This is a genomic window from Crossiella cryophila (assembly GCF_014204915.1).
GTDB classification, from domain to species: domain Bacteria; phylum Actinomycetota; class Actinomycetes; order Mycobacteriales; family Pseudonocardiaceae; genus Crossiella; species Crossiella cryophila.
The window spans coordinates 4,268,874-4,495,904 of sequence record NZ_JACHMH010000001.1 but is presented as its reverse complement, the minus strand read 5'-3'; the positions used below and the strand labels follow the sequence as shown (position 1 = coordinate 4,495,904).

General features: G+C 70.9%; 219 protein-coding genes (2 of these 219 running past the window's edge). 100 read left to right on the top strand and 119 right to left on the bottom strand.

The features are described from left to right. The 6 genes from HNR67_RS20155 to HNR67_RS20130 form a co-directional block, all read right to left on the bottom strand. Positions 1–408, bottom strand: partial view of a DUF4255 domain-containing protein gene (locus HNR67_RS20155; RefSeq protein ID WP_185003790.1) — the start only. It extends 816 nt beyond the left edge of the window; only the first 408 of its 1,224 coding nucleotides appear in the window; the start codon lies at positions 406–408; the stop codon falls past the left edge of the window. Between the two features lie 2 nt (positions 409–410). Then, complete coding sequence (locus HNR67_RS20150; protein ID WP_221489984.1) at positions 411–611, bottom strand: hypothetical protein; 201 nt, start codon at positions 609–611, stop codon at positions 411–413. 644 nt (positions 612–1,255) lie between these two features. Then, positions 1,256–1,960, bottom strand: a complete 705-nt coding sequence (locus HNR67_RS20145; RefSeq protein ID WP_185003788.1) for a T4 family baseplate hub assembly chaperone — start codon at positions 1,958–1,960, stop codon at positions 1,256–1,258. Between the two features lie 4 nt (positions 1,961–1,964). Then, positions 1,965–2,498: a phage tail protein gene (locus HNR67_RS20140; protein ID WP_185003787.1), complete on the bottom strand. Its 534-nt coding sequence runs from the start codon at positions 2,496–2,498 to the stop codon at positions 1,965–1,967. A 14-nt stretch (positions 2,499–2,512) separates the two neighbouring features. Next, entirely contained in the window at positions 2,513–4,126 is a 1,614-nt protein-coding gene (locus HNR67_RS20135) for a phage tail sheath C-terminal domain-containing protein (RefSeq protein ID WP_185003786.1), read from the bottom strand. Between the two features lie 4 nt (positions 4,127–4,130). After that, entirely contained in the window at positions 4,131–4,973 is an 843-nt protein-coding gene (locus HNR67_RS20130) for a peptidoglycan recognition protein family protein (RefSeq protein ID WP_185003785.1), read from the bottom strand. Between the two features lie 223 nt (positions 4,974–5,196). On the opposite strand from HNR67_RS20130, the gene HNR67_RS45735 reads away from it, so the two are divergent. Beyond that, positions 5,197–5,877 (top strand): maleylpyruvate isomerase N-terminal domain-containing protein, encoded by a 681-nt coding sequence (locus HNR67_RS45735; RefSeq protein WP_185003784.1) that lies wholly within the window; start codon positions 5,197–5,199, stop codon positions 5,875–5,877. A gap of 80 nt (positions 5,878–5,957) precedes the next feature. Beyond that, positions 5,958–6,446, top strand: a complete 489-nt coding sequence (locus HNR67_RS20120) for a GNAT family N-acetyltransferase (RefSeq protein ID WP_185003783.1) — start codon at positions 5,958–5,960, stop codon at positions 6,444–6,446. On the opposite strand, the gene HNR67_RS20115 is transcribed toward HNR67_RS20120, so the two are convergent. Beyond that, positions 6,431–6,991, bottom strand: coding sequence for a dihydrofolate reductase family protein (locus HNR67_RS20115; RefSeq protein ID WP_185003782.1), 561 nt, complete (start codon positions 6,989–6,991; stop codon positions 6,431–6,433). The genes HNR67_RS20120 and HNR67_RS20115 overlap by 16 nt on opposite strands. After that, a complete protein-coding gene (locus HNR67_RS20110) occupies positions 6,988–8,415 on the bottom strand; it encodes an amino acid permease (protein WP_221490907.1) in 1,428 nt (475 codons plus the stop codon). The genes HNR67_RS20115 and HNR67_RS20110 overlap by 4 nt, the downstream gene beginning before the upstream one ends. Positions 8,416–8,642: 227 nt before the next feature. Between HNR67_RS20110 and HNR67_RS20105 the strand changes: the two genes are divergently transcribed. After that, entirely contained in the window at positions 8,643–8,846 is a 204-nt protein-coding gene (locus HNR67_RS20105; protein WP_185003781.1) for a cold-shock protein, read from the top strand. Positions 8,847–9,043: 197 nt separating this feature from the next. On the opposite strand, the gene HNR67_RS20100 is transcribed toward HNR67_RS20105, so the two are convergent. Then, a complete protein-coding gene (locus HNR67_RS20100) occupies positions 9,044–9,298 on the bottom strand; it encodes a hypothetical protein (protein ID WP_185003780.1) in 255 nt (84 codons plus the stop codon). A 63-nt stretch (positions 9,299–9,361) separates the two neighbouring features. Then, positions 9,362–10,336, bottom strand: coding sequence for an ornithine cyclodeaminase family protein (locus HNR67_RS20095; protein WP_185003779.1), 975 nt, complete (start codon positions 10,334–10,336; stop codon positions 9,362–9,364). A gap of 152 nt (positions 10,337–10,488) precedes the next feature. Here HNR67_RS20095 and HNR67_RS20090 point away from each other — a divergent pair, with 152 nt between their 5' ends. Genes HNR67_RS20090 through arsC form a run of 4 tightly spaced genes read left to right on the top strand, consistent with a single transcriptional unit; the run spans position 10,489 to position 14,734 of the window. Next, complete coding sequence (locus HNR67_RS20090) at positions 10,489–12,066, top strand: aldehyde dehydrogenase family protein (protein ID WP_312987669.1); 1,578 nt, start codon at positions 10,489–10,491, stop codon at positions 12,064–12,066. Further along, a complete protein-coding gene (locus tag HNR67_RS20085; RefSeq protein WP_312987667.1) occupies positions 12,063–13,223 on the top strand; it encodes an NAD(P)/FAD-dependent oxidoreductase in 1,161 nt (386 codons plus the stop codon). The genes HNR67_RS20090 and HNR67_RS20085 overlap by 4 nt, the downstream gene beginning before the upstream one ends. 12 nt (positions 13,224–13,235) lie before the next feature. After that, positions 13,236–14,390 (top strand): Glu/Leu/Phe/Val family dehydrogenase, encoded by a 1,155-nt coding sequence (locus tag HNR67_RS20080; protein ID WP_312987666.1) that lies wholly within the window; start codon positions 13,236–13,238, stop codon positions 14,388–14,390. Between the two features lie 5 nt (positions 14,391–14,395). Then, complete coding sequence (arsC, locus tag HNR67_RS20075) at positions 14,396–14,734, top strand: arsenate reductase (glutaredoxin) (protein WP_246492557.1); 339 nt, start codon at positions 14,396–14,398, stop codon at positions 14,732–14,734. Between the two features lie 211 nt (positions 14,735–14,945). On the opposite strand, the gene HNR67_RS20070 is transcribed toward arsC, so the two are convergent. Continuing rightward, positions 14,946–15,263, bottom strand: a complete 318-nt coding sequence (locus HNR67_RS20070) for an ArsR/SmtB family transcription factor (RefSeq protein WP_185003777.1) — start codon at positions 15,261–15,263, stop codon at positions 14,946–14,948. Continuing rightward, positions 15,260–15,694 (bottom strand): SRPBCC family protein, encoded by a 435-nt coding sequence (locus tag HNR67_RS20065; RefSeq protein WP_185003776.1) that lies wholly within the window; start codon positions 15,692–15,694, stop codon positions 15,260–15,262. Before HNR67_RS20065 ends, HNR67_RS20070 begins: the two co-directional genes overlap by 4 nt. Positions 15,695–15,814: 120 nt before the next feature. Between HNR67_RS20065 and HNR67_RS20060 the strand changes: the two genes are divergently transcribed. Then, positions 15,815–16,726, top strand: coding sequence for a LysR family transcriptional regulator (locus HNR67_RS20060; RefSeq protein ID WP_185003775.1), 912 nt, complete (start codon positions 15,815–15,817; stop codon positions 16,724–16,726). A gap of 58 nt (positions 16,727–16,784) precedes the next feature. After that, positions 16,785–17,285, top strand: coding sequence for a peptidylprolyl isomerase (locus HNR67_RS20055; protein ID WP_185003774.1), 501 nt, complete (start codon positions 16,785–16,787; stop codon positions 17,283–17,285). A 53-nt stretch (positions 17,286–17,338) separates the two neighbouring features. Here the strand turns inward: HNR67_RS20055 and HNR67_RS20050 are convergent, their stop codons facing one another. Beyond that, the gene (locus tag HNR67_RS20050) at positions 17,339–18,295 is read right to left on the bottom strand and encodes an SDR family NAD(P)-dependent oxidoreductase (protein ID WP_185003773.1); all 957 of its coding nucleotides are present in this window, start codon (positions 18,293–18,295) and stop codon (positions 17,339–17,341) included. Positions 18,296–18,450: 155 nt separating this feature from the next. Here HNR67_RS20050 and HNR67_RS20045 point away from each other — a divergent pair, with 155 nt between their 5' ends. The 3 genes from HNR67_RS20045 (at position 18,451) to HNR67_RS44575 (ending at position 23,988) form a co-directional block, all read left to right on the top strand. Beyond that, positions 18,451–20,235, top strand: a complete 1,785-nt coding sequence (locus HNR67_RS20045; RefSeq protein WP_185003772.1) for a glycoside hydrolase family 2 protein — start codon at positions 18,451–18,453, stop codon at positions 20,233–20,235. A 94-nt stretch (positions 20,236–20,329) separates the two neighbouring features. After that, positions 20,330–21,514, top strand: coding sequence for an acyl-CoA dehydrogenase family protein (locus tag HNR67_RS20040; RefSeq protein WP_221489982.1), 1,185 nt, complete (start codon positions 20,330–20,332; stop codon positions 21,512–21,514). Further along, the gene (locus HNR67_RS44575) at positions 21,511–23,988 is read left to right on the top strand and encodes a thiamine pyrophosphate-dependent enzyme (protein ID WP_246492556.1); all 2,478 of its coding nucleotides are present in this window, start codon (positions 21,511–21,513) and stop codon (positions 23,986–23,988) included. Before HNR67_RS20040 ends, HNR67_RS44575 begins: the two co-directional genes overlap by 4 nt. An 834-nt stretch (positions 23,989–24,822) precedes the next feature. On the opposite strand, the gene HNR67_RS20025 is transcribed toward HNR67_RS44575, so the two are convergent. After that, the gene (locus tag HNR67_RS20025; RefSeq protein ID WP_185003771.1) at positions 24,823–25,302 is read right to left on the bottom strand and encodes a winged helix-turn-helix transcriptional regulator; all 480 of its coding nucleotides are present in this window, start codon (positions 25,300–25,302) and stop codon (positions 24,823–24,825) included. Between the two features lie 48 nt (positions 25,303–25,350). Between HNR67_RS20025 and HNR67_RS20020 the strand changes: the two genes are divergently transcribed. Then, on the top strand, positions 25,351–26,223 hold the full coding sequence (locus HNR67_RS20020; RefSeq protein ID WP_185003770.1) for a ketopantoate reductase family protein: 873 nt from the start codon (positions 25,351–25,353) through the stop codon (positions 26,221–26,223). On the opposite strand, the gene HNR67_RS20015 is transcribed toward HNR67_RS20020, so the two are convergent. Then, positions 26,220–27,023, bottom strand: coding sequence for an SAM-dependent methyltransferase (locus tag HNR67_RS20015; protein ID WP_312987659.1), 804 nt, complete (start codon positions 27,021–27,023; stop codon positions 26,220–26,222). The genes HNR67_RS20020 and HNR67_RS20015 overlap by 4 nt on opposite strands. Before the next feature lie 74 nt (positions 27,024–27,097). Between HNR67_RS20015 and HNR67_RS20010 the strand changes: the two genes are divergently transcribed. Together HNR67_RS20010 and HNR67_RS20005 are read left to right on the top strand one after the other, a co-directional pair. Continuing rightward, positions 27,098–28,189, top strand: a complete 1,092-nt coding sequence (locus HNR67_RS20010) for a serine hydrolase domain-containing protein (RefSeq protein ID WP_185003769.1) — start codon at positions 27,098–27,100, stop codon at positions 28,187–28,189. 13 nt (positions 28,190–28,202) lie between these two features. Further along, positions 28,203–28,793: a mycothiol-dependent nitroreductase Rv2466c family protein gene (locus HNR67_RS20005; protein ID WP_312987657.1), complete on the top strand. Its 591-nt coding sequence runs from the start codon at positions 28,203–28,205 to the stop codon at positions 28,791–28,793. Positions 28,794–28,799: 6 nt separating this feature from the next. Here HNR67_RS20005 and HNR67_RS20000 read toward each other — a convergent pair whose 3' ends face one another. From HNR67_RS20000 to HNR67_RS19980, 5 genes are all read right to left on the bottom strand, one after another. Next, the gene (locus HNR67_RS20000) at positions 28,800–29,468 is read right to left on the bottom strand and encodes a response regulator transcription factor (RefSeq protein WP_312987655.1); all 669 of its coding nucleotides are present in this window, start codon (positions 29,466–29,468) and stop codon (positions 28,800–28,802) included. After that, complete coding sequence (locus tag HNR67_RS19995) at positions 29,465–31,036, bottom strand: sensor histidine kinase (RefSeq protein WP_185003768.1); 1,572 nt, start codon at positions 31,034–31,036, stop codon at positions 29,465–29,467. Before HNR67_RS19995 ends, HNR67_RS20000 begins: the two co-directional genes overlap by 4 nt. Before the next feature lie 102 nt (positions 31,037–31,138). Then, on the bottom strand, positions 31,139–32,497 hold the full coding sequence (locus tag HNR67_RS19990) for a carboxyl transferase domain-containing protein (RefSeq protein ID WP_185003767.1): 1,359 nt from the start codon (positions 32,495–32,497) through the stop codon (positions 31,139–31,141). Continuing rightward, positions 32,490–33,941, bottom strand: a complete 1,452-nt coding sequence (locus HNR67_RS19985; RefSeq protein ID WP_185003766.1) for an acyl-CoA synthetase — start codon at positions 33,939–33,941, stop codon at positions 32,490–32,492. Before HNR67_RS19985 ends, HNR67_RS19990 begins: the two co-directional genes overlap by 8 nt. Positions 33,942–33,963: 22 nt before the next feature. After that, complete coding sequence (locus tag HNR67_RS19980; RefSeq protein ID WP_185003765.1) at positions 33,964–35,208, bottom strand: SLC13 family permease; 1,245 nt, start codon at positions 35,206–35,208, stop codon at positions 33,964–33,966. 104 nt (positions 35,209–35,312) lie between these two features. Here HNR67_RS19980 and HNR67_RS19975 point away from each other — a divergent pair, with 104 nt between their 5' ends. The 3 genes from HNR67_RS19975 to HNR67_RS19965 all read left to right on the top strand — a co-directional run bounded on the left by HNR67_RS19975 (position 35,313) and on the right by HNR67_RS19965 (position 37,327). Beyond that, complete coding sequence (locus tag HNR67_RS19975; protein ID WP_185003764.1) at positions 35,313–36,020, top strand: FadR/GntR family transcriptional regulator; 708 nt, start codon at positions 35,313–35,315, stop codon at positions 36,018–36,020. 1 nt (position 36,021) lies between these two features. Next, positions 36,022–36,321, top strand: coding sequence for an ArsR/SmtB family transcription factor (locus HNR67_RS19970; protein WP_185003763.1), 300 nt, complete (start codon positions 36,022–36,024; stop codon positions 36,319–36,321). A 130-nt stretch (positions 36,322–36,451) separates the two neighbouring features. Further along, positions 36,452–37,327: a TIGR03620 family F420-dependent LLM class oxidoreductase gene (locus HNR67_RS19965; protein ID WP_185010876.1), complete on the top strand. Its 876-nt coding sequence runs from the start codon at positions 36,452–36,454 to the stop codon at positions 37,325–37,327. On the opposite strand, the gene HNR67_RS19960 is transcribed toward HNR67_RS19965, so the two are convergent. Further along, positions 37,309–37,686 carry a DUF4406 domain-containing protein gene (locus tag HNR67_RS19960; RefSeq protein WP_185003762.1) on the bottom strand — a complete coding sequence of 126 codons (378 nt, stop codon included), beginning with the start codon at positions 37,684–37,686 and terminating at the stop codon, positions 37,309–37,311. The two genes, HNR67_RS19965 and HNR67_RS19960, sit on opposite strands and share 19 nt — an antisense overlap. A gap of 49 nt (positions 37,687–37,735) precedes the next feature. Between HNR67_RS19960 and HNR67_RS19955 the strand changes: the two genes are divergently transcribed. Further along, complete coding sequence (locus HNR67_RS19955; protein WP_185003761.1) at positions 37,736–38,494, top strand: DeoR/GlpR family DNA-binding transcription regulator; 759 nt, start codon at positions 37,736–37,738, stop codon at positions 38,492–38,494. A gap of 161 nt (positions 38,495–38,655) precedes the next feature. Here the strand turns inward: HNR67_RS19955 and HNR67_RS19950 are convergent, their stop codons facing one another. Together HNR67_RS19950 and HNR67_RS19945 are read right to left on the bottom strand one after the other, a co-directional pair. Beyond that, the gene (locus HNR67_RS19950) at positions 38,656–39,531 is read right to left on the bottom strand and encodes an alpha/beta fold hydrolase (protein ID WP_185003760.1); all 876 of its coding nucleotides are present in this window, start codon (positions 39,529–39,531) and stop codon (positions 38,656–38,658) included. Positions 39,532–39,618: 87 nt separating this feature from the next. Further along, on the bottom strand, positions 39,619–41,205 hold the full coding sequence (locus tag HNR67_RS19945; protein ID WP_185003759.1) for a flavin-containing monooxygenase: 1,587 nt from the start codon (positions 41,203–41,205) through the stop codon (positions 39,619–39,621). Positions 41,206–41,327: 122 nt separating this feature from the next. Between HNR67_RS19945 and HNR67_RS19940 the strand changes: the two genes are divergently transcribed. The 3 genes from HNR67_RS19940 (at position 41,328) to HNR67_RS19930 (ending at position 46,827) form a co-directional block, all read left to right on the top strand. Further along, positions 41,328–42,023 carry a response regulator transcription factor gene (locus tag HNR67_RS19940; RefSeq protein ID WP_185003758.1) on the top strand — a complete coding sequence of 232 codons (696 nt, stop codon included), beginning with the start codon at positions 41,328–41,330 and terminating at the stop codon, positions 42,021–42,023. Then, the gene (locus tag HNR67_RS19935; protein ID WP_185003757.1) at positions 42,013–43,770 is read left to right on the top strand and encodes a sensor histidine kinase; all 1,758 of its coding nucleotides are present in this window, start codon (positions 42,013–42,015) and stop codon (positions 43,768–43,770) included. Before HNR67_RS19940 ends, HNR67_RS19935 begins: the two co-directional genes overlap by 11 nt. Positions 43,771–43,899: 129 nt before the next feature. After that, entirely contained in the window at positions 43,900–46,827 is a 2,928-nt protein-coding gene (locus HNR67_RS19930; RefSeq protein WP_185003756.1) for an ATP-binding protein, read from the top strand. 143 nt (positions 46,828–46,970) lie between these two features. On the opposite strand, the gene HNR67_RS19925 is transcribed toward HNR67_RS19930, so the two are convergent. Together HNR67_RS19925 and HNR67_RS19920 are read right to left on the bottom strand one after the other, a co-directional pair. Continuing rightward, positions 46,971–48,482, bottom strand: a complete 1,512-nt coding sequence (locus HNR67_RS19925) for a proprotein convertase P-domain-containing protein (protein WP_185003755.1) — start codon at positions 48,480–48,482, stop codon at positions 46,971–46,973. Positions 48,483–48,487: 5 nt separating this feature from the next. Next, on the bottom strand, positions 48,488–50,401 hold the full coding sequence (locus HNR67_RS19920; protein ID WP_185003754.1) for a S8 family serine peptidase: 1,914 nt from the start codon (positions 50,399–50,401) through the stop codon (positions 48,488–48,490). Between the two features lie 177 nt (positions 50,402–50,578). On the opposite strand from HNR67_RS19920, the gene HNR67_RS19915 reads away from it, so the two are divergent. Continuing rightward, positions 50,579–51,592, top strand: a complete 1,014-nt coding sequence (locus tag HNR67_RS19915; protein ID WP_185003753.1) for a Gfo/Idh/MocA family protein — start codon at positions 50,579–50,581, stop codon at positions 51,590–51,592. Positions 51,593–51,598: 6 nt separating this feature from the next. Here the strand turns inward: HNR67_RS19915 and HNR67_RS19910 are convergent, their stop codons facing one another. Further along, complete coding sequence (locus HNR67_RS19910) at positions 51,599–52,261, bottom strand: anti-sigma factor family protein (RefSeq protein WP_185003752.1); 663 nt, start codon at positions 52,259–52,261, stop codon at positions 51,599–51,601. After that, the gene (locus HNR67_RS19905; RefSeq protein WP_185003751.1) at positions 52,258–52,842 is read right to left on the bottom strand and encodes a sigma-70 family RNA polymerase sigma factor; all 585 of its coding nucleotides are present in this window, start codon (positions 52,840–52,842) and stop codon (positions 52,258–52,260) included. The genes HNR67_RS19910 and HNR67_RS19905 overlap by 4 nt, the downstream gene beginning before the upstream one ends. Positions 52,843–53,031: 189 nt before the next feature. On the opposite strand from HNR67_RS19905, the gene HNR67_RS19900 reads away from it, so the two are divergent. Then, on the top strand, positions 53,032–54,102 hold the full coding sequence (locus HNR67_RS19900) for a GDSL-type esterase/lipase family protein (protein ID WP_185003750.1): 1,071 nt from the start codon (positions 53,032–53,034) through the stop codon (positions 54,100–54,102). A gap of 4 nt (positions 54,103–54,106) precedes the next feature. Here HNR67_RS19900 and HNR67_RS19895 read toward each other — a convergent pair whose 3' ends face one another. Together HNR67_RS19895 and HNR67_RS19890 are read right to left on the bottom strand one after the other, a co-directional pair. Then, positions 54,107–54,769, bottom strand: coding sequence for a hypothetical protein (locus HNR67_RS19895; RefSeq protein WP_185003749.1), 663 nt, complete (start codon positions 54,767–54,769; stop codon positions 54,107–54,109). A 10-nt stretch (positions 54,770–54,779) separates the two neighbouring features. Then, positions 54,780–56,027, bottom strand: coding sequence for a multidrug effflux MFS transporter (locus tag HNR67_RS19890; RefSeq protein ID WP_312987647.1), 1,248 nt, complete (start codon positions 56,025–56,027; stop codon positions 54,780–54,782). Positions 56,028–56,083: 56 nt separating this feature from the next. Here HNR67_RS19890 and HNR67_RS19885 point away from each other — a divergent pair, with 56 nt between their 5' ends. The 4 genes from HNR67_RS19885 (at position 56,084) to HNR67_RS19870 (ending at position 58,467) form a co-directional block, all read left to right on the top strand. Beyond that, positions 56,084–56,572 (top strand): MarR family winged helix-turn-helix transcriptional regulator, encoded by a 489-nt coding sequence (locus tag HNR67_RS19885; RefSeq protein WP_185003747.1) that lies wholly within the window; start codon positions 56,084–56,086, stop codon positions 56,570–56,572. 130 nt (positions 56,573–56,702) lie between these two features. Next, entirely contained in the window at positions 56,703–57,650 is a 948-nt protein-coding gene (locus tag HNR67_RS19880; protein ID WP_185003746.1) for a LysR family transcriptional regulator, read from the top strand. An 88-nt stretch (positions 57,651–57,738) separates the two neighbouring features. Further along, positions 57,739–57,969, top strand: coding sequence for a hypothetical protein (locus tag HNR67_RS19875; RefSeq protein ID WP_185003745.1), 231 nt, complete (start codon positions 57,739–57,741; stop codon positions 57,967–57,969). 45 nt (positions 57,970–58,014) lie between these two features. Continuing rightward, on the top strand, positions 58,015–58,467 hold the full coding sequence (locus tag HNR67_RS19870) for a flavodoxin family protein (RefSeq protein ID WP_185003744.1): 453 nt from the start codon (positions 58,015–58,017) through the stop codon (positions 58,465–58,467). Here HNR67_RS19870 and HNR67_RS19865 read toward each other — a convergent pair. Next, positions 58,464–59,432 carry a GlxA family transcriptional regulator gene (locus HNR67_RS19865; protein ID WP_407645138.1) on the bottom strand — a complete coding sequence of 323 codons (969 nt, stop codon included), beginning with the start codon at positions 59,430–59,432 and terminating at the stop codon, positions 58,464–58,466. The two genes, HNR67_RS19870 and HNR67_RS19865, sit on opposite strands and share 4 nt — an antisense overlap. Positions 59,433–59,539: 107 nt before the next feature. Between HNR67_RS19865 and HNR67_RS19860 the strand changes: the two genes are divergently transcribed. Together HNR67_RS19860 and HNR67_RS19855 are read left to right on the top strand one after the other, a co-directional pair. Continuing rightward, complete coding sequence (locus HNR67_RS19860; protein WP_312987644.1) at positions 59,540–60,178, top strand: HD domain-containing protein; 639 nt, start codon at positions 59,540–59,542, stop codon at positions 60,176–60,178. A gap of 136 nt (positions 60,179–60,314) precedes the next feature. Continuing rightward, complete coding sequence (locus tag HNR67_RS19855) at positions 60,315–61,406, top strand: winged helix DNA-binding domain-containing protein (protein ID WP_185003741.1); 1,092 nt, start codon at positions 60,315–60,317, stop codon at positions 61,404–61,406. On the opposite strand, the gene menC is transcribed toward HNR67_RS19855, so the two are convergent. The 7 genes from menC to HNR67_RS19820 all read right to left on the bottom strand — a co-directional run bounded on the left by menC (position 61,403) and on the right by HNR67_RS19820 (position 70,636). Further along, complete coding sequence (gene menC, locus HNR67_RS19850) at positions 61,403–62,512, bottom strand: o-succinylbenzoate synthase (protein WP_185003740.1); 1,110 nt, start codon at positions 62,510–62,512, stop codon at positions 61,403–61,405. The genes HNR67_RS19855 and menC overlap by 4 nt on opposite strands. Beyond that, positions 62,509–63,360, bottom strand: coding sequence for a GNAT family N-acetyltransferase (locus tag HNR67_RS19845; RefSeq protein WP_221489978.1), 852 nt, complete (start codon positions 63,358–63,360; stop codon positions 62,509–62,511). The genes menC and HNR67_RS19845 overlap by 4 nt, the downstream gene beginning before the upstream one ends. Continuing rightward, the gene (locus HNR67_RS19840) at positions 63,357–64,445 is read right to left on the bottom strand and encodes a M20 family metallopeptidase (protein WP_185010872.1); all 1,089 of its coding nucleotides are present in this window, start codon (positions 64,443–64,445) and stop codon (positions 63,357–63,359) included. The genes HNR67_RS19845 and HNR67_RS19840 overlap by 4 nt, the downstream gene beginning before the upstream one ends. Before the next feature lie 134 nt (positions 64,446–64,579). Next, a complete protein-coding gene (locus HNR67_RS19835; RefSeq protein ID WP_185003739.1) occupies positions 64,580–65,944 on the bottom strand; it encodes a serine hydrolase domain-containing protein in 1,365 nt (454 codons plus the stop codon). A 951-nt stretch (positions 65,945–66,895) separates the two neighbouring features. Then, positions 66,896–68,476 carry a PucR family transcriptional regulator gene (locus HNR67_RS19830; RefSeq protein WP_185003738.1) on the bottom strand — a complete coding sequence of 527 codons (1,581 nt, stop codon included), beginning with the start codon at positions 68,474–68,476 and terminating at the stop codon, positions 66,896–66,898. A gap of 14 nt (positions 68,477–68,490) precedes the next feature. Further along, complete coding sequence (locus HNR67_RS19825) at positions 68,491–69,093, bottom strand: class I SAM-dependent methyltransferase (protein WP_185003737.1); 603 nt, start codon at positions 69,091–69,093, stop codon at positions 68,491–68,493. 10 nt (positions 69,094–69,103) lie between these two features. Beyond that, positions 69,104–70,636, bottom strand: a complete 1,533-nt coding sequence (locus HNR67_RS19820) for an MFS transporter (RefSeq protein ID WP_185003736.1) — start codon at positions 70,634–70,636, stop codon at positions 69,104–69,106. 492 nt (positions 70,637–71,128) lie between these two features. Between HNR67_RS19820 and HNR67_RS19815 the strand changes: the two genes are divergently transcribed. The 4 genes from HNR67_RS19815 to HNR67_RS19800 all read left to right on the top strand — a co-directional run bounded on the left by HNR67_RS19815 (position 71,129) and on the right by HNR67_RS19800 (position 74,082). Beyond that, entirely contained in the window at positions 71,129–71,986 is an 858-nt protein-coding gene (locus HNR67_RS19815) for a S1 family peptidase (RefSeq protein ID WP_185003735.1), read from the top strand. Next, positions 71,983–72,846: a S1 family peptidase gene (locus tag HNR67_RS19810; protein WP_185003734.1), complete on the top strand. Its 864-nt coding sequence runs from the start codon at positions 71,983–71,985 to the stop codon at positions 72,844–72,846. Before HNR67_RS19815 ends, HNR67_RS19810 begins: the two co-directional genes overlap by 4 nt. Positions 72,847–72,940: 94 nt before the next feature. Continuing rightward, positions 72,941–73,483: a hypothetical protein gene (locus tag HNR67_RS19805; protein ID WP_185003733.1), complete on the top strand. Its 543-nt coding sequence runs from the start codon at positions 72,941–72,943 to the stop codon at positions 73,481–73,483. Beyond that, positions 73,480–74,082 carry a DUF3558 domain-containing protein gene (locus HNR67_RS19800; protein WP_185003732.1) on the top strand — a complete coding sequence of 201 codons (603 nt, stop codon included), beginning with the start codon at positions 73,480–73,482 and terminating at the stop codon, positions 74,080–74,082. The genes HNR67_RS19805 and HNR67_RS19800 overlap by 4 nt, the downstream gene beginning before the upstream one ends. Positions 74,083–74,127: 45 nt before the next feature. Here the strand turns inward: HNR67_RS19800 and HNR67_RS19795 are convergent, their stop codons facing one another. From HNR67_RS19795 to HNR67_RS19785, 3 genes are all read right to left on the bottom strand, one after another. Beyond that, on the bottom strand, positions 74,128–75,009 hold the full coding sequence (locus tag HNR67_RS19795) for a spermidine synthase (RefSeq protein ID WP_246492555.1): 882 nt from the start codon (positions 75,007–75,009) through the stop codon (positions 74,128–74,130). Beyond that, on the bottom strand, positions 75,006–75,413 hold the full coding sequence (gene speD / locus HNR67_RS19790) for an adenosylmethionine decarboxylase (RefSeq protein ID WP_185003731.1): 408 nt from the start codon (positions 75,411–75,413) through the stop codon (positions 75,006–75,008). The genes HNR67_RS19795 and speD overlap by 4 nt, the downstream gene beginning before the upstream one ends. A 102-nt stretch (positions 75,414–75,515) precedes the next feature. Further along, positions 75,516–76,589, bottom strand: a complete 1,074-nt coding sequence (locus HNR67_RS19785) for a type III PLP-dependent enzyme (protein WP_407645137.1) — start codon at positions 76,587–76,589, stop codon at positions 75,516–75,518. 569 nt (positions 76,590–77,158) lie between these two features. Between HNR67_RS19785 and HNR67_RS19780 the strand changes: the two genes are divergently transcribed. After that, the gene (locus HNR67_RS19780) at positions 77,159–78,160 is read left to right on the top strand and encodes an ArsR/SmtB family transcription factor (RefSeq protein ID WP_185003729.1); all 1,002 of its coding nucleotides are present in this window, start codon (positions 77,159–77,161) and stop codon (positions 78,158–78,160) included. Positions 78,161–78,173: 13 nt separating this feature from the next. Here HNR67_RS19780 and HNR67_RS19775 read toward each other — a convergent pair whose 3' ends face one another. Both HNR67_RS19775 and HNR67_RS19770 read right to left on the bottom strand, forming a co-directional pair. Beyond that, complete coding sequence (locus tag HNR67_RS19775) at positions 78,174–79,028, bottom strand: serine hydrolase (protein WP_185003728.1); 855 nt, start codon at positions 79,026–79,028, stop codon at positions 78,174–78,176. Then, entirely contained in the window at positions 79,025–79,981 is a 957-nt protein-coding gene (locus HNR67_RS19770; RefSeq protein ID WP_185003727.1) for a LysR substrate-binding domain-containing protein, read from the bottom strand. Before HNR67_RS19770 ends, HNR67_RS19775 begins: the two co-directional genes overlap by 4 nt. Before the next feature lie 116 nt (positions 79,982–80,097). Between HNR67_RS19770 and HNR67_RS19765 the strand changes: the two genes are divergently transcribed. Continuing rightward, the gene (locus HNR67_RS19765; protein ID WP_185003726.1) at positions 80,098–81,099 is read left to right on the top strand and encodes an MBL fold metallo-hydrolase; all 1,002 of its coding nucleotides are present in this window, start codon (positions 80,098–80,100) and stop codon (positions 81,097–81,099) included. Here HNR67_RS19765 and HNR67_RS19760 read toward each other — a convergent pair. Genes HNR67_RS19760 through HNR67_RS19750 form a run of 3 tightly spaced genes read right to left on the bottom strand, consistent with a single transcriptional unit; the run spans position 81,089 to position 82,721 of the window. Next, positions 81,089–81,817 carry a DNA alkylation repair protein gene (locus HNR67_RS19760; protein ID WP_185003725.1) on the bottom strand — a complete coding sequence of 243 codons (729 nt, stop codon included), beginning with the start codon at positions 81,815–81,817 and terminating at the stop codon, positions 81,089–81,091. The two genes, HNR67_RS19765 and HNR67_RS19760, sit on opposite strands and share 11 nt — an antisense overlap. Continuing rightward, positions 81,817–82,236 (bottom strand): VOC family protein, encoded by a 420-nt coding sequence (locus HNR67_RS19755; RefSeq protein WP_185003724.1) that lies wholly within the window; start codon positions 82,234–82,236, stop codon positions 81,817–81,819. Before HNR67_RS19755 ends, HNR67_RS19760 begins: the two co-directional genes overlap by 1 nt. Then, a complete protein-coding gene (locus HNR67_RS19750) occupies positions 82,233–82,721 on the bottom strand; it encodes a DoxX family protein (protein WP_221489976.1) in 489 nt (162 codons plus the stop codon). Before HNR67_RS19750 ends, HNR67_RS19755 begins: the two co-directional genes overlap by 4 nt. Positions 82,722–82,816: 95 nt before the next feature. Between HNR67_RS19750 and HNR67_RS19745 the strand changes: the two genes are divergently transcribed. Further along, on the top strand, positions 82,817–83,380 hold the full coding sequence (locus HNR67_RS19745; RefSeq protein WP_185003723.1) for a TetR/AcrR family transcriptional regulator: 564 nt from the start codon (positions 82,817–82,819) through the stop codon (positions 83,378–83,380). Here HNR67_RS19745 and HNR67_RS19740 read toward each other — a convergent pair. Further along, entirely contained in the window at positions 83,377–85,116 is a 1,740-nt protein-coding gene (locus HNR67_RS19740; RefSeq protein ID WP_185003722.1) for a lipoxygenase family protein, read from the bottom strand. The genes HNR67_RS19745 and HNR67_RS19740 overlap by 4 nt on opposite strands. Positions 85,117–85,198: 82 nt before the next feature. Next, positions 85,199–86,131, bottom strand: coding sequence for a trypsin-like serine protease (locus HNR67_RS19735; RefSeq protein ID WP_185003721.1), 933 nt, complete (start codon positions 86,129–86,131; stop codon positions 85,199–85,201). 116 nt (positions 86,132–86,247) lie between these two features. Here HNR67_RS19735 and HNR67_RS19730 point away from each other — a divergent pair, with 116 nt between their 5' ends. Further along, entirely contained in the window at positions 86,248–87,246 is a 999-nt protein-coding gene (locus HNR67_RS19730) for a LysR family transcriptional regulator (protein WP_185003720.1), read from the top strand. Here the strand turns inward: HNR67_RS19730 and HNR67_RS19725 are convergent. Both HNR67_RS19725 and HNR67_RS19720 read right to left on the bottom strand, forming a co-directional pair. After that, positions 87,243–87,977 carry a DUF4429 domain-containing protein gene (locus HNR67_RS19725; protein WP_185003719.1) on the bottom strand — a complete coding sequence of 245 codons (735 nt, stop codon included), beginning with the start codon at positions 87,975–87,977 and terminating at the stop codon, positions 87,243–87,245. The genes HNR67_RS19730 and HNR67_RS19725 overlap by 4 nt on opposite strands. A gap of 52 nt (positions 87,978–88,029) precedes the next feature. Beyond that, on the bottom strand, positions 88,030–88,575 hold the full coding sequence (locus tag HNR67_RS19720) for an EF-hand domain-containing protein (RefSeq protein ID WP_246493342.1): 546 nt from the start codon (positions 88,573–88,575) through the stop codon (positions 88,030–88,032). 65 nt (positions 88,576–88,640) lie between these two features. Here HNR67_RS19720 and HNR67_RS19715 point away from each other — a divergent pair, with 65 nt between their 5' ends. Continuing rightward, a complete protein-coding gene (locus tag HNR67_RS19715; RefSeq protein ID WP_185003717.1) occupies positions 88,641–89,039 on the top strand; it encodes an NUDIX hydrolase in 399 nt (132 codons plus the stop codon). Between the two features lie 6 nt (positions 89,040–89,045). Here HNR67_RS19715 and coaD read toward each other — a convergent pair whose 3' ends face one another. The 4 genes from coaD to HNR67_RS19695 all read right to left on the bottom strand — a co-directional run bounded on the left by coaD (position 89,046) and on the right by HNR67_RS19695 (position 93,234). Next, positions 89,046–89,456, bottom strand: a complete 411-nt coding sequence (coaD, locus tag HNR67_RS19710) for a pantetheine-phosphate adenylyltransferase (RefSeq protein WP_185003716.1) — start codon at positions 89,454–89,456, stop codon at positions 89,046–89,048. Between the two features lie 34 nt (positions 89,457–89,490). Beyond that, the gene (locus HNR67_RS19705) at positions 89,491–92,436 is read right to left on the bottom strand and encodes a helix-turn-helix transcriptional regulator (protein ID WP_312987636.1); all 2,946 of its coding nucleotides are present in this window, start codon (positions 92,434–92,436) and stop codon (positions 89,491–89,493) included. Between the two features lie 50 nt (positions 92,437–92,486). Further along, complete coding sequence (locus HNR67_RS19700; protein WP_185003715.1) at positions 92,487–92,684, bottom strand: hypothetical protein; 198 nt, start codon at positions 92,682–92,684, stop codon at positions 92,487–92,489. Positions 92,685–92,853: 169 nt separating this feature from the next. Beyond that, positions 92,854–93,234: a nuclear transport factor 2 family protein gene (locus HNR67_RS19695; protein WP_185003714.1), complete on the bottom strand. Its 381-nt coding sequence runs from the start codon at positions 93,232–93,234 to the stop codon at positions 92,854–92,856. A gap of 119 nt (positions 93,235–93,353) precedes the next feature. Between HNR67_RS19695 and HNR67_RS19690 the strand changes: the two genes are divergently transcribed. Then, a complete protein-coding gene (locus tag HNR67_RS19690) occupies positions 93,354–93,806 on the top strand; it encodes a winged helix-turn-helix transcriptional regulator (RefSeq protein WP_312989618.1) in 453 nt (150 codons plus the stop codon). A 10-nt stretch (positions 93,807–93,816) separates the two neighbouring features. On the opposite strand, the gene gcl is transcribed toward HNR67_RS19690, so the two are convergent. The 5 genes from gcl to sucC are packed head-to-tail and all read right to left on the bottom strand — an operon-like array spanning position 93,817 to position 99,357. Next, on the bottom strand, positions 93,817–95,514 hold the full coding sequence (gene gcl / locus HNR67_RS19685) for a glyoxylate carboligase (protein WP_407645181.1): 1,698 nt from the start codon (positions 95,512–95,514) through the stop codon (positions 93,817–93,819). 14 nt (positions 95,515–95,528) lie between these two features. Further along, positions 95,529–96,419, bottom strand: a complete 891-nt coding sequence (locus tag HNR67_RS19680; RefSeq protein ID WP_185003711.1) for a 2-hydroxy-3-oxopropionate reductase — start codon at positions 96,417–96,419, stop codon at positions 95,529–95,531. Next, entirely contained in the window at positions 96,416–97,264 is an 849-nt protein-coding gene (locus tag HNR67_RS19675) for a hydroxypyruvate isomerase family protein (protein WP_185003710.1), read from the bottom strand. The genes HNR67_RS19680 and HNR67_RS19675 overlap by 4 nt, the downstream gene beginning before the upstream one ends. Positions 97,265–97,286: 22 nt before the next feature. Then, positions 97,287–98,180, bottom strand: coding sequence for a succinate--CoA ligase subunit alpha (gene sucD / locus HNR67_RS19670; protein ID WP_185003709.1), 894 nt, complete (start codon positions 98,178–98,180; stop codon positions 97,287–97,289). A gap of 4 nt (positions 98,181–98,184) precedes the next feature. Next, positions 98,185–99,357, bottom strand: coding sequence for an ADP-forming succinate--CoA ligase subunit beta (sucC, locus tag HNR67_RS19665; protein WP_185003708.1), 1,173 nt, complete (start codon positions 99,355–99,357; stop codon positions 98,185–98,187). 120 nt (positions 99,358–99,477) lie between these two features. Here sucC and HNR67_RS19660 point away from each other — a divergent pair, with 120 nt between their 5' ends. The 3 genes from HNR67_RS19660 to HNR67_RS19650 all read left to right on the top strand — a co-directional run bounded on the left by HNR67_RS19660 (position 99,478) and on the right by HNR67_RS19650 (position 102,116). Further along, positions 99,478–100,821, top strand: a complete 1,344-nt coding sequence (locus tag HNR67_RS19660) for an MFS transporter (protein WP_185003707.1) — start codon at positions 99,478–99,480, stop codon at positions 100,819–100,821. Positions 100,822–101,062: 241 nt separating this feature from the next. Then, positions 101,063–101,818: a GntR family transcriptional regulator gene (locus HNR67_RS19655; protein ID WP_246492553.1), complete on the top strand. Its 756-nt coding sequence runs from the start codon at positions 101,063–101,065 to the stop codon at positions 101,816–101,818. Between the two features lie 100 nt (positions 101,819–101,918). Continuing rightward, positions 101,919–102,116 (top strand): hypothetical protein, encoded by a 198-nt coding sequence (locus HNR67_RS19650; protein ID WP_185003705.1) that lies wholly within the window; start codon positions 101,919–101,921, stop codon positions 102,114–102,116. A gap of 75 nt (positions 102,117–102,191) precedes the next feature. On the opposite strand, the gene HNR67_RS19645 is transcribed toward HNR67_RS19650, so the two are convergent. The 7 genes from HNR67_RS19645 to HNR67_RS19615 all read right to left on the bottom strand — a co-directional run bounded on the left by HNR67_RS19645 (position 102,192) and on the right by HNR67_RS19615 (position 112,471). Next, positions 102,192–103,226, bottom strand: coding sequence for a TerC family protein (locus HNR67_RS19645; protein ID WP_185003704.1), 1,035 nt, complete (start codon positions 103,224–103,226; stop codon positions 102,192–102,194). After that, positions 103,226–103,780, bottom strand: a complete 555-nt coding sequence (locus HNR67_RS19640; protein WP_185003703.1) for a hypothetical protein — start codon at positions 103,778–103,780, stop codon at positions 103,226–103,228. The genes HNR67_RS19645 and HNR67_RS19640 overlap by 1 nt, the downstream gene beginning before the upstream one ends. Before the next feature lie 5 nt (positions 103,781–103,785). Beyond that, positions 103,786–105,303 carry an Nramp family divalent metal transporter gene (locus HNR67_RS19635; protein WP_185003702.1) on the bottom strand — a complete coding sequence of 506 codons (1,518 nt, stop codon included), beginning with the start codon at positions 105,301–105,303 and terminating at the stop codon, positions 103,786–103,788. A gap of 115 nt (positions 105,304–105,418) precedes the next feature. After that, positions 105,419–107,557 (bottom strand): acetate--CoA ligase family protein, encoded by a 2,139-nt coding sequence (locus HNR67_RS19630; RefSeq protein ID WP_185003701.1) that lies wholly within the window; start codon positions 107,555–107,557, stop codon positions 105,419–105,421. 3 nt (positions 107,558–107,560) lie between these two features. Next, on the bottom strand, positions 107,561–108,790 hold the full coding sequence (gene frc, locus HNR67_RS19625; RefSeq protein ID WP_185003700.1) for a formyl-CoA transferase: 1,230 nt from the start codon (positions 108,788–108,790) through the stop codon (positions 107,561–107,563). Positions 108,791–108,811: 21 nt separating this feature from the next. After that, positions 108,812–110,539 (bottom strand): thiamine pyrophosphate-binding protein, encoded by a 1,728-nt coding sequence (locus tag HNR67_RS19620; protein ID WP_185003699.1) that lies wholly within the window; start codon positions 110,537–110,539, stop codon positions 108,812–108,814. A gap of 219 nt (positions 110,540–110,758) precedes the next feature. After that, on the bottom strand, positions 110,759–112,471 hold the full coding sequence (locus HNR67_RS19615; protein WP_185003698.1) for a selenocysteine-specific translation elongation factor: 1,713 nt from the start codon (positions 112,469–112,471) through the stop codon (positions 110,759–110,761). Positions 112,472–112,574: 103 nt separating this feature from the next. Between HNR67_RS19615 and HNR67_RS19610 the strand changes: the two genes are divergently transcribed. Together HNR67_RS19610 and HNR67_RS19605 are read left to right on the top strand one after the other, a co-directional pair. Continuing rightward, complete coding sequence (locus HNR67_RS19610; protein ID WP_221489973.1) at positions 112,575–113,606, top strand: 2-dehydropantoate 2-reductase; 1,032 nt, start codon at positions 112,575–112,577, stop codon at positions 113,604–113,606. Positions 113,607–113,662: 56 nt separating this feature from the next. Continuing rightward, entirely contained in the window at positions 113,663–115,108 is a 1,446-nt protein-coding gene (locus tag HNR67_RS19605) for an NAD(P)H-dependent oxidoreductase subunit E (protein ID WP_185003696.1), read from the top strand. A gap of 9 nt (positions 115,109–115,117) precedes the next feature. On the opposite strand, the gene moaA is transcribed toward HNR67_RS19605, so the two are convergent. Beyond that, positions 115,118–116,116, bottom strand: coding sequence for a GTP 3',8-cyclase MoaA (moaA, locus tag HNR67_RS19600; RefSeq protein WP_246492551.1), 999 nt, complete (start codon positions 116,114–116,116; stop codon positions 115,118–115,120). A gap of 29 nt (positions 116,117–116,145) precedes the next feature. Further along, complete coding sequence (gene arfB, locus HNR67_RS19595; protein ID WP_185003695.1) at positions 116,146–116,571, bottom strand: alternative ribosome rescue aminoacyl-tRNA hydrolase ArfB; 426 nt, start codon at positions 116,569–116,571, stop codon at positions 116,146–116,148. Positions 116,572–117,436: 865 nt separating this feature from the next. On the opposite strand from arfB, the gene HNR67_RS19590 reads away from it, so the two are divergent. Then, a complete protein-coding gene (locus HNR67_RS19590) occupies positions 117,437–119,218 on the top strand; it encodes a discoidin domain-containing protein (protein WP_185003694.1) in 1,782 nt (593 codons plus the stop codon). A gap of 110 nt (positions 119,219–119,328) precedes the next feature. Then, positions 119,329–119,706 carry a hypothetical protein gene (locus tag HNR67_RS19585; protein WP_185003693.1) on the top strand — a complete coding sequence of 126 codons (378 nt, stop codon included), beginning with the start codon at positions 119,329–119,331 and terminating at the stop codon, positions 119,704–119,706. Here HNR67_RS19585 and HNR67_RS19580 read toward each other — a convergent pair. Continuing rightward, complete coding sequence (locus HNR67_RS19580; protein WP_312987630.1) at positions 119,687–121,000, bottom strand: cytochrome P450; 1,314 nt, start codon at positions 120,998–121,000, stop codon at positions 119,687–119,689. The two genes, HNR67_RS19585 and HNR67_RS19580, sit on opposite strands and share 20 nt — an antisense overlap. Positions 121,001–121,047: 47 nt before the next feature. Here HNR67_RS19580 and HNR67_RS19575 point away from each other — a divergent pair, with 47 nt between their 5' ends. Together HNR67_RS19575 and HNR67_RS19570 are read left to right on the top strand one after the other, a co-directional pair. Further along, entirely contained in the window at positions 121,048–121,812 is a 765-nt protein-coding gene (locus HNR67_RS19575) for an alpha/beta fold hydrolase (protein ID WP_185003692.1), read from the top strand. 53 nt (positions 121,813–121,865) lie between these two features. Next, positions 121,866–122,261 carry a VOC family protein gene (locus HNR67_RS19570; RefSeq protein WP_185003691.1) on the top strand — a complete coding sequence of 132 codons (396 nt, stop codon included), beginning with the start codon at positions 121,866–121,868 and terminating at the stop codon, positions 122,259–122,261. Here HNR67_RS19570 and HNR67_RS19565 read toward each other — a convergent pair. From HNR67_RS19565 to HNR67_RS19545, 5 genes are all read right to left on the bottom strand, one after another. Further along, positions 122,258–124,201, bottom strand: coding sequence for a DUF5107 domain-containing protein (locus HNR67_RS19565; RefSeq protein WP_185003690.1), 1,944 nt, complete (start codon positions 124,199–124,201; stop codon positions 122,258–122,260). The two genes, HNR67_RS19570 and HNR67_RS19565, sit on opposite strands and share 4 nt — an antisense overlap. Then, positions 124,198–125,073, bottom strand: coding sequence for a carbohydrate ABC transporter permease (locus HNR67_RS19560; protein WP_221489972.1), 876 nt, complete (start codon positions 125,071–125,073; stop codon positions 124,198–124,200). Before HNR67_RS19560 ends, HNR67_RS19565 begins: the two co-directional genes overlap by 4 nt. Positions 125,074–125,089: 16 nt before the next feature. Beyond that, positions 125,090–126,049, bottom strand: coding sequence for a carbohydrate ABC transporter permease (locus HNR67_RS19555; RefSeq protein ID WP_185003689.1), 960 nt, complete (start codon positions 126,047–126,049; stop codon positions 125,090–125,092). Further along, positions 126,049–127,344, bottom strand: coding sequence for an ABC transporter substrate-binding protein (locus tag HNR67_RS19550; protein WP_185003688.1), 1,296 nt, complete (start codon positions 127,342–127,344; stop codon positions 126,049–126,051). The genes HNR67_RS19555 and HNR67_RS19550 overlap by 1 nt, the downstream gene beginning before the upstream one ends. A gap of 139 nt (positions 127,345–127,483) precedes the next feature. After that, the gene (locus HNR67_RS19545) at positions 127,484–128,269 is read right to left on the bottom strand and encodes a DeoR/GlpR family DNA-binding transcription regulator (RefSeq protein WP_185003687.1); all 786 of its coding nucleotides are present in this window, start codon (positions 128,267–128,269) and stop codon (positions 127,484–127,486) included. A 149-nt stretch (positions 128,270–128,418) separates the two neighbouring features. Between HNR67_RS19545 and HNR67_RS19540 the strand changes: the two genes are divergently transcribed. From HNR67_RS19540 to HNR67_RS19530, 3 genes are read left to right on the top strand one after another with little or no spacing between them, the layout of a single operon-like run. Beyond that, positions 128,419–129,306: an SIS domain-containing protein gene (locus tag HNR67_RS19540; protein ID WP_185003686.1), complete on the top strand. Its 888-nt coding sequence runs from the start codon at positions 128,419–128,421 to the stop codon at positions 129,304–129,306. A gap of 16 nt (positions 129,307–129,322) precedes the next feature. Continuing rightward, complete coding sequence (locus HNR67_RS19535; protein WP_185003685.1) at positions 129,323–130,162, top strand: class II fructose-bisphosphate aldolase; 840 nt, start codon at positions 129,323–129,325, stop codon at positions 130,160–130,162. Next, a complete protein-coding gene (locus tag HNR67_RS19530) occupies positions 130,159–131,064 on the top strand; it encodes a 1-phosphofructokinase family hexose kinase (RefSeq protein ID WP_185003684.1) in 906 nt (301 codons plus the stop codon). Before HNR67_RS19535 ends, HNR67_RS19530 begins: the two co-directional genes overlap by 4 nt. Here HNR67_RS19530 and HNR67_RS19525 read toward each other — a convergent pair. Next, complete coding sequence (locus HNR67_RS19525) at positions 131,061–132,350, bottom strand: hypothetical protein (protein ID WP_185003683.1); 1,290 nt, start codon at positions 132,348–132,350, stop codon at positions 131,061–131,063. The two genes, HNR67_RS19530 and HNR67_RS19525, sit on opposite strands and share 4 nt — an antisense overlap. A gap of 234 nt (positions 132,351–132,584) precedes the next feature. Here HNR67_RS19525 and HNR67_RS19520 point away from each other — a divergent pair, with 234 nt between their 5' ends. Further along, a complete protein-coding gene (locus HNR67_RS19520) occupies positions 132,585–133,991 on the top strand; it encodes a Gfo/Idh/MocA family protein (RefSeq protein WP_185003682.1) in 1,407 nt (468 codons plus the stop codon). A gap of 93 nt (positions 133,992–134,084) precedes the next feature. Continuing rightward, entirely contained in the window at positions 134,085–135,089 is a 1,005-nt protein-coding gene (locus tag HNR67_RS19515; RefSeq protein ID WP_312987626.1) for a LacI family DNA-binding transcriptional regulator, read from the top strand. 52 nt (positions 135,090–135,141) lie between these two features. Here the strand turns inward: HNR67_RS19515 and HNR67_RS19510 are convergent, their stop codons facing one another. The 3 genes from HNR67_RS19510 to HNR67_RS19500 form a co-directional block, all read right to left on the bottom strand. After that, the gene (locus tag HNR67_RS19510; RefSeq protein ID WP_185003681.1) at positions 135,142–139,011 is read right to left on the bottom strand and encodes a hypothetical protein; all 3,870 of its coding nucleotides are present in this window, start codon (positions 139,009–139,011) and stop codon (positions 135,142–135,144) included. Positions 139,012–139,162: 151 nt separating this feature from the next. Continuing rightward, complete coding sequence (locus HNR67_RS19505) at positions 139,163–143,107, bottom strand: sialidase family protein (protein WP_185003680.1); 3,945 nt, start codon at positions 143,105–143,107, stop codon at positions 139,163–139,165. Between the two features lie 104 nt (positions 143,108–143,211). Then, entirely contained in the window at positions 143,212–143,379 is a 168-nt protein-coding gene (locus tag HNR67_RS19500; protein ID WP_185003679.1) for a hypothetical protein, read from the bottom strand. A 225-nt stretch (positions 143,380–143,604) separates the two neighbouring features. On the opposite strand from HNR67_RS19500, the gene HNR67_RS46280 reads away from it, so the two are divergent. The 10 genes from HNR67_RS46280 (at position 143,605) to HNR67_RS19450 (ending at position 153,900) form a co-directional block, all read left to right on the top strand. Beyond that, positions 143,605–145,680: a GAF domain-containing sensor histidine kinase gene (locus tag HNR67_RS46280; protein WP_185003678.1), complete on the top strand. Its 2,076-nt coding sequence runs from the start codon at positions 143,605–143,607 to the stop codon at positions 145,678–145,680. Further along, positions 145,673–146,341, top strand: coding sequence for a response regulator (locus tag HNR67_RS19490; protein ID WP_185003677.1), 669 nt, complete (start codon positions 145,673–145,675; stop codon positions 146,339–146,341). Before HNR67_RS46280 ends, HNR67_RS19490 begins: the two co-directional genes overlap by 8 nt. 86 nt (positions 146,342–146,427) lie before the next feature. Continuing rightward, on the top strand, positions 146,428–147,147 hold the full coding sequence (locus tag HNR67_RS19485) for an ATP-binding cassette domain-containing protein (protein ID WP_185003676.1): 720 nt from the start codon (positions 146,428–146,430) through the stop codon (positions 147,145–147,147). After that, the gene (locus HNR67_RS19480; protein ID WP_185003675.1) at positions 147,144–147,881 is read left to right on the top strand and encodes an ABC-2 transporter permease; all 738 of its coding nucleotides are present in this window, start codon (positions 147,144–147,146) and stop codon (positions 147,879–147,881) included. The genes HNR67_RS19485 and HNR67_RS19480 overlap by 4 nt, the downstream gene beginning before the upstream one ends. A gap of 14 nt (positions 147,882–147,895) precedes the next feature. Further along, positions 147,896–148,981, top strand: coding sequence for a sensor histidine kinase (locus tag HNR67_RS19475; RefSeq protein WP_185003674.1), 1,086 nt, complete (start codon positions 147,896–147,898; stop codon positions 148,979–148,981). After that, positions 148,981–149,664 (top strand): response regulator, encoded by a 684-nt coding sequence (locus HNR67_RS19470; RefSeq protein WP_221489970.1) that lies wholly within the window; start codon positions 148,981–148,983, stop codon positions 149,662–149,664. The genes HNR67_RS19475 and HNR67_RS19470 overlap by 1 nt, the downstream gene beginning before the upstream one ends. A 38-nt stretch (positions 149,665–149,702) precedes the next feature. Then, positions 149,703–150,617, top strand: coding sequence for a ribonuclease Z (locus tag HNR67_RS19465; protein WP_185003673.1), 915 nt, complete (start codon positions 149,703–149,705; stop codon positions 150,615–150,617). A gap of 14 nt (positions 150,618–150,631) precedes the next feature. Then, positions 150,632–151,801 carry a lycopene cyclase family protein gene (locus HNR67_RS19460; RefSeq protein WP_221489969.1) on the top strand — a complete coding sequence of 390 codons (1,170 nt, stop codon included), beginning with the start codon at positions 150,632–150,634 and terminating at the stop codon, positions 151,799–151,801. A gap of 97 nt (positions 151,802–151,898) precedes the next feature. Next, positions 151,899–153,605, top strand: a complete 1,707-nt coding sequence (locus tag HNR67_RS19455; RefSeq protein WP_185003672.1) for a GGDEF domain-containing protein — start codon at positions 151,899–151,901, stop codon at positions 153,603–153,605. A 148-nt stretch (positions 153,606–153,753) separates the two neighbouring features. After that, positions 153,754–153,900: a hypothetical protein gene (locus HNR67_RS19450; protein WP_185003671.1), complete on the top strand. Its 147-nt coding sequence runs from the start codon at positions 153,754–153,756 to the stop codon at positions 153,898–153,900. Between the two features lie 22 nt (positions 153,901–153,922). Here the strand turns inward: HNR67_RS19450 and HNR67_RS19445 are convergent, their stop codons facing one another. Next, a complete protein-coding gene (locus HNR67_RS19445) occupies positions 153,923–154,540 on the bottom strand; it encodes an N-acetyltransferase (RefSeq protein WP_312987623.1) in 618 nt (205 codons plus the stop codon). A 5-nt stretch (positions 154,541–154,545) separates the two neighbouring features. Next, complete coding sequence (locus tag HNR67_RS19440) at positions 154,546–155,409, bottom strand: PhzF family phenazine biosynthesis protein (RefSeq protein ID WP_185003670.1); 864 nt, start codon at positions 155,407–155,409, stop codon at positions 154,546–154,548. A gap of 83 nt (positions 155,410–155,492) precedes the next feature. Between HNR67_RS19440 and HNR67_RS19435 the strand changes: the two genes are divergently transcribed. The 5 genes from HNR67_RS19435 (at position 155,493) to HNR67_RS19415 (ending at position 159,469) form a co-directional block, all read left to right on the top strand. Then, positions 155,493–156,386 (top strand): LysR family transcriptional regulator, encoded by an 894-nt coding sequence (locus tag HNR67_RS19435; protein WP_185003669.1) that lies wholly within the window; start codon positions 155,493–155,495, stop codon positions 156,384–156,386. A 9-nt stretch (positions 156,387–156,395) separates the two neighbouring features. Continuing rightward, positions 156,396–157,139, top strand: coding sequence for a glycerophosphodiester phosphodiesterase family protein (locus HNR67_RS19430; protein ID WP_185003668.1), 744 nt, complete (start codon positions 156,396–156,398; stop codon positions 157,137–157,139). 16 nt (positions 157,140–157,155) lie between these two features. Further along, the gene (locus HNR67_RS19425; protein WP_185003667.1) at positions 157,156–157,680 is read left to right on the top strand and encodes a DUF4231 domain-containing protein; all 525 of its coding nucleotides are present in this window, start codon (positions 157,156–157,158) and stop codon (positions 157,678–157,680) included. Positions 157,681–157,766: 86 nt separating this feature from the next. After that, positions 157,767–158,387 carry a hypothetical protein gene (locus HNR67_RS19420; RefSeq protein WP_185003666.1) on the top strand — a complete coding sequence of 207 codons (621 nt, stop codon included), beginning with the start codon at positions 157,767–157,769 and terminating at the stop codon, positions 158,385–158,387. After that, the gene (locus HNR67_RS19415; RefSeq protein WP_185003665.1) at positions 158,375–159,469 is read left to right on the top strand and encodes a hypothetical protein; all 1,095 of its coding nucleotides are present in this window, start codon (positions 158,375–158,377) and stop codon (positions 159,467–159,469) included. The genes HNR67_RS19420 and HNR67_RS19415 overlap by 13 nt, the downstream gene beginning before the upstream one ends. 67 nt (positions 159,470–159,536) lie before the next feature. Here the strand turns inward: HNR67_RS19415 and HNR67_RS19410 are convergent, their stop codons facing one another. Then, the gene (locus tag HNR67_RS19410; RefSeq protein ID WP_185003664.1) at positions 159,537–160,400 is read right to left on the bottom strand and encodes a glycoside hydrolase family 16 protein; all 864 of its coding nucleotides are present in this window, start codon (positions 160,398–160,400) and stop codon (positions 159,537–159,539) included. Between the two features lie 161 nt (positions 160,401–160,561). Between HNR67_RS19410 and HNR67_RS19405 the strand changes: the two genes are divergently transcribed. Together HNR67_RS19405 and HNR67_RS19400 are read left to right on the top strand one after the other, a co-directional pair. Beyond that, positions 160,562–161,125, top strand: a complete 564-nt coding sequence (locus tag HNR67_RS19405) for a hypothetical protein (RefSeq protein WP_221489968.1) — start codon at positions 160,562–160,564, stop codon at positions 161,123–161,125. Continuing rightward, positions 161,126–161,350 (top strand): hypothetical protein, encoded by a 225-nt coding sequence (locus HNR67_RS19400; RefSeq protein ID WP_185003663.1) that lies wholly within the window; start codon positions 161,126–161,128, stop codon positions 161,348–161,350. A gap of 12 nt (positions 161,351–161,362) precedes the next feature. Here the strand turns inward: HNR67_RS19400 and HNR67_RS19395 are convergent, their stop codons facing one another. The 4 genes from HNR67_RS19395 to HNR67_RS19380 all read right to left on the bottom strand — a co-directional run bounded on the left by HNR67_RS19395 (position 161,363) and on the right by HNR67_RS19380 (position 164,607). Further along, positions 161,363–162,385, bottom strand: coding sequence for an AraC family transcriptional regulator (locus HNR67_RS19395; RefSeq protein WP_185003662.1), 1,023 nt, complete (start codon positions 162,383–162,385; stop codon positions 161,363–161,365). A gap of 164 nt (positions 162,386–162,549) precedes the next feature. Continuing rightward, entirely contained in the window at positions 162,550–163,452 is a 903-nt protein-coding gene (locus HNR67_RS19390; protein ID WP_312987619.1) for an alpha/beta fold hydrolase, read from the bottom strand. An 83-nt stretch (positions 163,453–163,535) separates the two neighbouring features. After that, entirely contained in the window at positions 163,536–164,114 is a 579-nt protein-coding gene (locus HNR67_RS19385) for a TetR/AcrR family transcriptional regulator (RefSeq protein ID WP_185003660.1), read from the bottom strand. A 46-nt stretch (positions 164,115–164,160) separates the two neighbouring features. After that, positions 164,161–164,607 carry a nitroreductase family deazaflavin-dependent oxidoreductase gene (locus HNR67_RS19380; protein WP_185010851.1) on the bottom strand — a complete coding sequence of 149 codons (447 nt, stop codon included), beginning with the start codon at positions 164,605–164,607 and terminating at the stop codon, positions 164,161–164,163. A 181-nt stretch (positions 164,608–164,788) separates the two neighbouring features. On the opposite strand from HNR67_RS19380, the gene HNR67_RS19375 reads away from it, so the two are divergent. Continuing rightward, complete coding sequence (locus HNR67_RS19375) at positions 164,789–165,310, top strand: hypothetical protein (RefSeq protein ID WP_185003659.1); 522 nt, start codon at positions 164,789–164,791, stop codon at positions 165,308–165,310. Between the two features lie 30 nt (positions 165,311–165,340). Here the strand turns inward: HNR67_RS19375 and HNR67_RS46685 are convergent, their stop codons facing one another. Further along, a complete protein-coding gene (locus HNR67_RS46685; RefSeq protein ID WP_185003658.1) occupies positions 165,341–165,853 on the bottom strand; it encodes a DUF4232 domain-containing protein in 513 nt (170 codons plus the stop codon). A 69-nt stretch (positions 165,854–165,922) separates the two neighbouring features. Here HNR67_RS46685 and HNR67_RS19365 point away from each other — a divergent pair, with 69 nt between their 5' ends. Continuing rightward, positions 165,923–166,645, top strand: coding sequence for a hypothetical protein (locus tag HNR67_RS19365; RefSeq protein ID WP_185003657.1), 723 nt, complete (start codon positions 165,923–165,925; stop codon positions 166,643–166,645). Positions 166,646–167,377: 732 nt separating this feature from the next. Here the strand turns inward: HNR67_RS19365 and HNR67_RS19360 are convergent. From HNR67_RS19360 to HNR67_RS19350, 3 genes are all read right to left on the bottom strand, one after another. Then, complete coding sequence (locus tag HNR67_RS19360; protein ID WP_185003656.1) at positions 167,378–167,554, bottom strand: hypothetical protein; 177 nt, start codon at positions 167,552–167,554, stop codon at positions 167,378–167,380. A gap of 191 nt (positions 167,555–167,745) precedes the next feature. After that, positions 167,746–168,852: a calcium:proton antiporter gene (locus HNR67_RS19355; RefSeq protein ID WP_312987616.1), complete on the bottom strand. Its 1,107-nt coding sequence runs from the start codon at positions 168,850–168,852 to the stop codon at positions 167,746–167,748. A gap of 55 nt (positions 168,853–168,907) precedes the next feature. Further along, positions 168,908–170,227 carry an aminotransferase-like domain-containing protein gene (locus HNR67_RS19350; protein WP_185003655.1) on the bottom strand — a complete coding sequence of 440 codons (1,320 nt, stop codon included), beginning with the start codon at positions 170,225–170,227 and terminating at the stop codon, positions 168,908–168,910. A gap of 85 nt (positions 170,228–170,312) precedes the next feature. Between HNR67_RS19350 and HNR67_RS19345 the strand changes: the two genes are divergently transcribed. Next, positions 170,313–171,110, top strand: a complete 798-nt coding sequence (locus HNR67_RS19345; RefSeq protein WP_185003654.1) for an alpha/beta fold hydrolase — start codon at positions 170,313–170,315, stop codon at positions 171,108–171,110. A gap of 49 nt (positions 171,111–171,159) precedes the next feature. Continuing rightward, positions 171,160–171,681 carry an EF-hand domain-containing protein gene (locus HNR67_RS19340; RefSeq protein WP_185003653.1) on the top strand — a complete coding sequence of 174 codons (522 nt, stop codon included), beginning with the start codon at positions 171,160–171,162 and terminating at the stop codon, positions 171,679–171,681. Here the strand turns inward: HNR67_RS19340 and HNR67_RS19335 are convergent. The 9 genes from HNR67_RS19335 to HNR67_RS19295 form a co-directional block, all read right to left on the bottom strand. Then, positions 171,678–172,808: an exo-alpha-sialidase gene (locus HNR67_RS19335; RefSeq protein WP_185003652.1), complete on the bottom strand. Its 1,131-nt coding sequence runs from the start codon at positions 172,806–172,808 to the stop codon at positions 171,678–171,680. The genes HNR67_RS19340 and HNR67_RS19335 overlap by 4 nt on opposite strands. A gap of 102 nt (positions 172,809–172,910) precedes the next feature. Beyond that, entirely contained in the window at positions 172,911–173,303 is a 393-nt protein-coding gene (locus tag HNR67_RS19330) for a metal-sulfur cluster assembly factor (RefSeq protein ID WP_185003651.1), read from the bottom strand. After that, positions 173,300–173,764 (bottom strand): Fe-S cluster assembly sulfur transfer protein SufU, encoded by a 465-nt coding sequence (gene sufU, locus HNR67_RS19325; protein ID WP_185003650.1) that lies wholly within the window; start codon positions 173,762–173,764, stop codon positions 173,300–173,302. The genes HNR67_RS19330 and sufU overlap by 4 nt, the downstream gene beginning before the upstream one ends. Beyond that, positions 173,764–175,041 carry a cysteine desulfurase gene (locus HNR67_RS19320; RefSeq protein ID WP_185003649.1) on the bottom strand — a complete coding sequence of 426 codons (1,278 nt, stop codon included), beginning with the start codon at positions 175,039–175,041 and terminating at the stop codon, positions 173,764–173,766. The genes sufU and HNR67_RS19320 overlap by 1 nt, the downstream gene beginning before the upstream one ends. Positions 175,042–175,125: 84 nt before the next feature. After that, complete coding sequence (gene sufC, locus HNR67_RS19315; RefSeq protein ID WP_185003648.1) at positions 175,126–175,896, bottom strand: Fe-S cluster assembly ATPase SufC; 771 nt, start codon at positions 175,894–175,896, stop codon at positions 175,126–175,128. 28 nt (positions 175,897–175,924) lie between these two features. Beyond that, positions 175,925–176,251, bottom strand: a complete 327-nt coding sequence (locus HNR67_RS19310) for a Rieske (2Fe-2S) protein (RefSeq protein ID WP_185003647.1) — start codon at positions 176,249–176,251, stop codon at positions 175,925–175,927. Next, a complete protein-coding gene (gene sufD, locus HNR67_RS19305; RefSeq protein ID WP_185003646.1) occupies positions 176,248–177,423 on the bottom strand; it encodes a Fe-S cluster assembly protein SufD in 1,176 nt (391 codons plus the stop codon). The genes HNR67_RS19310 and sufD overlap by 4 nt, the downstream gene beginning before the upstream one ends. Further along, entirely contained in the window at positions 177,423–178,868 is a 1,446-nt protein-coding gene (gene sufB, locus HNR67_RS19300) for a Fe-S cluster assembly protein SufB (RefSeq protein ID WP_185003645.1), read from the bottom strand. Before sufB ends, sufD begins: the two co-directional genes overlap by 1 nt. Beyond that, on the bottom strand, positions 178,865–179,668 hold the full coding sequence (locus HNR67_RS19295; protein WP_407645136.1) for a helix-turn-helix transcriptional regulator: 804 nt from the start codon (positions 179,666–179,668) through the stop codon (positions 178,865–178,867). Before HNR67_RS19295 ends, sufB begins: the two co-directional genes overlap by 4 nt. 138 nt (positions 179,669–179,806) lie before the next feature. On the opposite strand from HNR67_RS19295, the gene mptB reads away from it, so the two are divergent. The 3 genes from mptB to HNR67_RS19280 are packed head-to-tail and all read left to right on the top strand — an operon-like array spanning position 179,807 to position 183,115. Continuing rightward, positions 179,807–181,348, top strand: a complete 1,542-nt coding sequence (gene mptB / locus HNR67_RS19290; protein WP_185003644.1) for a polyprenol phosphomannose-dependent alpha 1,6 mannosyltransferase MptB — start codon at positions 179,807–179,809, stop codon at positions 181,346–181,348. Positions 181,349–181,394: 46 nt separating this feature from the next. After that, complete coding sequence (locus tag HNR67_RS19285) at positions 181,395–182,333, top strand: ABC transporter ATP-binding protein (protein ID WP_185003643.1); 939 nt, start codon at positions 181,395–181,397, stop codon at positions 182,331–182,333. Further along, entirely contained in the window at positions 182,330–183,115 is a 786-nt protein-coding gene (locus tag HNR67_RS19280) for an ABC transporter permease (RefSeq protein WP_185003642.1), read from the top strand. Before HNR67_RS19285 ends, HNR67_RS19280 begins: the two co-directional genes overlap by 4 nt. Before the next feature lie 159 nt (positions 183,116–183,274). Here the strand turns inward: HNR67_RS19280 and HNR67_RS19275 are convergent, their stop codons facing one another. Next, the gene (locus HNR67_RS19275) at positions 183,275–183,730 is read right to left on the bottom strand and encodes a nuclear transport factor 2 family protein (RefSeq protein WP_185003641.1); all 456 of its coding nucleotides are present in this window, start codon (positions 183,728–183,730) and stop codon (positions 183,275–183,277) included. A gap of 32 nt (positions 183,731–183,762) precedes the next feature. Between HNR67_RS19275 and HNR67_RS19270 the strand changes: the two genes are divergently transcribed. After that, a complete protein-coding gene (locus HNR67_RS19270) occupies positions 183,763–184,392 on the top strand; it encodes a CGNR zinc finger domain-containing protein (RefSeq protein ID WP_281403241.1) in 630 nt (209 codons plus the stop codon). 15 nt (positions 184,393–184,407) lie between these two features. On the opposite strand, the gene HNR67_RS19265 is transcribed toward HNR67_RS19270, so the two are convergent. Beyond that, a complete protein-coding gene (locus tag HNR67_RS19265; RefSeq protein WP_185003639.1) occupies positions 184,408–185,946 on the bottom strand; it encodes an FAD-dependent monooxygenase in 1,539 nt (512 codons plus the stop codon). 62 nt (positions 185,947–186,008) lie between these two features. Here HNR67_RS19265 and HNR67_RS19260 point away from each other — a divergent pair, with 62 nt between their 5' ends. Next, positions 186,009–186,680: a TetR/AcrR family transcriptional regulator C-terminal domain-containing protein gene (locus tag HNR67_RS19260; RefSeq protein ID WP_185003638.1), complete on the top strand. Its 672-nt coding sequence runs from the start codon at positions 186,009–186,011 to the stop codon at positions 186,678–186,680. A gap of 602 nt (positions 186,681–187,282) precedes the next feature. Here the strand turns inward: HNR67_RS19260 and HNR67_RS19255 are convergent. Beyond that, a complete protein-coding gene (locus tag HNR67_RS19255) occupies positions 187,283–187,789 on the bottom strand; it encodes a class I SAM-dependent methyltransferase (protein WP_312987607.1) in 507 nt (168 codons plus the stop codon). A 124-nt stretch (positions 187,790–187,913) separates the two neighbouring features. Between HNR67_RS19255 and HNR67_RS19250 the strand changes: the two genes are divergently transcribed. Then, complete coding sequence (locus HNR67_RS19250) at positions 187,914–188,714, top strand: AraC family transcriptional regulator (RefSeq protein WP_185003636.1); 801 nt, start codon at positions 187,914–187,916, stop codon at positions 188,712–188,714. Here HNR67_RS19250 and HNR67_RS19245 read toward each other — a convergent pair. Both HNR67_RS19245 and HNR67_RS19240 read right to left on the bottom strand, forming a co-directional pair. Further along, complete coding sequence (locus tag HNR67_RS19245) at positions 188,704–189,762, bottom strand: SDR family oxidoreductase (RefSeq protein ID WP_185003635.1); 1,059 nt, start codon at positions 189,760–189,762, stop codon at positions 188,704–188,706. The two genes, HNR67_RS19250 and HNR67_RS19245, sit on opposite strands and share 11 nt — an antisense overlap. 68 nt (positions 189,763–189,830) lie before the next feature. Beyond that, positions 189,831–190,403 (bottom strand): TetR/AcrR family transcriptional regulator, encoded by a 573-nt coding sequence (locus tag HNR67_RS19240; RefSeq protein WP_185003634.1) that lies wholly within the window; start codon positions 190,401–190,403, stop codon positions 189,831–189,833. A 93-nt stretch (positions 190,404–190,496) separates the two neighbouring features. Between HNR67_RS19240 and HNR67_RS19235 the strand changes: the two genes are divergently transcribed. The 3 genes from HNR67_RS19235 to HNR67_RS19225 all read left to right on the top strand — a co-directional run bounded on the left by HNR67_RS19235 (position 190,497) and on the right by HNR67_RS19225 (position 193,271). Beyond that, a complete protein-coding gene (locus HNR67_RS19235; RefSeq protein ID WP_185003633.1) occupies positions 190,497–191,303 on the top strand; it encodes an SDR family NAD(P)-dependent oxidoreductase in 807 nt (268 codons plus the stop codon). A 539-nt stretch (positions 191,304–191,842) separates the two neighbouring features. Further along, complete coding sequence (locus HNR67_RS19230) at positions 191,843–192,205, top strand: hypothetical protein (RefSeq protein ID WP_185003632.1); 363 nt, start codon at positions 191,843–191,845, stop codon at positions 192,203–192,205. Between the two features lie 73 nt (positions 192,206–192,278). Then, entirely contained in the window at positions 192,279–193,271 is a 993-nt protein-coding gene (locus tag HNR67_RS19225; RefSeq protein WP_312987603.1) for a COX15/CtaA family protein, read from the top strand. Here HNR67_RS19225 and HNR67_RS19220 read toward each other — a convergent pair. Further along, positions 193,205–193,600, bottom strand: coding sequence for a MarR family transcriptional regulator (locus HNR67_RS19220; protein WP_246492550.1), 396 nt, complete (start codon positions 193,598–193,600; stop codon positions 193,205–193,207). The two genes, HNR67_RS19225 and HNR67_RS19220, sit on opposite strands and share 67 nt — an antisense overlap. Before the next feature lie 1,345 nt (positions 193,601–194,945). Next, positions 194,946–195,239 (bottom strand): hypothetical protein, encoded by a 294-nt coding sequence (locus tag HNR67_RS19215; protein WP_246492549.1) that lies wholly within the window; start codon positions 195,237–195,239, stop codon positions 194,946–194,948. Positions 195,240–195,349: 110 nt separating this feature from the next. Between HNR67_RS19215 and HNR67_RS19210 the strand changes: the two genes are divergently transcribed. The 3 genes from HNR67_RS19210 (at position 195,350) to HNR67_RS19200 (ending at position 198,685) form a co-directional block, all read left to right on the top strand. Beyond that, entirely contained in the window at positions 195,350–196,318 is a 969-nt protein-coding gene (locus HNR67_RS19210; RefSeq protein ID WP_185003629.1) for a quinone oxidoreductase family protein, read from the top strand. A gap of 147 nt (positions 196,319–196,465) precedes the next feature. Further along, a complete protein-coding gene (locus HNR67_RS45725; RefSeq protein ID WP_185003628.1) occupies positions 196,466–197,101 on the top strand; it encodes a TetR/AcrR family transcriptional regulator in 636 nt (211 codons plus the stop codon). A 39-nt stretch (positions 197,102–197,140) separates the two neighbouring features. Next, positions 197,141–198,685, top strand: coding sequence for an MDR family MFS transporter (locus HNR67_RS19200; RefSeq protein ID WP_185003627.1), 1,545 nt, complete (start codon positions 197,141–197,143; stop codon positions 198,683–198,685). A 62-nt stretch (positions 198,686–198,747) separates the two neighbouring features. On the opposite strand, the gene opcA is transcribed toward HNR67_RS19200, so the two are convergent. The 5 genes from opcA to tkt are packed head-to-tail and all read right to left on the bottom strand — an operon-like array spanning position 198,748 to position 206,231. Further along, positions 198,748–199,899 carry a glucose-6-phosphate dehydrogenase assembly protein OpcA gene (gene opcA / locus HNR67_RS19195; RefSeq protein ID WP_185003626.1) on the bottom strand — a complete coding sequence of 384 codons (1,152 nt, stop codon included), beginning with the start codon at positions 199,897–199,899 and terminating at the stop codon, positions 198,748–198,750. Then, positions 199,896–201,425 (bottom strand): glucose-6-phosphate dehydrogenase, encoded by a 1,530-nt coding sequence (gene zwf, locus HNR67_RS19190; RefSeq protein ID WP_185003625.1) that lies wholly within the window; start codon positions 201,423–201,425, stop codon positions 199,896–199,898. The genes opcA and zwf overlap by 4 nt, the downstream gene beginning before the upstream one ends. After that, positions 201,422–203,038, bottom strand: coding sequence for a glucose-6-phosphate isomerase (locus HNR67_RS19185; RefSeq protein WP_185003624.1), 1,617 nt, complete (start codon positions 203,036–203,038; stop codon positions 201,422–201,424). Before HNR67_RS19185 ends, zwf begins: the two co-directional genes overlap by 4 nt. Before the next feature lie 8 nt (positions 203,039–203,046). Next, positions 203,047–204,162 (bottom strand): transaldolase, encoded by a 1,116-nt coding sequence (tal, locus tag HNR67_RS19180; RefSeq protein ID WP_185003623.1) that lies wholly within the window; start codon positions 204,160–204,162, stop codon positions 203,047–203,049. Then, on the bottom strand, positions 204,159–206,231 hold the full coding sequence (tkt, locus tag HNR67_RS19175; protein WP_221489966.1) for a transketolase: 2,073 nt from the start codon (positions 206,229–206,231) through the stop codon (positions 204,159–204,161). The genes tal and tkt overlap by 4 nt, the downstream gene beginning before the upstream one ends. 342 nt (positions 206,232–206,573) lie before the next feature. Here tkt and HNR67_RS19170 point away from each other — a divergent pair, with 342 nt between their 5' ends. Then, positions 206,574–207,509: a heme o synthase gene (locus HNR67_RS19170; RefSeq protein ID WP_185003621.1), complete on the top strand. Its 936-nt coding sequence runs from the start codon at positions 206,574–206,576 to the stop codon at positions 207,507–207,509. 20 nt (positions 207,510–207,529) lie between these two features. Here the strand turns inward: HNR67_RS19170 and HNR67_RS19165 are convergent, their stop codons facing one another. After that, a complete protein-coding gene (locus HNR67_RS19165) occupies positions 207,530–208,510 on the bottom strand; it encodes an acyl-CoA dehydrogenase family protein (RefSeq protein ID WP_185003620.1) in 981 nt (326 codons plus the stop codon). Positions 208,511–208,651: 141 nt separating this feature from the next. Between HNR67_RS19165 and HNR67_RS19160 the strand changes: the two genes are divergently transcribed. The 7 genes from HNR67_RS19160 to HNR67_RS46275 all read left to right on the top strand — a co-directional run bounded on the left by HNR67_RS19160 (position 208,652) and on the right by HNR67_RS46275 (position 216,726). Next, positions 208,652–210,607: an elongation factor G gene (locus tag HNR67_RS19160; protein WP_221489965.1), complete on the top strand. Its 1,956-nt coding sequence runs from the start codon at positions 208,652–208,654 to the stop codon at positions 210,605–210,607. 238 nt (positions 210,608–210,845) lie between these two features. Next, positions 210,846–212,300, top strand: a complete 1,455-nt coding sequence (locus tag HNR67_RS19155; protein WP_185003619.1) for a M1 family metallopeptidase — start codon at positions 210,846–210,848, stop codon at positions 212,298–212,300. Positions 212,301–212,423: 123 nt separating this feature from the next. After that, positions 212,424–212,972, top strand: a complete 549-nt coding sequence (locus HNR67_RS19150; RefSeq protein ID WP_185003618.1) for an EF-hand domain-containing protein — start codon at positions 212,424–212,426, stop codon at positions 212,970–212,972. 135 nt (positions 212,973–213,107) lie between these two features. Next, entirely contained in the window at positions 213,108–215,111 is a 2,004-nt protein-coding gene (locus HNR67_RS19145; RefSeq protein WP_185003617.1) for a M6 family metalloprotease domain-containing protein, read from the top strand. Next, positions 215,093–215,515: a hypothetical protein gene (locus tag HNR67_RS19140; RefSeq protein ID WP_185003616.1), complete on the top strand. Its 423-nt coding sequence runs from the start codon at positions 215,093–215,095 to the stop codon at positions 215,513–215,515. The genes HNR67_RS19145 and HNR67_RS19140 overlap by 19 nt, the downstream gene beginning before the upstream one ends. Continuing rightward, the gene (locus HNR67_RS44550; RefSeq protein ID WP_185003615.1) at positions 215,512–216,060 is read left to right on the top strand and encodes a TlpA family protein disulfide reductase; all 549 of its coding nucleotides are present in this window, start codon (positions 215,512–215,514) and stop codon (positions 216,058–216,060) included. The genes HNR67_RS19140 and HNR67_RS44550 overlap by 4 nt, the downstream gene beginning before the upstream one ends. Before the next feature lie 42 nt (positions 216,061–216,102). Then, positions 216,103–216,726, top strand: coding sequence for an FKBP-type peptidyl-prolyl cis-trans isomerase (locus tag HNR67_RS46275; RefSeq protein ID WP_185003614.1), 624 nt, complete (start codon positions 216,103–216,105; stop codon positions 216,724–216,726). A gap of 11 nt (positions 216,727–216,737) precedes the next feature. On the opposite strand, the gene HNR67_RS19125 is transcribed toward HNR67_RS46275, so the two are convergent. Further along, on the bottom strand, positions 216,738–217,808 hold the full coding sequence (locus HNR67_RS19125) for an isoaspartyl peptidase/L-asparaginase family protein (RefSeq protein WP_185003613.1): 1,071 nt from the start codon (positions 217,806–217,808) through the stop codon (positions 216,738–216,740). Positions 217,809–217,894: 86 nt separating this feature from the next. On the opposite strand from HNR67_RS19125, the gene pgl reads away from it, so the two are divergent. Then, positions 217,895–218,668, top strand: coding sequence for a 6-phosphogluconolactonase (gene pgl, locus HNR67_RS19120; RefSeq protein WP_185003612.1), 774 nt, complete (start codon positions 217,895–217,897; stop codon positions 218,666–218,668). A 33-nt stretch (positions 218,669–218,701) separates the two neighbouring features. Here the strand turns inward: pgl and HNR67_RS19115 are convergent, their stop codons facing one another. Further along, positions 218,702–219,172, bottom strand: a complete 471-nt coding sequence (locus tag HNR67_RS19115; protein WP_185003611.1) for a DUF5994 family protein — start codon at positions 219,170–219,172, stop codon at positions 218,702–218,704. 153 nt (positions 219,173–219,325) lie between these two features. On the opposite strand from HNR67_RS19115, the gene HNR67_RS19110 reads away from it, so the two are divergent. Both HNR67_RS19110 and HNR67_RS19105 read left to right on the top strand, forming a co-directional pair. Continuing rightward, positions 219,326–219,862, top strand: coding sequence for a hypothetical protein (locus HNR67_RS19110; RefSeq protein WP_185003610.1), 537 nt, complete (start codon positions 219,326–219,328; stop codon positions 219,860–219,862). 77 nt (positions 219,863–219,939) lie between these two features. Further along, on the top strand, positions 219,940–220,695 hold the full coding sequence (locus HNR67_RS19105) for a hypothetical protein (RefSeq protein WP_185003609.1): 756 nt from the start codon (positions 219,940–219,942) through the stop codon (positions 220,693–220,695). 52 nt (positions 220,696–220,747) lie between these two features. Here HNR67_RS19105 and HNR67_RS19100 read toward each other — a convergent pair whose 3' ends face one another. From HNR67_RS19100 to HNR67_RS19090, 3 genes are read right to left on the bottom strand one after another with little or no spacing between them, the layout of a single operon-like run. After that, positions 220,748–221,806: a WXG100 family type VII secretion target gene (locus HNR67_RS19100; protein ID WP_185003608.1), complete on the bottom strand. Its 1,059-nt coding sequence runs from the start codon at positions 221,804–221,806 to the stop codon at positions 220,748–220,750. A gap of 8 nt (positions 221,807–221,814) precedes the next feature. Beyond that, positions 221,815–222,123, bottom strand: a complete 309-nt coding sequence (locus tag HNR67_RS19095) for a type VII secretion target (protein ID WP_185003607.1) — start codon at positions 222,121–222,123, stop codon at positions 221,815–221,817. Positions 222,124–222,168: 45 nt separating this feature from the next. Then, entirely contained in the window at positions 222,169–222,615 is a 447-nt protein-coding gene (locus HNR67_RS19090; protein ID WP_185003606.1) for a YbaB/EbfC family nucleoid-associated protein, read from the bottom strand. Between the two features lie 529 nt (positions 222,616–223,144). Between HNR67_RS19090 and HNR67_RS44540 the strand changes: the two genes are divergently transcribed. Continuing rightward, complete coding sequence (locus HNR67_RS44540; protein ID WP_185003605.1) at positions 223,145–224,530, top strand: sensor histidine kinase; 1,386 nt, start codon at positions 223,145–223,147, stop codon at positions 224,528–224,530. Positions 224,531–224,614: 84 nt separating this feature from the next. After that, positions 224,615–225,499, top strand: coding sequence for an alpha/beta fold hydrolase (locus tag HNR67_RS19080; RefSeq protein WP_185003604.1), 885 nt, complete (start codon positions 224,615–224,617; stop codon positions 225,497–225,499). Here HNR67_RS19080 and cutA read toward each other — a convergent pair. From cutA to tpiA, 4 genes are all read right to left on the bottom strand, one after another. After that, positions 225,466–225,780, bottom strand: coding sequence for a divalent-cation tolerance protein CutA (cutA, locus tag HNR67_RS19075; protein WP_185003603.1), 315 nt, complete (start codon positions 225,778–225,780; stop codon positions 225,466–225,468). The genes HNR67_RS19080 and cutA overlap by 34 nt on opposite strands. Before the next feature lie 167 nt (positions 225,781–225,947). Continuing rightward, positions 225,948–226,292, bottom strand: a complete 345-nt coding sequence (locus HNR67_RS19070; protein WP_185003602.1) for an RNA polymerase-binding protein RbpA — start codon at positions 226,290–226,292, stop codon at positions 225,948–225,950. 120 nt (positions 226,293–226,412) lie between these two features. Further along, entirely contained in the window at positions 226,413–226,661 is a 249-nt protein-coding gene (gene secG / locus HNR67_RS19065; RefSeq protein WP_185003601.1) for a preprotein translocase subunit SecG, read from the bottom strand. 123 nt (positions 226,662–226,784) lie between these two features. Then, positions 226,785–227,031, bottom strand: partial view of a triose-phosphate isomerase gene (tpiA, locus tag HNR67_RS19060; RefSeq protein WP_185003600.1) — the 3' end only. It continues 539 nt past the right edge of the window; the window shows 247 of its 786 coding nt (coding positions 540–786); the start codon falls outside the window, past its right edge; it ends in the stop codon at positions 226,785–226,787.

The window sequence follows — 227,031 nt, the reverse complement described above, 5'->3', positions numbered from 1 at the left end:
GACCTCCTCGGCCACCCTGGCGTAGGGGGCCTTGCGGTTCAGCTCCGCGCCGCTGAGCACGGGGTGGTCGTGCAGGGCACGCAACGCCCCGCCGAGCACCCGGTGCGCGACGATCTCGTCCCCGTCCCGGACCACCGGCGTGACCAGGTAGCGCAGCACCAATGGCAGCGGCGGGAACCCGGCCTCACCGCGCCGGGTGGCGTTGGCGGGGAACGGGTCGTTGCGCCAGGCACTGTCCACAGTGGTCTGGTAGAGGAACAGGTTGAGCTGCACCTCGTGCCCGGTGTCGCCGGCCTTGTCCGGCGGCATGGTGGTGGCCCGCACCCCGTCGTACACCCGGTCCACCCCGGACTGGAGGATGCCCTTGAGGATCTGGGTGACCGCCTCGATCACTCTGGCGTTGCTCATGGTCAGCCTCCCTTCCGGGTACGCAGGTAGTCGTCGAGTTCCAGGACGTCGCGGCGGGAACCGTTGGTGCGTGGTGGTTTCGCCGGTTCTGGTTGCTGGGCGCGGATCTCGATCCGGCCGATGGAGATGTGCACGGTGGGACGGCGGGGCTGCCGCACCGGCGGTCCGGTGGTGACGCCGGAGTAAACCGGGCCAGGGGGCACGGGCTGAGCGGCGGCCGGAGCCGCGGGAAGCCGCTCCGCCCTGGCGCCAAAGGGAATCCCGGAGTGGGCCGGAGCGACGGCACCGCCAGGAATGCCTGGCCGGGCGGCGGATCGCCCCTGGACACCGTCGACGGTCGAACTCCCGGGCACCGCCACCGGTTCAGGCGAACCGGGCCGGCCGGGATCGCCCGTCGCGCCGGAGTGCCCCGGCACCGCGGGATGTCCCGGCACCACCGAGGTTCCCGGTGCCGCGAAAGGCCCTGGCACCGCTGGGATTCCCGGTGCCGCCGGATGTCCTGGCACCGCCGGATATCCCGGAGCCGCGGCCTGCCCCGGTCGCACCGGATCCGGCCTGGGTTGGATGCCCGGCGCCGCCGGTGGACGCGACGGCGCCGGGTCAACCGGATGGTCCGGCTCCCGCTGGACGGCCGGACCACCCGGAGCACTGTGCTGGTGGCGGGCGGGCGCGACAGACCCCGGGTGCTCGGCCGGTTGACCCGGCGCCCGCCCGCCATCGGTCCGGGCCAGGCCCGGCCGTTCTTGTGGTTCGTGCCGCAGTGCCACCGGTGTCTCGAACACCGACGGCAGCAGCGGCCGCACCGTCAGGCTGTCCCCGTTGACCAGCCTGCTCACCAAGTCCCCGTTCACCACGCCCCCGCCTCCAGGTAGAACCGCCTGCGTGCCGGGCTCACCGACAGCACCTCGGCCTCGGTCCAGCCGTAGGCCGAGGCCAGGGCGTGGATGTCGAAGAGCAACCGGTGCGCGCAAGCCTCGATCTCGGCCCACAGGTAGCCGCCGACGTCGAAGGGCGCCAGCCAGGCGTGCCCGCACCCGGAGCAGTCCAGCGCCAGGGAGATGTCGGCCTGCGGGTCGACCTCGGGCAGGGCGACCGCGATCGCCTCCAGCACCGAATCCGCCAGCGCCGCAACGGGAATCTCCGTCGCGTCACGCCGGGCCGCGATCACCGTGCGCCGCAGCAACGCCAGCCGGGCGTCACCGGTCTCCGCCGACACCGCGAGCAGGTCCGCGCACCGCAACGGGCGGAACTCCACCGCCACCCCGTCCGCGAGCAGCGTGGCCGACTCCCGCGGTGGCTCCTCGGTGCGCAACTCGGTCACGTCCACGGTCAGCGCCAGCTGCTCCCCGCAGTCCGGGCAGGCCACCTGGCACGGCAGCGCACCACCGAAACCCTTCTCGTGCAAGGACAACAGCAGTCCCTCGCGCTGGCCAACGGTCAGCTCGTCCGGCCGCTCCGCGCCACCGGCGACGGCCAGCGCGAGCGAACGGCGCACGGGTGGCTGGCCGAGCCCCGCCTCCCACAGCGAGAGCACCTCGGCCTCGGTGAGCACCGGCTCAGCCCGTCGGGTCGTCGAAGCTGTTGTCCGCCGGCACGACCACCGAATCGTCGCGCACCCAGCCCTCGTGCTCCAGCTTGATCGACTGGATCAGCACCGCGTTCGCGTTACCGTCCAGATCGGACAGTGGCTTGTACTCCGAGACCCACGCCTTGTGCAGTTCGTAGGAGAGCACCTTGCGGCCGCCGTCGTCGAAGACGTCGATCAGCAGGTCCCGGCGGAAGTCCTTCAGCGAGGTCTCCACCCCGCCCGCGGCGTTGCGGAAGCTCCAGACCTTGTTGGCCCACTTCTCGAACTCCGGATCGAGGGTCACCCCGCGTTCCAGGGTGATGGCCTCGTAGTCGGTGCGGCCGGGCAGTTTGTAGCTCAGCGACGGGTCGCCGCCGGAGCGGTGCTTGACCACCTCGGTGGTCCGGGTGAAGCCGGTGACCTTGGAGATCCCGGCGATGTAGTCGCCGTCGCCGAACTTCACCCGGAACCGGAAGTTCTTGTACGGGTCGACCCGCGTGGTCTTGGGGTTCGCCTGTGGCATGGCCGTGTTCCTTCCTACACCTGGACCTGGCCGGCGAGCTGCTGAATGTTGATCAGCACGAACTCGGCCGGTTTGAGCGGGGCGAACCCGACGAGGATGTTGAGGATCCCGCGGTCGATGTCGTTCTGCGGGTTGTTCTCCCGGTCGCACTTGACCAGGTACGCCTGCTGCGGCGTCTGGCCCTGGAACGCGCCCTGGCGGAACAGGGTGTTCATGAACGCGCCCACGTTGAGCCGCACCGAGGACCACAGCGGCTCGTCGTTGGGTTCGAAGACCACCCACTGGGTGCCGCGGAACAGGCTCTCCTCCAGGAACAGCGCGAGCCGCCGCACCGGCAGGTACTTCCACTGGTCGGCCAGCCGGTCCGCGCCGGCCAGGGTGCGCGCGCCCCAGACCACGTTGCCGGTCACCGGGAACTGGCGCAGGCAGTTGAGCCCCAACGGGTTCAGCCTGCCGTGCTCGGTGTCGGTGAGGTTCGCGGTCAGCTCCTGCACGCCGTTGAGGCTGGCCTCGGTGCCCGCCGGGGCCTTCCAGACGCCGCGCTGGGCGTCGGTGCGGGCCCAGATCCCGGCGACCACGCCACCGGGCGGGAACTCGCGCACCCCGCCCTCCTCGGCCGGGTCGGCCAGGTTGACCCAGGGGAAGTAGGCGGCCACGTTCTTGCGCAGGTCCCTGGCGATGCCGAACGGGTCGCCGCCGTTGGGCGGCGGCGGGTGGGCCGCGTCGACCGCCCTGCTCGCCGTGTTGACCTCCTTGCCGGTCTCCACGATGAACATGGCCCTGCGCTTCTGGCAGTACCCGGCGGCCGCGGGGTAGACCGCGGCGGGCAGGCCGCTCAGTTCGGTGATGCCGGGCAGGTAGAGCATGTTGAAGATGTCGGCGCGGTCCAGCGCCCATAGCCCGGTCTTGGTGTCCTCGTCCCCGGTGTAGCTGGCCGCGGCGAGCGCGCCGCCCGGTTGTCCTCCGCCGAGCGGGGTCGAGTACACCGGCGGCGGGGTGTCGTCCTCCGGCTTGGCCGGTGGGGGCGCCGGAGGCGGGTCGGCAAGCGGGTCGACGCCCGCGGGCGGGTCGGGGTGCTCCAGGGGCCGGACAGTGGGTCCCTCGGTGCCCGTGGGCAGCTGCACCAGCGCCGAGGTCCGCAGCACCTTGTGCAGGGCCCGCGGATCGGCCGCGTTGATCGAGACGTTGAGGTAGCGCTCCTCGGCCCCGGTGTCGTTGTCCCGGACGGTGAGGTTGTAGAGGTTGGCCGCGCCGGTGGCGGTGTCGTGGTCGACCCGGAAACGGATCCGGTCGCCCCAGGTGCCCGCGCCCGCGGCGGTGAGCGTCAGGCTGCTGAAGGTGGCAGTGGACCTGGCCGCGCCCGAACCGACCAGCCGGACGATCTCCGCCTCGCTGCCGCCGTTGAGGTAGAACTGGTAGACCGCGTGGCTCAGCGGGGAGCTGGCGTGCAGGCCGCCGAAGGTGCTGGTGTAGTCGGCGAAGCTGGTGATGTGCACCGGCACGTTGTCCGGGCCGCGCAGCGCGGCGCCGACGAAGGCCGCGACCGAGGTCGACACGCCGGTGATGGTGCGGACCGCGCTCGGCAGCTCGTTGATGTAGACGCCAGGGTAGGTCGGCTGGACCGGCATCACGTCACCCCTGGTCCTGGCCAAGGGCCTGGCGGGCCCCGGCCTCGGCCGCGCCGGTGATCGCGGCCAGGTCCACCTGACGCCCCTGGGCGAGCTGGCCGACCGCCTCGGTCAGGCCAGCGATGCGGCCGGAGAGCTGGCTGATGGTGTAGTCGGTGCGCCAGTCGCTGTGCGAGATCTGGGCGCGGAGATTGGTTTTCCTGCCGGTGTTGTTCGGGTTGTCGAACTCCTCGTTGAGGATGTCGCGCATTGCCCGATAGGCGTCGTCGTAGCTCACATCGTCTCCTTGGTTGTTCAGCCAGCGAGCCACACTCGCCCTGAATCCCGAAATGTCACCTGGCCAGCCGGCCGGATCGATCTTCTTGTTCGTCTTCCGATTCCGGGCCCATTCCTTGTGCGCGATGGCCCATTCCGAACCACGTCCGATATGCCGCAGCAACGCGGCCACGCCACGCGGGTAGGACTCGATCTGGGCCGGGGTCCAGTCATACGGCGGCAGACCGGCCGACTCCGCTTCCACCCCGATCAGATGCGGGTTCGCGTTGTTGAGCGGCAGCCCCGGCCAGTCGCCGTCACCCGCGTGATTGGCCAGGCCGGAGGCGATGACGAGCCAGCTCCCGTCCCGGGCGAGGCCCAGCTGCGCCAATGGTCCCGGGATACCGGGCCTGCCGTTCTGCACGACCGGCAGCGACGGATAGTTCCCGGTGCGCCGTCCGACGGTGTGGTGCAGCAGGACACCGCGCAGGTCGCGCATTCCGTCCGCGCCCCTGGTGCGCCAGCCGTTGACCTCGGAAACACGCAGTCCCGCGCCGCGAAGCACATCGGGCAGCCAAAGCAGTCTTGCCATGTCCCAACCCCCATCCCCTCGCGCACCGGACGTTATGCGTCCAATTCACTCCTGGTGCGGCTTGACACCGAGGGTCGGGGAGAAAACCGGACCCGACAAGGAATTGTTGGATCGGCTGCCCCATCGGGAAGTCGGCCGAGCCTGAAAAGGCGTGCGGGCAGGAATTCCGCTAGGGGTTGTACGTAAATGTACGTATCGATCCCCACCCGATAGAGTGATCCGCATGCGCGTCGATCACCACGACGGCCAGACGGCCTTCCTCGAAGCGCTTTCCGCGCTGCTGGCGGTCTGCGACACCCTGGACGACACGAAAATGCTGGCGGCCAGCCGCTGTCACGGCTGGACGGTCGGCGACGTGATCGCGCACGTGCACCTCGGCCTGCAGGAGATGCTGCTGGGCCTGGTCTCCCCCACCGACGCCGAGCCGGACACCGACGCGGCAGGCTACTGGCAGGGCCGCCTGCCCGGCACCGGCAACGAGGCGGAGCGGATCGGCCAGATCCAGTACGTCCGCAGGCTCACCTCGGCCTACCGCCGCCCCACCGGCCTGCTCGGCCACCTGCGCCCGACCGCGGACGCGGTGTCCAGGATGGTCAGCGCGCTGCCGCCGACCACCGTCCGCTTCCAGGGCAAGATCCTGGCCTCCGGGGACTTCCTGGCCACCTGGGCGGTCGAGGTGGCCGTGCACCACCTGGACCTCAAGCACGAGCTGACCCTGCCGCCACCGGCGCCCACCGCGCTGAAACTGGCCCGCACCACGGTGGAATCCCTGGCGGGCGCGCCGATCCTGCCCGCGCTGGACGACGAGGTGGTGGTGCTCGCGGGCACCGGGCGGGTGCCGCTGACCGACTTCCAGCGCCGCACCGCCGGCCGTTTCGCCGCCCGGCTGCCGGTGTTCGGGTAGTTCGCCGCGCCCGCACCCCGGCCTGGGCGGCCGCGAAATCTCGTTGCGTGCCCACCCCGGGCCCATCGACACTCCCGGCCATGGACACCAGAGCGGGCGGGCCGCGACCGGACCTGGCCACCGGCTGGGCGCTGCGTGCCGCCGGACCCGCCGACGTCGAGGCCATCGCGGAGCTGCGGGCGAGGGTGCTGCGCCCGGATCTGGAACGGCTGGGCCGCTTCGACGAGCACCGGGTCCGGCAGCGGCTGCGGGACTCCTTCTCCGCGCGGCACACCTCGATCATCGAGGTCGGCGGCGCCTTCGCGGGCAGCGTCACGGTGCGCCCGGACGGGGAAACGCGGTGGCTGGAGCACTTCTACCTCGCGCCCGATCTGCAGGGCGGCGGGATCGGCTCGGCCGTCCTGCGCACCCTGCTGGCACGGGCCGATGCCGAGGGCTGGCCAGTCCGGCTGAACGTCCTGCGCGGCAGTGCCGCCCAGCGGTTGTACGAACGCCACGGCTTCACCGTCGAAGCGCAGGACCCGATCGACGTGTTCCTGGTGCGCCGCCCGGCTTACCCGCGTTCGTAGCGCAGCAGCACCACCCCGTTGCCGAAGCTCCGGCTCTCGGCCAGCCGCAGGTCCGCGCTCAGGTCCAGCTCCGGGAACAGCGGGCGGCCCCGGCCCAGCAGCACCGGGTGCACGTAGACCCGGTACTCGTCGATCAGGTCGTGCTGCCGGAACGCGCGGGCCAGGGTGGGGCCGCCGACGCAGATGTCGCCGCCGGGCTGGGCTTTGAGCGCGCGGATCTCGGCCGGGTCGACCTCGCTCTTGGCCGTGGTGTTCCACTCTGTGCTGACCGGGGTGCTGGTGTAGACCCATTTCGGCATGTCCCGCCAGATCCCGGCGAACTCGGTCTCCGCCGGGCCCGCCTCCGGGTTGGCGTCGGCGGTGGGCCAGTAGGCGGCCATCAGCTCGTGGGTGACCCGGCCGTTCAGGAACATGCCCCACGGCCGGATCTGCTCGTTCATGTGCTGGTGCAGTTCCTCGTCGACCCGGTGCCAGTCGATCTCCCGGTCCGGGCCCTCGTAGAAGCCGTCCACGGACATGCCCATCGAGAAGAGGAGTTTTCTCATCGCCCCAGTATGCCGAGATCGACCGACCCGCCGGGGACGACCTTCCGCGTGGCGCGGTAGCTGTAGGCGATGTAGACGACAAGGCCGATCAGCAGCCACAGTCCGAACCGCCACCAGGTCTCGGCCTTGAGGAAGGTCATCAGCCACACCGAGAAACCCACGCCCAGCAACGGGATCACCGGCATGCCGGGGCAGCGGAACCCGCGCGGCAGGTCCGGGCGGCGGTAGCGCATGACCACCACGGCCACGCACACCAGCACGAAGGCGAACAGCACGCCGATGTTGGTCAGCTCGGCCGCCTCGCGCACCGGCAGCAGCCCGGCGAGCACCGCGGCCACCCCGCCGATGATCCAGGTCGCCCGGTGCGGCACCTGGCGGCGCGGGTGCAGCGCGCCGAACCAGCGCGGCATCAGGCCGTCCCGGCTCATCGCGTACCAGAGCCGGGAGGCGCCCATCATGAAGGAGAAGCTCACCGTGACGATGCCCAGCACCGCGCCGATCGCGATCACCGTGCCGACCCCGCCGAGTCCGACCGACTCGAACGCCGCGGAGAATCCGCGCGCCGGGTCGACCTGGGTGTAGTGCACCATCCCGGTCAGCACGATGCAGGCCAGCGCGTAGAGCACCATGCAGATGCCCAGTGACAGCAGCATGGCCTTGGGCAGATGCCGTTGCGCCTGCTTGGATTCCTCCGCCGCGGTGCTCAGCGCGTCGTAGCCGAACACGGCGAAGAACACCGTGGCCGCACCCGCCACCGCACCGCCGAAACCGAAGGGCGCGAACGGTTCCAGGTTCGCACTGTCCACCTGGGTCAGTCCCACCACGATCACCAGCAGCACCACCGCGATCTTGACCACGGTGAGCACCACGTCCACCCGCGCCGAGGTCCTGGTGCCCCGGTTCAGCAACCAGGCCACACCAAGGCAGATCAGCATCGCGACCAGGTCCACCCGGTGTCCCTCGCCGGTGCCCGGCGCGCCCATCATCCACACCGGCAGGTCGATCCCCATGCGCTCCACCAGGAATCCGACGTAGCCGGACATGCCGATGGAGACCGCGGCCACGATCGCGGTGTACTCCAGCAACAGGTCCCAGCCGATGATCCAGCCCACCACCTCGCCCAGCACCGCCGAGGCGTAGGTGTAGGAGGACCCGGCGCGCGGCACCATCCCGGCGAACTCGGCGTAGGCGAAGGCCGCGCACACCGAGGCCGCGCCCGCGATCAGGAACGAGATCAGCACCGCGGGCCCGGCCACATCGCGGGCCACCGCGCCGGCCAGGCTGAAGATCCCGGCCCCGATGATCGCGCCGACCCCGATCAGGGTGAGCTGCCCCAGCCCGAGCACCTTGGCCATCCGCGGCTGCCCGGTCTCCTCCAGCGGTGGCAGTGTGCGCCGGAAGACCCCACGCGGCCCCGTGCCCAGCAATCCGTCGCCCACGTGATCACTCACCCTTCGTGTGCCAGGTCACACCGGTGCCCCGGAGCTTGGCCGCAGAGCAGGCGTGCAGGGAAGGCGACTGAGCGCGACGAACCCTCACGCTCAGGCACAGCAGCGCTCGCGCAAGCACACAATCCGGTGGTGGAATATCCGAAATCGTCTCGGCGGGGTATGGTTCCTTCGTTAGCTTGATTTTTAGCGTCGGAGGATTTGTGGCAACGGGCAGTGTGAAGTGGTTTAACGGCGAAAAGGGTTTCGGTTTCATCGCTCAGGACGAGGGCGGCCCTGACGTCTTTGTGCACTTCTCGGCGATCAACGGGACCGGGTTCAAGGAGCTTCAGGAGGGCCAGAAGGTCACGTTCGACGTGACCCAGGGCCCCAAGGGCCCGCAGGCTGAGAACGTCACCGGACACTGATTTCGGTGGCCTGACGCGAGTCAGGCAAGCCGGGCTGCCAAAGTTTTTGGCAGCCCGGCTTTTTCGTCCCGACTAACCGGGGTGCCCCTCCGCATCGCCTCAACTGAACCGGTGGGACACCCCAGTTAGAGGAGTGTGCATGGGCATCGGCACGCGGGTCGACGACGTGCGCGGCCAGCCGACCGCTCCCGGGCCGCTCAGCCGGGCGCGCGCACGTCCGCCGCGACCGGCCTCCGCGCCGCCCCGGTGAGCCGGGCCCTGGACCGGGACACCCCGGTCGCGCCCACCACCGCGGGCCTGGACACCAGGGTCGCGGCTGGGATGCCGGTGTGTGTGACCAAGGACTCGGCGGGGTGCCCGGCCGGGCCACCGGGCGGTTCGGGCCGGGTGAGCGGTCCGGCAGTCCGGGCGATCCGGCCACCCCGATCAAAGATGAGTGATCGATCAATCATGCTTTCGGCCTCGAGCTGACCCCACCAAGGCCCCAGCGCCCGGCCACAGCCCCCAACCCGCCCCTACCGCTTGGCCGCGTGATGCCGCGCCAGCACCAGCGCCGCGGCCGCCGCGTCCTGCACCCCCAGCCCCACACTGTTGTAGACCACCACATCACTGGGCCGCCGCCGCCCAGGCCGGAGCCCGCACAGCACCTCCCCCAGCGAGGTCAGGTCCCCCTCCCGCAACACCCCGTCCGCCACCGCCCGCATGATCGGCCCCGCGTGCCCGGTCGCCGTCCGCACGTGGTCCACCACCACGTTGTCCGCCCGATCCAGCAACGCCTGATCCAGCTCATGCCGATCCGGCGCGAACGACCCCACGCTCACCACCGTCGCCCCCCGCGCAACCTCCGAGGTCGGCACCACCGGCGTGTGGCTGAGCGTCCCGGCGATCACCAGGTCCGCGTCGCCCACCGCGGCCGCCGCGTCCCGTACCGGGATGACCTCGATGTCCAGCTCCGCCGACAGCTCCTCGGCCGTGGTCTCGCAGCGTCCCTGGTTCGGGCTCCACATCCGGATCCGGCGCAGCTTCCGCACCCGGGCCAGGGCGCGGACGTGCCAGCGGCCCTGTACCCCGGAGCCCAGGATGGCCAGGTCGCCCGCGGTGGGTTGGGTGAGGGCGTCTATCGCCACCGCGGAGGCGGCGGCGGTGCGGACGGCGGTCAGGCCGCCGCCGGCCAGCACGGCGAGGACCTCGCCGGTGAGGGGGTGCAGGACGACCAGGGTCGCGGTGATGGCTGGGAGGCCTCTGGCGGGGTTGTCGGGTTGGACGCTGACGACCTTGTTGACCACGCCGTGGGCGGTGGAGACGCGGCCGAGGTAGCTGAGCACGGTGGAGCCGTCGGGGCTGTCCAGCACCGCCTTCTCCGCGACCAGGCCGCTGCCGTCGCCCAGGGCGGTGAACGCCTGGCGCTGGCTGTCGATCACCCCGTCGAGGTCGAGCAGGGCCGACACCTCGGCCTCGTTCAGCACCACGGGTCCCGCGCTCAGGGTCATGTCCTCCAGTCTGGCCACAAGCCGCGTTGCTCGGCCACGTGGTTACTACCTGTGTCCAGGGTCCCCGAGGCCAACTCTCCGTGACGCTGAGGACGAGCAAGAGTGCGCGTTGGGTGGCTTGCCCGCCCCGGCCCGGCCCCTACGGTGATCTGGTGGACACGACGACGTTGGCCTCGGTGGCATCGGTGATCGACGGCAAGACCCCGACGAGCGGAACCGAATACCTCTCCCGCAACCCCGCCGACCTGGCCGACGTGGTCGCCGCGGTCCGGCTCGGCCCGGCCGAGGACCTGGTGGAGGCGGCCAGGGTGGCCCGGGTCGCGCAGGCCGAGTGGGCTCAGGTGCCCGCGCCGGTGCGCGGCCGGGTGATCGCCAACCTGGGCCGGCTGGTCGAGGCGAACCAGGAGACCCTGGCCCGGCTGGTCACCAGGGAGATCGGCAAGCCCTACGCCGAAGCGCTCGGCGAGGTGCAGGAGATCGTGGACACCTGCGACTTCTTCCTCGGCGAGGGCAGGCGCCTGTACGGGCAGACCGTGCCCAGCGAGATGCCGGACAAGCAGCTGTTCACCTTCCGGGTGCCGGTCGGCGTGGCCGCGATCATCACCGCCGGCAACTTCCCGGTCGCGGTGCCCTCCTGGTACCTGGTGCCCGCGCTGCTGTGCGGCAACGCGGTGGTGTGGAAGCCCGCCGAGTACGCCGCGGCCAGCGCCGCCGCCTTCGCCGAACTCGCCTGGCGCGCCGGGGTTCCGGCCGGGGTGCTCGGCCTGGTGATCACCGACGGACCGTCCACTTTCGACGGTCTCAAGCTGGCACTGGAGCAGCGGCTGGTGGACAAGGTCGGCTTCACCGGGTCCAGCGCGGTCGGGGAGCAGATCGGCGAGCTGTGCGGCCGCCACCTGCAGTCCCCCTGCCTGGAACTGGGCGGCAAGAACCCGATGGTGATCACCGAGGACGCCGACCTCGACCTGGCCGTGGAGGGCGCGTTGTTCTCCGGCTTCGGTTCGGCCGGACAGCGCTGCACCTCGCTGGGCACGGTGATCGTGCACGAGGACGTGCGCGCGGAGTTCACCCGCCGCTTCGACGCGGCCGTGCGCGCCGCGACGGTCGGCGAACCGCACGGCCCGATCCTCTACGGGCCGTTGCTGGACCAGAAGTTCGCCGACTCCTACGAGTCCACATTGGACTGGATCCAGCCGCACCACACCGTGCTCGGCTCCACCGCCACCGGCCGGATCACCGCCGAGAACCCGCGTGCCGGCTTCCACGGCGAGGCCGGGACCGGGCTGTACTACCACCCGGTGATCGTGGACGGGGTGCGCCCGGACGACCGGATCTTCCTGGAGGAGACCTTCGGGCCCATCGTCGGCATCATCGGCTACCGCGACTTCGAGCAGGCCGTCGAACTGGCCAACAAGCCCGGCTACGGCCTGTCCTCCGCCATCTACACCACCGATCCGACCAAGGCGTTCCGGTTCCGGCAGCTGATCGGCGCCGGCATGGTCAGCGTCAACAACTCCACCTCCGGCGCCGAGGCGCATCTGCCGTTCGGCGGCAATGGCAGCTCCGGCAACGGATCCCGGCAGTCCGGCATCTGGGTGCTCGACCAGTTCACCCGCTGGCAGTCGATGAACTGGGACTTCTCCGGCAAGCTGCAGAAGGCGCAGATGGACGTGGCGACGGTGGAGCCGGAGCTGGGCTACCGGCTGCCCGAGCACTGGGCCGGGCGGTGACCGGCCGCGCCCCGCTGCCGGCGGCCGCCGACGTGGTGGTCGTCGGCGGCGGGGTGATGGGGGTCAGCGCGGCCTTCCACCTGGCCGAGGCCGGGGCCCAAGTCCTGCTGCTGGAACGGGACGAGCTGGGTTCGGGCAGCACCTGCCGGGCCGCGGGCGGGGTGCGCGCGCAGTTCTCCGACCCGGTCAACATCGCCCTGGGCCTGCGCAGCCTGGCCGCGTTCGAGAACTTCGCCACCCGGCCGGGCGGGGAGATCGACCTGGCCCAGCACGGCTACCTGTTCCTGCTCGACGATCCGGCCGACGTGGCCGCGTTCGAGGCCAGTGTGACCCTCCAAAATGGACTCGGCGTGCCCAGCCGGATGCTCGATGTGGCCGAGGCGAAACGACTCTCGCCGCTGATCGACACCGAGGGTCTGCTGGCCGCCGCCTACTCCCCCACCGACGGCCACTGCACCCCGGAGGCCGTGGTGCAGGGCTACGCGCGGGCCGCCCGCGGGCTCGGCGCGACCATCCGGCGGCAGTGCGCGGTCACCGGGATCGACACCGTGGACGGAGCGATCCGCGCGGTGCGCACGGACGAGGGGGCCGTGCGCACCACGACGGTGATCTGCGTTGCCGGGGCCTGGTCGGCCGCGGTCGGCGCGATGGCCGGGGTGGACCTGCCGGTGCGGCCGTTACGCAGGCAGATCCTGGTCACCGAGGCGATCCCGGACCTGCCGCCGGAGCTGCCGATGACCATCGACTTCGGCAGCAGCTTCTACTTCCACGGCGAGGGCGCCGGACTGCTGATGGGCATGTCCGATCCGGACGAGCAGTTCGGATTCCACCTCTCCCGCACCGATTCCTGGCTGCCACGACTGGGCGCGGCGGTGTCCCGGCGGGCGCCCGCGCTGACCGAGGTGGGCATCGCGCACGGCTGGGCCGGGCTCTACGAGATCACCCCGGACCACAACGCGGTGGTCGGCGAGGCGGAGGGGGTGAGCCGGTTCCTCTACGCCACCGGCTTCTCCGGCCACGGCTTCCTGCAGGGCCCCGCGATCGGCGAGGTGCTGCGCGACCTTGTGCTGCACCGGGATCCGGTGGTGGATGTGTCCGCTTTGGACGTTCGCCGGTTCGCCGAGGCCGCGGTCCGGCCCGAACACAACTGCGTCTGAGAGGAACCCTGGGTGGACCTGCACGAGTTCGACGAGTGGGGCCCGGAGAAGATCGTCAGCGTCTCCGACTCGCGCACCGGGATGCGTGGCGTGCTGGTCATCGACAACACCGCCCGCGGCTCCGGCAAGGGCGGCACCCGGATGGCGCCTGGCGTCACCGTCGCCGAGATCGCCCGGCTGGCGCGGGTGATGACCTGGAAGTGGGCCGCGGTCGACCTGTTCCACGGCGGCGCGAAGGCCGGGATCCGCTGGGATCCCAGCAGCCCGGACAAGGAAACGGTGCTGCGCGCCTTCGTCCGGCGGCTGGCCGACCAGATCCCGTCCAGCTACGTGGCCGGGCTGGACATGGGCATGACCGAGGCGGACGCGGCGATCATCCAGGACGAACTGGGCGACCGCGGCGCGGCGGTCGGCGTGCCGGAGGAACTCGGCGGCGTGGCCTACGACAAGATCGGCGTCACCGGGCACGGCGTGGCCGAATCGGTGGACGCGGCCCTGCACCTCCTCGAGCGCCCCACCGCGGGCAGCCGGATCTCGGTGCAGGGCTTCGGCGCGGTCGGCCTGGCCGCCGCCCGCCGCCTGCACGAACTCGGCGCGGTCGTGGTCGCCCTGTCCACCACCGAGGGCGCCGTGCACGACCCGAACGGCCTGGACGTGCCGCACTGGCTGGCATTGCGGGCCGAACACGGCGACGCCTGCGTGAAACTCGCCCCGGCCGCCCAGCGGATCGCCGCGGGCGCGGAACTCCTGGTCGACTGCGAGGTGCTGATCCCGGCCGCCATCCAGGACGTGATCGACGAGCACCTGGCCGGGCGGATCAAGGCGAACCTGGTGGTGGAGGGCGCGAACCTGCCCACCAGTCCGGCCGCCGAGGCCCTGCTGGCCGAACGCGGGGTCGCGGTGGTCCCGGACTTCATCGCCAACGCCGGCGGCGTGGTCGCGGCCGCCTTCGCCATGGACGCCCGCTACTCCCCGTTCCGCCCCGACCCGGCCGCGATCATGGCCACGGTGGCGGCCAAGATGCGCGCCAACACCGAACTGGTGCTCACCGAGTCCCGCCGCACCGGCGACCTGCCGAGGACCGCGGCGATGCGGCTGGCCCAGGACCGGGTGCGCACCGCCATGGCGTTGCGCGGCCGCCTGCCCCGGGTCCGCTCGGCAGAATGACCGGCATGGCGACGATCTACCACAACCCCCGCTGCAGCACCTCCCGCAACACCCTCGCGCTGCTCCGCGAGTCCGGCGCCGAACCGACCGTGATCGAGTACCTCAAGACCCCGCCGAGCCGAGCGGAACTGGCCAAGCTCATCGCGGACGCCGGCCTCACCCCCGCTCAGGCAGTGCGGCGCAAGGAAAAGCTGTTCACCGAACTGGCCCTGGCCCAAGCCGACGACGAGGCACTGCTGGACGCGATGACCGAACACCCAATCCTGATCGAGCGCCCCTTCGTCGTCACCGCCAAGGGCACCCGCCTAGCCCGCCCCATCCAACAAATCGAGCAGATCCTCTAACCCTGCCCCCGTGTTGGCCGTTCTCGTACGGTGTGTTGGCCGAACTGGACGGTGTGTTGGCCGTTATGGGCGGTGTCTTGGCCGTTATGGGCGGTGTCTTGGCCGTTCTCGTACGGTGTCTTGGCCGAGTGGGCGTACAAGTTCGGCCAACACCGTGTACGACAACGGCCAACACGCCGGCGAGCCACGGGCTGGGCCGCTGGCCGCGGGCCTAGCCGCCTTCGGCCAGGCGTTTGATCGCGGACAACCGGCTGTCCCAGTCCGCGGCCACCCGGCGCATCCACTCCGCGGTGGCCAGCAACGCCTCCGGGCGCACCGCGTAGCGCACCTCGCGGCCCTGCCGTCCCCCGGACACCAGTCCGGCGCGGTCCAGGACCACCAGGTGTTTCACCACCGCCTGCCTGGTCACCGGCAGGTGCTCGGCCAGGGTCGTCGCGCTCGCCGAGCCCAGGCGGGACAGCCTCTCCAGCAACTGTCTGCGCAACGGGTCGGCCAGCGCGACGATGACCTCGTCGACCTGGTCGGTCATGCCGCGCGCTGGACGTACTCGATCAGCTCGTCCAGCTCGGCCTTCCAGCCACCGGTGTTGTCCTGGTGTTGCTTGACCTGCCGCTCCTCGGACACCGCCAGGGAGGCGAAACCGGTTTCCACCACGGTGAGGCTGGTCCCGCCCCCATCCTCGGCGAGGGTGAACTCGACCAGCGTGGTCTTGCCGGCCTCGACCGGGCCTTCGTCGACCATGTTCCACCGGTAGGAGAAGAAGCGCGGCGGCTCCACCCGTTCCAGCACGGCCCTGGTGGTGCCGTACTCGGTCCAGCCGAAGGTGGCCGAACCACCGGGTCGCAGGTCGACCTCGGCGGTCTGGCCCAGCCACTGGGCCAGGTGCGCGGGCTCGGTGAGCACCGCCCACACCCGTTCCACCGGCGCGGCGATCTGGATCTGACGTTCGATGCGGTCCATTCGACTACCTCCTCTAGGCGCAACCCCAGAGTTGCACATCCTCGCCCGGGGTGCAACTCTTCGGTTGCAGATCCTCGGTAGGGGGTGCCGAGGCGTGTCCGATCTCCGTAGAGTCGCGCAATGCTCAACCCGATCCATTTGCGGACTCTGCGGGAGTGCGTGCGCACCGGATCCTTCGCCGAGGCGGCGCGGAACCTGGGCTACACGGCCTCCGCGGTCTCCCAGCAGATGGTGCTCCTGGAACGCGCGGTCGGCGCGCCGTTGTTCGAGCGCTCCGCGCGCAGCGTGCGGGCGACCGCGGTGGCCGAACTGCTGGCCGAGCGCTGCGGCGCGGTCCTCGGCGCGTTGTCCACAGTGGAGCGCGAGGCGAAAGCCCTGGTGGCCGGGGACGCGGGCACGTTACGCCTGGCCAGTTTCGCCACCGCCAGCGCCAAGGTGCTGCCGGTGGCACTGGCCGCCATCGTGGCCGCCCGTCCCAACGCCGAGGTGCACCTGGACGAGGGCGAGCCGGACGAGGTCCTCGGCGGCGTGCTGGAAGGCACCCTGGACGCCGCGGTGGTCTTCGCCTACGACCTCGACCCCCGGGTGTGGCCGGTGGAGTTGCGCAGCACCGAACTGCTCGCCGAACCCCTGGCCATCGCCCTGCCCGAATCGCACCGGCTGGCCAACGGGCAGGAGGTCGACCTGGCCGAACTGGCCGGTGAGCGCTGGATCTGCACCAGGGCCGACACCGCGGGCGCCCGCTCGCTGAGCCGGATGGCCACCGCGGCCGGGTTCGACCCCGGCATCATCTTCCGCAGCAACGACTACGGCGTGGTCGCCGAGCTGGTCGCGCGCGGCCTCGGCGTGGCCATGATGCCCCGGCTGGCCGTGCCCGACCACGGCGTCCGGGTGCTGCGCCCCGCGGGCTGGCAGGCGTTTCGCCGGGTGCTGGTGCTGCACCGCCCGCAGAACAGCAACCCGCTGCTGCCCCTCGCGCTGGACTGCCTGGCCCGTTCCTGCGCCGACCTGCGCACCCGCTGGACGCCCTGACCTGCACCGACCGTGGGGCGGTCGGCGGGCCCACAGCTGCGATGACAGAATCGGCGGCATGACCAAGGCACGTCTGGAAACCAACCACGGCCCCATCGTTCTGGAACTCGACGCCGTCAAGGCGCCCAACTCGGTGGCGAACTTCGTGGAGTACGTGAACAAGGGCCACTACGACGGCACGATCTTCCACCGCGTCATCAGCGGCTTCATGATCCAGGGCGGCGGGTTCGAGCCGGGCCTGAAGCAGAAGCCGACCAGCACGCCGATCAAGAACGAGGCCACCAACGGCCTGAAGAACTACCAGTACACCGTGGCGATGGCGCGCACCGGCGACCCGCACTCGGCCACCGCGCAGTTCTTCATCAACACCGTGGACAACGAGTTCCTCAACCACACCTCGCCCACCCCGAGCGGCTGGGGTTACGCGGTGTTCGGCAAGGTCGTCGAGGGCACCGAGACCGTGGACGCGATCCGCGGCGTGGCCACCGGCACCACCGGCGGGCACCAGGACGTCCCGAAGGCCGATGTGGTCATCGAGAAGGCCAGCATCGTCGACTGACCAGCGACCCTGTCCCCGGCCGGCGCCCCATTCACCGGCCGGGGAACGTTGGCTCAGCCCTTGACCAGCAGGTCGACCCCGGTGGCCTCGGCCGAGTAGGCCCACAGCCGGGCCGCCGAGTCCGGGTCCACCGCGTAGGCGGCCACGCCGGTGCGGTCCTCCGCACTGCCGCCGATCCCGGCGATCTCGCAGTCGTCCAGGTACACCCCGCCCAGCCCCGCCAGCCGCGGCGAGGTCGCGGCCCACACCTGGGTCGCGGCGCCCTGCGGCGGCGTCTTGAACGAGGGGTCGACCGGGTTGCCCTCCGCATCCGCCCAGCCGTTGGCGATCTGCTCGGCCAGCGGGATGTGCCGGGCCAGGTTGGTGTAGATGCCGCCGGGGTGCAGGGCGAAGGCGCGCACGCCGTGCTCGCGGCCGATCGCGTCCAGGTGCACCGCCATCAGCACATTCGCCGTCTTGGACTGGCCGTATGCCTGCCACTTGTCGTAACCGGTGGCGAAGTGCACGTCGTCCCAGCGGATGTCGGAGTAGTGGTGCCCGCGCGAGGACACCGAGACCACTCGCGCCTCCCGCCCGGCCAGCGCCGGCCACAGCCGGTTGACCAGGGCGAAGTGCCCGAGGTGGTTGGCCGCGAACTGGAGTTCCCAGCCCGGCCCGACCCTGGTCTCCGGGCTGGCCATCACCCCGGCGCTGTTGATCATGATGTCGATGCCGCGGCCGGAGGCGAGGAAGGCATCGGCGAAGGTGCGCACGCTGTCCAGGTCGGCCAGGTCCAGCGCGGCCACCTCGGCCTCCTCCCCCAGGGCCTCGGTGGCCAGGATCGGACGCCGGGCCGGCACCACGACGTGCGCGCCCGCCGCGACCAGCGCCCTGGTGGTCTCCAGGCCGAGACCGGAGTAGCCGCCGGTGACCACGGCGAGTTTGCCGGTCAGGTCGATGCCCTCGAGCACGTCGGTGGCGGTACTGCGGGCGCCGAACCCGGAGCCGATGGGCTGCTGTGGGGTTGTCATGGCGGCGACGCTATGGCTTGGAGCGCGCTCCAGGTCAAGTGCTCCATTGTGGACGGTCGACCCGGTGTTCGAGCGGACAGTCGAACATCAACTTACAACGTTGTACACTGGAGTCCTGCGACCGTGTCCTCAACCGTAACGGGAGCCCTGGTTTCGTGACCGCCGCGCATCTCGCCGCAGCCGACCACCCTCGCCCCCAGCTCGTCCGCGATCCGGACTGGGCTGATTTGTCCGGTCCGTGGGGGTTCGCCCACGACGACGCCGACACCGGCCTATCCGCGGGCTGGTTCCGCACCGCCGATCCGTTCGACCGCACCATCACCGTGCCCTACCCGCCGGAGTCCCAGCGCTCCGGCATCGCCGACCGCGGGTTCCACCCGGTGGTCTGGTACCGCCGCGAGTTCACCGCCCAGCCGCCCGAGCCCGGCCGCGCGCTGTTGCTGCACTTCGGCGCGGTGGACTACCGCGCGACCGTGTGGGTCAACGGCCACCAGGTCGGCGCGCACGAGGGCGGGCACGTCGGCTTCTCCCTGGACATCACCAGCGCACTGGCCGCCGGCGGCGCGCAGGTGATCACCGTGCGGGCCGAGGACCGCCCCCAGGACGTGGCCCAGCCGCGCGGCAAACAGGACTGGGCGGCCGATCCGCACGTCATCTGGTACCACCGCACCACCGGGATCTGGCAGCCGGTGTGGCTGGAGGAGGTCCCGGCGCTGCGGTTGGACTCGCTGCACTGGACCCCGGAGGTGGCGGCCCGGCGGGTGCGCTGCGAACTGGCGCTCAACACCTGGCCCGCCGAGGCGCACACGGTCGAGGTCGAGCTGAGTTTCGACGCGGAAGTCCTGGCGGTGCAGAGCTTCCGGCTCACTGACCGGGAACTCCAGTGCGATATCGCCATTCCCGCGCTGCGCAACGCCCAAGACCTCGACCGTCTACTGTGGACACCCGAGAACCCGCACCTGATCGACGCCGCGGTGCGGTTGCGCCGGGCCGACGGCAGCCTGGTGGACGAGGTCGCCGCCTACTTCGGCCTGTCCAGTTTCGGTACCGCGGACCGGCGGTTCCTGGTCAACGGCCGCCCGTACTTCCTGCGCTTCGCGCTGGCCCAGAACTACTGGCCGGAATCGCACCTGGCCGCCTCCGCGCAGGAGCTGCGCCACGAGGTCGAACTGGCCAAATCGCTGGGGCTCAACGGGATCCGGGTGCACCAGAAGATCGAGGACCCGCGTTTCCTGTACTGGTGCGACCGGCTCGGGCTGCTGGTGTGGGAGGAGATGCCCAGCGCGTTCGAGTCCGGTCCGACCACCGCGCAGCGGCTGCTCGCCGAGTGGCCGCGGGCCATCCACCGCGACCGCAGCCACCCCAGCATCATGGCCTGGGTACCGCTGAACGAGAGCTGGGGCGTGCCGGACATCGGCACCGACCCGGCCCAGCGTCACCTGGCCCTGGCCCTGTTCCACCTGACCAAATCGCTGGATCCGTCCCGCCCGGCCATCGCCAACGACGGCTGGGAGATCACCGGCGGCGACTTCTGGGGCGTGCACGACTACCACCAGGACCCGGACACCCTGAAAGCCCGCTACACCAGGGAGAACCTGGAGCGCGGCCATTTCACCGAAGGCTGGCCCAACTCACGCAGGCTGCTCCTGGACGGCGAGCGCTACGCCGAACAGCCGATCATGCTCAGCGAGTTCGGCGGGGCCACCTTCACCCCGGCCAACGGCGAGGAGGTCTTCGGCTACGGCTCGGTCGACTCCGCGCAGGAGTACGCCGAGATGCTGACCGCGGTGATCGGCGCGGCCCGTTCCGGCGGCCTGGCCGGGTACTGCTTCACCCAGCTCACCGACACCGAGCAGGAGACCAACGGCCTGCTCGACGAGCACCGGGTGCCCAAGATCCCACTCGATCGGCTGCACTCGATCCTGTCCCGCAACCCCTAGCCCCAGCCGTCGTTGTGCTCAGCGCGAAGGTCCGTCGGCCTGGCGGACTTGGGTCCGTCCGGGCCGCCGGGCCATGCTGGACTTCCGGTGCGAGATGAGCGGAGAGACGATGCCCGAGCGGATCGACCCACTGGAGTTGCTGTCCGCGAACGGGCTGCTCAGCGAGGAGGAGCGGCTCATCCAGGACACCGTCCGGCGGTTCGCCGAGCAGCGGCTGCGCCCGGTGATCGGCGACTGGTTCGAGCGCGGTCACTTCGACCCGGAGCTGGCGCCGGAGTTCGGCGAACTCGGGCTGCTCGGCATGCACCTGCAGGGCTACGGCTGCGCCGGGTCCAGCGCGGTGGCCTATGGGCTGGCCTGTTTTGAGCTGGAGGCGGTGGACTCCGGGTTCCGCAGCTTCGTCTCGGTGCAGGGCTCGCTGGCGATGTACGCAATCCACCGGTGGGGCTCGGAGGAGCAGAAGCAGCGCTGGCTGCCGGAGATGGCCGCGGGCCGGGCGATCGGCTGTTTCGGGCTCACCGAACCCGATCACGGCAGTGACCCTGGCAGCATGCGCACCACCGCGAAACGCGATGGCACGGACTGGATCCTCAACGGCAGCAAGATGTGGATCACCAACGGCAGTGTGGCCGACGTGGCCGTGGTGTGGGCGCAGACCGACGAGGGCGTGCGCGGTTTCCTGCTCCCCCGCGACACTCCGGGCTTCAGCACCCGCAAGATCACGCACAAGCTGTCCCTGCGTGCCTCGATCACCTCCGAGCTGTTCTTCGACGACTGCCGGCTGCCCGCCGACGCCCAGCTGCCAGAGGCGGCCGGGCTGCGCGGTCCGTTGAGCTGCCTGAGCGAGGCCCGCTTCGGCATCATCTTCGGCGCCCTGGGCGCGGCCAAGAACTGCCTGGACACCGCGATCGAGTACTCGACCACCCGCACCCAGTTCGACCGGCCGATCGCCGGATTCCAGCTCACCCAGCAGAAACTCGTCGACATGGCCCTGGAGGTGCAGAAGGGCTTCCTGCTCGCGCTGCACCTGGGTCGGCTCAAGGACGCGGGCCAGCTACACCCGCGGCAGGTGAGCATCGGCAAGCTGAACAACGTGCGCGAGGCCATCAAGATCGCCCGCGAGGCCCGCACCATCCTGGGCGCCAGCGGCATCACCCTGGAGTACCCGGTGCTGCGGCACGCCAACAACCTGGAGTCGGTGCTCACCTACGAGGGCACCAGCGAGATCCACACCCTGGTCCTCGGCGAGGCGCTCACCGGCACCCCGGCCTACCGATGACCCACCCGGTAGACCAGAACTTCCTCGACACGGTAAGGAATACGCTCACGGCACAGTCCACAGTGGACCTCCCACTGGGCCTGACCGCCGAGAAGGCCCTGACCCTGTTCGACGCCCAACTCGGCAGCCGCCACCTGGACCTCGCCGCGCGTGCGCTGGGCAGCAGTGGCGAGGGCTTCTACAGCATCGGCTCCAGTGGCCACGAGGGCAACGCGGCGGTCGCCGCCGCCCTGCGCGTCACCGACCCGGCCCTGCTGCACTACCGCTCCGGCGCCTTCTACCTGGCCCGCGCCGCCCAGCAACGCGGATCCACGCCACTGCGCGACGTCCTGCGCGGCATCACCGCCTCCGCCGCCGAACCCATCTCCGGCGGCAGGCACAAGGTCTTCGGCCACCGAGCCCTGTCCGTGATCCCGCAAACCTCCACCATCGCCTCCCACCTGCCGCGCGCGGTAGGCGTGGCCTTCGGCATCGAACGCGCGAAAAAGCTGGGCCTGCCCACTGAATGGCCGCAGGACGCCATCGTGGTCTGCACCTTCGGCGACGCCTCCGCCAACCACAGCACCGCCACCGGCGCGATCAACACCGCCACCCACTGCGCCTACCAGAACCTGCCGCTGCCGATCCTGTTCGTCTGCGAGGACAACGGCATCGGCATCAGCGTCCGCACCCCCAAGGACTGGATCAAGGCCGCCTACGGCAATCGCCCCGGCCTGCGCTACTTCGACGCCGACGGCACCAACCTCCCAGAGGCCGCCCAGGCAGCGGCCGAAGCGGCCACCTGGGTCCGCACCCGCCGCGCCCCCGCGTTCCTGCGGCTGCGCACGGTCCGCCTGATGGGCCACGCCGGCTCCGACGTCGAATCCGCCTACCGAACCCAGTCCGAGATCACCGCCGACCTCCCCCGCGACCCAGTACTCCGCACCGCCCTCCTACTGGCCGAACACGGAGTCCTGCCCCCAGCGGAAATCCTCACCCGCTACGAATCCAAACGCACCGAAGTCGCCACCCTGGCCGCCCAAGCGACCAACGAACCCAAACTCACCACCACCGCCGAGATCCTGGCCCCCCTGGCCGCTCCCCGCCTCCCACCACCCCCCGCCACGGCACCCGCCCACGCCACCGCCATTCCCGCACACCCCGCCACCGGGCCAACCCCGCCACCACCGGCGACCACCGGCTCCCCACTGCCGGGCCCGCCAACCACCCCACCCACCCAGCCGAGCCCCGCAACCGCAGGGTCCGCCCCACCCCCCACCTCAGCCGCACGCCCCCTCGCACCACCCACCCGCGCCACCACCGAACCCCTCACCCTCGCCCAGTCGATCAACCAGGCCCTGGCCGACCTGCTCACCCAGGACCCCGCCACCCTGATCTTCGGCGAGGACGTCGCGACCAAGGGCGGCGTCTACGGCGTCACCCGCGGCCTGCGCAAGGCATTCGGCGCGGCCAGGGTCTTCGACACCCTGCTGGACGAGCAGACCATCCTCGGCACCGCACTGGGCACCGCCCTCACCGGCTTCCTGCCCATCCCGGAGATCCAGTACCTGGCCTACCTGCACAACGCCGCCGACCAACTCCGCGGCGAGGCCGCCACCCTGCGCTTCTTCGCCAACAACCAGTACCGCAACCCGATGATCGTCCGCATCGCCGGCCTGGCCTACCAGAAGGGCTTCGGCGGCCACTTCCACAACGACAACTCCCTGACCGCCCTACGCGACATCCCCGGCCTGGCCATCGCCGTCCCCGCCCACCCCTCCGACGCCGCCCCCCTGCTCCGAGCCTGCGCCACCACAGCCCGCCACCACGGCACAGTCACCATCTACCTGGAACCCATCGCCCTGTACCACACCCGAGACCTGCACACCCCCGGCGACAACGCCTGGCTCAGCCTCGCGCCACCCCCGGCCCCAGCCACCACACCCACGCACCCCGGCCCCGATCTCGGCCCCAGCCCCGCACGTGCACCGGCACCTGCACCCGTGCGCACGCACGCCAGCACCGCAGCCACGCCCACGCCAGCAAGCACCCCGACCGCCGGCACCGCGACCGCGAGCACTACACCGGCGCACGCCGACGCCGCTCCGGCGGAGTTCGGCCGCGCCCGCACACACGGCGACGGCACCGACCTGACCATCATCACCTTCGGCAACGGCGTCCCGATGAGCCTCCGAGTCGCCCGCCGACTCGGCCTGTCCTGCCGCGTGGTGGACCTGCGCTGGCTGGCCCCACTGCCGGTGGCCGACATCCTGCGCGAGGCGTCGGCGACCGGCCGGGTGCTGATCGCCGACGAGACCCGCCGCACGGGTGGCGTGTCCGAGGCCGTGGTCACCGCGCTCATCGACCACGGGTTCGCGGGCCGGATCCGGCGGGTGACCAGCGCGGACAGCTTCATCCCGCTGGGACCGGCGGCCAGCCACGTGCTGCTGTCCGAGGCGGACATCGCGAAGGCCGCGCTGGAACTGCTGGCCTAGCGGGTGGCCACGCTGGTGCGCTGGCCTAGTGGGGGCCGCGCAGGGGCTGCATGCCTGACGGGGGCTGGTTGGCAGGCACCAGCCTGACGTCGCCAAGGCTGACCACCGCCAGCCGATGGGCGGCGGACGGTGGCCGCGGTCAGGGTGACCCTCGACCCAGCGCCCGCTCCTGATCCGGCGTGCACCCTTGCCCAGCGCGCGACCTGACCCAGCATCCACCTGGGCGCGCCTGCCGGGCCGCGGCTGCTCGGACCGCTACCACGCATGCCGTGGCCGGGGCTCGCTGCTGCTGCCGAGGCTGCTTGGGCCGGGACTACCTCCGTGCCGATCCCGGGCCCAACGATTCCCACGCCCGAGGATTCCCACGCCCGGCGATCCAGTGCCCGGCAATCCTGGCTCCCGTACCCGACGATCCCGGCCCGGCGATCCTGGCTCCTGAGCCCGACGATCCCAGCCCGACCCGGCTGGTCCTGGCCCGGCTGATCCCGGCCCGCTGTCCGCCCCCGCCGCCGCTTCCTCTGCGGAACGCTTTTCGACCCGTTTTGGTTGCCTCCATGTTTGGATCAAGGTGAATATCTGGCGCTTTACTCACTCATTCGAGTGAGTCCGGACTGCTGATTCATGAGTGGAACGTGCGGGTCGAATGGTCTTGTTTCTGCTGGTCCAGACAGTGACCGTGGAGCGATTCGGCGGGTTCGAGCAGGTTTGGGCGGGCAAATCGAACCTACCCGAACGGAGGCGCAAGTGGTGCGACTCATCCACAGGCTCTGCGCGGACCACAACGGCCCTACCCACCCCGCCCGCCACTCCGCCCGGCTCTGCCCCGCCCAACCCCTAGGCCCGAGGCAACCGCGACTTCTTCACCGGATGCGCCACCCGGGTAGCCGCGTAATGAAACCCCTTCCCATCCACCCGCCGCCCCGTACGCCGATCCACCAGCACCGGCTCGACCTCCGCCCCGGTGACGTCATCCCGCAACCGCACCGCCGCCTTCTTCCGCGTCACATGCTTACGCCCCCACGCCCCCAACGCCTCGATCACCGGCTGCAGATCCCGCCCCCGGGCCGTCAGCACGTACTCATCCCGCGGCGGCCGCTCCTGGTACCGCCGCCGCTCCAGCAATCCCCGGTCGCACAGGTCGTTCAGTCTGCGGGTCAGGGAGTTGGGGGAGATGCCCATGCTTTGCTGGAACTCGTCGAAGCGGGTGAGGCCGTGCAGGGCGTCGCGGATGATGAGCAGGCTCCACCACTCGCCTACCTGGTCCAGGGTTTGGGCTATGGCGCAGGGCATTTCCTCGAAGCTCTTGTGGCGCATGCCGTAGTGTAACTTCCATCCTGGAACCTACGTGCACTGGAGGGGCTCATGGCGACTGTTGGGGTACTGGGGCCGGGTGGGGTTGGTGGGTTGATCGCGGCTCGGTTGGGGGCGGCGGGGCACGAGGTCACCGTGGTCGCCACTGAGCGGACGGCGGCGGAGATCACGGCGCGGGGGTTGTCGTTCCAGGCTCCTGGGGTGGCTCCGAGTGTGAGTTATCCGGATGCCCGGCCGTGGTTGACCGCGCCGGTGGAGGTGCTGGTGGTGGCGGTCAAGGCGACCGAACTGCTGGCGGCTGTGCAGCGGGTGCCCGCGGCGGTTCTGGGTAGTGCGACCGTGGTGCCGTTGCTGAACGGGGTCGATCATCTGCCGGTGTTGCGGGCGTTGTACCCGCGGGCCTCGGTGGTGGCGGCCAGTATCGCGGTGGAGGCGGCGCGGCATCGGCCTGGTGTGGTGGAGCAGTTGTCCCGGATCGCCGATCTGGTGGTGGCCGACGGCACGCCGGAGGGCTCTTCGGCGGTGGAGTTGTTCCGGGCGGCTGGGTTGACCGTGACCACCGATTCCGATGAGCAGAATGTGTTGTGGCGCAAGCTGTCCTTTTTGGACCCGTTCGCGTTGCTGACCACCGGCGCCGACGCCGCGATCGGGGAGGCGTTGCGGCTCAAGGAATCCTGGGTCCGGCCGTTGGTGGATGAGGCGGCGGCCGCGGCGGCCACCTGGAACGTGCGGATTGACGCGGACGCTGTGGAGGCGCGGATCCGTTCGCTGCCCGCGACCATGCAGTCCTCGATGTTGCGGGATCGGCGGGGCGGACGGGCGCTGGAGCTGGATGCCATCGCGGGGCCGGTGATCCGGGCGCTGGGTTCGACGAAGGCGACTACCACGGTGGAAGTAGTGCGGACGATTCTGGCCGCGGGCTAGGGTTTTGTGGCCACGCCCGCGTAGAAACCGCTGACGGACTGGGGTGGCGCGCCGGGTTCGGGGCGCCAGTCCACGGCGTCGACCAGGCCGGGTGGGATCAGCGGCAGGTCGCCGAACATCGCGGCGACCTCGGCCAGGGTACGGGGGTGGATCGGGGTGGCGCTGCGCTGGTACAGACCGGCGACCGTGCGCCACTCCGATGGCAGGTTGTCCGTGGTGACATGGGAGATCGCCACCAGACTGCCGGGCGGCAGCGCCGAGACGTACTGCCGGACCACCCCGGCCGGATCATCCTCCGCCGGCAGGAAATGCAGTACCGCCACCAGGAGCAGTGCGATGGGCTGATCGAAGTCCAACTGCGCGCGCACCCCGGCATCGGCCAGCACCTGGGTCACATCGCGCAGATCCGCTTGCGTCACACTCACCCGCGGATGCCCGGTCAGCAACCGGTGGCTGTGCGCGACCGCCACCGGTTCCACGTCCACATAGGCGATCCGGCACCGCCGATCGGCCGCGTGCGCCACCTCGTGCACGTTCGCCTCGGTCGGGATTCCCGAGCCCAGGTCCAGGAACTGGCGGATCCCGGCACCCACCGCGTGCCGCACCGCCCGGCCGAGGAAGGCCCGGTTCAGCCGGGCCGCCCTGGGTAGTTCGGGGCGCAGCGCGATGGCCTGATCGGCGAGTTCGCGGTCCACCGGGAAATTCTGCGTGCCGCCGAGGAAGTAGTCGTACATGCGCGCGGGGTTCGCGCGGGACAGGTCGATCTCCCCACTCACCCAGCCCAGCTCGTCCGGACCCACAGGATTGAGTGTGCGCGGGGCTTCCGGTTTCCGGCAAGATGACAGTGGCAGGTTGCCACCGGAAGGGGAGTCCAGTGACACCGATCCGCACCGTGACCACGGTCTGCGTCGCGCTGACGCTGCTGGCCACGTCTACAGGTATCGCCGCCGCCAACCCCGATCCGCACCGCGAGGCCGTACAGCGCCAGGTCAGCGCGGCGGTGGCCAGTGGCGCGGCGGGCATGCAGGTCCGGGTCACCAGGGACGGCCGGGAGTTCACCGCCCGCGCGGGCGTGGCACAACTCGGCACCCAGCGGCCGGTACCGCTCGATGGGCGGTTCCGGGTCGGCAGCATCACCAAGACCTTCGTCACCGTGGTCACCCTGCAACTGACCGCAGAGGGCAAGCTCGGCCTGGACGAGCCGGTTTCCCGTTACCTGCCAGGGCTGTTGCCCGACGGCGAGCGGATCACCGTACGGAACCTGTTGCAGCACACCAGCGGTCTGCACAACTACACCGACGACCTGCCACAGGATCCCAAGGAGTTCATGGCCCGCCGCTTCGAGCACCGCTCGGCGCTGGAACTCGTGCGCGCCGCGGCGGCCAAGCCGCTGCTGTTCCCGGTGGGCACCAAGCACTCCTACTCCAACACCAACTTCCTGGTGGCGCAGCTGCTGATCGAGAAGCTCACCGGGCGATCCTGGACCGCCGCGGTGAACCAGCGGATCCTGCAGCCGCTGCGCCTGCGCGACACCGAGGCGCCCGGCGACAACCCGTTCATCCACGGCCCGCACGCGCGTGGTTACCTGATGGTGGAAGGGAAACCGGCCGACGTCAGCGCGCTCAACCCGTCCGCGGCAGGCGCCGCCGGGGCGATGATCTCCACCACCGCCGACCTGGACCGCTTCCTGCGCGCACTGCTCGCCGGCCGGTTGCTCGCCCCGGCCCAGCAGGCCGAACTGACCAAACTCACCGCGGTCAGCCCCGACTACGGCCTCGGCATCCAGCCCGTGCCGACCAGTTGCGGGATCACGGTGTGGGGCCACGGCGGCGGCATTCCCGGCTACCTCAGCATCATGCTCGGCAGCGCCGACGGCAGCCGCAGGCTCGAGGGCTCGGTGACCACCGGCACCGCCCTGGACCCGCAGTTGATGCGCAAGACCGTGGACACCGCGGTGTGCGGCTGACACCCTGGACCGGGTGGAGGAAATCGACGTCGACTTCTGGTTCGACCCCAGCTGCCCGTACACCTGGGTCACCGCACGCTGGCTGACCGAGGTGGAGAAGGTCCGGCCGATCTCGTTGCGGTACCACGTGATGAGCCTGGCCGTGCTCAACGAGCACCTGGAGGTCGACCCGGAGGGCGACACCGAGGGCTTCCTGTGGTGGCCGGTGCGGATCTGCGTCGCGGTCGAGCAGCACCACGGCCAGGACGCGCTGCGCCGGTTCTTCACCGCCTACGGCGCGCGGGTGCACGAACGCGGTGAGTGGGGCTGGGCGGAGGCGCTCACCGAGGCCGGGCTGCCCGCCGCGCTCGCCGAGGCCGCCGACGGCGAGGACTACGACGCGGCCCTGCGTGCCTCGCACGAACGCGGGATCTCGTTGGTGGGCAAGCATGTCGGCACCCCGATCATCACCGCCCAGGGCACCGCGTTCTTCGGTCCGGTGCTGTCCAGGGCACCGCGCGGGGAGGCGGCCGGGCGACTCTGGGACGGCACGCTACTGGTCGCGGGCACGCCCGGTTTCCACGAGTTGAAGGGGATCGCGCACCAGCCCGCGGACTTCACCTGAGCCGGATCACTGGGCGGGGCCGAGCAATCCGGCCTCGTGCGCCACGATCGCGGCCTGCACCCGGTTCGCACAGTCCATTTTGGTCAGGATGCGGCTCAGGTGCGCCTTGGCCGTGCCCACCCCGATGTGCAGCCGCTGCGCGATCTCGGCGTTGGACAGGCCCTCGCCGACCAGCTTGAGCACCTCGCGTTCGGCGTCGGTGAGCCGGGCCACCCTGGGTGCGGCATCCGGCGCCCGATTCGGGCCCAGCAGATGCGTTTCGATCAGGTCCCTGGTGATCCGCGGCCCCAGCACCGACTCACCGGCCGCGGCCAGCCGCACCGCGCGGATCAACTCCGTGGGCCCGGTGTCCTTGAGCACGAACCCGGTCGCCCCGGCCCGCATCGCCTGTGCCACATAGCGTTGCTCGCCGAAGGTGGTGAGCATGACCACCCTGGTGTCCGGGGCCAGCCGGGCGATCTCCTCGGCGGCGGCCAGTCCGTCCCCGCCGGGCATCCGGATGTCCAGCAGCGCCACGTCGATGCGTTGCCGCACACAGACCTCCACCGCGGCCGGCCCGCTGTCCGCCTCGGCGACCACGCTGATGTCCTCGGCGCTGTCCACGATCATCCGCACCCCGGCCCGCATCAGCCGTTCGTCGTCGGCGATCAGCACCCGGATCTCCTGCTCGCTCACCGGCGCAGCTCCTCCTTGGCGACCAGCACCCCGTTCCGGAAACACAGTCTGTACTGGCGCACCGCGGGATCGTCCATCGCACGATAGTGGAAACACTCGCCGCCCTCCGGCGCGTCCACCGGGTCGAACAGGCTGAGATCGTTGCCCTCGCCGAACCGCCCGAGCACCGCCTCCCGGCTGGTGCCCAGGTCGATTCCGGGGTAGTCGGCGGCCTTGATCTGGTCACCGCCCGCGAAGAAGCCCAGCACCACGACCACCACCGCGATCAGCAGGATCGGCAACGCGCCGAACAGGGCCAGGCAGCCGGAGCCGAGCACCCTGGTGGCGGTGAGCACCTCGCCCGCCAGTGGGCCCGGCGGCTGGATCGGCGCCGGGCGTTCCGGCGCGGGACCGGCCGGCGGCAGCATCGGCAGCTCGGCCCGCACCAGGAACCCACCGTCCACAGTGGACCCGCTGCCGAACCGTCCACCGGCCAGCGCGACCCGCTCCTCCAGCCCGGCCAGCCCGCGCCGGGTGCCCAGCACCCCGCCCGCGGCGACCGGACCGTTCTCCACCAGCACCAGCACCCGCTCGTCCTCGACGCGCACCCGCACCCTGGTGATCGCGGCGGGGGCGTGCTTGTGCACGTTGGTCAGCCCCTCGCGCACCACCCGGTGCACCGCCCGGCGCACCCGCACGTCCACCTCGGCCAGGTCAGGGCCGTGCCAGTCCAGTTCGACGTCCACCCCGACCCGCCGCGATTCGGTCACCAGCCGGGCCAGATCGGCCTGGGTGCCACTGTCCTGGTCGAGTTCCTCGGCCGGGCCGACCCGCAGGATGCCCAGCACATCGCGCAGTTCGGCCATGGCGGTGCCGGCGGTGGTGCGCAGCAAGTGCGCGTGCTCACTGAGCTGCGGGGCCTGTTTGGCGGTGGCCAGCTCCAGCGCGCCGGCATGCATGGAGATCAGGCTGAGCCGGTGCCCGAGCAGGTCGTGCATCTCGGCGGCGATGTGCGCACGTTCGGCGGTGCGGGCCTCCGCCGCGGTGAGCAGCCGGACCTGTTCGAGGTACTCGTTGCGGTCGTGCAGCACCCTGGACAGCGGCCGCCGCCGTCCCACCAGCAGACCGGCGAACACGGGCAGCACCACCAGCCCTGCGGTGACCAGCGCGTACCCGGCGACCTCGTCCGCGCGGAAGGAGAAGCTGGGGCCGCCGAGCAGGAATCCGGCCAGCAGGGCCACCGCGAGCGCGCCCCACAACCGCCGCCGGGGCTGTACCCGGCGGCCGGCGTGGAAGCTGATCACCGCGATGACCGGCAGTGCGGATATCGAGCCCACCAGGTACAGCCCGACGGTGCCGATCAGCGCGGCGGCCGGCCAGCGCAGCCTGCCCACGGTCAGCAGCAGTGCCAGCACGGCCCCGATGATCGTGGTGGGCATCGGCATCGGCAGCAGGGTGACGGGCAGCAGCGCCAGGCCGAGCACGGCCAGTGCCAGCAGCACCTCGGCGGCGAGCCGGGCCGGGGAGGCCGCCCGCACGGTGTCGCGGATCAGTCTGGGCTCCGCGCGGAGCCGGTCCAGCCAGGTCACGTGTTCTCCGCCTCTTGGTCCGATTGGCGTAGTACATCGTGCCTGGTCCGGCGGCGGCGAGTGCCAACCGGCCATCCTGACCTGGCCGATCGGCGCACACGGTCAGTCGATGGGCTCCTCGCCCGCGATGCCGTGCACGATCCCCAGCTCGAGCAGGTCCTGCGGCCGCAGGCGCAGCTGGTTCGCGGTGTGCTCGACCTCGGCGGGCCCGCGTTTGAGGATCGCGGCCCCCAGCTCCGGCGCGATCACCGAGAAGTACGCGTCCGGCGTGATCCACAGCCGGTCGGCCGAGGCCAGCGCGAGCGCGCCGCCGGAGCCGCCCTCGCCGATGACCAGGGTGGTGATCGGCACGTCCACCGCGGCCACCGCGCCGAACAGCTCGGCCAGCGCACTGCCGACGCCCGCGTGTTCGGCGGCGGCGTCGTTGGCCGCGCCGGGTGTGTCGACCAGGGTGAGCACCGGCAGGCGGAGCTGGTCGGCCAGCCGGATCAGCCGGGCGGCGGTGCGGAAGCCCGCCGGGGTGTTGGCGGTGCCGGTCTGCGCGACGTAGGCCACGGTGGCGCCGTCGCGGCGGCCGAACCCGCAGCGCATGCCGGGATCGGCGCCGCCCGCCCGGTCGCCGCTGATCTCGAAGACGTGGTCGAAGTAGTCGTCCAGGTAGGCATCGGCGCGCGGACGTTCCACGGCGCGGGCGCGCTGGACCGCGGACCAGCCGTCGGCTGGCCAGTCCTGGCGGCCGAGCGCGCGCGGCACGGTGGCCGGTTGCACCGGGGCGGCGCCGGTGGGGGCGAGCAGTTCGACCACGTGCCGCAGGGTGTGCGGCAGGGTGGCCTGGTCCACCACCGCGTCGACCGCGCCTGCGGCGAACTTGCCCTCGCTGCGGAACTCCGGCCCGTCCGCGCCACCGGGTGGCTGGACCCGGTGGCCGCCGAAGGCGACGGTGGCATCCCGCACCGCGAGCACGATGTCCGCGCCGGCGCCCAGGGAGGCCCACACGCCGCCGGTGGTGGGCTCGCGCAGCACCGCGATGTGCGCCAGCCCCTCCCACCGGGTGAGCTGGAGCTGCCGGGCGATCCGCTGGAGCTGGAGCAGCGAGCGCATGCCCTCCTGCATCCGGCTGCCGCCGGTGGAGATCAGCGAGACCACCGGCCAGCGCAGTCGCCGGGCGATCTCGAAGGCCCGGCAGATCCGGGTGCCGGCACGCTGACCGAGTGAGCCGCCGATGTAGCGGAAGTCGAAGGCGACCAGCACCACCGGCTGGTTGCCGATCTGTCCCTGTCCGCAGACCACCGATTCGGACTCGCCGGACCGGGTGCGCGCGCGGGCCCGCTGCTCGGTGTAGCCGCTCCAGGTGAGCGGCCCGTCGCCGTAGTCGGCCTCCGGTCCGGTGTCGGCGAAGGAGAACTCGGCGAACTCACTGGTGACCGCGGCGATGGCGGTCCGCGCGCCCCCATCAGTCACCGGCAAGCGACCTCTTCATGATCTTTCCCATCTCATTGCGCGGCAACCGGTCGAGGAACTGTACGCGGCGCGGGCGCTTGTGCGGAGCGAGCTGGGTCGCCACGAGGTTCACCAATTCTTCCGGCTGGGGGTCGCGGCCGGGCACCGGCACGATCCAGGCGACGATGCGTTCGCCGAGATCGGGGTCGGGTTCGCCGGTGATCGCCACCTCGGCCACGTCCGGGTGCTCCAGCAGCACGTTCTCGATCTCCCCGGCGCCGATCTTGTAGCCACCGCTCTTGATCAGGTCGGTGGCCTTGCGCCCGACCAGCCGGATGTAGCCGTCGGCGGCGCGAGTGGCCACGTCACCGGTGCGGAACCAGCCGTCCCGGAAGGCCGCGGCGGTGGCGTCGGGCCGGTTGAGGTACTCCAGGAACAGGTTCGGACCGCGCACCTCGACCTCGCCGACGGTGTCGTCGTCGCTGGTCGTCACGACCGTGCCCTGCTCGTCCACCAAGCGCACCTCGACCCCGTTCACCGGCGCCCCGACGGTACCGGGCCTGCGTTCGCCGTCCGCCCGGACAGCGCAGTTCATCAGTGTTTCTGTCATGCCGTAACGCTCGGCCACCTGGATCCCGGTGGCCGCGGTGATCCGCTGGTGGTCGCTGACCGGCAGCGCGGCCGAGCCGGAGACCAGCAGCCGGGCCTTGGCGATGGCCGCGGCCAGCTCCGGGTCGGCCTCCACGTCGGCGGCCAGCCGGTGGTACATGGTGGGCACGCCGAACATCATGGTGGCCTCACCCGCCAGTTCGCGGGCGGCGGCCTCGGTGCTGAACCGGCCGAGGTGGCGCACGGACCCGCCCAGCCGCAGCGGGCCGAGGATGCCCAGGATCAGCCCGTGCACGTGGAACAGCGGCAGGCCGTGCACCAGGGTGTCCGCGCTGGTCCAGGCCCAGGCATCGGCGATCGCGTCCAGGTTGCCGGCCAGTGCGCGCCGCGGCAGCACCACGCCCTTGGGCGGTCCGGTGGTGCCGGAGGTGTAGACGATCAGCGCGGGGGCTTCCGGCCCTGGTTCGGCCGGGAGGTCGCCGAGGGGTTCGGCGGCCAGCGCGACCGGGTCGACCTCGATCCTGGGCAGGGCGGCCATGGCGGGCGGCAGGACGTCGTCAGCGGCGGCGAAGACCAGGTCAGGGCGGCTGTCGCCGAGGATGTGGCCGAGTTCCCGCTCCCCCGACTTGGGGTTGATCGGGATCACCGGGACCCCGGCGAGCAGGGCCCCGGTGACCGCCAGGCAGGTGTGCATGGAGTTGGTGGCCCACACCGCGACCCTGCTGGCCGGGGCCGCGGTCCTGGCCAGCGCGCCCGCGGCGGCGGCCAGCTGCCGGTAGCTCAGCGCGAGGTCGCCGAACCGCACCGCCTCCCGGTCGGTGGGCTCGACCAGGGCGGGGAACAGCGGTGTGGACACGGGCACCTCTTTCGTCGGTGGTTCAGTGCAGGGTGGGCACGACCAGGGTGAGCCACAGCAGCGGCGGGGCCGCCACCACGATGATGCCGCCATAGGCCATCAGCCGGCGGAACAGGCGCTCGCGCTCTTCCTCGGCCGAGTTGGCCAGCACGATCGCGCCGTTGGTCGAGAACGGGCTGACGTCGACCACGGTGGCCGAGACGGCGAGCGCGGCGATCATGCCGACCGGGCCGACCGTGCCCTCGGCCAGGAACGGGACGGCCAGCGGGATGGTGGCGCCGAGCAGGCCGACCGAGGAGGCGAAGGCGGAGACCACGGCGCCGATGTAGCAGAGCAGCAGCGCGGCCAGCAGCGGCGCGCCGACGTCCTTGACCGCGCCGGCGATGTAGGTGATGGTGCCGATCTTCTGCAGCACGCCGACGTAGGTGAGCACACCGCAGATGAGCAGCACGGTCGGCCAGGTGATCTGCCCGATCGCGCTCTTGTGGATCTGCGGGGAGAGCAGGCCGAGCACCACCGCGATGGTGATGGCGACCAGGCCGACGTCGAGGTTGAAGGCGAGGGTGAGCCCGACCAGCACGACCAGGCCGGCCAGGGTGAGCACCCGGTCCCGGTTGAGCCGGATCGGCTCCTGCTCGCTGTCCAGGCCGGTGCCGGCGCTGCGGGCGAGTTTGAGGCCGCCGAGCACGATGAAGGCGATCACCGCGATGATCAGGTTGGCGATCAGGCTGGCCAGGAACACCGCGATCGGGCTGCCGGGCAGGCCGTTCTTGTCGACCAGGCCGTTGACGATGGCGCCGTAGACGCTGATCGGGGAGAACCCGCCCGCCTGCGCGCCGTGCACGACCATGATGCCGATCAGCAGCGGGTTGATCTTGTACTTGGTGGCGAAGCCGAGTGCGATGGGCGCGACGATGGCCACCGCGGCCGGGCTGACCGCGCCGATCGCGGTGAGCAGCGCGGAGACCACGAACATCACCCACGGGATGACCGCGAGCCTGCCCCTCGCCAGCCGGACCGCGGCCGCGACCAGCCAGTCCGTGGTGCCGTTGGCGCGGGCGATGGCGAACAGATAGGTGACGCCGACCAGCACCACGAAGATCCCGCCGGGGAACCCGGCCATGATCTCCTCGGTGGACAGGCCCCCGGCGAAGGTGCCGACCAGGAACGCGGCCGCGAAGGCCAGCACCCCCATGTTGACCGACCACACCGAGGCCACCACGAAGATGGCGGCCAGCGCGAGGATCGAGATGATCTCTGCGGACATAGTGGCTCCCCCGACACTAGATTGGCTGAGCCACTGAACCATCAGGCCACTGAGGCGGTCAACTGCTACCGTTGCGGGCACCGTCCGCCGAGGGGGAAGTGCCGGTGTCCGACACCCTGCGTCCGATCAACCGCCCACGCCTGTATGAGCAGGTGGTGGCCAGTCTGCGCGATTACGTGAGCAGCGCGGGCCTGCGCGCGGGCGACCGGATTCCGCCCGAAAGGGAACTGGCCGAGCGGCTCGGCGTCAGCCGCGCCTCGGTGAAACAGGCGATCGTGGTGCTCGAGGTGCAGGGCCTGGTCGACGTCCGGCACGGCGGCGGCACCTATCTGTTGCACGACACCCTGGACGCCGAACCGGTGGCCGCGCTGGTCGACCGCCGCCGCCGGTTGCCGGATGTCCTGGAGGCCCGCGAGGCGCTGGAGACCAAGCTCGCCGAGCTGGCCGCCGAACGCCGTACCGAGGACGATCTGGCCGAGATCGAGTCGGCCCTCGCGCTGATGCAGCGGGAGATCGACGCCGGTGAGAACGGCATGGAGGGTGATCGGCGGTTCCACGCGGCGGTCACCGCGGCGGCCCGGAGTTCGCTGCTGGCCGAGTTCATGCGCATGATCGCCGACCAGATCGCGGAGAGCCGGACCGAATCACTGCGCCAGCAGGGCAGGCCGCAGAAGTCCCTGGAGCAGCACTGGCGGATCGCGGAGGCCATCCGGGCCCAGGACGGGGCCAGGGCGATCGCGGCGATGCGGCGGCACGTGCGCACGGTCAGCCGGGTCCGGCTGCTGCGCTGGGAACCGGACGGCGAGGACTGAGATGACCGACTCGGCGCAGCTGGTCGAGGTGTTCAAGGCGCTGGCCAACCCGGTGCGGCTGCAGTTGCTGCAGTGGCTGCGCGAGCCGGAACGGCACTTCCCGGAGATCAACGAGGTCGGGGTGTGCGTGAGCCACATCCAGGCCAAGATCGGCCTGGCCCAGTCGACGGTGTCGGCCTACCTGGCCTCGCTGGAACGCGCGGGGCTGGTGCGCTCGACCCGGGTCGGCAAGTGGACCCACTACCAGCGCGATGAGCAGCGTATTTCCCAGCTCATCGACGTGCTCGGCCACACCCTCTAGCCCCGATCCCCTCCTGATTCGCCGAACCCGCTGACTTTCATATCGAAAATCTGCGATACTTCGATTCGTCGATCAGAGAGGGCGACCCCGGTCGCCGGGCAGGAGACGAACAGTGAGCGATATCGAGGGCATGGACCTGGGCCGCTTCGGCGTCTGGACGTTCGACTTCGAGGACCAGCCGGCCGGCCGGATGCGGGACTCGATCCAGGAACTGGAGGCCCTGGGCTGGCCCGCGTTCTGGATCCCGGAGCGGGACGGCCGGGAGGCGCTCACGCACGCCGGTTTCCTGCTCTCGGTCACCGAGCGGATCACCGTGGTCAACGGCATCGCGCGGATCTTCTCCCGCGAACCCCGCTGGACCCGCGGCGCGGCCCTGCTGCTGGCCGACGCCTACCCGGACCGGCACCTGCTCGGTCTCGGCTTCGGCGGCGAACGACCGGGTCAGCAGCCGCTGGCGGCCATGCGTGATTACCTCGCCGAGATGGACGCGGTGACCAGCGCGAACCCACTCCCCCAGGCCCCGACGCGCCGGATCCTGGCCGCCTACGGGCCGAAGATGCTGGCGCTGGCCCGCGAGCACTCCGCCGGTGCGCACACCTATCACGTGTCGGTGCGGCACACCGCGCAGGCGCGGGAGGTGCTGGGCGCGGAGCCGTTCCTCGGCGTCGAGCAGGCGGTGCTGTTCGAGCGGGATCCGGCCCGCGCCCGCGAGATCGCCCGCGAGCACCTGCACGTGTACCTGACCAGCAAGTACAACGTGGCCAAGTTCCTCCGCCTGGGTTACACCGAGGCCGACCTGGACGGCGGCCGGGGCAGCGACCGCCTGGTCGACGATCTGGTGGTCTGGGGCGATCTGGACACCATCGCCGGCAAGCTGCACCAGCACCTCGACGCCGGGGCCGATCATGTGGGTGTGCAGGTCATCGGCGTGCGACCGGGCGAATCGGCGCTGCCGCAGTGGCGTGAACTGGCCTCGGCGCTGCTGCCTCAGCCGGTGGCGCGGTAGCCGGGGATGTCCTCGACCCGGTGGTAGACGGGCAGGCCGCGCTGCTGCGCGATGGCCACGTCCTGGTCGGCGCCCTTGGACTCGCCGGGCAGCCGCAGCACGGCGTCGCAGTGGTGCAGCAGGCGGTCGGCGGTGGGGTACATGATCCCCTCGGCCACCGGATCGGCCGGGCCGGTGCCGCCCGCGCCACGCAGCACCGGCAGCGCGACCCACTCGCCGATCATCGGCAGGTGCCCGCTGCGGAAGATCGGCCAGGCCGCCTCCTCCAGGTTCCGCAGGTTGGCGGCCAGCTTGGCCGGGTCGTCGCCGGTGCCGGAGCGGTAGGGACCGGCGATCAGGATCAGCAGTGGTGTACTCATGACAACCACGGTAACGTGCACAAGTCGGCAAAAACAAGGAGAAGTGTGCATGCTGAGCGCGCAACGTCGTGAGCTGCTGCTGGAACGGTTGCGGAGCACCGGCCGGATCGTGGCCAAGGACCTCGCGGCCGAGCTGGGCACCTCCGAGGACACCATCCGCCGGGACCTGCGCGAGCTGGCCGCGGACGGGCTGTGCCAGCGGGTCTACGGCGGCGCGCTGCCGGTCAGCCCGGCCGTCGGCGACTACGCGACCAGGCAGAACGTGCAGGTCTCCGGCAAACAGCTGGTGGCGGCGCGGGCCGCGGCGCTGATCCGGCCGCACAGCACGGTGCTCCTGGACGGCGGCACCACGGCGCTCGCGGTGGCCCGGCGGCTGCCACTGGAGCTGGCCGCCACCGTGGTCACGCACAGCCCGACCGTGGCCGTGGCCTTCGTGGCGCACCCGCACGTCGAGGTGGTCCTGCTCGGCGGGCGGCTGTTCAAGCACTCCCTGGTCACCTGCGGCGCGGCCGCGGTCGAGGCGGCGCTGGGCGTGCGCGCGGACCTGTTCCTGCTGGGGGTCACCGGGGTGCACCCGGAGGCCGGGCTGACCACCGGCGACGCCGACGAGGCCGCGATGAAGCGGACCCTGGCCGGGCAGGCCGCGGACACCTACGTGCTGGCCAGCTCGGAGAAGATCGGCGCGGCCTCGCCGTTCTCGGTGCTGCCGCTGGCCAGGGTGGCCGGGATCGTCACCGACTCCCCGGCCACCGACCCGACGGTGGTGCGGCTGACCGAACTCGGCGTCGAGGTCCTGCACGCGGACTGAAACGTGCAATAACGTGCATAGGGGGGACTCCGAGTCCCTGGGACTCCCCGTCCCAGGGACTCGGAGTCCTCTGGTACTCGCCGCGAAGACGGGTGAGAGTGGCTGACATGACCGCCACGGCATACTCCGACCAGCGACTCCACCCCACCACCCGGCCCGGCTCAGGGCGCGCCGAGGAAATCCGGGATCAACGGGAACAGCAACGCGGGCTGACTGGTCACCGTGGTGTGCTTGGTCGCGGGCAGCACCGCCAGCCGGGACTTCGGCAGCCCGGTCACATCCCCGTTCACGCCGCCGCCGAAGTGCGTGAACAGTTCCACCGTGTGCGCGAGCCGGATGATGTCGGAGTCCGCGGCGATCAACAGCACCGGCGAGGTCATCGCGCGCAGCTGCTCAGGGGTGATCCGGGGGAAGGCGCGCAGGTAGTTCTTGACCTTCTCCACCAGGCGCGGGAAGTCCTGCGGTCGTGGCGCGATACGCACGTACTCGGCGTAGTACGGCGACTGCATGAGGTTCTCGGGCTTGAGGTTCTCCATCGACTCGACCATGCCCGGGTGCATGCCGTCCAGGGTGTAGGCGACCGAGGCGAGCACCGCCTTGCGCACCTGCCCGGGGTGGCGCAGGGCCAGCGACAGCGCGACCCCGGCGCCCATGCTGTAGCCGAAGACGTCGGCCTGGGGCACGCCGATCGCGCGCAGCAGCGCGGCGGTGTCGTCGGCCATGCCCGGCAGGGTCAGCGGGCGGTCGATGTCGGCGGTGTGGCCGTGGCCCTGGAGTTCGACCGAGATGATCTTGCGGCCACGGGCCAGCCTGGGCAGCACCTCGGCGAAGGAGGTGCCGGTGGCCGAGAACGCGCCGTGCAGCAGCACCAGCGGCACGCCCCGGCCGTGCCCGTGCACCTCGTAGTACGACCGCAGTCCGTTGACCTCGACGTAGTGCCCGCGCCCCGGCCCGGCCACGGGTTCGGCGGCGACCGGCTGGGCCGCGCCGGCGGCGAGCAGGGTGGCGGCGGTGACCGCGGCGATGATCTTGCGCATGGGTTCCTCCCGGTGTGTGTCCTCACCCCTGCGTCGAACGGGACGGCGGTGGATCGACACACCGGCGGGAGAATCCCGCCGGGATTCTCAGGACAGCCGCAGCCCCCGGTAACCGTCGGCGGCGATCTCCGCGCACAGCTCCCGGTAGGTCTGGAATCCGCCCGCGTACGGCATGAACACCCGCGGTTTGCCGGGCACGTTGGCCCCCAGGTACCAGGAGTCGGCCAGCGGGAACAGGGTGGCCCCGGCCGCGATGGCGACCTGCTCGTTCCACTCCCGCTCGGCCGCGGGCTCCGCCTCGGCCCGGCGCAGGCCGTGCTCGCGCAGGTGGACGAGCAGGTCGCTCACCCACTCCACGTGCTGTTCGGCGGCCAGGATGACGTTGGCCAGCACCGAGGGACTGCCGGGCCCGGCGAGCACGTACAGGTTGGGGAACCCGGCGACCGTCACGCCCAGGTAGGTGCTGGGCCCGGCCGCCCAGTGCTCGGCCAGCGGCAGCCCGTCCTCGCCGGTGATGTCCAGCCGCAGCAGCGCGCCGGTCAGCGCGTCGTAGCCGGTGGCCAGCACCAGCACGTCCAGGTCGTGTTCCTGCCCGCCTGCCTGCACCGCGTGCGGCAGCACCCGTTCCAGGGGGTGCTCGCGCAGGTCGACCAGGGTGACGTTGTCCCGGTTGAAGGTCTCGAAGTAGCCGTCGTCCACGCAGGGCCGTTTGGTGCCAACCGGGTGCGAGTCGGGGGTGAGCGCCTTGGCGGTGGCCGGGTCGTGCACCAGCTCGGCGATCTTGGCGTGCAGGAACTCGGCCGCGGTGGCGTTCGCGGTCTCGTCCAGGATCAGGTCCTGGTAGCTGAAGAAGAACCCGAGCCCGCCCTCCTGCCAGCGCTGCTCGTACCGGGCGGCGCGCTCGGCGGCGGAGTCGGCCAGCGCGGCGGGCCTGGTCTCGATCGGCACCCCGGCGTAGGTGGTCAGCGCCTCGGCCCGCACCGCGGGGTAACCCTCCTGGATCTCCTGCCATTCCGCCGCGGTGAACCGCCGATGGTGGGCGGGCACCGAGTAGTTCGCGGTGCGCTGGAACACGGTCAGGTGCGCCGCGGTCCTGGCCAGTTCCGGGATGGCCTGGATGCCGGAGGAGCCGGTGCCGATCACCCCGACCCGCTGCCCGGCCAGGTCCACCGGCTCGGCCGGCCAGGCGCCGGTGAGCAGCACCGGGCCGGCGAAGCTGTCCAGACCGGGCAGTTCGGGCACCCTGGCTGCGGACAGGCTGCCCACCGCGGCCACCAGGTGCCGGGCCCGCAACTGCTCCCCGGTGTCGGTGCGCACCACCCAGTCCTCGCCCACGCGGGCCGCGCCGGTGACCCGGGTGCCGAAGGTGATGTCCCGGCGCAGGTCGAAGCGCTCGGCCACGTGCCGGGCGTAGGCCAGGATCTCCGCCTGGGTGGCGAAACGCTCCGACCAGGTCCACTCGCGCTGCAGGTCCTCGTCGAAGGAGTAGGAGTAGAAGACGCTGGTGATGTCGCAGCGCGCGCCCGGGTAGCGGTTCCAGTACCAGGTGCCGCCGACATCCTCGGCCGCCTCGATCACGCGCACCCGGAAGCCGGCCCCCCGCAGCCGGTGCAGTGCGTACATCCCGGCGAACCCAGCGCCGATCACGATGACGTCGTGCTCCGCAGTGCCCATGAGATCCAGGCTGCCGAAGACCGCGGGCGATCAACAGGGGTGTTCGGGTGAGTTGTGAAGAAGCTGTCAGGCCAGGCCGCGGCGGCCCTGACGCCCGGCCGGGGCAGCCTAAGGTCGAGGGTGTGTGCGCGTTTGTGCTGGTGGCCGAGGACGACGTCAAGCAGGCGGACATCCTGCGCCGCTACCTCGAGCAGGAGGGCCACACGGTGACCGTGGTGCACGACGGCGCCAGCGCCCTGGACATCGCCCGCACCCGGGGTCCGGACCTGGTGGTGCTGGACGTGATGATGCCGCTGCTGGACGGCCTGGACGTGTGCCGGTTGCTGCGCCGGGACTCCCAGGTGCCGGTGCTGATGCTCACCGCGCGCTCCACCGAGGACGATCTGCTGCTCGGCCTCGACCTGGGCGCCGACGACTACCTCACCAAGCCGTACAGCCCGCGCGAGCTGATGGCCCGGATCCGGACCCTGTTGCGCCGCACCAGGTCAACCGCCGAGGACCACGTGCTGCGGGCCGGCGCGGTCACCGTGGACCCGCGCAGGCACGAGGCGTTCGTGGACGGTCGCCCGGTGGAGTGCACGGCCGGGGAGTTCGCGCTGCTCACCGTGCTCGCCGAACAGCCGGGCCGGGTCTTCACCCGGCAGCAGCTGCTGGAACGCACCAAGGGCTACGACAAGTTCATCACCGAGCGGATCATCGACGTGCACGTGATGAACCTGCGCAAGAAGATCGAGGCCGACCCACGCCGCCCCGCGCACCTGCTGACGGTCTACCGGGTCGGTTACAAGCTCAGCGACGGCGGCCGCGATGCGCCGTAGGGGACGGGTCCGCCCGTACCGGAGCCTGCTGGTCAAGCTGCTGGCCAGTTCGGTGCTGATCGCGGTGGTCGCGGTCGGGCTGACCATCTGGCTGACCGCGACCACCACCAGCGAGGCGATCCGGCAGGAACAGGGCCAGGTGCTGGCCGACGACGCCAGCATCTACGACGGCCTGGTCGGCTACGCCGCCGGCCACCCGGACTGGTCAGGGGCCGGGCCGCTGATCCGCGAGCTGGCCGGGCGCACCGGGCGGCGGATCGCGATCACCGACCAGGAACGGCTGATCCTGGCCGATTCCGCCGCGCCCGGCACCCCGCTGCCCGCCCGCACCGCGGCGGTGGTGGACCCGCTGCACCTGGATCCCGCGTTGTCCACCCGCGCGGCCGACGGCCCGATCGACTCGCGCGCGCTCGGCCCGTACCGGCTGAGCGAGGACGAGCGGGAGATGTCCCAGCAGCTCGCGGTCAAGCAGCGCGACTGCCTGCAGAACCTGGGCGTGCCCGCCGAGATCGTGCGGCGGCCCAATGGCCGGGCCGAGCCCAAGGCGGCCAACCCGGTGCAGTCCCTGATGAAACCGGGCGCCTGCCTCTCGGACTGGGTCAGCCTCACCGAGAAGCGGGCGGTGGAGGAGCTGACCCGCCTGGCCCAGCCCTGTCTGGACCGGCAGAACCAGCCCCGGGTCCGGCTGGATGAGAACCTGGTCCTCTACGGCGCCAAGGGCGATCCGGAGGTGACCCGGACCTGTGTGGACAACGCCCGCCGAGAGCAATTGCAACCGCACGTGGCCCCGGCCGCGCTGCTGTTCATCGGCAGCCAGGCCGATCCGCGGGCACTGCCCGATCCGGTGCGGGTGGACACCCGCCGCCTGCTCGGTCTGGGATTCCTGGTGCTGGTGCTGACCATCGGCGTCACCGCACTGGTCGGCGGACGCCTGGTCCGCCCGCTGCGGCTGCTCACCGAGGCGGCCTCGGCGCCGGCGGACGGCCACCGGCGGGTGCCGGTGACCACCAGGGACGAGATCGGCGTGCTGGCCACCGCCTTCAACGACCTGTCCGATCGGCGGCAACGCGTTGAGGAGCAACGCAAGGCCATGGTCAGCGATATCGCGCACGAACTGCGCACCCCGCTGACCACCATCCGCAGCGGGCTGGAGGCCGCCCAGGACGGCGTGGCCCAGCCCGACGAGGCCTGGCTGTCCTCCCAGCTGGAGGAGGTGCTGCTGCTGCAACACATCATCGACGACCTCCAGGACCTGGCCGCCGCCGACGCGGGCGCGTTCCGATTACACCCGGAGCCGGTGGCCCTCGCCGACCTGCTCGACCAGGTGACCGCGGCCCACCGCGCCCGCGCCGACCAGTCCGGCATCACCCTGCGCACCACCGTCGACGGCGATCCCGAACTGCACGCCGACCCGGTACGCCTGCGCCAGCTGGTCGGCAACCTGGTCGCCAACGCCGTGCGGCACACCCCAGTTGGCGGCACGGTCACCCTGGCCGGCCAGGCCGACGGCGGCGAGGTGGTGCTCACCGTGACCGACACCGGCTCCGGCATCGAGGCCGAGGACCTGCCCTACGTCTTCGACCGCTTCTGGCGGGCGGAGAAATCCCGCAACCGGGGCACCGGCGGCAGCGGCCTTGGCCTGGCCATCGTCCGGCAGCTGGCCGAGGCGCACGGCGGCACCGTGTCCGCGACCAGCACCCCCGGCGTGGCAACGGTGTTCACCCTCCGACTCCCGGCCGGAGGGTGAAGGCGCCCTCTTCGGGTAGCTTCTGATCGGTGCGGGATGGTCGGGTGCTCGACGGTCGCTACCGGCCGGTGCGACGGTTCGGCGTGGGCGGGACGGGCGCGCGCTGGCCCGCTGACCGGACCTGCGGCCATGGCTGACGCGGTCCCACTGGTGGGACGGGCGCCCCAGGTGGCCGCGCTGCGCCGGGCCGTGGCCGCGCCGCCGGTGGTGGTGCGGCTGGAAGGCGAGGCGGGAGTTGGCAAAACCCGGCTGCTCGGTGAACTGAGCACGCCCGGCCGGGTGGTGCTCGCCGCCGTCTGCCAGCCCTTCCGGGAGCCGTTTCCGTTGGCGCCCTTGGTCGACGCGGTGTTGTCGGCGCCGATTCCGTTGGGCGGCAACGCGTTGCTGGGCGCGCTGGCACCGTTGCTACCGGAACTTGCGGACCGGTTGCCACCCGCGCTGCCGTCACTGGGCGATCCGCGGATGGACCGGCACCGGCTGTACCGGGCACTGCGCGAGGTGCTGGCCGGGGTGACACCCGCGGTGCTGGTGCTCGACGACCTGCACTGGGCCGACGAGCAGACCGTGGAGTTCCTGCGGTTCCTCACCGGGCACCTGCCGGAGCGGTTGGCGCTGGTGGTGGCGTACCGGCCGAACGAGATCGACGCCGGGGTACGGGCCGCGCTGGGGCCGGGGACCACGGTGCGACTGGAGCCGTTGACCGGCGCGCAGACCGCGGCCATGGCGCACGCACTGCTGGGCCGGGGCCGTCCATCCACGTCAGCGCGGGAGGCGTTGCACCGCCGGACCGGCGGGGTGCCCTTCGCCATCGAGGAACTGGTGCGGGACGCGGCCGAGCGCGGCGGGTCGCCGTGGGCGGAGCTGGCCGGGGAGCGGGTGCCGGAGAACTTCCGGGAGGCGATCGAGCAGCGGCTGGCCAGGGTGGCGCCGGAGGTGCGGGAACTGATCGGCGCGGCCGCGGTGTTCGGGGCGCCGGTCGGGGGCGCGGAGTTGTGCCGGATCGCGGGGATGGCGGGGGTCACTGGCACGGCGAGGGCGGCTAGCACGGCGGCGGCGGCAGGCGCGGCGGAGCAGGCGAGGGCCATTGGAGCGGCGGGCACGGCGGAACAGGCGAGGGCCGCTGAAGCGGCGGGAGCGGCGGAGGGCGCTGGGGCGGCAGGGGCGGAGGTGCTGGCCGCGGCGGTGCGGTCGGAGCTGCTTCGCGAGTCCGGTGGCCGGTACCGGTGCCGGCACGAGCTGGCCGAGCAGGCGATCCGGTTGACGCTGGGGGCCGGGCAGCGGCAGGTGTTGCACCGGCGGATCGCCTCGATGTTGACCGAGGGTCCGGAACCGTTGCCGCACAACAGGATCGCCCACCACCTTCGATCCTGCGGGGACCTGGCCGGGTGGCGGGAGCACGCCGAACTGGCCGCCGATCGGGCGGTCGAGGTCGGTGATCCTGGTACGGCTGTGAGCGGGTTGCGCGCCCTGTTGGCGGATCCGGGGCAGTCTGCCGGGGATGGGGAACGGCTGGCGCTGAAGCTGGGGCGGGTCGCGGTGGACGGGTTGGACGGGACCGTGACCATCGCGGTGTTGCGGGAGGTCGTGACCGGGGTCGCGCTGTCCCCCGCCGTGTGCGGCGAGCTGCGGTACGCGCTCGGCCTGCTGCTGCTCAACCAGGCCGGGGAACCCGCGGCGGGTTATCGCGAGCTGGCGCGGGCCGCGCGGGAACTGCGGGTGGACCGACCTGAGCTGGCGGCGCGGGTGATGTCCTCGCTGTCCAACATCCATGCCGGTCACCAGCACCTCGACGTGCATCTGGGCTGGCTGGCCGAGGCCGAGCGGCTGGCCGAGGCGCACACCGATCCGGTGCACCACCTGGCCTTCGCGGTGAACCGGGTGACCACCCTGCTCACCTGCGGGCGTCCCGAGGCCTGGCGGCTGGCGCCGGAACTGCTGGCCGATCCGGTGGATCCGGTGCTTGGCAGGCACCACATGCGGGGCTGCCTGAACATCGTGGACGCCGCCGCCTGGCTCGGCCACTACGGGCAGGCGGACCGCTACCTCTCGCACGGGCGCGAGCTGGCCGGGAAGTTCAGCGCGCCCTACACCGAGGAACAGCTGGCGGTGGCCGAGGTGTTGCTGGCCTGGCTGCGCGGCGACTGGACCGGACTGCTCCCCCGCGCCGCGGACCTGGCGGCCAAGTACGCGGATCTGCCCCGGATCGCGGTGGAGTGCAGGCTGATCGAGGGTGCGCTGGCCGCGGCGGCTGGCGAGCAGGAGCGGGCGTTGCGGCTGTTGCGCGAGATGGGTTCCGCGGCTCCGCCGGTGGTGGCCACCGCGGGTGCGCTGGTGGCCGAGGAGCTGCTGCGCCGGGGGTCGGTGGCCGCGGCGGTGGCCGGGATCGAGGCGGCCCTGGCGGTGTTGCGGCGGACCGGGATGTGGGTGTGGGCCAGCGAGATCACGCCGGTCGCGGTGGATGTGCTGTGCGCGGCGGGCCGGATCGGCGAGGCCCGGGAGTTGTTGGCCGAGCACGGGCGGGGTATCGACGGGCTGGACTGCCCGGCCTCGGCCGCCGCGCTCGCGCTCGGCACGGCGGTGCTGCGCCATCGACAGTCCGAAGTGGACGGCGCACTGGCCGGCTACCGGGTCGCGGCGGAGCTGTTCGGCGCGTTGCCGAGGCCGTACTGGCTGGCCAGGACCTGGTTGCTGGCCGGGGAATGCGCGGGGCCGGACGGGCTGGCGCGAGTGCGGGCGGCGGGGGTGGCCTTCGCCGGTCTCGGGGCGACCCGCTGGGTCCGCCAGTGCGAGAAGGTATCGCGGGCCGGTGGCGGGACCGGGCGCAAACGCGGGCGGCCCGGGTACGGCGACCGGCTCTCGCCAAGGGAGCTGGAGACCGCGGAACTGGCCGCGCTGGGCCGGACCAACCGGCAGATCGCGGCCGCGCTGGAGCTGTCCGTGCGGACGGTGGAACAGCATGTGGCGCACGCGTTGCGCAAGCTCGATCTCGCCTCCCGGCGGGAGCTGTCCCGGGTGTTCGGCGAACGGGGTGGGGCGCCGCGCCGCCCCACCCCGTAAGCATCAGACCCCGCGCGTCACACCGTGGCCATCAGGCCGCGATCATCACACCGGGCACGCCAGACCGGCACCATCACACCGGGCGCGCGAGACCGGCGCCCTCAGGCCGGGCGCGTCACACTGTGCGCATCACCGCGTGCGCGTCAGAGCGTGATCGACCAGCGGTCCAGCACGCCGGTGTCGCCTGACCCCCCGTCCCGGATCCGCAGCGTCCAGCTGCCCGCCGCCTGCTCGGCGCCGGTGTGCACGGTGAAGGATCTGGCGCCGCCGAAGGGATGGCAGGTCCAGCCACCATAGGAGTGCAGCCGGTGCGACCGGCCGGACGGGGCCACCAGGTCGATGTCCAGGTCCTCCGCGCAGGTGTGCCGTGCGGTGACCTCCACCCGGACTGGACTCGCCGCCGCACCCGTCGCCGGGACGGCGATCGGGCTGCTCACCTGCTGGTGATCGAGGATGGCGAAGTCCTTGTCGTTGTGGAAAACCCGCCCGCCGCCGCCGGAGCCGCCGCCCAGGGTGAGGCCCCATCTGCGCAGGGCCTCGTCGACCGGTTGGAAGCTGGACTGGTTCGGGGCCCCGCCCGGGTTGCAGGAGGCCAGGCCGCCGGAGTGCAGGCCGATCGCCTTGTCGCCGGCCAGCCAGGCGCCGCCGGAGTCGCCGGCGATGGAGCAGGCGGTGGTGTGGCTGAGGCCCTCGATGGTGACCGTCGGGTAGACCACGGTCTGTCCGGTGGCCGTCACCTTGCCGCACTGCCACTTCGAGGCGACCCCTGAGTGGCAGACCGCCTGGTTGAGGAGCGCCTCGGCCGAGCCGGACACGGTGACCGGGGCCGCGCCCCAGGTGTTGACCGTGCCGGAGACCGTCCAGCCCGGCTCGGTCACCGCGACCACGCCCATATCGCCTTCGCGGCCGAAGACGCTGTGCCTGCCGCCGGGGTTGGCGGTGCCGAAGCGGGACTGACCGCCGGAGCCGGCGTAGGCGGGCTGGTCGTGGTCGTTGGTGCAGTGGCCCGCGGTGAGGAAGTGCTTGCCGCCCTTGCCGTCGGTGGCGGCGAAACCGACCGAGCAGTTGCCCTCGAAGCCGGGGAACCACGGATCGCCCGGACGCAGCTGACCCTGCTGCGGGACCGGCGAGGCGGCCGTCTCGCTGATCCGCGCGCCGAGTCCGGTGACCCGGTCCAGGAAGGGCTGGGTGGCGGCGGTGCGCCTGGTGGCGTCGAGTCGCACCAGCACGGTGTTGGCCACCGGGTCCACGCCCCAGCCGGTGAGACCGGCGATCCCGGGTTCGGCCAGCCTGCGCACCTCCTCGTTGAGCCGGTGCAGTTCGGCGCTGCTCCGGCGCACCGTGCTGGGCCGGGCGCCCGCCGCACGGACCAGGGCGGCGGTGCGTTCCTCGGTGACGGCGACGGTCAGGCCGCCGGTGTGCTCGTCGAACCAGTGGCCTGCGCTGTGCTGCCGCACCTCGGCGGGCAACCGCTCGGCGATCCGCTGGGCCTCGGCCTGCTGGGTCAGTCGGGTGCGGGCCTGCTCCGGGGTCAGCCGGAGGTCCCTGGCGATGGCCTCGACCATGCCGGTGTCGGCCTGGGCGGGGGTGGCCACGCCGGTCGACAGGGTGGCGGCCGCGAGAGTAAGTCCACAAAGGACTTTCAGGGTGCGCATGGTGGTCACGCCTTCCGGTGGGTGATGCGCAGGTCGTCCACGCCGGCTTCGACCAGGCTGCCGCCCGCGGCGTCGGCGGCCTCGACCACCACCCGGATCGTCTTGCCTGCCAAGGAGGACAGGTCGGTCTTGGCGGTCCGCCAGGTCGCGGCGGTGTCGGTGGAGCCGGTCTTCTGCTCGAAGACCACGGTGTCGTTGTTCCCGGTGAGCACCCGGATCCGCAGGTGGTCGGCGCCGGCGGAGTTGGCCAGGTGACCGAGGAAGTACTGGCAGGACAAGGTGATCCGGCCCGCCGCCGGCAGTGTGATCGGCGGTGAGGTGATGGTGCTGGCGCCGCCGTCCAGGTCGTTGTCCCCGACCGAGGCGCCTGCGGCGGCCCCGGTGACCACGGCCCGCGACCCGCTCGGTGTGCCGTCCGGTTGCAGCACCAGTCCGCCGTGGCTGGTGCCCTGCGGGTCGCCCACCTCGAACCGGCCCGCGGTGGCGGTGTCCGTGCCGCCGGCGTTGCCGGTCCAGCCGGTGGCGCGCTCGAAGTCCTCGGCGTGCACGGTGGTCTCCTCGCCGGGGCCCGGTCCGGGGTCGCCGCCGGAGACGGCCTTGAGCGCGTTGGCGATGCCCTCGCCGAAGTGCGAGTTGCGGGCCGGGGTGCCGGTGCACCGGGTGTCCCCGCTGGGGCACGGGGTGTCGGTGGCCTGTGCCAGCAACAGTTTCCGCAGCTCGTCCGGGCCCGCGTTCGGGTGCGCGGAGGCCAGCAGCGCGGCCACGCCCGCGGCGTGCGGGGAGGAGGCCGAGGTGCCGTGGAAGGTGGTGTAGCCGTTGTTCAGCCCGGTGGTGTTGATCATCGCGTAGCCGTCGCCGCCGGGTGCGGTCAGCTCGACGGTGTCCAGCCCGAAGTTGGAGTAGGAGGCCAGTTCCCTGCGGGTGTTGGCCGCGGTCACCGAGATCGCGTTCGGCAGGTCGCCTGGCAGGAACAGGCCCTGCTCCACATCGAGGTTGGTGCCACTGTTGCCCGCGGCCGCGACGGTCAGCGTGCCCTTGGCCTTGGCGTGGTCCACCGCCCGCCGGACCGCCTCGATCACCGCGTCCTGGTCGGCGTCGCTGCTGTGGTTGAACATCCACGGGTCGACGTAGTAGCTGTGGTTGGTCACCCGGAACCCGCGTTCGGCCGACCACATCAGCCCGCACACCACGTTCTCGGCGTACATGTAGCCGGTCGGTTCCATCACCTTGACCGAGGCCACCCGCACGCCAGGCGCGACACCCACCACGCCCTTGCCGTTCTTGGCCGCGGCGATGATGCCGGCCACCGAGGTGCCGTGTCCGGCGGCTGGGGCGTAGGAGTCCGGCTCCCAAGCACCGGCGGCGGTGTTCGGCTTGCCGTACAGACAGGAGACCGAGTTGGCGGCATCGAAGTTGTCCCGTAGGTCCTCGTGACCGCCCTGCACGCCGGTGTCCAGCACGCCGACGGTGACGGTGCGGCTGCCCGGGTTGATCGCCCAGGCCTGGTCGGCGCCCAGCTGCCGCATGTTCCACTCGATCGGCTCGGCCGGGCGGGTGATCGCCGAACCCAGCTGGGGTTCGAGGTATTTCCTGGCCGTGCTGTGCTCGGCCGGCAGGTCGGTGTCGCGGGTCTGGCCGACCTTCTGCACACCACTGACCGCACGCAGTTTCGCGGCGAAGTCGGTGGCGCCGGAGTGTGCGACCAGCACGCCGATCGGCGGGTACGTGTGCTGCACCCGGCCGCCGTTGGCCACGACGGCCTTGGCGATCTCCTCGGCGCCACCCGGCGCGGTGATCACCAGGTAGGCGCGCCCGGCCACCGGTTCGGCGGTGGCCACGGGCGTGAGTGCGGCCACCGGCAGGGCGGCGGCCAGCGCGGCCCCGAACAGCTTGAGCCCTAAGACGCAGGGGTGTCTCATGCGAGCCCTCCTCAACAGGAACAATTCGAGGAGGACGCTCCCGGCCCGGCGGCGGCCATTCAATCAGCGGCGCCACGTAGCGAATTCGCCCACTACTCAGGAAAACCCGTGGTGTCGGTTCGAACCGCGTGGGCCGGGCGCGTTCACAGACACCCCCGACTGGGGTACAAGTGGGTCGTGCCCGAGAAACCACCACTGCGGTTCGGCGTGCTCGGCGCGGCCCGCATCGCACCGTCCGCCCTGCTCAAGCCCGCCCGTGACCTGCCATCGGCGGAGGTGGTCGCCGTCGCGGCGCGGGATGGGCAGCGGGCAGGGCGGTTCGCGCGCAAGCACGGGATCAAGCGGGTGCACACCGGCTACCAGGACCTCATCGAGGATCCGGCGGTGGACGCCGTCTACATCCCGTTGCCCAACAGCCTGCACGGGCGGTGGACCATGGCCGCGCTCAAGGCGGGCAAGCATGTGTTGTGCGAGAAGCCGTTCACGGCCAACGCGGCCGAGGCGCGGCGGGTCGCCGGGGCCGCGCTGGGCAGTGGGCTGGTGGTCATGGAGGCCTTCCACTACCGCTACCACCCGCTGTTCCGGCGGGCGGTGGAGATCGTCGCCAGTGGTGAGCTGGGCGTGATCACGCACATCGAGACCGCGTTGTGTTTCCCGCTGCCCAAGTTCTCCGACATCCGCTACCGCTTCGACCTGGCAGGCGGCGCGCTGATGGACGCGGGCTGCTACGCCGTGCACATGGCCCGCACCCTGGGCCTGGCCGCGGCCGAGGGCGAACCGGAGGTGGTCTCGGCCCAGCCGAAGCTGCGGGGCGAGGACGTGGACCGGGCCATGCGGGCCGACCTGCGGTTCCCGGCCGGGCACACCGGGCGGGTGCACTGCTCGATGTGGTCGAACTCGCTGTTGCGGATCTCGGCCACGGTCCGCGGCGACCGCGGTGAGCTGCACATCCTCAACCCGATCATGCCGCAGGCCGTGCACCGGCTGACCGTGCGCGCAGGCGGCCACCGCCGGGTGGAGCGCTTCGACAAGCGCGCCAGCTACTCCTACCAGCTGGATGCCTTCACCACGGCCGTGCGCGACGGCGGACCGGTGCTGACCCCACCTGCGGACTCGGTGGCCAACATGGCGGTGATCGACGCGATCTACACCGCGGCCGGACTGCCGCCGCGGGTGGCCGACGCCACCTGAGTCCGCCTAGAAATCGGCCGCCAGCACGGTGCCGCCGGTCGCGTCCAGCACCCGGAAGCCGATCGCCTCGGTGCGCAGCACGGAGCTGTTGAGGTTGCAGCGGATCTCGCCGGGACCGTTGCCGACGAACTCACCGGCCGGGTGGTCGGCGCCGCGCCGGTCGGTGACCACCACCCGGTACCCGGCGCCCTGCTCGAAGCCGCGGGCGGTCAGCTTGATCTCGGTGCCCCAGGTGTGGGGCACCAGGTTCGCGCTGGCCGCCACCCGGGTGGCGAGTTGCCGCACCGCCACCGATTCCAGCGGGATCGGGGGCTGGGTGGCGCGGAGCAGGTCGGCGGCGCCGTAGCCGATGGCGGTGCCGGCCAGCACCGCGAGGGTCACGCCGATGCCCAGGCGGGCCGAGCGGCGGTTGACCGTGCGGCGTTCGGCCCGGATGCGGCCGAGCACCGCCTCGCCGAGGCCGGGTGGCACGGCTGGTTCGTCGGTGACCCGGTCCGGGTCCACCTCGGCCAGTGCCTCGGCCACCGGGATCAGGTCGGCCACCTCGGCCCGGCAGTCCCCGCAGAAGTCCAGATGTGCTTGCAGGGCAACGCATTCGGGTTCGTCCAGTCTGCCTAGGACATAGGCGCCGAGCTGCGCGCGCAGCACCTGGTGCGACTCGCCGTTCACGGTTCCACGCCCATCTCCTCCATGGCCAGGTGCAGTGCCTTCAGGGCGTAGAAGATCCGGCTGCGCAGCACGCCCGCGGGCACGCCGACCTCGGCCGCCAGCTCGTGGCAGGGCCGTCCGCGCAGGTAGGTCTCGACCAGCACCGCGCGGTGCGGGCCGGAGAGGCGGCGCAGCGCCTCCTCGACCAGCCAGCGGTCCAGCATCGACTCGGCCAGGCCCGGCTCGGTGAGCAGGGTGGGCAGGCCGGGCCCGGCGGACTGCTTGGCGTGCCTGCCCGCCAGTCTGCGGGTCTGGTCCATGACCACCGTGCGGGCGATGGCGAACAGCCACACCCGCAGCCCGGCCACCTCCGGGTCGAACCGGTCCGCGGACCGCCAGGCCCGCAGGAACACCTCCTGCACCGCCTCCTGTGCCGTCCCCTCGTCGCGGAGCTGGCGCAGTGCGAAGCGGTACAACTCGGGGCCGTGCGCGGCGTAGGCCGCCCGCAGGCCGGCGTCGGCGCTGAGATCGGTGGCGAGCCCGCCCGCGGCGGCGGTCCGGCCCCGTCGATACCCAGCGCTGCGTCCAACGGTGAAGTCCATTGAATCCCCTTGTGCCGTCGCCGGTGTCTACGAGTCCCGGGCCGGGGCCGTTCACCGATGCCACCGAAACGGACGTATTCGTGACATCCGGTGAACCGGCACGCCGGTCCGGCCCGTAGCGACGGACCGGAAGAATCGTCATCGCGAATTCCCGGCCACGGGGGTGCGCACATCCTTAGACTGGACCCGATGCGTCTGTTGCGTTCCCCACTCGTCGTCCTCGCGCTGGTGATCCCGCTGGTCGGGCTGCTGTTGCTGATCAGCGACGGCCCGGCCCCCCGGCTCCCGGCTCCCCCGGAGGACGCGCCCAGGGCGGTGGTCGCCCTGGGCGACAGCACGCTGTCCGGGGAAGGCGCGGGCGACTACGAGCCGGGCACCGACGGTGACAACGGCAACTGGTGCCACCGCTCCACCAAGGCGATGATCAACAAGCTGTCGGTGCCGGATATCGCCAAGACCTTCAACCTGGCCTGTTCCGGGGCGAAGGCGGCCAACCTGGTGGACAAGCCGCAGCACAACGAGGGCCCGCAGGTGCCCAAGCTGCTGGAGATCGCCCGGCAGTTCCGGATCGCCGCGATCGTGGTGCAGATCGGCGCCAACGACGAGCCGGGGTTCAGCTCGGTGGTCAAGGAGTGCGCGGAGGCCTGGTTCAAGTCCAGTGCCAAGGGCTGTTCGGGGCCGCTGACCACGAGCTGGGGCGAGCGGGTGGACAAGATGGTGCCCAAGGTCGCCGCGGCGCTGCGGGTGATCCGCGACGGCATGCGGGAGAACGGCTACCCGGACGCCAGCTACCAGCTCGTCGTGCAGTCCTACGCGGCGCCGGTGGGGCGGGCCGTGGTGAGCAGTCTGCGCAACCTTGGCGGCTGCCCGTTCCAGAGCGGGGACCTGGAATGGGTGCAGGACAAGGCCGTCGGTGAGCTGGCCGCCGGGTTGCGGGCGGCGGCGGCCACCGTGAACGCGCGGTTCCTGGACCTGTCCAGGGCCGGGGCCGGCCGGGAGGCGTGTTCGACCAGCGGGAGCGGCGCCGGGGAGTGGTTCACCCGGTTGACCGTGCGCTGGAAGGATCTCAGCGACGAGCAGCGGTCCGGGCACGCCATCCAGGAGTCCTTCCACCCCAACGCGGCCGGGCACGAGCAGTTCGCCCGCTGCCTGAGCGCCTTCCTGGCCACCGCCGACCGGGCCGCGGCCTGTGTGGCCGATCCGGCCAGGAACCTGGTGCCGGTCGCGGGTGCGGCCACCGCGGCGCGGGCGGCCAGATAACGCGCTAGTAGGGCAGGGTCAGGGCTTCCGCGCCGTCGACGTCGGTGCGGATGCGGGCCCAGGAGTCGTCGGTGAAATGCAGTCGCACCTGGCGGGTGGCCGGGCCGACCGCGAGCTGACGGCAGCGTTCCACCCGCAGCAACTCCGCCCTCGGCGCCTCGAACTCGAACTCCAGCACCGCGTCCTCCGGGCGTTCGTGCAACGGCGGACGGCCGATGTCCTCCTGCAACCCGGTGGCCACATCGCGCATCAACCGGCCGACCCCGCGCAGCACCTTGCCCACCGAACGCTGCCGTACCAGGCGTTGCGCGGTCGGGCTCACGATCGGTTCAGCCCGGACGGCGGTGTCCCTGATCCGGATCACCGCGATCCGCGCCACGCCCAGTGCCAGCCAGCACGCCTCCGGCGCCTGCACCGCCCGGTACAACCGCACGCCGAGGCTCTCCGGCCGCCTGGCGTGCACCGCGGCGCCGCGGCCTGCCGCGATGTCGTCATCGGACCAGGTGGCGGCGGTGGAGCGGGTGACCGGGATGCCGTGCGTGTCCAGGCCTTTGACGTGGAATCTGCCGGCGGGCAGGGCTTCGGCGCAGGCCAGTGCTTTGAGACGTTCGCCGCCGAGCCAGTCCCGGCCGAGCAGCGCGAGAGCCAGGTTGTGGTTCCACTGCACGAATCGGATGCTAGGCGGCGGCAGCCTTCTTGGCGGCGGGACGCGCCACGAAGAAGAACATCGCGAACGCGGCGACACCCATAAGCGCCATCGCGGCGGCCATCGGCACCGCACTGTCCTGTCCGGCCAGACCCACCAGCGGCGCGGTCAGCCCGCCGATGACGAACTGCACCGAACCCAGCAACGCCGACGCGGCGCCCGCCGCCTCGGGGTGATCGGCCATGGCCAGGGTGGTGGTGGTCGGCAGGATCAGGCCGATGCTGGCGATCATCAGGAACAGCGGGATGAGGAAACCGATCAGGCCGATCCCGACGCCGCCGACGATCGCCACGGTCAGCAACGCCAGCCCGGCCAGCGAGACCACCTGGACGCCGATGCCGAGCAGGGTGCGCGAGTGCACCCGGTGCGCCAGCCTGCCGTTGACCTGGGACACCGCCACGATGCCGATCGCGTTGATACCGAAGATGAGGCTGTAGACCTGCGGGGACGCCCCGTACAGCTCCTGGATGACGAACGGCGAGCCGGAGATGTAGGCGAACATCGCGGCCATGGCCAGGCCGGAGGTGAGCACGTAGCCGACGAAGGCCCGGTCCCGCAGCAAGGTGCCGATGGAGCGGAAGGTCTGGCTCAGTCCCCCGCCGTGGCGGCGCTCGACCGGCAGGGTCTCGCGCAGGCCGAACAGTCCGGCCAGGAACAGCACCACCGAGAGGGCGGCCAGCACCGCGAACACGCCGTGCCAGTCGGCGATCCTGAGCAGTTGGCCGCCGAGGATCGGGGCCAGGATCGGGGCCAGGCCGGTGATCAGCATCAGGTTGGAGAAGAACCTGGCCGCGGCGGCCCCGGAGTAGAGGTCCCGGACGATCGCGCGGGCGATCACGATGCCGGCCGCGCCTGCCACGCCCTGCAGGAAACGCAGGCCGACGAACAGGCCGATGTTGTCGGCGAACACGCAGGCCACCGAGGTCAGCGCGTACACCGCGAGCCCGCCGAGCAGCGGACGGCGGCGGCCCAGGATGTCGCTGAGCGGGCCGATCACCAGCTGCCCCAGCGCCAGTCCGATCAGGCAGGCGGTCAGCGTGAGCTGGACCTGACTGGCGGTGCCGCCCAGGTCGGCGGCGATCTGCGGGAAGGCGGGCAGGTACATGTCGATGGTGAGCGGCCCGAAGGCGGAGCAGCCCCCGAGTAACACCGCCAGGAAGGCGGTGGCAGCCCTGGACCCGGCTGTCGACGGCGGTGCGGCGGTCTGCTCGTCAAGCACGGAAGCTCCCCAGCTCATTACCTCTGCGAAGGATGTATCCAGGTTAAGATACGGGAATGCCCGCGCCGGGGAAACGTGATTCCGCCCGCTCCACCGACTGCCGAACACAATTGGCCGACGATCTCTTCGCCGTGCTGCCGCGACTGCGGATGGCGGTGCTGCGCAACACCCGGCGGCACTTCCCACACCCGCCGCTGCCCGAGGCCCAGGCCAACCTGCTGCGCACGGTCGCCGCCCGCCCCGGCCTGACCGTGCGCGAGGCCGCGCAGACCCTGCAACTGGCCGCCAACACGGTGAGCACCCTGGTGGCCGCGCTGGGCGCCGAGGACCTCCTGGAACGGCGGACCTGCCCGAAGGACCGGCGCAGCGCCCGATTGCACCCGACCGAACTGGCCCTGGGTCGGCTGGCCGAGTTCGACGGGCACCGCCGCCGGGTGGTGGCCGCGGCGTTCTCCCGGATGTCCGCAGCCGAACTGGACACCCTCCAGGACGCCTTGCCCGCATTGCACCAACTCATCGCCGAACTCGACGACCAGGAGGACTGAATCATGCAAACCGTTGCCACGAAACAGAACTGGCCCTGTCTCGACAACTGAACAAAACAGTATTGGCCAATCGCGGCCCTCAGTCGTTTGCGCCTTTCCACCGGGCCGTTCGGGTCCATACGATGGCGGCATGGACCTGGAGGTCCGTCACCTGCGGATGCTGTGCGCAATCGCCGAGGCCGGCAGCATGACCAAGGCGGCCGCGGTGCTCGGGCTGTCCCAACCCACGTTGACCCGCCAGGTGCAGCGGCTGGAGCGCTTCATGGGCGGGCCGCTGTTCGTGCGCGAACGCGATGGCGTGCGGCCGACCGCGCTGGGCGATTTCATCCTGGTCCGGGCCAACTCGGTGCTGCCCGTACTCGACGGCCTCGGCCCAGCCCGGACCCAGGCCGAGGACGAGGAACTGCGCGAGATCCGCATCGGCGTGCGGCCGGGACCACTGCTGCCCAGCCTGGTGCGCGGTCTGTCCACACTGCACCCCGCGGCCGAACTGCGCACCGAGGAAGGCCCGTCCTCCCACGCGGTGGCCGAGGTCCTGGACAGCGGACGCCTGGATGTCGCGCTGCTCAACGAGTGCGACGGATACGAGCTGCGCCGGATGCCCGCGCTGGTCTACCACGTGGTGGTGGTCGAACCGGTGTTCGTCCGGCTCGCCTCCGGCCACCCGCTGGCCGCCCAGTGCGAGGTCAGCCTGGGCGATCTGGCCGGGGAGGACTGGGCGACGCCCTCGCCGTGTGGCAACAACGACGACGAGTCCATCTACGCCGCCTGCGGCCGGGCCGGATTCGTGCCACGCATCCGGCACCGGGTGGACCTGCCCCAAGCAGATGAGCTGGTGCGCAGCCAGCAGGCGGTGCTGCTGTGCCCGCCACTGTCGGACCCACCAGGCGGCACGGTGAACCGGCCGCTGCGGGACACCCCGCTGCGCACCACCCGGCTGCTGGTGCACCACCGCGAGGGCGCGATCGCCCGCCAGTCCGACAAACTGCAGCGCTTCCTGGCCGAGGACTACGCCGAGCAGGTCGAGTACCACCCCGTCTACGCCTACTGGCTGGACCGGCACGGCTCGCTGTCCTGAAGGTTAAGGACAGGTGGCGGGGGGCATACGCGGAAGCTATGGCCTGCTGACATTACCCAACAGTTGTGATTTGGCGCACTGTACTGTTATGTCACCTCGCTACTGGGACCTCAAACGGCAGATCGAGGACTACCGGCACGTGGCCAGGCAGCTCCCCCTGTATCAGCCGGACAATGACACTGACCTGCACTACTTCCGCCAGTTCGGCGGCCCGCTGGCCGCCCCCAGCCCGTTCGACTCCCTGTTCCTGAACCGGACCGCGCAGGCACTGGCCCGACCGCTGGCGTTGCGGGATCTGACCCACGGCGCCCCTGGTTGACCTTGGCTGGCGACCGCCCTCGCCACCTGACAGGGTGAGTGGACGATGCCGACCCTGCTGATCGTCCACCACACCCCCTCCCCGGCCACCCAGGCCATGCTGGAGGCGGTGGTCTCCGGCGCCTGCACCGAGGACCTCGACGGCATCGACGTGCAGGTCCGACCGGCTTTGACCGCCTCGCCGGTGGATGTGCTCAACGCGGACGGCTGCCTGCTGGGCACGCCGGCCAACATCGGTTACATGAGCGGTGCGCTCAAGCATTTCTTCGACACGGTCTACTATCCCTGCCTCTCGGCGACCATCGGCCGGCCTTATGGCCTCTATGTGCACGGCAACGAAGGCGTGGAGGGCGCGGTGCGCGCGGTGGAGTCCATCGCCACCGGCCTGAAGTGGCGCAAGGCGTTCCCTCCGGTGACCGTGCTGGGTCAGCCGGGCAAGGACGATCTCGAGTCCTGCTGGGAGCTGGGTGCGACGGTGGCCGCGAGCCTGCTCGACTAGTCCCGGCGGAACCGCGACCGGTAGCCGCCAGGGGTCACGCCGATCTCCCGGTGGAAGGCCCGCCGCAACGTCTCCACCGAACCGAACCCGGCCAGCCGCGCGACCACGTCCAGTGGGTCCGCGGTGCTCTCCAGCTGATGCCGGGCCGCCTCCACCCGCACCCGCTCCACGTAGTGCGCCGGGGTGGTGTCGAGTTCCTCGCGGAAGAGCCGGGTGAGGTGCCGTCCGCTCATGCCCGCCCGGTTGGCCAGCCCGGCCAGGGAATGCTCCCCCGCCGGGTCGGCGACCACGGTGTCCAGCAGCCGCCGCAGGCCCTCGGTGCGCGGGCGGCCCGCTCGTTCCCGCGCGCTGAACTGGGATTGCCCGCCAGGACGTTGCAGGAACACCACCAGGTACTTGGCCACCGTGCGGGCCGCGTCCACGCCGAGGTCCTCCTCGACCAGGGCCAGGGCCAGGTCGATGCCGGAGGTGACCCCGGCGGAGGTGATCACCGGCCCGTCCCTGACGAAGATCGCGTCCTCGTCCACCCGCACCGCAGGGAAGCGGCGGGAGAGCGCGTCGGTGAGGTCCCAGTGCGTGGTGGCCCGCCTGCCGTCCAGGAGTCCGGCCGCGGCCAGCACGAACGCGCCACCGCAGACCGAGGCGGTGCGCTCGGCCTGGGCGGACAGCCGCCGGATGTGCCCGAGGAAGTCCGCGTCGCTGATGGTGCGCGCCCAGTCCGGGCCGCCGGGCACCAGCAGGGTGGCGCCGTGCGCGTCGGCGGCGGCCAGGTCCAGGTCGGCGCCGAGCCGGGAGGCGGTGTTGGCCCGGATGTCCGCGCCACCCGGTGAGGCCAGCAGCAGCCGGTAGTCCGCGCCGTGCTCGTTGGCCACCGCGAAGACCTCCAGTGGGCCGGTGACATCGAGCAGGCGGACGCCGTCGTAGAGCACGACGAGCACGGTGCGGGGCGTGGCGGACACCGGCACAGTATGGCCGGATCCGAGGGGTTCGCGTCCAGATCACCCACCCCGGCGCACCCGTCCGAATGACAGCCTGGAGCAGTCGGATTCCTTCCAGCACAACGGAGAACACCGTGCCCGCCACCTCACACGAGGTCACCGTCCCGGACAGCGCGCTGGCCAGGGAGGCCACCGAACTCGTCCGCGACCGCACCGACGAGCTGCTCTACCACCACTCCCGCCGGGTCTACTACTTCGGCGCGCTGCGCGGGCGGCACCGCGGCCTGACCGTGGACCCGGAACTGCTCTACGTGGGCGCGATGTTCCACGACCTCGGCCTCACCCCCCGGCACGCCGGGTCCCAGCAGCGCTTCGAGATCGACGGCGCGGACGACGCGGCCGAGTTCCTGCGCCGCCACGGTCTGCCCGAGCAGGCGGTGAACACGGTGTGGACCGCGATCGCCCTGCACACCACCCCGGAGATCCCGCACCACATGGCCCCGGAGATCGCCCTGGTGCTCGCCGGGGTGGAGGTCGACGTGATGGGTCTGGCCTTCGACGAGATGACCAATGCCGCCCGGGAGGCGGTGGTGGCCGAGCATCCGCGACCGGACTTCAAACGCCGTATTCTGGAAGCGTTCCACCATGGACTGGCGCACCGGCAGGCCACCACCTTCGGCAATATCAAGGCAGACGTGGAAGCCCGCTTCGATCCCACCTTCGTCCGGGTGGACTTCACCGAAGGGGTTCTGGCCTCGGCCTGGCCGGAATGAGCCGGGTCGCGGCGTTGCCCGAGTGGACAACCGACGACCGGACGGGCCAGCGGACTACTCATCAAACGGGTAACATCCTCGCGTTCTTGCCCGGATTGTCCCCGTAGCCGGCCACGAACATGATGAGCTGGCCGGTATGGACATCGTGACCCGTGGCCGGCTCAACCGGGCGACGCTAGCGCGTCAGCACCTCCTGAGCAGGGACCAGGTCTCCGCGGTCGATCTCATCGAGCGGCTGTGCGGGATCCAGGCTCAGGAGGCCAGACCGCCGTTCGTGGCGTTGTGGACGCGCATCGCCGGTTTTAAGAAGCCGGAACTGCACAACGCCTTGCACGAGCGCACGATCGTCCGGGCCACGCTGATGCGCGGCACCCTGCACCTGATGAGCGCGGCCGACTTCCTCCGGTTCCGGCACACCCTGCAACCGATGCTGACCGCCTCGCTGCGGGTGCTGGGTTCCCGCGCCAACGGCCTGGACCTGGACCGGTTGCTGCCCACCGCGCGGGCGATCCTGGCCACCGCGCCGCGCAGTTTCACCGAGCTGCGCCCGCTGCTGCAGGAGGCGTTCCCGGCGGTGAACGACCGGGCGCTGGGTTACGCGGTGCGCACCCAGCTGCCGCTGGTGATGCGGCCGACCCAGGACCGCTGGTCCTTCCCGACCGTGGCCGCCTTCACCCTGGCCGACGAATGGCTGCCCGAGCCACTGTCCACAGTGGACGCGACAGATCAGCTCGCGCTGCGTTACCTCGGCGCGTTCGGCCCGGCCTCCGCGCAGGACTTCCAGACCTGGTCCGGGCTGGGCGAGGGCAAGCAGATCATGGAGCGACTACGGCACAAGCTGGAGGTCTTCCAGGACGAGTCCGGCCGCGAGCTGTTCGACCTGCCAGAGGCCCCGCGCCCGGACGAGGACGTGCCCGCGCCGGTGCGGTACCTGCCCGAGTTCGACAACCTGGTGCTGGCGCACAGCGACCGCACCAGGGTGCTCGCCGACAACCACCGGGGCGAGGTGGTGACCAAGAACCTCCGGGTGCGGGCCACCTTCCTGGTGGACGGCTATGTGCGCGGGGTGTGGGAGACCACCCGCAAGAAGGACAAGTCGATCCTGACCCTGCGGCCGTTCCTGCCGCTGCCCCGCCCGGTCCTCGACGAACTGGTCGAGGAGGGCGAGGCGTTGCTGCGCTTCCAGGAACCGGACGCGGGCACGGTCGAGGTGACCGTCGCGCCCTAGGGGTTCTTGATCCAGGTGGTCTCGGTGGTGAACTCGGCCAGCGGATCGGCCAGCGGCGTGAGCCCGATGCCCGGTTCGGTCGGCACCGCCAGGTGGCCGTCGACCAGTTCGAACGGCTCGGTGATGTCGGTGCGGTAGTACCGGTGCGAGGCCGAGGTGTCCCCTGGCAGGGTGCAGCCGGGCAGTGCGGCCAGGGCCACGTTGGCGGCGCGGCCGATGCCGGTCTCCAGCATGCCGCCGCACCAGGCCGCCACCCCGTGCGCCTGGCACAGGTCGTGGATGCGCCGGGATTCCAGGTAGCCGCCGACCCGCCCGGGTTTGATGTTGATCACGGTGCAGGCGCCGAGGGCGATGGCGTCCGCGGCGGCCTGGGCGGAGGTGATGGACTCGTCCAAGCAGATCGGGGTGCGCAGCCGGGTGGCGAGTTGTGCGTGCTGGCGCAGGTCCTCCTCGCCGAGGGGCTGTTCGATCAGCAGCAGCCCGAAGTTGTCCAATGTGGACAGATGGCGGGCGTCGGCGAGGGTGTAGGCGGTGTTGGCGTCCACCTGGAGCAGCAGCTCGTCGCCGAAGCGTTCGCGCACCGCGGCCACCGGGGCCACGTCCCAGCCGGGTTCGATCTTGAGCTTGATCCGCAGGTAGCCCTCGGCGAGGTAGCCCTCGACGGCGTCCAGGAGTTCCGGGATGGAGTCCATGATGCCGACCGAGACCCCGGAGGGGACGCGGGTCTTGGTGGCGCCGAGGTGACCGGCCAGGGAGATGCCGCGGCCACGCAGTTCGGCGTCCAGCACGGCGGTCTCCAGGGCGGCCTTGGCCATCCGGTGGCCCTTGAACCGGTGCAGGGCGGGGCCGACCTTGTTCGCGTCCACCTCGTCCAGGCCCAGGATCGTGGGCAGGAACCAGGTTGTGAGCACCTGCTCGGCCCCGGCCAGGTATTCGGGCGAGTAGACGGGTTCGGCCAGTGCCACGCATTCGGCCCAGCCCTCGGCCTCGGGGGTGACCACCCGGAGCAGCAGCAGCTCGCGGTGGGTCTCGGTGCCGAAGGAGGTGCGGAACGGGCTCACCAGCGGCAGCCGCAGTCTGCGCAGCTCGACTCCGGTGATCTTCATGCGAGGTCCTTCCTGGACACGACGTAGGAACCACTGCGGAGGAAGCCGGTCACGGCCGCGCCGCGCTCCAGCAGGTCGCCGAGGCTGTCGCGGACGGCGAAGCGCCATTCGGCGGCGAGCACGGAGTCCTTGCCGCGCAAGGACTCCACATCGGACGGCACGGCCACGAGCACGGTCTCCGCGTCCGTGTCCCGCCGCACCGGCCGACCGTCCACATCGGACAGGATCGGTCGCGCGCCGGTGACCTCCGGGGTGAGGCCGCGCCCGGCGCAGGCGGCGGCGACGGCGGGTTCGGCCAGCCGCCAGGCGACCATGATCCGGTCGCTGGGCCCGGAATCGTTGATGCCGTCGGACATCGGGCCGTAGAAGTCGGGCAGGTACTCCGCGGGCAGCGCGGCCAGCTTGGCCAGGTTGAAGAAGGCGTTGCGGCGCACCAGCGGGTCGAAGGTCCAGGTGATCGTGTCCAGGCCGCGGACCAGTGCCCAGGCCCGCTGGTGCAGTTTGAGGGCGTAGCCGACCGAACGGCCCTGGGCCTGACCGGACACCCCGGCGATGTGCGAGTGCAGGGTGCGCCCGATCGGCGCGGACAGGAAACCGGCGCTGGCGCCGACGAGCTGGTCCGCGCTGAACGCGCCCGCGACGTAACCACCGGCGTGTTCGAGCACCCGCATCAGTTCGACGGTCATCGGCTCGCCGCCGGGTCTGGGCAGCCAGATGTCCTGGAAGAGCTGGAAGGTGCGTTGCAGGTCGGCGAGTTCGGCCAGTTCGGCGATCTCGACGCCCGCGGCGTGCGCGGCCGCCATGGCGTCCCGCCGCGCGGTCTCCAGTACGGCGTCGTCGGTGATCATCGTGGCGTCCGCACATCCTGGACCAGGGCGGCGAGCAGGGCGGCCCGCTGCGGGATGTGCGCGGTGAGCACGTGTTCGTGCTCGGCGTGCGCGCCGTTGCCGACCGCGCCGAGCCCGTCCAGGGTGGGCACGCCGATGCCCGCGGTGAAGTTGCCGTCGGAGGCCCCGCCCACCGCCGCCGAGGTCAGCGGCGGCAGGCCCAGCTCGGCGCCGAGTCGCACGGCGCGGGCGTACAGGTCGGCCGAGACGCGGGCCTCCATCGGCGGCCGGTTGGGGGTGCCGTCCGGTTCGAGCTTGATGCCCGGCAGCACCGGGGTGAGCGCGCGGATGGCGGCGTCCACCCGCTGCTGTTCGGCGATGGTGCGGGCCCGCACGTCCACGTGCACGATCGCCTCGGCAGGCACGGTGTTGGTGGTGGTGCCTGCCGACATCACCGTCGGCACCACGGTGGTGCCCAGTTCCGGATCGCCGAGCGCGGCGATGGCCAGCACCTGGTGGGCCAGCTCGATACCCGAGTTGACCCCGAGTTCGGGTTCCAGCCCCGCGTGCGCGGCCCGCCCGGTGATCGCCACCTGGTACTTGCCGGCGCCCTTGCGCTCGGTCTTGATCGCGCCCTCGTTGGCGCTGGCCTCCAGCACGAACACCGCGGCGCAGTCCCGCGCGGTCTCCTCGATCAGCCGGCGGGAGCTGAACGAGCCCAGCTCCTCGTCCCCGGTGACCAGGATCGCCACCCCGTCCAGGGAGGGCAGCCAGGACAGCGCGTGCAGCGCCTGCACGAGGCCGGTCTTCATGTCGAAGCAGCCGGGCCCGCGCAGCACACCGTCGGTGACCGAGAACGGGATCCGGGCCAGGGTGCCGATCGGCCACACCGTGTCGTGGTGCGCCAGCACCAGCACCTCCGGCCGGTCCCCGAAGACCCAGCGCAGGTGGGTGACCCCGTCCAGGACGAGCCGGGCCGGCGTCACCCCCAGGAGGCGCCGGCCCAGCTCACTCACCACATCCGCGGAACGGGCCACCGCGGCCAGGTCGGCGGAGGGCGACTCACAGCTCACCACCTCGCCGATGTCCTCGAGCAGGGCGGGCAGGGCCGAGGTCGCACGCTGGAGCAGTTCGGAGGTCACCGGGACAGTCTGGAAGATGACAGCCCCGGATTCCTCATCCGGCCCGACGAGTTGCGGCCCGTTTTTCGTCCGACCGGACAAACAGCGCGACCCGGACCTCAGATCCGGGCCGCGGCCCGGCTGTTGTGCAGGAACCGAGCGGGCTTCCCCGCCTCGCCGATGGGCACCAGCACCATGTGCACCGCCCCCCGCTGCGGTTCCCTGGTGATCAGCGAGCCTGCCGTGTACCCCACCAGCTCCATCGCCACCGCCTCCGGCAACAGCAGCCTGGCCTCATCGGTCACCGGCACCATCCGCAGCCAGAACCGCCCATCTCCGTCAACGCTGACCTCGTACCGGACCATGACCGCGTCGTACCGCCCCACCACCCGATCCGCGTCCACCGCGACCGGCTCCACCGGCGGCACCGGTGCCGCGGGCAGCAGCGCCCCACCCAGCTCGGCGATCAACGGCACCACCAGATCCTGGTACAGCGACAGCGGATCCCCACCGTTGGTGAGCAACGCGACCGCAACCCCAGCCTCCGGCACCACCCGCAGAAACGCACTCTGTCCAAGGGTCCCGCCGTCGTGCCCGGCGACCAGATTCCCCGCCCCCCGCCAAAGCCCCCACCCCAGCCCGTAGTGACTGGACAGCAGGCCCACATCCGGCACGGACACCTCAGCCGACAACATCGCCGAGACACTGTCCGCGCCCAGCACCCCCACCCGCCCACCGTCCACGAAGACCCGGGCGAACTCCAGCAGATCCGCCGCCCGCATGGACAACAACGTCCCCGCGGGCGCCGAGGAAGCGGCCAGCGCCCACAACGGCGCGGGCACCGGCGGATCCCCCGGCAGATGCCCAAGCGCGGCCCGATACCGAATGGCCTCTCCCGCGTCGGTGGCCGCGTGCGTCAGCCCCAGCGGATCGATCAGATGCTCCCGCAACGCCTGGTTGAACGACTTCCCCCGCACCACCTCGACCAACCGCCCCAGCACCACATACCCGGCGTTGTTGTACGAGAACTGCTCCCCCAAGGGGAAAAGCTGCCCCGCATCCCCCAGCGTCGCCACGTACTTCTCGACCGCATCCGCCCCAGACCCGGTGTCCCGGAACAAATCCCCCGCGAACCCGGCCGTGTGATTGAGCAACTGCCGCGTAGTCACCGCGGCCGCCACCCCCTCCTCCCCCAGCACCAACTCCGGCAGGTACCCCCGCACCGGCCGATCCAGCTCCACCAACCCCTCATCCACCAACTGCATCACCAGCGTCGCGGTCCACAACTTGGTGATCGACCCAATCTGGAACACCGCATCAGCAGTAACCGCCACCCCAGTCCCCAGATTGACCACCCCCGCGGCCACCGAGGCAATCCCCCCATCCACCAACACCGCGACCTGCGCCCCAGGAACCCCATGCTTCACCACCAACTCCGGAAGCAATTCCTGAAGCCGAACACGGACATCGTCGACACGGACCATGCACCCCACCTTAGCGTACTTAGTACGTTAAAGGGAGGGGCACCGCCGACACGCGTGTTGGCCGTTGTGGGACGGTGTGTTGGCCGTTGTTGTACGGGTCGTTGGCCGTTGTGGGACGGCGGGCGGGCGGAGCCCGGAGCGGTGAGCATTGGGGGCAAGCGGGCGAAGCCCGGGAACGCTGCGGCTAGGCGGTTCTGAGGCGCCGCGACCGGGCGAAGCCCGAGGACAGGCAGCCGGGGTGGCTTTTCAACACTCCCCGAGCGGTTCCCCCATCCCCGTCAGCCTGGAGAGGACACACCACATCCCGGGCAAGCAGACCGCAACCTGCCGCCGCCCTAGCTACCCAACCGCACGGTCTGCTTGTTCGGGATGTGGTTTGGTATCGGAAGGCTGACGGGGATGGGGGAACCGTACGAGCACTGCTCTTCGTCTTTGCTCTTGTTCTTGACTTTCCCCCCCATCCTTTGATTTCTGCCCGTCCGGCGAGGACGATCTTGATCTTTGTTCGGGTACCTCAGCAACAGAGGCCACAAGCGCAAAGATCAAGAGCGGAAAAGATGGCCTCGCCGGCCGGGCAGACCACCGGAGGGGGGAGGGCAGATCAAGAACCGGCATGAGCAGGTTGCGGGGCGGGGATTGTGCTGCCGGGGCCGGACCCAGCGTGGCTCCGAGGGCTCGCGTGTTCTCCGCACGGCCTTCCGCAAGCCAACCACACCCCGAGGAGCGGCCCCCGTCACGTTGGGCGGGGTCGGCGGCGGTTTGTGTTGCAGGGGCCGCTCCTCGGGGTGTGGTCAGCAAGCTCCAGGCCGTACGGAGAACACGCGAGAACCCTCGTCGTGGGGTTTTCACCCCCAACCCCAACCCCCGCCCCGTCCCACAACGGCCAACACTCCGTACAACAACGGCCAACACGGCGTACAAGAACGGCCAACACGCGGGATGATCTTGGGTTTACAGATCACGTAACTGGAGCTGGAGGTGGGCGCCGAGCCGAGCCCGCGGATCCCCGAGATCCAGCCCGCTGATTTCGGACAAGCGTCGAAGCCGATAGCGAAAAGTATTGGGATGCACATGAATCCGCTGAGCCGCCGCGGACACATCCCCAAACAAGTCCAGATAAGCGGCCAGCGTCGGCACGAAGTCGGTGTTGTGTTCGGTGTCGTGGGTTAGCAGGGTGGCTACTGGGCCGAGCACCGGGTACTGATCAGCGGCGAGCTGATCGGCCAGCCGGGTGAGGAGCAGTTCGACGTGCACGTCGGCGAGGCGGGCGACGGGGCCGGACTGGTGGGCGTGGCCCAGTGCCCGGAGCACCGCGTCGGCGTCGCGGCGGGAGCGGGGCACCTCCGACCACTCGGGCACAATCCGCCCTATACCAATCCGCACCGCGTCTTTGGTGCCGGTTCTGGCCAGGAAGTCCTCGGCTATCCGGGCGGCCGCGGCATCGGCCGTCACGGGTAGCAGGCCGTAGACCACTCCGCCCTGTGGCGCCGCCGCAGTGGGCCGGGCGACCGTGGTGCGCAGGTGCAGGGACAGCGCGTCGCACAGGCGCTGGGTCGCGGCTTCCTGTTCGGCCTGGCCGCCTTCGGCGCGGGCCTGCGCCGCGAGCACGCACAACGACTCCCGAGCCACCCCGAGCCGGCTGGCCGCCTCGGCCGCGTCCGGACCGCCCTCCAGCACCGTGGCCAGCAGATCGGCCCGCAACCGCCGCTGCACATCGGCACCGGCCCGCTGCCGCATCAGATGCAGCGCGACGATCTTCGCGGCATCCGTCAGCGCGGTGACCCGCGCCGGACTGAGCGGACTGCGCACGGCGGCCCACACAGACCCGAGGATCTCCTCCCCCGCCCGCACCGCGATCGCCGCCCGCGGGATCGTGTCCCCGCCCAGGTCGACGTGCACCGGACCGGCACTGCGGTACAGCTCGCGGAACACCCCCTGCTCCCGCAGCTCCCGCTGCAGCTCCTCGGGAACCTGCCGCCCCAGCACGGTCGCCACCCGCCCGGGATCGGTGGTCTCCTGCCCCTCGGAATAGGCCAGCACCCGGGACGACCGGTCCTCGATCACCACCGGCGCGTCCAGCAACGCGGCGATGGCGTTGGCCAGTGCGAACAGGTCGTTGCCCAGCGGCAGCGCCCCGTCGGGCAACGCGGTCTCGTCGGCGGCCAGCCGGGACTGGAGCAGGGCGAGCACGTGCGACCAGGACGCGGCCGCGCTGACCTCCAGCAGCGCGACGCCGGCGGCCTCGGCGGCCACCCGCACCACCTCGGTGACCGGGGCCGGTGCCTTGACCAGCAGCGCCGCCGCCCGAAGCACACCCAGCTCGGTCAGCAACCCGGCCACCCGCGCCGGCTCACGCAGCCCGACACCGAGCAGCAGCGCGCCGGGAGCCAGCTCGAGTGGCTCGGCGGGGTCGTGGATGACGGGGGTGTCCGCCACCGCCTCCGGTCTGCCGGGCAGGACGGGGGTGAGCACGGTGCTGCCCAGGTCGGCGAGCACGTGGTCCAGGCGGTTGCGGATTTCCCGGTCGGCCATGACGGCCGATCATGTCACGCGGCGGCCTTGCGGTAGGACAGGCGCAGGTTCTGCGGGCCCTTGCTGGCGTTCTCCCTGGTCAGCAGGGTGTCGATGAGGATCTGCACCGGCTTTCGGCGCTTGTGCAGGATCACCGGGCGCCACACGAAGGCGACGAACTGGCCGCCGGGCCGCAGCACCCGGACGGCCTCGCGCACCGCGGCCAGGGGGTCGGGCACCTCTTCCAGGCTGTAGGTGAAGAAGATGGTGTCCACGCTGTTGTCGGCGAAGGGCAGTTTGCACCCGTCGCCCGCCACCAGCACCAGGTCCGCGCCGGGCGCACCGGCGTGCTTGTCGGCCAGCTTCTTCTGCGCGCCCGCGGCCGGGTCCAGCCCGATCAGCCGGTTGTCCGCGCCGAGGTGCTCGCGCAGCGCGGTGGTGAAGAAGCCGCCGCCGCTGCCGATCTCCACGGTGGTGCCGCCCGGCTTGCGCTGCACCCATTTGCCGACATCCCGGCTGGGCAGGTCCCAGCCCAGCACGAACCGCAGCACGGGGTGGCTGATCAGCCGGTACAGCACGGCGGGGGTGCGCCAGCCCTTGCGGACCTGGACGTCGGATTCGGTGGCAGTGGGGGTCACAGCTTCTCTCTCAGTCGTGTCCGACGGACTTGATGACCTGCCGGGGCAGCAGGCGGGAGGCGACGATGGCGGCCAGGGTCAGCACCACGGCGGCGATCACCAGGGTCACCGTGAGCCCGTCCACGAAGGCCTGCCGGGCGGCGGCGAGCAGTGCCTCACCGGCCGGCCCGCCGAGTTCGCGACCGGCCCGGTCGGCCTCGGACATGGACTGCCTCGCCGTGTCCAGCACCCCGCCGGGCACACCGGGCACGGCGGCCAGGTGCGTGCTGTAGACGGCGGTCATCACGCTGCCGACGATGGCGGTGCCCAGTCCGGTGCCCAGTTCGTACCCGGTCTCCTCCACCGCGGCGGCGGCACCAGCCTGGGCCGGGGGCGCGGAGGCCAGCAGCGCGTCGGAGGAGGCGGTGAACGCGGCCGAGACGCCCACGCCCACGCCGAGCAGGCAGGGCACCAGCAGCCACGGGTGGTCGGAGGTGTCCAGCCAGAACCCGGCCGGGACCAGCGCGATCGCGGTGATGGCGAAGCCGCCCGCGGTGACCACGCTGGTGGAGAAGCGTTGCAGCAGCGGCGCGGCCAGCAGGCCACCGGCGATGGCCGCGACCATGGCGGGCATCAGCCGCACCCCGGCCTCCAGGGGCCCGAGTTGCAGCACGTACTGCAGGTACTGGGAGAAGGTGAGGCCGAGACCGGCCAGTGAACTCATCACCAGCACCACGCAGGCCACCGCGGTGCTGAAGGTGGCGTTGCGGAACATCCGCATGTCCAGCAGCGGTTTCGCCAGGCTGAGCTGGCGGCGGACGAACCAGACCAGCATCAGCACGCCGCCGATGCCGGTGGCCAGCGCGACGGGGTCGAGCACGCCGTGGTGGGCGGCCTGCTTGATGCCGTAGGCGATGCCGAGCACGCCGAGTGCGGAGAGCACCGCGGAGAGGATGTCCCAGCGGCCCTTCTCCGGGTCGGCCGACTCGGGCACCAGCCACAGCGCCAGCGGGATGGTGATCAGCATGACCGGCACGTTGATCAGGAAGGCCGCGTGCCAGCTGAAGAACTCCACCAGCACCCCGCCCAGCAGCGGACCCAGTGCCGCGCCGGAGGCGGCGACCGCGCTCCACACGCCGATGGCGAACTGGCGTTCCTTGCGGTCGGGGAAGATGTGCCGCAGCACGGACAGGGTGGCTGGCATGATCATCGCGCCGCCGATGCCGAGTCCGGCGCGGGCCGCGATCAGCATGCCGGTGGTGGTGGCCATGGCCGCCGCGATCGAGGCGATACCGAAGACCACGTAGCCGAGCATCAGGATGCGGCGGCGCCCGTACCGATCGCCCAGCGTGCCGAAGGCGATCAGCAGCGGCGCGGCCAGCAGCGAGTAGATGTCGATGATCCAGAGCAGCCCGACCGGGCCTGGTTTCAGATCGGCCGCGAGCGAGGGGACCGCGGTGTGCAGCACGGTGGCGTCCACCGCGACCAGCAGCAGGCTCACCGACAACACGGTGAGCACGGCCCAGCGCCGACGCGAGACGACCGCCGAGGGTGCGGTGTCCATCGGGTCTTCCTCCCCTGCTCGCCACCGGGGACACTCCCCCGGCGCGGCACCGACCCTAACCGAGCTTCAGCTCGGCTTCAGGTCTGCCCCGTACTTGGAAAAACTTACGTTGAACCAACGCGTGACGCGTCACGGTAGTTCCAGAAGAGACAGTATGGTGTCATTCGACGGCTCGGCAGCGAGCTTTCGTCGAGCGCACGGCAGACGAAGGTCGGGCAACCCCCATCGTTTGCCCGGACACAGCCGTGGTCATCCAGTTCAGACGCGCGACCCCCGCCCCGGGTTGGCCCAACTGAAAGTGACCTGGCTCACCGGCCATTCAGCCCACTCCGATCGTAGCCCCAGCTCCGGCCGATCGTCTGATGTGGCCCGATCCGCGCTGCGCATAGCGTCGCTGGCACCCCGTAGCCGATCTTCGGGTGGCGGGGGTCTGCACACCTTCCTGCCAGCACAGAGACAAAAGGGGCACTCATGCTTGGTAGACGTCTCCTCATGGCCGTGTTGGCCGCGACACTCGGCGTGGTGGCCACCGCCGGCGTGTCCGCGGCGGCGCCGCCGAAGAACCCCGGCGACCCGGGCGCGCTGGTCGTCGGTGGCACCCCGGTGCCGGATGGCAAGTACCCGTTCATGGCCACGCTGCAGGACGCCCGGTTCGGGCCGACCCCGTATGACCGGCACAACTGCGGGGGCACCCTGGTCGGGCCGAGGGTGGTGCTGACCGCCGCGCACTGCGTGGCCTTCTACACCCCGGAGACCATCTCGAACCTCTCGGTGATCGTCGGCCGCACGCAGCTGTCGATGAACCAGGGTGAGGAGCGCAAGGTGCGCTTCGCCCAGGTGCACCCGAAGTACAAGACCGACGGCAGCTACGACATCGCGCTGCTCTCCCTCGACCTGCCGATCACCACGATCAAGCCGGTCCAGCTGGTCACCCCCGGCACCGACGCGCTGGAGCGTCCCGGCCGCATCGTCACCGGCATCGGCTGGGGCAACACCGAGGCGCAGACCGGTTTCCCCGGCGGCGGCGTGGTCAACTACCCGGACCGCCTGCAGGAGGTCGACGTCCCGCTGATCTCCAACGACGAGTGCGCGGTCTCCTACCCGGACACCTCCGACCGTGACCTGTGTGCCGGCAAGTCGGGCAAGGACACCTGCCAGGGCGACTCCGGCGGTCCGCTGTTCGTCTCCCTGCCCAGCCGCAACACCTTCATCCAGATCGGCGTGGTCAGCCGCGGTCGTGGCTGCGCGGCGCTGGGCTTCCCCGGCGTGTACGCCAAGCTGTCGCACGAGGAAATCGGCGGCTGGATCCAGAACCCGACCACCCTCGCGTCGTTGGAGGCAGCCCAGTGAACCGTGGCAAGCGACTTCTGTTCGCGGCGATGACCGCCGCCCTGGGCCTTGGCCTGCTGACGGGGACCTCCGCCGCGTCCCCGTCCGGCCCGCCGCCCGGTGACCCCGGCGCGCTGGTCGTGGGCGGCACCCCGGTGCCGGATGGCAAGTACCCGTTCATGGCCACCATGCAGGACGCCCGGCGCGGCCCGACCGCGTACAACCGGCACCGCTGCGGCGGTTCGCTGGTGGGCCCGCGCGTGGTGCTGACCGCCGCGCACTGCGTGGAGGGCTACACCGCCGAGACCATCAAGAACGTCTCGGTGATCGTGGGCCGCACCCAGCTCTCGGCCACCCAGGGTGAGGAGCGCGCGGTCGCGGGCTTCGAGATCCACGACAAGTACGCCGCCGACGGCAGCTACGACGTGGCGCTGCTGTTCCTGGCCACCCCGATCACCACCATCAAGCCGATCCAGCTGGTCACCCCGGGCACCGACGCGCTGGAGCGTCCGGGCCGCCTGGTCACCGGCATCGGCTGGGGCAACATGGAGGCCCAGCCCGGCTTCCCCGGTGGTGGCGTGGTGAACCGGCCGGACCGCCTCCAGGAGGTGGACGTGCCGATCGTGTCCAACGACGAGTGCGCGGTGTCCTACCCGGACACCTCCGACCGCGACCTGTGCGCGGGCCGCACCGGCAAGGACACCTGCCAGGGCGACTCGGGCGGCCCGCTGTTCGTCTCCCTGCCCAGCCGCAACACCTTCATCCAGGTCGGTGTGGTCAGCCGCGGCCAGGGCTGCGCGGCCATCGGCTACCCGGGTGTGTACGCCAAGCTGTCCAACGTGGAGATCGGCGAGTACATCTCGCCAAGGGCACGCTCCTGATTCCAGTCTCGGCAATTGACGCTCCGCCAATGCGATTCATTGGCGGAGCGTCATCTTTTTGTGGGTGCCACTACTCCTTTTGAGCGATCCTGCGGTGGAGTGGATCCGCTCCCTTTCCCGATTCGTCCATGGTTACGATGCCTGGGGGGATGAAAAAGGCCAGCTGCGGCCGAGTATCGCCGCGCTGACAGGGGAGGACAGCGAGATGGCGGATCCGGACGAACACCTGCTCACACCCAGCCAGCGCAAGCTGCTGGAACAGCAGAAACGAGCGAACCCGAACCCACAACCGGTCGACATCGAGGGCTCACTGCGCCAGACCGGTCGTTACCTGATCGACCCGGCCCACGCGGGCAAGGCCCTGGCCAAGCTGCAGGAAGCGCTGGACGAGGTCCGGGCCATCGGCGAGGACGCCCGCGAGCTTCGACGGCTCGACCCGCCGTACAACGATCCGTACAGCAAGGCCGCGGTCAAGGCGATCGTCCAGCGGGCCAGCGATGAGCAGGGCTGCCACGGCAAGGCCAACAAGGACTTGGAGACCACACTCCAAACCATGATCAATAATATCAAGGCTATGGTGCGCGAGCACGAGAACACCGAGGGCAAGAACAAGGGCATCGGAGGACATGGCTCGTGACCCGCAGAGTCCAGCTCGCCGTCATCATCTCATTGAGCGCTCTGGTGCTGGCCGGCTGCGGCGGTGGTTCCCCCGACCCGACCCGGACAACCAGCGCTCCGCCCAGTACCAGCAAGCAGAGCCTGGCACCGCCGATCAACAACCCGGTCTCCGCTGACGCGTACAAGGACCGCATGTGCGACCTGCTCACGCCGGCACAGCGCGCGACCGTAGGCGCCACCCGGGCGCCTGCGCCACGAGAGTCCGTCCTCGGGCCGTCCTGTGTCTGGAACGCCAGCGACGTGAGTGTGGACACCCGTGTCTCGGCGACCCTCTACGCCAAGCCCGAAGCCGTCAGGTGGGAACGCTTCTTCGAGCTGAAGGACCAGAACCCGTTCTTCGAGCCGGCAGGTGAGCTGGCGGGCACCCCGGCCGTGCACACCCACGACGAGAAGAAGGCCGAACGTGGCGGTTGCACCACCCACCTGGGCCTGAACAAGGACCTCATGATGGAGGTGGCGGTAAACCTCGCGCTGGACAATCCGGACTACAAGACCCCGTGCAAGGTTTCCGACCGGATGGCGACCTTCGTGATCCAGAACCTGCGCGCGGGCAGCTGAACCACGCGTGCCGGTCCGCCATCACGGACCGGCACGCGCACGCGTTCAGCTGTAGCTCTTACGCACCAGGTAAGGCGGAATGCTGTTGCCCCGCAACGCCTCCGCGTCAATGGACGCGGGCGCGTAGCTGCTGGTCTTCAGCCGCTCGACCATCTTCTCCACCGGCGCCGCCACCGCATCGGCACGGCCGAACAGGTAGGCCCACTCGTGCTCGTCGGAGCCGTAGTAGACGACGGTGCCGAAGGTGTCGTTGAAGCGCTGCCAGGAGCGGACCAGGGTGTTGTTGCGCCACATGGTCTGGCAGCCGGCCTGGGTGATCACCACGCCGCCGGGGGCCAGCACCGCCTTGCACATGCCGAGGAACTCCTCGCCGTACAACCGGTTGTGCTGGGCCTCCTCCTCGCGCTCGTCCGGCAGGTCCACCAGCACGATGTCGTAGCGCAGGTTCTCATCCGCCGCCGCGTCGAGCAGGTACTGCCAGCCGTCGGTGTAGTGCACCCGCACCGGGCCCTGGTGCGTCTCGGCCGCGGCGAGTTCGGCCGGGGTGTAGCCGTAGGGCAGGTTCGCCGCGCACACCTTGACGCACTCGGCGTCGATGTCCACGTGGTCCACGATCTCGGCGCCGAAGGCCACCGACATCTGGCACACCACGCCCTCGCTGGAGCCGACCACCAGCACCCGCTTGACCTTCTCGGCCAGCAGCAGGCCGGGCACCAGCAGCGCCTCGTGGTAGGTGAGCTGGCTGTACTCGGTGCTCTGCCGGTCGTTGTCGCAGAACAGGGACACGCCCTGCTCGGTGCGGCCGATCACCACGTGCTGGAAGGCGGTGTCGCCCTCCCACAGCACGTCCTGCACGTCCCAGATCCGGGTCAGGCCCGGTCCCATGGGCTCGCGGATGACCCGCGTGGCCTCGACGACACTGGTCATGGGGTCACCTTCATCTCGTTCTGGTTTTCCAGGCCACGCCTGATGGTCCGGCTCTGCACGGTGCTCGCGCCCATCGCCTCGGCCAGCAGGCCGACCGCGATCTCGGGCTGGGCCTTGGTGCCACAGGTGAACACGTCGACGAACACCGACCCGATCTCCGGATAGGTGTGCAGGGAGGCGTGGGACTCCGAAAGCAGGGCGAGCACGGTCACCCCCTGCGGGTCGAACTGCTTGGAGATGACTTGCAGCACGGTCGCACCGGCCCGCTTCAGCGCGTCATCGAGGATCTGGCAGAGGAACACCTCGTCGTCCAGCAACGCGGCGTCGATCCCGTCGATCTCCGCGAGGACGTGCTGTCCGCTGAACAAACCGACGGTCTGCACCGCTTCAGGAGCAATGGACATCTATCAACCTCCCTACTGTCGAAGTAGCGCGCGGGGTTCGCGCGCAGGGAAGGCCCATCCCGCACGGGGATGGGGAGTTGGGGTGGGTGTGCTGGTGTGGGGTCAGATGCAGTGCGTGGGCAGCGGCGCGAAGCCGTTGAACTCCACCGAGGCGTAGCTGGCGGTGTAGGCCCCCGCGCTGAGGATGTCCACGTGGTCTCCGGCGCGTAGCGCCAAAGGCAACTCGTACACCGTGCGCTGATAGAGGACGTCGTCGCCGTCGCAGGTCGGCCCGGCGAGCACCACCGGTCCGCGCTCGCCTTCCGGCGTGCCCGCGGCCAGCCGGTAGGTGATCATCTCACCCTCGGTCTCGGCCAATCCGTTGTAGCGCCCGATGTCCAGGTACACCCAGCGCCGATCGTCCACATAGGACTTGCGGGCGACCAGCACCACCTCGGTGCGGATGATCCCGGCGTCCGCGGCGATCGCGCGGCCGGGTTCGATCAGCACCCGTGGCCGGTGCGCGCCGAAGTGCTCGCCCAGCGCGCCCTCGATGGCCTGCGCGTACTCGGCCAGCGGCGGCGTGCTCTCGGTGTAGCGCGCGGGGAAACCGCCACCCAGGTTGACCAGCGTGGGCTCGATGCCGCGCGCACGCAGGGTCCGGGTGATCCGGCCTGCCTGGGCGATGCCGTCGTGCCAGGCGTGCGGGTCGACCTGCTGGGAGCCGACGTGGAAGGAGATCCCGGCCGGGCGCAGGCCCAGCCTGCCTGCCTCGGCGAGCAGGTCCAGGGCCATGTCCTCGGCGCAGCCGAACTTCTTGCCGAAGGGCGTGCCCGCGCTCTCGTTGACCACCAGCACCCGGCAGAAGACCTCGGAGCCCGGCGCGTGCTCGGCGAGCTTGGCCAGGTCCTCGGCGCTGTCGGTGACGTAGAGCCGGACCCCGGCCGCGTAGGCGCGGGCGATGTCGGCGGCCTTCTTGATGGTGTTGCCGTAGGAGATGGTCTCCGGGCGGGCACCCTTGGCCAGGCACAGCTCGATCTCGGCCGGGCTGGCCACGTCGAAGCAGGCGCCCAGCTCCACCAGCAGCGCCACCACCTCGGGCGCCGGGCAGGCCTTCACCGCGTAGAAGATCTCCGCGGCCGGCAGGGCCGCGCGCAGGTCAAGGAAGCGCTGCCGGACGATGTCCAGGTCGAGCACCAGGCAGGGGGTGGCCGGCCGTTGGGTGTCCAGAAAACGCTGGACTCGGCCGGTATCGGCGGCTGTCGGCGGAAAAGTCGATGCGACCGTGGGGCGGGTGCGTGAATCCGTGTGCACTCCGGCAACGGCGAGGCGCTCGACCATTCCGCTAAATACCTCCGTCCCGCTACGCAGTACACGCAGCGCAGCCTGCAACTCTAGGCCACCACGACGGGTGATCCATACTCCGATCCGGTCAGACCCCCGGTCTGTCCACTGCGGACGGATATCGGCGCAGGTCAAAGCGGATACCCGGGCGCGCGGGCACCCGAAACGAGACGGACGTCACTGGGTGCGGCCACTCGATGGCGGCACCCGGGCAGCGAGTCAGGGAGCGCTGCTGTCCCAACCGGACCTCACGTGCGCCAGGGTGCAGCCCCGCGACCCGGTGAGCTAGCGGTTTCACTCCTCGCTGAATCCTGGGACGTTCAAAGTTTAACGGCACACCTAACTGTTTCAGCTTGTAACATATAGCCACCGCGGCCCCGCCAGCCGCGTACCCGTCCGCCCACTCGCCGCTGGAAGTCCCCGTGCTTCGCATCCACTTCACACCGGCCGACCTGGCCAGAGTCAGGCTCAACGACGGCGCCGACCCGCTGTGGGAGATCCTGCTCAGCCTGCACCTGGTGCAGTCCACCATCGGGTCCCAGACCTTCGGGCACTGGCGCAAACTGGCCCGCGCCGAGCTGACCGCCTCGGCCGGCCTGCTCACCATGCTCGCCCCACCCACCGGCTACTCGGTGGACTTCCTGACCCCGCCCGTGTCCGGCCAGACCCTCCTGGAAGGCGTCGAGCAGCTCTGCGGCACGGCCAAGCCGGTGCTGCACCGCGATCTGACCCGGCTGGCCGCCGAACGCAGGCTGCCGGACTGGGCCGGTGAGCTGGCCAGGGGCGAGGCGCCGATGCTGCGCAGGCTGGGCGTCGCGCTGCACCAGTACCACCGGGTGGCGCTGGCGCCCTACTGGCCCGCGGTCACCGCCGCGATCCAGTCCGACCGCCAGAGCAGGAGCCAGGCACTGCTGTCGGGGGGCCTGGACCGGCTGTTCAGCACCTTGCATCCGGCGATCCGCTGGCAGGCCCCGGTGCTGGAGGTGGACTACCCGGTCGAGCAGGACCTGCACCTGGACGGCCGCGGCCTGCTGCTGCTCCCGTCCTTCTTCTGCTGGGGCCGCCCGATCACCCTGGAGGACCCGGAGCAGCCGCCGGTGCTGGTCTACCCGGTGGCCAAGACCGGCGACTGGTCCTGGTCGCTTGGCGAGCGGCCCACCGGCAGCGCCGCGCTGGGCACCCTGCTGGGCCGGACCCGCGCGCAGCTGCTGGACACCATCGCGAGCACGCCGAGCCTGACCACCACCGAACTGGCCAAGCTGATGCACATCTCCCTGGCCGGGGCGAGCCAGCACGCCAGCGTGCTGCGCAACGCGGGCCTGATCACCACCGAACGCCGGGCGGGCGCGGCCTATCACCGGCTCAGCGCGGGTGGTTCGGCCCTGCTGGACTCCTCCCGCACCCAGCTCCGGCAGGCCCGCTGACCTCCGCCCGGGGTCAGCGGGTCTGCCGGAGGTGGTCGACGGCCAGGCGCGCGGCGGTGCCGATGACCGCGTCCGCGGCCGGCAGCGCGAAGGCGGTGCTCGCGCTGCGGGTGAAGACCGCGACGGCGTAGCGGCCGCCGTCGGGGTACTCGATGACGCCGATCTCGTTGCGCACCGTGGGCAGCGTGCCGGTCTTGCCGGAGACCCGCACGTCGTCGAAGGGGAAGCCCGAGGACAGCCGGTGCGGCCACACCTGCAGGCCCATCGCCCGCCGCAGCAGCGCCGCGCCCGGGGTCTCCTCCCGCCAGATGATCCCGAGCAGCCGGGTCATCTCCCTGGCGGTGGAGGAATTCGTGCGGGCCGGATCAAGCACTCGCAACCGGGACAGCACCGCAGGGTCGGCCAGCAGCGCCGGATCGGGACCGCCGGCGTCCTGCGCCATGGTGGTCTGCAGGTCCCGCCCGGTGTGCCGGATGGTGGTGGCGGTCAGGCCGAGGTCGGCGAGGGCCTGGTTGAGCGCGGGCAGGCCGATCCGGTCGAGCAGGGCGTCCGCGGCGGCGTTGTCGCTGACCGCGATGGCCAGGTAGGCCAGGTCGCGCAGGGACAGCGTGATCGGGTCGTGCATGGCGCCGATCCCGGTGGCGCCGCCGGTGCGCTGCTCCGGGTGCAGGGTGATCTGCTCGGTGGGGTCCGGCTCGGCGCGGTGCCAGGCCACCAGCAGCGGCACCTTGAACACGCTGGCCAGGCAGACCGGGGCGTCGGCCCGCACGGCGAGCTGGCCTGGACCGTCGAGGTCGGCGGCGTGCAGGTGGCCGGTGACCCCGGCCTGGGTGAAGGCGGCCTCGATCCGGCCGCGAATGCCGCTCATACCCAGAACTCCGAAACCGGTCGTGGATGCAGGGCGCTGCCCGCCGGGCTGGTGGCCTGAGGCAGGCCGGCCGCGCCGAGCACCTCGGCGACCGCGGCGGCGAAGGCGTCGGTGGCCGCGGTACGCCGGTCGGCTGGCCAGACCGGGGAGGTGCGCTGGCGCAGTGGTGCGCCGCGCACCGGCCGGGCCAGCAGGCCGGGGTGCCGGGTGGCCAGTGCACCGTCGGCCAGGGCGACCGCGTGCCCGGCCAGCACCAGACCGGCGGCGAAGTCCGGGTTGCCTGCCTGGTGGATCTCGGTGGGGGTGAAGCCGTGCCGGGCGCAGCCGGTGAGCAGCTCGTCGTACCAGGCGGGCGCGTCCTCGCGGGGGAACAGCACCAGTCCCCCGCTCAGTTCGGCCAGTCCGATCTCGGCCCGCTCGGCCAGCCGGTGCCCCACCGGCAGCACCACTGCCAGCTCCCGCACCAGCACCGCGCCCATGGACAGTCCACTGTGGACATCGAAGGGGTGGCGCAGGATGCCGACGTCGAGGCGGCGTTCGGCCAGTCCGCGTTGCTGTTCGGCGGTGGTGATCTCGTGCAGTTCCAGGTCCACCCCGGCGCATCGCCGCCCGAACGCGCGCACCAGGGCGCCGATCGCGCCGCCGCCGAGGTCCGGCAGGATCCCGGCCCGCAGCGTGCCGACCTCGCCGCGCGCGACCTGCCCGGCCAGCGCCCGCAGTCGTTCGGCCCGCTCGACCAGGTCGCGGGCCTCGGTGAGCAGCAACCGGCCGCCGTCGGTGAGCGCGACGGCACGCGCGGACCGGTCGAACAGCCGCACGCCCAGTTCGCGTTCCAGGCGCTGGATGCGCTGGGACAGCGGGGGCTGGGCCATGCCGAGGCGGTGCGCGGCCCGGCCGAAATGCAGTTCCTCGGCGACCGCGAGGAAGTAGCGGAGATGCCGGACCAGGTCCACGAGCAGCGATGATATCGGATCAGGTATCGCAGCGGTGCCGATATCGATGTTGGACACGCAGGCCGGGGCTCTGATCGACTCGCGCCGTTCGAGCCGAGGACGAGAGGGGATCTTCGATGTGCGACGAGTGCGCCGGGACACCGGACCCGGGCCGCCGGAACCTGTTGCGTGGCCTGCTCGCGGGCACCGCGGGCGCGACCCTGGCCGCCACCGGTCTCGGTGCGGCGGCCCAGGCGGCCCCGGCCGAGGCCGGGTGGCCGCGCCGGAGCAGCGCCGGGGTCCGGTTCCGGTGGCTGGGCGTGGCGGGCTGGGAGCTGAGTTTCGACGGGCGGCGGGTGCTGATCGACCCGTACCTCAGCCGGTTCCGCTACACCACCGCGGCGGGCGCGCTGGACCCGTCGGCCCCGCTGACCACCAACCTCCAGCAGCTCGCCCCGGTGATCGACGATCCGGCACCGGTGGAGCTGATCCTGCTCACGCACGGGCACTGGGACCATATGGCCGATGTGCCGCACCTGATGAAAGCCTTGCACCGCAAGGACAAGAACACGCCCCGGGTCACCGGCACCGAGACCCACCGCTGCCTGCTCACCGCGCTGGGCGTGGATCCGGGGCGGATGATCGACGTCCGGGGTGGGGAGTACCTGGACTTCAAGGGTTTCACCGTGCGCGGGTTCCGCAGCCTGCACGGCACCGGCGCGACCTACCAGTACTTCGCGCCCGGCACCCACCGCACTCCCCCACCGGCGCCGACCACCATCGGCGAACTGGTCGAGGGTGGGACCCTGGCCTACCGCCTGGACGTCGGGGACCGGTTGTCGGCGGTGTTCATCGGCACCGCGGCGTTCATCGAGAACGAACTCGCCGGGCAGCACCCCGATGTCGCGGTGCTGAGCCTGACCGGCGGCACCACCTACCAGTTCGTGGAGCGAGCGCTCGTCACCCTCGGCCGACCCCGGTTCGTGGTGCCCAGCCACCACGACCGGATGGACACCCCACTGGGCACCCCGGGCATCGATCCGCAGCTGCTGCGGGACTTCCGGGCGGTGGTGGCCCGGATCAGCCCACGCAGCACCGTGCTCGAACCGGACGGGCACCTGGGCACGTTCACTCTGTAGCGGCCTTGAGTTTCCGGTAGTGGCGGCGGCGCTCCTCGGGCAGGCGTTCGATGGCGTAGCGCAGGGTCACCCTGGCCATGGCGGGCGTGTGCTCGTCGAGGAACTCGCGGTGCCGCTCGGGGGCCCGGTTGCCGACCTCGCGCAGCCAGCCGCCGACCGCCTTGTGGATGAGATCCTCCTTGTCGCCCAACAGGATCTCCGCGATGGCCAGGGTGTCCTCCACCTCGCCCTTGCGCAGGAAGTAGGCGGTGGCGTAGATCGAGGTGCGCCGGGCCCACAGGTTGGTGGAGCGGGCCAGCCGGTACAGCGGGGCGCGGTCGCGGGGGTAGAGGTAGCCGCCGACCACGTGCGGGGCGGCCAGGTCGACCAGGTCCCAGTTGTTGATCCGGTCCAGGCGGCGCAGGTACAGCTCGTAGAGTTCTTTCCGGCGTTCGCCGGGGGTGCGTTTGCGGCGGGCGTGTTTGTCCATGATGGACAGTGCACCGGCCCGGATCTCGTGCAGCGGACTGTCCAGCAGCAGTTCCAGTTCGGCGACGGGCAGTTCGAGGAATTCCTTGGCCAGCTCGAACAACGCGCCCATCCGCACCCCGAGGAACACATCGCCCTCGCCGTACTCGCCGAACCCGGTCTTGAAGTAGCGCTGCATCTTCTCCCGCTCCACCGGGTCGGCCAGCGCGGTGAGCCGGGCGGTGAACGCGGCGGCGGTCAGCTCGGTCATCAGTCCAGGCCCCGGCTGGTGATCTGCTGCACCGCCCAGCTGTTGCCGTCCGGATCGTCGAAGAAGACGAAGCCCTGGTTGTTGAGGTCGTCCTCGGCGGTGGCCTGCCGGAAGCCCTCGGCCCCGGCCACCTGCACCTCGGAGACCGGCACCCCGCGTTCGATGAGCTGGGCGTGCGCGGCCCGCAGGTCGCCGACCACGAGCTGCACGCCCTTGAGCGAGCCGGGCGCCATCTGGGACATGCCCTTGCTGATCACGATCGAACAGCCGGAGCCGGGCGGGGTGAGCTGGACGATGTGCACGTCCTCGCTGATCCTGGTGTCGTGGTCGACGGCGAAGCCCAGCTTCTCCGCGTAGAACTCGCGGGCGCGGGCCAGGTCGGTGACCGGGACGACGATGACTTCCAGGGTCCACTTCACGGTGATCCTCCTTCGCTGACACGGGAGTACAGCACGACGCCCCGACAGCGCGGGCCGCGGAACACCGCGATGGTGGCAGCCAGGAAGAGGATCTGCAGCGCGGTGCGCGGCCAGACCTGGTCGATCACCCCTGGGGACAGGCCGTTGAGCGCGGCGTAGACGTTGGCCGGGAACATCAGCACCAGCAGCAGGCTCAGCGCACCGGCGGCCCAGCGCGCGGTCGGCGTCCACAGCAGGGCCGCGGCACCGACGAGTTCCAGCACACCGGTGACCGTGACCAGCAGTCCGGGCGCGGGCAGCGCTGGCGGGACCATCGCGATCAGCTCGGCCCGCAGGCCGATGAAGTGCGCGAGGCCAGTCACGGTGAACATCGCCGCCAGCCCACCGCGCAACGGCGCCGTCCACGGCCGCAGCCAGCGCACACCCAGGCGTCCGGCCAGCCACAACACCAGCGTGACCACGATCAGCACAACCAACGGAGCCATCTCGACACCTTCCCCAGAACCTCGAACTTGTCGGTGACAAGATGCGCTGCGAGCAGCTATCTTGTCAACGGCTAGATTCGGGTTAGGGTGGTCACATGGCGACCAGGGGCTCCTACCACCACGGCGATCTGCGGCGGGCGCTGCTGGCCGCGGCGGTCACCGCGATCACCGAGCAGGGCCCGGCCGGGTTCAGCCTGCGTGAACTGGCCCGCCGGGCCGGGGTCTCGCACGCCGCGCCGGTGCACCACTTCGGGGACAAGGCGGGGGTGTTCACCGCGCTGGCCGCCGAGGGGTTCGAGCTGCTCGCCGACACCCTGGCCGAGGTGGCCGAGCGGACCGGCAGCTTCGCCGAGGTGGGCGTGGCCTATGTGCGCTTCGCGGTCGGGCACCGGGCGCATTTCGAGGTGATGTTCCGCCCTGAGCTGTACCGCGCCGATGATCCGGCGGTGCGGGCCGCGCGCGAGCGGGCGAACGCGCCACTGTCCAGGGGGGTGGCCTCGGTGCGCCGGGCCGGGCCGGAGCTGGGTGAGATCGCGGCCTGGTCCCTGGTGCACGGGTTCGCCACGCTGTGGCTCACCGGCGCGCTGCCCCCGGAGGTCGGCACCGATCCGGAGGCAGCGGCGCGGGTGATCACCGCGATCCTGGTCAGCGGCCTTTAGATGTTGGTGCTGTTGGGGATCAGCGAGGGCTGCAGGTACTCATACGGCACCGCGCGCCGCTGGTTGCGGGCGGTGATCGCGTCCTCCACCCCGCCGAGTTGGGCCTGGAACCGCTGGTGCGCGGCGGCGGCCGGGCCGGTGGCGAAGTCGCGGCCGTAGTCGCCGAGCGTGGTGTAGCGGACCGAGCCGAGGAAGGTCATCACGCAGAACTGCTGCACCGCCACGTCCAGCGGGGGCAGGTTGGCCAGCCAGTCCGCCTCGCTGTGCCCCTTGCCCGTGGGCTCCGGCGTGTACCCGGCCAGGGGGTTGGCCGGCAGGAAGGCCAGGTGGTCCTTTTGCGCGAAGTTCACCGCGGCGTGCTGCGGGCCCGCGGTCCAGATGACCATGGTGAGGATCTCGGCGAGATCGGCCTGGTCGGCGATTTTCCCTGGCGTGGCGCCAAAATCACGGACCTGGCCGTCGGTGGCGACCTCGGCCGCCCAGGACTGGAGTTCGTGGTCGGCGCGCACGTCGGCGTCGTCGCGGTAGTACAGCGCGACGAACTCGTTGACCCAGTCCTGGATGGCCTGCCAGACCAGCAGGCCGTCGTCGCGGTAGGGGTAGTGCGGCAGCGAGCGGCTGCCGGTGCCGTGCCCGGCCAGCCGGGTGGGCAGGTAGTTGTCCCGGAAGGAGTGGTTGGCGCGGTGCTTGGCCAGCCACGGGTAGGTGCTCTTCAGGTCGGAGCCGATCAGGTACTCCACCGCCTTGCCCGGCTGGATGAGCAGTTCCACCGCGAGCTTGTTGATGGAGAAGGTGCCCTCGAAGTGCCTGCGCAGCAGTACCCACACCGGGTGATTCGCGGCGAAGTTGCGCACCCCGGCCAGCAGCACCGGTTCACTCATCAAGTGGGTGAAACCGAGGTGGGTCAACACCTCGTGGTAGGTGTTGTGCGCGGCCAGCACGCAGTTCTTGGCCAGGTTCCAGGAGTGCCCGTCGGCCGGGGTGTAGATCTCCCGCCCGGCCGGGTCCTGACCGCACTGGATGGCGAAGGGCCGCAGCTGATCGCTGTTCCTGGGCACGCAGAAGGCGACCATCGGCGCGTACATGTACTTGGGCGCCTGCGGGTGGGTGCCGTTGTCCAGTTCGGACATGGCCTCGTAGTCCACCCAGTAGACCCGGCCGGCGGCGATCGCGGTGGCCAGATCGTCGGTGCCGAGCTGGGGCACCTGGTTGAGGTGTTCGTCGGTGATCGGGAACTTCTCCGGGATGTGCGTCATCCGGGTGAGCCGGGTCGGGTCCGGTCCGGCCACGAAACACTCGGCGAAGTAGTCGTCACTCCGGAAGCGCTCCATCACCGAGGGTGGTTGCGAGAGCGCGAAAACGTCGCGGAAATCCTGCAGGCTCTTCTCCCGGACATCGCCGGTGACACCGCCGGGCAGCGGCATGAAGTAGTCCACGATCCCGGCCATGTCGTCTTCCCGCACCATCGCGGCCAGCTTCAGCGGGGCGAGCGGCTGCAGGTCGTTGACGAAGTTCCACTTGCCCTGCCGACGCAGCATCCGCAGGTTCAGCCGCAGGCGTTCCTGCTGCTCCAGGGCCCGCAACCGCCACCGGGAGGACGGCGCGTCCTCCTCACCGCCCCCGGCGGCCACCGGGAAACCGAGTTCCAGGTTGTACCGGTAGGCGGCGCGGACGGCGGCCACCTGGGCGGCCCGGTCCGCGCGCTGGTCGCGGTTGGAGATCAAATAGTCGGCCACCTTCGCGAGGCTGCCACGGGCCCGCGAGCCTTCGGCGGTGATCCGCGGGCCCGTGGCAAATAGTGCAGGAAACATGGTCCGGTCAGGAGTTGCAGGCCCCCAGGTCCTGCCAGTACCAGGGTCCGGCGCCGGGTTCCTGGGCCCGGTTCCACCAGATCGAGCGCCAGCGGCGTCCGTTGTGCGCGACCTGGGTCTCCGGCGGGTAGAGCTGCTCGGCACTCCAGGCCGCGGTGCTGCCGCAGCCGGTGCCGGGGTCGCCGCCGGTGACCTGGTCGATCCACTGCTTGTGCGCCGGCACGTTCATGTAGATCGCCGGGGCCTGCCCGCAGGTCGGCTGACCGCGGCCGGCCCGGCTGGTCGCGCCGGTCAGCTCCCAGCGCCCGTTGCCCTGACGGACCGCGGGACCACCCGAGTCGCCGTAGCAGGCGCCCGCGCTGGGCAGGCCGCCCAAACACAGTTCGGTCTGCGGGTTGAAGTTGTCGGTGCAGCCACTGGCCTGCACCCGCACGTCGATCTCCTGGAGCTGCACCGGCGCGCCACCACAGCCGCGGGTCGGACAGGTCTGGCCCCAGCCGATCAGCCGGGTCTCGGTGCCCGCCGCGCCACCGTCGGCGGCCAGTGCGATCGGCGCCTGCGGCACCGCGGCGCTGAGCCGGACCAGCGCGATGTCACCCTGTCCCAGCACGATCTGCGCGGTCTGGGCCAGGGTGCCGCCGGAGTTCCAGGTAGTGCTGCCGACCCGGATCCGGAACCCGCCGGGACTCTGGCCCTGCACGCAGTGTTTCGCGGTCACCACCCAGGTCGGGGTGATCAGCGAGCCACCGCAGAAATGGCCCTGACCGCCTTGCAGCGAGGCCATGAACGAATACACCTCGCTGGCCGGACGGCCACCGACGATCAACGGTTGAACATCGTCATTGTTGGTTGTCGCAGCATTTACCGACGAGGCGAACCCCGTCGTCAGGGCCAGCGCGGCGACCAGCGCCGCACCCCATCCCCGCCAGCTTGACCACATGGCTTGTCCTTTCCGCAGGGCCGCCGGAAAAGCAGGACAGGGACTCCGGCGGATGCACTGAAATATCGTCCGAACGTCGGGTGCCCGGTCATCGGAATTGGCGATAACTTCGATTTATGGCTGACCTGGAGCTACGTCACCTCCGTGCGGTCTGCGCCATCGTCGAGACCGGCAGCATGAGCAAGGCGGCCGTCCGGCTCGGCCTCACCCAGCCCGCGCTCACCGCGCAGTTGCAGCGGGTGGAACGCCTGGTGGGCGGGCGGTTGTTCGACCGCAGCCCCACCGGCAGCACCCCGACCGAACTGGGCCGCTACGTGGTCAACACCGCGCGCCTGGTGCTGGACGACTTAGATCATTTGCTGGCCTCGGCACAGGATCGGGCCCGCACCTTCACCCCGCAGCCACTGCTGGCCGGGTGCATGCCGATGCTGTTCCTGGCCCGCCTGGTCGCCGAGCTGAGCAACCGGTTGCCCTGCTCGGAGGTGCGCACCGAGATCGAACCGGTCGGGCACACCCTGGTCGAGATGCTCAACTCCGCGCGGCTGCACCTGGCCGTGTTCGAGCGCTTCGACGGCCTGGAACGCCGCAGGCTCAGCGGCGTGGAGATCCGCACCCTGGTACTGGAACCGCAGTTCGTCGCCGTCGCCGAGGACCATCCCCTGGCCGTGCGCGAGGTGATCTCACTGGCGGAGCTGGCCGACTGCGACTGGGTGGTGCCGCCGCCGGAGGCCAACAGCCTGCGCATGCAGCTGCACACCGCCTGCGCCACCGCCGGTTTCACCCCGCGGATCCGGCACCACACCTGGGAAGCCGGCATGGCCAGGGTGCTGGTGGAGAACGGCGCGGTGTCCCTGGCCGCCCCCGCTTCGCGCAGTGGCAACGGAATAGCGGTCCGGCCACTGCTCGGCGACCCGCTGCAGGTGCCGATCATGGTGGGGGTGCGCACCGACGGCGCCCTCGCCGGACGGGCACACGAGGTGTTCGCCAGCGCCGCCTACGCCTATCGCTCCATTGTGGACAGAAACCCGACCTTCGCCCGCTGGTGGGCCGACCATCCGGAGGCGCACGCCGAACTCGACGCGGCCATGCTGGTCTGCCCGCCCCTCGCGGTCTAGTTCTGGGACACCAGCGCGGGTTCGGCCGCCGGGATCAGCCGGGCGGCCAGTTCCGCGGCCAGGTCGGCCATCCGGCCCTCCTCGACACCGGCCATGAACCGGACCGTGTGCGGATCACGCCGCGGATCCGGCCGCAGTTCCGCACCCGGCACCAGGAACCGCACCAGCCCGGACCGATGCGGCTTGGCCGGGATGAACTCCACGCCCTGCAGCTCGGCGAGGGCGAGTTCGTGCCGCCGGGGCTTGCGCATGCCGGAGCTGAACTCGATCACCAGGCGCCGCTCGTCCATGCTGACCACACCGTCCAAAGTGGACACTCGCAGTCGCACCGGCCCGGTGACCGGGGCCAGGCCGGGCGCGTGCGCGTCCGGGGCGAGCAGTCGCGGGTCCGGCACCGGCTCGGCGGCCAGGCGGGAACGCAACTGCGCCACGAACGCGTCGTTGTCCGCCCGCCGGTCCGGCCGCAGCACCAGCGCGTCCACGTCCAGTTCGGGCAGCCGCGGCTCGTGCCCCGGCAGTTCCCCGGCCAGCCGCAACCGCAGGTACGGCCGACGGCCACCGGCCACGTACTCGACGTCGGTGATCGCGGCCACCGGCACCCGCCGCGGACTGCGCGCGCTCTTGACCGCTCGCGTGCTCAGCCGCGTCGGGAAACGCAACTCGACGGCGTCCTGGTGCAGGACGGCATCGCCGTCGTGGCCCTGGAGGGTGCTGGCTGGCCCGGAAATCACCGGTCGATCGTAATGAGGGTCGCGTGTGGACGGTGTGTATGCGACCGATCTCTCAGGTGCTGCCGAAGAAGGCGTTGGCCGGGAGGTCGAGATCCGCGGTGGCCTCGGTGTAGTGGGTCTTGAACGCGGTGAGCCACTCGTCCACGCTGACCTTGCCGTCGCCGTTGGCGTCCAGCAGCGCGAACAACCGCGGCGCCTTGGCCAGGGAGAACCCGGCCAGGTACATGAAGGCGACGAACTCCTCCACCCCGATGTGCCCGTCGTCGTTGGTGTCGGCCAGCGCGAACCCGGCGGCCAGCGCCGGGCGGAACACCCGGTCGAAGCCGGAGTCGGACTCGGCCAGCGCGGCGCCCACCGCGGCGACGAACTCGGCCTTGCTGATCTGGCCGTCGTTGTCGGTGTCGGTCAGCTCGACCAGCGCCCGCCAGTGCTCCCGCATCCCGTCCAGCGCGGCGATGCCCTTGGGCGAGTCGGTCTCGTTGAACCGCACGCAGAACCGCTTGCTGCGCTCCTCCAGGTCGGTGAGCTGGATGTAGCCGTCGTTGTCCTCGTCGAAGGCGGCGAAGGAGTGTTCGAGCTTCCGCACCAGTTCCGGCATCACGCGGACATGGTAGGGGGTGACCGGTCGCGCGGGGCGCATTTGGGGCGGCGGAGAATGTCCGCATGACCGTCATCGACAAGATCGCCCTGATCGACCTGGCCGACGGCCGCATCCTGAGCACCCGCTCGCACGGCAAGGACGCCTACTACCTGCCCGGCGGCAAACGCGAACCCGGCGAGACCGACGTGCAGACCCTGGTCAGGGAGATCGCCGAGGAGCTGGGCGTGGCGGTCGCGGCGGACACCGCGGTGCACGTGGGCACCTTCGAAGCCCAGGCGCACGGCCAGGCCGAGGGGGTGCTGGTGCGGATGACCTGCTACTCGGCGGAGTACGCGGGCACCCCGGTGGCCAGCAACGAGATCGCCGAGGTGGTGTGGCTGGGTTATGCCGACCGGGAGCGGGTGGCACCGGTCGACAAGATCATCTTCGACGAGTTGCACGCGGCCGGTTCGCTGCGCTGACCGGCGCTACCGCTGGGCCATGGCCGAGACGAGGGTGGAGGAGATGTACGCCTGCTCGGGACTGGCCGGGATGAAGAAGGTCTCGATGCCGCTCAGCTGCCGGTTCATCCGCGCCATCGGCAGCTCGTGCGCCAGGTCGTCCTGGGTGCGCAGGCCGCGCACGATCACGCCGATGCCCGCGTCGCGGCAGTAGTCGACCAGCAACCGGCCGGCGCTGGAGTCCACCGTGACGTTGGCCAGGTCGCCGGTCATTTCGGTCAGCAGGGCCAGCCGGCCGGCCAGGGGGAGCCTGCCGGTCTTCTTCGGGTTGGTCAGCACGCACAGGACGACCTCGTCGAACAGGGCCGCGGCCCGGCGCGCCACGTCGAGGTGTCCCTGCGTGGCCGGGTCGAAGGAGCCGGGGAAGACGGCGCGCATGCTTGCGATGGTAATGATCGGCGGCGGCCGGTGGTCAGAGCAGGGCGCGTTCGTGGGCCTTGGTGACCGCCTCGGTCCGGCTGGCCGCGCCGAGTTTGGCCATCACCCGGCTCAGGTGCACGCTGACCGTCTTCTCGCTGATGTACAGCTCCGCCCCCACCTGCCGGTTGGTGTGCCCCCTGGCGACCAGCGACAGCACCGCGCGCTCACGTGGGGTGAACGGGTCGATGGTGTCGCGGGCGGTGGCCGGGGCGGCCAGGTTGAGGCGGGCGCGGCGGGCCAGGGCGGCCAGGGCGTCCTGGAGTGGGGTGGCGCCCATGGCCGCGGCGGCCTCGGCGGCCTGGGTCAGGGTGGCCTCGGCGGCTGGCTTGTCGCCCGCGGTGAGCTGGGCGGCGGCCAGGCGGTGCCGGGCCAGGGTCTGTTCGTAGGTGTGGCCGTAGCCGAAGGCCTCGACCACCCGGTGCCAGTGCCCCGGGGTGTCCTCGGCGCGCACCCTGGCCGCCTCGGCCTCGGCGCGGGCCAGCCAGGCCAGGCCCTCGGGGCCGAGTTCGCCGCTGCGCGGGCGGGCGCTGGTGGTGGCCCGGCGGACCTGGGCGAGCAGCCGCTCCCCCGCGTCCAGGTGGCGGGTCTCGGCGGTGGCGTCCTTCTTGTGCCTGGCCTTGGCGGCCAGTTCGGCGTGCGCGGCCAGGCCGAGCGCGCCGATCCGGATCACCGCCAGCTCGCGGTGCCGTTCGGCCACCGAGAGCGCCTCGTCGATCCATTCCAGTGCCTTGTCCGGGCGGCCCTGCCACAGCTGGGCGTCGGCGGCGCAGGCCGCGGCCATCACCGCGATGTCCCAGTCCTTGTGCCATTCCGGGCGCAGCCGGGCGACCAGTTCGGCGACCGTGTCGTACTGGCCGCGGCCGACCAGGGTGAACAGCGAGATCGCGGTGAGCCGGGCGCTGGCGATGTCGGGCACCGAGCAGACGCCCTGGTCGGCGGCCTCGGTGGCGGCGTCCCAGTCCCCGGCCACGTAGTGCAGCAGGATGTTGAGCACCCGCAGTTCGGTGCCGTACGGGCTCCACTCCAGTCCGGTGGCCCCGGCCCGGCGACGGCCGCTGGCCGCGGCGTCCAGGGCCTGGGTGAGCAGGCCGCGTTCGTAGTGGGTGACGGCCAGGTTGAACCAGGCCCGCAGCTCCACGCTGTGCGCGCCGGCGGCCGCGGCCCGGTCCACCGCCTCACCCAGCCGGCGCACCGCCTCCTCGGGGTGGCCGCCGCGTTCCAGGATCACCGACAGCGAGGTCAGCGCGTCCATCTCGGCCCCGATCGACCCGCTGGCCTTGGCGTCGGCCAGGGCGCCATCGGCGTACTCGCGGGCCAGTCCGTAGCTCTGCTCGTCCGCGCTCATCGCCACCCTGGCCCGCATGGCCTGCACCCAGGCCCTGGTGGGGCTGGCGGGCTGGTCGGCGACCAGCTGCCAGGCGCGTTCGATCACCTGCACCGCCTTGTCCCGCTTGCCTTCCAGGGCCAGGAGGGTCTGCACGTACTTGCGCTGCACCTCGGCCGAGCGCACCGGGTTGCCGATCTCCTCGGCCATCTGCACCGCGGTCCGCCCGTAGGCCAGCGCCCGGTCGTCCTCCCCGGCCAGGCTGGCGGTGTACATGGCCTTGTGCACCAGCCGCAGCTCGTCGCCGCCGCTGACCTGCTCCGGATCGGGCACCGCGCCCCACAGCTTCATGGCCTGTTCCAGGTGCCGCAACGCCTTGGCCGGCGCGCGGGCCTCCATGGCCTCCCTGGCGGCGGCGACCGAGGCCGCCAGCGCCTGGGGCAGCGCGTGGCTCTCCAGGCTGTGGTGGGCCAGTTCGGCGGCCACCCCGCGCTTGCCGTCCTTGGCCGCCAGGAACCGGGCGTACCCGGCGTGCAGCCGGACCCGTTCGCCGGGCAGCAGGTCGGCGTAGACGGCCTCGCGCAGCAGGGCGTGCCGGAAGACGTAGGCGTGGTTGTCGTCCTTGTACAGCAGCACGTGGTGGGTGACCGCCTCGCGCAGCGCGGCCTCGATCTCGGCGTCGGGCAGGCCGCTGACGGTGCGCAGCCGGGCGTCGGTGACCCGGCGGCCGGAGACCGAGGCGACCCGGATGATCTGCTGGGTGGCCTGGGCGAGCCGTTCGATCCGGGCCAGCAGCACATCGGCCAGGCCGATCGGCACCCGGTCGTCCCGGTCCGCGCAGGCGGCGATCAGCTCCTCGGCGAAGAAGGCGTTGCCCTCGGATCGCTCGGCGATCTGGGCGATCTTGTCCTCGGCGATGGTGCCGTCGGAGAGGCGGCGGACGAAGGTGCGGGCGTCGGTGCTGGTGAACGGGCTCAGTTCGAGGCGTTCCACCGCGGGCAGCCGGACCAGTTCGGCCAGCAGCGGGCGCAGCGGGTGGCGGCGGTGCAGGTCGTCGCTGCGGTAGGTGGCCACCACCAGCAGCCGCCCGGCGCGCAGCCGGGAGAGCAGGAAGGAGAGCAGGTGCCGGGTGGAGCCGTCGGCCCAGTGCAGGTCCTCCAGGGCCAGCACCAGGGTGCGGTCGGCGGCGAGTTCGGCCAGCAGCGCGTGCACCGCGTCGAACATCTGCAGCTGGCTCATGTCCAGTTCGGTGCGCCGCGGGTCGAAGGGCACCACGTGCTCGGGCAGCACCTCGGGCAGCAGCTTGGCCAGCGCCGGGTGCGCGCGCAGCGCGTCCAGGTGGCCCTCCCGGAGCAGGCCGAGGGCCTCCACGAACGGCAGGTAGGGCAGACCGCCCTCGCCGACGTCCAGGCAGCGGCCGGTGAGCACCAGCGCGCCCTCGGCCGCGGCCAGCTCACTCAGCTCGGCGAGCAGCCTGGACTTGCCGACCCCGGCGTCCCCGGCCACCAGCACCGCGCTCGCCGCGCCCTTGGACGCCTGCCGCAACGCCGCGCGGAGCTGGCGCAACTGCGCGCCCCGCGCGACGAGCGGAATTCCTGACCCCAACCGTGCCACGTCCTGAATCGTGGCATACCCGTCCGACATTCTCGGCTCGAATTCCCTGTTCAGGCTGCGGTCCGGTACTCCTCTGAGGGCTCTTCGGGGTCCTTTTCGGGCTGGGTGTCGGCCTCGTCCTTGCGGACCAGCCCGAGCCAGCGGCGGGCAACCCGCTCCTTACGGTCGCCGTGCCCCATCGCGGCCTGGGCGCGGTCGGCCCGGTAGTCGATCTCGGCCCGCAGTGCCTGGTCAGTCCAGGTGATCATCGTCTTCTCCTCGGTTCGACTCGTGTCGTTGTGAGGTGAAGACTGCTGCTGAGGGCTGGCGGCCCGCGTCGGAAGATCACCCCCGATCTGGGCGCCGAATGCCTTACCCAAGACCCCTCAGGCCCCCTTACCCGCCCGGAATCGGGGGTAAGGGGGCCTGAGGCCGCACTCAGAACATGCCGTTGGGGTTGGCCGAGGTGACCGGGACGTCCTGGATGACGTCCCAGTGCTCGACGACCTTGCCCTCGGCCAGCCGGAAGAAGTCGGCCAGCGCCTGGCCGGGGGCGCCCGGTGCCAGGACCAGGTGGGAGTGGGTGACCACCAGGTCGCCCTCGGCGATCACCCGTTTGATGTCCAGGCTCAGCTCCGGGTACTGGGCGCGCAGGTGCCGGACGAAGCCGATGAACGCCTCAGGGCCGTCCTGGGCTTGCGGGTTGTGCTGGATGTAGTGCGGACCGAAGTGCTCGGCGACCGCCCGCTCCGGATCGCCGCCGAAGGCGGTCCGGTAGTAGTCCAGCACGATCTTCTTGTTGCGCTCCTGAATGGACACTCTTCGTTCCCGTCGGTACGCGGCGGCACGGTTCGCGGCCGGAGGAGACCTAACCTAGGCAGGGCCTTTCCCGGGCAGAAGTACGCACTTCAAGGTCAGTAAGGGGCGCGATGGTGACCATGCCGACGGGGTTCGACGCCTACGATCCGGCCTGCCCGGCCCGCCTGGTCCTGGAACACCTCACCAGTCGCTGGGGCGTGCTCGCGCTGGCCGCGCTGCGCGAGCGGACCTACCGCTTCAGCGAACTGCGGCGGCGGGTGAACGGGGTCAGCGAGAAGGTCCTCGCCCAGACGCTGCAGACGCTGGAACGCGACGGGCTGGTGCTGCGCACGGCCTACCCGGAGGTGCCGCCGCGGGTGGAGTACCGCCTCACCGCCTCGGGGCGGGAGGCGGCGGAGCTGCTCAGCGGCCTGGTCGACTGGGTGGAGCGGCGGATGCCGCGGATCATGGCGGAGCACCGGCGTTACGACGCCCGGATCGCCGCGGGCGACGGCCCGGCCCCCGCCGCGGCCGAAGCGGGCTTCGGTGCGACGGGGGCCGGGCGGGGCGCGGCGGGCACACCGCCGCGCTGAGGGTGCTGCCTCAGTCGGCCGCCGGGGCCAGTTCGGGCGCGGGCTCGAACTCCTTGATCGCGTCCAGAGAGGCGCCCATGGCCGCGTTGGCCTCGCGTTCGACCATGACCTCCACCAGCACCGGCTTGCGCACCCGCTCGGCCTCCTCGGTGGCCCAGGCCAGGGCCTCCCGGATCTTGCCGGGTTCCTCCACCCGGACCGCGGGGCAGCCGAAGGCGTCCATCACCTTGACGTGGTCGATGCCGTTGCTGCCGTAGTGCAGGTCGACGGCGAAGTTCATGTCGTAGGGGATCTCGGCCTGGCGGATCAGGCCGAGGTACTCGTTGTTGATCATGACGATGACGAACGGGATCTCGTACTGGGCGGCGACCGCGACCTCCTCCATCAGGAACTGGAAGGAGTAGTCGCCGCAGACCGCGACCACGGTGCGCTCCGGGTGCGCGCACTTGACGCCGATGGCGGCCGGGATCTCCCAGCCCAGCGGCCCGGCCTGGCCGCAGACCAGGTAGCGGCGCGGCAGGTAGGTGCGCTGGAACTGGCCGGACCAGATCTGGTAGAGCCCGATCGCGGTGACGAAGGTGGTGTCCGGCGGGTAGAACTCGTTGAGTTCCCGGTACACCCTCGGCGGTTTGATCGGCACGTCGTCGAAGTCGTCCCGCCGGGGCAGGGTCTCCCGGAGTTCGGCGATCCGCTTGGGCCACTCGCCCGGTGTGCGCGGCCGGGTGCGTTCCTTGGCGTGGTAGGCCAGCGCGGCCAGGGTGGGGCGGGCGTGGCCGACGATGCCGAGGTCGGGTTCGAAGACCTTGCCGAGCTGGGTGGGCTCGATGTCGACGTGGATGAACTTGCGGCCGCGCCGGTAGGTCTCCAGGTCGCCGGTGTGCCGGTCGCCGAAGCGGGCGCCGATCGCCAGCACGCAGTCGCTTTCCAGGAAGGCCGCGTTGCCCCACCGGGTCTGCGTCTGCAACCCGGCCATGCCGGCGAACAGGTCGTGGTCCTCCGGGAAGGCGCCCTTGCCCATCAGGGTGACCTGCACCGGGATGCCCAGGTGCTCGGCCAGCCCGCGCAGCTCGTCGGCCGCCTCGCCCACGATCACCCCGCCACCGGCCAGGATCAGCGGGCGCTGCGCTGCCAGGAGCATCTCGATGGCCGCGCGCACCGGTTCGGCCCTCGGCTGCGGCACCTCCACCGGCAGCGGCGCGTCCAGCGCGGGGTCGTAGTTGCACAGTCCTCTTTGGACATCGATGGGCAGGTCGATCAGCACCGGCCCCGGCCGTCCGGACCGGGCGATCCGGAACGCCTCCCGGAACACCCAGGCCGCCTGGGCGGGTTCCTTGAGCTGCACCGCCCACTTGGTGACCGGTTTGGCGATCTCCACGATGTCCACGGCCTGGAAGGATTCCTGGTGCAGCTTGGACTTCGCGGCCTGGCCGGTGATGCAGATGATCGGGATGGAGTCGGCGAGCGCGGTGTACAACCCGGTGATCATGTTGGTGCCGGCAGGGCCGGAGGTGCCGATGCACACCCCGACGTTGCCGGTGACCCTGGCCCAGCCGTCGGCGGAGTGCGTGCCGCCTTCCTCGTGCCGCACGGTGATGTGCCGGATCGTGCTGTGCTGCAACGCGGCGTAGAGGGGGAGGATCGCGGCGCCGGGGATGCCGAAGACGGTGTCCACGCCCTCGGACTCCAGCACCCGGACCACGGCCTCCATGCAGGGAATGCTCTTCATCTCGTGGTGCTCCCTCGTCCGGAGAGGTTCTCGATCACCTTCAACAGAGCCGAGTGGTCCAGGGCGCCGTAGCCCTGGCCTCGGGCCGCCGCGATCAGCGCCGCGGTGACCCCGGTGACCGGCAGGGCCACCTCGGCGGCGCGCGCTTCGGCGAGCACGATGCCCATGTCCTTGTGGTGCAGGTCGATCCGGAAGCCGGGGGCGAACTCGCGGGCCACCATGGACTTGCGTTTGATCTCCAGGATCCGGCTGCCGGCCAGTCCGCCCGCGAGCACGTCCAGACCGAGGTCCGCGTCCACGCCCGCGGCTTCCAGCAGCACGATGGCCTCGGCGATGAGCGCGTAGGTGCCGCCGACCACCAGCTGGTTGGCCGCCTTCACCGTCTGCCCGGCGCCGGACTGTCCAACGTGGACGATGGTGCCGCCGAGGACCTCGAACAGCGGCCGGGCCGCGGCGAAGTCCTCGGCCGCGCCGCCGGCCATGATGGACAGCGTGCCGTCCACCGCACCCTTCTCGCCGCCGCTGACCGGGGCGTCGAGCACCCGGATCCCCGCGGTGGCACCGAGTTCGGCGACCCGGCGGGAGGTCTCGGGGCGGATGGAACTCATGTCGGCGTAGAGCAGTCCGGGCTTGGCATGCTCGAACACCCCGCCCGCACCCAGGACCACCTGCTCCACCTGCGGGGAGTCCGGCAGCATGGTGATCAGCACCTCGGCGGTGGCCAGCACCTCGGCGATGCTGTCCGCAGTCTCCCCGCCGGCCTCGGCCAGCCGGGCCGGTCCGGTGCCGAACACGTCGTGGCCGATCACCCGGTGGCCCGCGCGCACCAGGTTGACGGCCATCGGGGCGCCCATGATGCCCAGGCCGATGAATCCGACAGCGGTCATGCCGATCCCTCCACAGTGGACTCCACCGCGGCCCTGAGTCTGGGCAGCCAGCCGAAGCTGTCCGCACTGGGGCCGACGGGGCGGTACTCCAGGCCGATGTGGCCGTCATAACCCGCGAGCAGCAGGCGGGCGAGCACCTTCTCGTAGTCGATGCCGCCGGTGCCCGGCTGGCCGCGGCCAGGGGCGTCGGCGATCTGCACATGACCGAACTCCGCACCCCGCCGGTCGATCTGGGTGTCCAGGTCCTCACCCATCCGGCTCAGGTGGTACAGGTCGGCCAGGAAGGCCACGTTGGTCGACCCGTTCGCGCGCACCAGATCCAGCACGTGGTAGGCGGAGGCGAGCGAGATGATGGGGTAGACCGGGTTCTCGTGCGAGTTCAGCGCCTCGACCACCACGGTCGCGCCGATCCGCCCCGCGGCCTGGGCGGCGTAGGTCAGGTTGGCCACGGCCAGCTCGTCCTGCTCCTGCGGCCACAACCCGGGTTCCCGGTTGCCGTAGAGGGCGTTGAGCGTCTTGCAGCCCAGCTGGCCGGCGAACTCGACGGCCACGTGCACGTTCTCCCGGAACAGGTGCACGTCGGCGGGGCGGGAGAGCAGTCCGCGCTCCCCAGCCGCCATGTCCCCGGCGGCGAAGTTGAGTCCGAGCAGGCGCACGCCCGCGTCCTCGATCGCACGCCGCACCGCGTCCAGTTCCCCTTGCAGCGGCACGGCTTCGGGCAACGGCCACCACAGCTCCACCGCGTCGAAACCGGCGGACCTGGCCGCGGCGAAGCGTTCGAGCAGCGGCAGCTCGGTGAACAGGATGGAGAGGTTGACGTCGAAACGCAGGTGTGGACTGGTCAAGACGGCTCCATTCAGGCTGTCGTCACACGGTGATCGGGTCGAGGCACTCCCGCATCAGGCGGGCCGCCTCGCTCGGCGTCTTGCCGACCTTGACCCCGGCCGCTTCCAGGGCCTCCTGCTTCGCCGCGGCGGTGCCCGACGAACCCGACACGATGGCGCCCGCGTGGCCCATCGTCTTGCCCTCCGGCGCGGTGAACCCGGCCACGTAGCCCACGACCGGCTTGGTGATGTGCTCGGCGATGTAGGCCGCCGCGCGCTCCTCGGCGTCGCCGCCGATCTCACCGATCATCACGATCGCCGCGGTCTCCGGGTCGTCCTGGAAGGCCTGCAGCGCGTCGATGTGGGTGGTGCCGATGATCGGGTCGCCACCGATGCCGACCGCGGTGGAGAAACCGAAGTCCCGCAGCTCGTACATCATCTGGTAGGTCAGGGTGCCCGACTTCGACACCAGACCGATCTTGCCGGGGCCGGAGATGTCGGCCGGGATGATGCCAGCGTTGGACTTGCCCGGTGAGATGATCCCCGGGCAGTTGGGGCCGATGATCCGGGTCTTGTTGCCCGCGGCGCAGGCATGGGCCCAGAACACGGCCGTGTCGTGCACGGGCACGCCCTCGGTGATCACCACCGCCAGGCCGATGCCCGCGTCGACGGCCTCGATCACCGCGGCCTTGGCGAAGCGCGGCGGCACGAAGACCACCGTCACGTCCGCGCCGGTCCCGGCCATCGCCTCGGCCACCGAGCCGAACACCGGCACGGTGACACCGTCGAAGTCCACGGACTGGCCGCCCTTGCCAGGGGTGACGCCGCCGACCACGTTCGTGCCCGCGGCCAGCATCCGCCTGGTGTGCTTTCCGCCCTCGGCGCCGGTCATGCCCTGCACGATGACCCGGCTGTGCTCGGTCAGGAAGATCGCCATCGACTCATACCCCCGCGGCTGCCAGTTCGGCGGCCTTGTCGGCCGCGTTGTCCATCGTGTCCACCACGGTCACCAGCGGGTGGTCCGCCTCGGCCAGGATCCGGCGGCCTTCCTCGACGTTGTTGCCGTCCAGGCGCACCACCAACGGTTTCGCCGCCTCCGCGCCCAGGATCTCCAGTGCGGCCACGATGCCGTTGGCCACCGCGTCGCAGGCGGTGATGCCACCGAAGACGTTGACGAAGACCGAGCGCACGTCCGGGTCGCCCAGGATGATCTCCAGGCCGTCGGTCATCACCTGGGCGGAGGCGCCGCCGCCGATGTCGAGGAAGTTGGCCGGTTTCACGCCCTGGTGCCGTTCGCCCGCGTAGGCCACCACGTCCAATGTGGACATCACCAAGCCCGCGCCGTTGCCGATCACACCGACCTGGCCGTCCAACTTGACGTAGTTGAGGCCCTTGTCCTTGGCCCGCTGCTCCAGCTCGTTCTCCGCGGCCTTGTCCACCAGGTCGCCGTGCCCGGGATGCCGGAAATCGGCGTTCCCGTCCAGCGTCACCTTGCCGTCGAGGGCGAGAATGTTGCCCCGCGGGTCACGGACCAGTGGGTTGACCTCCACCAGGGTGGCGTCCTCGGCTACAAAGGTGTTCCACAGCTTCACCAGCACCGCGGCCACCTCCTCGGCCACCTCGGCGGGGAACGTCGCGGCCGCGACGATCTCCCTGGCCTTGGCCAGGTCGACGCCGGCAAGGGCGTCAACGGGCACCTTGGCGAGGGCCGCCGGATTGGTGGCAGCGACCTCCTCGATGTCCATCCCGCCCTCGACCGAGGCCATCGCCAGGAACGTGCGCCGGGTCCGGTCGAGCAAGAAGGAGACGTAGTACTCCTCGGCGATCTCCGAAGCGGGGGTCACCAGCACCCGGCGCACCACGTGCCCCTTGATGTCCAGCCCCAGAATGGCTCCGGCCTTCACTTCCGCGTCCTCCGGGTCGACGGCGAGCTTCACTCCGCCCGCCTTGCCACGGCCGCCGGTTTTCACCTGCGCCTTGACCACCACCCGGCTGCCCCACTCGGCCGCCGCCGCGCGGGCGTCGGCCGGATCCTCGACGACCCGCTGCGGCGGACCCACCGGGACCCCGTGCTGTGCGAAGAGATCCTTCGCCTGGTACTCGTACAGATCCACGCCGCCTACTGTATACAGTATGTGAGACTGAGCACCAGAGTCCGGGCGCATGATTTCAGCAGGTCCCCAGCATTGCTTCGCGATGTATACTGCATACAGTATCTAGTAGAGGGAGGACCGATGACCACTCCCCCACCCGCCGAGCTGCGTGACTGCTTCGGCCGCGACTACCGGGTCGGCCCCAGCGCGGAGCTGCTGACCGGCCGGTCCCGCTCCTGGCAACTGGCGCCGCCGCTGGCCGCGATGGCCGCGGCCGGTGTGCTCCAGTACTCCTTCGGCGCGCTGGCGCCCGCGCTGTCCGCACTGCACGGCTGGCCGGTCAGCCAGACCTTCTGGTTGCTGGCACTGTGGATCACCGCCCAGGCCGGGGTGGGTTTACCTGTTGCTTACCTGCGTGAGCGGGGTGTCCTCGGTCCTCGGGCGTTACTGTGGCTGGGCGCGGCGATGTGTCTGCTGGGTCCAGTGGCCCTCGGCCGTGCACCCGGCTTTTCCGGCGCCCTGCTGGGCTTCTCGCTCCTCGGCGGTGCGGGGGCCGGGCTGGTCTACGCGGTGAGCGCGTCCACGGTGGCCAAGTGGTTCCCGGATCGCTCGGCCGTGCGGGTCAGCCTGGTCACCGGCGCGTTCGCCATGGGCGCCATCCCGTTCCTGCTGCTCGTGCTGCCGACCGTCTCCGCCACGAACCTGGTGCCCACCCTGGACCGCACCGGCCTGGTACTGGGCCTGGTGATCGCCGTGGCCGGGGTGTTCTTCCGGGACCCGCCGTCAAACTGGTGGCCGCCGCAGGTGGATCCGCGGGCGTGGGCGCTGTCCCGCCGCCGCGGTCCCGGCTCGGCCAACCTCCCGGCGGTCCGCGACTACTCACCGGGAGAGGCGGTGCGCATCGGCGCGTTGCCCGCGCTCGCGGTGATCCTGTTCTGTGCCAGCGCGGTCACCCTGTTCACCGTGGCCGCCTTCGCCGGCTTCGCCGCCACCCTCGATCTGAGCCCGCCGGTGATCGGCGCGGCCACCGCGCTGCTGGTGGCCGGCAACGGGGTGGCGCGGGCGGTGGTGCTGCGGGTCTCCGACCGGATCGGCCGGGCCCGCACCCTGGCCGCCACCCTGACCGTGCTGGCACTGTCCCAGGCCGCGCTGGCGGCCAGTGCCAGGGATCAATCGCTGCCGTTGTTGCTGGCCGCGGCGGTACTCGCGGGCGCGGGCGGGGCGTGTTATCCGCTGGTGGCCAGTCTGGTCCGGGAGTACTTCGGTGACCGGCGACACGGCGAGATACACGCGGTGGTCTACAGCGCCAAGGCATTCGGCGGTATCGCCGGGGTCGGACTCACCGCCGCCGCTGTCCCCACAATGGGGTACCCGGCACTGTTCCTGCTGGCAGGAGCCCTGGCACTGGGTTCGGCGCTGTTGTGCAGGTTGCTGCGGCAACCGGGCCGAATCCCATTGCTCTGGACAACCCAGCGTGTCCGATGAGATCGAGCGTCCGTTTGGGGCATCATGAGATGCGGATTGGTGGCGGAAGGTGATGCACTGCTCGCAATCGGTGTGTTTCTTTCCAAAACGTGTACGCGGTATGGGTGGTCTGTCCCTTGTGGCCGTGGTCACGCAATTCAGGCATTTGGAACACTGTATGCTGTAGGCAGTCGACCAGGCACAATAGAGTCAAGATCGGCACACCGGGCGAAAGCGCCCACCTCACCTCATGGAGCACACGATGTCGGAGCTGTCGCAGGGTACGGCCGCACGCCGGATCGATCGGCCGGTCCCCTTGCGGGAGCGGGTCTTCGAGGCCCTGCTCGACCTCATCATCACCGGCAGCCTCGCCCCGGGTCAGCACCTGGTCGAGGGCGAGCTGGCGGAGATGCTGGGTGTCTCCCGGCAGCCGGTGCGCGAGGCGCTCCAGTGGCTCAACAACGAGGGCTGGGTCGATCTGGTGCCCGGGTACGGCGCGTTCGTGCACGTGCCCACCGAGCAGGAGGCGGACCAGCTGCTCGCCGTACGCACCCTGCTGGAGACCGAATCGGCCCGGCTGGCCGCACTGAACGCGGACAAGGACGGGGTGGCCCGGCTGCGCGAGATCTGCCAGCAGGGCGAGGCCGCGGTGCTGGCCGACGACGTGGACGGGGCGGTGGCCGCCAACGCGGCCCTGCACCGCTATGTCACCGAACTCTCCGGCAACAAGGTGCTGCTCGAACTGGCCGCGCAGGTCGACCGCCGGGTCCGCTGGTTCTACACCCCGGTCGCCCGCCAGCGCGGCAAGCAGTCCTGGCGGGAGCACCGCAAGCTGATCAGCGCGATCTCCACCGGCGACGCCGAGCGGGCCGCGGAGATCATGCGCGAGCACACCGACCGCACCCGGCAGTCCTATCTGGAGGCCAGGCAGAGCGCGCCAGCGGAGACGCCCGCGCCGGAGGTGCCGTTGCGGCGCCGCCGTCGCACGGTGGCCCGCACCGCGCCCGTCAAGCCCTAGCGCATCGCCAAGCTCTGGGATTTCCCGGAGTTCGCTGCGACACACTCCCGAATGGCGCCGTCGCCATCCGGGTATATCCCTGATGTGAGGAGGTGTATTGATGATGCGCAAGTTCAAGCAGCTACTGCGTTCGCTGACCGAGCAGCCCCTGGGCTACCGCGGTGACCGGCCGCAGGGACTGGGTCTGGCCCTGGCCATGGCCGAGGCGAAGAAAAACCCCACCGCGGGGGTGGAGAACTACCTGCGGGGCCAGGCCGGCACGCGGCATGGCCAGGGCCAGGAGGTTGCCTCCTCCTGACCCCGGCCACCTCTTGGTTCGCCGAGTACCGCACTACCGGTCACTGGGTCCAGGGATAGCTCCAGTGCGCCGGGCTCATCCGGTCCCGGTCTCGTCCAGCGCCGCTGTGCTGGACGAGGCCTGAGCGGTCCGCACGGGTTCCGGTGCCGCAGCGGCGGCAGCGGCTCGTTCGGTCCGCCTGGATTTGATCACACTAGCAATGATGGTCACCGCCAGTGTCCCCACAATGAAGGACAGCGACAGCTGGATGGAGATGGTCGGCGCCCACGGGACGCCGGAGCCGTGCATGGCCTCCAGCACCAGTTTCACCCCGATGAACGCCAGGATCACGGCCAGCCCGACCGAGAGGTAGACCAGCCGGTCGAGCAGGCCGCCGATCAGGAAGAACAACTGGCGCAACCCCATCAGCGCGAACGCGTTGGCGGTGAAGACCAGGTATGGCTCCCTGGTCAGCCCGAAGATCGCCGGGATCGAGTCCAGTGCGAACAACAGGTCGGTGGTGCCGATCGCGACCATCACGATGAGCATCGGCGTCACCATCCGCCGCCCGTTGATCCGGGTCACCATCTTCGCGCCGACGTAGTCGTCGGTGGTGGGGGCGAACTTCTTCACCGTGCGCAGGACGACGTTCTCGGAGAACTCCTCCTCCGCGTTCGGGTCCTGCCGGAGCAGCTTCCACGCCGTGAAGATCAGGAAGGCGCCGAAGACGTAGAACAGCCAGTTGAACCGGGACACCGCTTCCGCGCCCACCGCGATGAACACCGCGCGCATCAGCAACGCGATCACGATGCCCACCAGCAACACCTTCTGCCGGTACAGCTTGGGCACCGCGAACCTGCTCATGATCAGCATGAACACGAACAGGTTGTCCACCGACAGCGAGTACTCGGTGATCCAGCCGGCGAAGAACTCCCCGCCGTAGCGCGGACCGGCCAGCCACAGCACCCCGAGTCCGAAAAGGACGGCCAGGGTGACGTAGGCGACGGTCCAGCCCACACTTTCCTTGAACGAGGGATCCCTAGGGTTGCGGGCCGCCAGGTAGAAGTCGAACGCGACGATCGCGCCCAGACCACCCACGGTGGCGATCCAGACCCACATGGAGAAGGTCATCAGGCTCCTCGGGCAGCCGCTCGCGCGGCTCGGGCACGGGACTTGGCCGCCCACACCGTCTCCGCGTGGGAGGCGTAGCGGGTGAATGCCTGGGCGGCCAACGGGTTGCGTGGCGCGAACCGCCGGAACAACTGCGGGGCAAGGCGTTCGTGCAGCCAGATGAAGCCGATCGCGAAGCCGGCGCTCACGATTCCCTGGTAGGCCAGGAATCCGAGCAGATCCGCGGGCACCCGCAGGTTGCCCGCGATCACCAGGTGGACCACGACCTCCTGGATCAGCCTGCTCAACGGGAAGCCGATGATCCAGAACACCGCGGCGGGCGCGAACACGCCGAGCCGGATGTGACCGGTGGCCGCGCCGATCCCGTACAGCCCGCCCAGCAGGGCCAGTGGCACCCCGAGTCCGAGCGCGGTGGTCAGTGCCCAGCCCAGCGGCTGACCGACCAGCAGGGCCAGCAGTCCGGCGACCGAGCCTGCCAGCACCCCCACCAGCGCGCCGGGGGCGGCCAGTTGAGCGAAGGCGCTGATTCGTGGCGGTTGCAGCGGTTCACTCATGATGATCAGTCCAATACCACGCCGTAGGCGATCAGGGAGTAGAACAGCATGCCCAGGTAGAACACCGCGCCGAAGCCGATGATGGCGTTGGTCCACCACTTCGGCCGGATCGGTTTGGGCAGCATCTTGTTGTTGACCAGCAACAGCACCACGCAGTAGGCGCCCATGGCGAAGGCGGAGAGGAACGCCAGCACGTCCAGGATCGCCGCCGGGCCCTTGGCCGGGCCCCACAGCAGGATGATGATGCCGAAGAGGATCAGGCCCCACAGGAAGCCCGCGTAGAGCCGGGACATGCCGATCTTCTTGGCGCCGGGCACGAAGAAGTAGGTCATGTCGGCCTGGCCGCGGGAGAAGGAGTCGAACAGGCCCAGGGTGGCGTTCAACCCGATCAGCGCGATGAACCCGAAGAACACCGTGCCCAGCGCGGGTCCGCCGAGTGAGGAGAAGGCGTCGGCCATCGCGTCCAGCGCCGCGGTGCGGTCACCGCCGGCGATGAGGTCCTTCACGTTGGGGTTCTGTCTGGCCGCGGTCTGGGCCAGCACCGTGAAGGAGACGGTGACCAGCATGGTCACCCCCCAGAACAGCAGCAGCGCGTCGAAGGTGACCCAGCGCCGCCAGCCCTTCCACTTGGCCATCTCATCCGGGTCGGCGGTGTCGAACATGAACCCGCGGGCGGGCATCTGCTCGGCCTCGCCGGATTCGGAGGCGCGCAGTCCCTTGATCTGCGGGATGTGCGCGCCCATGCCGGCGCCGGAGTCACGCAGGTGCAGCGTGTACCACATCTGTTGCATGCCAGAGGGTCCGGCGAACGCGATGGAGCCCACGACGATCGGGAACCACGCCTGGGAGAACATCTCGCTGGGTAGATAGCCGAACTGGAACATGCCGCTGATCGTGCTCGCCAGATCGGCCCACGTGCCGACCAGTGCCGCCACCACCGCGGTACTGACCACCAGGAGTCCGATGAGGATGGCCAGCACGTTCTCCAGCAGGTTGTAGATCACCTTGGCCAGGCTGAACAACACGCCGACCAGTACCAGGCCGACGATCGCGCTTACCTGCCAGGGTATGCCGGTGATCTTCTCCAGCGCGGACATGCCAGCGGAGAGGTGTCCGGGCCAGATGTAGACCGCGATCGCGACTATGAAGAAGAACCACATGATCGGTTTGAAGACCCTGGCCGCGCCGGCGAAGATGCTCTCGCCGGTGGCCATGGCGTAACGGGCCATTTCCAGCATCACCACGGCCTGCAGGGTGACGCCGATGAGGAACAACCACCGGATCTCCGGTCCGAAGACCAGGACCAGGCGGGGCCACATGTACGACTCGCCCATGCCGACCCCGAGTGCCACCAGGAACACCGTGGGGCCGATCAGGTGCACCGACGGTGGCGCGTCGGGCAACTTCCGGATGGGCATCGGATCGAGCCGACCGGCCCGCCACACGCGTTCCGAGCCGCCGCCTGCGAGGTCGTTGCCCCCGCTGGTGGTCGGCCCCGCGCTCGGGGTGTTCGAAGGATCCATGATGAGAAACCTCTTTCACGAGAACTCTCGGACTCCGCCCGTTGACCTCCCTGGCCTGGCGTGGTGGGGGTCCCGGCTGGCCGACGGGACCCCACCACGCTGGTCGGCCGTCGCCTTACTGTTCGATCAGTCCCGCTGATCGTGCCCAGCGGTACTTGGCTCCCAGCACCGCGACCGGCAGCTCCGTGGTGTAGGGATAGGCGACAATACGATGGTCGAACAGGTATTCACTAGCCCGCTCGACCTCGGTGTCACCGGCCAGCGAGGCCACGACCGGCTTGTCGATGCCCTTCGCGCGCGCCTCGTTGACCACTCGCGCGGTCACCTCGGCGAAGACCATCGGCGGGGTGACGATGGTGTGCCAGTAACCGAGGATGAGCGCGTGGATCCGCGGGTCCTCCAGCCCGAGCCGGATGGTGGCCTCGTAGGTGGAGGGCGGTTCGCCGCCGGTGATGTCGATCGGGTTGCCCGCCGCGCCGAAGGGCGGGATGAACTTGCGGAACGCCTCGTCCAGGTCGGGTGGGATCTCCATCATGGACAGTCCATTGTCGACACAGGCGTCCGACAGCAGCACGCCGGAGCCACCGGCGCCGGTGATGATCACGACGTTCTCGCCCTTGGGCGTGGGCAGCAACGGCAGCCCTCGGGCATATTCCAGCATCTCGTTCAGGCCGGGGGCGCGCACGACCCCGGCCTGGCGCAGGATGTCGTCGTAGACCTTGTCGTCACCGGCCAGCGCGCCCGTGTGCGAGCTGGCTGCCTTGGCCCCGGCGGAGGTGCGCCCGGCCTTGAGCACCACCACCGGCTTCTTCTTGGTGATCCGCTGGGCGGCGTGCACGAAGGCCCTGCCGTCCTTGAGGTCCTCCAGGTGCATGGCCACGCACTGGGTGTTCTCGTCCTGCTCGAAGAAGGTGAGCAGGTCGTCTTCGTCCACATCGGACTTGTTGCCGAGGCCGACGATGGCCGAGACACCCATCTTGGTGGTGCGGGAGAAGCCGAGGATGGCCATTCCGATGCCGCCGGACTGGGAGGTCAGCGCCACCCCGCCCTTGACGTCATAGGGCGTGCAGAAGGTCGCGCAGAGGTTCTCCGGCGTGTAGTAGTAGCCGTAGATGTTGGGGCCCAGCAACCGGATGCCGTGCCTGCGGGCGATCTCCACGACCTCGTCCTGGAGTTCCTGGTTGCCGGTCTCGGCGAACCCGGACGGGATGAGCACCGCGGCCGGGATGCCCTTCTTCCCGCATTCCTCCAGTGCCCCGGCGACGAACTTGGCCGGGATGGCGAACACCGCCACGTCGACGTCGGCGGGCACGTCGCCGACCGCCTTGTACGCCTTGCGGCCCAGGATCTCGTCGGCCTTGGGGTTGATCGGGTAGATGCCGCCCTGGTAGCCGCCGTTGACCAGGTTCTTCATCACCGAGTTGCCGATCTTGCCGTCCTCGGCGGAGGCGCCGATCACCGCGATGTTCCTCGGCTTCATCAGCCGGTTCATCGCGATGATGATGTCCTCGTCGGAGTACACGTGCTTCTCGGTGATCTCGCCGGTCTCCACCAGCACCCGGACGTCCGCGGCGATCGCGGAGTCCTTGGCCGCGAAGACCGGGTTGAGGTCGAGTTCGCGGATCTCCGGGAAGTCGGTGACCAGGTCGGAGAGCCGTTTGACCACCTCGGCCAGCGCGTCGAGGTCCACCGGGTCGGCCCCACGCACCCCGCGCAGGATCTCCACCGCCTTGATGTCCTCCACCATCGCGCGGGCCTCGGCCTGTTCGAGGGGGGCCAGCCGGAAGGTGACGTCCTTGAGGACCTCCACCAGCACGCCGCCGAGGCCGAAGACCACGATCTTGCCGAAGGTGTCGTCGGTGGTGGCGCCGATGATCACCTCCTGCCCTTCGGAGAGCAGCTTCTGCACCTGGACGCCGGTGATGTCCGCGTCGGCCTTGTACGCCTTGGCGTTGGCGATGATCTTCTCGTAGGAGGCGCGGGCGCCGGCTTCGTCGGTGACGCCGACGATGACGCCGCCGGCCTCGGTCTTGTGCAGGATGTCCGGTGAGACGATCTTCATCACCACCGGGAAGCCGATCTCACCGGCCAGGGTCACCGCCTCGTCGGCGGTGGCCGCGAGTCCCTCGCCGGGCGTCGGGATGCCGTAGGCGTCGCAGAGTCGTTTGCCCTCGGGGGCGCTGAGCGACTCGCGGCCCTCGGCGCGCGCTTTGTCCAGGACTTCGCGCACCGCGGCCTTGTCGTAAGCCACCATGGCTCAGATCACTCCGTTCGCCTTGAGCTGGGCCAGTTCCGGGACGGAGACGCCCAGCTCCTTCACGTACACGTCCTCGTTGTGCTCGCCGAGCAGTGGGGAGCGCTCGACCTTGGCCGGGGAGTCCGAGAGCTTGAGCGGCATGCCCACGGTCTTGAACGCGCCGCGTTCGGGATGGTCCACCGTGACCACCATCTCGTTGGCCACCAGCGATTCGTCCTCGATCAGTTCCTTTGTGGACAGGATCGGTCCACAGGGGACGTTCTTGGCATTGAGCATCGCCAGGACTTCGCGCTTGGTGTGGTGGACCGTCCACTCCTCGATGAGCTGGAACATCTTGTCCAGCTTGGGCAGCCGGGCCTCCGGGGTGGCCCACTCGGGGTCCTCGACGAGTTCCGGCCGCCCGATCAGTTCGGCGATGGGCTGCCAGCCGACGGGTTGCACGATCACGTAGACGTAGTCGTTGGGCCCGCCGGGACTGCACTTGACCGCCCAGCCGGGCTGTCCACCGCCGGAGGCGTTGCCCGAGCGCGGCACCTCGTCGGTGAACTCCTCGTTGGGGTACTCGGCGAGGGGTCCGTGGGCCAGGCGCTGCTGGTCGCGCAGTTTGACCCGGCACAGGTTGAGCACCGCGTGCTGCATGGCCACGGTGACCCGCTGCCCGCGGTCGGTGGTCTCCCGCTGGTACAGCGCGGCCAGGATGCCTGCCACGGTGTGGATGCCGGTGCCGGAGTCGCCGATCTGCGCCCCGGTGGCCAGCGGCGGGCCGTCCTCGAAGCCGGTGCTGGTCATCGAGCCGCCCATGGCCTGGGCCACGACCTCATAGGCCTTGTAGTGGGTGTAGGGGCCGTCGCCGAAACCCTTGATGGAGGCGTAGATCAGCCTGGGGTTGATCTCCTGGAGCTTCTCCCAGGTGAAGCCCATTCGGTCCACCGCGCCTGGACCGAAGTTCTCCACCAGGATGTCCACATCGGACACGAGCTTGGTGAACAGCTCCTTGCCCTTGTCGCTCTTCATGTTCAGCGTGATGCTGCGCTTGTTGCAGTTGAGCATGGTGAAGTAGAGGCTGTCGACATCGGGGATGTCGCGCAGCTGCTTGCGGGTGATGTCCCCGCTGGGCGCCTCCAGCTTGACCACGTCCGCACCCAGCCAGGCCAGGATCTGGGTGGCCGACGGTCCGGACTGGACGTGCGTCATGTCCAGGACGCGAACACCTTCGAGTGCTTGTCCCATAACGGCTTTCCCCCTCCGGACCTACTTGTACATGGTCTGGTTCATGGTGCCCGGCGCGTACACGTCGGGGTCGACCCACACGTTGATCAGCGAGGGCAGCCCTGACTCGCGGGCGCGCTGCAGGGCGGGTGCGATGTCGGCGGGGTCGCGGACTTCCTCGCCGTAGCCGCCGAGGATCTTGGCGAACTGGTCGTAGGGCACATCGCCGAGGGTGTTGCCGATCCGGCCGCGGTCCTCGCCGTACTTGACGGCCTGGCCGTAGCGGATCTGGTTCATCGAGGAGTTGTTGCCCACGATGCCCACGAACGGCAGGTTGTACCGGACCAGGGTCTCGAAGTCCCACCCGGTCAGGGAGAACGCGCCGTCGCCGAAGAGCGCGACGACCTCCTTGTCCGGTCGGGCGTACTTGGCCGCCAGCACGAACGGGATGCCGACACCAAGGGTGCCAAGGGGTCCCGGGTCCATCCAGTGGCCGGGCGATTTGGGCTGGACCACCTGGCCGGAGAAGGTGACGATGTCGCCGCCGTCGCCGATGTAGATGGAGTCCTCGGTGAGGAACTCGTTGATCTCGTGCACCAGGCGGTACGGGTCGATCGGGTTGGCATTGGACAGCTGCCGCGCCATCCGCTTGCCCAGCGACTGCTCCTCGACCGCGCGCAACTCCTCCAGCCAGGCCTTGCGGCCGGTGGCGCCGTTGCTGACCCGGCCGGTGGTGGCCGCGAACACCTGGGAGAGCACCAGTCCGGCATCGCCGACGATGCCCAGGTCGATGTCCCGGTTCTTGCCGACGGTGCGGTAGTCCAGGTCGATCTGGACCACGGTGGCCTCGGCGGAAAGCCGCTTGCCGTAACCCATCCGGAAGTCGAACGGGGTGCCGACGATGATGATCAGGTCGGCGTTGGTGAAGGCGTAGCGGCGGGAGAGCTGGTAGTGGTGCGGGTCGCCGGGCGGCAGGGTGCCGCGGGCGGCGCCGTTCATGTAGGCGGGGATGTTGAGGCCGCGGACCAGGTCGATCGCCGCGTCGCTGCCCCGGGTGGTCCAGACCTGGCTGCCGAGCAGGATGCACGGCTTCTCGGCCTGGGTGAGCAGGTCGGCCAGCTTCTCGATGGCCTCGGGGTCACCGGCCGAGCGGGTGGAGGCCCGGTAGGCGCCCGCCTTGGGGATCCTGGCCTTCTCGAGCGGCACGGAGGCGTCCAGCACGTCCCTGGGGATTTCCAGGAAGGACGGGCCGGGTGCGCCGTGGTAGCACTCGCGGAAGGCCATCGAGACCATGTCGGCCGCCCGCGCGGTGTCCGGCACGGTGGCGGAGAACTTGGTGATCGGGGCCATCATGTCCACGTGCGGCAGGTCCTGCAGTGAGCCCATCTTGTGCTGGCTCAGCGCACCCTGGCCGCCGATGAGCAGCATCGGGCTCTCCGCGCGCAGCGCGTTGGCGACCCCGGTGACCGCGTCGGTGGTGCCGGGTCCCGCGGTGACTACCGCGCAGCCCGGTTTGCCGGTGATCCGGGCGTAGCCGTCGGCCGCGTGCGCGGCGACCTGCTCGTGCCGGACGTCGATGACCTCGATGCCTTCGTCAACACAGCCGTCGTAGATGTCGATGATGTGGCCGCCACACAGAGTGAACACCACGTCGACGCCTTCGGCCTTGAGTGCCTTCGCCACCAGGTGGCCGCCCGAGATGAGACCTTCGCCGGTCTCCTTCACCTCGACCTGACTGGCGCTGGGGGGTGCCTCGGCAGTCTGCGCCATAGGTGCGTCATCTCCTCACGTCGCTGCCCGCTCGTCTGCTCTGGGCGAGCCGGGCTGGTTTGGTGGTGACTGGTGAAGGCCGACGTTGCGCGGACCGCACACCACTCGATCCCCATACTGCATACCGTATGGTGGTTTAGTGATACTCCGTCGAGCAAACGTTGTCCAGGGTCCACAGGTCAGCCGCTCGACGGATTTCCACCCATCGAGGGCCCTTCATCAGTCGTGTTCCGGGCGAATCCGACGTCGGCTGTCGGGCAGCCGGATCGTGATCCGCCGGGTGTCGAGCAGTTCCAGCAGGGGCACCGCGACCCGGCGGGAGGTGCCGAGCGCGGTTCGGGCCGCGGCCACGGTGAAGGGTTGCGGCAGCGCGCACAGCACCGCCACCGCCTGCTCCACCGCGTCCGGTCCCAGGTAGACGCCATCGGCCAGGCGCACCAGCAATCCGGTGCGCACGGCCGCCGCGAGCGACTTGGGGGTCAGTCGCAGTGCGGTGAGCTGGTCGGCCTCCGGTGCGAGAAAAGGATTTCGCGCCAGTTCGGCGCACAGTGCCTCGATCGCCTGCCGCACCGGCAACGCGAGTTCGCCGCCGCGTTCGGCCAGCACCAGCCGGCCCTGGTTGATCCGCACACCGAGGTCACGAGCCGCCCTGGCCACCGGTTCGAGCAGCCTTCGGTGTGGCAAAGCCAGCAGTGCCACCGCTTCCGCCTTGGGCACGCCGGGGTCATAGGGTTGTTCGCGCGCACGGGTGCGCACCAGGTCGGCGAGCTGTCCGCACAGTTCGTCCAGTTTGGCCGGGTCGATCAGCCACTCCCCCGCCCTGGGCGCCAGCGGCAGACCCGCGCCCATGGCGAGCAGGTCACCGGCCCGGACCAGACCACGTCGGCGCAATTCGTCGTGCCCGTTGGGAATCCCTGACCGACTCATCAGTTCGTTTCCACGCGCGATCTGCTCCGCCTCGCCGCCCAACTCCGGCGGCAGGATGTCCAGCACGGTGAACCCGGCCAGGACCTCCTCGCCGCCGCGCAGCAGGCCGCGGTCGCCGATGCGCAGCGGCAGCGGCTCACTCAGCCGCAGTCGCGCGATATCGCCGTCCAGCACCCGGACGAACACCGGTTGCCGAGCCGATCCGCAGCCCAGCTCCAGATCACCCGCGACCCCGTCCAGCTTGCGGCCGGGCAGCGGGCGCAGCCGCACGTCCAGCACGCCGACGTGCCGCCACCGGCCGGGGGTCACCAGCGCGGTCCCCACGGGCAGTTCGTCCGGTTGTTCCTCGGGCAGGTGCACCGTGACCCTGGCCGGACCGGACAACACGGACACCTGACGCCGCAACGACTCCAGCCCGCCGACCCGCACCCGCCGATCCTCCGGCCCGAGGGCGAGTTCGGCGCCGTTCTCGATCGATCCGGTGATCAGGGTCCCGGTGACCAGCACCCCCTTCTCCTCCGCCGCCTCGGCTACGCCATCCAGCCACAACCGCACCGGAGCTGCCGGCGGCGGGGGCAGCGCGGCGGCCAGCCGGTCCAGCATTGACCGGAACCGGTCGATGCCAGCGCCGGTGCGCGCGCTCACCACCGCGCACTCGATCCGGCCGAGCGCGCCGGTGGCCAGTGCCCGCCGGGTCCGCCGCAGCACCGGGCCGGGGTCGGCCAGGTCGGCCCGGGTCACCACCAGCAACCCGTGCCGGATGTCCAAGGCGTGCAACACATCCAGTTGCGTCGCCAGCTCGGCTGAGAACTCCTGGTCGGCCGCGACCACGACCACCACCGCCTCGGCGGTGGCCACGCTCGCCTGGACCGCGCCGGGTGCGCGATCGACCAATGCCAGTACCCGCCCCGAGGGCAGACGTGCCCACGGATCCCGTCCGGTGAGCGCCCGCACCAGGGTGGATTTGCCGGCTCCGGCGCCTCCAGCAGTGGCGACCACACGCATCGGCGGGAGCGACTGGAACCCGAACCCTTCAGGCACCGCAACGCCTCCTCACCCACGCGGTCGCTGCCGCGTGCGGCCCGTTGACCGGGCTACTCCATACTGTATGCTGAATGAGTTGTCGACACAAGAACAGGAGAGTGATGTGCGAATCGCTGTTCTTGGTGCCGGCGCCATCGGCGCGTACGTGGGTGCAGCCCTACACCGTGCCGGAGCGCAGGTTCATCTCATCGCCCGCGGTGCGCATCTATCGGCCATCCGCGAAGCCGGGGTCCGGGTGCTCTCCGACCGCGGCGACTTCCATGCCCGACCACACGCAACCGATGACCCGGCCGAGGTCGGCCCGGTGGACCACATCTTCCTTGGCCTCAAGGCGAACTCGTACGCCGCCGCGGGCCGGATGATCGAGCCGCTGTTACACGAGCGCACCACCATCATCGCTGCGCAGAACGGGATTCCGTGGTGGTACTTCCACGGTCTGCCCGGCCCCTTCCACAACCACCGGATCAACAGCGTGGACCCCGACGGCGCGGTCAGCGCCGCACTCCCAGTCCAGCGGGCCATCGGCTGCGTGGTCTACGCGGCCACCGAGATCGAGGCTCCCGGCGTCATCCGCCACCTGGAGGGCACCCGCTTCTCCATCGGCGAGCCGGACCAGACGATCTCCGCCCGCTGCCTGGACTTCTCCACCGCCATGATCGAAGGTGGCCTCAAGTGCCCGGTGGAGGCCGATCTCCGCAAGGACATCTGGCTCAAGCTGATGGGCAACATCGCGTTCAACCCGATCTCCGCGCTGACCCGTTCCACCATGGCCGCCATCTGCAAACACCGCAGTACCAGGGAACTGGTGGTGTCGATGATGCGGGAGACCCTGGAGGTCGCGCGACGGCTGGGGTCCCACCCCGAGATCTCCATCGAACGACGGCTGGCCGGGGCCGAACGTGCCGGTGAGCACAAGACGTCCACGCTCCAGGACCTGGAGAAGGGCAAACCGCTCGAACTGGACGTGATCCTGGCGGCGGTGGTCGAACTGGCCGCGCTGACCGGCGCCGAGGTGCCCACGCTCAAGGCGATCCACGCGGTGGCCGATCTGCTCAACGACTCGGTCACCCGGCTGCCCACCGCGGTCGCTTCTTAACGCCTGCTCCGCCAGGCCCTCTCCCTCCCTCCTGCCTGACCTCCCGGGGGCAGCTCATGGATTCCCGTTCTCGTGACACCGCACTGTCCACAGAGGAACGTGCGGCGATCGATGTCGTGCTGGCCCCGTCGTCCTCCGGTCGGAGTGACGGCGGGTTCACCAGAAGCCAACACGACCTGCTGTTGCCCGCCCTGCACGCGCTCAACGACCGCGTGGGCTGGATCAGCGAGGCGGCACTGGACTACCTGTCCCGCCGCCTGACCCTCTCGGCCGCCGAGGTCTTCGGCGTCGCTTCCTCGTGCGCCCTGTTCTCGCTGCGGCCCCGGCCGCGCCGGGTGCTGCACGTGTGCGCCGGACCCGCCTGCCGTGCGACGGGATCCACCACCCTGTGCCGGACCCTGGAACGTCGCCTGGGTCCGGCCGACCGCCCGGCGGGCGGGGTGATCTGGCAGCGCTCGCCCTGCCTCGGCCTGTGCGAACGCGCCCCGGCCGCCCTGGTACTGGAGGCGGGCGAGCCGCAGCGCACCGCCGTCTCCGCACCGTCCACTGTGGACGCAACGATCTCCGTCGCGCTGGATCTGCGCCGGGCCCGGCCGGAACCCCCGGCCGCGGCCGCCGTGCCGCGCTCCGGCGGGGAGAACCTGGTGCTGCTGCGCCGGATCGGCCAGGTCGACCCGGCCAGCCTGTCCGACTACCTCAACACCGGCGGCTACACCGCCCTGCACCACGCGCTGCGCCTGGGCCAGGCCGAGATCCTGCGCCTGGTAAGGGAATCCGGCCTGCCCAGCCGCGATGGCGCGGGCGCGCCGGTCGCGCGAAGCTGGGAAGTCCTCGCCAGTCAACCGGAAACCCCGCACTACCTGGTGTGCGACGCCGACGAGACCCACCCGGCCGCCTTCGCCGACCGGGTGCTCCTGGAGGGCGATCCGTTCGCGGTGGTGGAGGCGATGACCATCGCCGCGATCGCCACCGGCAGCCGCCACGGCTACCTGCATCTGCGCGGGGAGTACCCGCGCGCCTACCAGACGATCACCGAAGCCGTTGCCCAGGCCCGGGAGAAAGGCTTGCTGGGCCGCAACATTCTCGGCTCCGGCCACAGCTTCGACCTGGAGATCCGCCGCGGCGGCGGCGCCTACCCCGGTCGCCGTGGCGAGTCCCGCGGTATGCCGCCGTTCCCGGCCGAGCCGGTGCTGCTGGGCAAACCGGCGATCACGCACTCGGTGGAAACCCTGATCGCCATCCCGCCGCTGCTCACCGGCCTGCCAACGGGTACCCGCCTGTACTGCGCCACCGGCATCTTCCGCCGCCCCGGCGTGTACGAACTGCCCCGTGGCACCACCCTGGGCCGGCTGCTCGCGGTGGCGGGCGGCGCGGTGACCGGCCGCACCCCACGCGCCGCACTGATCAACGGCACCCTCACCCGTCCACTGCACCTGGATCGCCCGCTGCCCGCGGCCGGTCCGGGTTCGGTGGTGCTGCTGGATGAGGAACGGGACCGCTGATCGGGCGGGTCAGCCGCCGATGGCGCTCATCGGCCGGTCCGGCTGGGCGAACTCGGGCCGGTCGATACCGTGCCCGGAAGGCTTGGCCCACATGGCTTCCCGCCACAGCCGCGCCAGTTCGGCGTCACTCGCGCCACCGCGCAGCGCGGCCCGCAGGTCGGTCTCGGTGTGCGCGAACAGACAGGACCGCACCTGCCCGTCCGCGGTGAGCCGGGTCCGCGCGCAGTCCGCGCAGAACGGCCGGGTGACCGAGCCGATCACCCCCACGGTCGCCGGTCCCCCGTCCACCAGCCACCGCTCGGCGGGCGCGGCGCCCCGCTCCCCCGGCTCCGGCGTCAGGTCGAACTCCCGCCGCAACATCGCCAGGATCTCCGCCGCCGTCACCATCGCGTCCCGATCCCACCCGTGCTGCGGGTCCAGTGGCATCTGCTCGATGAACCGCAACTGGTAACCGGCCGCCAGGCAGAACCGCAGCAACGGCACCGCCTCATCCTCATTGATCCCGCGCAACAGCACCGCGTTCACCTTGACCGGCCCCAGCCCCGCCCGCCGCGCCGCCCGCAACCCGGCCAGGACCTGATCAAGCCGATCCCGCCGGGTGATCCGCAGGAATCGCGGCGCCCGCAACGTGTCCAGGGAGACGTTCACCCGATCCAACCCCGCCGCGGCCAGGTCCTCGGCGGCGCGGACGAGTCCAATCCCATTGGTGGTCAACGCGATCCGCGGCCGGGGTGCCAGTGCGGCCACCCCACGCACGATGTCGGCCAGATCCCGCCGCAACAGCGGTTCCCCACCGGTGAACCGCACATCCCGGACACCCAGCTCCCGCACCGCGATACCGATGAGCCGGACGAACTCCGCGCCGGTCAACAGATCGGGCTTCGCCAGCCAGTCCAGGCCCTGCTCGGGCATGCAGTAGGTGCAGCGCAGATTGCACCGGTCGAGCAGCGAGACCCGCAGGTCCGTCGCCACCCGCCCGAACGAGTCCAACAGCCCAAGACCGGCCATCTGCATATTGTATGCCAAAAAGCGCGACCCTAGTCGCCGGTGCTACGCCGATCCTTCTTCAACGCCCCACGCTGATGCTTGGCGGTCAACCGCCGCTCCCGAGCCCCCCGGCTCGGCTTGGTCGCCCGCCGCGGCGGCGCAGGCGGCAACACCGCATCCCGCAACAAGCTCGCCAGCCGCTCCCGAGCGGCCTTCCGATTGGCCAACTGCGTCCGATACTCCGAAGCCGCGATAGTCACAACCCCGTCGACCAACCGAGCCGCCAACCGCGCCAGCGCCCGCCGCCGCACATGCTCGGCCAACACCCGCGACCCGGCGACGTCAAAGGACAACTCCACCCGGCTGTCCGCCGTGTTGACCCCCTGCCCCCCAGGCCCGGAGGACCTGGAGAACCGTTCACTCAGCTCCGCGCCGGGGATCACCAACGCGGCGTTAACCCGCAGGTCCTCGGCCATACCCCAAGAATGCCCCACCACCCCCACCCACACCAACCACATTCCCCCCGCCACCCAACCCCCACCCGGCGTGTTGGCCGTTCTCGTACGCCATGTTGGCCGTTCTTGTACGCCATGTTGGCCGATCTGGGACGCCACGACCGACGCCCAGGCTCCGTGCCGGCCGGAACGCCCGGTGCGCTGGCCGGGAGGCGGCCGGAACCCGGGTGCTGCCCGAACCCACCGGCGTGTTGGCCGAAGTGGGACGGTGTGTTGGCCGTTGTTGGACGGTGTGTTGGCCGAAGTGGGACGGCGTGTTGGCTGGAATGGGCGGCGGACTGGGGGCTCGGGCGGACCAGGCAGGCCGGGCGGGCAGGGGGCCGCGGGCAGGTTGGGGAGCGGGGATGGCGTGCCGACCGAGAGCGGGCTGGGCAGGGCAGGGCTGCGCGGGCAGGCAGGCGGGGCGGACCGGGCGGGCGAGGCGGGCCAGGCGGACTGGGCGGGCGGACCGAGCGGCGCGGGCGGACCGAGCAGGCCAGGCGAGCCAGGCGAGCCAGGCAGGCCAGGCAGGGCGGCTACTCATGCCAAGCACGGCCCCGCCCCCACCCGCCCCCAGCCAACCCCGCGTCCCACAACAGCCAACACGGCGTACAAGAACAGCCAACGAGGCGTACAAGAACGGCCAACACGGCGTACGAGAACGGCCAACACGGCGGGTGGGGGGGCGGTGGGGGGTGGGGAGAGGTCGGCTGGGTGGGGGCGGCCGAATGGACTGGATCGATACAAGTTGCGGGGTATTGGGGGGATAGGTCGGATGTCCTCTTGTCGGGGTGTGGGAGTGGGGGTAGATCCTGGGGCGCACCCGCCGCGTCGAGGAGGCACCCTGATGTCCGCACCTGGTCGGCGACGTTCCGCCATCGTCGTCCTGATTTCCGTTCTCGCTCTGCTCGGGCTGGGCGTGACCCCCGCCAGTGCGGAGGTACAGCACCCCCGCCAGGACTGGCTGCGGGCCTCCACCGCCGGGCTGTTCCTGCACTGGGGCATGCGCACCTCGCCCGGTTACACCAGCTGCTCCGCCTGGGAGAACGCGATCACCTCCGGTGGCTGGAGCCCGGACTACTGGATCACCGAGGCGCAGAAACTGCACTCGCAGTACCTGGTGCTGGCCTCCTTCCACAGCCGGCTGGGTTACGGCAAGGCCTGGCCGTCCAAGGTGCCCGGCAGCTGTTCCACCAAGCGGGACTTCGTCCGGGAACTCCTGGACGCGGCGAACAAGCGGGACATGAAGGTCATCATGTACATGACCGACGACCCGCAGTGGCACCAGGAAGGTCGACCGAGTGGCAGCTGGCTGGACTCGGCGGCGTACTCCAAGTACAAGGGCCGGAACGTCGACATCACCAACCGGGACGGGTTCGGCGAGTTCAGCTCGGACAGCATCATCGAGGTGGCGCAACGGTATCCGGACCTGTCCGGATTCTGGATCGACAACGACAACGCCTACTGGGAACGCTCCGGCCTCTACGAGCGCATCCGCAAGGAGCGCCCGCACTTCCTGCTGAGCAACAACAACGAAGACACGCCGATCATGGACACGATCAGCAACGAGCAGAAGACCGGCATGTCGCCCAACTACGACTACCCGCAGGCCGTCTACACCGCCGCGCCGCGCCTGATCGAGGCCTGCTTCAAGCTGCCCTCCGCGGGCGCCTGGTGGTACTCCGGCTCGGACTCGACCGTGGACTACAAGCTCACCATCGGCCGCTATCTGACCAACCTGGGCTCCGATGTCAAGGCGTTGATGGCCGAGACCGCGATGGTGAACGGGAAGTTCCCGTCCAAGCAGGTGGCGTTCAACAACTTCGCCGCGGACTTCTTCGGCGAGATCCGGGAGTCGATCTACGGCGTGCACGGCGGCGGCTACGGGCACGGCGGGCTCAAGCCGGGCTTCTGGAACGACGGCGCGCACGGGGTCACCACGGTGGCCAAGGCCGATCCGAACCGGCACTACATCCACGTGGTCAACCGCCCCTCCGGCAGCACGCTTCGCCTGCGGGACAACGGGTACCAGGTGACGAAGGTGACCAACCTGCGCACCGGAAACCCGGTGTCCTTCAGCCAGGCCAACGGTTCGCTCACGCTGACCGGGGTCACCAGCTGGAACGAGTACGACACCGTGTTCCGGGTGGACACCGACGGCCGGGCCGGGGTCTACCCGTCCTCCGCCTTCACCGTGTCCGCCTCCGCCTCGGCCTCCGGGCACGCCCCGGCCGCGGTCAACGACGGCAACCACGCGACCTACTGGGACAGCAACAAGTCCACCCCGGTCTCGTTGCGTTTCGACCTCGGCTCGGCCAAGCCGGTGCGCTACCTGGCGGTGAACCAGCGGGAGGACTCGGTGAGTTACGCCCGCTCCGGCACCGAGCAGTCCGCGCGGATCAAGGACTACCGGGTCTACGTCAGCAACGACGGCAGCAACTGGGGTTCGCCGGTGGCCTCCGGTCAGCTGGCCAGCCACCGCGGCGTGTCCTTTGTGGACATCCCGCAGACCACGGCGAGGCACGTCCGGCTGGAGGTGGTCAACACCTGGGCCGCCGCCAGTGACGGCACCCGGCACAAGCGGCTGCGGGTGGACGAGGCCTGGCTGGGTTCGGCGTTCGTGTCCTGACCCTCCGCGATCACCCGGGCACCGGCGGTGCGCGTGGTTTTGGCCACTCGGCTGGATCTCCTGGCCGAAAGTCCGAGCCAACCGCGCCGCCGGTGCCGCATGGTGGAGAGGTGGGGAAACGAACTCGGGACATCCTGCTACTGACCTGCTGTGTCACCGCCATCGGCGCCGGGGGCCTCTACATCCACGGCATCATGACCGGGCTGAGCGGCGCGCCGATCCGCCAGGGCGAGGCCAGCGCCGAACGCACTGGTCAGCGCACGGAGAGCAAGGTGGAGATCCGGCTGACCGAGACGCTGCGGGTCGGCGAGGCCCAGCAGGCCCAGGTGGTGCCCAGCGGCACCGTGCTGCAGGTCGACGCCAAGCTGTTGCCGGCCGGTGACGGCGCGTTGCGCTGCAAGCTCGGTGTGCAGGCCGGGGCCAAGGACACGCCGCGGGTCTCGGTGAACAGCTGCGCGGCGAACACGGTCAGCCAGCGGGTCGACTAGACCAGCGGATCGGCAGCCGCTTCACCCCGTTCTGGAAGTTGGACCGCAGCCGGGTCACCGGACCATTGGGTTCGACCTCGCCGAGCTGGTCGAGGACCGCGGTGAACATGGCCCGCAACTGCACCCGCGCCAGGTGCGCGCCGAGGCAGAAGTGCGGGCCGTGGCCGAAGCCGAGGTGGTCGTTGGGGGTGCGGGCCGGGTCGAAGCGGTCCGGGTCGGGGAAGGCGCGCTCGTCCCGGTTGGCCGAGCTGAACCACACCACCACCTTGTCCCCGGCGGCGATGTCCACGCCGCCGAGCCGGGTGTCCACTGTGGCCGTTCGGCGGAAGTGCATCACCGGTGTCCACCAGCGCAGCATCTCCTCCACCAGTCCGGGCAGCAGCGACCGGTCGGCCAGCACCCGGCGGTATGCGTCCACATTGGACATCAGTGCGATGAGTCCGCCTGGGATGCCGTTGCGCAGGGTTTCGTTGCCTGCCACCGAGAACAGCCAGAACAGGTTCTCGAACTCCTCGATGCTGACGGTCTCGCCTTGCCGCATCAGGTTGCTCATCACGTCCTCGCCGGGGTGCGCCCGCTTGTGCTCGCCGAGGGCGCGCGCGTAGGCGTAGAGGTCCGGCATCCCGGCCCTGGTCCGCGGATCCGGCACCCGGCCGTGTTCGTCCGGCGCCGGGCGCAACGCCAGCGCGGCCCGCGCCATCGGGCTGGATCCGCTGCCGTCGACCTGGCTGCTCACCGCGTACTCCGGGTCCTGGTAGCCGATGGCCCGGTTGCTCCAGTCGAACATCAGCCAGCGGTCCTCGCGCGGCACCCCGAACACCTCGGCCAGGGTGAGCAGCGGCAGGTCGGCGGCGACCTCCTTGGCGAAATCGCACTCGCCGCGCCCGGCCACCGCGGCGACCAGGTCGTGCGCCCACCCCTGGATGCGGTCTTCCAGGCGGGCGATGGTGCGCGGGGTGAACGCCTTCGCGAGCAGCGTGCGCAGCCTGGCGTGTTCGGGTGGGTCGAGGTTGAGCATCATCCGGCGCACGTAGGCCAGGTCGGCGGGGGTGGCGGGGTCGCGGATCTGGGTGGCGCCCAGTTGCGAGGAGTAGACCTTCGGGGTGCGCAGCACCTCCTTGACCTCGGCATGCCGCAGCACCGCCCAGAACCCGGGCCCCGCGCTCCAGCAGTCCACCGCCGGTTCGGGCACCCACACCACGGCCGCCCGCTCGCGCAGCTCGGCCAGTTCGGCGTGCGGCACCCCGGTCAGGTAGGTGTCCGGGTTGAAGATCACCTCGGTCGCATCAGCCACGGATGGATTCTTACCCCGTCCCGGCCCGCTGCGGCAGGATCATCGTCATGGGAGACACTTCGGCGCCGGGTTTCCGGCAGGGCGGTCCCGAGGACGGTCCGCTGCTTGTCCTGCTGCACGGCCTCGGCGCGACCGGCGCGGTCTGGGACGGCCTGATCGAGCTGCTGCCCGCGCACTGGCCGGGCGGCTGGCTCGCCCCTGACCTGCGAGGACACGGGGCGGCCCCACCACTGTCGCGGTACTCCTTCGGCGGCCTGGCCGCCCGGATCGCCGCCCACCTGCCTACCGACCGTCCGGTAGCCGTGCTCGGCCATTCCCTGGGCGGCGTGCTCGCGCTGACCCTGGCCTCGGGCTGGTTCGGCGTCCGGGTGACCGCGGCGGCCGGGCTGGGCATCAAGGTGCGCTGGAGCGAGGAGGAGCTGGCCAAGGCCGCCGCACTGGCCGGGAAACCCGCCCGCGAGTTCGCCACCAGGGCCGAGGCCGCCGACCGGCATCTCAAGGTCTCCGGCCTGCTCGGCCTGGTCGGCGAGGACTCCCCCGCGGTCAGCACCGGCCTGATCGAGTCCGACGGCGGCTGGCGGCTGGCCCTGGACCAGCGTGCCTTCGGCGTGGGCGCGCCCGACCTGCCCGGACTGCTCGCCGCGGCCAAGTGCCCGACCGTGCTGGCCGCGGGCGAACACGATCCGATGAGCCCGGCCGAGCACCTGCGGGCCCTGGTGATCGAGCCGCTGGTCCTGCCCGGCCGCGGTCACAACGCGCACGTGGAGGCCCCGGAGTCGCTGCTGCCGGTGCTGGAAAGGCTGCGGATCTAGCCGGTCAGGAATCGAGAAGCGAACCTCGTCCGCCCGGTCCTATCGTTGCTCGCATGACGACGAAGTTGCAGGTGAGCGCCATCATGCTGGGTGTGCGGGAGATGGACCGGGCGAAGAAGTTCTACGCCGGGGGACTGGGCGGGGAGATCGAGCAGGACTTCGGTGGCTTCGTCAAGATCGCCCTGGGACCCGGCTCCCCGGCGCTGGCGCTGTATGAGTGGGACGCGGCCGCGCAGGACGCCGGGGTCTCCGCCGAGGGCTCCGGGTTCCGGGGTACCTCGTTGCACTTCCTCACCGACTCCCGGGAGGTGGTGGACGAGATCATGTCGGCCGCGGCGGCCTCGGGCGGCACCGTGGTCAGCCCGGCGGTGGCCGCCGGCTGGGGCGGCTACTCCGGCTACTTCGCCGACCCCGACGGCCACCTGTGGAAGATCGCGACCGCCGCCTAGACGTGCATGCGGAAGTCGTAGTGCGCGGGCAACGGGGTGTCCGGGCAGGCCTGGGCCCACAGGTGGTCCAGGCTGATCTCGCCCTCACGCAGGTCCGGCACCTCGATCCCGGCCCGCAGCAGCTCGGCCGCCCGCTCCGGCTGACCGGCCGCCAGATGGGCCTGCACCCGCAGCAACTGCACCCGCCCGTGCGCGGCGACCGAGGACGGCAGTCCGGCCAGTACCTCCAGGGCCACCGCCGGATCACCGGCCTGGAGCAGCGTGGACACGGTCTCCACCGCGAGCTGCCACACCTCCGGCGCGGCCGCCAGTGCCTGCCGGAACAGGGTGCAGGCGGTGGCCTGGTCCTCCTGCTCGGCGGCCACCAAGGCCAAGGCGCGCAAGGCCCACGGCGAGGAACCGAGTGCGAGGGAGCGGCGGTAGTGGTCGGCGGCCTCGTCCAGCGCGCCCGCGCCGTGCGCCAGCACCCCGCGGTGGTAGGCGGTGGCCCAGTGCTCCGGCGCGGCGGCCAGTCGCACTGCCCAGTCCGCACCGTCCACATAGGACGATGGCGGGACGGCGGGGTCGGGTTCGGGTAGTTCGCCGGTGCGCAGCAGGTGCAGCCAGGGGACCTGGTCCGTACCGAGGGTGTCCTCGGCGAACGGGGTCGACTCCGGCGGCAGCGGGTTCTCCTTGGCCAGCGCCCGGCGATGGCGTTCCACCGCGCCCCAGCCACTTCCGGCCGACAGTGACGCGACCGGGGGCAGTTTGGCGGTCACCTCGGCGTACTCGTGCAGCGCCGCGTGCAGGCAGGCGGCGGGACTGGTCTCGTCCAGCGCCCGGTTCACCTCGGCCACCGCGACCGGCCAGTCGCCGTGCACCAGCGCCGGATCGGTCCGCAGTGGACCGTAGGTCTCCACCCAGGTCCAGTCCGCCCCGGCGGGCATCGGCAGGTGCTCGTACTGGGTGCGGGCCAGTCCGGCCTGGATCTCGCAGTACGGCGCGGTGTCCGGACCGCCCAGCCATTCCTGCCAGTGCCGACCGCCGACGGATTCTCCCCAGCAGAACAGTTTTCGCCCACGCAACCGCCCCGTCGACGCCTGGGCCAGGCCGTAGCCGGTCTCGTCAAGGGCGGCGATCCACGGGCGGCCGTCCAGATCGTCGGGCAGGTCGTGGAAGAAGTCGGCGGCGTCCGGGATCCCGGCCGGGTAGGTGGTTTCCAGCTCGCCGTGCACCGGAACGTCCACTCTGGACAGTTTGCCGCTGTAGTGCGTGCGGAAGGCGCTGGTGGAGGGGGCCAGCACCCGGGTGCGGGCGGTCTCGGCCACCGCGGTGTTTGACCACCAGTACATCGGCACCTCGTGCGGCTGCGGGTTGTGCACCCGCACCCCCACGTGCAGCACCGGGGAGTCCTCGGCCAGCCAGGCGTCCACCTGGAACACCAGGCCGCGCAACCGTTCCCACTCCCACAGCCGCAACGCGGGCACCCCGCCGGGACCGCGCACCTGGGCGGCGTGCAGTGGCGCGCAGGTGAACGGGCTGTGCCCGCGGGTGCCGATGTTCCACTCCACGCCACCGGCGAACCAGGCGTTGCGCAGGGCCAGGTTCGCCGGTTGCAACAGGTTCGGCACGTGCAGCAGCTCGCGATCGGCGACCAGGTCGGTCAGCGACCACAACCGGCCGCCCAGCGCGGGCACGAACACCGCGCGCAGCAACCCGTTGTCCAGCACCACCGTGTCCACAGTGGACTCCTGCGGCGCGCGCCGGTAGTCGTCCTGGGTCAGGTAGGGCAGCATGCTGCGGACGTGCCCGTACCGGGCCCCGGCCGCCAGGTCGGCAGGCACCTCGGACAGGTCCACCGCACCGGCGCCGTCGGGCAGCCCGGCCAGTGGCGGCAACGGGTTCTCCGGTCCGACCGCCGAGATCGGCAGCGTCAGGCTGCCCCGCTGGATGGATGTCATTTGACCGCCCCCACGGTGAGGCCCTCGATGATCCGCCTGCCCAGCCACACGTACACCGCCACCATCGGCAGCACCAGGATGCTCACCCCGGCGAAGAGCGTGCCGTAGTCCAGCCCGGCGTACTGCTGGGTCTGCAGGAAACCCAGCAGCGACAACGACAACGTGTTCAGCTCGGGCTTCTGGATGAACACCAGCGCGATGAACGTCTCGTTCCACAGCCCGATCACGTTGAGCATCAACGCGGTCAGCAGCCCGTTGCGGGCCAGCGGCAGCACGATCTGCACGAAGGTGCGCACCGAGCCCGCGCCGTCGATGGCCGCCGCCTCCTCGATCTCATCCGGCAGCGAGCCGAAGAAACCGGTCAGCAGGAACACGGTGAACGGCACCGACAACGCCACGTAGAGCAGGAACAACCCGAACAGGTTGTTGATCAGCCCCAGCTCCTGCATGAGCGAGTACAGCGGGATCACGATGACCTGCACCGGGATCCCGATGCCCATGGCGAAGAAGACCGCGGTCGCGCCGGAGAGCCGGGTGCGGGTCTTGGACAGCACGTAGGAGGCGGGCGCGCACACCAGCACCACCACCACGGAGGCCCCGGCCACCAGGATGATCGTGTTGAGCACGGCCTGCCCGAAGTTGCTGTCCACCCAGGCGCGCACGAAGTTGCCGAACTCGCCGAAGCCGCTCAGTCCCCACGGCTCGCGGAAGATCGCGGTGTGCTCGCGCAACGCGGCCAGCAGCATCCACAGCAGCACGCCCACGTTGAAGGCCACCAGCAGCCACACCAGGGCGAGCCCGGCCGCGCGCATCGGCTGCCGTTCCCGGCGGGCCTTCGGCGCGGCCTCCACGACCTGCGTGGTCGTCGTCATCACAGACCCTTCCCGTTCAGAACTGCACGGCCTCGCGCCGCATCAACCGGCGCAGCAGCACGACCAGCACGATGATCACCGCCAGCGTGGCCACCGCGGCCGCGGAGGCGTAGCCGAACTGGAACTGCGGCACCCGGTTGCCGAAGGTGTTGCCGTAGACGAACAACGCGCTGTTCCAGATCTCCGGGGTTGGCATGTCGTTGGGTGTGCCGCCGAAGGCGTAGATGAACTCGAAGATCTTCAGCGAGGAGATCGTCCAGATCACCGCCGCGGTGGCCACCACGTCCCAGGACAGCGGCAGCGTCACATAGCGGAAGCGCTGCCAGGCGGTGGCCCCGGCCAGCGAGCAGTCCTCGTACAGCTCGGGCGGGATCCGGTCCACCCCGGCCATGATCACCGTGGTATAGAAGCCGGTGTTGATCCACACCAGCCCGATCGCCACGATCAGGAACAGGTGGTCGGAAAGCCAGTTCGGCCCGGTGCCGCCCGCGATCGCCGCCCACGCCTTGTTCACCAGGCCGTCGCTGGAGAACAGGAAGCCCCACAGGATGGACAGCACCAGCGGCGCGACGATGTAGGGGAAGAACAGCACCGAGCGCACGATCTTCTTGCCGCGCATCTCGCGCAACACCATGGTGAAGGCGAAGCTGACCGCGAAGGTGGTCGCGCCGACCCCGAACAGGATGATCATGGTGTTGGCGAAGGAGGTCAGGAAGATCGAGTCGTCCAGCAGCAGCAGGTAGTTCTGGAAGCCACGCGGCTCCATCGCGCTGATGCCGTTCCAGCGGTGGAAGGAGATCCACACCGAGGCCAGCGTCGGTCCGATGAAGAAGACCAGGTACAGCACCAGAGCCGGCAGCAGGAACGGCCAGAAGATCTGCCTGCGGCGGCGGGCCAGCGGTCCGGAGGCGGCCGCGCCGGCCCCGGCCCGCCGTGCCGGCCGCGCAACGGCCACCGGCACGGCGGGGGCGGCCATCAGCGCTTCTTCTTCCAGTAGTTGGCCTGTGCGGCGGCCAGGTCGGTCAGGAACTCGTCAATGTCGATCTTGCCCTTGATCAGCCTGTCGTTGACCGGGTTGAACACCTCGGTGTTGTAGCCGGGGTAGTCCGCGTCCACCCCGTCCAGCGGCCTGGCCAGTTCGGCCTCGGCCAGCGCCTTGCCCACGTCGGTCAGCTCCGGCGGCGCGGTCAGCTTCGCGTTCGGGGTGAGGTTCTTGGCCACCGAGGAGATCTTGCCCAGGTGCTCGTCACCGAGGAAGAAGGCGATGAACTTCTCCGCGTTGCCCGGCTGCTTGGCCCGCTGCGGGATGGCGAAGCCGATGGTGGAGGTGGGCACGTTCACCTTGCCGCTGATCGCCGGCGTGGGCAGGAACTTGAACTGGAACCCTGGCGCCGCCTTCTTGCCGACCTCGCTGGGCACCCAGCTGCCGACGTTGACGAAGTCGGCCTGGCCCTGCGCCCACTTCTCCTGCACCGCGGGGAACTTGCTGCCGTCATAGCCCGGGATGAAGTAGCCGGACTGCACGAGCTTGCGCACCTCGCCCAGCGCGCTCTTCACCGCGGGGATGTTCCAGGCGGTGCCTGCCTCGTCCCTGGCCAGCTGGGAGACCTTGCCGGGGCCGAGTGCCCCCTGCAGCACCGCGATGGTCCAGTAGGCGTTGTAGTCGGCGATGTCGCCGTCCAGCGCGAGCGGCGCCTTGCCCTCGCTCTTGCGCTTGGCCAGCAACTGGGTGAAGTCGTTCCACTGCGTCACCGGCTTGCTGGCCACCTCGGGCAGCGTCGCGCCGTTGTAGAACAGGCCGTAGGCCACCACGGTGTAGGGCAGCATGAACGGCTTGCCGTCCTTCTTGGCGTTGGCCAGATAGCGATCCGGCACCACCTCGGACAGCTTGCCGCCGCTGGAGACCGTGCCGCCGTAGAGCCCGCTCAGGTCGCGGTGCGCGTCGCTGGTCACCAGGGTGGCCCTGATCTGGTTCTCGTCCTGGTCAACCAGGTCGGGCAGATCACCGCTGCGCAGCGCGGGCACCACCTTCTTGAGCACCTCGCGGCCCTGCCAGTCGATCTTGACCTCGATGCCGGTGCTCGCCTTGAACGCCGCCGCGGCCTCCTTGAGGACCTGGGCCTGCGGCTCGTTCTCCTTCCACATCGACCAGTAGGTCAGCGCTTTGTCGTCGCCGCCCGCTCCCCCCGAGCCGCACGCCGCCGCCGTCAGGCCGAGGCCGGCGGCCAGCAGCACGGACAGTCCGCGCCTGGCCTTCTTGGACAGGATCATGACTTCTCCCCTGATTCTCGCCAGTGAGCGAAGGATGGTCACGACTTGCGTGATTTCGCTCATGCTCGCGATGAAATGCGCAGTAGTCAACACTACGGCGCGAACCGTAACCGCATGCCTGCTGTGCGTGACATACGACCTACACCCGAACTACATCCACCCCGCGTTCGGTGAAGCGGCGAACGTCCTCTTCGCTCGCGTCGACGTCGGTGACCAACACGTCCACGTCCTCGATACCGCAGATCCGGGCGAAGGCACTACCGCCGATCTTCGAGGAATCCGCGACCACGACCACCTTGCGGGCACGGGCGGCGAGCAGCCGGTTGATGCTGGCCTCGCCCTCGTGGTGGGCGGCGGCGCCGCTGACCGGGTCGATGGCGTCCACGCCGAGGAAGGTGATGTCCAGGGTCAGCTCGTCCAGGATCTTGGTGCCAAGTGGGCCGATCAGCTCGTAGGACTGCGGCCGGGCCACCCCACCGGTGAGCACCAGTTTCACCTGCGGGCGGACCGCGAGTTCGTTGCCGATGTTGAGCGCGTTGGTGACCACGGTGATCGCGGTCTCGCCCTCCACGTGCGGCAGGTCGCCGCGGGTGGCCAGCGCGCGGGCCACCTCGGTGGTGGTGGTGCCGCCGTTGAGGCCCACCACCGAGCCGCGCGCGACCAGCGCCGCGGCCTCCTTGCCGATGCGTTGTTTCTCATCGGCGTGCCGCACGGACTTGTAGCGCAACGGCAGGTCGTAGGAGACCGCGTGCGCCACCGCGCCGCCCCTGGTCCTGGTCAGCAGTTGCTGACCGGCCAGGTGGTCAAGGTCCCTTCGGATGGTCGCGGCCGAGGCGTCCAGCTCGGCGGCGATCTCGTCGACCTCCACCCGTCCACGCTCGGCCAGGATCTCCAACAGGGTGTTCAGTCGCTCGTACCGGTTCACCAAGCACCTCCGCGACCATGATCGCTCATGCCGCCCTCGACTGTGAATGGTCGATCGTGCACTATTGTTGCGTATTGTGCGCACTTACACGCAGCAACGCGCACAGTTGGCGCAATCTGGGGACCACAGGGGACACAAGGAGGCGCGCCATGACGGAGCAGCCGTTCGTGGTGACCGAACTGGGCAGCCAGCCGGAGTGCTGGCGCAGGGCCGCGGCGCTGGCGGGAACGTACGCCGAGGTCTTGCCTAGAGACGGTGAACGGGTCGCGGTGGTGGGCTGCGGCACGTCCTGGTTCATCGCACAGGCATACGCGGCGTTGCGCGAGTCGGCGGGGCGCGGGCACACCGACGCCTTCGCCGCCTCGGAGTACCCGGCGGGCCGCCGCTACGACCGGATCGTGCTGATCACCCGCTCCGGCACCACCACCGAGGTGCTCGACCTGGCAGGCCGGGTCGACGATCCGACCCTGGCCATCACCGGGGACGCGGACACGCCGATCCGCACCGCCGCGGACGCGCTGGTGCTCCTCGATTTCGCCGACGAGCGCTCGGTGGTGCAGACCCGCTTCGCCACCTCCGCGCTGGCCCTGCTGCGGGCCAGCCTCGGCGAGTCACTGGACGCCGCCATCGCCGACGCGCAGGCCGCGCTGGCCGAACCGCTGACGCCGGAACTCCTGGCCGCCGAGCAGTTCACCTTCCTGGGCCGGGGCTGGACCTACGGCATCGCCCAGGAGGCCGGGCTGAAGATGCGCGAGGCCGCCTGCGCCTGGACCGAGTCCTACCCGGCGATGGAGTACCGGCACGGGCCGATCAGCATCACCGGCCCGAACCGGGTGGCCTGGATGTTCGGCGCCGCGCCCGACGGCCTGGCCGAGGACGTGGCCGCCACCGGCGGCGCCTTCCGGCAGCACGTGCGGGACGCGATGGCCGAGCTGATCGTGGTGCAGCGCCTGGCGGTGGCCATCGCCGCGGCCAAGGGCCTGGACCCGGACCAGCCACGGCACCTGACCCGCTCCGTCATCCTCGACCACTCCTGACGAAAGGTTCCACGCCGTGCCGTTGCGTCCCACCGGAGAGATCGTCGCCGCGGCCGTCGCGGCGGGCCGCGGCGTGGCCGCCTTCAACGTCATCCAGCTCGAACACGCCGAGGCCCTGGTCACCGGGGCCGAACGGGCCGGCGCGCCGGTGGTGCTGCAGATCAGCCAGAACTGCGTGAAGTACCACGGCGCGCTGGCCCCCATCGGCCTGGCCACCCTGGCGGTGGCCAGGGCCGCGGCGGTCCCGGTCGCGGTGCACCTGGACCACGCCGAGGACCCGGACCTGGTGCGCGAGGCGGTGACGCTGGGCTTCACCAGCGTCATGTTCGACGCGTCCACTTTGGACTACGCGGACAATGTGGCCGCCACCAAGGAGATCACCGCGCACTGCCACGCGCACGGGGTGTACGTGGAGGCCGAACTGGGCGAGGTCGGCGGCAAGGACGGCGTGCACGCCCCCGGCGTGCGCACCGATCCCGAGGAGGCCGCGGCCTTCGTCGCCGCCACCGGGGTGGACGCCCTGGCGGTCGCGGTCGGCAGCTCGCACGCGATGCTCACCAGGGACGCCAGCCTGGACTTCGAGCTGATCACCCGGCTACGCGCGCGGGTGCCGGTTCCGTTGGTGCTGCACGGATCCTCCGGTGTGCCCGACGCCGATCTGACCACCGCGGTCAGGTCCGGCATGACCAAAATCAACATCGCCACCCACCTGAACAAGACCTTCACCAAGGCGGTGCGCGACTTCCTGGCCGCCAACCCGTCCACTGTGGACACCCGAAAGTACTTCGCCGCGGGCCGGGAAGCCGTCGCGGTCGAGGCCGAACGCCTGCTCGGCGTGCTGCGGGCCGCCCCGTGATCCTGACCGTCACGCTGAACGCGGCCCTGGACGTCACCTACGGCGTGGACGACCTGCGCCCGCACACCACCCACCGCGTGCGCACCGTACGGACCAGGGCGGGCGGCAAGGGCGTGAACGTCTCCCGGGTGCTCAACGCGCTGGGGCACGACACCGTGGTCACTGGTTTCGTCGGCGGCGCCACCGGCCAGGCCATCCGCGCCGAACTGGCCGAGGCGGGCCTGGCCGCCGAACTGACCGAGATCCAGGCCGAGTCCCGCCGCACCGTCGCGGTGGTCAGCGCCGGCGACGCCACCCTGTTCAGCGAACCGGGTCCGGCGGTCACCGAGGCCGAGTGGGCCACCTTCCTGGCGCGCTTCACCGCCCTGGCCGGGCAGGCCGACCTGGTGGTGCTCTCCGGCAGCCTGCCGCCCGGCCTGCCTGCGGGGGTGTACCGGGAACTCCTGGACATCGTGGCCGGGCGGGTGCCCACGGTGCTCGACGCCGACGGGGAGGCGTTGCGGCAGGGCGTGGCGGGCAACCCGACCGCGGTCAAACCCAACGCGGCGGAGTTACGCGCGGTCACCGGGGTGGCCGATCCCGCTGCGGCGGCCCGGAAACTCATCGACGGCGGGGCGTCGGCGGTACTGGCCTCCGGTGGGCCTGCCGGGTTGCTGGCGATCACCGCGGCGGGGTCCTGGCGGGCCCGGCCGCCGCGGCGGCTGGCCGGGAATCCGACCGGGGCCGGGGACGCCTGCGTGGCGGCACTGGCGGCCGGACTGGCCCAGGAGCACTCCTGGCCGCAGATCCTGCGCGAGGCGGTGGCGCTGTCCGCGGCCGCGGTGCTGCATCCGCTGGCCGGCAGCTTCGATCTGGCCGCCTACCAGGGATTCCTGCCGACGATCATGGTGGAGATCGGTTAGAAGCCGGTCACCGTGATCGGCATGGTCACCGGCACCGGCGGCCCCAGCGGGCCGGTGACCTCCACGATCACCCCGGTGCCCGGCAGCTCGCACCCCGGCTCGTCCGGGCAGAACCCGTTGCCGGTGCTGAACTCCAGGTCGATCTTCACCTCGTGCTCCGCGGTCACCAGCACGTCCGACCGCAACACGCAGGCCCGGTTGCCGCTGGGCAGCGTCCGGCAGTCGGTGGGCAGGGTCTGTCCGTCCTGCCGGAAAGCCAGCCCGGTCAGCGCGAAGTGCTCGGGACTGGGTGTGCGCAACCGCACCACCAGGTCCCGGCCCGCGGCCAGCCGGTACTCGATCGGTTCCTGTTCCGCCGCCACCTCCTCCGGCCAGGCGCTGGCCAGGGTGAGGGTTGCCCGGTGGGCGCCGGGCGCGACCAGGCGCAGCGGGGTCACCACATGCGCGACATCGGATGCCTCCACCACATCCGAGGTGTCGGTGTCCCAGTGCATCAGTCCCCCGGCCCGCTGGAAATCCGCGGCGCCGACCAGTGGCAACGAGCGCCAGTCACCGTCGGGGTCGGCGAACACGTGGCGGCGGAACCAGTTCGCCCCCTCGGCCAGCGCGGCCTTCACTTTGGCCAGCAGACCGGGGCAGAAAGCGCGCACCACCTGGTAGACGGCCAGGCCGACCCCGATGCCCGCGCCGACCGGTGGGCACAGGAAGGCGATCAGGGTGGCGGCCAGCGCGACCGTGGAGATCACCATGCCCTCCACGTCCTCCTTGCGGTAGGAGTTGCCGAAGGAGAACAGCGGGCCGAGGATCGGCACGATGGCCAGCACCGCCTCGGCCTTGTCCACGGTGGACACGTCCTCCTGGGCCAGGGTGTACAGCGCGCTGACGGCCCAGAGCGCGATCACTCCCTTCGAGGGTTTGAGCACCTCCTTGAACTTGGCCAGCGCCGAGGACTTCCCCACCTGCTTGCCAACCGCGGCGACCTTCCCGGCGACCACGGCGCGGGCGTCTCCTTTGGCCACCTTCTGGCTCTTGAGCGCCTCCTCCAGGTCCAGCTCGGCGACCGCCTCCCCGGCGATGGTCATGCCCTGGTGGAACAGCTCGCCCAGACTGTCGGCGGTCTCGCAGAGCGGCGACCGCGGCCCACTCCGGCACAGCGCGGTGAGCTGCGCCCGCACGCCCTCGGCCGCGAGCTGCGGCACCTGGGCCCGCGCGATCGGCGTGGTCAGCGATCCGGCGACCAGGGTCGCGGTGAGCAGCGCGGCCGGCCAGCCGAGTCGTCCCGTCACGCCAGGCATGTCGGCCGCTCCGGGCCCGGCGCTGAGGGTCACCACCCCTTCGTGCGGTGCGTTGTCCTCCCCTCGTGTTGACCGTTGTGCGTCCTTGTTGACTTGCCCCGGCAACCGATCAGGACACCCTCCGATCGTCGGGTCCCGCTGATCGTCGAGCTGTGTAAACCTGCCTTCACTGCGTACTACTGCTTGGAACGACGAGGTTTCAGTCAGGTTCGATCAGGAGGCGTCATGACGGAGCAGGACCGGCCCACGTCGTCGATCTCCCGGCGCTCGCTACTGGGCACCAGTGCCGCGGTGGCCGGGCTCGGGCTCACCGGGCTGGGCACGGGGGCGGCGGGGGCGGCGCCAGGGCAGGGCGAGGCGGACACCGAGCGGGTGCCTGCCGCGCGCGGCAGGACGATGATCGGGGTGCCGTTCGCCCGGCACGAGACGGTGCGGGTGGGCATCATCGGCCTTGGCAACCGCGGCGGGTCGATGATCGCGATGTTCCTGGCCACGCCGGGGGTGCGGGTGACCGCGTTGTGCGACACCAACCCGGCGGCACTGCAGAAGGCGGCCAAGGCGGTGCGGGACGCCGGGCAGCCAGAGCCCGCGGTGTACGGCAAGGGCGAGCGGGCCTACGAGCAGCTGTGCGGGCGGGACGACGTGGACTTCGTCTACATCGCCACCCCCTGGGAATGGCACGTGCCGATGTCCCTGGCCGCGTTGTACGGCGGCAAGCACGTCGGGGTGGAGTGCCCGATGGCGCTGACCCTGGACGAACTCTGGCAGCTGGTGGACGCCTCCGAGCGCACCCGGCGGCACTGCATCCAGCTGGAGAACTGCTGTTACGGCCGCAACGAGCTGCGGCTGCTGCGGATGGTGCGGGCCGGGGTGTTCGGCGAGGTGCTGCACGGCGCCGGGGCCTACATCCACGACCTGCGCGAACTGCTGCTCTCCGACACCTACTACGCGGCCGAGTGGCGGCGGGGCTGGCACACCAGGCTCAACGCCGACCACTACCCCACCCACGGCCTCGGGCCGGTGGCCGGGTACTTCGGCATCCACCGCGGTGACCGGCTGGCCCGGATCACCTCGATGGCCACCCCGGCGGTCGGCATGGCCGAGTACCGGCAGGCGCACGAGGAGCCGGGCGACTCCTCGTGGAAGGAGCACTACGTCAAGGGCGACACCACGATGAGCCTGCTGCAGACCGCCAACGGCAAGGTGATCCGGTTGCAGCACAACGTGTCCAACCCCTACCCGTACAGCAGGCTGAACCAGGTCGCGGGCACCAAGGGCGTGTTCGAGGACTACCCGCCGCGGATCTACGTCGAGCCGAAGCACTCCGGGCACAAGTGGGGGTCCTTCGACGACTTCAAGTCCTTCGACCACTGGCTGTGGACCGACATCGGCCCCGGCCCCGGCGGGCACGGCGGCATGGACTACCTGATGGTGTACCGCACCATGCAGACCATGCGGCTGGGCCTGCCACCGGAGGTCGACGTCTACGACTCGGCCACGTGGAGCGCGCCGGTGCCGTTGAGCGCGGAGTCCATCCGGCGCAAGGGCGCGGCGGTGGCCATCCCGGACTTCACCAGGGGTAAGTGGCGGGACAAGTCCCGACCCACCCTCGATTCCCCCAAACCGGTATAAAGCGGGCGACGGCGGTGCGACCGATGTAAACGGTCGCATCGCTGTTACCTGCGCGTCCCCGATCCGTGCGGCACCGCTGGGTAGGATGATCCAGTGCGACAACGGGGTATTACGGGAGCGCCGGCGACCATCCGCGATGTCGCCCGCCAGGCGCAGGTGTCGGTGGCCACCGTCTCGCGGGCGCTCAGCTCGCCGAACCTGGTGCGGGAGGAGACCAGGGAGCGGGTGCTCAACGCCGCGGCCGAACTGGGCTACCAGCCCAACCGGGCCGCCCGCGGACTGATCACCGGCCGCACCGGCAACCTGGGCATCGTGGTGCCCGACCTGGACAACCCGTTCTTCACCGGGGTGCTCAAGGCGGTGCAGGCCGCGGCGGTGCAGGCGGACTACTCGGTGTTCGTCGCCGACAGCGACGAGGACCCGGTGGTGGAGGAGAAGCTGGTGCGCACGATGGCCCAGCAGGTGGACGGGCTGATCGTCTGCTCCCCCGGCCTGTCCGACGCCCCGCTGCTGGAGGTGGCGGCCAAGTCCAGCCTGGTGCTGCTCAACCGGGTGCTGCCGGATGTCCCGGCGGCCCTGATGAACGCCGCCAACGGCATCGAACAGCTGGTCGCGCACCTGGCCGAACTCGGGCACGAGCGGGTCGCCTTCCTCAGCGGCCCGGACACCTCCTGGTCCAACACCCAGCGCCGCAACGGCCTGCGCGCCGCCGCACCCAAGCACGGCCTGACCGTCACCGAACTCGGCCCCTACCCGCCCCGCTACGAGGGCGGCGTGGCCGCGGCCGAGGACGTGCTCGGCGCCGAGGTCACCGCGACCATCGCCTACAACGACGTGATGGCCCTGGGCGTGCTGGCCCGGCTGCGCGAGGAGGGCGTCCGGGTCCCCGAGGACATGAGCCTGACCGGCTTCGACGACCTGGTCTTCGCCGGGCTGTGCGATCCGGCGATGACCACGGTGGCGATGCCGGTGCGCGAGGCCGGGCGGCTCGCGGTGGAGTTGCTGCTGGCCGGTCCTGGCGAGGATGACGCGCCGGTGCGGCAGGAGTGGCTGGACACCAAGCTGGTCGTACGCGCCACCACCGCACCGCCGCGCTGACGACGAACGGCGGCCGCCCGGTGTGCCGGACGACCGCCGCCTGATCATCGGATCACTTCGGCGCCACCATGCTGCTGGCTGTGCCCAGGTGCGCGGGTCCCGCCGCCTGCTGCGGACTCCACACCACGTCCAGCCTGCCGTCGGCGGCGGTCAGGCCCGGTCCCCGGTCGGTTCGCGAACCCCGGGCCACGTAGTGCTGCGGCGCCCAGCTGGCCCCGTCGGAGCTGTACGAGCCGTACAGGTTCGGATCGGAGCCGATGCCCCGCCACGCCGCGTACAGCTTGCCGCCGGTGGCGGCCAGCGCCGGGCTGTTGTCCGTGCCGCCGTCCGGGGCCACCCGGCCGATCAGGGTCCAGGTCACACCGTCGGGCGAGCTGGCCACGAACATCCAGGAGCTGTTGAACGCCTTCCAGGCCGCGTGCAGCTTGCCGTTGAACACCGTCAAGGCGGGCGACTGGTTGGTCTGGTGCCCCGGCAGGGTCACCGTGGCCGGGGTCCAGACCAGCCCGTCGGCACTGGTGGACAGGTACTGCTTCTGGTCGGTGCCGATGTGCAGGGCGTACAGCTTGCCGTTGAACACGGTCAGCGCCGGGGACTCGTGGTGCCGCACCGGATTCGGCAGTTCGCTGGTGCTGGTGATGGCCCAGTCCCTGCCGTCCGCGCTCATCGCCCGGTGCTCGGTCAGCACCGTTCCCCTGGTCAGGCTGCGCCACACCACGACCAGTTTCCCGTTGAACTCCACCGCGGTGGGCACCGAGGAGGTCCGGCTGCTGCCCTCGGCGATCTTCACCTTGGGCGCCCAGCCCCTGCCGTCGCTGACCGAGCCGTAGATGTGCCCTTCGTCGCCGGTCCAGGCGGCGAAGCGGCCACCGCGGAAGGTGGTGATCGCCGGCTTGGGCCAGTACGCGGCGGCGGCGTCCACCGACACCGGCGTGCTCCAGATCGCCGAGGCGGGGGCTTGGGCCTCCGGACCGGTGATCGGCGGGCCGTAGTTGTGGTCCGGGTGCAGTTCCTTCATCGCCAGCCACAGCGAGCGCAACTGACCCTGGATGCCGGGCAGGGTCTGGTCAACGCCTTCCCAGCGCTGCTTGAACTGCTCGGCGAACCGCGCCGCCAGGCGGTCCTTGCGCTGCTTGAACTGCTCGATCATGCAGGCCACCACCGGGTCGGAATTACCCATGGCGGCGATGTTCGCGCACAGGCTGGGCGCGTCGGAGCGGGCCGGGTCCCAGGCGGGCCTGCCCTCGTGGTTGTTCCTCGCGGCGAGCTGGAACTCATACGCCAGGTATTCGCTGTTCTCCGCGTTGACGCCGTAGAGCTGTTTGCCGCCGCGCAACAACCCGCGCAGGTACTCATCGGTGTTGAGCGCCTGCGGGAAGCCCAGCTCGGTGTAGCGGCGGATCAGCTGGGCGGCCAGGTTGGTCTCAAAGGCGCGGTTGCCGTTGTTGAGGTACTGGGCGACCTTGCCGTAGTAGTCGGTCCGCTTGTTCTTGAGGAACTCGTTGCCCTTGGCGATCGCCCGCGGCTGGACGTCGATGAAGGTCTCGTCCCTGCCGATGCGCTCGAAGACGGCCCGCAGGCGCGCGTCCCAGTTGTCCCGGAGGTAGGTCCAGAGTCCATCGCCGGGCGGCTGACTGGGGAACTCGTGCACGACGGCCGAGGTGGTCCGCACCGACACCTGTTCCGCGTCTCCTGGCAGGTGCAGGTAGTCCTCGATGACCACGTGCAGGCCCACCGCACCCGGCCGTCCTGGCACGCCGACCCCCTGGACCCGCCAGCACTGGCGATAGGGCGAGTCGAACACGTGCCGGAGGAACTGGAAACCGGGGCGCAGGTGCCTGCCGTCGAGATTGCCCGGCCTGGACAGTGAGAACCTGGTCGCGTGCGGGTTGCAGCCCTCGAGCGTGGCCGGGGCCAGCGCCGGGTTGGGCGTGCCCTGGTCCGCACCTCGCCACAGGTGGAAGTCCTTGCCACCCTTGACATCCGCCTCACGGCTGGGCGCCTCGGCCAGCAGCGACTCGTACCTGCGCCGGTAATTCTCCAGCAGGTTGGTGAACAGCGTGTTCGTGGTCCCGTTCACGCCGGGACGGCTGAACGCCAGCGCCTGGTCCCGGATGTTCTTGCCCTTGTCCAGCAACACCCGCCCGCGATCCTCCTCGATGCGGTAGGCCGGGTTCTGCGCGCGCAGCAGCGAGTAGGCGGTCGCGCCGATGCCCCACACCGCGGCGTTGCCGCCCGCAGGCGCGCTGAACCCGGGGTCGAGTCCGGCGTTGGCCGCGTACCAGGCCAGGTAGTCGGCGATGCCGCCCTCGCCGTGCAGGTTGAGGTTCTCCGCGACCTTGGCCGGCACGGTGGAGTAGTTGGCCTGCGGCACCACGAACAGGTTGTTCGTCGGCGCCTGCACGCCCATCGTGTAGAAGGCGCTCTCCGCGTCGGTGAACTTGGCGTGCGGCAGCTGCTCACCACCGCGCTTGCGCTTGTAGTCGATGGTGGCGTCGACCATCTCCCACTTGTTCAGCTCGTAGAGCCCGGCCACCGCCTTGAGCAGGGTGGAGCCGATGATCTGGTTCTGTGCGCTGAGCGAGGTCAGCACGGTCAGGATCGCCTCGGTGTTCGCCCGGACGTAGGCGACCCCGTTCTCCAGCCGCTTGAACTCGCCGAGCATCCGGTCGTAGATCAGGTTCAGCTTGGCGTCGACCTTGTCGAAGCGCTCGTTCATGTTCTGCTGGATCGCGGCCAACTGTTCCCGCATGGCCTTGATCTCGCCCAGGATCAGCTGGTTCACATCCGGCCCACCACCACCGAAGACCGACACCAGGGTGCTGATCGCGCCGATGACGTTGCCGGTGAAGGCGACCGTGGCCAGCGAGAACACCGAGTTGATCACGCGGAAGGCGGTGATCGCCTTGTTCACCGCGGCGGCGACCTGCACCGCGCCCACGGTGAACTTGCTGATCTGCCTGCTCAGGTCGGCGTTGACCCTGCCGACCAGCCAGGCCATCGCGTTCAGGCCCGCTTCGGCGCCGTCGATGAAGTCCTGGCGCTTGGCCTCCTCGGCGCGGGCGGTCTCCTTCTGCGCCTCGGTGGGCTCGCGCGGGGTGACATCCGGCGGGTTCTCCCTGGCCGCGCGGCCGAGTTCCTCGGTCCAGAGCTTGCGCTGGTTGTACAGCTTGGTGGTCAGGTCGCGGAACTGGCTGGTGGCCTCGTCCTGGAACTCGACCGGGCCGATCTTCCCGGCGGCCAGGATCTTGGGCACGTCCAGGACGGTGCGCAGTTTCTCGCTGTTGCCCAGTTCGGTGGCGTCCGCGCCGGCGTCGACCTTGAGCGAGCTGCCCAGCCCGGCGTTCCAGGCGGTGCGGAAGGCGTTGTCGGCGCGCGCGGTGGCCGCGACCCCGCCCCACACCTGGGCCTGGGCGACGGCGTAGTCCTGCCGCCAGGCGAACTGCGGCTGTGCCCCGCTGACCCGGTCCTCCGGTTTGCCGGAGACCGGGACCACGTTGAGGCCGAGCATGGCGGTGTTCAGCGTGGTGATCTGCGGGCCGCCGGTGGCCGCGCCGGGGGCGGTGCGGGCCGCGTTGAGCGCCGCGCCCACCGCCTCGTGGGAGTCCCTGGCCCAGGTGCGGTCCGGCACGGCGGCGTCCAGGTGCGCGCGGACGGCGGTGAAGTGCGCGCTGACCGCGTTGCCGTCGGCCTGCGGGTTGCGGGCCCGCCAGTCGGCCAGTTCGGCGCTGGCCACCAGGTGCCGGGCGAGGCCGTCGTCCCGGTCGGCGATGCGCATGTGGCTGCCGAAGAGCGTGTTGGCCAGGCCGGCCGGATCGGTGGGCACTTCGGCGTGCGCGGCGGGCGCCACACCGGCCGTGCCCGCCAGCAGCGCGGCGCCGAGCAGGACAGCGGTGATTCTTCGTCGTTGTGGTGGCTGCATGATCCCCTCCGTTGTCGTCGAGCGCCGCGAGTGTTGGTCGCGGGCGCCCCGCATCGGCAGGGGCGGGCCGTATCCAGTGCCGGGTGAATACGGCTGAGCTGGGCGAAGGCGGCCGCACGGGGTCCGTGCGGCCGCCTTTCCGATCATCGGGTCAGCCGGGCAGCACGGCGCTGGTGGCCGACATCAGGTACTGGCTGTCCTCGGCCAGCCACACCGCCCGCAGCCTGCCGCCGAGGGCGGTCAGCGCGGGTTGCTGGGCGGTCCGGGAGGTGCGGGCCAGGCTGTGCCGCGGGGTCCAGGTCACGCCGTCGGTGGTGGCGGCGAGGTGCATGGTCCGGTCCGGGTCCAGGCCCTGCCAGGCGGCGTGGACCTTGCCCTGGGCCACGGTCAGCGCCACTCCGGTGCTGGTGCCGCCGTCGGAGACCCGGGCGGGTCCGCTCCAGGTGCGGCCGTCCTGGCTGGTCGCCAGCCGGATCTCCGGGCTGTCCGCGGCCTTCCAGGCCAGGTACAGCCTGCCGTTGGCGGCGGTCAGCGCGGCCCGGTGGCTGCTGAGCTGGTCGGGCAGGATCCGCTGCTTCGCCGTCCAGGTGACCAGGTCGGTGGTGCTGGACAGGGACAGGGCCTGGTCGAAGCCGCGGGTGAGTGCGTACAGGGTGCCGTTGTGCTCGGCCAGCACCGCCGGTTCCTTACCGTCGCCCAGCCCGGGGCTGACCGGGGCGGCGGTCCAGGTCTGGCCGTCCGGGCTGGTCGCCAGCCGGGGCGCGGACGGCCGCTGCGGGACGCCGAAGCGCCAGGACAGCACGAGTTTGCCCTGGAACACCGCGAGCGACTGGTGCGCGCCGACCTCGCCGCCCGAGCCCACCAGCACCTTCGGCGTCCAGCTTCGACCGTCCACAGTGGAGGACGCGTAGAGCTGGTTGTCCGCGCCCCGCCAGGCGATGTGCTGCCTGCCCTGGAAGGTGACCGTGGCCGCGCCGCCGTGCGGGGTGGCCGCGTCCTCGACCGAGACCGGCTGGGACCAGCGTGCCTGCGCCGGGGCGATCGGCGCGGGCAGGTCCAGTCGCGGGTTCAGCGTGCTGGCCGGGTGGGCCGCCTTGATCACCAGCCACAGCGAGCGGGCCAGTCGCTGCACCTCGGGCAGGGACTGGTCGGTGCCTTCCCAGCGCTGCTTGAACTGCTCGGCGTAGCGCCCGCCGAGCCGGTCCAGCCGCAGCTTCGCGCTGGCCGCCGTGCACACCGCGAACGGGTCCTGGCTGCTCAGGCCGGGCAGCCGCGGGCAGTCCGGGCTCTCGTGCTGGTCGGACTCCCACGGCGGCTTGCCCGCGGCCAGGTTGGCCGCCGCCTGGTCGTAGGTCCCGGCCAGCAGGTGACCGTCACCGCCGCCGCTGGTGTGCAGCGCGTGGCCGCCGTAGAGCAGGGCCCGCAGGTGGTCGTCGGTCTCCAGGGCCCTGGGGAAGCCCAGTTCGGTGTAGGCGCGCAGCAGGCTGACCGCCAGGTTGAGATCACGCGCCGCGTCGGTGTCCCTGATGTGCCTGGCGGTGATCGAGTAGTACTCGCGCTGGCGCTGTTTGAGGAACTCGGTCATGTGGCCGACCGCGGTCTGCTCGGCGATCTCGGGATCCACCCAGGTGGCGGTGCGGTCGAAGTTCTCCCGCAGCGTGCCCCACTCGTTGACCAGGACCTGCCGTGCGTCGGCCCGGTCCTGGCAGCCCCCGGTCACGCCGTTCTTGCTGCCGTGGCAGGTCTGCACCACCATCCGCTTGGTGATCCCGGTCAGCCAGCGGCCGGCGAGGTTCTCCCCGCTCGGCCAGCGCAGGTTCTGCTGGAACTGCACCCGCAGGTCGGCCCACTTGTAGTGGATCTCGCAGCCGCGTTCGCCGGGCCGCTCGCACTCCTTGGGCACGATGCTGATCGTCTCGTTGACCCACTCCGGCGCGGTCCAGCAGGCCGCGTAGGCGGGCGGGTTGGGCAGCACGTTGCGGGCGAACATCTGCGCGGGCGGCAACGTCGAGCCGTCCACCTTGCCCGGCCGGGTCAGCGGCTGGGCGGGACCGGCGGTGCAGCGCGGGACCTCGTCCGGCCCGATCACCCCGGGCGCGTCGGCCACGTCCTGTTTCGGCCCGTGCCACAGGCTGTACCGGTCCCTGGTGACCTCGGTGGCCCGCTTGGCGGTCTCCTCGAAGAACCGGACCAGCTCGTTCCGGTAGTTGTTCAGCAGGCTGGTGAACAGCGTGTTGGTGGCGCCGCCGGGGCCGGGCTCGCTGAACCGCGCGGCGGCCTCGCGCAGCCGCAGGCCCTCCTCGACCACCGCGGCGGCCCGCTCCGGCACGATCTTCCTGGCGTGCTCCGGGTTCTGCGCGGCGAGCAGGGTGTAGGCGTTGGCGGCGACCTTCCACAGCGCCGGGTTGACCACCTCCTCCGGCACCGGGAAGGCGCCGTCGAGCCGGGCGCGGGCGTAGGCGGCCAGGTAGCGGACGGTGCCGGTGGTGCCGTGCGTGCTCAGGTTGGTGCGCGCGGTGGCCGGATCGGTGCCGTAGTTGCCTGCCGGCACCACGAACGGGGCCAGCGCGGCGGTCCGGTGCCCGGCCAGCTGGAAGACGTTCTCCGCCTGGTCATACATCGCGAAGGTGACCGGCTGACCCGGCCGGGTGCGCTTGTAGTCGATCACCAGGTTGGCGTTGTCCCAGGTCGGCTGGGCCAGCGTGTTGGCGATGCCCTCGGTGACCGCGTTGCCGATGGCCTGGGTGCGCACCTCCAGCTCGGTGAGGTGCTGGGCCACCTCGGCGACCCGGCCCTTGACCACCTCCACCGCGGCGTCGAGCTGCTGGAGCTGCTGGGAGATCCCGGTGTACATGTCGTCGAGCCGCCGGTCGATCCGGGCGAACTGCCTGGTCATGTCCTCGTGCAGCTTGGCGACCTGCTCGCGCAGTTTGCCGATCTCCTCCAAGATCAACTGCTCCACGGTCGGCCCGGCGCCGGCGAACAGCGAGGCGATGGTGCTGATCGCGCCGATCACGTTGCCGGTGAAGGCCACCGTGGCCATCGAGAACACGCTGTCGATCAGCTTGAACGCGGTGACCGCCTTGTTCACCGCGGTGGCGATCTGCAACGCACCGGCGGCGAGGGCCTTGATCTGCCGCGCGCCCTCCGGGTCGTCCCGGCCGACCAGCCAGGCGAGGCCGTCGATGGCGCCCTTGGCCCCGTTGAGGATGCCCTGGCGTTTCTTCTCCGCCGCCTCGGCCTCGGCCTTGCGCTTCTCCTCCGGCGTTTCCGGCTTGCCGGCCACCACGGTGATCGAGATCGCCACCATGCTGGTGAAACCGGCCTGGCGTTCGGTGCTGACCACCTGGACCTGGCTGGTGATCAACTGCCTGGTCAGCGTCCGGAACTGGACCGGGTTGGCCGCCGCGGCCAGCACCGGCGCCACGTCGAGCACCTGCTTGAGCCGGGGCAGCGCGCCGAGCTGGGTGTGGTTCATCGCCGCGCCGACGCCGATCAGCGCGCCGACCCCGGCGTCCCAGGCGCCCTTGAACGCGGCGTCCACCCTGGCGGTGCCGCCCAGCGCGGTCCAGACCGCGGCCTGGGCGTTGTCGAAGCCGGTGTTCCAGGCCAGGTGCGGCAGCGCGCCGCCGATCCGGTCGGCGATCCTGCCCGTGAGTGTTGGCGCGTCCCGGCCGACGAGCGCGGCGGTGAGCTGCTCGATCCGCGGGCCGGTGAGCAGCGCGCCGGGCGCGGACCGCAGCGCGTGCAGGCTGGCCCCGACCACCTCGTGGGTCTGCTGCGCCCACACCCGCTCGGGCACTGCGGTCTCGATGGCCTGCTGGGTGGCGGCCAGGTGCGCGGTCAGCGCGTTCTGGTCGGCCTGGGCGTTCGCGGCCCGCCAGTCGGCGAGTTCCGCGGTGGCCACCAGGTGCCGGGCGTAGTCGCGGTCGGCGTCGACGATGCGGAGGTAGCTGCCCAGCAGGGTGTTCGCCAGCCCGCCGAGATCGATCGGCACCGCGGCCGCGGCGGGTGGGGCGGTACCGGCGGCGCCTACTAGGAGGGCGCCGGTGAGCAGGGCGGTGGCGAGTCTGCGCCGCCACGGTCGAGCGCGCATGGGTTGTCCTCTCGGGTGGTCCACGACGCAGCCGAGTCTTGGCAGTCTGTGCGTGTTCCCGGGAGACCCGGACCGTATTCAACGTCCAGTGAATACGGCTCGCGTTACGTTGACCTGGCCGAACCTGCCGCGGCCTGCCGATCGGCGCCACCCGTCTCCTGGGTGGCGGCACCGGCCGGGGTGGTGCGGTGCGGCGCCCAGCGGGGCAGGGCGGCGGCCCGCGGGCCGACCAGGGAGTGCACCGAGTCGCGGTGACTGATCCGAACGCCCATCACGGTTCCCAACGCCGAGACGCGGGCTCCTGGACACCCCCAGGTGCTCCAGGAACCCGCGTCGAAAAGGGGGCCCTTCCGTCATCCTCTTGCCTGCCGAAGTCTTCCGGGCCGCGCGGCCGCGCATAACCAGGCCCGCCTTGAATCGCTATGGAGGTTTTCCGCCATAGCGGTGTGGTGTGACCTTCCTGTACGCGCGGGGGCGGCAGCCCGCAGAATGAGCGGGTGACGGGGAAGGACTGGCCCATTCGGCTGCTGGCTACCGCCGCCGGGCTGAGTCTGCTGATCACGATCCCGGTGACGCTGTTCCTGCTGCCCGCGCGACTGACCCTGTCCTGGGCGCTGACCGCGGTGCTGCCCTGCTACGCGGCCGGGCTGCTGGTCTGGCGGGCCGCCCCCAGCCACCCGGTCGGGCGAAGACTGATGGTGTTCGGTTCGCTGCTGGCGATCGGTCTGGCCACCAACTACCCGCTGCACTTCCTCACCACGCCGCAGGACTGGCAGCCAGCCGGCTTCTGGGTGTGGTTCGGCTCCACCGGCAACGAGACCCTCGAGTTCGTCTTCAACATCCTGATCATCTACCTGGTCGCGCTGCTGCCCGACGGCGGCTACCGGCACCGCTACGAGCGGATCCTGCTGCGCTCGCTGTGGTTCCTGCTACCCGCGCCGCTGATCGCCGCGCTGGCCGGGCTGCCGATCGAGATGATGTACCTGTGGTCGCAGAAGCCCTTCGCCTGGCTGCACGTGGGCGCCGGGATCATGCTGCTGATCCGCTGCCTGCTGGCCCGCCGGGACGGGCGGCCGCAGCCCTGGCTGACCTCGCTGGCCATCCTCACCATCGCGATCATGCTGGCCAGGGCGGTGCTGCTGCTCACCCGCGACTGGCGGGTCGACATCGACGAGGGCTGGTACTACGTCATCGGCCGGCTGATCGGCACCCTGCCGTACTCGCTGGTCCCGGTGATCGTGGTGGTCGCCGCGCTGCGCAGGCAACTGCTCGGCGTGGACATCGTGGTGCCGCGCTCGGTGGTCTACGGCCTGTTGTGGCTGGTCATCGGCTGCTGGTACCTGGGAACCGCGACCATGCTGGGCTGGACCGCGGGCCAGTACCTGCCGGTCGGGCTGGTCGCGCTGGTCACCGCCACCGCGATGCTGCTGTTCCAGCCGTTGCGCGCGCAGCTCAACCAGGCCGCCGCGCGCCGGGTGTACGGGCCGCGGCTGACCGGGTTCGAGCTGCTGGTGCAGTTCGGCACCACCCTGGAGCACGCCTACGACCTGCCCCGGCTGGCCCCACACCTGGCCAGCAGCCTGCAGAGCGGGCTGAACCTCAAATGGGCCAGGGTCGAACTCGGCGGCGCCGCCCATCCGTGCAGCCCGCCGGTGGTCAGCGTGGCCGGCACGGTCACCGAGGAGGCGGCCACCCGGTTCCCGTTGCGGCACGCCGAGGAACAGCTCGGGGTGATCGAGTACGGACCCAAGGTGGAGGGCCGGTTCACCCCGGAGGACCACGCGCTGGTGGAGAGCCTGGCCAGGCAGGCCGCACTGGCCGTGCACAACGCCAACCTGGCCAAGGCCCTTGGCGTGCAGGTCGAACAGGTGTCCCGGCAGGCCAGTGAGCTGGAGGCGTCCCGGACCCGGATCGTGCAGGCCCAGGACACCGAGCGGCGGCGGATCGAACGGCAGCTGCACGACGGCATCCAGCAGGAACTCGTCGCGCTGGTGGCCAAGCTGCGGCTGGCCCGCAACCAGTTCAACCGCGGTGGCGAGGCGGCCGGGAACACCCTCACCGAGGTGCAGGACGACGCCTACCGGGTCATCGACGAACTGCGCGAACTCGCCCACGGCATCCACCCGCCGGTGCTCACCGACCAGGGCCTGATCGCCGCGGTCACCTCACGGGCCCGGCGGCTGCCGATCCCGGTGACCGTGGACTGCCCGCCCGACCTGCGGGCCGCCCGCTTCGGCGTGGACGTGGAGGAATCGGCGTTCTTCCTCATCTCCGAGGCACTGACGAACGTGCTCAAGCACGCCGGGGCCGGCGCGGTGACCATCCACTTCGGACACCTCGACGGCGAACTGATCGTGGACGTGCGCGATGACGGCCGCGGTTTCCGGCACGGCGGCGGCGGACTCGGCCTGACCGGCATGCGCGACCGGGCCGAGGCGGTCGGCGGCGCGCTCACCATCGCCAGCACCCCCGGCGCGGGCACCACCATCACCGCCCGGCTACCCGCCGCGGCCCGCGAACCGTCCACTTCGGACCGTCCTATCGAGATCGTGGAGAACACCGCTGATGCCTGAGCCGCTGCGGATCGTCATCGCCGAGGACCACTACCTGGTGCGCGAGGGCACCCGGCGCCTGCTGGAGGACAGCGGCGAGGTGCGGGTGGTCGCGGCGGTGGGCACCGCGGAGGAACTCCTGGACGCGGTCCGCCGGTTCCGCCTGGACGCGGTGATCACCGACATCCGGATGCCGCCGGGCCACAACACCGAGGGCATCACCGCCGCGCACCACATCCGGGTGCACCACCAGGACATCGGCGTGGTGGTGCTCTCCCAGCACGCCAACGAGCAGTACGCCTTCGACCTGTTCCAGCACGGCACCGACGGCCTGGCCTACCTGCTCAAGGAACGCATCGGCGAGGTCGACGAACTGCTGCGCGCCCTGCACGAGGTCCGCGCCGGCCGCTCGGTGATCGACCCGCGGATCGTGGAGGTGCTGCTGGGCAGCCGGGCCAAGGCCGCCGACGCGCCACTGACCCGGCTCAGCCCGCGCGAGCTGGAAGTGTTGCGGCACATGGCCCAGGGCAAGACCAACCGGGCCATCGCGGAGTACCTGACGCTGTCGGAGTCCACCATCGAGAAACACGTCAACTCCACCTTCGCCAAACTCGGCCTGGCCGAGGAACCCCAGGTGCACCGCCGGGTCAGCGCGGTGCTGACCTACCTGCGGCACGCCTGAGTACGACCTTGGTCGTAGTCGGCCCCGGGAAGCCGCCGACCTGTGGCAGACGACGGTGAGCAGCCCGGATTCCTAACGTCAGGGCCATGATCCAGCTCGACCGACTGACCAAACGCCACGGCGGCACGACCGTCGTGCACGAGTTGTCCTGCACGGTGCTACCCGGCCGGGTCACCGGCTTCCTCGGCCCCAACGGCGCGGGCAAGTCCACCACCCTGCGCATGCTGCTCGGCCTGACCCGGCCCACCAGTGGCCGCGCCACCATCGGCGGCCGCCACTACCCCGACCTGCCGGACCCGCTGCGCCGGGTCGGCGCGCTCCTGGAAGCCACCCCGGTGCACCAGGAACGCACCGCCCGGCAACACCTGCGCGCCCTGGCGCACACCCACGGCCTGCCCGACTCCCGGGTCGGCCAGGTGCTCGCCCTGGCCGGGATCAGCGCCGCCGCCGACCGCCACGCCTGCCGGTTCTCCCTCGGCATGCGGCAACGACTGGGCATCGCGGCCGCGCTGCTCGGCGACCCCGCCGTGCTCGTCCTGGACGAGCCCACCAACGGCCTCGACCCCGACGGCGTGCACTGGCTGCGCCTGCTGCTGCACGAGCTGGCCGCCCAGGGCCGCACCGTGCTCGTCTCCAGCCACCTGCTCAGCGAGATGGCCCTGACCGCGCACCACCTGCTCATCCTCGGCCGCGGCCGCCTGCTCGCCGACGCCCCGCTCACCGACCTGCGCGCCGCCGACGGCTCACTGGAACCCGCCTACCTGGCGCTGACCAGGAACTCCGTCGAGTTCGGGGCGGTCAGGTGATCACCTTCCCCCGGGTGGTCCGCGCCGAGTGGACCAAACTCCTGTCCACCCGCACCGCCTGGCTGGTCCTGCTCGGCCTGCCCCTCGCCCTGACCCTGCTCTCCGGACTGATCGGCTGGCACAACCGGCACCGCCCGGCCACCCTCACCGAGGCCGTCGGCGGCGGATTCCTGGTCTACGCCTTGACCTTCGGCATCTTCGGCGTGCTCTTCATGGCCGGTGAGCACAGCTCCGGCCTGATCCGCACCACCCTGCTGGCCGTGCCGCGACGACTGCCGGTGCTGTGGGCCAAGGCTGTCGTCCTGTTCGCCGCGACCCTGCCGGTGCTGCTCGCCGGCTACCTCGGCGGTTTCCTGGCCCACCAGGCATTCGCGACCCGGCCACGCGGCCTCGGCGACCCCGGTGCGCTGCTCGCCGTCCTCGGCGCGGCCGAGGCCACCGCGCTCACCGCGATCTTCGGGCTGGCCGTGGGCACCCTGGTCCGCGGCCTGGCCGGGGCGATCGGCGTATTCGTGCTCGGCCTCGTACTCCTGCCGCAGGCCCTGCTCGGCTCGCTGCCCACCGACCTGCACGACCTCGTGCTGCCCTACCTGCCGACCTTCGCGCTACAGGCCATGTTCACCACCGGCTCCCCACTGCTGCTGACCCCGGGCCAGGGCACCGCGGTGGGACTGGGCTGGGCCATACTCCTACTCGGGTGCGCCGCCGCGATGCTGCGCCGCCGCGAGCTGTGACCGGGGGGCACACCATGGATCGACCACGATTCGCCGACGCCGGACTTGCCGTGCTCGCCGCCGCCCTGGTGCTGCCGGTGACCCTCGGCGGCGACGAGGCGCCCGGCGTCCTGGAGGACAGCACCGGCATCGCCGACGTGGGCTGGCTGTTCTTCCTCGCCGTGCACCTGCCCCTGGTGTGGCGACGGCGGGCGCCGCTGACCGTGTTCTGGGTGGTGGCCGCGTTCGCGATGCTCAGCACCCAGATCGGGTTCACCGGGGTGTTCCTGATCACCGCGCCCCTGTTCGCGCTGTACGCGGTCGCCCGGCACCGGTCACCGCACCACCTGTGGGCACCGGTCGTGGTGTTCGTGCTGGCGCTGGGCTGGACCTGGGTGTACAGCGGGCCGCCGGGAGAGGTGCTGATCGGCATCCTCTCCGTGCTCACCGCCACCGTGGTGCTCGGCCTCAGCCAGCGCCTGCACCAGGACTACCGGCGGCAGCAGCTCGAGCACCAGGCCCGCACCGCGGCCACCGCCGAACGCGTCCGCATCGCCAGGGAGGTGCACGACATCGTCGCGCACAACCTCGCCGTCATGGTCGCCCTCGCCGACGGCGCCGCCGCCGACCCGGCCAACGCCCCGGACCTGCTGGCCAAGACCTCGGCCACCGGCCGGGCCGCCCTCACCGACATGCGCCGCCTGGTCGGCCTGCTCCGCGAAGGCGAGCAACCCCTTGCCCCGCAACCGGGTCTGGCCGACCTGCCGGACCTCGTGGACCAGGTCCGGGCCGCCGGACTGCCGGTGGAATTCCACCAGGAAGGCTTGCCGGACAAGGATAATCCCGGCATTGGCCTGATCGTCTACCGGATCACCCAGGAAGCCCTGACCAACACCCTGCGGCACGCGGGCTCCGGCGTGCTCGCCCAGGTCCGGTTGCGCCACAGTGACTCCGAGGTCGACCTGGAGATCACCGACACCGGCAGCGGCCACCCCGGCGACGGTGGACACGGCCTGGCCGGGATCGCCGAACGCGCCGCCGCCTACGGTGGCACCGTCAGCGCCGGCCCCGTGGCAGGCGGCGGCTGGCGGGTGCACGCGCGCCTGCCCTGGGAGGTCTGATGGTCGGCGTGCTGCTGGTGGACGACCAACCGTTGCTGCGCCTGGGATTCCGCTCCGTGCTCAACCCCGAACCCGACCTCGAGGTGCTCGGCGAGGCGGGCGGCGGTGCGGAGGCGGTCACCATGACCAGGGCACTGCGCCCGGACGTGGTGCTGATGGACGTGCGCATGCCCGGCATGGACGGCATCGAGGCCACCCGCCGGATCATCGCCGACGGCTCCCCGGCCAAGGTGGTCGTGCTGACCACCTTCGACCTCGACGAGTACGTCTACGACGCGCTGCGCGCCGGGGCGTCGTGCCAAAAAAACAACCCCAGCCTGCTCAAGGACGCCGCCCCCGCCGAACTGCTGCACGGCATCCGGGTGGTCGCCGCCGGGGAGTCCGCGCTGGCCCCCGCGGTCACCCGGCGGCTGATCGCCCGCTTCGCCGAACAGGTGCCCGTGCCCGAACGACCCGACCCCCTGGCCGCGCTGCCCGATCCGCTCACCGGCCGCGAACACGAGGTGCTGCGCGCACTGGCCAAGGGACTGTCCAACCGGGAGATCGGCGCCCGGCTGCACCTGTCCGAGCTGACCATCAAGGTGCACGTGGGCCGCATCCTGACCAAACTCGGCCTGCGCGACCGGGCCCAGGTGATCGTCTTCGCCTACGAGCACGGCATCGTCCGCCCCGGCCGCGAATAGACGTGCCCACGCCCGATCCCCCGCCTACAGTCGCCACCGTGTCGAACCGCGAGCTGATCGTCCTGGGCACCGCCAGCCAGGTGCCCACCCGGGCCCGCAACCACAACGGCTACCTGCTGCGCTGGGACGACCAGGGCTTCCTGTTCGATCCCGGCGAGGGCACCCAGCGGCAGATGGTCCACAGTGGAGTCGCGGCCAGCACGATCACCCGGCTCTGCCTGACCCACTTCCACGGCGACCACTGCCTCGGCGTGCCCGGCATCGTGCAACGGCTGTCCCTGGACAAGGTCCCGCACCCGGTGCACGCGCACTACCCGGCCTCCGGCGCCGCCTACTTCCACCGGCTGCGCTACGCCGCCGCCTTCCACGAGACCGCCGAGCTGCGCGAGGAACCGATCACCGGCGACGGTGTGCTGGCCACCGGCGGCTTCGGCACCCTGGAAGCCCGCCGCCTGGCCCACCCGGTCGAGGCCTACGGCTACCGGCTGGTCGAACCCGACTCGCTGCGCATGCTCCCGGACAAACTCGCCGAAGCCGGGATCAGCGGCCTGCAAGTCCGCCAGCTCCGCCGGGACGGCCACCTCGACGTGGACGGCCGCCGGGTCGAGCTGGCCGAGGTCAGCGTGCCCAGACCAGGGCAGAAGTTCGCCTTCGTGATGGACACCGGGCTGTGCGAGAACGTGTTCACCCTGGCCAGGGACGCCGACCTGCTGGTCATCGAATCGACCTTCCTGGACACCGAGGCCGAACTCGCCGCCCAGGTCGGGCACCTCACCGCCGGGCAGGCCGGGCTCGTCGCCGCCGAATGCGGGGTGCGCAAACTGGTGCTCACCCACTTCTCCCAGCGCTATCCCGATCTTGAGCTGTTCCGGGCCGAGGCGGCCAAGCACTTCGACGGCGAACTCGTGGTCGCCGCCGATCTCGACCGGATCGCGGTTCCCCCGCGGCGGTAGCGCATGATTCGCTGATGCACGTGCAGGACGTTCTGGTGGTCGGCGGCGGTCCGGCGGGATTCGCGCTGGCCGGAGCCTGTGCCCGGCTCGGCCTGGCCACCACGGTGCTCGACCCCGCGCCCGGCAGGCCGTGGCGGCAGACCTACGCGGCCTGGACCGACGAGCTGCCCCTCGACCTGCCCGGCGCGGCCGTGCGCAGCTGCCCCGCGCGCACCGTGGCCATCGCCGAGACCAGGCACGAACTCAGCCGCCGGTACGCGCTGCTGGACAACACCGCGCTGCGCGAGTACCTCCAGCACCCGGCGCTGACCGTGCGCCAGGGCTCGGCCATCACCGTCGCGCACACCCACGACGGCAGCCTGGTCCAGCTCACTGACGGCGTCGCCCTGGCCGCCCGCCTCGTGGTGGACGCCACCGGCGACCGGCGCACCCTCTGCGGCGGACGGCCCCGCCGACCCGCCGCCGAACAGACCGCCTACGGCGTGCTGCTGCCCACCGAGGCGGTCACCGCACTCGTCCCGGCGGAGGAAGCGGTGTTCATGGACTGGCGGCACGCCAGCAACGGACCCACCGACTGGCCCACCTTCCTCTACGCCCAGCCACTCGGCGACGGCCGCACCCTGATCGAGGAGACCTCCCTCGCCCGGCGGCCGGGACTCGGCTACCCGGAACTCCGCCGCAAACTCGCCGACCGGCTCGGCCGCTACGGGATCTCCTTGTCCGGCAACGAAACCCAGGAACGCGTCCGGTTCAGAGTGGACGATCCACCGCCCAGCGTGCGCGGCCTGCTGCCCTTCGGCGCGGCCGCCGGACTGGTGCACCCGGCCACCGGGTTCAGCGTGGCCACCGCCCTCGCCCTGGCCCCCCGCGTCGCCGAGGCCGTGCACACCGCGCTGCCCGCCGGACCGCACGCCGCGGCCGCCGCCGGCTGGCGGGTGCTGTGGTCCCCCGCGGCCAAGGCGGTGCACGCGTTGCGCCGCAGCGGCTTGCGCGTGCTGCTCGCGCTGCCCGCGGCCGATCTGCCCCGGTTCTTCGAGTTGTTCTTCGCCATGCCCGAATCCGACCAGGCGCACTACCTCTCCGGCCGGGAGGACGTGCGCGGCACCGCGGCGGCCATGGCCGGGCTCTTCAAGCACGCACCGTGGGGAACGCGCACCCGGATGGCGTTTCTTGGGCGGTTGTGAGCGGCTCTGCTCAACCTATGAGACGAAGCGACACAGACTCTGTGAACTCCTGGTGAACGGCCTCCAAGTCTGGTGATTTTCCGGGCACGATCGGCACGTGCCCACGCTGCTGGACCAAGTGCATGTCGCCTTCCAGCCGCTGGTCAATACCAATACCGGCGGTGTGGTCGCGGTCGAGGCGCTCGCCCGGCCGCTACGGGGACACGTGCACGACCTGTTCCGCACGGCGGCCGAAGCCGGCCGCCTCACCGAACTCGACATCGAACTGGCCGTGCTCGCGGTGCAGTTCGCCTCCGAACACGAGACGCTGCTGCCGCTGCACCTCAACATCCTGGCCGACACCGTGGTCGAGGACCCGGCGGGCATGGAAGCGCTCTTCGGCGCGCTGCGCGCCACCGGCCGCCGCCCGCGCGAGGTCATCCTGGAGATCGGCGACCCGATCTCGCACCTGGACCAGGACCTGTTGCTGGAGCGGCTGCGGCGGCTGCGCACCATCGGCTTCCTGGTCGCCCTCGACGGCATCGGCGGCGGCGACATCCCTCTCACCTTCCTGCTCGACGTCGCACCCAACCTGGTCAAACTCGACCGCGCGGTACTGGCCGGCCTGCCGGAGGACAGCCGCAAACAGGCCCTGCTGGAAGGGCTGGCGCACACCTGCAAACAGGCGGGCGCCACCGTCATCGCGCAGGGCGTGGAGACCCGCGAGCAGCTGCAGGCGGTGCGCGCGGCCGGGATCCACCTGGTCCAGGGCGACCTGATCGCCCCGCCCAGCCGCCGCCCCAACACCAGGGTCACCCTCTCCGCCGCGCTCAACGAACTCTCCGACGTCGGCGCGGTGCAACTCCCGGTGGCCACGGCCGGTCCGCGGATCACCGAATACCTGTGCCCGGCCACCATGCTCGCCGAGGACGCCACCGCGGACGCGGCGCGCAAGATCTTCGCCGATCGCCCTGACATCACCAGCATCGTCCTGGTCGACACCGAAGAACGTCCACTGTGGACGATCGACCGGAACCGGTTCCTGCTCGCCGTCACCGGCCCCTACGGCCACGCCCTGCACGCCAAACGCCCGGCCTCCCGGCTGGCCGACGAACCGCGTGCGATGGGCACCAACGCCACCGCGATGGAGGCCCTCAACCTGATGTCCGGCGGCGCCTCGGACCGGATGTACGACGACCTGGTGGTCCTGGACGAGGCAGGCCGTTGCCTTGGCGTGGTGCGGCTCTCCGACCTGTTCCGCGGCATGGCCGAGATGAAGGTCGAACACGCCGCCGCGCTCAACCCGCTGACCCGGTTGCCCGGCAGCGACGCCATCGCCAGGGATCTGCGCCAGCGGATCAGCACCGGCCAGATCTTCGCGGTGAGCTGGCTGGACGTGGACAATTTCAAGTGGGTCAACGACAACGCGGGCTTCGCCGCGGGCGACGACCTGATCCGCCACCTCGGCCGCGGCCTCACCGACGTGGCCGCGAGCCTGCGCCATGCCTGCGTCGGCCACGTCGGCGGCGACGATTTCCTGGTCGTCTGCGAGCTGGACGACCTGGTGCGCCTGGCCGGTGCGGTACTGGACCCGGACCGGCGGGTCAACGGCCGCTCCATCACGGTGTCCATGGCCACCCTGGTGTGCGCGGCGGGCAGCGTGCTGGACCACCGGGAGACCTCCCGGCTACTGGCCCCGCTCAAGCAACAGGCCAAGTCCCTGCGCGGATCCAGCTGGGTACTCGGCCGCCCCGGCTCCACCCGCACCGACGTGCTGCGCGGCCAGCCCCCGGCCCCCGCCCCGACCATGCAACGCACCGGTTGACCCGATATTCACCCACCGCGACGCCGTGGTCGTGTACCGTGGTGGATGTCGGGAGTAGCAACTCCCCTTCTTCACGTCATCCGCGCCGAGCCAGCGTGAGCCCATTCAGGGGCCGTGGCCGAGGAGCGCGGGACAGATCGGAAACTCAATGTCAGTTCAGCACACCCTGTTCAGCCACCCGACCACGGACCAGCCGCACATCGCGGTGAACCTGGCCGAGTCGGGCCAGTGGGCGCACGACACCCTGTTCCACGAGCCGGTGATCCCCGCCCAGAACACCGAGCACAACTCCTGATCACCCCCTACCTGACCAGCGCTTATTTGAGCAGCGCTTCCGCGCCCAGCGGCAGGTAGCCCGCGGCCAGCACCGCACGCAGCGAGGCCGCGTTTCCCGGCGCCACCTGCGCCCACACCGGCTCACCCGCCGGGGTCAACGCCCGAGCCGACGCGAACAGCGCCCGCCCGAGGCCCTTGCCCCGGAACTCCGGGTCCACCTCGGCCGCGACCTCCCAGCGTCCGCCGAGCCCACGTCCCAGCAGCACCAGTCCGCCAGGGCAGGTCCACACCCGGACCTCGGCGCGGAACTCCTCGGCCAGCCGCACCCGATCGTGCGTGCGCGTATCGGCTGGCCGCAGTTCCAGTTCCGGCCCGCCGCGGACCGCCGGTGCGAGCAGCACCGCGTCGATGTTGTTGACCTGCCTGCCGATCCGGCCGCACAACGCGGTCAGGAACGGCGGGTTCAACGGCGCCGACAGGTCGTCGGTGGGCAGCTCGGCGCGCACCCAGTCCGGGTCCACATCCGCGACCACCACGTGGTGCGCGGTGAAGGCCAGCACCGCGGGCACCTGTTCGGCGCCCTGCGGCAGCACGGTCACGCCCCCGTCGGGCGGGGGCGGATCACCGTGCGCGGCCCGGGTCAGCAGTTCGCTCAGCACGATGCCTAGTGAACCGGATCCGGCAGTGGCACGGCCTGCCCGGTGACCCGGATCCGCGGATCGGCCGGATCGATCTCCACGATCAACAGGCTCGGCCGGCCCAGGTCCTCGCCCTGCCGGATGGTCAGCAGGGTCGGCCGGTCCAGGTTCGGCCGCAGGTAGCCGCCCAGGGCGGCCGCGGCCGCGCCGGTGGCCGGATCCTCCACCACCCCGCCGACCGGGAACGGGTTGCGGGAGTGGATGGTGCCGTCCGGGTCGAAGTACACCAGCTGCAACGTCACCCAGTTCTCCTGCCGCATCAGCGCGGCCAGCGGCTCGAACTCATACGACAGGTCGGCCAGCCGCTTGCGGGTGCGCGCGGCCAGCACCAGGTGGTGGCCGCCGCCGTAGGCCACCACCGGCGGGTGCGCCGGGTCCAGGTCGCGTGGATGCCAGTTGAGGTAGGTCAGGGTCTCGGTGAGCAGCGCGGGCGCCACCGGCGCGAACCGGGTGGGCACGCTGGTCAGGGTCGCGCTGGCCACGCCGTCGGTGATCCGGGTGTGCACCGGGATCTCGCCCACCGGGGTGTCGAAGGTGTAGTCGCCGGGGCCGTGGCGTTCGGTGAGCGCGACCGCGGTGGCCACCGTCGCGTGCCCGCAGAAGGCCACCTCGGCCAGTGGGCTGAAGTAGCGGACCTCCGACCGCCACGGGTCGGCGCCGGGCAACACGAACGCGGTCTCGGAGTAGCCCAGGTAGGCGGCGGTGGCCTGCATCCGCTGGTCGGTCCAGCCCCTGGCGTCCAGGACGACCCCGGCCGGGTTGCCGCCGGCCGGATCGGCGGTGAAGGCGGTGTAGCGCAACACCTCAGTGCTCGTGGCTTGCTGTGTCATGGCTTCAGCCTCGTCCCGATTCGTCATGCTGTCCAACGATCGTTGCTCATGATGCCAATCGGAATTCGCGATAGCATGGCGGGGTGGACACTCGGCTGCTGAACACCTTCCTCTCGTTGAGCCGCAACGGGAACTTCACCGCCACCGCCAGTGAGCTGCACCTGGCCCAGTCCACGGTCACCGTGCAGATCCGCACCCTGGAGAAACAGCTCGGCGCCCGCCTGTTCGACCGCCTGCCCGGCGGAGCCGAACTCACCGCCGCTGGCAGACGACTGCTCCGCCCCGCCGAGGACCTGCTCACCGCCGAGGCCGCCCTGCGCACCGCGGCGGGTGCGGACGGCCCGCCCAGCGGCGAGGTCACCCTGGCCGCCACCGAATCCCTGTGCGCCTACCGACTGCCGGAACTGATCACCGCCCTGCGCCGCGAGCAACCGCGGATCGAGATCCACCTGCTCCCGGCCGGCACCGCCCTTGGCGCCCGGCTGCTGCACACCGGCCAGGCCCAGCTCGCCCTCACCCTGGACGCCGCCCCCGCCGCCGAACTGACCGCCGAACCCCTCGGCCACGAACCCCTCACCCTGGTGTGCGCCCCGGAGCACCGCCTCGCCGGCCGCACCCCACGCTGGTCCCAGCTGGCCAGGGAGAGCTTCTTCCTGCTGGAACAGGGCTGCTTCTACAGCGACCGCCTCGCCCACCGGCTCCTGGCCGTCCAGGACGCCGCGCCCCGGCTCACCCGCTTCGGCAGCATCGAGGCCGCCCGCTCCTGCGTGGCGGGGGGCCTGGGCCTCGGTCTGTTCCCCACCATCGCCATCCGCGACCTCCTCGACTCGGGCCGCCTGCTCGCCCTGCCGCTCCCGGCGCACACCGAGGCCCCCGTGCTGCTCACCCACGACCCCCGCCGCTCCCCCAGCCCCGCCACCCACGCCGTGGCCACCGCCCTGCGCGCCCACTGGGCCACCGGCGGGTCCACGCCCTAGCCTGAGCCGATGGGCGACCTCCCGAAGTGGCTCACCGCCGTGCCCATCGCGCACCGCGGCCTCTACGACCTCACCGCGGGCATCCCGGAGAACTCGCTGCCCGCCTTCGAGGCCGCCCTGCGCCAGGGCTTCCCCTGCGAACTCGACGTCCGGTTCAGCGCCGACGAGGACCTGGTGGTCAGCCACGACGCCGACCTGCCCCGGCTCACCGGCGTGCCAGGCCCGGTCCGGGCCAAGACCGCCGCCGAACTCGGCGCGCTCCGGCTCAACGGCACCGGACACGGCATCCCCCGGCTCACCGAGGTCCTCGACCTCGTCGACGGCCGGGTCCCACTGCTCATCGAGACCAAACACGCCCACCCGCTCGAGGGCCGCGGCATCGAGGCCGCGCTGCTGCGCCAGCTCCGCGGTTACCGGGGTGAGGTCGCGGTGCACTCCTTCGACCCGGTGGCCGTGTTCCGGTTACGCCGTCTGGGTGTCCGCGTACCGCTCGGGCAGATCTCCGGACTGCTGCCCAAAGCCGATCCGGTGAGCCGATTCCTCGGCCGCAGCCTGGTCGGCAACTTCGTGACCAGGCCGGACTTCCTCAGCCTCGAACTGGCCGCACTGCCATCGCGGGCCGCCACCTACTGGCGGGACCGGGGGCGGCCGGTGCTCGCCTGGCCGGTCGGTTCGGCCGCTCAGGCGAGAAGGGCTCAACAACTGGCCGACAACATCATATTCTCCGGGTTCGTCCCCTCCAGCGAGCATTGACACCAGGGCGGTACCGGTGGCCGGCAAAGACAAGTCCGCGGCAAACCCCGACCACGGCGAGTACGGGCGGGTGGCCCGGCAGTATGTGATCGACCTGCGGGACCGCTACCGGTTCCGGTCCCGGTGGAACCGCCGGTTCTTCCGGTTCACCGGCATCCTGGTCACCGTGCTCAGCATCAGCCTGCCGCTGATCACGGTCATCTCCTTCCCCCAGAAGGACCTGACCATCGCGGTCATCGGCGTGGCCATCGCACTGAGCACCGGCCTGCACTCCTTCTACCAGTGGGACAAGAACTGGGGCCTGCTGCGCCGCAGCGACTTCAAACTCACCGAGGCATACTCGGCCTGGGAGCTGGAGATGCACCACGCACAGTCACTGGTGGACGGGCCGAACAAGGAGCAGCGCCGCTACGACGCGACGAAGGCCCTGCTCGACAAGGCCAGCGTGATCCGCGGCAAGGAATCGGAGAGTTACTTCGACGCCCTCCAGTTCCCCCAAAAGCCTGGCCCCGCAGGGGAGAAAAAGCCGGACGGACAGTAACGCTGACGCATGATCAATCGATACTTTCCCCAACTTGACCCCCCGAAGGACTGAAAGGCTGCCCCCTTCGGTCTAGGCTGCGGGCCATGCATGAGGTTGCCGAGCTCGACTGTCACGAGCTGCTCCTCCGGCTGGCCGGCCGGCTCCCCGACGCCCAACTGTGGCGATTCCGGGACTGGCTCGCCAGCGGAGCGCAGGTGGTGCTGGCTAGGTCGCTGCCGGCCAGCCTGCTGCAACACCGGATCGCCCTGACCGAACGCGAACACCGGCTGCTGTCGGACTCGCTGACCCCCTACGGCGCGGACCGCGCGGCCCTGGCCGCGATCATGGTCGTGGACGAGGTGGGCCGCAGCGGGCACAAGTTCAGCCTGGACCACCCGGAGACGCCCAGCGGCAGCGACGCGGTGGCCGTGGTGCTGGCCGCCGCGCTGCGCAGCCGGGCCGGGGTGCGCGAGGTCCGCTGCACCTGGCGGCGCGGTCAGCGCCCCGGTGAGGTGGGCAAACGGGTTGTCCTGGTCACCGCCTCGGCCGATCTGGCCGGACTGGCTGGTGAGGTGCAGCGGGTGCTGCGCGCACTCGGCGAGCACGAACCGTGCGTCGAGGTGCTGCCATCGGGGATGGAGCTTCCCGACTACCACCACGCGGCCTGGGAGGCCGCGGAGCTGGTGTGTGTCGGGGTCGAGGGAGGCGTGGCATGGACGGCATGACCCTGGCCGACCGGATCCACCAGCTGTTGCTGGAGCTGGCGGGCCGGATCGACGACGACGCGGTGCTGGCCGCCCGCGAGCACGCCGCGCTGCTGGAGTACGAGCGAGCGGCCGAGCTGATGCTGGGCGCGCTGCTGGCCGGGCGGATCTCGATCACCCCGGCCGAGCAGTACCGGCTGCGGCACGTGCTCGACGAGGTGCGCATCGACCCGGCACTGGCCGACCAGGTGGTGGTCTCCGAGGTCCGCCTTGGCGACGGCCACCGGTTCAACAGCGGCAACGACCCCATCCCCGGCCTGGAACGGGTACTGGCCGGCGTGCTGCGCAGGCTGCCCGCGCTGCGCTCGGTCTGGGGCACCTGGCGCACCACCCCGGCCGGTGCGGCCGCCGGCGCGGTGCCGCACCAGGTGCTGCTGATGGAGGTCGGCCCGGAGGGCTTCCCCTCGGCCGTGGTCTACCAGCTCAACCGGGCCATGCAGCAGGCGGGCGTGCGCTCCTCGATCGAGGTCTTCCGCACCGGCGAGGAACTGCCCGAGTACCACGAGAAGGCCCTGGCCACCGCCCGCCGAATCGACGTGCCCGGCTACGAGGCCGAGCCGATCCGGGAGCGACCGGTCGCCCGCCGCGCCCGCTCGGAACCTCCGCCGCCACCGCCCGCACCCAGCCCCGACGTCACCCAGATCGTGGTCACCCCCGATCCCCCGGCCCTGGCCGACACCGAACTGTCCCCCGTGCCGCCGCCGATGATCCGGCCGGACGAGGACCCGGTGGCCACCACCACCATCCACGCGATGGACCCCATCCCGGCCGACCCGGACCTGGACGCCCCGCTGTCCACCCCCGCCATGGCCGACCTCCCGCTGCCGTCGGCGAGTGAACCCGCCACCAGCTCGGCCGAGGCCAAGCTGACCGACCGGGAACGCGGCCTGCTCCGCCAGCTGCACCAGGAGCTGGCCGAACGCGAGCAGAAGCCCAAGGCCACCAAACCCGGCCCGTGGCAGGTCGCCGGCCCCACCCCGATGGAGATCACCGGCCCCAACGGCTTCGGCCAGGCCAACGGCCACCCCAAACTCGGCCACTGACCCACCAACGACATCGGGGGCCTGCCGCGACAGCCGCGACAGGCCCCCGACGTTTGCCCTCAGCTGATCAACGCCACTCGAACACCCGCACGTAGTCCACGCTCAACCGCTGCGGGAACACGGTGCTGCCATCCGGGTTGCCCGGCCAGTTCCCACCGACCGCCAGGTTGAGGATCATGAAGAACGGGTGGTCGAACACCCAGCGCCGCCCGCCCAGGTCGGCCGGGGTGCGCCGCTGGAACTGCTGCCCGTCGACGAACCACTTGATGTCGGTCGGCGACCACTCGATGGCGAAGGTGTGGAAGTTCTGCGAGTACGGCCGCCCATCCGGCGAGGCCTTGGACGCCCCGATCCCGCCGGAGCCGGAGTAACCGGGCCCGTGCAAGGTGCCGTGCACGGTGTTGGGCTCCCGGCCGATGTTCTCCATGATGTCGATCTCGCCGCAGTCCGGCCAGCGCGTGCCGGGGAAGTTGTTGCCCAGCATCCAGAACGCCGGCCAGATGCCCTGGCCGTAGGGCAGTTTCATCCGCGCCTCGAACCGCCCGTAGGCCCGCTCGAACTTGCCCTTGGTCAGCAGCCGCGCCGAGGTGTAGTCGCAGGCCCGCCCGTTCCAGCACTGCCCGTGCGTCTCCCGCCGCGCGGTGATCACCAGGTTGCCCGCGCCGTCGGTGGCCGCGTTGGAGGTCCGGTCGGTGTAGTACTGCAGTTCGTTGTTGCCCCAGCCATTGGCCTGGGCGTTGCCGATGTCGAAGTTCCACTTCCCGCGGTCCACCCCGGCCCCGTTGGGCCCGTTGAACTCGTCGTTCCACACCTGCACCCAGGCCGCGGGCGCGGCACTCGCGGGTGCCACCGGAGCGGAGACGCCGACCGCGGCCAGGAGGGTGGCCAGCGCGACGGTGACACACTTCCGTCGGCTCGTCCTCGTTGACATGCAGCCTCCAGTTGAGGTCAGGGCACTCCCCGGAAACGAGAGAGCGCTCTCAACATGGCGGCGGACATTCATGACAGCGGGTGGGGCACTCGGCTGTCAATCCGTCGACCGTCTTGCGCGGTCCGGTTCGAGGGCCGGATCCGGTCCGTAGGGTGACCGCCGTGAGCGAGGTGGATCGCACCGGCAAGATCCGGTTCCTGGTGTCGCACGACTACGGGATGGGTGGCCTGTGGTGGTGGATCCGGGCCCGTTCGGCCGAGGAGATCGTCCTGACCCTCGCCGAGACCGAGGTGATCACCGATCCCGGTCAGCTGAGCGCGGCGGCGTCCTGGTCGCTGGCGGAGGTCGACATCGACGAGGTCGACGGGGACCCCGCGCTGGCCGAGCTGCGCGCGGAGCGGGATGGGCAGCGGGATCAGCCGGGGTTCGGCGCGCTGGTCGGCAGGCCGCTGGTGTACCTGAGCGATCAGGACGACCCGGAGGACGATTCGGTCTACCTGGTCGAACTCGGCCCCGACGGAAGGCGGCTCCGGCAGGTGGAGGTCCGGCCGGACGGCGGGCACGAGCGTTCGACCGAGCGGGACTGGCCGTTCAACCCGCCCTTCGACCTGCACGACCCCCGGTTCGCGGCCATGGAGATCGACGTCGAGGTCTTCGAGCGGGCCTGGCGGGGTGCCGCCGAAGCACCTCTGGCACAGGGTGGACAGACGGTTGATACTGGGTGAATGCATCGTGGTCCTGACCTGCCACCGCCGTCGGAACCCATCGACGTCGACGTCTATCAGCACCGGTGGCCGACCGGGGTGGAGAAGGCCGAGCTGTACGACGGGGTGCTGATCTTCCAGGGCCTGTTCGACGAGCGGGATGTGCAGATCGCGGCGCGGGCCTATCCGGGGCGCCGGGTGGTGCTCGGCAGCGACAACTGCCTCGAGGTGCATCCGGCCAACTGAGCCCGGCCCCGCTCAGGCGGGCACGGCCCGCACCGTGTGCGAGGGCGGTCGCCCGTAGGTGCCGCGGTAGTACTCGGAGAACCGCCCCAGGTGCGCGAATCCCCACCGGGTGGCGATCTCGGTGATCGTTCCGGTGGCTCGGCCCGCGGCGATCTCCAGGAGTTCCTGGTGCACCAGGTCGAGGCGGACCCGGCGCAGGTGTTCCAGTGGGCTGATGCCGAGGTGTTCGCGGAAGCCGCGTTGCAGCTGGCGGACGCTGAGTCCGGCCGCGGCGGCGATGTGCGCCACCGAGATCGGTTCGTGCGCGTGTTCCTCGCAGTAGGCCATGGCCCGGCGCATCGAGCCGGGCGGGGCGGCCGCGGTGTGCCGGGTCAGCGCGCCGGTCAGCGCGTGCGGCTGGGCGTCCAGCAGAGCCTGGATGAGGAGTTGCTCGAAGTGGCGCAGTGCCAAGGGCGACTGGGCGAGCAGTTGGGCGTGCCGGGGGTCGGCCCAGCTGTTGACCAGGCCGAGCCAGGCCGCGGCCGCGGGTGCCTGGTGCCGGATCTCCGGGTCGAAGTGCAGCAGGCCGCGCGGTTCCTCACCCAGGCGGACCCGCAGCGCGTCGGCGATCTTGGCGGGCGGGACGACCAGGTAGCGCATCACGCTGCCGGGCGAGATCGCCTGGGTGAGGTGTTGTTCCGGGCCCTGGATGGTGTGGCCCGCGGCCAGGTCGTGGCCTTCCAGGTCGGTCCGGACGGCGCCCCGCACCTGCACCCGCACCACGTACCCGTCCGGCCTGCCCTGTCCGCCGAGTTCGTAGGCGGAGTCGCTGGCCACCTCGCTGAGCGCGGTGCCGACGCCGCCGATCCGGTCCGGGTCGGGCAGGCCGGTGAGGTGGGTGGTCCAGAACCGGCCGGTGCGCCGGTCGGCCGAGCTGAGCCGGACCGGGTCCGGCGCGCAGTAGTCGACGTACATCGCGTACATGGCCTCGAAGCCGGCGCCGGCGAGGAACGCCTTGCGCCTGCTGGGATCGAAGGGTTCGTCCGACAGGGTCACAGGCAGTCCTCCGTTGCGCCGGCTGGGTCAATTCCAGCAGAGCGCGACCGACTCCCTGTCACGCCCCGGCCACGGGCGAGTCACTTCAGCCCTGGCTGAATCCGGTCATTCCGGGCGGCTCCCACCCGGTAATCGAGTACCGGGCGGGAGCCGCGCGGCCGGGCTCAGCCGATCTTGTCCGCGGCGAAGAACCGGCGCAGTTCGGCCACCAGCGCCTCGGGCTGTTCCTCGGCCACGTAGTGCCCGCTGTCCGCGATCTCCACCAGCTCGTAGTCGTTGGCCTGCTTGGGCAGCGCGCGGGCGGTGGCGTAGTGGTAGCCCTGGTCGCCGCCGACGCCTAGCACCGGGGTGGTCAGCTTGGCGTAGCCGCGGTTGTCGGCGATGTCCTGCCGCCAGGTCTGGTACCAGCCGTTGCCGGCCCGGATGGCCTCGGGCTGGTCGTAGGCGTTGGCGTAGACGGTGCGCGCCTGCTCGTCGATCTTGCCCTGGTCCAGCAGCATCGCCTGGTAGAGCCAGTCGATGAGGTGCCGGGAGCGGCCGGCGAGGAGCTGTTCGGGCAGGCCGTGGAGGTGGTTGAAGGCGAACCACCAGGGGTGCACGCGGTCGGGGTGCGGCGGCAGCATGGGGATCTCGTCGAGGCTGTCGTCGGGGTGCGGGACGTCGATGAGCGCGATCCGGCGGGCGGTCTCGGGGTGGTTGGCGGCGAAGCTGTGCGCGACCATGGCGCCGATGTCGTGCCCGGCCACGTCGGCCTGTTCGATGCCCAGGTGCCGGAGCAGTTCGTGGATGTCCTTGGCCATGGTCTTCTTGTCGTAGCCGGCCGCGGGTTTGGCCGAGCCGCCCATGCCGCGCAGGTCGACCGCGATGACCCGGTGGTGCTCGGCGAGCGCGGGCATGATCTTGCGGAACTGCCACCAGGTCTGCGGCCAGCCGGGCAGCAGCACCAGCGGGCTGCCGGTGCCGCCGATGACGTAGTGCAGGCGGGTGCCGTTGACCTCGGCGTGCTCGCTGCGGAAGTCCCCCGACAGCGTGGCGGCGAGGGCGGCGTCGGTGTACCGATCGGTCACAACAGTCTCCATTTTCCAGAACGAGCATTCCAATAAAAGGACAAAAAGAAGACCGCGCCACCCCAGGAGAGGGCGCGGCCGGTTCAGTCGAGCAGGGACAGTGCCTGCCGTTCGGCATCCAGCAGCCGACGCGGATCCGGCGTCTTGGCGATCACCCGGACCCCCTGCAGGAAGGTCACCAGGAACCGGGCCAGCCCCCGCGGATCCCGGCTCTCGGCCAGTTCGCCCTGGGCCTGCGCGCGGGTCAGCGCGCTGGCGAGCACCATTTCCAGCCCGTCGAGGCTGAGTTCGGCGCGGCGCCCGGCCACCGCGTCGGCCGGGAGTAGCTCCACCACCGTGTTGGTGACCAGGCAGCCGCGTTTTTCCTTGTCCTGCAAGGAGTCCTGCACGTATCGGCGGACCAGCGCGCGCACCTCGGGCAGTACCGGACCGGCCTTGGACAGTCCGCTGAGCATCAGCACGTCGGTCAGTTCGGCGTAGTGGTCCAGCGCGCGCAGGTACAGCTCGTGCTTGCCGCCGAAGGTGGCGTAGATGCTGGCCCGGTTGACGCCGAGGTGGTCCACGAGGTCCTGCATCGAGGTGCCCTCGTAGCCCTGCCGCCAGAACAGTTCCATCGCGGCCCGCAGTGCCACGTCCGGATCGAACTCCTTGGTCCTGCCCATGGACCGAACCCTAACAGATTCCAGAACGCTCGGTCCAGTTAATGACTCAGGAGCCCGACACCGGCTCCAGCAGGAACACCGGGATCACCCGGTCGGTCTTCTCCTGGTACTCGGCGTAGTTCGGGAAGGCGGCGACCGCCCGCTCCCACCACAGCGCCTTCTCCTCGCCGGTGATCTCCCGCGCCAGGTAGTCCTTGCGCACCGCGCCGTCCTGGAGTTCCACCAGCGGCGTGGACTTGAGGTTGAAGTACCAGACGGGGTGCTTGGGCGCGCCGCCGAGCGAGGCGACCGCGGCGTAGACCCCGTCGTGCTCCACCCGCATCACCGGCGACTTGCGCAGCTTGCCGGACTTGCCGCCCTTGGTGGTCAGCACGACCACGAGCCGATCATCCAGCACCGTGTTGCCCCGCGCCCCGTTCGAGCTTTCGAAAAGCTCCACCTGGTTACGCACCCACTCGCTCGGGCTGGGCTCGTACTCGCCGGTCAGTGGCATGCCACCGGTCCTCTCCATCCACCGCGCTCCGCTTTTCAAAGCACCTAACCAGCCAACACCCCACCAGCTCCCCCCTATTCCAAACCCGTGCCAATAACCCCCAACCCCCACTTGCACTTAGTTCAACAAACCCACTACCTTCCCACTTGAACAAAGTGCAACCCCAACCGAAGGAGCCCCCATGCCCACCCAGATCACAGTGTCGGCCGTGCAGTTCCTACTGGCCGCGACCTTCGTACTCATCCCCTACGTCGGCGCCCGCCACGGCACCGCTGCCCAGGAGGCCGCCGAGAAAAACGTGACCCACCAAGGCTTCCCAGCCGACCTGCTCACCCGCCACGGCATCAACTTCGGCGCGAGCAGAACCAGCCTCGTCATCGCCTTGACCATCGCCGGCTGCCTGGCCACCCTGGGCACCCTCACCCTGACCACCCCCGACCTGGCCCGCCCCCTGGCCTGGATCACCCACCCGATCATGCTGATCCTGGGCCTGGTCATCATGCCCGGCGAGGTCTTCACCACCCACTACCTCAAGGCGGCCTTCCGCAAAGCAGCGGACCCGTCCCCCCAAGGCCTGGACATCGCCGCTTTGGTCGCCGCGGCGACAAAAACCTACCCAGCCTGGTTCCCCACCGTCGTAGCCATCCGCTTCACCACAGCCACCGCGGGCTCAATCCTGGTACTGCTCCTGCTGACGCTCTGACCGGGGCAGGGACCCGGCCAGCAGCGAGAATCAGTACTCCGCAGGCCCAGCCTGCACAGCCCCGACGTACAAGGTGTGCGCCTCCGAGAACGCATCCAACGCACCCTGATCCCAACGCAAAGTACTCACCCCGGCCCCCCGTCCAGGCAGCCCAACGGTGACACTGCCGGGAGTCTGCTGCTGCTCCGGAGCCCCAATCCCGGTCCAGTGCAACACAATGTGCGCCGACTTACCCCCCGCGAGGTACACCGGCGGCGCCCCCGCGTTGTCCGCGACCACAGTCACCCCAGGAGCCCCCTGCAAGGTCACCGGCAACGCCCCGGCGAGCTTGCAGGCGGTCCCCCGCTTGGCGGTGAACTGAACAGAGGCATACCGCTGCCCCGCCCCAGGCGACCCAGCGACCAGCGTCGCGTCCAACTGCCCGGCCCGGCAAGGCTGATCGGTCGGATTGGCGACAGCAGACCCAGCCCACAACGCCCCGCCCGCAGCGGTGGCGGCGAGCACGGCGACGACGGCGAAACCCCGCCGAAGATTCAGTTTCATGGCGATCTCCTCGGTAGAACGCGCTGTACACCGAGAAAGACGCACCACCCCGATCAAGGTGCCCCCAACGTGACCCGCGAGACACCCAACCCAGACACCCCGGGACTGATCCCCCCAAACCCGACTACCTTCCCGCCCATGCCCCACCCCTCCCCCACCGCAACCCCCACCACAGCCCCAAAACCCACCGCACCCCCGAAACCCAACCCAACTCCGGCCACCACCGCCCCAAACCCCACCGCGACTCCGGCCCCCACCCCCACCGCCACTCAGAAACCCACCGCAACCCCCGCCACCAACCTGAAACCCGCCACCCCACCCACCACCACGCTGAAGGCCACCGCAGCCCTCCTCACCGCCCTGACCACCACCGCCTGCACCACCACCCCACCAACCCCGCCATCCCCACCCACAACCGCAACGGCGACCACGCCTCCCCCCGCGCCCAACCCCCAAGCCCGCCCAGACCTCTGCACCAACCTCGACGCCCTGACCGCCGTCGCAGGTCCAACCTTCACCCTCGCCACCGCAGCCCTACTCGACGGCGAAACCCCGCAAGAACGCACCCGGATAACCCAAGCAGTCGACAACATCGCCCACTTCAGCATCGCCCTGCTGAACAAAACCCCCAAGGAGATCGACAACAACCTCCGCCAACTCGCCTACGCCGCCAGCGCCGCCAAAACCGCCCTGACCAACAACATCCCCACCCCACAAGCAATCTCTCCCCTGGAAACCCGAGAGATCACCACAGCCCGAAACGCCATAACCGCCTACCGCGGCCCCTGCTGACCGGACACCCCGCGCCACAACCTCAGCCGCAGCCCAGCCCCGCCTCAGCCGCCTCATCCGCGGCCATCCACGCCCCAACCCGCCTCACCCGCGGCCCAGCTCAGCCCCGCCAGGCCACCGCGCGGCCGGGCCACAACCCCGCCGCACCACAACTCCGCTGAGCCACAACTCCGCCGCGCCATAGCCCGGCCGGGTCACGCCGCGCACCAGACCGTGCCCAAGCCAGCACTGTGCCCAAGCCAGCTCCAGCCCTGCCACTCCCGCCCGCCCGGCTGCGTTCAGGAACCGCGCTCCTCGAGACCCGCGCCCACCGCGCCCCGCGACCTGACCATCCACCTGCCACTCGGCCGAGCCTGACTCGCCCCGCCGCTTCATCCCGACGCCGTACCCCGGGCCACCACAACCCCTGCCGCCGCCCTCGCGCTTCACGCGCAAGCCCCACTCAGCCGCGCGCACCCTGCTCAACCCCGCGCACCACACTCAACCCCGCACACGACTGGCCCCACGCTCAACACCTGACGCGCGCGTTGACGCACCAAGCGCTCCGCATACCAGCCGCTTGCCCCAGACCGCCTGCCCCAGCCGCCCGCGTCAGCAGCCCCAGCCGCGCCGGCCACGCCTGCCGCCTCCCTGCACTGCACGTCCCGGCCCGCCCAAGCCCGGCTCAGCCCGGCCCGAGCCCCTCGCCCCACCCGGCCCCGCCCTGTCTGGCCCGGCTGAGCCCATCCAGCCCTACCCGGCCGGGCCCAGCTCCAGCCCAGCCCGGCGCTCGCCCCAGCCCGGCGCTCGCCCCAGCCCGGCGCTCGCCCCAGCCCGGCGCTCGCCCCAGCCCAGCCCAGCCCCATCCAGCCCGGCCCAGTCCCAGCCCAGCTCAACCCGGCCCAGCCCCGGCCAACCCCACCCCGCCACCCCGCCCTGACGGGATCCGCCGCCGCCACCGTCCCTCTGCGGAACGCAAAAACCCGCGTTTAGGTTGCCCCACCCTCTGGATCATCTCCCCCAACCAGGTGAACCCCACCCACCCCCAAACCCAACGCCCCCCACATCATCCCAGCTCAAGCCCACCACCCCAACTCGAGGCACCCCAACCAAATACACCCTCACGGGGTCACAGCCAAGAACACGAACGCGCTGAACACCATCAAGTGCACCGCCCCCTGCAACACCGTCGCCCGCCCCGACACGATCGTCAGCGTCGACACCACCCCGGTCAGCGCGAGCAACACCATCTCCTTCGCCCCCAACCCCAGCACCAACGGCCCCGTCAACCAGATCGACGCCAGCGCGATCGCCGGGATCGTCAGGCCGATGCTCGCCAGGGCCGAGCCCAGGGCGAGGTTGAGGCTGGTCTGGAGGCGGTCTCGGAGGGCGGCTCGGACGGCGGCGACGGTTTCCGGGAGGAGGACGAGCAGGGCGATCAGGAGGCCTACCAACGATCTTGGCGCGCCGGCGGATTCCACCGCGGATTCCAGGGCCGGGGAGACTGTTTTGGCCAGACCGACGACGCTTACCAGGCAGAGCACCAGCAGGGCGAGGCTCAGCCAGGCGGTGCGGGCGGTGGGGGCGGGGGCGTGTTCGTCGGGGGTGCAGTCGCCCTTGGGCAGGAAGTAGTCGCGGTGGCGTTTGGTCTGGACGAAGACGAAGACCGCGTACATCACCAGCGAGGCGACGCCGGCGAAGGCCAACTGCGGGCCGGTGAAGGTGGGGCCAGCCGAACTGATGGTGAAGGTGGGCAGCACCAGGCACACCGTGACCAACGCCAGGGTGACGGCCAGGGCGCCGCCGGAGGCGTGCGCGCGGAACTCCTGGACGCGGTGGCGCAGCGAACCGGCGAGCAGGGCGACGCCGACTATGCCGTTGCAGGTGATCATGATGGCGGCGAAGACGGTGTCGCGGGCCAGGGAGGCGCTGTCGGGGCCGCCGGAGGACATCAGGGTGACGATCAGGGCCACCTCGATCACCGTGACGGCGATGGCCAGGATCAACGTGCCGAAGGGTTCGCCGACGCGGTGCGCGACCACCTCGGCGTGGTGCACCGCGGCGATCACGCCACCGGCCAGGCCTGCGCAGACGAGTATCAGCAGCACCGCGTTGAGGCCACGCCCCCAGGACGCGACCAGCAGCACCAGGGCCAGTGGCGGGACGATCAGACTCCACCTGGGCAACGCGGCCGAGGTGTCCGGGGCGGTGTCGGTCGGCGGGTTCACGCCCCTGACCCTAATGTCCGGATTCCGTTCGTGCGCGCGGGCGGCAGCCCGATGATCAGTCCATTGTGGTGTCCTCCGGCACACCGCGGGCCAGCTCGGCCAGCACCCGCAACGCCGCGGCCAGGGTGCCCATCGGCGGCGCGGACAGGGCGAGGCGGACGGCGTTGGGGGCGTGGCCCGGCACCACGGCGAACGCGGCGGCCGGGGTGACCGCGATGCCCCGGCGGGCCGCCGCGGCCACGAAGGTCTCCGCCCGCCACGGCGCGGGCAACTCCCACCAGCAGTGGTACGCGGCCGGGTCGGCGCGCCGGGTGAACCCGGCGAGGTGTTGGGCGGCAAGGGTTTGCCGGGCGCCGGCGTCGAGGCGTTTGGCGGACTCGATCGCGGTGGCGGTGCCGTCGGTGAGCCAGTGCCGGGCCGCGGCCATGGCGAAGGCGGGCGCGGCCCACGCACCCGAGCGCAGCGCGGCCGCCAACCCATCGGTCAGTTTCGGTGTGGACACGATGAAACCCAGGGTCAGGCCGGGGGCCAGGCGTTTGGACAGGCTGTCCACCAGCACGGTGCGTTCCGGGGCCAGCGCGGCCAGCGGCGGCAGCTCCGGCCGCAGGAAACCGTAGACGCCGTCCTCGATGAGCGGGATGTCGTTGCGGCGCAGTGCTTCCACCACCTCGACCCGCCGCTGTTCGGACATGGTGACGCCGAGCGGGTTGTGCAGGGTGGGCTGCAGGTACACCGCGGGCACGGTGTCCAGCGCGGCGGGCAGCACGCCGTGCTCGTCCATCGGCAGCGGCACCAGGGTGACGCCGAGGCGGGCCGCGATGCCCTTGATCACCGGATAGGTCAGCGCCTCCACGCCGAGCCGTCCGCCGGTGGGCACCAGTGCGGAGATCGCGGCGGCCAGGCCCTGTCTTCCGTTGCCGGAGAAGAGGATCCGGCTGTGCTCGGGGGTCCAGTCGCCGCGCCGCAATCCGATCGCGGCGGCCGCGCGCAGGTCCGGATCGCCGGTCACGCCGAGCGGGCGCAGGGCGGCGGCGAACACGTCGGGGCGGGTCAGACCGGCCAGCGCCGCGGCGAGTTGTTCGGGCTGGCCGGGCAGGACCGGGAAGTTCAGTTCCAGGTCGACCTGCGCGGCGGCGGGTTCGGACAGCGCGAGACCCGGCGCGGGTTCGGCGGCGCGCACGAAGGTGCCGCGGCCGACCTCGCCGACGACCAGGCCGCGGCGCACCAGCTCGCCGTACACCCTGGCCGCGGTGGACCCGGCGATGCCGTGGCGGCGGGCGAACTGGCGCTGCGGCGGCAGCCGGTCCCCCGGCCGCAACCGCCCGACGGCGATCTCGGCCGCGATCCGGTCCGCGACCACTCGGTAATCTCGCATCATTGCTCCGAGCACATTGTTTTCATTGCACCGGGATAGTGCACCGAATAGCGTCGAGTCGTCAACCGTGACCAGGGAGAACGACATGGAACTCAGTTTCGACGACCAGGGTGCCGGCGAGCCGGTGGTGCTCGTGCACGGCCACCCGTTCGACCGCTCGATGTGGCGCCCGCAGGTCGAGCACCTCACCGCGGCCGGCCTGCGGGTGATCACCCCGGACCTGCGCGGCTACGGCCGGAGCCCGGTCGTGCCCGGCGTCACCGGCCTGGACGTCTTCGCCGCCGACCTCGCCGAACTGCTCGACCGGCTCGGCGTGGACCGCTTCGTGCTCGGCGGCCTGTCCATGGGCGGCCAGATCGTGCTGGAGTGCTACCGCCTGTTCCCGCACCGCATCCGCGGATTGCTGCTGGCCGACACCTTCGCCGAGGCCGAGACCGCCGAGGGCAGGGCCGACCGCAACGCCCAGGCCGACCGGCTGCTGCGCGAGGGCATGGCGGGCTACGCGACCGAGGTGCTGTCCAAGATGGTGGCGCCGCGGACGATCCGGGAACAGCCCGAGGTCGCCGCGCACGTGCTGCGCATGATGAACGCCGCGCCGCCGGAGGGCGCCGCCGCCGCGTTGCGGGGCCGCGCCGAGCGCCCGGACTACCTGCCGCTGCTGCCCACCATCACCGCGCCGACGCTGGTGGTGGTCGGCAGCGCGGACGAGTTCACCCCGATCCGGGACGCCCGCACCATCCAGCAGGGCATCCCCGACGCGCCGCTGGTGATCATCGACGGCGCCGGGCACCTGCCGAACCTGGAACGCCCGGCCGAGTTCAACGCCGCCCTGGACCGCTTCCTCTCCGTGGTGTTCGCGCGACCCGGTCCGGTGCCGCGCTGACCTGGATGGCCGATAGGCCCGTCCCAGCTGTCCACCTACCGTGGTTGCCATGGCCACTGACCTGCAACGACGCAAGATCAGCCGGGTGTTCGCGGCACTGGACGCCAACAGCGACGGGTTCCTGGAGGAAGGCGACTTCGCCGCGCTGGCCGCGCGCTGGATCGAGGTGCGCGGGCCGGGCGATCACCAGCTGCTGGAGCAGATCATGCTCGGCTGGTGGGCCACCCTGCTCGCCGCCTCCGACCTGGATCGTGACAACAAAGTCACCCTGGACGAGGTGCTGCTGGTGGTCGATCAGCTGCCCGAGATGCCGGAGGCGGTCACCGGCACCGCGGCGGCGATGTTCGAGGCCATCGACGAGAACCAGGACGGGTTGATCTCCGCCGCGGAGTACCGGCAGCTCATCGAGGTCTGGAACGGCCGTCCCACCGACACCGACGCGATCTTCCCCGCGCTGGACGCCGACGGCGACGGCCGTCTCTCGCACGAGGAGTTCGGCGACCTCTGGTACGAGTTCTGGGCCGGGGACGACGCCGACGCCCCCGGCACCCTGGTGTTCGGCCCGCTCTAGTAGTCGGCTGCCTTGCTCTGCACGACCCAGAGCGTGCCGCCGAACTCCGGATCGCTCGTCTTCGGTTTGGCGTTGTAGGCCAGGGTCAGGAAGGTCCCGGCGCTGATCTCCACGCTGGAGGGGTTGGCCTGGTCCTGCGCGCCGGAGTTGTAGATCGGCAGCACCTTGCCCTTGGTCCAGTCCGCGATGGGGTTGCTGATCATCATGCCCGCGGTGGGGCGCCCCGCGCGGGCCCGGTCGCCGTAGGTGAAGAGCAGCTTGCCGCTGGCGGTCTTGAGCAGGTGGTGCGAGCTGGCGAGCACATCGCTGAAGCTCTGGTACTCGTAGTCCGGGGTGGCGGTGTAGGGGTTCCAGCGCACCACGATCGCCGGTGACCCGCCGCCGTTCTGCTCGGACCGCACCACCGCGACCACCGTGCCGCCGTACTGCACGAAGCTCGGCTCGAAGTACTTCCGGCCGGGCGGGTTGGCGTTGCCGATGATCTGGTGCGCCGAACTCACCACCAGCCGGGGGTCGCCGGTGGGCCGGTAGGTGGCCCGGATGAAGTGCGCCCCGCCCTTGTACCCGGTCTGGTCGTTGTCGACGGTGTAGACCGGGATGAGCACCTGGTCGGTCTGGGAGCCGTTGTCGGCCAGCGCGAGCGGGCTGCCGTGGCTGAAGATCCCGGCGCCGATGCCGGGCGCGGTCAGCTGGACCGGGTCGGTGAACCGGGTCCAGCCGGGCTTCCACACCGAGTAGTAGACCTTGCCGCCCGGCACGAAGAAGGTCATCAGCACGCTGCCGTCCGGCATCATGCCCAGCTTGGGATCGCGGGTGTCGATCCCGGCCATGGTGCCCGGATCGGCCAGCGCGGGGGTGGGGTTCTCGCTCCACGTCCGGCCGTCGGCGCTGCCGAAGGACAGCTGGATGGTGCCCACCGCCCCGGCGTGGGCGGTGGCCCGGTGCCACACCGCCATCAGCCTGCCGTCCCGCAGTTTCAGCACGTCAGGGAATCGCGCCTCGTACTCCCCCGGCTCCTGCACGATCTTGGCCACCGTGCTCGCCTCGGCCGCCGCCGGCTGCGCGAGCAGCCCGGTCAGCAGCAGTGGCGCCGCCACGATCCCCAGCCAGCGCGTTCGCTGTGTCATCCCCACCCCGTCCATTCGTGTGGCCGAACAGCCGGGCCCATCCTGCAACACAGAACCGCCCGGCACGGTGACCCCGTGCCGGGCGGTTGCGGAAAGCCTGTGTCAGACGGTGAAACCGAGCGCGCGGAGCTGCTCGCGACCGTCGTCAGTGATCTTGTCCGGGCCCCACGGCGGCATCCAGACCCAGTTGATCCGGACCTCGTCGACCAGGCCGGGGCCGGTCAGCACGGCGCGGGTCTGGTCCTCGATGACGTCGGTCAGCGGGCAGGCCGCGGAAGTCAGCGTCATGTCCAGGATGCAGACGTTGTCCTCCTCGACGTGGATGCCGTAGACCAGGCCCAGGTCGACCACGTTGATACCCAGTTCGGGGTCGACCACGTCACGCATGGCCTCCTCGACATCGGCGACCAGGGCCAGCTCGACCTTGGGCTCGGCGGGCAACTCCGGCATCCCGGCGACCCCGCGCTGCACTTCCTGCTGCTCTTCGGTGCTCATCGCGCACCGGCTCCTTCCCCGACGACCTGCGCCACCGCGTCCTTGAATGCCATCCAGCCCAGCAGCGCGCACTTGACGCGCGCCGGGTACTTGGCCACTCCGGCGAAGGCGATGCCGTCCTCCAGCACGTCCTCGTCCGGTTCCACCTTGCCACGGCCCTGCATCAGCTCGCGGAACGCCTCGTGTTTGGTCAGCGCCTGCTCCACCGTGGTGCCCACGACCAGGTCGGTCAGCACCGAGGTGGCCGCCTGGCTGATCGAGCAACCCTGGGCGTCGTAGGAGACGTCGAGGATCTTGGCGTCCAGCCCTTCGCCCACCAGCTGCACCCGCAGCGTCACCTCGTCACCGCAGGTCGGGTTGACGTGGTGCACCTCGGCCTGGAACGGATCGCGCAGGCCGCGCAGGTGCGGGTTCTTGTAGTGGTCCAGGATGATCTCCTGGTACATCTGTTCCAGCTGCATCAGTTCACCCCGAAGAACCGCTGGGCCTCGCGCACCCCGTCCAGCAGGGCCTGGACCTCGGCGGGCTCGTTGTAGACGTAAAAACTGGCGCGCACCGTCGCGGCCACGCCGAGGGCGCGGTGCAGCGGCCACGCGCAGTGGTGCCCGACGCGGACCTCCACGCCCAGGCTGTCCAGCACCTGCCCGGCGTCGTGCGCGTGCACGCCGTCGATGACGAAGGACACCGCACCGCCGCGGTCCACCGGCACGTCCGGGCCGATGATCCGCACGCCGGGGATCTCCTTGAGCCCGGCCAGCGCCAGCTCGGTGAGGTGGTGCTCGTGCGCGGCCACCCGGTCCATGCCCAGTTCGGTGAGGTAGTCCACCGCCGCGCCCAGCCCGATCACCTGCGAGGTCATCGGCACCCCTGCCTCGAACCGCTGCGGCGGCGGGGCGTAGGTGGAGCCCTCCATCTTGACCAGCTCGATCATCGAGCCGCCGGTGATGAAGGGGGGCATCGCGGAAAGAAGCTCGTGCCGTCCGTAGAGCACACCCACTCCGGACGGCCCGAGCATCTTGTGTCCGGAGAAGACCGCGAAATCCACTCCGAGCGCCTCGAAGTCAACCGGGGCGTGCGGCACCGACTGGCAGGCGTCCAGCACGGTGAACGCGCCGACCGCCCGTGCCCGCTCCACCAGGGACCGCACCGGGTTGACCGTGCCCAACACGTTGGACTGGTGCGCGAACGCGACCACCTTCGTGTTGTCGTTGATCAGTTCGTCCACGTTGGACAGATCGAGCCTGCCGTCCGGGGTGACCCCGAACCAGCGCAACGTCGCGCCGGTGCGCCGGCAGAGTTCCTGCCACGGCACCAGGTTCGCGTGGTGTTCCATCTCGGTCACCAGGATCTCGTGACCGGGACCCACCTGGAACCGGGACGCGAGGTCGCCCGCGGTGGCCGCGTTGCTCATCGCGTAGGCCACCAGGTTGACGCCCTCGGTGGCGTTCTTGGTGAACACCACCTCGTCCGCGCCGACGCCGATGAACGCGGCGATCTTGGCCCGCGCCTCCTCATAGGCGTCGGTGGCCTCCTCGGCCAGCTGGTGCGCGCCGCGGTGCACGGCGGCGTTGCTGGTCTCCAGGAAGTGCCGTTCCGCGTCCAGCACCTGGCGCGGACGTTGGGAGGTGGCTCCCGAGTCGAGATAGACCAGCCGTTTGCCGTCGCGCACGGTCCGGCCCAGGATGGGGAAGTCGGCCCGGATGGCGGCGACGTCCAAAGGTGCGGCAACAGTGGTCACAGGGAGCCGCCTCCTTTCGCTGTCCGCATGTGGTGGTGGGTGCTTCTCAGTACGGGAAACCGTTGCCGATCAAGGGAAATTCCCTCAGACGGCAGCGGCCTCCGGCTTGCCCGCGTAGCGGACGTAGCCCTCGTTCTCCAGGCGCTCGGCCAGTTCCGCGCCGCCGGACTCGACGATGCGGCCACCGGCGAAGACGTGCACGAAGTCGGGGGCGATGTGCTTGAGGATCCGGGTGTAGTGGGTGATCAGCAGCACGCCCACCTCGCCGTCGGCCTTGTAGCGGTTGACGCCCTCGGACACCACGCGCAGCGCGTCGACGTCCAGACCGGAGTCGGTCTCGTCCAGCACCGCGATCTTCGGCTTGAGCAGCGCCAGCTGCAGGATCTCGTGGCGCTTCTTCTCACCGCCGGAGAAGCCCTCGTTCACCGAACGCTCGGCGAAGGTCGGGTCGATGTCCAGGTCGGTCATGGCCGCCTTGACCTCCTTGACCCAGTGGCGCACGGCCGGAGCCTCGCCACGGACCGCGGTGGCCGCGGTGCGGAGGAAGTTGGACATGGACACGCCCGGCACCTCCACCGGGTACTGCATGGCGAGGAACAGGCCCGCGCGGGCCCGCTCGTCCACGCTCAGCTCCAGCACGTCCTCACCGTCGAGCAGCACCGAGCCGCTGGTGATCGCGTACTTGGGGTGCCCGGCGATGGCGTAGGCCAGGGTGGACTTGCCGGAGCCGTTGGGCCCCATGATCGCGTGGGTCTCACCGGCCTTCACGGTGAGGTTGACACCCTTGAGGATCTCCTTGTTCCCCTCATTGGTGATGACCTCTGCGTGCAGGTCCTTGATCTCCAGAGTAGCCATGGTCTGTCGTTTCTCCTGGTGAAAGCAGTCAGCGGTTCGTGGGGGTGGCCGGGTCCACGTAGACCTCGCCCTCGCGCACGCTCACCGCGTACACGTCGATCGGTTCGCTGGCCGGCGGGGTCAGCGGCTCGCCGGTGCACAGGTCGAAACCCGCACCGTGCAGCCAACACTCGATGGCGCCGTCACTGACCTCGCCACCGTCGCTCAGGGTGACCTCGGCGTGCGAGCAGACATCACGCAGCGCGTGCACCCGCTCGCCGAGGCGGACGAGCACGACCGGCGTGCCGTCCACCTCGGTGCCGTGCGGTTTGCCCTCGGCCAGTTCGGCCAGCGGGCACACCCTGAACTCGGTCATGCGCCGACCGCCTCGAGTTCTGCCTCGATGGCGGCCTCGAGGCGCTCGCGGACCTCGGGCACGGTGATCTTGGCGAGGATCTCGCTGAAGAACCCGCGCACCACCAGTCGCCGAGCCTGCTCGACCGGGATGCCCCGCGCCTGGAGGTAGAACAGCTGCTCGTCGTCGAAGCGGCCGGTCGCCGACGCGTGACCCGCGCCCTCGATCTCGCCGGTCTCGATCTCCAGGTTCGGCACCGAGTCGGCGCGGGCGCCGTCGGTGAGCAGCAGGTTGCGGTTCAGCTCGTAGGTGTTGGTGGCCTCAGCGGTCGCCCGGATCAGCACGTCGCCGATCCACACCGTGTGCGCGCCCTCGCCCTGCAGCGCGCCCTTGTAGACCACGTTGGACCGGCAGTGCGAGGCCGAGTGGTCGACGAAGAGCCGGTGCTCCAGGTGCTGGCCGGCGTCGGCGAAGTAGACGCCGAGCATCTCCGCGTCGCCGCCGGGACCGTCGTAGGTCACCGTCGGGGACAGCCGGACCAGGTCGCCGCCCAGGGTCACCGCGGTGTGCCGCAGCACGGCGTCCCGGCCGAGCTTGGCGTGGTGGCTGGCCACGTGCACCGCGTCGTCGGCCCAGTCCTGCACCGAGACCACGGTCAGCTTGGCGCCGTCACCGACGACGATCTCCACGTTCTCCGCGTAGGCGCCGGAGCCGCGGTAGTCCAGCACCACGATGCCCTCGGCGAAAGCCTCGGCGCGCAGCTGGATGTGCCCGTACGCGGTCTTGTCCAGACCCGCTCCGGTCACCGTCACGATGGTCGCCGCGGTGGCCTTGGTGTCCTTCGGGAAGGTCACCAGGGTCGCCGACGGGTAGGAGCACCACGCCTGCGCGGCAACGCGGTCGGCTGGCACGCCGGCCACGCCGAGCCGGGTGTCCCCGCGCTCGATGGTCTCCACGTTCACCTCGGGCGCGGCGCTGACCTCGACCGCGGTGGTCCCGCTGGCCGGGGCCGAACCGTCGTGCAGGTTGCGCAGCCGCTTGAGCGGGGTGAACCGCCACAGCTCCTCGCGCCCGGTGGGCACCTCGAACTCGGTGACGTCGAACGAGGAGAACCACTCCGCGCGGGAGGCGTCCGGAACAACCGCACCCGCGCCGTGCGAGTGCGGCTTCACCCCTTCAACAATCGCAGTCATCAGCCGACTGCCCCTTCCATCTGCAGCTCGATCAGGCGGTTCAGTTCGAGGGCGTACTCCATCGGCAGCTCGCGCGCGATGGGCTCGACGAACCCGCGCACGACCATCGCCATGGCCTCGTCCTCGGTCAGGCCGCGCGACATCAGGTAGAAAAGCTGGTCCTCGCTGACCTTGGACACCGTGGCCTCGTGCCCCATCGACACGTCGTCCTCGCGGACGTCGACGTAGGGGTAGGTGTCCGAGCGGCTGATCTGGTCGACCAGCAGCGCGTCGCACTTCACGGTGGAGGCCGAGTGGTGCGCGCCCTTGTTGACCCGGACCAGGCCGCGGTAGGAGGTGCGGCCGCCGCCACGGGCCACCGACTTCGACACGATGGTCGAGGAGGTGTACGGGGCGAGGTGGGTCATCTTGGCGCCGGCGTCCTGGTGCTGGCCCTCGCCGGCGAAGGCGATGGAGAGCACCTCGCCCTTGGCGTGCGGGCCCATCAGCATGACGGCCGGGTACTTCATGGTCACCTTGGAACCGATGTTGCCGTCGATCCACTCCATGGTCGCGCCCTCTTCGGCCTTGGCGCGCTTGGTGACCAGGTTGTAGACGTTGTTCGACCAGTTCTGGATCGTCGTGTAGCGGCAGCGGCCGCCCTTCTTCACGATGATCTCCACGACCGCGGAGTGCAGCGAGTCGGAGGAGTAGATCGGGGCGGTGCAGCCCTCGACGTAGTGCACGTAGGCACCCTCGTCGACGATGATCAGCGTCCGCTCGAACTGGCCCATGTTCTCGGTGTTGATCCGGAAGTAGGCCTGCAGCGGGATGTCGACCTTGACACCCTTGGGCACGTAGATGAACGAGCCACCCGACCACACGGCGCCGTTGAGCGCGGAGAACTTGTTGTCCCCGTGCGGGATCACCGAGCCGTAGTACTCCATGAACAGCTCAGGGTGTTCCTTGAGCGCGGTGTCGGTGTCCAGGAAGATGACGCCCTGCTCCTCCAGGTCCTCGCGGATCTGGTGGTAGACGACCTCGGACTCGTACTGCGCGGCGACACCGGCGACCAGGCGCTGCTTCTCCGCCTCCGGGATGCCCAGGCGGTCGTAGGTGTTCTTGATGTCCTCGGGCAGGTCCTCCCAGCTGGTGGCCTGCTTCTCCGTGGAGCGCACGAAGTACTTGATCGAGTCGAAGTTGATCCCGGTGAGGTCGGCGCCCCAGTGCGGCATCGGCTTGCGCTCGAACAGCTTGAGGCCCTTGAGCCGGGACTCCAGCATCCACTCGGGCTCGCCCTTGCGCGCGGAGATGTCGCGGACGACGTCCTCGCTCAGGCCACGTCGAGCGGTCTCGCCGGCCGTGTCCGAGTCGGCCCAGCCGTACTCGTAACGACCAAGGGTGGCGAGCGTCTCCTCCTGGGTCATGGGCTCCGTGGTGGGACGCTGCTCGGCAGCGGCAGTCATGCGGGCTCCCCTCCGTCCGGGATCCGTGCGGTCTGGCCCGGCACCGGTTTCTCGGCCGGTTCCGGACGCGTGGTGGTGGTGCCCGCCGTCGGCGGGACCGGGTCGTTCTGGGAAACCGCCACGGGGATCAGCGGCAGGTGCGTGGTGCACACCGCGTCACCCCTGGCGATGGTCGCCAGGCGCTGCACATGAGATCCGAGCAGCTCGGCGAAGGCCGTTGTCTCGGCCTCGCAGAGCTGTGGGAACTCGGCAGCGACGTGCGCGACCGGGCAGTGGTGCTGGCAGAGCTGCTCACCATGGCCGACGCGCCGCGTCGAGGCAGCGTAGCCTTCGCTGCTCAGCGCCTGCGCGAGGGCCTCGGCCCGTTGCACCGGGTCGGAAACGGACAGCACGCTCGCCCGGTGCCGGTCCACCAATGTGGCGACCCGGCGCTCGGCGAAGGCGCGTACCGCCTCCTCCCCGCCGCATTCGGCGAGGTAACGCAGCGCGGCCACGGCGAGGTCGTCGTAGGCGTGCCCGAACTGGGCGCGACCACTCTCGGTGAGCAGGAAAAGCTTGGCCGGGCGGCCTCGTCCCCTCGGCTGGAGCCGGGAGGCCTCCCTGGTGCTCACTTCCTTGTCGGCCAGCAGCGCGTCCAGGTGCCTGCGCACCGCGGCCGGGCTGAGGCCGAGTTCCTCGGCAACGCTCGCGGCGGTCATCGGCCCCTGCTCCAGCAGCAGCCGGGCGACCGCCTGCCGGGTACGCCCATCAGCGCGTTCAGCCTCCACGACTGATCGCTGGGGGGTCCCGGTGTTTTTCACAACACAAGTGTTGCTTATTTACTCGCGAGCGGCAAAGGCGGGGTCCGGGGAGGTGACCCGACTCACCCCCGATGCCTACGCACTACCCTTCCTGACGTGGCGTCCGGCGAGGTAGGCAGTGGTGTCAGTGGATCTGTGGTGGAAGGGCGACCGGCAGAACTAGGCCGGTCCAGCCACGGCCGTCCGGCCGGGCTGAACGAGGCCGAGCAACGGCAGCTCGACCTGGTGCGCCGCTTCGGCACGCTCGGCTCACTGCTGATGGCGGTCGGCGCGATCGGCGCCGGCGCCTCCCCGGTGGTCAACCCGTTCCAGGACTTCCCGGTGCTCAACCTGTTCATCCGGGTGGGCACGGTGTCCATGGCCGCGGTCTACACCGGCATGGGCCTGCTGATCGTGTCCTGGCTGTGGCTGGGCCGTTTCGCCAGCCCGGGGCGGCCGCGGCTGGTCTCGCGCTCGCAGATGGACCGCACGCTGATGATGTGGCTGGTCCCGCTCAGCCTGTCGCTGCCGATGTTCAGCCGGGACGTCTACAGCTACCTGGCCATCGGCGAGATGGCCGCCCGCGGCTTCGACCCGTACACCCAGGGGCCGGCGGAGACCCTCGGCGTGGACCACCCGCTGACCAGGGGCGTGCCCAACATCTGGCGGGACACGCCCTCGCCGTACGGGCAGGTCGGGCTGGCCATCGGCCGCGGTATCGCCTCGCTGGTCGGCGACCACCTGATGGTCGGCATCCTGTTGCACCGGCTGCTCGCGCTGGCAGGCATCGCGATGATCGTGTGGGCGCTGCCCCGGCTGGCCCGCCGGTTCGGGGTGCCGCCGGTGGCCGCGCTCTGGCTGGGCGCCGCCAACCCGCTGGTGCTGTTCCACCTGGTCAGCGGGGTGCACAACGAGGCGCTGGCGATCGGCCTGATGCTGGCGGGCTTCGAGCTGGCGCTGTCCCGCTCGGTCATCCTGGGCACTGTGATCATCACCACCGCGGCACTGGTGAAACTGCCCGCGGTGCTCGCGCTGGGCTTCCTGGGCGCGGTGCTGGCCCGCCGGATGGGCGGGGACATCCGCGACCTGCTCCGGATCACGGTCAAACTGGTGATCGTCTTCGCCCTCACCCTGGCGGCCTGGCGGCTGCTCACCGGCCTGGATTTCGGCTGGATAGGCGCGCTGGACGTGCCCAACATCGTCAAGACGTTCAAGTCCCCGACCACCGCGCTGGGCATGGCCGCCGGCGGTATCGGCATCCTGCTCGGCGTCGGCAACCACATGGACTCGGCCATCCTGATCGGCCGCGGCCTCGGCTACGTGATCATCGCGGTGATCTGCGTCGCGCTGCTCTGGATCGCCTTCCGCACCAGGGTGCCCGGCCGCAACCCGCTCACCGCGCTGGGCATCGCGCTGGGCTGCGTGCTGCTGCTGGGCGCGGTGGTGCACCCCTGGTACATGATCTGGGCCGCCATCCCGCTGGCCGCGGCGACCAACTCACGCCGGTTCCGCACCGCCGCGATCGTGCTCAGCATCGTGCTCGCGGTGCCGGACCCGCCGCCCGGCATGACGTATGAGGGTCGCGCCTACGTCATCCCGCTGTCGGTGGCGGCGGGCCTGATCGCCTGCGCCCTGCTGGTCTGGGCGGTGCGCAAACACATGCCCGAACCCAACAACGGCAAGAAGCGTGTCCTGTTCTGAAGCCCGCCGTCCGGGTGACCCCGCTCTCGGCCTACCCTTGGCTCTCGTGCGCCCGGATCTCGACGACCCAGCAGTGGCGATCACCGGGCTGGTCAAGCGGTACGGCTCGACGGTCGCCGTCGCCGGCCTGAACCTGACCGTCCAGCGTGGCCAGGTACTGGCCCTGCTCGGCCCCAACGGCGCGGGCAAGACCACCACCATCGAACTGTGCGAGGGCTTCCTGCGCCCGGACGCGGGCAGGGTGCGGGTGCTCGGCCTGGACCCGGCCGCCGAGGCCGACCGGCTGCGCCCACGCATCGGCGTGATGCCCCAGGGCGGCGGCGCCTACCCGTCGGTCCGCGCCGACGAGATGCTCCGCCTGGTCGCCGCCTGCGCCGCGGAGCCGCTGGACGTGGAATGGCTGCTGGACGTGCTCGGCCTGGCCGAGTCCCGCCGCACCCCGTTCAAGCGCCTCTCCGGCGGCCAGCAGCAGCGCCTCGCGCTGGCCTGCGCCATCGTCGGCCGCCCCGAACTGGTCTTCCTGGACGAACCCACCGCGGGCATGGACCCGCAGGCCCGCCGCCTGGTCTGGGAACTCATCGGCGCCCTGCGCGCCGACGGCGTCACCGTGCTGCTGACCACCCACCTGATGGACGAGGCGGAGAGCCTGGCCGACCGGGTCGCCATCGTCGACCACGGCCGGGTGGTCGCCGAGGGCACGCCTGCCGAACTGACCAGTGGTGAACCAGACCACCAGCAGCTGCGTTTCCGTTCATTGCCGGGGTTGAACCTGGCACTGCTGACCGCGGCCCTGCCCGAGGGCTGCCGGACCAGCGAACCCCGTCCCGGCGACTACCTGGTGGAGGGCCACATCGATCCGCAGGTGGTGTCCACGGTGACCTCGTGGTGCGCACAACACGGGGTGCTGGCGCATGAGCTGTCGGTGGCCCGCCGCAGCCTGGAGGACGTCTTCCTCGACCTGACCGGACGGGACCTGCGCTCATGACCGCCACCATCCGCTTCGCCCCCGGCACCTTCCGCCCCAACCCCCAGCCCGGCGCCCCGCTGCGCATGCTGGCCGCCCAGGCAGGCACCGAGCTGCGCCTGCACCTGCGGCACGGCGAACAGGTCCTGCTCACCCTGCTCATCCCGATCGCCCTGCTGGTGGGCCTGGCCCTGCTGCCGATCCTCCCGCTGCCCGAACCCCGCCTGGACGTCATCGCCCCCAGGATCATCGCCCTGGCCGTCATGTCCTCCGCCTTCACCGGCCAGGCCATCGCCCTGGGCTTCGACCGCCGCTACGGCGTGGTCAAACGCCTGGCCGCCACCGGCGTCCCCCGCTGGATGCTGCTGGCAGGCAGAATCCTCGCCGTCCTGGGCGTGGTCGCGGTGCAACTGGTGCTGATCACCGTCGTGGCCGTCGCCCTCGGCTGGCGCCCGGCTCTCCCCGGCCTGCTCCCGGCCCTGCTCCTGGTCATCCTCGGCGCCCTGACCTTCGCCGCCCTTGGCGTCCTGCTGGGCGGAGCCCTCCGAGCCGACATCGTCCTGGCCCTGGCCAACATCATCTGGTTCGCCCTGCTCCTGGGCGGCGGCGTGGCCCTGCCCACGGCCCAACTCCCCGGCGCCTGGGCCGACATCGCGGCCTACCTCCCCACCGCGGCCCTGGCCGACGGCCTGCACACGGTGACCGCCACCGGCTCCTGGCCCGGCGCCCACCCCATCCTGGTCCTGCTGGGCTGGGGAGCGGCGGCCACCGCCCTGGCCTGCCGCACCACCAAACTGAGCTGACGCCCCACAGCCAAACCAGCCCAGCCCCACTGGCCCTGGCGAACCAGCGAACCAGCCCGTCCCACCTCACCGGGGGCTGGCCGACCACCGCCCCTCCCCGGTGCTGCACCACCGCGCCGCCTGCGCCGCCTCAGCCCACCCGACCGCCGCGAAACACCGTCACCGCAACGGAATCCCCTGCCCCCGCTCGCTCTCCGGCCGCGGCCCGAAGATCCGCCGCTCCCCCTCGGCGATGGCGACGTCGTTGATGCTGGCCTCCCGTCGCCGCATGTACCCCTGTTCGTCGAACTCCCAGTTCTCGTTGCCGTAGCTGCGCCACCACTGCCCGTCGGCGTCCCGCCACTCGTACTGGAAACGCACCGCGATCCGGTCGCCGCCGAAGGTCCACAAGTCCTTCCGCAACGCGTAGTCCTGTTCCCGCTCCCACTTCCGGGTCAGGAACTCCTCGATCTCCGCCCGCCCCGTGACGAACTCCGACCGGTTGCGCCACACCGAGTCCGGCGTGTACGCCGCCGCGACCCGAGCGGGTTCCCTGGTGTTCCAGGCATCCTCGGCGGCCTGCACCTTCTGCCGGGCGCTGGCCTCGTCGAATGGGGGAACCGGTGCACGCGTCATCGAACACTCCCAACACTTCTAACGGATGAATCATGTTTCTGACGTTAGAACCCAACCATGAACTTCTAACGGACACAACCCACTGCTACCGTGAGAACGTGATACTTCCCGGTGAGCCGCTCCCGGTACACCTGATGAACACCATCTGGGCTGACCGCACCGGCGTCCACGACACCCTGGCCACCCTGGACTCACTCCGCGGCTGGCTCTCTGCCGTACACGACGACGCCACAGCCCAACGGATCACCGAGAACGATATCCCCCACTTCCACGCCCTGCGCGCCGCCCTGCGCCGCCTCGCGGCCCACCGCACCGAGGACCCCCGAGCCCGAGCCACCGCCAGCCCACTCACCCCGGCCCAGGCCGTGGCCGCCGTCAACCGAGCCATCACCCAGTCCCCCACCAGCCCCCAGCTGACCCTGACCGGCCACACCCTGGGCAGCACCACCACCAGCAAGGGCAGCACCACCGCGCGCACCCTGGCCACCATCGCCACCCAGGCCATCCCGGTGCTCACCACAGCACCCCTGCAGGCCTGCCTGGCCCCCGCCTGCGTCGTCTACTTCAGCAAGGACCACCCCCGCCGCGAGTGGTGCTCCACCACCTGCGGCAACCGAGCCAGAGCCGCCCGCCACTACAACCGCCACAAACCAACCCCCTGACCCCCGCTTCGCTCCTCACCCCACCACCGCGGCGGGCGCACCAGCCCACTCCCGCAGCGCTCCCTCCCACCCGGCACCCGATTCCGCCCGCCCGCCACCCGTTTCCTCCCGCGACACCCAGGCCACGTGCCCATCCGGCCGCACGAGCACCGCGCGCACCCCGGCAAGCGCCGGATGCCCGCCCGGCACTGGATGTTCGCCTGGCACCGGCCCCTCGGATCGCACCGGCCCATCGGCCCGCACCCGCACCCCGCGCACCCGATCCGCCCACCCCGCGACCTCCCCGTCCCCGGCGAAGTCCAGCAGCACGAACCGCCCGTCCCGCACCAGCTCGTACACCCGGCGACCGGCCCCCACCACGACATCCGGCATCCGGGCGCCCACCAACGGATCCGCCGCCGCCCCGTACCGCGTGTCCAGCGCCGAGACCCGTCCCGCCAGCCGGACATTGACCTCCTCGATCCCGAGCAGTTCGTCCAGCATCGCCCGCAACGCCCCCACCGGCCGCCGGTACTCCGGCATCAACATCAGTTCCAGTAGCAGCGTCTGGGCCATCGTGTTGTCCACGACCTGCTGCCCCACCGGATGCCGCTCGACGTGATAGCTGTCGAGCAACCCCGCCGGCGCCCAGCCCTTGACCTCGGCGGCCAGCTTCCAGCCCAGGTTCATCGCGTCCTGCAGGCCGACATTGAGCCCCTGCCCCGCTGCCGGGAAGTGGATGTGCGCGGCGTCCCCGGCCACCAGGACCCGCCCGTTGCGGTACCGGTCGGCGAGCCGGGTGGCGTTGCCGAACCTGGACAGCCAGCGCGGTTCGGCCACGCCTAGGGTGGACCCGGTCGCTCGCCGCAACGCGGCCAGGAACTCCGCCTCGGACACCGGTTCGGACACCGGGACCCGCATCCGTTCGGCATCCGGCAGCACAAACCTGGTCACCCCGTCACCCAGCGGCGCGGCCAGCACTCCGTGTTCGCCCGCGCGCCGCACCGCCTCCGGCCCTACCACCGCGAAGTCGGCGAGCATCGCCGAGAAGGTGCTGTCACTGCCAGGGAATCCGATGCCGCCCGCCTGCCGCACCACGCTCCGCCCACCGTCGCAACCCACGACGAACCCGGCCCGCACGAGGTAGTCCCCGTCCGGCCCCCGCACCTCGACCGCCACCCCGTCGGCGTCCTGCCGCAGGCCGGTGACCGCATGTCCGCGCCGCGGTCGCACGCCGAGTTCCGCGGCCCGTTCCGCGAGCAACTCCTCGGTGTGCGACTGGGCGAGGAACAGGGAGTAAGGGTGCGGCGAGTCCAGGCCGGCGAAGTTGAGCCCGGTGGGCAATCCGGCGAAGTGCCAGCCCGGCACCGGCCGCCCGCGAGCCAGGAACCCCTCCGCGATGCCCCGCAGGTCCATCAGCTCCACGCTGCGCGGATGCAGGCTCAACGCCCGCGAATCCCGTTGCGACGCCTCCCGGCGTTCCAGCACCAGCACCCGGACCCCGGCCAGCGCCAGCTCACCGGCCAGCATCAACCCGGTCGGGCCCGCCCCGGCCACCACGACATCGACGTTCACGAGCACACCTCCGCAGCAATTTCTGAACAACGTTCATTTAACTGTTGCTAGTGTGCTCCGCCATGACCGGTCCGTCAAACACCGCCCCGGCCCGCAAACCGCGCGGCCGCCCACCGCGGATCGATCAGGAGCGGGCCGTGGCCACCGCGCTGGCGGTACTGGACGCCGAGGGCCTGGACGCGCTGACCATGCGCCGCCTGGCCGCCGCGCTGGACGTGCAGGTCGGCACCCTCTACGGCTATTTCGCGGACAAGCCGGCCCTGCTCACCGCGATGGCCGAGCGCATGCTGCACGGCTGCGCAGAGCCCTGGCCGACCGGCCCGGACTGGCAGGCCCAGGTCACCGAACTCGCCCGCCGCATGCGCCTGGCACTGCTGCGGCACCGTGACGGCGCGCGGGTCTACGCCGGCACCAGGACCACCGGCCCCAACACCCTGGGCTTCGCCGACACCTTCGTCGGCGTGCTGACCGCGGCGGGTTTCACGGCGGAGGACGCGGTGCGAGCCTCTTTCACCGTCATCCGCTTCGTCATCGGCCACACCCTGGAGGAGCAGGCGGGTGACGACCGACTGGCCGCCGACGTCGAATCCCTGCACCGGGCCCTGGCCACCGAGGACTACCCCCGGCTGACCGCGGCAGCACACATGATCACCAGCGCGGACTTCGAGGGCTACTTCGAGTTCGGCGTCCGCGCCCTGGTCGCCGGGCTCGGCGAACTGCCCCGGAATCCCTGACAGCACAACGCATCCAGCTCGCCACGAACCCTCAGCGAAGGCGCCGGGCACTGGTCCGGGTGGCCCGGTCAGGCCACCACGGGCCTCCGGTGTGGGTGACGGCCATCCACACGGGACAGACCCGGGGCCTCGGCGTACTGCGCCTCGATCAGGTCCCACAACCGGTACAGCACGCCGCCGAGATGACCGCGGTGTCGTAGCGGCGTGCTGATCTGCTCCTCATCCCGGTCGTGCCGGGTCTAGACGAGCGGAGCGCGCACAGTCCGGACCGCCACCACCTGCTCATCGCAGCATCTCCGCGTCCGCACACACGTTGACCACCATGCCGCCCCGCCGACGGTGACGACACACCATCTCCAGCGCATAGTTGCCGATCCGGCGCTCGGCCAGCCCCGCCGCAACCCCACTAGGCCCACCGCCAGGTCTCGTGGTGACACCGCGGGCCAGCGCGTATCGCCCACACCGGTTGCCGTTCGGCGGTCACCAGGTCCGCGTAATCGACCACAGAGGACAGCCTGCAGGGGAGTTCGAAGGTCGCCACGGAGTGGAAGCCCTCAGCCGGTCCTGCCAAGACAGGCAGGTACAACTACTTCAGACGGCTTTCACCGCAAGGGTTTGCGAGCGCGGAAGCGGAATGACCGGCCGGGTACCGCGGTCAGCCAGATGTCGGTGAAGCCGGCGGTCCGAAGCCGTGGTGCCAGCGTGTCCGGGTTGACCGGGACGTAGGTGTCGTACAGGTGGACGAGCCGGAAGCCCAGGCTGGGCACGCCGTCCATCCCGGCGAAGGTCCCGCCCGGTCGCAGCACCCGGAATGCCTCGGCGAACAGCCGGTCCTGCAACGCCACCGACGGCACGTGGTGCAGCATGGTGAAGCTGCCGACCCCGGTGAAGCTGTTGTCCGGCAACGGAATCGCCGTTCCGTCACCCTCGACCACGTTCACCCGCCCACTCAGCCGCGCCTGCAGCCCGCGGGCCAGCTCAGGATCGATCTCCACCGCGGTCAGCCGGGGTGTCCTGGTGGCCAGCGCCACGGTGGTCGCGCCGTAGCCGGGACCGATCTCGAGTACGTCGGCGCCCAGATCGACGCCGTCCAGTGCCCACGGGATCATGTCGCGGGCCACCTTCCGAGCCCACCGGTCCGAACGGCACAACCAACGGTGGCACAGGTTCATCGGCATGGTTCCGACCCTAGAAACCGCCACCGATGTCCGCTACGAGCTAGCCTGACAACCGATGTCGCCATCCGGACAGGCCGCGGGGCCGCAAGCCCTGCCGCTGCTCGTGCCCACCTCGGGCGCGGTGCTGGTCGGCAGCTTCGAGCTGCGGCTGGGCACCCGCTTCGACTGGCACCTGCACCCGGTCCACCAACTCGCCTGGGCGGCCACCGGAGTCCTGGCGGTGACCACACCGGATGGCACCTGGGTGCTGCCGACCAACCGCGCGCTCTGGCTGCCCGCCGGGATCGGCCACAGCACCGCCGCGATCGGCAGCGCGGTCATGCGCAGCCTCTACCTGGACCCGGCCGTGTGCCCACCGGGCTGGGCGACACGGTGGTCGAGGCCGACAGTGGTCGCCGCCTCGCCACTGCTACGCGAGCTGATCCCCTATCTGGGTCAGGAAGCCCTGGCCCCGCAGGCCAGGGCACGGGCCGAGGCGGTGGTGTTCGACCTGCTGGAGCCGCTGCCGGTGACCACCCTGGCGGTACCCAGCCCACGCGATCCGCGGACCAGGGCCATCGCCGTGGCCCTGGCCGCCGATCCGGCCGACCCGCGGACCCTGCGGGACTGGGGCCGCCAGGTCGGCGCCAGTGAACGGACCCTGGCCCGGCTGTTCCGGGCGGAGACCGGCCTGCCCTTCGGCCGGTGGCGCACCCAGTTGCGGATCCAGGCCGCGCTTCCGTTGCTGGCACACGGAAGCGCGGTGTCCGCAGTGGCCAGACGCATCGGCTACGAGAGCGTCAGCGCCTTCGTGGCGGCCTTCCGGGCCGCGGTCGGCCTGCCACCCGGCCAGTACTTCGGCCGGGTCACGGAATGACCCGCCGCTTGCGCATCTCTGTGAAGATGTCAAAGAACATGTGCTCGGTCTGCACGTAGCGGTGGAACCCGAACCGGCGTGCCTTCGACCCGTCGGCGAACATGTCGTAGTCCCACGAGAACACGAAGTCCCCGAAGGCCCATGAGGACACCTCGCGGTAGCTGTGGCCGGCCAGACCGTGTGCCTTGGTCATCCGGTCCCACAACGTTTCCTTGTCCGCCATCACCGTTTCCAGCGACATCTGCAGCGGCGGCGCGACCGGCAGCTCGAAGAACTCGGCGATCTTCGGCCACAGCTCGCTCCACCTGAACAGATCACCGTTGTTGATGTTGAACGCCTGGTTGGCACACGCCGGATCCGTTGCCGCCCACACGGTTGCCTCGGCCAGCAACCCCGCGTCGGTCATCTCCAGCAGCGCGTCGTAGGCGCCCGGCTTGCCGGGGAAACGCAGTGGCAGACCGAGTTCCTTGGAGATCGAGGCGTACACCGCGATCACCATGGCCAGGTTCAACGGGTTGCCGAGACCGAATCCGGCGACCACCGACGGGCGGATGGCCGACCAGGTCCAGCTCTTGCCAACCTGTCGCCGAACCAGGAAATCCTGCTGGTCCACGTTGAACTCCGGCGGCATGTGGCCGGCGTCGTCCTCGCGGGCCGGGGTCTTGAACGGACCGAGGTGCGCGCCGTAGACCTTGTAGCCCTGCATGAGGCTGATGTGCGCGAGACCGGTCGCGACCGGCTCGATCGCCTCAACGACGTTGACCAGCATGGCCAGGTTCGGTGCCACCAGTTCCGCCCAGCTCGGCCGGTCCTGGTAGGCGGCGTAGAAGACGTGCGTCACCGAGTCGAGCCCGGCCAGCTTCTCGCGTGTGTCCACCGGATCCAGCAGATCAACCGCGAGGTAGCGCAGCCGCTCCCGATCGGAGCCGCCCCGCCGGGACAGCCCGATGACCTCCCAATCTCCCAGTCCGAGCAGGTGCTCGACCAGGTTGCCGCCGATGACGCCGTTGGCTCCGACGACCAGTGCGACCTTCCCCAGTGTGCTCATAGGACGATCTTCAGGTCAGTCCGGCGATGAGTCCAACGCTTACTGCTCATGCCCGCCATAACCGGCGCTCATGCCACGTGCAGGCCGTCCAGCAACACCGCCAGCAGCCGGCGCCACGCGTCCGGCTCGGAGCTCTTGGTGGCCAGCACGATCGGCCCGAAGGAGAGGACGAACAACCCGATGTCACCGGCGCTGACATCGGCCCGCAGCGAACCTTCCCGGTGAGCGCGTTCGACCAGGTCACCCAGAGACTGCCGCAGATGCGACTGGCACGCCTCGACCGCGGACTCCTCCACCGCCAAGCCGTCCAGGAACGCCCGGTTGGCGGCCATCAGCTCGACGGTGTGCTCGATAAGGGCACGAAGTCCCTGCCACGCACCGGCTGAGCCACGAGCAGCGGCGGCACGCTGCTCCCACTCCACGATCTTCGCCTCCAACGCCGCCTCGACCAGCGACTTCTTGGTGCTGAAATGCCGATACAGAGTGCCCATGCCCACATCAGCCAGCCGGGCGATCTCACGAACATCCACCTCGAGCCCACGGTCCCGGAACGCCTCGGTGGCCGCGTCGAGGATCTGGGCCCGGTTCCGCGCCGCGTCGGCCCGTAGTGGCTTGGCTCTCGCACTGTCCGCCGCACTCATGACTCCATTCTAGTCAGCAACTGGAACGTCTGCTCCGCCTCTGCTACGTTGACTATACGGAGCAACCGCTCCTCTTGCAAACGAGAGGTGGACATGGGCACCACAGTGATCTCCGGCGGCACCGACGGCCTGGGCAGGGCGCTGGCAGCGCACCAGCTCCGAGCAGGTGAGACAGTCGTGGTGATCGGTCGGGACGCGGGCAAGTTCAGGACGCTGGCAGCCATCGCGCCCGGCCGCGCACACTTCGTCCAGGCCGACCTGCGCCTGGTGCAGGAGAACGACCGGGTCGCCACCCACATCGCCGAGCGGCATCCGCGGATCGACACCCTGTTCCTCGCGGCCGCGCACGTGGTCCGCGGCCGCAACCTGACCACCGAAGGCATCGAGCACAACCTGGCGCTCTACGCCCTGAGCCGCCACGTCCTGGCCGACGCGCTACTCCCCCAGCTGAGTGCGGCCACCCGCCCGGTGATCATCAACACCGCGGTCCCCGGCGCACCCAGGACCGCGATCCGCTGGGACGATCTCACCCTGGCCGGCGCGTACAGCTGGCGTACCGCCAATCACCAGAGTCGTCGCGCCAACGAACTCTCCGGCCTGGCGCTCACCAAGGCCGAGCCGAGGCTGAAGTACGTCCTCTACAACCCGTTGTTCGTGCGCAGCAGCCTCTCCGGCGACCTCTCCCCCGCCCATCGGGCGCTCACCCGGGTCCTGTTCCGACTGGCTCCCACCCCGGAGCAGGCGCTCACCCCGATCCTGGCCCTGCTGACCGATCCACCGGCCGGCCGATTGTCGGCCTACACCAAGAAGAAGCGATTACCCCTCGAGATCACGCCGGAGGACCACGCCGAGGCCCTCCGGTGGACGGAACTGACCACGCGACTTCGCGCCGGGCTCTGAGGTGCGAGGCGCACAAGGAAGGGAGACAACGACGAGCACATGTGCGGCGGGTTCCTGAACGACACTGGCCGTGTTCCACCTAGAGAACCTTGGGAGGCAACGTCATTCGAGCCTGACCCGATCGTCACCCCGGCGGGCGACCGAATGGAGGCAGGGCAGTGGTTACCGTGGATGACCTGGCGTGGTGGCGATCCTGGCGGGATCGCCAGGTGCATGCCTTCATTGTCAGGGGGCTTGATCCGCGGCGGCCGCCTGCCGAGTTGACCGCTCTGTGCGGGCATCGCGCACCGACGACCGTGGTGGAGCCGCGGAGCGTGGGGATGCCTTGCGTCCTGTGTATCGCACGGGCGCCAGTGGGTGAGAATCCCTGATCGCACGGGGGTTTTCTCCACCTGCCCACGCGGTGCCTGGGACCCCTGACTCCGTGCGGCTCGCGGAGCAGAGTTCCAGGTATGACACAGACGCTGGTCGACTCGCGGGTCGCACCCACTGCCGTCCGGTACTCCGCCGCGTTGTGGTTTGCCGCGGTGGGCGCCGGGGTGGTCGAGACCGTGCTCGGTGTGCTCGAGCACTCGCCGACGCTTGACGAAGCTCTTGCGCCGGTGGGGATTCGGGTTGTGGTGACGGCGATTCTGGTGCCGCTCATCCTGGCCTTCCGCCAGGGGCGGGGCTGGGCGCGGATCGCGTTGGCCCTGTTGCTGGGGGTGGCGGGAACGCTGTCGCTGGTGGTGGAGCTGATCTCGTGGCTGGCCGAGGGCAACGATCCGGTGGCGCTGTTCGCCGGGACCGACACCGGGTTCCTGGTGTTCGCGGTGGTGCGGGCGTTGCACATCGCGGCGGTGTTCGGGGCGCTCGCGTTGATGTTCACACCGAATGCCAACGGGTGGTTCCGGCGACGCTGAGGGCTAGGTGGCCTGAACAGGTTACGTAGCCCGGCGACAGGTGCTGGGGCGGGGCGGCCTACCATCATGGGCCGTGGCTGCTACCTCCGCCGAACCCTCCACCGACGCCGGCGTGCCCGCGTCGAGGCCGTCGCACAAGCTGACCAGGGGTGTCCTGGTGACGAACCTGGTGTTGCAGGTCGTCATCGCGGTCACCGGGTCGGTGGTGCGGGTCACCGGGTCTGGGTTGGGATGCCCTACTTGGCCCAACTGCTTCCCCGGCAGCCTGGTGCCGATCGAGCACCCCGAGTTCGCCTGGTTCCACCAGTGGATCGAGTTCGGGAACCGACTGCTCAGCGGGGTGGTCGGGATGGTCGCGCTGGCCTGCTTCGTGCTGGCCTGGCTGCACCGGCCGCGGCGGCGGCGACTGACCCGGCTGGCCGCCTACACCCTGGCGGGCACCATCAGTCAGGGCGTGATCGGCGGGATCACCGTGCTGGCCGGGCTGGTGTGGTGGACGGTGGCCGGGCACTTCCTGGTCTCGATGGTGCTGGTGTGGGTGGCCGTGCTGCTGGTTCGGTCGCAGTGGGAGACCGACGCGCCGGTGCGACCGCTGATCCCGGGTGCGCTGCGGCAGTTGCTGGTGGTCAGCACGGTGGTGCTGATCGGGGTGCTGGTGGTGGGCACCATGCTCACCGGGGCCGGTCCGCACGCGGGTGATGCCGCGACCGCCCGGCTGAACGCCTCGGTGTCCGGCTTGGCGCAGGCGCACGCTGACCTGTTGTTCCTCTTCCTCGGACTGTTGATCGCGTTCGCGTTCGCGTTGCGGGCGGTGTCGGCGCCGAGCGGGGTGTGGCGGGCGTACTGGTGGCTGATCGCCGTGGTGCTCGCACAGGGATCGGTGGGCATGGTCCAGTACCTCACGGGCGTGCCGGAGGTACTGGTGATCTTCCACGTGCTCGGGGCGGCGCTGGTGACGGTGGGGATGGCGAACATGTGGGCGGCGACCGGGGATCGCGGTCAGCGCGGTTTGGCGGCCGACCACTTGGCGGGGAGTTCGGCGACCTCGGTGGCCAGCCAGCGGTAGTAGGCGTCCACGGTGCGCAGCCGCTGCGCGCGGTCGCCCTGTCCACTGAGCAGACGCAGGCCCTCGTGGGTCAGTTCGTTGACCGCGGCGACGGCCTCCAGGCGGCGGAGCATGACCTCGGCCCACGCCTCGGCGCGAACCTCGTAGACGGCGGCCTCGCGGCCCCGGCGGGTGGTCTTGCTGACCAGGCCACGGGCCATGAGCAAGCGGACGTTGGTGCTCACCGAGCCACTGCTGGCGGACAGCGCGGCCGACAGTTCGGCGGCGGTGCGCTCCGGCGGGTCGCAGATCAGCAGGAAGCCCAGGATCCGGCCGGCGATGAGGGGCATGCCCTCCTGGGCTTCGAACCTGGCCGCGAACGATTCGATCCAATCGGACGGCTGGCGACCACCGGTACGGCTGACGTCGGACACCGCGGACCTCCGCATCTCTTTCAGTTGGAACTGAAGAGATGGTAGCAATGGAGGCGCCTGGGTGTGCGGAACTGATCGCAGGAACATTGGCCGGATGGCGCGAGGGCGGCTGACGGCGACAGAGGTGGCCGTTGACGACGTGCGACGGGCTGCGGTCGGGGTGGGTGGCCGAGGGCCTCGGGGAGGGACCACGGTCGGAGCGGGGGACAGAGGCGGAGTGGTGAACGAGGTCGGGGACGAGGCGGGGGCCGGGCTGGCCGGGCAGGGGGCGAGGGGCGAGGGGTGAAGGCGAGGTTGAGCCGGAGCCGGGCCGGGGCCGAGCTGGAGCCGGGCCGGGCCGGGCCGGGGCGGGGCGAGGCGGGGCGGGGCGAGGCGGGGCGAGGCGAGGCGGGGCGAGGCGAGGCGAGGCGGGGCGGGGCGGGGCGGGGCGGGGCCGAGGTTGAGCCGGGGCCGAAACGGGGACGGGACGGGGACGGGGACGAGGTTGGGGACGAGGTTGGGGACGAGGTTGGGGGTGAGGTTGGGGGTGAGGTTGGGGGCGGGGGCGAGGTTGGTGGGGACGGGCGGGCACGGGGCTGGGGGCGGAGGACGGGGCCGGGGCCGAGGGACGGCGGGCCGGATGGCTGAGACTCCTGGGGCCGAGGGCGAGGATCAGCAACGCGCGGCCGGGGCCTGGGCGGGGACCGCGGCTGCGGGGCGGCGATGACGGGGCTTCGGGGCGATTGCGGGGCGGCTGCGGGCGGCCAGGCGGGGGCGAAGCAGGCGGGCGGGCGGCGAGGCAGGCAGGCGAGCGAGCAGGGCCGCGCTGGGGCAGGTGGGCCCGCGCCGGGGCAGGGCTGGGCGGACCACGACTGGCGGGCACGGCGGGCCCGGACCACAGCTGGGCGAGGCAGGGCAAGCGGGACCACGGCAGGGCGGGCGGGGCGGCGACCGCAGGTGGGATCAGTGGCCGAGGTGGGTGCTTGTGGGAGGACTGGGTGACCGCGGGAGAGGTGGGTGACCGCGGTCACGGGCTAGGAGGCCGGGGGCCGGGGGCCGGGGCTGGGGGCCGGGGGCCGGGGGCCGGGGGCCGGGGGCCGCGATGCTCGGCAGCGATGGCCGTTGGTGGCGCCGCAGTTGGTGAGGCCGTTGGCCAGTGGCCAATGGCGGCGGGCACGGTTGGCGGGTGGCGGCGACGCTGTGGCGGGTGGCGGGGATGTTGCGGCGATGGCGGGCGGCCGAAGGTGGGGGCCGCCGTCGCCGGTGGGGTGTGGGTGTGGGGTTAGCTTCGGGCTCGGGGGCCGGCCATCTTTTTGCGGTGGGCGGGGCCGATTTTGGTGGCGGCGATGGTTTCGCGGTCCCAGTCGTGGCCGTCGAGGCCTTCGACCTTGGCTACCAGGGCTTCGCCGGTGGCCATGTCGGGGACGATGACGTCGCCCAGGGCGCCGTCGTCGCCTACCAGGACTACTCGGACGCCGGCTCGGCCGATGTTCTCGACTACGGCTCGGGCGGACTTGCCGTGGGCAGCGACAAACGCGGTGGCGGCGGCGACCGCGGCCTTCGAAGGCTCACTCACCCGGGTCACTCTAGCTGGCCGGGGGGTGAAATCCGGCCGGTGGGAACACGTCCGTGACCGGTTCTGTTGGCAACAGTGACCGGGAAGATCACGCGAGAGGTGCGGGTTTCATGCGCGCAGTGCAGGTGCAGGCATACGGCGGGCCTGAGGTTCTGGTGGCGGCCGAGGTGGCTGATCCGGTGGCCGGTCCCGGGGAGTTGCTGGTCCGGGTGGCGGCCAGTGGGGTCAACTACATCGACACCTACCACCGGACCGGGGTGTATCCGGTGCCGTTGCCCTTCACGCCTGGTCTCGAGGGTGCGGGTGAGGTTGTCGCGGTGGGTGACGGGGTCACCGAGTTCGGGGTGGGGGCTCGGGTGGCCTGGGCCTCGGCCATCGGGTCTTATGCGGAGCTGGCCGCTGTTCCGGCCTCGGCTGTGGTGCCGGTGCCGGATGGGGTTGATCTGGTGGTGGCGGCGAGTTCGATGTTGCAGGGGATGACCGCGCACTACCTGACCACCTCCACCTACCCGGTGCAGGCCGGGGATGACGTGCTGGTGCACGCGGCGGCGGGGGGCATGGGGTTGCTGCTCACCCAGTTCGTCAAGGCCAAGGGTGGGCGGGTGATCGGGACCGTGTCCACCGACGAGAAGGAGAAGCTGGCGCGGGAGGCCGGGGCGGACGAGATCATCCGGTACACCGAGGCCGATGTGGCCGAGCAGGCCCGTGCGCTGACCGGTGGGCGTGGCGTGGCCGTGGTGTACGACGGGGTGGGGGCCACGACCTTCGACGCCAGTCTGGCCAGTCTGCGGCCGCGGGGGGTGCTCGCCCTCTACGGCGCGGCCAGCGGGCAGGTTCCGCCGGTTGACCTGCAGCGACTCAACCAGGCCGGGTCGGTCTACGTCACCCGGCCCAGCCTCGGGCACTACACCGCCAACCGCGAGGAACTGCTGTGGCGGGCCGCCGAGGTGCTCTCGGGGGTGGCGGACGGATCGCTGACCATCCGGGTCGGCGCGCGGTACGCGCTCAGCGAGGCCCGGCAGGCGCACGAGGACCTGCAGGGGCGGCGGACCACCGGGAAGGTGCTGTTGGTGGGCTGAGGACGGACTGTCGGCCGAGCACCGGTTGCTCGTGGGCTGACGAGAGCGAGCGCAGCGCCCCCTGGTCCTGGTGGACCGGGGGGCGTTGTCGTCCGCTTCACAGTCTGAAACTTTGCACGTTGTGAAGTTTTCTGGTTCCTTGGTCTTGTGACCACCATCGACCGGCCGCTGGGACTGCGGGAGCGGAAGCGGCAGGAGACCCATCGCACGATCGCGCTGACCGCGTTGCGGCTGATCGCCGAGCGCGGGCTGGAGCACGTGACGGTCGAGGACATCGCCACCGAGGTCGGCGTCTCCTCCCGCACGTTCTTCAACTACTTCGGCTCCAAAGAGGACGCGCTGTCCACCGCCTACCCCGACCACCGGCACCGGATCGATCGCCTGGCGGAGCGGCTGGAGGAGGCGCCGCCTGGACCGGATCCGCTGGCGGGGCTGATGGCGATCGCCCGGTCCGACCTGGAGCGGATCGACGCCGACCGGGACGAGTGGTTGCTGCGGATGACCGTGTTCACCGACAACCCGCAGCTGCTGGCGCGCACCGCGGTGCTGGAGTCCGCCGGGGAGCAGCAGATGACCGAGGCCATCGCGCGCTGGTGCGGGCTGCCAGCCGACGACCAGTACCCGGCGCTGGTGCTCTACACCTTCGGCGCCGCGGTGCGCTCGGCCATGCGCCGCTGGTACGCCGTTGACGGCGCCGAATCCATGGTCGACCTGGTCGAGGCCGCCTGCGCCGCGCTGAGCGCCGGCCTCCCCCTGCCCGCCGACGCGACGCCGCGCGGCTGACCACCTGACCGATTTCCACTGGGAGCTGAGGAAGAACCGATGACTACAACCGCGGCGGCGCCGGAGCAGGCGTCCGTGGCGCCGAACAAGAGCGTGGTGCTGCAAGCGCTGTCCGGCCTGATGATGGGCATGTTCGTCGCGATCCTGGCCTCGACCGTGGTGGCCAACGCCTTACCCCGGATCATCTCCGAACTGGGTGGCTCGCAGGCCAGCTACACCTGGGTGGTGACCACCGAACTGCTGGCCATGACCGCCACGGTTCCGTTGTGGGGCAAGCTTTCCGACCTCTACAGCAAGAAGCTGCTGATCCAGCTCTCCCTCGGCCTGTTCGTGATCGGCTCGCTGGTGGCCGGGTTCGCCGACAGCATGGGTGTGCTCATCGCCAGCCGGATCGCGCAGGGCATCGGCGCCGGTGGGCTCACCGCGCTGGCACAGGTGATCATGGCCGCGATCCTGTCGCCGCGGGAACTCGGCCGCTACTCCGGGCTGTTCGGCGGGGTGTTCATGGTCGGCACGGTGGCCGGCCCGCTGATCGGCGGCGTGCTGGTGGACACCTCCTGGCTGGGCTGGCGCTGGTGCTTCTTCATCGGCGTGCCGCTGGCCGTGGCCGCGATCATCCTGTTGCAGCGCACGCTGAACCTGCCGGTGGCCCGGCGCAAGGTCAAGATCGACTACCTGGGCGCGTTCCTGATCACCGCGGGCGTCTCGCTCACCCTGGTGTGGTCCTCGCTGGTGGGCAAGCAGTTCGAGTGGATGTCCGGGGCCACCCTCGGCCTGCTCGGCGGCGGGCTGCTGATCCTGGCGCTGGCGGTGTTCGTGGAATCGCGGGCGGCCGAGCCGATCGTGCCGCTGACCATCTTCCGCAACCGCACCGTCACGCTGACCACGGTGGCCAGTTTCCTGGTCGGCGTGTCCATGTTCGGCGGCACCGTGTTCCTCTCCCAGTACTTCCAGCTCGCGCTGGGACACACGCCGACGGTGGCCGGGCTGCTCAGCCTGCCGATGATCGTGGGCATGCTGGTCTCCTCCACCATCGCCGGTCAGCGGATCAGCAAAACCGGGCGGTGGAAGCACTTCCTGGTCGCCGGGGCCGTCCTGATGACGGTCGGCCTGGCGCTGCTGGGCACCATCGACGCGCACACCAGCCTGGTGCTGTTGGGCGCCTACATGGTGCTGCTCGGGGTCGGCATGGGCATGCTGATGCAGAACCTGGTGCTGGCCGCGCAGAACGACGTGCCTGCCAAGGACCTGGGCACCGCCACCTCGGTGCTGTCCTTCTTCCGCAGCCTGGGCGGCACCATCGGGGTCAGCGCGCTGGGCGCGGTGCTGGCCAGCAACGTGGCGGGCAAACTCGGCACGGCTACGACCGGTGGCGGCGGCGGGGAGTCGGTGCCGAACCTGGCGCACCTGAGCGACCAGGCCCGGCTGGCGGTGCAGGAGGCGTACGGGTCGGCCACCGGTGAGCTGTTCCTGATCTCCGCGCCGATCGCGTTGCTGGTGGTCGTGGCGGTGGTGTTCCTGCGGGCGATCCCGTTGAAGACGCAGAGCGGGATGGACCGGCTGGCGGAGGAATCCGCGGCCTGACAAGACGACTGTGGCGGTCCCGCGAGGTGCGGGACCGCCACAGTCGTTTCAGCACAACGGGATCAGGCGTCGGCCTTCTTCGCGCGCTTGGGCTTGGCCTCGGATTTGGCGTCGGACTTGGCCGCTGCCTTGGGCTCCGGCTTGGCTTCGGCCTTCGCCTCTGCCTTCGACTCGGCCTTGGCGGCGGGCTTCGCCTCCGCGGACTTCGCGGCGGGCTTGGGCTCGTCCTTGGCTTCCGGCTTGGCCTCGGCGGGCTTCGACTCCGTCTTGGGCTTGGTCGCGGTCCGCTTGGCGGCGGACTTGACGACCTTGGACAGGCCCTTGAGCGTGACGTCGTAGATCTCGTCCGGGTCCAGCCTGCGCAGTTCCTCGGCCAGGCAGTCCCGCACCTCGCGCCGCTGCAACGCGACCCGGCGTTCGGGCTGTCCGGCCTGGGTGAGCGCGCCGACCTTGCCGTCGGGGCGTTCGAGTTCGACCCGGCCGGTGCGGCGTTCCAGCACGACCGAGCAGATGCCCTGGCCGTCCTGGGACTTGGCCCGCTCCACCGGGATCTTCAGGCTGGAGGCCAGCCAGGCCGCCAGCAGCTCGGTGGACGGCGAATCCCCGGCGCCCGCGACGGTGGCCGCGGTGACCTTCTCATACGGCGGCAGGTCCAGTGCCGCGGCGAGCACGGCCCGCCAGGTGGTCAGCCGGGTCCAGGCCAGGTCGGTGTCGCCCGCGGTGTAGGACTTGCGGCGCTGTTCCAGGGCCTTGATCGGGTGGCGCTCGGCGGCGGAGTCGGTGATCCGGCGCTGGGCGAGTTTGCCGATCGGGTCCTGGGCCGGGATGGCCGGGGCGGCCGAGGGCCACCAGGCGACCACCGGCGCGTCGGGCAGGAGCAGCGGGATGGTGCAGCTGGCCCCTTCCTCGGCGAGCGCGCCGTAGAGGCGCAGCACGATGACCTCGCTGGCCCCGGCGTCGCCGCCGACCCTGATCTGCGCGTCCAGCCGCGGCGCGGCCTTGCGGGCGCCGCGGGCCAGCACGATCACCCGGCAGGGGTGTTCGCGGCTGGCGTCGTTGGCCGCGTCGATGGCCTCCTCGGTGCTCTCCCCGTCGTCGGTGACGATGACGAGGGTGAGCACCCGGCCCAGCGCGACCGCGCCGCCCTGCTCACGCAGGTCGACCAGCTTCTTGTTGACCGCCGAGGTGGTGGTGGAGGGCAGGTCGATGATCACGGTCGCCTCCAGTGACGTCCGGTGCGGGCCATCATCTCGTCGGCCGACTCCGGGCCCCAGGTGCCCGCCTGGTACGGCTCGGGCCTGCCCTGACCGGCCCAGAACTTCAGCACTGGTTCGAGGATCTCCCACGAGGTCTCGACCTCGTCGTTGACCGGGAACAGCGAGGGCTCGCCGAGCAGCACGTCCAGCAGCAGCCGCTCGTAGGCCTCGGGGCTGGACTCGGTGAAGGCGTGGCCGTAGCCGAAGTCCATGGTCACGTCGCGGATCTGCATCGAGGTGCCCGGCACCTTGGAGCCGAACCGCATGGTGATGCCCTCATCCGGCTGGACCCGGATGACCAGCGCGTTCTGCCCCAGTTCCTCGGTGGAGGTGGAGTCGAACGGCAGGTGCGGGGCGCGCTTGAACACCACGGCGATCTCGGTGACGCGGCGGCCCAGTCGCTTGCCGGTGCGCAGGTACCACGGCACCCCGGCCCAGCGGCGGTTCTTGACCTCCACGGTCATCGCCGCGTAGGTCTCGGTGATCGAGTCCTCGGCGAAGCCGCCCTCTTCGAGCAGGCCGGGGACCTTCTGGCCGCCCTGCCAGCCGCCGACGTACTGCCCGCGCGCGGTGGTCTCGGCCAGGGGGGCCATCGGCGCGGTGGCGGCGAGGACCTTGGCCTTCTCCGCGCGCAGGTCCTTGGGCGCGAAGGAGCTGGGCTCCTCCATCGCGGTCAGGGCGAGCAGCTGGAGGAGGTGGTTCTGGATGACGTCACGGGCGGCGCCGATGCCGTCGTAGTACCCGGCGCGACCGCCGAGGCCGATGTCCTCGGCCATGGTGATCTGCACGTGGTCGACGTAGTTGGCGTTCCAGATCGGCTCGAACAACTGGTTCGCGAAGCGCAAAGCCATGATGTTCTGCACGGTCTCCTTGCCGAGGTAGTGGTCGATGCGGAACACCGACTCCTCGGGGAAGACCTCGTTGACGATCTTGTTGAGCTGCCGTGCGCTGGCCAGGTCGTGGCCGAACGGCTTCTCGATGACCACTCGCCGCCACTGGTCCGGCTCGGGCGCGGACAGCCCGGAGCGGGCCAGCTGCTTGCAGACCGTGGGGAACGCGCCGGGCGGGATGGACAGGTAGAAGGCGTGGTTGCCGCCGGTCCCCCGCTGTTCGTCGAGTTCCTTGATGGTCCCGGCGAGCCGGTCGAAGGACTCGTCGTCGTCGAAGGTGCCCTGCACGAACCGGCAGCCCTCGGCGAGCTGGTCCCACACGGACTGGCGGAACGGGGTCCGCGCGTGCTGCTTGACCGCCTCGTAGACGACCTGCTCGAAGTCCTGGTTGGCCCAGTCGCGGCGGGCGAACCCGGTGAGTGCGAAGCCGGGCGGCAGCAGGCCGCGGTTGGCCAGGTCGTAGATGGCGGGCATGAGCTTCTTGCGGGAGAGGTCACCGGTGACGCCGAAGATGACCAGGCCGCAGGGCCCGGCGATCCGCGGGAGTCGCTTGTCCCGCGGATCGCGAAGCGGGTTCTGCCACTGTCGGCTCATTCACCGACCTCCTGTACGGCCTTGACGACCTGCGCCAGACCCGCGGCCCGGTCGGTCAGGTGCAGGCGCAGCACCGGACGGTCGTGCCCGGCGAGCACCGAGCCGTCGCCCAGCGCCTGCGCGAGCTGGAGCACGCTGAGCGTGTACGGACGGTCCGGCACCTCGAGGTCCTGCTCGTTGGCGCCGGTGAGCTGCAGGAAGGCCCCGTTCTGGTGGCCGCCCTTGTGGTACTGCCCGGTGGAGTGCAGGAACCGGGGGCCCCAGCCGAAGGTGGTCTGCACCCCGGTGACCACGGCCAGCACCGGGCGCAGCACCACGGCGGAGGCGTCGTCGAGGCGGTCCAGGTAGGCCTGCACCGACAGGTAGCCGTGCTGGGGCAGCGCGGCGACCAGCGCGCGCACCGCGTCGGCGACGGTGGCCGCCTCGGCGGGCAGCCAGTCACCGCTGGCGTGCACCTCCACCGCACCATCCACAAAGGACGGCGTGGCCGGCGCGGAGGCAGGCGCGTCCAGCAGCGCGCGGGCCGCCTTCTTCGCCGCTTCCACGTCGGGCTGGTCGAACGGGTTGATGCCGAGCACCCGGCCGGCCACCGCGGTGGCGTACTCCCACAGCAGGAACAGCCCGCCGAGCGGTCCGGACGTGGTGAGCTGCGCGTTCGGCGTGCCGGGGGCGATGCCCACGGTGGTGGCGTCCTCGCCCGCGTCGGCGAAACCGGCCGCGTCGGGGCTTTCCACCGCCACCGGCAGCAGGCCGGTGCCGTTCTTGCCGGTGGACTCGGCCACCAGCTGCTCGGCCCAGTCGCCGAAGCCCTTGATGCCGGAGCCGGTGTCGGTGAGGACCACCTTCTCCGCGCCGCGGGCGTGCGCCGCGCCGAACGCGGCGGCCAGCCGCAGCGCCGGGTTGTCCGCGCTGTCCTGGGACAGCACGGTCGCCGCCGCGGCCGCGTCGTCGAGCAGTCCGCCGATGTCCGCGCCCGCGAGACCGGCCGGGACGAGCCCGAACGCGGTCAGCGCGGAGTAGCGGCCGCCGACGTGCGGGTCGGCCAGGAACACCTTGCGGTAGCCCTCGTCGGCCGACAGCTGCTGGAACGGCGAGCCGGGGTCGGTGACCACGACGATCCGCCGGGCGGCCTCGATGCCGTTGGCCGCGAAGGCCTTGGCGAAGATCCGCCGGTGGCTGTCGGTCTCCACGGTGCCGCCGGACTTGGACGACACCACCAGCACGGTGCGGGTGAGGTCACCGGCGAGCGCGTCGGCGACCTGACCCGGATCGGTGGTGTCGAGCACGACCAGGCGGACACCGGCGGTCTCGCAGATGACCTCGGGCGCGAGCGAGGAACCGCCCATGCCCGCGAGGACCACCCGGTCCACGCCCTCGGCGTGCAGTTCGGCGCGCAGCGCGAGGATCTCGGCGACCAGTGGCCGGGAGGTCTCGTGCAGCGTGGTCCAGGACAGCCGGATCGACGACTCGGGCTCGGCCTCCGGGCCCCACAGGGTGGGGTCCTGCGCGGTGAGCTTGCTCGCCACCTGCTCCTCGGCGAGCTGGGCCGCCAGCGGTTCGGCTTCCGCGTTCAGTCCACTGTGGACGATCTCAACCGAGATCTGCTCGGTCATGTGTGGTCTCAGCCCTTCGCGCGTGCGAGCTGGTCGGTGACGGTCTGCAGCAGTTCTTCCCAGGACTTCTCGAACTTCTCCACGCCCTCGCGCTCCAGCACGGCGTAGACGTCGTCCACGTCGATGCCGGCCTCGGCGAGCGCGTCGAAGAGTTCCTGGGCCTGCTCGGCGGTGCCGCGCACGGTGTCGCCGATGATCTGCCCGTGGTCCTCGACGGCGAAGAGGGTCTTCTCCGGCATGGTGTTGACCACGTTCGGCGCGACCAGCTGGTCCACGTACTGGGTGTCGGAGTAGTTCGGGTCCTTCACCCCGGTGGAGGCCCAGAGCGGCCGCTGCGGGCGGGCCCCGTTCTGCTCCAGCCGCTGCCAGCGTTCGGAGCCGAAGACGTCCTCGTAGGCGGCGTAGGCGAGCCGGGCGTTGGCGATGGCGGCCTGGCCGCGCAGTGCCTGCGCCTCGGGGGTGCCCGCGGCTTCCAGGCGCTTGTCGATCTCGGAGTCGACCCTGGAGACGAAGAAGGAGGCGACCGAGGCGATGGTGGACAGGTCGTGGCCGTTGGCCTTGGCCTGCTCCAGCCCGGCCAGGTAGGCGTCCATCACGTCGAGGTAGCGGGCCACCGAGAAGATCAGCGTGACGTTGACGCTGACGCCCTCGGCCAGGGCCTTGGTGATGGCGGGCAGACCCTCGACGGTGGCCGGGATCTTGACCATCAGGTTGGGCCGGTCCACGGTCTTCCACAGGTCGAGCGCCTCGGCGGTGGTGCGCTCGGTGTCGTGTGCCAGCCGCGGGTCGACCTCGATGGAGACCCGGCCGTCCACGCCGTCGCTGCCGCTGTAGACGCCGCGGAAGACGTCACAGGCGTTGCGCACGTCGGTGGTGGTCAGCTCGCGCACGGTCTGGTCAAGGCTGGCGCCGCGGGCGGCCAGCTCGCCGACCTGCTCGTCGTAGGCGCTGCCCTTGGACAGCGCGCCGGCGAAGATGGTCGGGTTGGTGGTCACGCCCACCACGTGCTGGTTCTCGATCAGCGAGACCAGGTTGCCCGAGGTCAGGCGGTCCCTGGACAGGTCGTCGAGCCAGATGGAGACGCCGGCCTCGCTCAGCGCGGCCAGGGGGTTCGTGCCGGTCACTTGTTTCCCTCCACTCGCGCGATGCTGCGCTGCGCCGCGGCGACCACGGCGTCATCGGTCAGGCCGAACTCGCGGTACAGCGTCTGGTAGTCCGCCGACGCGCCGAAGTGCTCGATCGAGACGATCTCCCCGGCGTCCCCGGCGAAGCGGTGCCACGGCTGGGCGATACCGGCCTCGACCACGACCCGCGCCTTGACCGCGGGCGGGATCACCTGGTCGCGGTAGCTCTGCTCCTGCTGGTCGAACCACTCGACACACGGCATGGACACCACACGAGCGGGAACGCCGGCGTCCTGCAGGATCTTCCGCGCGGCGACCGCGATCTGCACCTCGGAGCCAGTGGCGATCAACACAACCTTCGCCTCGCCGCCCTCGGCCTCGGCCAGCACGTAGCCGCCCTTGGCCACGCCCTCGGCGTCGGTGCCTTCGAGGGTGGGCACGTTCTGCCGGGTCAGCGCCAGGCCGACCGGGCCGGAGCGCTTCTCCAGGGTGGCCTTCCAGGCCGCCGCGGTCTCGTTCGCGTCCGCCGGGCGCAGCACCGCGACGCCGGGGATGGCGCGCAGCGCGGCGAGGTGCTCGATCGGCTGGTGGGTCGGGCCGTCCTCGCCGAGGCCGATGGAGTCGTGCGTCCACACGTAGGTCACCGGCAGGCTCATGATCGAGGCGAGCCGGACCGCGGGGCGCATGTAGTCGCTGAAGACCAGGAAGGTGCCGCCGTAGGGCAGCGTCGGGCCGTGCAGCGCGATGCCGTTGAGGATGGACCCCATGGCGTGCTCGCGGATGCCGAAGTGCAGCGTCCGGCCGTACGGGGTGGCCTTCCACTCCTTGGTGGCGGTGCTGGCCGGGCCGAAGGAGTCGGCGCCCTTGATGGTGGTGTTGTTGCTCTCGGCCAGGTCGGCGGAGCCGCCCCACAGCTCGGGCAGCACCTCGCCGATGGCGGAGAGGGTGTCGCCGGAGGCCTTGCGGGTGGCCACGCCCTTGGCGTCCACCGGCCAGCTGGGCAGCTTGGCGGCCCAGCCCTCGGGCAGCTCGCGGCGGGTCAGCCGGTCGAAGAGCGCCTTGCGCTCGGGGTTGGCCGCGGCCCAGGCGTCGAAGCCCTTGAGCCATTCGGCCTTGGCGGCCTCGCCGCGCTTGACGACCTCGCGGGCGTGCGACAGGACGTCGTCGTCGACCTGGAAGTCCTGCTCCGGGTCGAAGCCGAGGATCTCCTTGACCTTGCCGACCTCCTCGGCGCCCAGCGCGGAGCCGTGGATCTTGCCGGTGTTCTGCTTGGTCGGCGCGGGGAAGCCGATGATGGTGCGCAGCACGATGATCGACGGCTTGCCGGTCTCGGCCTTGGCCGCGTCCAGGGCGGCCGTGAGACCCGCCACGTTCTCGCCGCCGAACACGGTCTGCACGTGCCAGCCGTAGGCCTCGTAGCGCTTGGCCACGTCCTCCGACAGGGCGATCGCGGTGTCGTCCTCGATGCTGATCTGGTTGTCGTCGTAGATCAGCACCAGGTTGCCGAGCTGCTGGTGACCGGCGATCGAGGAGGCCTCGGAGGTGACGCCCTCCTCGATGTCGCCGTCGGAGGCGATCACGTAGATGTGGTGGTCGAACGGGCTCTGTCCCGGTGCGGCCTCCGGGTCGAACAGGCCGCGCTCGCGGCGGGCGGCCATCGCCATGCCGACCGCGGAGGCCAGGCCCTGGCCGAGCGGGCCGGTGGTGATCTCCACGCCCTTGGTGTGCCGGTACTCCGGGTGGCCGGGCGTGAGCGAGCCCCAGGTGCGCAGCGCCTTGAGGTCGTCCAGGGTGAGGCCGTAGCCGGAGAGGTAGAGCTGGACGTACAGGGTGAGGCTGGAGTGCCCGCAGGAGAGCACGAACCTGTCCCGGCCCGGCCAGTCCGGGTCGGCGGGGTCGTGCCGCATGGTCCGCTGGAACAGCGTGTACGCGGCGGGGGCCAGGCTCATCGCGGTGCCGGGGTGACCGTTGCCGACCTTCTGCACGGCGTCCGCGGCGAGTACCCGGGCCGTGTCGACCGCGCGCTTGTCCAGCTCGGTCCAGTCGGCAGGAAGGTGCGCGGTGGTCAACGCGGAAATGTTGACGGAGTCCTCTGAACCGGACACTTGACGCTGCTCCCAACTTGGTTGCCATAGCGGCGGAACCGGCGGACTGACCAGCCCCGAACCGTTGTTTTCCCTCTTTCGGCTCAGCCTAGTCCTTCCACCCCTGGCCCACCGGACTCGATCCAGTTGTTGGCGCGCCCGGACCCCCGTGCGCGCCCCGCTTAGGTAGCGCGGCTACCATCCGATGGGACCCGAAGCTGGGTCTCCCGAAGCTGACGAGGATCTACCCGGCCCGCCCCCACCCACCGATGCGGCCGGGCCGATGAGGAGCGAGATGCCGCCGGTGACCGTGGTCAAGAGGGTTCGATGAGCGCCACCCTCGACGCGCCGGCGCAGCGCTCCCTGGTCAGGTTCAAGGCGACGTTCGGGGCGTATGTGGCCCTGACCAAGCCGCGGATCATCGAGCTGCTGCTGGTGACCACCATCCCGGCCATGCTGCTGGCCCAGCGCGGCATCCCGAGCGTGTGGCTGGTGCTGACCACCCTGGTCGGCGGCACCATGGCCGCCGGCAGCGCGAACGCGCTCAACTGCGTGGCCGACGCGGACATCGACGCGGTGATGAAGCGCACCAAGGCCCGGCCGCTGGCCCGGCACGCGGTGCCCACCCGCAACGCGCTGATCTTCGGCATCGTGCTCGGCGTGGCCAGCTTCGCCTGGCTGTACGCCACCACGAACCTGCTCTCCGCGATCCTGGCGGTGGCGGCGATCCTGTTCTACGTGCTCGTCTACACGATGGTGCTCAAGCGCCGCACGGCGCAGAACATCGTGTGGGGCGGCGCGGCCGGGTGCATGCCGGTGGTGATCGGCTGGTCCGCGGTGACCAACTCGGTGGACTGGCCGGCCTTCGTCATGTTCGGCGTGATCTTCTTCTGGACCCCGCCGCACTTCTGGGCCCTGGCGATGAAGTTCAAGGACGACTACGCGGCGGCCGGGGTGCCGATGCTGCCGGTGGTGGCCACGCCGGTGCAGGTGGCCAAGCAGATCGTCATCTACTCCTGGGTGATGGTGGCCTGGTCGCTGCTGCTCGCGCCCGCCACCAGCTGGCTGTACACGGGTGCGGCGGTGCTCGCCGGGGCCTGGTTCCTGCTGCTGGCGCACCGGCTCTACAACGCGGTGCGCGACGGCGAGCCGGCCAACCCGATGAAGTTGTTCCACATGTCGAACACCTATCTGACCGCGGTGTTCGTGGTGCTGGCCGTGGACTCGGCCATCGGGCTGCCGGTGCTCGGCCTGCCGTTCTGAGTCTGAGCCCGCCCCGCCGGTCAGCCGGTGAGCTTGGCGAGCAGGGCGGTGCGGATCGCCGGGCGGGAGCCGAACAGCAGCAGGAACGTGGCCTCGCGGACCAGGCGCTGGGCGTCGGAGCCTGGCAGCAGTGACCTGCTGCCGTGGTGCACGGCACAGGCGTTCGCGGCCCGCAGCGCCAGCTCGGAGCCGACCGCGCGGGCCTGGGCGATGTCCTCGGGCGCGGCGGTGTGCAACTGCGTGCGGGCGGCCTCGAGTTGGACGGGCAGGGCACCTGCCGCGTCGCCCAGCAGGGTGATGGCGCGGCCCGCGATGCCCAGGGCGAGGGCCCCGTTGAACCGCTGGGACTCGGCGTCCCCGGTCAGGTACTCGGCCTGCGGGACGGTGTGCACGATCCGTTCCGCCGGTACGAAATGCCGGGTGAAGGTCAGGGTGACGGTCCGGCTGGCCCGCACGGCCAGCAGGTCCAGGGGCTCGACGGAGACCGTGTCGCTCGCCACGGCGTCGAGCAGTGCGAGGACCAGCACGTCCTGGGCGTCCCTCGCCGCGGTGTGCAGGGTGTCGATCATGTCCCAGCCGGACACCCAGGGCGCGCTGCCGTCGAAGAGGTAGCCGCCCTCGACCGGCTCGGCGCGCAGCAGCGGCGGGCCGGGGCGCACCGCCGCGCCCACCGCGACACCCGCCCGCGCCCGGCCGGCGATCAGGTCGTCGAGGTGTTTCTCGCGCAGCGGCTCGTTGGCCGAGCGGGCCAGGGTCATCACCGGGCCGTGGTGCTGCATCCAGACGAAGGTGGTGTTCAGGCAGCCGCCGGCCAGGGTCTCGACCAGGCGCAGCACCGACGGATAATCGGGTAGGTCCACTGTGGACAGTCCGTAGAACCCGTGCTCCGCCAACAGGTCCAGGTGACTCGCCGGTACCCGGTCGGCCGCGTCGACCCCGGCCGCGGCCGGGAACAGCACGGTGTCGGCGATCTCGGCCGCGGTGCGCAACGCCTCGCTCATGGTCTCCCCCGATATTCGGTTGCCCGGCCAGCGGGACCTCTGCTGTCCTGACGAGCCTAGAGCCGGCAGAAGGAGAGATCATGCGCCGCACGTTCGTGTTCCCCGAGGAAGGAAAGCCCCTCAACCCCAAGGACACGACACTTGTCGGCACGCACGATCAATCTGGGCATCCTGGCGCACGTCGACGCCGGTAAGACCAGCCTCACCGAGCGGCTGCTGCACGCCGCCGGGGTCATCGACCGGCTCGGCCGGGTCGACGACGGCGACACCCAGACCGACTCCCTGGCCCTGGAACGCCAGCGCGGGATCACCATCAAATCCGCGGTGGTCTCCTTCGCACTCGGCGACACCACGGTCAACCTGATCGACACCCCCGGTCACCCGGATTTCATCGCCGAGGTGGAGCGGGTGCTGTGCGTGCTCGACGGGGCCGTGCTGGTGGTCTCCGCGGTGGAGGGTGTGCAGGCGCAGACCCGGGTGCTGCTGCGGGCGCTGCGGCGGCTCGGCATCCCGACGCTGATCTTCGTGAACAAGGTCGACCGGCGCGGTGCGAGCCTGGACCGGGTGCTGCGGCAGATCACCGAGCGGCTCTCGCCCTCGGTGCTGGCCATGGGCTCGGCCGAACGGGCCGGTGGTCACGATGCCGGTTATGTGCCGTGGGCCGCGACCGATCCCGGGTTCCGGACCCGTCTGGTCGACCTGCTGGCCGGCCACGACGACACCCTCCTCGCCGACTACGTAACCGACCCGGACTCGGTGTCCGGTCAGCGGCTGCGCGCCGCACTGGTCAGCCAGACCCGGCAGGCCCTGGTGCACCCGGTGTACGCCGGATCCGCGGTCACTGGCGCCGGGGTGGACGCGCTGATCGAGGGCATCCGCGAGCTACTGCCCGCCGACCCCGGCGATCCGCACGCACCCACCGCCGGGACCGTGTTCAAGGTCGACCGCGGCCCGGCCGGGGAGAAACTGGCCTACGTGCGGCTGTTCGCCGGGACCATCCGGGTCCGGGAACGCCTGGACTTCGGCCGGGACCGGCAGGGCAAGGTCACCGGGATCAGCGTGTTCGACCAGGGCGCCGCCGTGCCCGCGGACTCGGTGCGCGCGGGCCGGATCGGGCTGCTGCGCGGCCTGGACGAGATCCGCATCGGCGACCCGGTCGGACGCCCGCACCCGCGCTCCGCGTCGCGGCCGCAGTTCGCCCCGCCCACCCTGGAAACCGTGGTGCTGCCGAGTGATCCGCGCGACCGGGGCGCGTTGCACCAGGCCCTCACCCGGCTCGCCGAGGCCGATCCGCTGATCAACCTGCGCCGGGACGAGACCCGCCAGGAGATCGCGGTCTCCCTCTACGGCGAGGTGCAGAAGGAGGTCATCGAGGCCACCCTGGCCGCCGAGTCCGGGCTCGCGGTGGAGTTCCGGGAGACCACCACGCTCTGCCTGGAAGGCGTGCGCGGCACCGGATCGGCCCTGGAGGTGATGGGTGCGGGCAACCCGTTCTTCGCCACCGTCGGCCTGCGGGTCGACCCAGGACCACCCGGTTCCGGACCGCGGTTCGGCTACGAGACCGAACTGGGCGCGCTGCCACTGGCCTTCTTCACCGCGATCGAGGACACCGTGCTGACCACCCTCGGCCAGGGGCTGCACGGCTGGCCGGTCACCGACTGCCTGGTCACGCTCACCCAGTCCGGGTTCTCCAGCGTGCACAGCACCGCGGGGGACTTCCGGTCGCTGACCCCGCTGGTGCTGATGGCCGCACTGCGCCAGGCCGGGACCGAGGTCCTCGAACCCCTGCACCGGTTCGAACTGGACCTCCCGGCCGACGCCCTCACCGCGGTCCGCCCGGCCCTGGCCCGCCTGGACGCGGTACCCGGCGAGACCACCCCCCACGGCGCCACCTACCGCCTGGCAGGCGAGCTTCCAGCGGCCAATGTCCATGCACTGCAACGACAACTCCCCGGCCTCACGCACGGCGAAGGCGTCCTGGACTGCGCCTTCGCCGGACACCGCCCGGTCCGCGGCCGGATCCCGGAACGGCCACGCACCGACCACAACCCCCTGGACCGCAAGGAGTACCTGCTACACCTACGCCGCCGAGTCTGACCAACCAGCCACCGTGTTGGCCGTTCTCGTACGGTGTGTTGGCCGTTGTGGACGGTGTGTTGGCCGGATGGCGTACCAGTTCGGCCAACACTGCGTACGACAACGGCCAACACGCCGCGCGGCATTGACCGCGGGGCCTTGGCCGAACGGCTGATCTTGCTGGCCGAACGGGCGAGGTGGGGGGCGGCCGCGGCGAACAGGCTGGACACGCCAAGTTCGCCGTAGGAAAGGGTTCCTGATGTCTGGCAGTTCCCGCCGGGCCGCCGCGCTGCTGCTCGTCACCGCCTCGGCGCTGACGATCGGCATCGCACCGGCCTCAGCCGCGCCCACCTTCACCCCCGGCTCCCCCGGCGTCGGGGACCGGCTGCTGCCGGGACTGGGCAACGGTGGTTACGACGCCGAGGAGTACACAGTGGACTTCCGGTTCGAGCCGGGCGTGACCACCATGGCCGGGCGCACCACGATGACCGCCAGGGCCACCCAGAACCTGTCGCGGTTCAACCTGGACTTCGCCGGGGGCGTGGTGCACAAGGTGCGGGTGGACGGGCGTCGCGCCGAGTTCCGCCTCGAGGGCGAGGAGCTGGTGATCACCCCGGCCCGGCCGGTGCGCGCGGGCCGGGGCTTCGCGGTCGAGGTCGAGTACACCGCCGACCGCGCCGCCAAGGTGCCCTCGCCGGTGGATGAGACCGCGGGCTGGAGCAAGCTCGCCGACGGCGGATTCGCGCTGTGGTCCCAGCCGGACCGGGCGCACATGTTCTTCCCGGTCAACGACCACCCCTCGGACAAGGCCCGGTTCACCTACCGGGTGGACGCGCCCGAGGGCTGGACCGTGCTGGCCAACGGCATCCGCACCGGCGAGCGCACCGCGGGCGGCCGGACCGTGGTCACCCACCGCACCGTGCACCCGATCACCAGCCAGGTCGCCCAGCTCGCCGTCGGCAAATTCGACCTGGTCACCGGCACCGGCCCGCACGGGCTGCCACTGCGCAGCGCGGTCACCACCGGCAAGGTGGAACAGGTGCGACCGGCGCTGGACCGGATCAGCGGGCACCTGGCCTGGCTGGAACAGCGCATCGGCCGCCCGTTCCCCCTGGAGACCTACGGCGTGCTCGGCCTGGACGGCAACCGGCCCATGCACACCGACGCCCTGGAGACCGCGACCCTGTCCACCTTCCTGACCAGGTCGCTCACCGAGCTGGAACAGACCGAACCGGTCATGGTGCACGAGGCCGCGCACCAGTGGTTCGGCAACTCGATCTCCTTCCGCTCCTACGAGGACGTGTGGCTCAGCGAGGGCTTCGCCACCTACTTCGGCCAGCTGTGGGAGCAGGAGCACGGCGGCACCTCCGTGCCGGACAGCCTGCGCCGGATCTACGGCGCCGACCAGGAGGCCAGGACCGCACTCGGTTCCATCGTGGTCTCCAACGAGCCCAAGGGGATCTTCGGACTGGCCAGGGCGGGCGGCGCGCTGGTGGTCTACGCACTGCGCCAGGCCGCGGGCGAACAGACCTTCCAGCGGATCCTGCAGGCCTTCCTGGACCGGCACCGGGACAGAACCGCCAGTACCGCGGACTTCGAGCGGGTGGTCACCGAGACCGCAGGCCCGGAGATCGCCGGGGTGCTGCGCGACTGGCTGCACAGCCCGACCACGCCGCCGATGCCGGGCCACCCGGACTGGAAACCGGGCAGCTGACCCGCCGATTTGTCTAGATTCTCCGCCGCCATTCGGCCGAATGTGTGCACTCGTGAATCACCCTGGTGTGCCGGTATTCGGAAGCGGTTTACTCCGAAGTGGTCCGCTACCGGGAGGCACATCGTGGCGAGTGATCCAACAATTCAGGACGCCAACCTCGGCAAGATTTTCGACGCGCTCGACGTCACCAAGGACGGGATCATCTCCGCCGCGGATTTCACCGCGCTGGCCGAGGGGGTGGTCGCCCAGCTCGTGCCCGACGCGGAGGAACACCGCAGGCAGGACATCACGACCTCGTTCCTCGGCTGGTGGGCCCAGATCGAACGGGACGCCGACGCCGACGGGGACGGCCAGGTCAGCAGGGAGGAGTTCATCACCGCCACCGAGGCGGGGCTGGCGGGTAATCCGGAATACCTCGACGAGGCATATGCCAAGCTCGCGGAAACGGTGTTCGAGGCGCTCGACCGCAATGGCGACGGCGAGATCAGCCGGGACGAGTACATCGCCCTGTACCTCTCGGCGGAGGTGAGCGCCGAGATCGCGGCCACGGCGTTCGAGCGAATCGATCAGAACGGCGACGGTGTCATCGACTACGCCGAGTTCCGGGCAGCCTTGCAGGAACTGTTCACCACTTCCGACTCCGCTGCCCCCGGGGCCGGACTGCTCGGCTGACCGCGCGCGGCGCGGAGACGACCCTGCCCTGGAGCGCGACCCTCCACGGGCGGGGTCGCCTGCTTGACTCGACCGGGTGGATCAGTACCTTCGGCGGCTGGGTAGCACCGCCCAGGGTTCCTAGGATCCCAGGTCATGCAGCTACGTCGCCGTTTCCGGGTCTCGCGCACCGGGGCCCTCGCGCTGGCCGCCGCGCTGTCGGTGTCCATGGCGGGCATGGCCAGCGCCGCACCGGCGGACTGGGGCGCGCCGGCCTCCCTCGCGCCGATCGACCCGCAGCAGTGGGAGAACCCCGCTGACATGACGTGGTCGGACTACAAGAAGCCGCCGGGCACCGACTGGGCGAACCCGGCGGTCAAGCCGACCAAGCGGATGTTCAAGGGCGCTCTCGTCCTCGTCGACTACCCGGACCAGGAGTTCGCGGTCACCCAGCCGCCGAAATCCACCGTGTTCGGCAACCCCACCAACCTGGCCAACAACATCCCGCGGGCCCAGGTGGCGCAGTTCTACCAGGACTTCCTCAACAAGCCCGGCAAGGTCAACAACGGGCACACCATCAACGAGTACTGGATGGAGGACTCCGGCGGGCGGTTCGGCGTCGACCTCAAGGCCTTCGGCGCGTACCGGCTGCCCGGCAAGTCCTACGAGTACGCGATGGAGTTCCAGGGCTCGGGCGCCTGCCCGGCCGGGTCCAGCTGCAACAAGGACCTGCGCACCGACGCGGGCGCGGCCTGGCGCAAGGACGTCGGCACCGAGGTGCCCAAGGGCTTCGACTTCGTCTTCTTCCTCTCCGCCGGTCAGGACGAGTCCGGGACCTGGCAGGAGTTCGGGCCGATGATGTTCGAGAAGAAGGAGGACGTGCCGGACTCCTTCGGTCCGCCCGACCCCAACCTGCCGAACTGGGCCAAGACCCGTTACGTGGAGTGGACCTCGTGGAAGGCCGCGGCCTCCATCTGGCCCAACGCCGGCGGCGGCTCCTCCACCCAGGCGGAAAGCTCCGGGCAGAGCGTGTACGCGCACGAGTTCAGCCACATCCTGGGCATCGGGGACAACTACAACAACCCCTTCGGCAACCCGCCGGTGCGCGCCTACAGCGGCCCGTGGGACATGCTCAGCCGCGGCACCTTCAACGGTCCGGGCGGCACGCACACCCGCTGGTTCATCCCGCCGATGGCCGGGGCGTCCATGGGCGCGCAGCACATGCTGCGCAACAAGATGAAGCTCGGCATCGTGGACGAGGCGAACGTGCTGCGGCTGGACCGGGGCACGCTGACCACCTCCGGGGTGGCGGTGGCCACGGTGACCGCCCGCTCGGTGCAGCCCGGTCCCACCGGACTGGCCGGGATCAACGTGGTCATGCCCGGCGGGGACAAGGCCCCGGCGTGCAGCCAGGCCCGTGATCCGCTCTGCGACGGCCGCGGCTACCAGAACTACACCCTGGAGGTCGTGGACCGGATGGGGTCGGACTCCTTCACCCCGGACAGCGGCGTGCTGCTGGCCAAGACGAAGAACGCCGACGCCGCCCCGTTCAAGTGGGTTGTCGACGCCAACCCGCAGGACATCAACCTGGTCGACTACTACAAGCCGGACGGCACCCCGGTGAAGGTGACCATCGGCGATCCGCGCCAGCTGGCCGACGCGCTGCTCAAGGCCGGCAACGGGTCCAAGTCGATCTATGAGTACACCGACACCCACAACCGGCTGCACTTCTACGTCCTCGACATCAAGCGGGACACCAGGGGCGTGCTCTCCTACACCGTCGCGGTCCGCTCCCTGGACGGCGCGGGCGCGCACACCCGAGGGGTGTCCCTGGCCAACGCGCGCACCGGCTGGGTCGGCCGCCGCGGCGCCACCGCCTGCTCCTTCCCGCTGACCAACACCGGCAAGGCCAGTGGCAACCCGGCCGCGCACCTGCGTTCGGACGTCTACCGGCTCAAGGCCGAGGTCAGCGGCGCGGGCTGGCAGGTCCAGCTGCCCAACTCCCTCGCGACGGCCAAGTTCGGCGAGAAGGTCGACGTGGCGGTGAACGTGGAACGCACCACCGCGCAGGCGATCGAGGCCGCCACGGTGAAGCTGACCGCGGTGTCCGAGACCGACCCGAGCAAGACCGCGACGGCGACGTGCACCGTCCTGTCCTGATCCTGCTCATCAGCGCGACGCTGGCGGCGGGGTGCAGCAATGCCCCCGCCGCCAGTCCGCTGCCGGTGAAACTCCTGGTCCGCGACGGGGCCATGCGCGAGGTCGGCGGCGACTGCTCGGGCACCGGCGCCTACCAGGCCATCCACCCCAACGCCGGGTTCCGGCTCACCGACGCCGAGGGCAAGCAGCTCGCCGACGGGAAACTGCCGCCGGGCAAGGCGGTCAAGGCCATCGACGAACCGCTGAAGGTCCCGCGCGAACCCACCTTCTGCCAGCTGGAGTTCACCGTGGCCGTCCCGGCCGCGACCGGCTACCGGCTGCACGTCGGCGACCTGCCGCCGATCGAACTGGCCCGCGACCCGAACCTGGGCGAGCAGGCGCCCCTGGTGGGATTGACGACGTGAGAACCACCCTGGCCCTGCTGCTCGCCCTGCTCCTGGCCGCCTGCACCGCCGCTCCCCCGCCCGCCCCGGTACGCGGCGGATCCGCGGCGCTGCCGGGGCCACTGCCTTCCGGGGTCACCTTCCGCCCGCCGCCCCCGGAGGCCGCGGCCGCGCCGGACTTCACCGTGCCGCTCACCGACGGCGCCAAGGTCACCGCCTCGGCGCTGTGGAAAGACCGGCCCCTGGTGGTGGTGTTCTTCAGTTCGTGGTGTGCCAAGTGCGGCAGCGAACAGGCCAAGCTCACCGAGCTGGCCACCACCTACCAGGACAAGGTGGTCTTCCTCGGCGTGGCCGCCAGGGACACCGAGGCCGATCTGCGCGGCTACCTGGACAAACACCAGGTGCCCTATCCGGTCGGGCTGGACGACCAGCAGCAGACGATCGGCCGTGGCTACGCGCTGGCCGAACCGCCGCTGCTGGCCGTGGTGGCCCCCGGCGGCGTCCTGATCAAGGGACTGACCTCGGCGAACGCCGTCGGGGACGCGCTGCGGCAGTTAGTCGGCTGAGCAGAGGGCGGACCACACACCGGGCCGTCTAGGCTTCCCGCTGTGTCCCTTTCTCTGACGATCTCCCGGGCCCGCCTGCTGGCCGCGGGCGCGGTGACCGCGCTCGGCCTGCTGGTCGCCGGCTGCACCCCCAGCGAGGCGCCTGCCGGACTGGAAGAGCTGGCCAAGGCCAACACGACCCCGTCCGCGGCCGCGGCGAGCAGCTCCGCGGCCACCAGCGCCGCGGGCAAGCCCGCGGGCGCGCCCTGCACCATCGACGCCTTCAAGGTCGAGGGCGCGGCCAACGCCAAGCCCACGGTGACCGTGCCGACCGACTGCTCGGCGCCCACCACCCTGCTGTCCAAGGACATCACCCCTGGCACCGGCGCCGGGCTGAAGTCCGGTGAGACGGTCGAGGCGCACTACCACCTGACCACCTTCTCCGACCGCGCCTTCAAGCAGTCCTCCTACGACGGCGGCAAGACCTTCACCGCGCCCATCGGTGTCGGCCAGGTCGTCAAGGGCTGGGACCAGGGCCTGATCGGCCAGAAGGCGGGCTCCCGCCGGCTGCTCGTCGTCCCGGCCGAGCTGGGTTACGGCGCGGCGGGCAAGGGCGACATCGCGCCGAACGAGACCCTGATCTTCGTGGTCGACCTGGTCAAGATCACTCCGGGCGCCGGTTCCTGATCGAGCCTGACTCAGCGGTTGGCCGGGGTCTCGTCCAGGAACACCTTGGTGACGACCCGGCCATCCGCGGTCAGGTATCCGTGCAGCATGCCGGGGGTGCTGTGCGGCGCGTCGAACTCGCCTGCCCGGTTGAGCGCGATCACGCCGCCGGCGCCGCCGAGCGCGGGCAGCCGCCGCACCACCACCTCGAAGGTGGCCTCGGCCAGTGACCGCCGCCCGAACTCGACCAGGTTCGAGATGGTGCCCGCGGCCGCGCCCCTGATGAACACCTCACCGGCGCCGGTGGCGCTGACCGCGGCGGTGTCGTTGCGCGCGTAGGTGCCCGCGCCGATCACCGGCGAGTCGCCGATCCGGCCGGTCATCTTGTTGGTCAGCCCGCCGGTGGAGGTGGCCGCGGCCAGGTCGCGGGCCCGGTCCAGGGCGACCGCGCCGACCGTGCCGTGGGCCTGCGGGTCGGCCAGGTCCCTGGTGGCCGGGTTCTTGGCCTTCATCAACTGGTCCCAGCGGGCCTGGGTCCAGTAGTGGTCCTGGGTGACCGTGGGCAGGCCGTTGCGGGCGGCGAAATCGTCCGCGCCCTCCCCAGCGAGCAGCACGTGCTTGGACTTCTCCATCACCAGGCGGGCCGCGGAGATCGGGTTGCGCACGTTGCGCACCCCGGCGACCGCCCCGGCGGCCAGGTCCCGCCCACGCATGATCGAGGCGTCCAGCTCATGCCCGGCGTCCTCGGTGAACACCGCGCCCTTGCCCGCGTTGAACAACGGGTCGTCCTCGAGCACCTTCACCGCGGCCTCGACCGCGTCCACACTGTTCCCCTTGTCCCGCAACACCTTCTCCCCCGCCCGCAAGGCAGCGGTGAGGCCGTCCCGGTAGGCGCGTTCCACCTCGGGGGTGGTGTTCTCGCGGACCAGGCCGCCGCCCGCGCCGCCGTGCACGGCCAGCACCACGTTCCGCGCGTCCGGGGCCGGTCCGCGCCCCTGCTCCGCCGCGGGTTCGGGCGCCGGCGGTTCGGGCAGGGCGCTGCTCTGCGGGCCGACCAGCAGCAGGGCGGCGGCGGTCAGCGACACGATGGTTCGTCCTCGCATGGCGGGATCCCTCCTCAAGGCTGTGTTCCCTGCCTAGGGCGAGCGGGCCCGCGGCGGCACCGGCCGATAGGCCAGAATGTCTGACCATGAGCCAGCCGCGGGTAGTCGTGCACGCCAGTCCGGACCTGCTCGCCGCGGCGGTCGCCGCCCGACTGGTCACCGCCCTGGTCGACGCCCAGGCCACAACCGGCACCGCCAGCCTGGTGCTCACCGGCGGCCGCACCGGCAACGCGGTCCTGGAACACGTGCGCGACCTGCCGGCCCGCGACGCCGTCGACTGGAGCCGGGTCGACCTGTACTGGGGCGACGAACGCTTCCTGCCCGCCGGTCACCCCGACCGCAACGAGACCCAGGCCAGGACCGCCCTGCTGGACCACATCCCGCTTGATCCGGCCCGGGTGCACGCGATGGAACCCAGCGACGGCCGCTTCGGCGACAACCCGGACGCCGCCGCCGAGGCCTACGCCGAGATCCTGGCCAGGAACGCGGTGGCCTACGGCTCGGTGCCGGTCTTCGACGTGTGCCTGCTCGGCGTCGGCGAGGAAGGCCACACCGCCTCGATCTTCCCGGACTCCCCCGCCGTGCACGAGGCCAGCCGCACCGTGGTCGCGGTCCGCGACTGCCCCAAGCCCCCACCCACCAGGGTCAGCCTGACCCTGCCCGCGATCCGCACCGCACGCGAGGTGTGGCTGATGACCACCGGCGAGAGCAAGGCCGGTCCGGTCGCGCAGGCGCTGGTCGAGGGCGACGAGGTGGCGATCCCGGCGGCCGGGGCCCGCGGCGCCGAGGGCACCCGGTGGCTGCTGGACACGACCGCCGCCGCCCAGGTCCCGGCCAGCTTCCTGCCCCCGAAGGCCTGACCCCGGCCCGCGCCCGGCGTCGTCCCGGTCCGCTCAGCCCTGCCGCTGTCGCGGCACCACCAGCCGCAACCAGGCCCGTGGCGCCAGCAACTCCGCCGGACTGTCGATGTTCTCCCGCCCGGCCGCCCGCTGCAGCACCCGCCGCCCGGTCTCCTCGGCCACCCCCGGCGGCACCACCAGCAACCGCAACCCACCCCCGGCCCGGCCCAGCACCAGCACCATCGCCGGGTCCAGGGCCGCCGAGCGGCGCAGCACCACCGGCCAGCCGCCGGCGAGCACCCGTCGCGGCGCGGGTCCGAACGCCTCCGGGTTGAACACCACCCGCCCGATCGGCCCCAGCCGCACCGCGAGCAGTTCCAGCAACGGCGGCAGCTCCACGCCGAGGCAGCCGGTGTGCGGCCACCAGCCGCCGTCGAGCAGGCCCACCGCCGACTCCCGCGGCTTGAGCCGGAGCCGGAGCGCGCGCCGGGCGGCGCTGGGCGGGTGAGTCAGGTCCGAGCGCATGCCGGTGGTCCCGTCTCCGGGCGCGGGGCGCGGCCGGTGTCGGTGTGCGCCGGAGACGGCGCCGGCTCGGTTGCCGACGTGCGCGACGTCCCCGCCAGCCCCGACCCTACGCCCAGGGACACCCCCGGAACCGGCCGTGACAGGGTTGTCCCCATGCGATACCCGGGCGCGCATCCCGAGCACGAGCGGCGGTTCCGCCGCTTCCCTCGGCTGGCCTACGTCACGATCATCATCACCCGGGTGCTGGCCGGTGTCCTCGGCCTGGCCCTGCTCGCCCTGTGCGCGCTGACCTTCCGCGCCGAACCCGCCCCGGCCCACGGCCGCGCCACCCTGGCCGAACCGTGCGCCACCGGGGTCTGCGCGGTCACCGTGACCTGGGCCGACCGCGGCGCCGAACGCGCACTGCTGAGCGTGACCCGCGCCGAACGCGACCAGGCCGCCCAGGGCATCGAGGTGTGGGGCCGCAAACCCTTCCCCGGGTTCTGGGGGCGCACCGAACTGTCCACGACACCACCCGCGCCGCAGGGTCCGCGGTGGGGGTTGCGGATCGCGTTCCTGCTGATCGGCGGGCTGCTGCTGGCGCTGGGTGGCTCGCGCCGGTTCGGGCCCGCGCTGGCCCGGCTGATCAATCCGGCCGGGTGGCGGCGGGCCCGCCGGTTCTACGGCGCCGAGGCTGGGCCGAACCGGTGAACGTGGCACCAAACGACTGAGCCGGGGCCTGCCAGCCCGGGACCATGCAGTCCTGACCTCGGCAGTCAGGAGGGAGCATGGTCCGGCGCTGGCTCCAGCTCCAGCTCCTGCTCGCCCCCCTGCTGCTCATCGCCTGCGACCCGCAACCGCAGGTCGGCTTCACCCCGGTCCTGCTGCCGGTGAAGTTCAGCGTCAGCGCGAGCGGCGTCAGCGTCTCCGGCGACAAAACCCTGGTGACACCCATCGGCGTGTTCTCCATCGGCGCCAAGTACAGCCTGCCGGACAAGGACGCCGACTCGATCTACGTCGTGATCAGGGACCGCCGCCAGGGCGACACCGGCTTCGACCACACCTACCAGGTGCGCTCCGGCCGGGGCGAGTTCACCGCGGTGGTCGACGGGCGCACCACGGTGCAGGTGGTGGACCGGCAGGTGCTGATCGACGTCACCGAAGGCAAGATCGAGTCCATCGAGCTGAAGGGCGTCGAGCAGGTCGCCGCGGTCAAGGAGGACAACCCGCTCGTCCGGTTCGTCGACAACTGGACGGCGCACTGGCGGGAGTCGATCTACGCGCCGTTCGCCTTCTTCCGCTGGGCCTACGACGACTCGACCATGGGTGAGTGGTACGGCCTCGGCTTCGTGTGGTTCCTGCTGCGCCTGCTGTTCGCGCTGTTCCTGCTGGTTCCGGACCTGATCCTGACCGGGGTGTTCGCCGCGGCGGGCCTGGGCTACGCACTGCTTGGGGAGACCGCCCGCAACATCGTCTACGGCCTCGCCGCGCTGGTCGGGTTGTTCCTCGTGGTCGCCGTGGTGGCGGTGGCCAACGACTGGTGAGACGGGAGAACCCGGTCCGACCGTGCCGGACCGGGCCATGGGCCGCCGGGAGTTACTTCTCCCACCAGCCCTTCTTCTCGTTCTCCTCGATGTTCTCCGGGTTGAAGTCGTCCTTCGCCCAGGTCTTGCCGCCCTCCAGGCCCACCTTGATCGGGGCCTGCCACAGGTATTCCTTGCCCGCCTCCGCGCCGACCCGCTTGCCGTAGTCGGCGGCCTGCCCGTAGTCGTCCTTCAACCCGTCCAGCCTGGGTATCTGCTCGCCCCGGTTGCCCCGCAGGCCGCGCAGCATGCTCTGGTTGGTCTTGCTCACGCTCTTGGACAGGTCGAACCCGCTGCGGCTGTACTTGCCCAGCCCGCCAAGGCCCTTGATCTTGCTGGCCGCCTTGGCCATGTTCTGGATCATGGTGGAGAGCACCCGGTTCAGGCCCGAGCACAGGCGCAGGAACTTGGTGAAGTACTTCATGATCTTCGAGACGGCCATGCCGACCCTGGCGATCACCCAGGACACCCCGGCCGCGATGGAGGCGCCGAAGGTGCAGAAGGCGGTCAGGCCGGCCGCGATCATGGCCTTGATGATCTCGGCGACCACGATGGAGATGGTGTCGCGGACGATCGCGCGCACGATCGCCATCGCCTCGCCGAGCCCGCCCGCGGCCTCGGAGGTGGCCTTGGCCTCGGCGCTGATGGCCAGCAGGCTGTCGTTGACGATGGTCATCTGCTCGCTGAACGCCTGCTGGGCGTCGCCGCTCCAGCCGCCGATCTGCGCGTTCAGCTCATTGCGGGTGTCGGTGGCCAGGTCGGTGAGGTCCTTGGACACGTTGTGCCAGGCCAGCACGCCCTTCTTGACCTCGCCGTCGTCGCCGCTGATGTAGTCGAGGCACTCCTTGAGCGGGCCGATGTGCTCCATCGCCCAGCCGATGCCCGCCTCCAGCAGCGAGCCGAAGGGGTCCATGACCACGCCGACCGCGTCGAAGGCCAGTCCGGCCGCGGACGCGCCAGCCTCCGGGAACTCGCCCTGCACCAGCGCCGAGACCGTCTCCGCGGTGCTGCCGATCGCGCCGGAGCCGTCCAGGGCCTTGGTCGCGCCGTCGAAGTTGGGAAACCACTCCATGACTCAGTTCACTTCTTCCCGTCGAAGGAGTCGCGGACCGCGTCCTCCGCGTCCTGGTAGGTCAGCGCGGCGTCCTTGAGCGATTTGGCCACGTCCTGCAGGCCCTGCGCGCCGTCCTCGATCCTCGCCCTGGCCTCGCTGGCCTGCTTGTTGAGGTCGCCGGCGAACTGGGTGCCGATCACGCCGTAGGCCTCGTGGCCGAGCTGGATGCCTGCCGCGGTGGCCGCCTGCCTCGACAGGCCCTCGCCGATGCGCGCCAGGGTGGCGGCGTACCGCTCCAGCTCCGCGCTCCTGGTGGTGAACTTGTCCGCTGTCATGACTGCCTTCCCCAGTGGTGCCACACCGTCGTCCGCGCCCTCGGATCAGCGCAGGATCGGGCCGCCGAAGTCGTCCTCGTCCTCATCCCGGCCGGTCCGCCGCGGCGGTTGCTGGGACGGGCGCGGCGGGGTGTTCGGTTCCCGCCGTTCCGGGCCTGCCGCCGCGGTGTCCTCGTCCTCGGCGGGCGGCAGGTAGCCGCGCAGCATGGCCATGGTCTGGGTGGCGTCGCCGAACAGCGGGGTCACCACCTCCTCCAGCTGCCTGCCTGCCTGCGCCTGGGCCTGCTGGGCGAGCTGTACGAGCAGCTGGCCGAGGTTGCGCAGTGAGGCGTCCACCAGCGAGGGGTGGATCTGCACGTCCTTGAGCGACCCGTTGACGTGCACCTCGACGCTGATCTTCCCGTCCGGAGTGCTCGCGCGGCCGCTGAGCTGTTGCAGCTCTCCGGAGACCGCGTCCACCGCCGCCAGCCGGGCCCGGTTCTCGCGTTCCATGCGCGCTACCCACGCTTCGGGGTCCACAAACATTCACCTTTCACTCGCCCGCCCTGCCCTGTTGTCCCCCGGTCAGACCACAACGGCGGCCTGCCGGTTCCCTCGGACGGCCGTAACTGTGTGGCAATTTCCCGGACACCGCCACCGGATGTAGTGGTCTGTACCATTCCGCCGGTCAACGGCGGTGCCGACTGGACCGTTCGATGGCCGGACACATGGTTCGAAGTTGTCAAACTGATGACACGCCCACGTTCGGAGCAACGACCCCGTCGAGCGGCCGAACTGGGAACACGCTGCGTAGTCACGGATGACTCGGTCAATCTGACAAACTTTGACAACCCCGCAGGCTGTCTGGGGAGTCAGTTGCAGCCGGATCATGACAAGCTGGACAGACTTGTCAACTGACCCTGTTGTTTGGCAGCAAGCTGCCGTACGGTGGGGTCGATCGGACGGGTGACTCGGAGGTGCTGCTCTGGTCACGAAGAGGTGGTCCGGGCCCGGCCTGCGTCAGGCCGCCCCCGACCCAAACGTGAGCACGGAAACCCGCGGCGACCGCGGGCCGGACGGGCTGCGCTGCCTGCGGCGCACCCTGACCGACCTGGCGCTGATCGCCCTGGCGGGACTCGACGTCGTGGTCAACACGACGCCCTCGACGCACTACTCGTTCCTGCTGCCGGTGCTGGCCTGTCTGGCACTGCTGTTCCGCAGGGAGTTCCCGCGCACCGCGCTGCTGCTGACCATTCCCGGCCTGGTGGTGGGTTTCACCGTGCTGGCCGCGATGGTCGCGCTGTACTCGGTGGCGCGGGCACGTCGCCTGGACTGGCAACTCATCGGCTGCGGGCTGCTGGCCTTCGGCGGTTGCCTGACCCTGGGCCCGATGCAGTTGTTCCCCGACGTCGCCGTGCACGAGGCGTGCCTGCGCGCGCTGTACGCGGCACTGCTGGCCGGTGCGCCGATCGCGGTGGGCCAGCTGGTGCGGGCCCGCTGCGAGCTGACCGACAAGCTCACCGAACTGGCGGCCGGGCGGGAACGGCAGCAGAAGCTGCACGATCACGCGGTGCGCGCCGAGGAGCGGACCCGGCTGGCCCGCGAGATGCACGACGTGGTCTCGCACCAGGTCACGCTGATCGCCATCCAGGCGGGCGCGCTGCAGGTGGTGGCCGAGGACCCGGATTCCCGGGAGATCGCGCTGACCATCCGCAGGCTGTCCAACCGCACCCTGGAGGAACTGCGCAACCTGGTCGGCCTGCTGCGTTCCTCCACCCTGGACTGCGAGGCGGCTCAGCCGGGCCTGGAGGACGTGCCGGAACTGGTCGCCGACAGCGGCCTGCCGACCACGCTGACCATGGGCCCGATGCCGGGTCCGGTGTCCCCGCAGCTGGGCTGCGCGGTGTACCGGACCGTGCAGGAGGCACTGACCAACATCGGCAAGCACGCTTCGGGGGCGCCGGTCACGGTGCACCTGGGACTGGCGGGCGGCAGCCTGCACGTGGAGGTGCGCAACGCGAGCCCGCGCGGTCAGGACGGCATGGCGCCGCTGCCGCCGGGTGGGCACGGACTGATGGGCCTGCGCGAGCGGGCGGCGATGCTCGGTGGCACGCTCACCGCGCAGCCGACCGAGGACGGCGGGTACGTGGTGCACGCCAGTTTCCCGCTCACCGCGGAGAACCTGGCCGCACCGGCCCCCGCGGGCCCGGTCCCGGTCTCCTCCCCCACCGCCGCGACTCCGGTCCCGACGGACGGCCCCGCGCCGTCCAGCCCGGCTCCGGCGCCCGTGCCGGTGACCGCCCGGCGGATCTCCCATGCCGCCGCGAGCGGGCAGTCCGCGCTGGCCTCGGCCGAGCATCTGGCGATGCTGCGCCATCCCCGGCCGCGGGAACCCAGTCCAGCGGAACTGCACCTGTCAGCACAGTGACTACGGGGGCAGGGATTCCTGCCTCGCGGTGACAAGCCCAGGTCAGGGCGGTCCGGTGGCACGCGGTCGGCTCATGCTGAGCCCATGACCGACGTCCTGTCCGCCGGATCGCACCTGATCGAGGTCGGCGGCATCCGCCAGCGCTACCACGTGGCAGGCACCGGCCCGCTCTGCCTGGTCCATCCCGGCGGTCCCGGCATCCACTGGGAGTACTTGCGGATGCCCGCGCTGGAACGCCACCTGACCCTGGTCTACCTGGAGCCGGTGGGCACCGGCCGCAGCGAGGCGCTGCCCGGCGGCCGGTACACGGTGCGCCGCTACGCCGAGTTCGTCGACGGCGTGATCGACCACCTCGGCGGCCCCGAGGTGTACTTCCTCGGCCATTCGCACGGCGCCTTCGTCGGCCTGCAGTACGCCCTGGACCACCCGGACCGGCTGAGCGGACTGATCCTCTACGACGGCGCGCCCACCATGGACACCCCCGAGTTCGCCGAGGAACTCGCCAGGGGCGTGCGGGACCGGCTGGCCGCGCACCCCGGCGATCCGGACACCGAGCGGGCCGCGGCCGCCTTCGGCCGGACGCCGATCACCGACGACGCCTCACTGCGCGCCTACCTGGGCACCGTGCTGCCGCTGTACTTCGCCGACTACGCCGGCACCGACCTGTCCGGCTGGCTGGGCACCCTGGACGCCACGCACGACCCGGACCGGCTGCGGGAGCCCTGGGACGTCCGCGACGACCTGGATGTCATCCACACCCCGACCCTGGTCATCGTGGGCAGGCAGGATTTCATCTGCGGCCCGCGCTGGGCCCAGGAACTGGCCACTGGCATCCCCACCGCGCGCCTGGTGGTCCTGGAGCACAGCGGCCACTTCGGGCACCTGGAGGAGCCGGAGCCGTTCCTCGGCGCGGTGACCGCCTTCACCGGGTCGGCTCAGCGGGTCTCCGCGGTCACCCAGTCCAGGTAGCCCGCGGAGCCTGCCACGACGGGGGTGGCGATGAGTTCGGGTTCGTCGTAGCCGTGCCGGGCCCGCAGTTCGGCGAGCAGGGCGTCCAGGCGATCGGCGCTGGTCTTGCATTCCAGGCGCCACTCCGGATCGGACTGGATGGCGCCGTTCCAGCGGTACACGCTGGTCACGGGCAGGATCTGCACACAGGCCGCCAGGCGGGCCTCGACCACGGCGGCGGCGAGAGCGTGCGCGGCCTCGGGGGTGTCCAGGGTGGTGGTGACGATCAGGTGCTCGGCCATGCCGCACGGTACCGGGCCCGGACAGCAGACGGCCCGGAGGCGGACGGCCTCCGGGCAGTCGTCTCACTGACCCCTGCGACAGGCCGCTTCCGACACCGCGACCTGCTTCGAACCGGCCGTGCCCCACACGGCCGTACCGCCAGTCGTTCCCCTTGTCAGGCCGAGACTCAGGCCTCGCCGCGCTGGGCCCGCAGCCGGGCCAGGGCCTCTTCCAGGATCGCCTGGCCGTCGGCGTCGGAGCGGCGCTCCTTCACGTAGGCCAGGTGAGTCTTGTAGGGCTCGTTGCGCGGCGCGGCCGGAGGGGCCTGCTCGTTGCGACCTGCCGGGAGCCCGCAGCGCGGGCAGTCCCAGCTCTCCGGTACCTCGGCCTCCAAGGCGAAGGACGGCCGGACCTCGTGCCCGTTGGCACAGAAGTAGGCCACCCGTTGCCTCGGCGCCGACTCACCTCGTTCGGACTCGCCCATCGGGCCAGCACCGACTCGGGTGCCGCGGATCGCGTTACCGCCAGCCATCGACCCTCACTTCCCCCGTCATGTATTTGCCCCTGGTGCCTGTGTTCACTTGTCAAACCCGGATCCGGACTGTCAACCGTTGGAACGGCCGAGGCCCGGATCCGGTTCCCTCAGCTCAGCTCAGGTCGCCGCTGCCGGGGCGAGCTTCATCAACAGGCCGACGCCGATGATGGAGATCAACCAGACCGCGCCGAAGAACAGCGTGAGGCGATCCAGGTTCTTCTCCACCACGCTTGAGCCGGACAGGCTCGACTGCATACCGCCGCCGAACAGCGAGGAAAGCCCGCCGCCCCGGCCACGGTGCAGCAGCACCAGGAGCACCAGCACCACGCTGGCCACGATCAACACAATCTGAAGAGTCAGCTTCATCTCATCCTCGCCGTACCGCGGTAGACGTCACAGAGTACCGGTAAGGGCGGCCGACTTGGACCGCCCTCCGGATCATTGCCGTACGTAATGGCGATTGCACTACGTAATGGCCAGGTCACGGCCTTACGGCAGCGGGCCACCGGCGGCGAGTGCGCAGAGTTTCGCGAACTCCTCCGCGTCCAGGCTGGCCCCGCCGACCAGTGCCCCGTCGATGTCCTCCTGCTTGATCAGTTCGGCGATGTTGCCGGACTTGACCGAGCCGCCGTAGAGCACCCGCACCGAGGCCGCCACCTCGGGCCCGTACTTCTCCGCGAGCTTGGCCCGGATCGCCCCGCACACCTCCTGGGCGTCGGCGGCGCTGGCCACCCGC

Coding starts and splice junctions, on each gene's coding strand:
- HNR67_RS20140 (WP_185003787.1), bottom strand. CDS start 2,498: ATGCCACAGGCGAACCCCAAGACCACGCGGGTCGACCCGTACAAGAAC.
- HNR67_RS20135 (WP_185003786.1), bottom strand. CDS start 4,126: ATGCCGGTCCAGCCGACCTACCCTGGCGTCTACATCAACGAGCTGCCG.
- HNR67_RS20130 (WP_185003785.1), bottom strand. CDS start 4,973: ATGGCAAGACTGCTTTGGCTGCCCGATGTGCTTCGCGGCGCGGGACTG.
- HNR67_RS45735 (WP_185003784.1), top strand. CDS start 5,197: ATGCGCGTCGATCACCACGACGGCCAGACGGCCTTCCTCGAAGCGCTT.
- HNR67_RS20120 (WP_185003783.1), top strand. CDS start 5,958: ATGGACACCAGAGCGGGCGGGCCGCGACCGGACCTGGCCACCGGCTGG.
- HNR67_RS20115 (WP_185003782.1), bottom strand. CDS start 6,991: ATGAGAAAACTCCTCTTCTCGATGGGCATGTCCGTGGACGGCTTCTAC.
- HNR67_RS20100 (WP_185003780.1), bottom strand. CDS start 9,298: ATGATTGATCGATCACTCATCTTTGATCGGGGTGGCCGGATCGCCCGG.
- HNR67_RS20095 (WP_185003779.1), bottom strand. CDS start 10,336: ATGACCCTGAGCGCGGGACCCGTGGTGCTGAACGAGGCCGAGGTGTCG.
- arsC (WP_246492557.1), top strand. CDS start 14,396: ATGGCGACGATCTACCACAACCCCCGCTGCAGCACCTCCCGCAACACC.
- HNR67_RS20070 (WP_185003777.1), bottom strand. CDS start 15,263: ATGACCGACCAGGTCGACGAGGTCATCGTCGCGCTGGCCGACCCGTTG.
- HNR67_RS20065 (WP_185003776.1), bottom strand. CDS start 15,694: ATGGACCGCATCGAACGTCAGATCCAGATCGCCGCGCCGGTGGAACGG.
- HNR67_RS20060 (WP_185003775.1), top strand. CDS start 15,815: ATGCTCAACCCGATCCATTTGCGGACTCTGCGGGAGTGCGTGCGCACC.
- HNR67_RS20055 (WP_185003774.1), top strand. CDS start 16,785: ATGACCAAGGCACGTCTGGAAACCAACCACGGCCCCATCGTTCTGGAA.
- HNR67_RS20050 (WP_185003773.1), bottom strand. CDS start 18,295: ATGACAACCCCACAGCAGCCCATCGGCTCCGGGTTCGGCGCCCGCAGT.
- HNR67_RS20040 (WP_221489982.1), top strand. CDS start 20,330: ATGAGCGGAGAGACGATGCCCGAGCGGATCGACCCACTGGAGTTGCTG.
- HNR67_RS44575 (WP_246492556.1), top strand. CDS start 21,511: ATGACCCACCCGGTAGACCAGAACTTCCTCGACACGGTAAGGAATACG.
- HNR67_RS20025 (WP_185003771.1), bottom strand. CDS start 25,302: ATGCGCCACAAGAGCTTCGAGGAAATGCCCTGCGCCATAGCCCAAACC.
- HNR67_RS20020 (WP_185003770.1), top strand. CDS start 25,351: ATGGCGACTGTTGGGGTACTGGGGCCGGGTGGGGTTGGTGGGTTGATC.
- HNR67_RS19980 (WP_185003765.1), bottom strand. CDS start 35,208: ATGTCCGCAGAGATCATCTCGATCCTCGCGCTGGCCGCCATCTTCGTG.
- HNR67_RS19970 (WP_185003763.1), top strand. CDS start 36,022: ATGACCGACTCGGCGCAGCTGGTCGAGGTGTTCAAGGCGCTGGCCAAC.
- HNR67_RS19965 (WP_185010876.1), top strand. CDS start 36,452: ATGGACCTGGGCCGCTTCGGCGTCTGGACGTTCGACTTCGAGGACCAG.
- HNR67_RS19960 (WP_185003762.1), bottom strand. CDS start 37,686: ATGAGTACACCACTGCTGATCCTGATCGCCGGTCCCTACCGCTCCGGC.
- HNR67_RS19955 (WP_185003761.1), top strand. CDS start 37,736: ATGCTGAGCGCGCAACGTCGTGAGCTGCTGCTGGAACGGTTGCGGAGC.
- HNR67_RS19950 (WP_185003760.1), bottom strand. CDS start 39,531: ATGCGCAAGATCATCGCCGCGGTCACCGCCGCCACCCTGCTCGCCGCC.
- HNR67_RS19945 (WP_185003759.1), bottom strand. CDS start 41,205: ATGGGCACTGCGGAGCACGACGTCATCGTGATCGGCGCTGGGTTCGCC.
- HNR67_RS19935 (WP_185003757.1), top strand. CDS start 42,013: ATGCGCCGTAGGGGACGGGTCCGCCCGTACCGGAGCCTGCTGGTCAAG.
- HNR67_RS19930 (WP_185003756.1), top strand. CDS start 43,900: ATGGCTGACGCGGTCCCACTGGTGGGACGGGCGCCCCAGGTGGCCGCG.
- HNR67_RS19925 (WP_185003755.1), bottom strand. CDS start 48,482: ATGCGCACCCTGAAAGTCCTTTGTGGACTTACTCTCGCGGCCGCCACC.
- HNR67_RS19920 (WP_185003754.1), bottom strand. CDS start 50,401: ATGAGACACCCCTGCGTCTTAGGGCTCAAGCTGTTCGGGGCCGCGCTG.
- HNR67_RS19905 (WP_185003751.1), bottom strand. CDS start 52,842: ATGGACTTCACCGTTGGACGCAGCGCTGGGTATCGACGGGGCCGGACC.
- HNR67_RS19900 (WP_185003750.1), top strand. CDS start 53,032: ATGCGTCTGTTGCGTTCCCCACTCGTCGTCCTCGCGCTGGTGATCCCG.
- HNR67_RS19885 (WP_185003747.1), top strand. CDS start 56,084: ATGCCCGCGCCGGGGAAACGTGATTCCGCCCGCTCCACCGACTGCCGA.
- HNR67_RS19880 (WP_185003746.1), top strand. CDS start 56,703: ATGGACCTGGAGGTCCGTCACCTGCGGATGCTGTGCGCAATCGCCGAG.
- HNR67_RS19875 (WP_185003745.1), top strand. CDS start 57,739: ATGTCACCTCGCTACTGGGACCTCAAACGGCAGATCGAGGACTACCGG.
- HNR67_RS19870 (WP_185003744.1), top strand. CDS start 58,015: ATGCCGACCCTGCTGATCGTCCACCACACCCCCTCCCCGGCCACCCAG.
- HNR67_RS19855 (WP_185003741.1), top strand. CDS start 60,315: ATGGACATCGTGACCCGTGGCCGGCTCAACCGGGCGACGCTAGCGCGT.
- menC (WP_185003740.1), bottom strand. CDS start 62,512: ATGAAGATCACCGGAGTCGAGCTGCGCAGACTGCGGCTGCCGCTGGTG.
- HNR67_RS19845 (WP_221489978.1), bottom strand. CDS start 63,360: ATGATCACCGACGACGCCGTACTGGAGACCGCGCGGCGGGACGCCATG.
- HNR67_RS19835 (WP_185003739.1), bottom strand. CDS start 65,944: ATGGTCCGTGTCGACGATGTCCGTGTTCGGCTTCAGGAATTGCTTCCG.
- HNR67_RS19830 (WP_185003738.1), bottom strand. CDS start 68,476: ATGGCCGACCGGGAAATCCGCAACCGCCTGGACCACGTGCTCGCCGAC.
- HNR67_RS19820 (WP_185003736.1), bottom strand. CDS start 70,636: ATGGACACCGCACCCTCGGCGGTCGTCTCGCGTCGGCGCTGGGCCGTG.
- HNR67_RS19815 (WP_185003735.1), top strand. CDS start 71,129: ATGGCCGTGTTGGCCGCGACACTCGGCGTGGTGGCCACCGCCGGCGTG.
- HNR67_RS19795 (WP_246492555.1), bottom strand. CDS start 75,009: ATGACCAGTGTCGTCGAGGCCACGCGGGTCATCCGCGAGCCCATGGGA.
- speD (WP_185003731.1), bottom strand. CDS start 75,413: ATGTCCATTGCTCCTGAAGCGGTGCAGACCGTCGGTTTGTTCAGCGGA.
- HNR67_RS19775 (WP_185003728.1), bottom strand. CDS start 79,028: ATGAGCGGCATTCGCGGCCGGATCGAGGCCGCCTTCACCCAGGCCGGG.
- HNR67_RS19765 (WP_185003726.1), top strand. CDS start 80,098: ATGTGCGACGAGTGCGCCGGGACACCGGACCCGGGCCGCCGGAACCTG.
- HNR67_RS19760 (WP_185003725.1), bottom strand. CDS start 81,817: ATGACCGAGCTGACCGCCGCCGCGTTCACCGCCCGGCTCACCGCGCTG.
- HNR67_RS19750 (WP_221489976.1), bottom strand. CDS start 82,721: ATGGCTCCGTTGGTTGTGCTGATCGTGGTCACGCTGGTGTTGTGGCTG.
- HNR67_RS19745 (WP_185003723.1), top strand. CDS start 82,817: ATGGCGACCAGGGGCTCCTACCACCACGGCGATCTGCGGCGGGCGCTG.
- HNR67_RS19735 (WP_185003721.1), bottom strand. CDS start 86,131: ATGTGGTCAAGCTGGCGGGGATGGGGTGCGGCGCTGGTCGCCGCGCTG.
- HNR67_RS19730 (WP_185003720.1), top strand. CDS start 86,248: ATGGCTGACCTGGAGCTACGTCACCTCCGTGCGGTCTGCGCCATCGTC.
- HNR67_RS19720 (WP_246493342.1), bottom strand. CDS start 88,575: ATGCCGGAACTGGTGCGGAAGCTCGAACACTCCTTCGCCGCCTTCGAC.
- HNR67_RS19715 (WP_185003717.1), top strand. CDS start 88,641: ATGACCGTCATCGACAAGATCGCCCTGATCGACCTGGCCGACGGCCGC.
- coaD (WP_185003716.1), bottom strand. CDS start 89,456: ATGCGCGCCGTCTTCCCCGGCTCCTTCGACCCGGCCACGCAGGGACAC.
- HNR67_RS19700 (WP_185003715.1), bottom strand. CDS start 92,684: ATGATCACCTGGACTGACCAGGCACTGCGGGCCGAGATCGACTACCGG.
- HNR67_RS19690 (WP_312989618.1), top strand. CDS start 93,354: ATGCCGACGGGGTTCGACGCCTACGATCCGGCCTGCCCGGCCCGCCTG.
- gcl (WP_407645181.1), bottom strand. CDS start 95,514: ATGGAGGCCGTGGTCCGGGTGCTGGAGTCCGAGGGCGTGGACACCGTC.
- HNR67_RS19680 (WP_185003711.1), bottom strand. CDS start 96,419: ATGACCGCTGTCGGATTCATCGGCCTGGGCATCATGGGCGCCCCGATG.
- sucD (WP_185003709.1), bottom strand. CDS start 98,180: ATGGCGATCTTCCTGACCGAGCACAGCCGGGTCATCGTGCAGGGCATG.
- HNR67_RS19660 (WP_185003707.1), top strand. CDS start 99,478: ATGACCACTCCCCCACCCGCCGAGCTGCGTGACTGCTTCGGCCGCGAC.
- HNR67_RS19655 (WP_246492553.1), top strand. CDS start 101,063: ATGTCGGAGCTGTCGCAGGGTACGGCCGCACGCCGGATCGATCGGCCG.
- HNR67_RS19650 (WP_185003705.1), top strand. CDS start 101,919: ATGATGCGCAAGTTCAAGCAGCTACTGCGTTCGCTGACCGAGCAGCCC.
- HNR67_RS19645 (WP_185003704.1), bottom strand. CDS start 103,226: ATGACCTTCTCCATGTGGGTCTGGATCGCCACCGTGGGTGGTCTGGGC.
- HNR67_RS19640 (WP_185003703.1), bottom strand. CDS start 103,780: ATGAGTGAACCGCTGCAACCGCCACGAATCAGCGCCTTCGCTCAACTG.
- HNR67_RS19635 (WP_185003702.1), bottom strand. CDS start 105,303: ATGGATCCTTCGAACACCCCGAGCGCGGGGCCGACCACCAGCGGGGGC.
- HNR67_RS19630 (WP_185003701.1), bottom strand. CDS start 107,557: ATGGTGGCTTACGACAAGGCCGCGGTGCGCGAAGTCCTGGACAAAGCG.
- frc (WP_185003700.1), bottom strand. CDS start 108,790: ATGGGACAAGCACTCGAAGGTGTTCGCGTCCTGGACATGACGCACGTC.
- HNR67_RS19620 (WP_185003699.1), bottom strand. CDS start 110,539: ATGGCGCAGACTGCCGAGGCACCCCCCAGCGCCAGTCAGGTCGAGGTG.
- HNR67_RS19615 (WP_185003698.1), bottom strand. CDS start 112,471: ATGCGTGTGGTCGCCACTGCTGGAGGCGCCGGAGCCGGCAAATCCACC.
- HNR67_RS19610 (WP_221489973.1), top strand. CDS start 112,575: ATGCTGAATGAGTTGTCGACACAAGAACAGGAGAGTGATGTGCGAATC.
- HNR67_RS19605 (WP_185003696.1), top strand. CDS start 113,663: ATGGATTCCCGTTCTCGTGACACCGCACTGTCCACAGAGGAACGTGCG.
- moaA (WP_246492551.1), bottom strand. CDS start 116,116: ATGGCCGGTCTTGGGCTGTTGGACTCGTTCGGGCGGGTGGCGACGGAC.
- arfB (WP_185003695.1), bottom strand. CDS start 116,571: ATGGCCGAGGACCTGCGGGTTAACGCCGCGTTGGTGATCCCCGGCGCG.
- HNR67_RS19590 (WP_185003694.1), top strand. CDS start 117,437: ATGTCCGCACCTGGTCGGCGACGTTCCGCCATCGTCGTCCTGATTTCC.
- HNR67_RS19575 (WP_185003692.1), top strand. CDS start 121,048: ATGGGAGACACTTCGGCGCCGGGTTTCCGGCAGGGCGGTCCCGAGGAC.
- HNR67_RS19570 (WP_185003691.1), top strand. CDS start 121,866: ATGACGACGAAGTTGCAGGTGAGCGCCATCATGCTGGGTGTGCGGGAG.
- HNR67_RS19565 (WP_185003690.1), bottom strand. CDS start 124,201: ATGACATCCATCCAGCGGGGCAGCCTGACGCTGCCGATCTCGGCGGTC.
- HNR67_RS19560 (WP_221489972.1), bottom strand. CDS start 125,073: ATGACGACGACCACGCAGGTCGTGGAGGCCGCGCCGAAGGCCCGCCGG.
- HNR67_RS19555 (WP_185003689.1), bottom strand. CDS start 126,049: ATGGCCGCCCCCGCCGTGCCGGTGGCCGTTGCGCGGCCGGCACGGCGG.
- HNR67_RS19550 (WP_185003688.1), bottom strand. CDS start 127,344: ATGATCCTGTCCAAGAAGGCCAGGCGCGGACTGTCCGTGCTGCTGGCC.
- HNR67_RS19540 (WP_185003686.1), top strand. CDS start 128,419: ATGACGGAGCAGCCGTTCGTGGTGACCGAACTGGGCAGCCAGCCGGAG.
- HNR67_RS19520 (WP_185003682.1), top strand. CDS start 132,585: ATGACGGAGCAGGACCGGCCCACGTCGTCGATCTCCCGGCGCTCGCTA.
- HNR67_RS19510 (WP_185003681.1), bottom strand. CDS start 139,011: ATGCAGCCACCACAACGACGAAGAATCACCGCTGTCCTGCTCGGCGCC.
- HNR67_RS19505 (WP_185003680.1), bottom strand. CDS start 143,107: ATGCGCGCTCGACCGTGGCGGCGCAGACTCGCCACCGCCCTGCTCACC.
- HNR67_RS19500 (WP_185003679.1), bottom strand. CDS start 143,379: ATGGGCGTTCGGATCAGTCACCGCGACTCGGTGCACTCCCTGGTCGGC.
- HNR67_RS19490 (WP_185003677.1), top strand. CDS start 145,673: ATGCCTGAGCCGCTGCGGATCGTCATCGCCGAGGACCACTACCTGGTG.
- HNR67_RS19485 (WP_185003676.1), top strand. CDS start 146,428: ATGATCCAGCTCGACCGACTGACCAAACGCCACGGCGGCACGACCGTC.
- HNR67_RS19475 (WP_185003674.1), top strand. CDS start 147,896: ATGGATCGACCACGATTCGCCGACGCCGGACTTGCCGTGCTCGCCGCC.
- HNR67_RS19470 (WP_221489970.1), top strand. CDS start 148,981: ATGGTCGGCGTGCTGCTGGTGGACGACCAACCGTTGCTGCGCCTGGGA.
- HNR67_RS19460 (WP_221489969.1), top strand. CDS start 150,632: ATGCACGTGCAGGACGTTCTGGTGGTCGGCGGCGGTCCGGCGGGATTC.
- HNR67_RS19450 (WP_185003671.1), top strand. CDS start 153,754: ATGTCAGTTCAGCACACCCTGTTCAGCCACCCGACCACGGACCAGCCG.
- HNR67_RS19440 (WP_185003670.1), bottom strand. CDS start 155,409: ATGACACAGCAAGCCACGAGCACTGAGGTGTTGCGCTACACCGCCTTC.
- HNR67_RS19430 (WP_185003668.1), top strand. CDS start 156,396: ATGGGCGACCTCCCGAAGTGGCTCACCGCCGTGCCCATCGCGCACCGC.
- HNR67_RS19420 (WP_185003666.1), top strand. CDS start 157,767: ATGCATGAGGTTGCCGAGCTCGACTGTCACGAGCTGCTCCTCCGGCTG.
- HNR67_RS19415 (WP_185003665.1), top strand. CDS start 158,375: ATGGACGGCATGACCCTGGCCGACCGGATCCACCAGCTGTTGCTGGAG.
- HNR67_RS19410 (WP_185003664.1), bottom strand. CDS start 160,400: ATGTCAACGAGGACGAGCCGACGGAAGTGTGTCACCGTCGCGCTGGCC.
- HNR67_RS19400 (WP_185003663.1), top strand. CDS start 161,126: ATGCATCGTGGTCCTGACCTGCCACCGCCGTCGGAACCCATCGACGTC.
- HNR67_RS19385 (WP_185003660.1), bottom strand. CDS start 164,114: ATGGGCAGGACCAAGGAGTTCGATCCGGACGTGGCACTGCGGGCCGCG.
- HNR67_RS19380 (WP_185010851.1), bottom strand. CDS start 164,607: ATGCCACTGACCGGCGAGTACGAGCCCAGCCCGAGCGAGTGGGTGCGT.
- HNR67_RS19375 (WP_185003659.1), top strand. CDS start 164,789: ATGCCCACCCAGATCACAGTGTCGGCCGTGCAGTTCCTACTGGCCGCG.
- HNR67_RS46685 (WP_185003658.1), bottom strand. CDS start 165,853: ATGAAACTGAATCTTCGGCGGGGTTTCGCCGTCGTCGCCGTGCTCGCC.
- HNR67_RS19350 (WP_185003655.1), bottom strand. CDS start 170,227: ATGCGAGATTACCGAGTGGTCGCGGACCGGATCGCGGCCGAGATCGCC.
- HNR67_RS19345 (WP_185003654.1), top strand. CDS start 170,313: ATGGAACTCAGTTTCGACGACCAGGGTGCCGGCGAGCCGGTGGTGCTC.
- HNR67_RS19340 (WP_185003653.1), top strand. CDS start 171,160: ATGGCCACTGACCTGCAACGACGCAAGATCAGCCGGGTGTTCGCGGCA.
- HNR67_RS19335 (WP_185003652.1), bottom strand. CDS start 172,808: ATGACACAGCGAACGCGCTGGCTGGGGATCGTGGCGGCGCCACTGCTG.
- HNR67_RS19330 (WP_185003651.1), bottom strand. CDS start 173,303: ATGAGCACCGAAGAGCAGCAGGAAGTGCAGCGCGGGGTCGCCGGGATG.
- sufU (WP_185003650.1), bottom strand. CDS start 173,764: ATGCAGCTGGAACAGATGTACCAGGAGATCATCCTGGACCACTACAAG.
- sufC (WP_185003648.1), bottom strand. CDS start 175,896: ATGGCTACTCTGGAGATCAAGGACCTGCACGCAGAGGTCATCACCAAT.
- HNR67_RS19310 (WP_185003647.1), bottom strand. CDS start 176,251: ATGACCGAGTTCAGGGTGTGCCCGCTGGCCGAACTGGCCGAGGGCAAA.
- sufD (WP_185003646.1), bottom strand. CDS start 177,423: ATGACTGCGATTGTTGAAGGGGTGAAGCCGCACTCGCACGGCGCGGGT.
- sufB (WP_185003645.1), bottom strand. CDS start 178,868: ATGACTGCCGCTGCCGAGCAGCGTCCCACCACGGAGCCCATGACCCAG.
- HNR67_RS19280 (WP_185003642.1), top strand. CDS start 182,330: ATGACCGCCACCATCCGCTTCGCCCCCGGCACCTTCCGCCCCAACCCC.
- HNR67_RS19275 (WP_185003641.1), bottom strand. CDS start 183,730: ATGACGCGTGCACCGGTTCCCCCATTCGACGAGGCCAGCGCCCGGCAG.
- HNR67_RS19270 (WP_281403241.1), top strand. CDS start 183,763: ATGTTTCTGACGTTAGAACCCAACCATGAACTTCTAACGGACACAACC.
- HNR67_RS19260 (WP_185003638.1), top strand. CDS start 186,009: ATGACCGGTCCGTCAAACACCGCCCCGGCCCGCAAACCGCGCGGCCGC.
- HNR67_RS19255 (WP_312987607.1), bottom strand. CDS start 187,789: ATGATCCCGTGGGCACTGGACGGCGTCGATCTGGGCGCCGACGTACTC.
- HNR67_RS19250 (WP_185003636.1), top strand. CDS start 187,914: ATGTCGCCATCCGGACAGGCCGCGGGGCCGCAAGCCCTGCCGCTGCTC.
- HNR67_RS19245 (WP_185003635.1), bottom strand. CDS start 189,762: ATGAGCACACTGGGGAAGGTCGCACTGGTCGTCGGAGCCAACGGCGTC.
- HNR67_RS19240 (WP_185003634.1), bottom strand. CDS start 190,403: ATGAGTGCGGCGGACAGTGCGAGAGCCAAGCCACTACGGGCCGACGCG.
- HNR67_RS19235 (WP_185003633.1), top strand. CDS start 190,497: ATGGGCACCACAGTGATCTCCGGCGGCACCGACGGCCTGGGCAGGGCG.
- HNR67_RS19220 (WP_246492550.1), bottom strand. CDS start 193,600: ATGCCCCTCATCGCCGGCCGGATCCTGGGCTTCCTGCTGATCTGCGAC.
- HNR67_RS19210 (WP_185003629.1), top strand. CDS start 195,350: ATGCGCGCAGTGCAGGTGCAGGCATACGGCGGGCCTGAGGTTCTGGTG.
- HNR67_RS19200 (WP_185003627.1), top strand. CDS start 197,141: ATGACTACAACCGCGGCGGCGCCGGAGCAGGCGTCCGTGGCGCCGAAC.
- zwf (WP_185003625.1), bottom strand. CDS start 201,425: ATGAGCCGACAGTGGCAGAACCCGCTTCGCGATCCGCGGGACAAGCGA.
- HNR67_RS19185 (WP_185003624.1), bottom strand. CDS start 203,038: ATGACCGAGCAGATCTCGGTTGAGATCGTCCACAGTGGACTGAACGCG.
- HNR67_RS19170 (WP_185003621.1), top strand. CDS start 206,574: ATGAGCGCCACCCTCGACGCGCCGGCGCAGCGCTCCCTGGTCAGGTTC.
- HNR67_RS19165 (WP_185003620.1), bottom strand. CDS start 208,510: ATGAGCGAGGCGTTGCGCACCGCGGCCGAGATCGCCGACACCGTGCTG.
- HNR67_RS19155 (WP_185003619.1), top strand. CDS start 210,846: ATGTCTGGCAGTTCCCGCCGGGCCGCCGCGCTGCTGCTCGTCACCGCC.
- HNR67_RS19145 (WP_185003617.1), top strand. CDS start 213,108: ATGCAGCTACGTCGCCGTTTCCGGGTCTCGCGCACCGGGGCCCTCGCG.
- HNR67_RS19125 (WP_185003613.1), bottom strand. CDS start 217,808: ATGCGAGGACGAACCATCGTGTCGCTGACCGCCGCCGCCCTGCTGCTG.
- pgl (WP_185003612.1), top strand. CDS start 217,895: ATGAGCCAGCCGCGGGTAGTCGTGCACGCCAGTCCGGACCTGCTCGCC.
- HNR67_RS19115 (WP_185003611.1), bottom strand. CDS start 219,172: ATGCGCTCGGACCTGACTCACCCGCCCAGCGCCGCCCGGCGCGCGCTC.
- HNR67_RS19110 (WP_185003610.1), top strand. CDS start 219,326: ATGCGATACCCGGGCGCGCATCCCGAGCACGAGCGGCGGTTCCGCCGC.
- HNR67_RS19105 (WP_185003609.1), top strand. CDS start 219,940: ATGGTCCGGCGCTGGCTCCAGCTCCAGCTCCTGCTCGCCCCCCTGCTG.
- HNR67_RS19100 (WP_185003608.1), bottom strand. CDS start 221,806: ATGGAGTGGTTTCCCAACTTCGACGGCGCGACCAAGGCCCTGGACGGC.
- HNR67_RS19095 (WP_185003607.1), bottom strand. CDS start 222,123: ATGACAGCGGACAAGTTCACCACCAGGAGCGCGGAGCTGGAGCGGTAC.
- HNR67_RS19090 (WP_185003606.1), bottom strand. CDS start 222,615: ATGGAACGCGAGAACCGGGCCCGGCTGGCGGCGGTGGACGCGGTCTCC.
- HNR67_RS19080 (WP_185003604.1), top strand. CDS start 224,615: ATGACCGACGTCCTGTCCGCCGGATCGCACCTGATCGAGGTCGGCGGC.
- cutA (WP_185003603.1), bottom strand. CDS start 225,780: ATGGCCGAGCACCTGATCGTCACCACCACCCTGGACACCCCCGAGGCC.
- HNR67_RS19070 (WP_185003602.1), bottom strand. CDS start 226,292: ATGGCTGGCGGTAACGCGATCCGCGGCACCCGAGTCGGTGCTGGCCCG.
- secG (WP_185003601.1), bottom strand. CDS start 226,661: ATGAAGCTGACTCTTCAGATTGTGTTGATCGTGGCCAGCGTGGTGCTG.